Below are 230,686 nucleotides of genomic sequence, written 5' to 3' on the forward strand. Positions count from 1 at the left end.
AATCCTGTTGACTAATGTACTGAGTACCAAGCAGTTTTTTGTAACGATTCAGCGTCAGCTGCGAAATTTTCGCTGCGGCTTCGGCTTTCGCCAGATCGCCTTTCGCGCTTTCATATGCGGCCTGATAGGTTGCTGGATCAATCTGATACAGAGAAACGCCGGCTTCAACGTCACCACCTTCGGTGAAGTTACGTTTCAGGATGATACCGCTCACCTGAGGACGAACTTCGGCAACGCGGTAAGCGTTGGTACGACCGGGTAATTCTGTTGTTATCTGGAGAGGTTCGGACTTGAGCGTCACCACACCCACTTCTGGTGTCTGATGAGCGCCTTGTTGAGCCTGTTTCTCGTCACATCCTGTTAGCGCTAAGCTGCCTGAGAGCATCAGAACGACCGCCAGAGGCGTTAACCCTCTGTTTTTGTTCATATGTAAACCTCGAGTGTCCGATTTCAAATTGATCAAGGGTCCTGAGTCTAAAAACCCATTGCTGCGTTTATATTATCGTCATGCTATGGTACATACATTCATAAATGTATGTAAATCTGACTCCTGTAAATTCACTGACGCATGGCACGAAAAACCAAACAACAAGCGCTTGAAACTCGTCAACACATACTTGATGTGGCTATGCGTTTGTTCTCTCAGCAAGGTGTGTCTTCAACCTCACTGGCTCAGATTGCTCAGGCCGCTGGGGTGACGCGGGGAGCGATTTACTGGCATTTTAAAGACAAGTCAGATCTGTTTAGTGAAATCTGGGAGCTTTCAGAATCCAGTATTAGTGATCTAGAGACTGAGTATCGGGCAAAATTCCCCGACGATCCACTCTCAGTATTGAGAGAAATTTTAGTATATATCCTTGAAGCAACAGTCGTTGAAGAACGCCGCCGGTTAATGATGGAAATTATCTTCCACAAATGCGAGTTCGTTGGCGAAATGGCGGTTGTCCAGCAGGCGCAACGAAGTCTGAGTCTGGAAAGCTATGACCGTATAGAATATACGCTAAATCAATGTATTCAGGCAAAAATGTTACCTGCCAATTTACTGACCCGCCGGGCAGCCATCCTGATGCGCGCCTATATTTCGGGCCTGATGGAAAACTGGCTTTTCTCTCCCCAGTCATTTGATTTGAAAAAAGAAGCGCGCGACTACGTCGCGATTTTCCTGGAGATGTGCCAGCTTAGCCCAACGCTTCGCGGCGAAACAACGTCCCTGCCAGCTTAAGTCGTTCCAGGATTTCTCCCAGAGGTTACGGTTCGCGCTATTCTGCAAAACGCGGGCGTGATATCCTGCATGCCGGACTATTTTCGGTCATTCTCACATATCACATTCATGACTATGCTGCATTACAATCGCTCGCAACACTCTGTTTTTGCATTTATTTTTGTCATGCTGTTTTTCTTTGCGGCAACACCGGCTTCCTATGCTCGCGCAGATAACACCAATGACGTTCCCACGCGTGCCGATGTTCAGTCGCAACTCGATACCCTGAACAAGCAAAAAGATCTATCGCCACAAGACAAACTCGTCCAGCAGGATTTAACCGAAACGCTGGAAACGCTTGATAAAATTGAGCGCGTGAAAGCAGAAACAACCCAGCTTCGCCAGAAGGTTGCCCAGGCGCCGGACAATATGCGCAAGGCAACTGAGGCGTTGAATGCGTTAAGCGACGTTGATAACGATGATGAAACCCGCAAAACGCTCTCGACGCTGTCGCTGCGTCAGCTGGAGTCTCGCGTAGCGGAGCTGCTGGACGACCTGCAAACCGGTCAGTCCGACCTGGCCACTTACAATAGCCAACTGGTGTCGCTGCAAACCCAGCCAGAGCGCGTGCAAAACGCGATGTATTCGGCATCCCAACAGCTACAGCAAATCCGCAACCGTCTGAATGGCACCACCGTTGGGGAAGGGGCATTACGTCCTACCCAGCAGACGCTGCTGCTGTGCCAGCAATCGCTTCTTAACGCGCAAATCGAACAGCAACGTAAGAGTCTGGAAGGCAATACTGTCTTGCAGGATACGCTGCAAAAACAACGCGATTACGTCACTGCAAACATTAATCGTCTTGAGCACCAGCTTCAGCTGTTGCAGGAGGCGGTCAACAGCAAGCGCCTGACGCTCACGGAAAAAACCGCGCAGGAGGCCGTTTCGCCAGACGAGACGGCCCGTATTCAGGCCAACCCGCTGGTTAAACAGGAGCTGGAGGTTAACCATCAGCTCAGCCAGCGCCTGATTCAGGCGACCGAAAGCGGCAACTCGCTGGTTCAGCAAAACATTAAAGTGAAAAACTGGCTGGACCGTGCGCTCCAGGCAGAACGCAATATTAAAGAGCAGATTGCCGTACTGAAAGGTAGCCTGTTGTTGTCACGCATTTTGTACCAGCAACAGCAGACGCTGCCGTCCGCGGATGAGCTGGAAGACATGACCAACCGCATTGCCGATTTGCGTCTGGAACAATTTGACGTAAACCAGCAGCGCGACACGCTTTTCCAGAGCGATGCCTTTGTTGCCAAAGTGGAGGAGGGCCACTCCAGTGAAGTGAACCCTGAGGTTCACGATGCGCTGTTGCAGGTGGTGGATATGCGCCGCGAGCTGCTTGACCAGCTCAACAAGCAGCTTGGTAACCAGCTGATGATGGCGATTAACCTGCAAATCAATCAGCAGCAGTTAGTCAGCGTCTCTAAAAATCTTCAGGAGATCCTGACTCAGCAAATTTTCTGGGTAAACAGCAACAAGCCGATGGACTGGGACTGGATTAAATCCTTCCCGGAAACGCTGAAAACGCAGATCAAGAGCATGAAAATCACCGTGAACTGGGAGAAAGCCTGGCCTGCGGTGATGATTGCCTTCCTGGCCGGTTTGCCGTTACTGCTGATTGCAGGGTTGATTCGCTGGCGTCTTGGCTGGCTGAAAAAATACCAGGCGAAGCTGGCTCAGGAAGTGGGGCAACTGCGCAACGACAGTCAGCTTCATACGCCAAAAGCGATCCTGATTGACCTGATCCGCGCCCTGCCGGTCTGCCTGTTAATTCTGGCGGCCGGGCTGATCCTGCTCACCATGCAGCTCAATATCAGCGATTTGCTGTGGGCATTCAGTAAAAAACTGGCGCTGTTCTGGCTGGTGTTTGGCGTGTGCTGGAAAGTGCTGGAAAAAGACGGCGTTGCCGTGCGCCACTTCAACATGCCTGAGAAACTGACCAGCCACTGGCGTCGTCAGATTGTGCGTATCAGCCTGGCGCTCTTACCATTGCACTTCTGGTCGGTGGTGTCTGAGCTTTCTCCGCTGCATCTGATGGATGACGTACTGGGCCAGCTGGTTATTCTGCTGAACCTGCTGCTGATTGCCGTTCTGATGTGGCCGATGTGCCGTGACAGCTGGCGTGATAAAGAGTCCCACAATATTCGTCTGGTCACCGTGACGGTACTGGCGATTATCCCACTGGCGCTGATGGTGCTGACCGCAACAGGCTATTTCTATACCACGCTGCGTCTTTCCGGGCGCTGGATTGAAACCGTTTATCTGGTGATCGTCTGGAACCTGCTGTATCAGACGGTACTGCGTGGTCTGAGCGTGGCGGCTCGCCGTATCGCTTATCGCCGTGCGATTGCACGTCGTCAGCATCAGGTGAAAGAGGGGGCCGAAGGCGCAGAACCGCAGGAAGAGCCAACCATTGCCCTGGAGCAGGTGAACCAGCAGACGCTGCGTATCACCATGCTGGTTATGGTGTCGCTGTTCGGGGTGATGTTCTGGGCTATCTGGTCTGATTTAATCACCGTATTTGCGTATCTCGACAGTATCACCCTCTGGCAGTACAGCGGTACTGAAGCCGGAGCGACGGTGATGAAAAGCGTCACAATGGGCAGCCTGCTCTTTGCGCTGGTGTCGTCGATGGTCGCCTGGGCGCTGATCCGAAACTTACCGGGGCTGCTTGAAGTGCTGGTGCTGTCGCGACTCAAGCTGCGTCAGGGGGCATCGTATGCCATTACCACAATCCTGAACTACGTGATCATTATTGTCGGCGCGATGACGGTCTTTGGCTCGCTTGGCGTGTCGTGGGACAAACTGCAATGGCTGGCCGCGGCACTCTCGGTTGGTCTGGGTTTTGGTTTGCAGGAGATCTTCGGTAACTTCGTCTCTGGTCTGATTATCCTGTTCGAACGCCCGGTGCGTATTGGCGACACCGTGACCATCGGGACCTTCTCCGGGACGGTCAGTAAGATCCGTATTCGTGCCACCACAATCACTGACTTCGATCGTAAAGAGGTGATCATCCCGAACAAAGCGTTCGTGACCGAGCGCCTGATTAACTGGTCGCTCTCCGACACGGTAACCCGCGTGGTGATCCGCCTGGGCGTGGCGTATGGATCGGATCTGGATAAAGTGAAAGAGGTTCTGCTTAAGGCGGCATCCGAACACCCGAAAGTGATGCACGATCCGGCACCGTCAGTATTCTTCACCACCTTTGGCCCGAGCACGCTGGATCACGAACTGCGCTTATACGTGCGTGAACTGCGCGATCGCAGCTACACCGTGGATGAGCTGAACCGCTCTATCGATCGTCTGTGTCGTGAAAACGACATCAATATCGCCTTCAATCAGCTTGAGGTTCACCTGCGTAATGAAAAAGGTGACGAGCATACGGAAGTGAAGCGCGAGATTAAGGGTGACGATCCTACTCCGGCTTAACGCCTGCGGATGTTTTCCCCCTCGCCATCAGGGCTGAGGGAACCCCACAAAAAATACGAGCACGGACGGCTCCCTCTCCTCTTTGGGGAGAGGGTTGGGGTGAGGGGAAACATACGGCTGTGGTGGTCATTCCGTTCACTGTATGTTCCTTGCTACTCTGTCACCACAATACCCGTGAACGTGCCAGGGTAGCTCACCGCCGCTACCCTGGCGACCCGGGCTCCCGGCAAGAAAATCGCCGCTTCGCGGTACCCTCAGCTTATTCCTTTCGGCTTTCGGGTCGGGCGCGATGCAGCGTCCATGCAAGTCGCGCCCTCTCGGCGCATCCATGCGCCTCGCCCCGGCCTACAGGAAACGCTTCGGCGATTTTCGGCCGGACCATGGCGCCGCTGTAAGCCTTTTATTTCAATGGCGTTATTTCATCGCGGAATAAAGACAAAAATTACTGGGGAACCTTTTCCCCTCAGGGTGAGGGTAATTTTCCCTCAAAATCCTTCTTCACAATCTCCAGCGCTTTCAGCACCGTTTCTACCGGGATCGCGTGATTCTCCAGCAGCATAATCAAGTCAACGGCCAGTTTGACCTCGTCGGGGGCATTTTCCAGTGACATTCGCGGCTCCTTTTAGCGGGTCAGACGTTCTATAACACGTTCAATCTCATCCAGCGCCTGACGGCAGCGGACAAGGCGTCCTTCCAGGGCGGTTATTTCTCGCATCAATAATTGCTGCTCTTCCAGCGTTTCACTGTTGTTCAGGCGCGTTTCGCGCTCGCGCTTCATCTCAAACAGGCGGCGTTCAAATTCCTGGTTCTCCAGTCGCTTGCGCTGCCATTTGCCCGCACCCGATGAAGCACTGTCCCACATACGCAGCGGCCAGGCCGCAATTTCACGGTGCAGGGCGGTTATCTGTTCGGTAAGGTGCTCCGCAAGCCAGGCCACCTGTTCGGCGTGCTCGCTCTGAACCGCGTGGCGCAACTCATCGAGATTCGCCTGCGCCTCATCAAGATAATCCTTTATCAAGGTGCTTCGGGTGCGAAAAAGCTGCCGATCAAAGCGCGGTTTCAGCGTTGCATGTCCCATCAGCGGCGTGGCCTGCTCACGCAGGAGCGCCATCTGATTTTGCAGCGTATTCAGAAGCAAGGCTGTTTTCAATGCGCTCTCCAGTGGTAAAGTAGCCGTTAAGTTTGATAACGATTCGCATTATGAAGCGTACTATTCTAATCATCATTGGCTGGCTCGCGGTAGTACTTGGCACACTGGGCGTCGTTTTGCCGCTCCTGCCAACCACGCCCTTTATTCTGCTGGCGGCCTGGTGCTTCGCCCGCTCTTCGCCGCGCTTTCACCACTGGCTGCTGTATCGCTCATGGTTTGGCGGTTATCTGCGCCACTGGCAGAAATACCGTGCAATGCCGCCTGGCGCTAAGCCACGGGCGATTGCCGTTATTCTGTTAACCTTCGCTATTTCATTATGGCTGGTGAAAATGATGTGGGTACGTCTTCTGCTGCTGGTGATCCTGAGTTGCCTGCTTATCTTTATGTGGCGGATCCCGGTGGTTGATGAAAAGCAACAAAAGCACTGACGCCTTATAATGTCTGTTGCAATTATCTTGCGTAGCCAGTAAATTCGACCGTTTTCGAGCACAGGTACGCCTGGTTAAAGGTTAAACAATTGTTACCTTTGCCAACCTCTTACGCGCACTGTGAGTAACACTGTTTTATTTAGGCACAAACCGATGACCGCAACTGCACAGCAGCTTGAATATCTGAAAAACAGCATCAAAAGCATCCAGGATTACCCAAAGCCTGGCATTCTTTTCCGTGATGTCACCAGCTTGCTGGAAGACCCGAAAGCGTACGCGCTCAGCATTGAACTGCTGGTTGAGCGTTATAAGAACGCCGGGATCACCAAAGTAGTAGGTACTGAAGCCCGTGGCTTCCTGTTCGGCGCACCGGTTGCGCTGGCAATGGGCGTGGGTTTTGTGCCGGTGCGTAAGCCGCGCAAGCTGCCGCGTGAAACCATTGCTGAGAGCTACGAGCTGGAGTACGGCACCGATCAGCTGGAAATCCACGTGGATGCCATCAAGCCAGGCGACAAAGTGCTGGTGGTGGACGATCTGCTGGCGACTGGCGGCACGATTGAAGCGACCGTGAAGTTGATCCGCCGTCTGGGTGGTGAAGTGACTGACGCCGCATTCATCATCAACCTGTTCGATCTGGGCGGCGAGCAGCGCCTGGAAAAACAAGGTATTACCAGCTACAGCCTGGTACCATTCCCGGGTCATTGATCCCGATAGTCACAACCTCGCTCAATGGGTGAGGTTGTGATAGCATTCCCCTCCATAAATTCACCTTCCAGCGTTGCAGAGCCTGCCCATGAGTTATCAGGTGTTAGCCCGTAAATGGCGACCACAAACCTTTGCTGACGTTGTCGGTCAGGAACATGTGCTGACGGCCCTGGCGAACGGCTTGTCGCTAGGTCGCATCCATCACGCCTATCTTTTCTCCGGCACCCGTGGCGTCGGTAAAACCTCTATTGCCCGTTTGCTGGCAAAAGGTCTGAACTGCGAAACCGGGATCACCGCCACGCCTTGCGGTGTGTGTGATAACTGCCGCGAAATCGAGCAAGGCCGTTTTGTCGATCTGATTGAGATTGATGCCGCCTCGCGCACCAAAGTCGAAGATACCCGCGATCTGCTGGATAACGTCCAGTACGCACCGGCGCGCGGGCGCTTTAAGGTCTACCTGATCGATGAAGTGCACATGCTGTCGCGCCACAGTTTCAACGCCCTGCTGAAAACGCTGGAAGAGCCGCCTGCGCATGTGAAATTCCTGCTGGCGACCACCGATCCGCAAAAGCTGCCGGTGACGATTTTGTCACGCTGCCTGCAATTCCATCTTAAAGCGCTGGACGTTGAACAGATCCGCGCTCAGCTTGAGCGCATTCTCGATGAAGAGAAGATTGTCCATGAACCGCGTGCCCTGCAACTGCTGGCGCGCGCGGCTGACGGTAGCCTTCGCGATGCATTAAGCCTTACCGATCAGGCCATCGCCAGCGGCGACGGTAAACTCTCGACCGATGCGGTCAGCACCATGCTCGGCACGCTGGACGATGACCAGGCGCTGTCGCTGATTGAAGCGATGATCGCCGCCAACGGCGAACGTGTGATGTCGCTGGTCAACGCGGCGGCGGCGCGCGGTGTTGATTGGGAAGGGCTGCTGGTTGAAATGCTCAGTCTTTTGCACCGTGTGGCGATGCTGCAACTTTCTCCATCGGCCATTGGTGCCGATATGGCGGTGATAGAGCAGCGGATGCGTGAACTTGCCCGCACCGTGCCGCCAACCGATGTGCAGTTGTACTATCAGACGCTGCTGATTGGCCGCAAAGAGTTACCGTTTGCACCCGACCGCCGCATGGGCGTTGAGATGACCCTGCTGCGCGCGCTGGCGTTCCACCCGCGAATGCCGCTACCGGAGCCGGAAGCCCCGCAACACTCTTTTGCCCCGGTCGCGCCCACGGCAGTAATGTCGCCACAGCAGGTGCCGCCGCAACCGACACCGCCGCCACAGCAAAATGTGCCGCTGTCGGATGCCACCAGTTCGGTGCTTGCCGCACGAAGCCAGTTGCAACGTGCGCAGGGAGCAACCAAACCAAAAAAGAGTGAACCGGCAGCGCCAGGCAGAGCGCGGCCGGTAAATAACGCCGCGCTTGAACGACTGGCTTCGGTAACGGAGCGCGTGCAGTCGCGCCCCGCGCCGTCCGCGCTTGAGCAAAAAGCCCCGGTGAAGGAAGAGGCTTACCGCTGGAAAGCGACCACGATTATCGAAACGGTAAAAGAAGAGGTCGCCACCCCGAAAGCGCTGAAAAAGGCGCTGGAACATGAAAAAACGCCGGAGCTGGCCGCGAAGCTGGCCGAAGAGTCTGTTGAGCGCGATGCCTGGGCCGCAGAAGTCAGCAAATTACAGCTGCCGAAGCTGGTGGAGCAGGTGGCGCTTAATGCCTGGAAAGAGCAGGACGGCAATCAGGTTCGCCTGCATCTGCGTCCTGGGCAGCGGCACCTGAATTCCCCGGGTGCGCAAAAAGCGCTGGCTGAGGCGCTCGCCACATTACAGGGTTCGCCGGTTGAATTGACTATCATTGAAGATGATAATCCGGCGGTGAGAACGCCACTGGAGTGGCGACAGGCTATTTATGAAGAGAAGCTCGCGCAGGCGCGTGAGTCGATTATTGCGGATAACAACATCCAGACCCTGCGCCGGTTCTTCGACGCGGACCTGGATGAAGAGAGTATTCGCCCCATTTGATCGTGAGTCTGACTTACGGTTGTAATCATTAAACGTGAAAGAAGAGAGAAGCCTATGTTTGGTGGTAAAGGCGGTCTGGGTGGCCTGATGAAGCAGGCTCAGCAGATGCAGGAAAAAATGCAGAAGATGCAGGAAGAGATCGCTCAGCTGGAAGTCACGGGCGAATCTGGCGCGGGTCTGGTCAAAGTGACCATCAACGGTGCGCACAACTGCCGCCGCGTTGAAATCGATCCAAGCCTGCTCGAAGACGACAAAGAGATGCTGGAAGATCTGGTTGCTGCCGCGTTCAACGATGCTGCTCGCCGTATCGACGAAACTCAGAAAGAGAAAATGGCCTCTGTCTCCAGCGGTATGCAACTGCCGCCGGGCTTCAAGATGCCATTCTGATGCAAACCAGTCCGCTGCTCACGCAGTTAATGGAAGCACTGCGTTGCCTGCCGGGCGTTGGCCCGAAGTCGGCGCAGCGCATGGCGTTCACGCTCTTGCAGCGCGACCGCAGCGGCGGGATGCGCCTGGCGCAGGCTTTGACCCGCGCCATGTCAGAAATTGGTCATTGTGCGGATTGCCGTACGTTTACCGAGCAGGACGTCTGTAACATCTGTTCGAACCCGCGTCGTCAGGAAAACGGTCAGATTTGCGTGGTGGAGAGTCCGGCGGACATCTACGCTATCGAACAAACCGGGCAGTTTTCGGGGCGCTATTTCGTGCTGATGGGGCATCTTTCTCCGCTGGACGGTATTGGCCCGGATGATATCGGTCTTGACCGCCTTGAACAGCGTCTTAAGTCCGAAACGATCAAAGAGGTGATCCTCGCCACCAACCCAACGGTGGAAGGGGAGGCAACGGCCAACTACATCGCCGAACTGTGCGCAGAGGCAGGCGTTGACGCCAGCCGTATCGCCCACGGCGTACCGGTTGGTGGCGAGCTGGAAATGGTCGATGGCACCACGCTGTCGCACTCTCTGGCCGGGCGTCACAAGATTATTTTCTGAACAAACGGAGGCTGCGTGCGTGGCCTCCGCTTGAAAACTCTCAGCTCTATCCCCATCTCTCACTCAACGTTTTAAAACCCCATTAAATGGCATTGTTGAGGTCGACTTAGATGAAAGGACAAGAAACCCGTGGTTTCCAGTCAGAAGTAAAACAGCTTCTGCATCTGATGATCCATTCCCTTTATTCCAATAAAGAAATCTTCCTGCGTGAGCTGATTTCCAACGCCTCCGATGCGGCGGACAAGCTGCGTTTCCGCGCGCTGTCTAACCCGGATCTGTATGAAGGCGATGGCGATCTGCGCGTGCGTGTCTCTTTTAATCAAGAGAACCGCACGCTGACCATCGCCGATAACGGCATTGGTATGACCCGTGATGAAGTCATTGACCATCTCGGCACCATCGCTAAATCAGGCACCAAAGCGTTCCTGCAATCCATGGGCTCAGACCAGGCTAAAGATAGCCAGCTGATTGGCCAGTTTGGTGTGGGCTTCTACTCTGCATTTATCGTGGCGGACAAAGTGACCGTACGCACCCGTGCTGCGGGTGAGAGCGCTGAAAACGGCGTGTTCTGGGAATCCCAGGGTGAAGGCGAGTACACCGTTGCGGATATCACCAAAGCGGATCGCGGGACTGAGATCACTCTGCATCTGCGTGAAGGCGAAGACGATTTCCTGAATGACTGGCGCGTACGCTCGATCATCAGCAAGTATTCCGACCATATTGCGCTGCCAGTAGAGATTGAAAAACAGGAAGAGAACGACGGCGAAACCGTAGTCTCCTGGGAGAAGATCAACAAGGCGCAGGCGCTGTGGACGCGCAACAAGTCTGAAATCAAAGACGAAGAATACAACGAATTCTACAAGCACATCGCCCACGACTTTACTGACCCGCTGACCTGGAGCCACAACCGCGTGGAAGGTAAGCAGGAGTACACCAGCCTGCTGTACATTCCGGCGCAGGCACCGTGGGACATGTGGAACCGCGATCACAAGCACGGCCTGAAGCTGTATGTCCAGCGCGTGTTCATCATGGATGAAGCCGAGCAGTTCATGCCGAACTACCTGCGCTTTACGCGCGGCCTGATCGACTCTAACGATCTGCCGCTGAACGTCTCCCGTGAAATCTTGCAGGACAGCACCGTCACCCGTAACCTGCGTAACGCGCTGACCAAACGTACGTTGCAGATGCTGGAAAAACTGGCGAAAGACGATGCTGAAAAATACCAGACTTTCTGGAAACAGTTCGGCCTGGTGCTGAAAGAAGGCCCGGCGGAAGATTCCGGCAATATCGAAGCCATTGCTAAGCTGCTGCGCTTTGCCTCCACGCATACTGACTCTTCAGCACAGACCGTGTCGCTGGAAGAGTACGTAGCGCGCATGAAGGAAGGGCAGGAGAAGATTTACTATATCACCGCCGACAGCTATGCCGCCGCGAAGAGCAGCCCGCACCTGGAGCTGCTGCGTAAGAAGGGCATCGAAGTACTGCTGCTTTCTGACCGCATCGATGAATGGATGATGAACTACCTGACCGAGTTCGACGGTAAATCCTTCCAGTCCGTTGCCAAAGCCGATGAATCCATCGACAAGCTGGCAGATGAAGTGGATGAAAGCGCGAAAGAAGCCGAAAAAGCGCTGGAGCCGTTCGTTGAGCGTGTGAAAACCCTGCTGGGTGACCGTGTGAAAGAGGTGCGTTTCACGCATCGTCTGACCGATACTCCGGCGATTGTCACCACCGATGCCGACGAAATGGGCACCCAGATGGCAAAACTGTTCGCTGCGGCGGGCCAGGCAATGCCAGAAGTGAAATATATCTTCGAGCTGAACCCGGATCACCCGCTGGTCAAACGTGCGGCAGACACCCAGGACGAAGCACGCTTTGCCGAGTGGGTTGAACTGCTGCTGGACCAGTCTCTGCTGGCCGAACGCGGCACGCTGGAAGATCCTAACCTCTTCATTAAACGTGTGAATGCGCTGCTGCTGGCGTAACTGACCACGCCTCCCCTGGTCTTCTCCCTCTTCCACAGGGAGAGGACCCGGGGGAGGGCATCAAATCGCACTAACCCAAATATTCTCCCTCATTAACCGTTTCAGCCGTCCCGCCTTCCTTGAGCCACGTCCGTTCTGGTGGTATTGTTTAGCGCTTTTGAAAAATTGAACCAACTTTTGAGGGGATTTTCGCAATGCGTATTATTCTGCTTGGCGCTCCGGGCGCGGGTAAAGGAACTCAGGCTCAGTTCATCATGGAGAAATACGGTATTCCGCAAATCTCCACCGGTGACATGCTGCGCGCCGCTGTTAAATCTGGCTCCGAGCTGGGTAAACAAGCGAAAGACATCATGGACGCAGGCAAACTGGTTACTGACGAACTGGTTATTGCTCTGGTGAAAGAGCGCATTGCTCAGGAAGACTGCCGTAACGGTTTCCTGCTGGACGGCTTCCCACGTACCATCCCACAAGCTGACGCCATGAAAGAAGCGGGCATCAACGTAGACTATGTTCTGGAGTTCGACGTGCCAGACGAGCTGATCGTTGACCGTATCGTGGGTCGTCGCGTACACGCTGCTTCTGGCCGCGTTTACCACATCAAATTCAACCCGCCTAAGGTTGAAGGTAAAGACGACGTGACCGGCGAAGAGCTGACCACCCGTAAAGACGATCAGGAAGAGACCGTGCGTAAGCGCCTGGTGGAATACCATCAGATGACCGCGCCGCTGATCGGCTACTACTCTAAAGAAGCGCAGGCGGGTAACACCAAATACGCGAAAGTCGACGGTACCCAGGCCGTTGCTGACGTTCGTGCAGAGCTGGAAAAAATCCTCGGCTAATTGCACTTTTCTCACCCGGGTTCTCCGGGTGAGAAATCTTCTCATTTTCCCTTTCGCTGTAATTGGTTCCGTTTAAACGCATTTCCGCTACAATTGACAACCATTCAAATGGTTAAGAGGCGTGAATGAGTCAGGCGAAAACCGGCATCCTGCTTGCCAATCTGGGCACTCCAGATGCACCCACTCCAGAAGCGGTAAAACGTTACCTGCGACAATTTCTGAGCGACACCCGCGTCGTGGATACCCCGAGACTGCTGTGGTGGCCGCTGTTGCGCGGAGCCATTCTGCCGATTCGTTCTCCGCGTGTCGCAAAACTCTACCAGTCCGTCTGGATGGAAGAAGGGTCGCCGCTGATGGTCTACAGTCGTCGCCAGGAGAAAGCCCTTGCGGCCCGTTTGCCGGATATGCCGGTGGCGCTGGGGATGAGCTACGGCAAACCTTCACTTACCAGTGCGGTTGATGAGCTGCTTTCACAGGGCGTTGATCACATCGTGGTGCTGGCGCTTTATCCGCAATACTCTTGCTCGACGGTTGCTGCTGTATGGGATGAACTGGCGCGTATTCTCGCCACTCGTCGCCGTATTCCGGGTATCACGTTCATTCGCGATTACGCTGATAACGCACTCTATATTAAAGCGCTGGCAAGCAGTGCCCGGGCATCGTTTGCAAAACACGGTGAGCCGGATGTGCTGTTGCTCTCTTACCACGGTATTCCTCAGCGCTATGCTGACGAAGGTGATGATTATCCTCAGCGCTGCCGCGATACCACGCGAGAGCTGGTTTCAGCGCTCGGGTTGCCACCGGAGAAGGTGATGATGACCTTCCAGTCGCGTTTTGGTCGCGAGCCGTGGCTCACGCCATATACTGATGAAACCCTGAAAATGCTGGGCGAGAAGGGCGTGAAACACGTTCAGGTGATGTCGCCGGGCTTTTCGGCAGATTGCCTGGAAACGCTGGAAGAGATCGCGGTGCAAAACCGGGAATTTTTCCTGGAGGCTGGTGGTACGAAATACGAGTACATTCCTGCACTTAACGACGATTCAGAGCATATCGATATGATGGTGTCGCTGGTGGCAAACAGCCGCTGATCGCGCTAAAGGCCGGGTTTGTGCTACCATTCCCGGCCCATATTCTTTGCATAGCTCACACCATGAAATTTCCCGGTAAACGTAAATCCAAACATTACTTCCCCGTCAATGCCCGCGATCCGCTGCTGCAACAAATTCAGCCGGTAAACGAAACCAGTGCTGCATGGGTGGTCGGTATCGATCAGACCCTGGTGGATATTGAAGCAAAAGTGGATGACGCGTTTGTCGAACGTTACGGTTTGAGTGCCGGGCATTCACTGGTGATTGAAGATGATGTGGCCGAAACGCTGTATCAGGAGCTGGTGCGTGAAAACCTGATCACCCACCAGTTTGCCGGTGGCACCATCGGCAACACCATGCACAACTATTCCGTGCTGGCCGATGACCGCTCCGTATTGCTGGGCGTGATGTGCAGCAATATCGAGATTGGCGGCTATGCCTACCGCTACCTGTGCAATACCTCCAGCCGTACCGATTTGAACTACCTCCAGGGTGTCGATGGCCCAATCGGTCGCTGCTTTACGCTTATCAGCGATTCCGGTGAGCGTACCTTTGCCATCAGCCCGGGCCACATGAACAAACTGCGCGCCGACAGCATCCCGGAAGAGGTGATTGCCGGCGCATCTGCGCTGGTACTGACTTCCTACCTGGTCCGCTGCAAGCCGGGTGAGCCAATGCCGGAAGCCACCATGAAGGCGATCGAGTACGCGAAGAAATATAACGTGCCGGTGGTACTGACGCTGGGTACCAAATTCGTGATTGCCGACAACCCGGAGTGGTGGCAGGCGTTCCTGAAAGAGCACGTCTCGATTCTGGCGATGAACGAAGAAGAGGCTGAAGCGTTAACGGGTGAGAGCGATCCTCTGCTGGCGTCGGACAAAGCGCTGGATTGGGTGGATCTGGTGCTCTGTACCGCCGGGCCGGTTGGGTTATATATGGCAGGCTTTACCGAAGAAGAGAGCAAGCGTAAAACCCAGCATCCTCTGCTGCCGGGTTCGATTGCCGAATTCAACCAGTACGAATTCAGCCGCGCTATGCGTCATAAAGATTGCCAGAACCCGTTGCGTATTTACTCGCACATCGCGCCGTATATGGGCGGGCCTGAGAAGATAATGAATACCAACGGCGCGGGCGACGGGGCGCTGGCCGCACTGCTGCATGACATCACCGCCAACGCGTACCACAAAACCAATGTACCGAACTCCAGCAAGCACAAGTTCAGCTGGCTGACCTATTCGTCGCTGGCGCAGGTGTGTAAGTACGCGAACCGCGTGAGTTATCAGGTACTGAACCAGCACTCCCCGCGCTTAACGCGTGGTCTGCCGGAACGGGAAGATAGCCTCGAAGAGGCGTACTGGGATCGTTAATCGTTAATAAAAAACCCCGGTGGCGCTACGCTTACCGGGGCTACTCGTAGGCCTGCTAAGCGCAGCGCCAGCAGGCATTTTTTAGCCCGTCACTGCCTCTTCAACCGGCGGCTTCTCCAGCAGCGTCAGCATCGTATTTGCAATCTCACGCTCACCCATCACCACCTGATTGGCACCACGCTCGGTAATGTACTCCACCTCGTCGTCATAATGGGCGCGGGCGATAATCTCAATATGGGGGCACTTCTCGCGGGCGGACGCCACAATCTCACCGGCTTCGTAGCCGTTCGGAATGGTCAGCAGCAGCCAGCGGGCGCAGTCCAGATGCGCCAGGTTCATAATCTCTTCATTGGCCGCATTGCCCAGCACCGCGCGAATGCCGCGCTCGCGCAGCTCATCAACGCGGGTTCGTGAGGTTTCAATCACCACCAGCGGCACACCCTGCGCCATCAGCTTTTCACCCAGCAGGCTGCCCACGCGGCCAAAGCCGACCAGCAGCGCGTGGTTGCAGATATCCACCGGGATTTGCTTCTCTTCTTCGATAGCCTCTTCCAGCGTCTGCTCTTCGAGCGTTTCGGTTTTATCGAGGTATTTCTCCAGCAGCGCGAACAGCACCGGGTTCAGCATGATGGACAAAATAGCCCCTGCCAGCACCAGGTTCTGCCCGGCCTGCGGCAGCAGGTTCAGCGCCATCCCCAGTCCGGCGAGGATGAAGGCGAACTCACCAATCTGTGCCAGGCTGGCGGCAATGGTCAGCGCCGTACGCGGCGAGTGGCCAAACATGCGCACCAGGAAGAAGGCGGCAACTGACTTACCAAAGATGATGATCGCCAGCGTACCCAGCACCGCCAGCGGCTGCTGGATCAGGACCAGCGGATCGAACAACATCCCGACGGAGACGAAGAACAGCACGGCGAATGCATCGCGCAGCGGCAGGGTATCGTGCGCGGCACGGTGGCTCAGCTCGGATTCGTTCAGCACCATCCCGGCGAAAAACGCGCCCAGTGCGAAGGAGACATCAAACAGCTCCACGGCGCCAAAGGCGATACCCAGCGCCAGGGCGAGCACTGAAAGAGTAAACAGCTCGCGGGAACCGGTCGCGGCGCTGCGGGACATGATCCAGGGGACAAGACGGCGACCCACCAGCATCATAATGGCGATAAACGCCACAACCTTACCGATGGTGATACTCATATCCAGCGCCAGAGACGCAAAGCCGACGTTATCTTTTTCCATCATCCCGGCAACGGCTGGCAGCAGAACCAGCGTCAGTACCATCACCAGGTCTTCAACAATCAGCCAGCCTATCGCGATTTGCCCGCGCTGGCTGTCTATCAACTGTCTCTCTTCAAGCGCGCGCAGCAACACCACGGTACTGGCGGTGGAAAGACACAGCCCAAACACGATGCCGGTCATCAGTGACCAGCCAAGTGCGGCCGAAAGCGCCATCCCCAGCAGCGTCGCTACCCCTATCTGGGCGATCGCTCCTGGTATGGCGATAGACTTTACTGCCATCAAATCCTTCAGTGAGAAATGCAGGCCAACACCAAACATCAGCAGGATCACGCCCAGTTCCGCCAGTTCTGGAGCCAGTTTGGTATCCGCCACAAAGCCCGGCGTAAAAGGACCCGCCAGGACACCCGCTAACAAATAGCCCACAAGAGGAGAAATACGCAGTTTATTGGCAATCATGCCAAGGATAAAAGCGAGCACAAGTCCACCAACAATGGTGGTGATTAGCGGTGTGGCGTGATGCATTCCGTCTCCTTTCGTGGTGGGGTGTTCCATTTTTGGCGAAAAACCAAAAAACCGAGTTACAGTTTATGACAATTTTTACCGAGATGTTTATGAATAATTGTTGAAGTTTGAATAAAACAGCAATAAGCGTGAAAAAAAGCAGATTTTGACAAATTCGGCGGGGAGAAGAAGAGGAAAGCCTTATGGCATCAGGGAGTTTGGCCGCCAAAGTAAAACTTTGACGGCCGATAAATTACGCTTTGTGACGGTTGTCAGGCAGGAATATGGTCAACATCCCCAAAAGTGGCAGGAAAGCACAGATTTTATAAACCAGGAAGATACTGGTGTGATCGGCAACCATCCCTAACACCGCGGCACCCAGGCCGCCCATACCGAAGGCGAAACCGAAAAATAGCCCGGAAACCATACCGATACGCCCCGGAAGAAGCTCCTGAGCGTAGACCAGAATGGCGGAAAACGCCGATGCCAGAATAAAACCAATGATGACGGTCAAAATTCCCGTCCATTCAAGGCTTGCGTACGGCAAAATGAGCGTAAAGGGGGCAACGCCGAGGATAGAGCCCCAAATGACATATTTACGCCCAATTTTATCGCCAACAGGCCCGCCAATTACCGTGCCTGCTGCTACCGCAAACAGGAATGCAAACAGGTGGAACTGCGCGTTTTGTACCGATAATCCGAACTTTTGCATCAGATAAAAGGTGTAATAGCTGCTGATGCTTGCCATATAGAAGTATTTCGAGAAAATCAGCACCAGCAGCACGCTAACTGCCAGAATAACCTTGTTGCGAGGCAGGGGATTGGTAACCTTTACTTTAGGTTTGCCCTTGTTCACCCGATGCTGAGCGGCGTACCAGCGGCTAATCTGCGCCAGCACAATAATCGCCAGCAGGGCGGCCAGGACAAACCATGCCACGTTGCCTTTGCCGTAAGGGGCAATGATCACCGCCGCCAGCAGTGGGCCGAGCGAACTGCCGAAGTTGCCGCCGACCTGGAAAAGAGACTGCGCCAGCCCGTGACGCCCGCCAGAGGCCATGCGCGCCACGCGGGAAGATTCCGGATGGAATACCGAAGAGCCGGTACCGACGAGCGCTGCGGCTATTAGCACCGCTTCAAAGCTGCCCGCCATCGCCAGCAATACCAGCCCGCTTAAGGTGAAGCACATGCCAATCGGCAATGACCACGGCATCGGGTATTTATCCGTCCAGTAACCCACCACCGGTTGCAGCAGAGATGAGGCCAGCTGGAAGGTCAGGGTGATCATCCCGATCTGTACGAAGGTTAATGAAAACTCAGACTGCAATAACGGGTAGATCGCCAGAATCAGAGACTGGATCATATCGTTGAGCAGATGAGAAAGACTGATTGCGCCTAAAACTTTAAAGGACGTGCGCGAGTGTGGCGGCGACGCCGGAGAGCCCGTAACGGGCTGGGTTGATTCACTGATTGCCATAGAGATGAATACCACGTCGTTTGTTATTAGAAATGCAGGGTGTAATTATTATCCAACTAACATACCCGTCTGCGACATTTGAAGAAAGTCGCAATTCTGAAAACTTATTTGTCTATTCTTGTTACTCATTGTAATTTTTGCGTTTGTCTATGGGTCAGGGAGAGAAGAGATGAAGTTAATGAAGCGTGGCGTGGCGCTGGCTCTGATCGCCGCATGGGGGCTGACAAGCCTGCCTGCACAGGCGTATGAGAAAGACAAAACCTACAAAATCACGATTCTGCATACCAACGATCACCACGGCCATTTCTGGCGCAGCGAATACGGCGAATATGGCCTTTCTGCCCAAAAAACGCTGGTGGATGGCATTCGCAAAGAGGTTGCAGCCGCAGGGGGCAGCGTGCTGTTGCTGTCTGGTGGCGATATCAATACCGGCGTGCCGGAATCCGATTTACAGGATGCAGAGCCCGATTTCCGCGGCATGAATTTAATTGGTTACGATGCGATGGCCGTGGGTAACCATGAGTTTGATAATCCGCTGACCGTTCTGCGCCAGCAGGAAAAATGGGCTAAATTCCCGTTCCTCTCGGCCAATATTTATCAGAAAAGTACCGGTGAGCGCCTGTTCAAACCGTGGGCGCTGTTTAAGCGTCAGGATCTGAAAATTGCGGTTATTGGTTTAACCACCGACGACACGGCGAAAATCGGCAACCCGGAATACTTCACCGATATCGAGTTCCGTAAACCGGCAGACGAAGCAAAGCTGGTGATTCAGGAACTCCAGCAGAATGAAAAGCCGGACGTGATTATCGCCACCACGCATATGGGGCACTACGATAATGGCGAGCATGGCTCCAATGCACCGGGTGATGTCGAGATGGCGCGCAGCCTGCCTGCGGGCTCTCTGGCAATGATTGTGGGTGGTCACTCACAAGATCCGGTGTGCATGGCGTCTGAGAATAAAAAACAGGTGGATTACGTGCCTGGCACACCGTGTGCGCCAGACCGCCAGAACGGTATCTGGATTGTTCAGGCTCACGAGTGGGGTAAATACGTCGGTCGTGCGGACTTTGAGTTCCGTAATGGCGAGATGAAACTGGTGCACTACCAGCTGATCCCGGTCAACCTGAAGAAGAAAGTCTCTTACCCGGACGGGAAAAGTGAGCGCGTACTTTACACCCCAGAAATTGCTGAAAACCAGCAGATGCTCTCTCTGCTGACGCCGTTCCAGAATAAAGGCAAAGCGCAGCTGGATGTGAAGATTGGCACGCTCAATGGCCGCCTGGAAGGTGACCGCAGCAAAGTCCGCTTCGTGCAGACCAACATGGGGCATCTGGTGCTGGCAGCGCAAATGGCACGTACCAGCGCAGACTTCGGCGTGATGAGCGGCGGCGGCATTCGTGACTCCATTGAGGGTGGGAATATCACCTATAAAGATGTGCTGAAGGTTCAGCCGTTTGGCAACGTGGTGGTGTATGCCGACATGAGCGGTAAAGAGGTTATCGACTACCTGACTGCCGTGGCGCAGATGAAACCCGATTCGGGAGCCTATCCGCAGTTTGCCAACGTCAGTTTTGTGGCAAAAGACGGTAAGCTCAACGATCTCAAAATCAAAGGTGAGCCGGTTGACCCTGCTAAAACCTACCGCATGGCAACACTGAGCTTTAACGCCACGGGCGGGGATGGCTATCCGCATATCGATAATAAACCGGGCTATGTGAATACCGGCTTTATTGATGCGGAAGTGCTTAAGCAGTTTATTCAGCAGAATTCGCCGATAGACGTGAACGCTTATGAGCCGAAAGGTGAGGTGAGCTGGCAGTAGCGTTGTGCGGCCTGATGCCCTCACCCCAACCCTCTCCCACCGGGAGAGGGCGCGAACACAAAAAACGGTAACGCCTGTTACCGTTTTGCTTTTACCTCGTAGCCGCCACCCGGCTTTTTCTTTTAATCCCTACGCGCAATATCCGCAAATTTAGCATCCAGCATTTTCGCCAGATCGCCTGCTGCCAGTTCAATATCCAGCCCGCGCTTGCCGCCTGAAATATAGATAGTGTCGAATTCCTGTGAAGGAGCATCAATCAGCGTTGGCAGCCGTTTTTTCTGCCCCAGCGGGCTGATCCCACCCACCAGATAACCGGTGGTGCGTTGCGCAACCATCGGATCCGCCATGTCGACCTTTTTCGCACCCAGCGCTTTGGCGACTTTTTTCAGATCAAGCTGACCCGCTACTGGCGTTACCGCCACGGCAAGGTGTTTCATATCACCATTCACTGCAACCAGCAGCGTTTTGTAAACCTGGTCGGCATTCAGCCCCAGTTTACGCACCACTTCATCACCAAAGTTAGTTTCATTCGGATCGTGATCGTAAGTGTGGATCCTGAAAGAGATTTTGTTTTTTTCGAGTAATTTAACGGCGGGAGTCATAGCTATCCTTCTTACGACAGACAATTCATGCCAGGAGCATACGCCTGACGTTTGTCTAAAAAATAGCACCATCTTGCGCAATAGTATTGGCAGTGATGGTCACTTTGAGCGACAATCGGCTCAACCGAAGGTCTCCTTCGGCATAATAAAAACGATGAAATTCCTCTTTGACGGGCCAATAGAAATATTGGCCATTTTTTTATTTCAGCAGTGACGGCAAATTCCCTTCTCCGTACAAATGTAACGCCCCCACGGCAACCACATAATGCCCGGCTGGCAGCGCATTCAGCGTCTGTTTCCATGCCCGGTTACGCTCGTTCATCAGGACATCATACAACGACTGGCTGAACGTGGCGGGTAATTCTGGTTTGTCGTTTACGGGCGGCGTTTCGAGCCACCAGCTCACCATCACCTGAAGCAACCGCGCGTTGGTATGCCAGTGGGTCAGGGTATCATCCAGCAATAATAAGCCATCATCAGGAAGCTGGCGTAACAGCTCAACCTGGCTTTGTGCCCCTTCCAGCTCAATGATCGGCAGGCTTCGTGCCCGGGCGGCGTGAAGGAGCTGGTAATCAATACCGTACTCACCCCGCAATCCCAGACGCTGCGCCTGTGTTGCCTGAAGCACCATGGCAATCTGCCACAGGGGCTGGGTTTCCAGCATCGACAGTGATACGCCCAGCTCATCGGCCACGCGCGTCAGTTCGGCAAGCTGGATGTCATTCAGGCGCTCGCTGAGTGGAGGTGGAATATCCAGATCGGCAAAAGGGGATTCACTGCCGGAAATATCGGCTTCAACAACCAGGGCATCCGCGTTACGCAGCAGTTTGAGCAGAGAAGGCGGAAGAGGCGACATCCCAGAAGTTCCCATATGGATGCTGCCAACCAGGTGCAGATGTTGTCCGCCAGGAAGTGAAATATCCATGCCCGGCCAGGCATAACGGCGGGGGAACAGGGCGCGAAACGATGTTTTTATACGATTAAACAGACTCATACGCGCTCCATGAACGGAAAGGTTCATGCTAGCGCGTAGGAGCCGAAGGTTCAATCTTTCGGTTTGAACCGCAACAGCCGGTTTGCGTTACTGACCACGGTGATGGACGACAGCGCCATTGCTGCGCCTGCCACCACCGGGTTGAGCAGCGTGCCGGTCAGCGGCCACAAAATCCCGGCGGCAATTGGAATGCCGAAACTGTTGTAGATAAATGCCCCTAACAGGTTCTGTTTCATATTGCGCAACGTGGCTTTTGAAATGGCCAGCGCATCCGCCACGCCCATCAGACTGTGGCGCATCAGGGAGATCGCCGCTGTCTCGATGGCGACATCGCTGCCGCCGCCCATCGCGATCCCCACATCGGCCTGAGCCAGTGCCGGAGCATCGTTGATCCCGTCCCCGACCATAGCCACCTGGCGCCCCTGGTTTTGCAGCGTTTTGATGGCGTCGGCTTTACCCTCTGGCAGTACTCCGGCAATCACCTTATCAATACCGGCCTCGCGGGCAATGGCGTTTGCCGTTGTCGGGTTATCCCCGGTCAGCATCACCAGGCGATAGCCCGCACGGTGCAGACGTTTCAGGGCATCCACGCTGTCCTGGCGCAGCGGATCGCGAACGGCAATCAGAGCCGCCGCTTTGCCGTCTACAGCCAGCAGTACCGGTGTCGCGCCCTGAGATGCCTGCGCTTCCAGTTCACTGTCCAGTGCCGACGTATCGATACCCTTTTCATTCAGCAGCGCCTGGTTACCCAGCAGCAGCGCGTGTCCTTCTGCTTCACCGCTGACGCCCAGCCCACGCAGGGTGCGGAAGTTATTCACCTGCGGCAGGGCTGCATCCGTTGCTTTATCGAGAATGGCGCGGGCCAGAGGATGACTGGAACCTTGTTCCAGCGAGGCCGCCAGACGTAGCGCATCGGCTTCGGCGATGCCAGCGGTGTTCACCGCGACCACCTGCGGTTTACCTTCGGTAAGGGTGCCAGTTTTATCAAATACCAGCGTATCGAGCGTGCTGGCGCGTTGCAGGGCGTCGGCATCACGCACCAGAACACCAAACTCGGCGGCACGACCCACGCCCGAGATAATCGACATTGGCGTGGCCAGGCCAAGTGCGCAAGGACAGGCGATGATCAAAACCGTGGTGGCAATCACCAGGGTGTAGACAATCTGCGGCGCCGGGCCGAAGAAATACCAGATAGCGGCGCTCAGCAGGGCGATACAGACCACCACGGGCACAAAAATGGCGGAGATTTTATCAGCAAGCTGGCCAATCTCCGGCTTACTGCTCTGGGCCTGACGCACCATGCGGATAATGCGCGACAGTGTGGTGTGGCTGCCTGTGCGGCTTGCACGGAACAGTACGCTGCCGTCCTGCACCACCGTACCGGCGTGTACGGCATCCCCCAGGGATTTTTGCTGTGGGATAGGTTCCCCGGTCAGCATGGCTTCATCAAGCCAGGCATCACCCTGAGTGATTTCGCCGTCAACAGGAACACGGTCGCCGGTAGTCAGGCGCAGCGTCATACCCGGCTGAACTTCAGCCAGCGGGACATTTTTCTCGCCATCGTCTGTGACGACGCGTGCGGTTGGCGGCGTTAAATCAAGGAGTCTTTCCAGCGCTTTAGAGGAGCGCTGGCGCGCGCGGGCTTCAAGCATATGGCCTAAGTTAATCAGGCCGATAATCATCGCGCTCGCTTCGTAATAAAGATGGCGCGCTTCCATCGGGAACCACTGCGGCCAGACGTTGACGCTCATCGAATAGAGCCAGGCCGCGCCCGTGCCAAGTGCGACAAGCGTATCCATTGTCGCGGTGCGATTTTTCAGGCTTTTCCAGGCGCTTGAATAGAAGTGACCCCCGGCGAAAATCATGACGCCGAGCGTAATCACACCAATCACCAGCCACAGCGTGCGGTTATCGTCAGTGACCATCATGTTGTCACCGATCATGCCCCATACCATTACCGGAATACCGACCAGCAGCGCGACAATCGCCTGCCAGCGGAAGCGTTTCATGGTGGCCACCGCCGTTTCCTGCTGGCGTTCGCGGCGTTTGGCATCATCTTCGATGGCCTCTGCGCCGTAGCCTGCTTTTTCGACGGCCTGCACTAAATCTGCGGCGGAGGCACTGCCCATAATCAGCGCAGTACGCTCCGCAAGGTTGACCCGTGCCTGTGCGACGCCCGGTACGGCCTGCAATGCATTTTGTACCCGGGAAACGCAGCTGGCGCAGCTCATGCCGTTGATCAGCAGCTGTTGGCTGTCATCAATATCATCAGCTACCGGAAGCTCAGGAGTGGCCGCTGTCAGTGCTTCCGACGGGAGTGATGACTCTGCCAGCGGTTTAGCCTTTGGGTGGCTTAACTCCGCTCCGTAACCGGCTTGTTTGATGGTGTCGATCAGCGCATCTGCGCTGGCGCTACCGGTGACGGCAGCATGATCGATAGTCACGTCCGCGCTTTCCACATCAGGACGCTGTTCCAGGCTTTCTTTAACGCGTTTGACACAGTGGCCGCAGGAGAGGCCGTCCAGTGTCAGATCAATTGTGTGAGACATAACAAAACTCCCGTATAATTAACTGGTCAGTTATTGACCTTCATAATGCTTTTCGCTAACTGTTATGAAGGTTAAACCTTCCATCAAGGGGAAGGTCAAGGGGGAAATGTGAATATCAGTGATGTTGCGAAAAAAACCGGATTGACCAGCAAAGCGATTCGTTTTTATGAAGAGAAAGGGCTGGTTACACCGCCACTGCGCAGCGAAAACGGCTACCGCAGTTATACGCAACGGCATCTTGATGAGCTGACGTTACTGCGTCAGGCAAGGCAGGTTGGTTTTAACCTGGAAGAGTGCGGCGAACTGGTTAACCTGTTCAACGATCCGAAACGCCACAGTGCAGATGTCAAAAAACGTACCCTGGAGAAGGTTGCTGAAATTGAGCGCCATATCATTGAGCTACAGGCGATGCGGGAACAACTGCTGGGGCTGGCGGCGTCCTGTCCGGGGGATGACAGCGCCGATTGTCCGATTATTGATAATCTTTGCTGCCATCGCAAGGCCAATGCTTAACAGGCTTTTACGCGCAGGGTAATACCTTCCACCGCAATGACCTCAACCCGTGTTCCGGCGCTGAGGTCATCATCTGCCACCACCGGCCACGAGCTATCACCTACGCGCATGTGCCCGCGGCCATTCACCAGCGTGGTGTCCAGCGTAAAACGCTTGCCGACAATCTGCTGCCCGCGCTGATTCAGATGGGCATCCACCGGCTTCTGCGCTTTCACCCGCGTGCTCAGCCAGCGCCACCACAGCCAGGCCGCAACCAGCGTCAGTACGGCAAACAGCGCGCCCTGCCATGCCCAGTCCAGTGGGATAAGCCACACCAGCAGCCCGGTGATCACGGCAGCAACGCCGCTCCAGAGCAGGTAACCGTTGCCGCCAAGCATCTCGGCTGCCAGCAATAAGCCACCGAGACTTAGCCAGAAGGCATGAGGATGTGCAACGATGAGCTCAATCATTTCTTACGCTCGTTTCCGCTATCCTTAATGAGCTCGGCAATCCCGGCAATTGAGCCCATCAGGCTGCTGGCATCCAGCGGCATCATCACTACTTTGCTGTTATTTGCAGAACCAATCTCTTTCAGTGCATCGGTATATTTTTGTGCCACGAAGTAGTTAACGGCCTGGATATCACCGGCAGCAATAGCTTCGGACACCATCTGGGTTGCGCGGGCTTCCGCTTCGGCGGAACGTTCACGCGCCTCAGCCTGAAGGAACGCAGACTGGCGATCGCCTTCCGCTTTCAGGATCTGCGACTGTTTTTCCCCTTCCGCTTTCAGGATCTCTGCCTGACGCACACCTTCGGCCTCAAGGATATAGGCACGTTTGGTACGCTCGGCCTTCATCTGGGCGTTCATGGATGCGATCAGTTCCGCCGGTGGGCGTACGTCACGGATCTCAATACGGGTGACTTTAATCCCCCACGGATTTGTCGCCTCATCCACAATGTGCAGCAGACGCGTATTAATACTGTCGCGCTGGGAGAGCATTTCGTCCAGCTCCATCGAACCGAGCACGGTACGGATGTTGGTCATCGTCAGGTTAACAATCGCCAGTTCGAGGTTGCTGACTTCATACGCCGCTTTAGGCGCATCAATCACCTGAATAAAGCAGACCGCATCAATGGTGACGTTGGCGTTGTCTTTGGAGATTATTTCCTGAGAGGGAATATCCAGTACCTGTTCCATCATGTTGATCTTACGACCGATTCTGTCCATGAAAGGCACGATAAGGCTTAAGCCAGGCTGCAACGTATTGGTATAACGGCCAAAGCGTTCAACGGTCCACTGATACCCCTGCGGGACAATTTTGACACCCGCACCCACGATAACCAGTGCGACGAAAATGAGGACAGGAACAACGATGAGCATAAAACCTCCTGTTTTGAATGCTGTGATGAGAAGAATTGTGTGTTTGTTGTTCGTAAGTATATCGGCTATTGGCCAGAAATTCGCCCCTGTAAAGAGGTGGGAAGTGGATGATAGGTAATAAAAAGCCCTGCCAGTTGGGCAGGGCAAAGGGATCAGGCGGCCGGGTGGGTATATGAAAAGTCGGCGATAAACTGCTCGCCCGCATCGGCGATGGCTTTGGATAAGCCCTGATAGTAGTTTTCCAGTCCAATGGCTTCAATTTGCTGGATATGCTCGCGGACCGGCGCGCAGAAAAGTACCGCGTTACCCGCCTCAACACGTTTGTTGTTTGGGGGAAGATCGCCTGCGATCGCTTTAAACCACGTTCTGATCCCCTGTTTCAAGCTGTGTGGGGCTTTCGACAGGTTTTCGACACCGGTCAGCACTTGCAGGGTTGGGAACTCATCGGCAAAGACGGCCGTTTTCATGCGTTCGAAGAACTGACAGAAAAGCTCAAATGAGCCCAGATCGGTTACGCGAGGCTTGGTGGTTTTACCGTTTTTGTTGCCGAGCTTGCTGGCTTCTGGCGTGGCCGCCGGAACCGCGTTGACCTTGTGCAGATCCAGGCCGAACAGCAGGTTACAGTGCGCGCGGCGCTCCTTAAGCGGGTAGGACATCAGCACATCGATAAACTGAGTGGCCTTTACATCCGCAAGATCGTGGTTGATGAGCCACTGTGAACGCGCGAATTCAGCCGGGGTGACAAACCAGTCCGGCACTTCATTGTAACGTTTTGATTTGCCCTTGCCGTCAAACTCAATAAAGTGCGCGCCATCATCAAAGGCGAATTTGCAGTTTTTGAAACTCCCGATCGTGGTGTTAACGATGAGCGCCTTTTTGACGAAATCAACAACCTCTGCACCGATGACAAAACTTGTGAGTTCCGAAGAATTGATGACTTCCATTAATGTTTCTACAGTAGGAACACCAGGCTTCAGGGAAGAGAACTCATAAAAGATATGTGTCATGTTGCATACTTCCTATAGTTATAAGGGTGCCAATTTGTACGTGAAAAAGTTTAACACTACTCAATGTCTGAGGCTATTAGCTCTGCGTGCGGGAACTCTGGCGAGATCACAAATGGAAGATAAACGTTACTTTTTAATGTCAACATGTCAAACAGGATTGACATGTTGAAGACTTTTTTTTTAAGCATTGCGTCCTTTTCTCATCAAAGTAGATGAATACATTAAATACACTTAACTAAGTCTGTTCTCAGATGCAAAAAAGCCGCCAGAGCGGCGGCTTTATTACGATACGTTTATGTGTGTCTGAAGGTTATTTCAGGTAGCCGACGAACCCTTCGCCTTGCTTCAGTAGCGCAACCTTGCCGCTCTTATAAACAACAATGTTGTACAGACCCTGGCTATAGCTTTTCGCTGTAGCGTTGTTTTCATCCAGTGCGGCGGGTTTACCGTCAACGGTTACCCAATCACCTGAAATTACTACGGTTATCCCGTAACCTTTCACCGTTCTTTTTTTCGCTGACTGTGCTTTTTGCACCGCGGGCAGAATGGAGTACTGCCCCAGTGTATGTTGCGCCGCAGGTTGGACTGGCATCATCCCCTGGGGCTGATTATGCCGGGCAAGCCCGCTCAGGCTCACGACGGCAAATGCCAGCGCGGTAAGTATCTTCAGTTTCATCCTGACACCTTAATTAATAAGAGAAAGTTAACAGGTCATCGTGATGACGACCTGAACACCAAATTGAGCAAAAAATCAGAAATCGCCAGAAATACCGGCACCTGCCATCCAGCCGCTGTCGAATGATGTCGATGCCTGAACGTTCACAGCGACATGGCTGGTCAGCCCTTTCTGAACACCGCCGGCCAGTGCTGCGCCGTCGCCGTTAGCGGTACCGGTGGAAAGCGCCCATGCATTATCGGAGTGATAGTGCAGGCTGGACATGGCCGCCGCGTTGTTCAGGCCACGTTTCAGTTCGTCACGGGTGTCCTCAATATCTTTCGCGTTACGATCGATTTGCTGACTGTTTTGAGAGATCGCGTCCGAGTTGCTGCTCACTTTGCTACGCGTGGCTTGATCAACGTAGTAGGTGTTTACATGCTGAACCGTTGTTACGGTATTTGTACCGCTCGCCGGGGTAACCGGGACTTTGGTGGATGGCTTCAGGCTGGTTGCCGGAATGACGGTCCCATTTGTTATTGGGGTAATGACCGGTGGCGCAATCAGGGCAGCCTGCTTTTTGGCAATATCCTGGCGGTAAAGCGTTGGGTTAACTGTCGGCACGGTCTGTGTCGTTGTGGTCGGGTTTACCACCGGTGGCGCAATCAGGGCAGCCTGTTTTTTGGCGATATCCTGGCGGTAAAGCGTTGGGTTAACTGTCGGCACGGTCTGTGTCGTTGTGGTCGGGTTTACCACCGGTGGCGCAATCAGGGCTGCCTGTTTTTTGGCGATATCCTGGCGGTAAAGCGTTGGGTTAACCGTTGGTACTGGTGTAGGCGTTGCAGTGATCAATGCGCGGTTCGCTGCAGCCACCTGAAGCCTGCCTAATCGGGCATCCTGACGTGTCTGAGTGACCCGCGTGAGTGCCGCATCGTATGCTTGCGTCGCCTTTATGGCTTCTGTCGAGTTCGGGCCGTACGTATAGATCGCATTCCCCTTCGCAAGATTGGCAAGATGCTCGTTATACATCGCCGTGCTATACGATTTATCCGCAAGGTGGGAGAATTGTTGCGCGCCCTGAAGGTTTGCAGCGGCTTGTTCAGGGGTTATTGCATATGTCGCTGGCACAATGCACAGAGCAACAGCAGCGGCCAATAATTTAACAGTGGTTTTCATCTTTTGTTTCCTGACGGTAGTACCGGGAGTTAATTCAAGTCAGTTAAGTTTTGTGACTTTTGAATTGAGTTCTTTCGCTTATTGCAGGCTTGATGTTTATGTTTAATAGACTTTCTTGTGTCTTTTGTGTGGCTGATTCTAGAGTGTGTAAAAGTGTGAAATTTTGACTTTAATCATTAAAAAGTGTTTGTGAAGTTAATATTTAATCAATTTAAATCTGTATTTAGTCTTATGGTTTCAGATGAAATATGCAGTTTTTTTGATCGAAAAAGCGTTTAAACCTGCTTTGTTTGAGGTTTTTTAGCGGGGAATGGAAAAAAGAGGCGTTTCTGAAGCGGCTTTTTTTGTGTGAGTAGATAATACGAATGTATACATTAAGTCTTTATTAAGTCTTAATGTATACAATCACTGGAAACAATATGAACGACAATAACGTGATTTTGCATATCAAGGATGTCGGGTATCGTGCCGGAGAGAACACCATTCTTCAGCATGTCGATTTTTCCCTTTCTCCTGGCGAATTCAAACTGATAACCGGCCCGTCAGGCTGCGGAAAAAGTACACTACTGAAGATTGTTGCGTCCTTACTCAGCCCAACCGAGGGGACGATTCTGTTTGAGGGGAAGGATATCGCTTCCCTGTCGCCCGAAAGCTATCGGCAGCAGGTGTCATACAGCGTGCAAACACCTTCGCTGTTTGGTGATACGGTTTACGATAACCTGATCTTTCCGTGGCAGATCCGCGGGAAATCACCTGAACCTGAAAAACTGATTGCCGACCTCGCACGCTTCGGATTGCCGCAAGAGACACTGACAAAATCGATAACCGAGCTTTCTGGCGGGGAAAGGCAGCGCGTATCCTTGATCCGTAATGTGCAGTTTTTACCGAAGGTACTGCTGCTGGATGAGATAACCAGCGCTCTCGACGAGAGCAACAAGCGTAATGTTAACGACATCATCCATCGTTATACCCGCGAGCAGAACATCGCTGTGCTGTGGGTTACGCATGATGCAAACGAAATTACCCATGCGGATGATGTCATCAGGCTTCAGCCGCAGGGTGGAAAAATGCAGGAGGCAAACCGTGGGTGAGCATAATATAACCAACGGATCGCTGGCGCTCTCTCTGGTACTGGTGCTGGTGGCGATTGTCGTCAGTTACCGTGAAAAACTGGGGCTGGAGAAAGACATTCTGATTGGTATCTGTCGCGCCGTTTCGCAACTTATCGCTGTTGGATTTGTACTGAAGTACATTTTCAACGTCAACAACGCGGTACTGACGCTGCTGATGGTGCTCTTTATCTGCTTCAACGCGGCGTGGAATGCGCAGAAGCGGAGCAAATACATCGATAAGGCGTTTGTTTCGTCGTTTATCGCGATCACGACCGGAACCGCGTTAACGCTGGCGGTGCTGGTGTTGTCAGGCTCGATTGAGTTTACGCCTATGCAGGTTATTCCCATTTCAGGGATGATTGCGGGGAATGCCATGGTGGCCGTGGGCCTGTGCTACAACAACCTGGGGCAACGCTTTAGCAGCGAACAGCAGCAGATTCAGGAAAAGCTAAGCCTGGGTGCGACACCGAAAGTGGCCTCGGCACGCCTGATCCGCGAGAGTATTCGTTCGTCGCTGATCCCAACGGTCGATTCCGCGAAAACGGTCGGGCTGGTGAGTTTGCCCGGCATGATGTCAGGGCTGATTTTTGCCGGGATCGACCCGGTAAAAGCGATTAAATATCAGATTATGGTGACGTTCATGCTGCTGTCTACCGCGAGCTTGTCGACCATTATTGCCTGCTACCTGACCTATCGGAAGTTTTATAACGCGCGCCATCAGCTGGTAATAACGCAGTTGAAAAAGACGGCGTAAACCGTCTTTTGTAGGCCCGGTAAGGCGAAGCCGCCACCGGGCACTCTGCATCAATACAACAGTGCGTACAGCTGGCGGCGATACTTCGAAGCCAGCGCATCACCCGTACCTAGCGCGGCAAGGATCTCCTGGAACATCTTACGCGCCTGGCCATCCGCGGCGGCCAGATCTTTTTGCAGATGGCTGAACAGCAGTTCCAGCGCCTCTTCGTTGCGACCCACCTGATGCAGCTGCAACGCCAGCTGGCTTGCCAGCGCAGCATCGGCCGGGTTACTGGCAACCTGCTGCTGGAGCTGCTGAATTTCAGGGGTGTCTGCCGCCTGTTTCAGCAGTTCAATCTGCGCGACCAGACCCTGATAGCGCGTATCCTGATCCTGAAGCGGGACCGTTTTCAGCACCGCTTCCGCATCTTCTGAGCGATGCAGGGCAATCTGTGTTTCTGCCAGCAGCAGGCCAATCTGGCTATTCTGATTCGACAGCTGCCAGGCATCTTTCAACAGTGGCAGGGCTTCGTCGTACTTGCCTTCCTGCATCAGTGCGACGGCTTCCTGGGCCTTCAGCTCTTCTTCACGCGGCAACACTTTATCCAGCAGCGCACGAATAACCTCTTCAGGCTGCGGCCCCTGGAAACCATCGACAGGCTGGCCGTTCTGGAACAGATAGACCGTAGGGATCGAGCGCAGGCCAAACTGAGAAGCCACCATCGGCTCGGCGTCGCAGTCCAGCTTCGCCAGAATAAACTGACCATTGTATTGCGCGGCCAGGCTTTCCAGTACCGGCGTCAGTTGAAGACAGTGTTGGCTGCGTTCAGACCAGAAGTAGAACAGCACCGGTTTGGTCATCGACTGTTCGAGTGTCTGATGCAGGTTAGCTTCAGTAATGTTTACGATATTCTGTGCGGACATACGTCATTCTCTGTTTATCAGTTTGTTCTTACATGGGGGGCAAGCCGCGTTGCTTCAACTCAACCGTGTAAAATTTTGTCCATCATCCGGCCAGGAAGCAGGCGTTTTAACCAGCCGACGGCATGGGTGACCAGCGTCACCGGATAGCGCATTTTGGGACGATCGCTTTCGAAAGCATGGCGCACTTTTGCGACAACCGCTTCCGGGCCCAGCGTAAAACGTGCGGCAATACCGGGATTTTCGACCGGCTTGTCTGACTGCGTCTGGTTGACGTTGTCGGTAAAGCGGGTACGAATCGGGCCGGGTTCAATCAGGCTCACCTTAATCCCGCTGTGGCGCAGCTCCATACGCAGGGCGTCAGACCAGGCTTCCAGCGCATACTTACTGGCGGCATACGCGCCGCGCCCGGGGGTAGAAATCAACCCCATCACGGAGGATGTCATCACGATACGCCCTTCACCGTGCGGCAACATGGCAGGCAGCAGGCGCATAGTGAGCTGATGCACACCAAAGAAGTTAGCGGAAAACTGCTGCTCTAACTGTTCGCGGGAGATGGTGGGGAGTGGGCCATAAACACCGTATCCTGCATTGTTGAACAGACCGAACAGACGATTGTTGGTCAGGGCAATGACCTCATCGGCTGCGCGTTCAATGCTTTCCGGCGAATCCAGATCCAGCAATACGCCGGTAAAACCCATCCCGTTCATGCGTTCGACGTCTTCGGGTTTACGGCAGGCTGCCAGAACCCAAAATCCCTGACGTTTTAATTCGAGGGCACTTTCAAGACCAATTCCGCTGGAACATCCTGTTATTAAGACCGATTTTTGCATAACTTTACCTGTCAGGATCTCAGCTGTGTGACGAGTCATGTTTAACTAAAGGGGCCAGTCGTGTTGCCATCCAGTCGGCAATAAACGGCTGAGCATCGCGATTGGGGTGGATACCGTCGTCCTGCATCCATTGGGGTTTCAGATAGACCTCTTCCATGAAAAATGGCAGCAGCGGAATATCAAACTCTTTGGCAAGCTTCGGGTAGATCGCGCTAAAGGCCTCATTATACCGACGACCGTAGTTGGCGGGCAGACGAATTTGCATGAGCAACGGTTTTGCATTCGCGGCCTTAATGTCCTGCAAAATGGTGCGCAGCGTTTGCTCCGTCTGCTGTGGCTGGAAGCCGCGCAATCCGTCATTACCGCCAAGCTCCACCAGCACCCAGCGTGGCTGATGTTGTTTGAGAAGGGCAGGCAGACGCGCCAGCCCCTGTTGTGAAGTATCGCCACTGATGCTGCCATTAATGACCGGCGTTTTTGTCTGCCATTTGTCATTAAGCAGCGCAGGCCACGCTGCGTTAGCGGCCATGCGATAGCCGGCGCTCAGGCTGTCACCCAGTACCAGTAACGTATCTGCCGCTGCCGCGCGGAAGGTCATCAGAATCAAAAACAGGAAGGGCAAATGCCAGCGGAAAACATTGTTGAAGTTCATCGTCTTAAGAAGTCCGTCGGTCAGGGTGAACACGAGCTGTCCATCCTCACCGGAGTTGAACTTGTTGTCAAACGCGCCGAAACCCTGGCGCTGATCGGTGAGTCAGGTTCCGGGAAATCGACGCTACTGGCCATTTTAGCCGGGCTGGATGACGGCAGCAGTGGCGAGGTTAATCTGGTTGGCCAGCCGCTGCACGCGCTTGATGAAGAAGCCCGCGCCGCACTGCGTGCCAGACATGTCGGCTTTGTCTTTCAGTCCTTCATGTTAATTCCCACCCTGAATGCGCTGGAAAACGTGGAGCTTCCTGGCCTGTTACGCGGTGAAAATACCTGCGAAAGCCGTGACCATGCCAAAGCGCTACTGGAACAGCTGGGGCTGGGCAAACGTCTTGACCATCTTCCGGCGCAGCTTTCCGGCGGCGAGCAGCAGCGCGTGGCGCTGGCGCGGGCATTTAATGGCCGCCCGGAAGTGCTCTTTGCCGACGAGCCTACCGGTAACCTCGACCGCCAGACCGGGGATAAAATTGCCGATCTGCTGTTTTCGCTCAACCGCGAACACGGCACAACGCTGATTCTGGTCACCCACGATCCGCAGCTTGCCGCCCGTTGCGATCGCCGGTTGCGGCTGGTCAACGGTGAACTTCAGGAGGAAGCATGATATCCCGCTGGTTCTGGCGCGAATGGCGCTCGCCATCGCTGCTGATTGTCTGGCTGGCCTTAAGCCTGGCGGTGGCCTGCGTACTGGCGCTTGGCAGCGTCAGCGATCGCATGGAAAAAGGCTTAAGCCAGCAAAGCCGCGAATTTATGGCAGGCGACAGGGCATTGCAAAGCTCGCGAGACGTGCCGCCCGCCTGGATTGAAGAAGCCCGCAAGCTGGGGCTGAAAGTGAGCGAGCAGCTTAGCTTCCAGACCATGACGTTTGCGGGGGACACCCCGCAGCTGGCGAGCGTTAAAGCCGTCGATGATATTTATCCTATGTACGGTGAGCTGCAAACCGACCCAGCAGGACTAAAACCTGCGCCCGGCACGGTGTTGTTAGCCCCGCGGCTGATGGCGTTGCTGAACCTGAAAACAGGCGACAGCATTGATGTCGGCGATGCCACCCTGAAAATTGCCGGGGAAGTGGTGCAGGAGCCTGATTCGGGGTTTAACCCGTTCCAGCTTGCGCCACGGTTATTAATGAACACCGCCGATGTGGCAAAAACCAACGCCGTACAGCCGGGGAGCCGCGTCACCTGGCGTTACAAGTTTGGCGGCACGCCCGCCCAGCTGGACGCATACGAAAAATGGCTCTTGCCGCAGTTAAAACCGGAACACCGCTGGTACGGGCTGGAGCAGGACGAAGGGGCGCTTGGCAAATCGCTTGAGCGGTCACAGCAGTTCCTGTTGCTCTCTGCGCTGCTCACGCTGTTGCTGGCCGTGGCGGCAGTGGCGGTGGCGATGGGGCACTACTGCCGCAGTCGCTATGACCTGGTCGCGATCCTCAAAACCCTTGGGGCGGGCAGGGCGCAACTGCGTAAGCTGATTGTCGGCCAGTGGTTAATGGTGCTGGCGCTGTCGGCGGTTACCGGCGGTGTAATGGGAGTGCTGTTTGAAAACGTGCTGATGATGCTGCTTAAACCGGTGCTGCCTGCCGCACTGCCTCCTGCAAGCTTATGGCCGTGGCTCTGGGCCGTGGGCGCGATGGTGGTGATTTCCTTGCTGGTGGGGCTACGCCCGTACCGGCTGCTGCTGGCCACACAGCCACTGCGCGTGCTGCGTCGTGATGTCGTGGCTAACGTCTGGCCGCTGAAATATTACCTTCCTGCGATTGTAGTGGTCGTGGTGGGGCTGCTTGCCTGGCTGATGGGGGGCAGTACCTTGCTCTGGGCCGTGCTGGCGGGAGCCGTGGTGCTGGCGGTACTGTGTGGCGTACTCGGCTGGATGCTGCTTAACGTACTGAAAGGGTTAACGATAAAATCGCTGCCTGTTCGCCTGGCGGTGAACCGTCTGCTGCGCCAGCCGTGGTCAACGCTGAGCCAGCTCTCCGCGTTTTCGCTGTCGTTTATGCTGCTGGCGCTGTTGCTGGTGCTGCGCGGCGATCTGCTGGACAGATGGCAACGCCAGCTCCCGCCCGAAAGCCCAAACTATTTCCTGATCAACATCGCGCCTGAACAGGTCACACCGCTGAAGGGGTTCCTGTCTGAGCACAAGATCGTGCCTGAATCCTTCTACCCGATTGTTCGCGCGCGCCTGACGCAAATCAATGGCAAGGTGACGGAAGGCAATCAGGATGAGGCGCTTAACCGCGAACTGAACCTGACCTGGCAGGACAAACGCCCGGATCATAACCCGATCACCGCCGGAACCTGGCCGCCAAAAGCCGGGGAAGTGTCGATGGAAGAGGGGCTGGCGAAACGCCTGAACATCGGGCTGGGAGATAAGGTCACCTTTACCGGTGACACGCAGGATTTCAGCGCTACGGTCACCAGCCTGCGTAAGGTGGACTGGGAAAGCCTGCGGCCGAATTTCTTCTTTATCTTCCCCGCGGGTGCACTGGACGGGCAACCGCAGAGCTGGCTGACCAGTTTCCGCTGGGAGAACGGCAACGGTATGCTGACCCAGCTTAACCGTGAGTTCCCGACCGTGAGCCTGCTGGATATCGGCGCGATCCTGAAACAGGTGGGACAAGTGCTGGAGCAGGTGAGCCGCGCCCTTGAAGTTATGGTAGTGCTGGTGACGCTCTGTGGCGTGCTGTTGTTGCTGGCTCAGGTGCAGGTCGGGATGCGTCAGCGCCATCAGGAGCTGGTGGTGTACCGTACGCTGGGGGCCGGGAAACGTCTGCTGCGCACTACCCTGTGGTGCGAGTTTGCCCTGCTGGGCCTGGTGGCTGGCCTGGTGGCGGCCATTGGTGCTGAAACGGCGCTGGCGGTACTCCAGACCCGGGTCTTTGACTTCCCGTGGGAGCCTGACTGGCGGTTGTGGTTCACACTGCCTGTTTGCGGTGCGGTGCTGTTGTCGCTGTGCGGCGGCTGGCTCGGTACGCGGCTGCTAAAAGGCAAAGCGCTGTTCCGTCAGTTTGTCAGTTAGTTGAGTTCCGTGATGATTGCGTACCGGTTTATATGCTGGTACGTAATCACTTAGTAGCACAAATCGATAATACCCATCATTTTAGTAGCACAAATCATTAAAAACCCACCCACACAGCCCTATATTTTCCAGTTAATATTCACCTGCTAAATATTTAGCAGCGTGTCTATCAAGGAAAAATAATGACTATAAAAAAAACAGCGCTGGCGGCAACGATCGGCGCGGCAGTGGCATTGACGTCTTTCGCAACTCAGGCGGAAATCACTGTTCTGAAACAAGATCCACAGGCGGGCGATCCGCTGAGCCGTCTTAACTTCACCGTTGGCGGCAGTATCCGTCCTCAGTTCAACATGATGACTGGCGACGGCGATAAAGGTTCCTACAAACGTAATGGCTTCGACGGCGGCACCCGTTTCCGTTTCGCAGCAGATTACTATCTGTTTGATGACATCAGCTGGGTAAGCTACTACGAGCTGGGTGTGAACATTCCTGCGCTGTTCGACTGGGATAACCACTACGCAGAAGGTGCAAACAACACCTCTCGCCGTATGCTGTACACCGGTCTGAAGAGCGACACCTGGGGTACGCTGACCTTCGGTCAACAGAACAGCGTTTACTATGATGTGGTTGGCGCGAAAACCGATATCTGGGACTACGACATGATCGGCCAGGCACCAGGTAACGGTATCAACGGCGACTACGACGGTTCTTATCGTTCACGCAAGATGCTGAAATATAAGAAAACCGTGGGCGATGCTGATATCTATGCATCCTACCTGTTCGAAGACGGTGAATACCTGCCAGGCAATGGCCTGCGTTACAAACGTAAAGGCGGCGGTTCACTGGGTCTGGATTATCACCTGACCAAAGATCTGACCTGGGGTACGGCGTGGAACTACACCCGCGCGGAAATGCGTAACCCGGAAAACAGCGACAGCAAAACCTACGATCAGAACATCCTGGGTACGGCGCTGAGCTGGACGCCTGATAACTGGACCTTCTCCGCGGGCGGCGGCTGGTACCAGAACTTCATGACCACCAAAAAAGTATCTACCAACAACTACTTTGCCGGTGACGCATGGGGTATTGAGTACTTCGCGGGCTACAAATTCCCAATCGGTCAGTATGCGGTTAAATCTATCCAGCCTTACTTCATGGGCGATCGCATCGAATACGTGAATGGTCGTAACTACCAGCGTATCGACAACGGCGTGGGTATCAGCTTCCAGCTGGATTACGGTTTCCGTGTTGACTACGAGCACGTGTTCACCTCCAGCACCGACGATCTGGGCGATATGAACCTGGTGCGTCTGCGTTACGACTTCTAAGTCGTCTGTTTCCCCGGTGGCGCTGCGCTTACCGGGGCTACAAAGCACGCGTAGGCGCCACCCGGCTTTTATCAGCGATCAAGCCACTCGGCTATTTCTTCGAACGTCCCGCGATACACAATCTTCTCTGCTTTCTTCTCCAGCTGATAGCCGTACATTGGGTCGTAATAATCATTCAACAGCGGCGCAAGCCAGCTAAAGTGCGCCCCGGTGCTGCCGGAACGTTGCTGTTCCAGAAGTGCGCTATCTAATAACGCGGTAAATTCAGCAAAGCGCTGTAGCCCCAGGCGGCGGCGAATGGCGAACAGACCGTGGTGCAGATACTCGCTGTACTCCTTCCAGCCTGTCTCTTCCCCATATGCGGCAGAAAAATCGGCCCACATATGGTCGAAATACTCTTCGCGCAGGCGCTCAAGGCGAATGTCGAACGGGTCGTCCACCACCACAATTGACGACTGCATCATGCGATCGCGCAGGCACTCCGGCAGGTGGTTAGAGCCAATCATGCGGCCTTCGTCTTCCAGCACCCAGCGTGCGGCATCTTTTTTTAATAGCTCAACCGCCAGCTGGTTCTCAAAACTTGCCTGCGAAAGCTGCGGCGTGAGCGTGCGGCCAAACGACGAGCCCCGATGGTGCGCCAGCCCTTCCAGATCGATCCCCTGCGCGTGCTGCTTCACCAGCAGGGTTTTACCGCTGCCGGTACAGCCGCCAATCAGCACCATCGGTTTTTGCACCTGCTCAACGGTGGCCTGAATGGCTGCCTGACGCAGCATCTTATAGCCACCTTTCACTAGCGGATAATCCACGCCGGCCTCTTTAAGCCAGGCCTGGGCGATATGCGAGCGCTGTCCGCCACGCGCGCAGCAGAAATAGCCGTCGGGATTTGCCAGGCTGGCTTCGCGCCAGGCCTGAATGCGCGCCTCGCGGGTGTCGCCTTTCACCAGGCTATGACCGAGCGCCAGCGCGGCTTCTGGCCCCTGACGTTTATAGCAGGTGCCAACGGCGGCGCGTTCGTCGTCGTTCATTAATGGCAGGTTGATTGCGGCGGGCATCGCGCCCTGTGCGAATTCGATCGGCGCGCGAACGTCGATTAAAGGGGTATCAGACGCGAGGATCGCGCGATAGTCCGTTCCATCGTGCATGGTGATTCCAGAAATCAAAACAGCAATGGAAGGGGATTTTACGCCGGGGAAGGGGAAGATCAACTCCCCGGCGGAGGAGACTTACGCGAGCTTCGACTGTGCCCAGACAATCCCGCTGGCGTACTCTGGTGGCAGCAGCGGAATAATGGCTTCAAGCGTCGCGCTCAGACGACCTTCATCGGTGTCGTTCAGGTTAAGGTGTCCCACCTTACGCCCCGGACGCACGTCTTTGTCGTACCAGTGCAGATGCACCAGTGGCAGCTTCAGCCAGTCGTAGTTCAGATCGGTACCGATCAGGTTGATCATCACCGACGGGCTGTTCACCACCGGCTGCGGCAGCGGCAGGTCTGTAATGGCGCGCAGGTGCAGCTCAAACTGGCTGATGGATGCGCCGTTTTGCGTCCAGTGCCCGCTGTTGTGCACGCGCGGAGCCAGTTCGTTAATCAGCAGCCCGGCAGGAGTGACAAAGCACTCCATCGCCATCACGCCCACATAACCCAGCTCATGCATGATGGCCGAGAGCATATCTTCTGCCTGTGCCTGCTGCGCGGCATTCGCCTGCGGGAAGGCGACGCTGGTGCGCAGAATGCCATCCTGATGCAGGTTGTGCGTCAGCGGATAAAACACGGTGCTGCCATCGTGTGCACGCGCGCCAACCAGCGAGACTTCGCCGCTAAAGTTGATGCCCTGCTCAACAATGCACTCACCGTAGCAATCATCCGGCAGTTCGGCGGTTTCGCTGGCACGTAAGCGCCACTGCCCGCGGCCGTCGTAACCACCCACGCGACGCTTCACAATCGCCAGTTCACCGAGCATGGCAAACACATCGTTCCACTCGCTTTTATCGGACAGCAACTGCCACGGCGCGGTCGCCAGACCAAGCTTGTCGAACAGCTGTTTTTGGGTCAGGCGGTCGGCAATGATCGGAAACACATCGCGGTTAACAAAAGCGTTATGACGCGCCAGCTCACGGGTCAGGGCTGTTTCCGGCCAGCGTTCGATCTCGGCGGTGATCACGCTCTGATGAAAAGGCACGGCTTCCGGTTCGGCATCCAGCCCGACGGGCCAGACGGAAATTCCCAGCGGTTCACCGGCCTGGCGCAGCATCCGGCCGAGCTGACCGTTGCCGAGAACGCAAACCTGTTTCATGCCGCACCCCGCGGATCCGGGTTATCCAGCACTTCGTCGGTCTGGGCTTTACGCCACTCAGCCAGACGCTGATGCAGGGCTTTATCGTGAGTCGCCAGAATCTGTGCGGCCAGCAGCGCAGCGTTTGCCGCACCGGCTTTGCCAATCGCCAGCGTACCCACCGGAATACCGCGTGGCATCTGAACAATAGAGTAAAGGCTGTCAACGCCGCTTAATGCTGCGCTTTGTACCGGAACACCTAATACTGGCACCAGCGTTTTTGCGGCAATCATGCCTGGCAGATGTGCTGCGCCGCCCGCACCGGCAATGATCACCTCGTAACCGTTCTCTTCAGCGCTTTCGGCAAAGCTGAACAGTTTATCGGGTGTACGGTGTGCGGAAACCACTTCAACGTGGTGCGGAACATTCAGGATTTCGAAGATTTCGGCGGTGAACTGCATGGTAGCCCAGTCGCTTTTGGACCCCATCACGATGGCGACACGCGCCGGATTATTGCGGGAAGACATGCGTCTTAAAACTCCTGTGGTGCGAAACACACTGCTTTCGAGGGCACAGAGAATAGCATGTAATACGGGCAAGGAAAACGGTTGCGCGGCTAAAACTTGAGCCGTTGTGGCCACCCGCGCATAACAAAACAGACCGCATCTGGCGGTCTGTTTAGCGAAAATCTCTGGCGATTTTTACAGGAGATTTCCTGCTGTCAGGTTTTCTTTATCGAATGCATGGCCGACATCAATATGATTTTCCATGCTGGTGTCGATATTCGAACCTGCTTCCGGGGTGGAGAAGTGATGCTCCGCCGCCATCGCGCCAGTGGACAGGACAGCGGCCAGCAGCAGGGTGCTCACGATGCTGATTGTTTTCATTCTCTGTTCCTTACTCATCGTATTGTCGCTGTCGCTGGTCTGTTTACTGGCGGCACGGCAATCAGGGGTCTTATTTAGTCAGTTCCGCAGTCATGTGAACGCGGTTGTTGAACTGTGCGCTGGTGATTTTGTATGACGCACCCTGTTCAGCAGCCTGAGCGGCAATTTTGGCTTCTGCACGGTCAATGGTAGAGGCGGTAGCACTGACGCTCTGAGCGAAAGAACCGAAAGAGATCAGAGAAAGAGCGGCAACTGCAACGAAAGTTTTGATGGATTTCATGGTCGTATTCCTTAAGTGTTTTGTCTGTAGTAGGGCGTGTTGCCCTGATGTGATAAATAATAGACCGACCATGGATTGATTAAAATCGAAACAATTTGCCAACATCATTCAAAAAAATTGAATTCATTTGATCATTTAGTGCGGTGGGGTATCAGAAAGGAAATGCGATCAGCTCCACGCTCTCGGGCGTGACTTTTACCATTGAGCCTTCGCTGTGCCAGGCTCCCAACACGACGCGATGAGCGGGTTCGCTGTTGATGGTAAGCGAATGGACGTCCGGGCGATGGGTATGACCGTGGATCAGCCATTGCACGCGATGTTTTTCCATCACATCGATAACCGCCTGTGGGTTAACGTCCATGATGGTCATGGATTTGCTGCTGTTGGCGGCTTTACTGCCTGCGCGCATTTTCGCAGCGATGCGATTGCGGATAAACAGCGGCAGAGCGAGGAACAGCGTTTGGATCCACGGGGTGTGGACTTTGGCGCGAAATGCCTGGTAGCCGGTATCGTCGGTGCAGAGCGTATCGCCGTGCATGATCAACACCTTACGGCCATACAGGTCGAGCACCTGTTCTTCCGGCAGTAAGGTCATGCCGCTTTCACGGGCATAACGTTTGCCGAGCAGGAAATCACGATTGCCGTGGATGAAGTAGCAGGGGACCCCGGAATCGACCAGCGCTTTAATGGCGGCGGCAATGTCGTGGTGCAGCGGGTTGGGATCGTCGTCGCCAATCCAGGCTTCAAACAGGTCGCCCAGAATGTAAAGCGCATCGGCGTTTTTGGCTTCACCGCGTAAAAAACGCAGAAAACCGGCGGTGATCGCCGGTTCTTCTGTTTGCAGGTGTAAATCTGCAATAAAGAGTGTCGCCACGAATTACTCGCTGACGGTCACGCTTGTAATCACAACGTCTTCTTTAGGAACGTCCTGGTGCATACCGCTGCGGCCAGTAGAAACGCCTTTGATCTTGTCAACAACGTCCATACCTTCAACCACTTCTGCGAATACGCAGTAGCCCCAGCCTTGCAGGCTTTCGCCAGAGAAGTTCAGGAAGTCGTTGTCAGCCACGTTGATGAAGAACTGCGCGGTTGCTGAGTGTGGAGCCTGAGTACGGGCCATTGCCAGCGTACCACGGGTGTTTTTCAGACCGTTGTTTGCTTCGTTTTTGATCGCTTCTTTAGTTTCTTTCTGGTTCATGCCAGGTTCGAAACCGCCGCCCTGGATCATAAAGCCGTTGATCACACGGTGGAAGATGGTGTTGTTGTAGAAACCTTCGCGGCAGTAGTCCAGGAAGTTTTTAACTGTTTCAGGCGCTTTGTCATCAAAAGTCTTGATTACGATATCGCCATGATTAGTGTGGAAAGTAACCATTTTTGCATCCTGTTCCGTTATTGTGGTGCGTCAACCCGTGTTCGGGTCACATATAGGGGCTTGTTATAGCATAACCACAGGATGCGATCACCTTGCATTGTGTGCTGCTTCGGGTTTGAATTACGGGTAGAATACCCGGTTTTCGTCCACACACGTGTTTACATGGAATCTTCGATGTTAAAAATCTTTAATACAATGACGCGCCAAAAAGAGGAATTTAAACCTATCCATGCCGGGGAAGTCGGCATGTACGTGTGTGGTATTACGGTTTACGATCTCTGTCATATCGGTCATGGCCGCACCTTTGTTGCTTTTGACGTGGTTTCTCGTTACCTGCGTTTTCTGGGCTACAACCTGAAGTATGTGCGTAACATCACCGACATCGACGACAAAATCATTAAACGCGCTAATGAAAACGGTGAGAGCTTTGTCGCGCTGGTGGATCGCATGATCGTTGAAATGCACAAAGACTTTGATGCATTAAATATTCAGCGCCCGGACAGCGAGCCGCGTGCGACCCACCATATTCATGAAATTATCGATATCACTGAGAAGCTGATCGAACGTGGTCACGCCTATGTGGCGGATAACGGCGACGTGATGTTCTCTGTGCCGACCGATCCGGCATACGGCAAATTGTCCCGTCAGGATCTGGATCAGTTGCAGGCCGGCGCGCGCGTTGACGTTGTTGACGTGAAGCGTAACCCGATGGACTTTGTCCTGTGGAAGATGTCCAAAGAGGGCGAACCAAGCTGGCCATCCCCGTGGGGTGAAGGCCGTCCGGGCTGGCACATCGAGTGTTCAGCGATGAACTGCAAACAGCTGGGCAAACATTTCGACATTCACGGTGGCGGCTCTGACCTGATGTTCCCGCACCACGAAAACGAAATCGCGCAGTCTACCTGTGCGCACGGCGGTGAGTACGTTAACTACTGGATGCACTCCGGAATGGTGATGGTTGACCGCGAGAAGATGTCGAAATCGCTCGGCAACTTCTTCACCGTGCGTGACGTACTGAAGTATTACGATGCGGAAACCGTGCGTTACTTCCTGATGTCCGGCCACTATCGCAGCCAGCTGAACTACAGCGAAGAGAACCTGAAACAGGCGCGTTCTGCGCTGGAGCGCCTGTACACCGCGCTGCGCGGTACCGACAAATCGGTAGCAGCAGCCGGTGGCGAAGCCTTTGAAGCGCGCTTTGTTGAGGTGATGAACGACGACTTCAACACCCCGGAAGCCTACTCCGTGCTGTTTGATATGGCGCGTGAAGTGAACCGCCTGAAATCAGAAGATATGGCAGCGGCCAATGCGTTGGCATCCCATCTGCGTAAGCTTTCTTCAGTGCTTGGCCTGCTGGAGCAGGAGCCGGATGTGTTCCTGCAAAGCGGCGCGCAGGCGGACAATGGCGAAGTGGCAGAGATTGAAGCCTTGATCAAAGCACGTCTGGAAGCGCGTCAGGCGAAAGACTGGGCGGCGGCAGATGCGGCGCGTAACCGTCTGACCGAGATGGGTATCATTCTGGAAGATGGCGCGCAGGGTACCACCTGGCGTCGTAAGTAAGTCTGTAACGCCCGGTCGCGCTGACGCTTACCGGGCCTACAACATCGTGACCGTAGGCCGGGTAAGGCGTAGCCGCCACCCGGCTTTTTTACGCCGATTCCCTTGCAATAAGTTGCCCGGAAAGGGTGATCCTCTGGGTTTGCAGTTCCGGCTCTTTCAGCTTGCGGATAATCAGCCCGGCGGCCTGACGCCCGGTTTCCTCGCTGGCTGACGACACGTAAGTGAACGACGGCGAGGTGAGATTGACGTGCAGCATATCCTCAAAACCCACCAGCGCGACCTGCTGGGTTAAAAACACATCTTTCCCGACGGTGCGGCCAACATGATGAATGCCTGAAATCGAGCCGATCATGGCATCGGGCGAGTGGCAGAGCAGGGCGGTAATGGTGTTGTTCTTCTCAAGAAGCTGGCGGGTGACAAAACTGGCCGCCTGGGTGTCGTCGCTACAGGCGGGAGCGGACTCCTCACGATTCACCAGGCCGTACTGGGCCATGGCGCTGCGAAATCCCAGCAAACGCTGCTCCCGGATAAGGCAACCTTCACGCCCGCCAATATAGGCAATATTGCGATGTCCGCGCTCGATCAGATAGCGTGTGGCGAGGTTAGCCGCCTGGCGGTTATCACGCATCACCAGATTGCAGGGCTCATTCAACAGCGACTGGGACACCACAACCAGCGGTAGCGGGCAATCACGGATCTGAGGGGGTAATGTCGAGGTGCGAGTATCCGACGCCAGATAAATTACACCGGCAACGCCCTGTTGTTTAAACGAAAGCAGGCAGCGCTCCAGATGTTCATGATCGTTGAGCGGCTGGCCAAGAAAAACCATGTATCCCTGTTTTTCCAGCTCCTGAACAATGCTCGCCATCACTTTGATGGAAAAACTGTCGCTGAAATCGCGCAGGATCAGGCCAATAAGGTTGGAAGTGTTAGCGCGAAGATTGGCTGCGGCCGTGTTGTGCACATAGCCAAGCGTATTGATGGCAGCGTGGACTTTCTCAATGGTGGCTTCTGAGATTTTGCCTTTCTGGCGCAATACCAGAGAAACGGTCGAAACCGAGACACCGGCCTGTTTTGCGACATCAATGATGCTGACTTTCTTCAAAACCGCTCCCTGAAATTTACCGATTATCAGCCAGATACAACAATGCGTCTCCCAGACTACAGGAGACGCGTCGTGCAGGCATCTTATTATTTGCCGATCATCGTGGACATGGTCTGGGCAATAAACTGTGCTCTGGCACCGAAAATCACCTGAATACCGTTATCGCCGACGAAGACGACGCCGCGAGCCCCCAGTCCGTTAAGGCCGTCTTTATCCACGTCATCACTTTTTGACACTTCCAGACGCAGACGGGTAATGCAGGAGCCGACGGAGTTGATGTTCTGCGCACCACCCAGCAGGCTGATGATTTCCGTTGCCAGTTCGGTGTCGGTTTTATCGTCCGCGTTGGCGGTCACTTCGGTACGGCCTGGCGTTTTCACGTCGAAACGACGGATAACAAAGCGGAACGTGAAGTAGTAAATCAGCGCCATTGGAATGCCAATGATGATGGCGTTCAGGAAGTTGGTCTGATAGCCGTTAAACGATGGCAGGATCCCGAACGACAGGTAATCGATAAAGCCCGCAGAGAAGGACTTGGCGATATGCGCATGTAACAGGTACATCGTCATATAGGCCAGACCCGCCATGATGGCGTTAAAGACATACAGAATCGGTGCCACGAAGATAAAGGTGAATTCAACCGGCTCGGTGATCCCTGTCAGGAAGCAGGTGAGCGCCGCAGAGAACAGAATACCGGCAGCGATTTTTTTATTTTTGGTATGAGCTTCATGATACATCGCCAGACATGCCGCAGGCAGTGCGAACAGCATCAGCGGGAATTCACCCTGCATGAATTTACCGGCGTTCTGGTAAGTGTTGCTGCTGAAGGATTTCACCCCTTCTTCCAGCATCTTGAACCAGATGGTCTGGTCGCCGTGGATAACCTGACCCGCCTGGGTGGTGTAATCCCCGAACGAGTACCAGAAGGACGGATACCAGATGTGGTGCAGGCCGAGCGGGATCAGCGCGCGTTCCACCAGACCAAAGATAAAGGTCGAGGCCGCCTGATTATCGCCGTTCACGACAACCGAGAGCGCATCAATACCGGACTGAATATGTTGCCAGACATACGGCAGCAGCAGGCCCATCAGGAATGAGAGGAACGCCGTTGCAATCGCCACGAAGCGCTTACCGGAGAAGAAGCCCAGGAATTCCGGCAGCTGCATGGTGTGGAAGCGGTTATAGCACCATGCCGCGAGAATACCGCAGATCAGGCCGCCGAAGACGCCCATCTGCAGCGTCGGGATGCCGACGACCATGGCGTACTTACCGCCCTGGGAGGCCATTTCCGGCGTGATGCTCAGTACGGTGCTGATGGTAATATTGGTGACAAACACAGATACCGCCGCAGACAGCGCCGCAATACCGGATTCCGATGCCAGACCGACGGCAGAGCCAATGGCAAACAGCATCGGCAGGTTATCAAAGATAACTCCGCCCGCGTTCATCATCAGCGGTAGATGAAACTTATCCCCGAAGGCCAGCAGCAGGCCCGCAGCGGGAAGCAGTGAAATTGGCAGCATTAAGGCGCGACCAATCATCGATAACTTAGACAGCGATTTAACAAACCCTGATATCAGACCCATGCTGATCTTCCCCCGAGTAGCGCTTTTTTTAGCGCTGTTATTGTAAGTAGAACGTTTTAGTAGAACGTTCTACTTATCGTGGGCAAAGAGTGAAAAACGCGCAACCGAATTTTTACTTTTCAACAGATGAAATAGTGATTATTTGAAGTTGATCGATAAATAACCGCGATGGGTGTGAGGGGATTGTAAGAGAAATTGCCGGGTGGCGGCTGCGCCTTACCCGGCCTACAAACGGAGACTGCACGTAGGCCCGGTAAGCGTAGCGCCACCGGGCATTAAACGGCTCAGGCCGTAACGGTAACGCTCTGACCTTCAAAACTCACGGTCTGGCCCGCGACAATTTTGCAGCGCTTGCGGGTTTCCACCGCGCCGTCCACTAACACCAGCCCGTCGGCAATGGCGATTTTGGCCTGTGCGCCGCTTTCGCTCCAGCCTTCCAGCTTGAGTAGATCGCACAGCTCAACGTGCGGGTGTTTACCTAATGAAAATGTGGCCATCTTACGCTTCCTTTACGTCGTGATACTCAACGCACGCCTGCAATGTATTCTGAATCAGTGTGGCAACGGTCATCGGGCCTACGCCGCCCGGTACCGGAGTAATGTAAGACGCGCGCGCTGCGGCATCTTCATAAACCACATCGCCCACCACTTTGCCGCTTTCCAGACGGTTAATGCCCACGTCCACGACAATTGCGCCTTCTTTGATCCACTCGCCAGGAATAAAGCCCGGCTTACCAACTGCCACGATCAGCAGGTCAGCGTTCTCAACGTGGTGACGCAGGTTTTTGGTGAAGCGGTGGGTGACGGTGGTGGTGCAACCCGCCAGCAGCAGCTCCATGCTCATCGGACGGCCAACGATGTTGGATGCGCCAATCACCACGGCATTCAGGCCGTAGGTGTCGATGTTGTAACGCTCCAGCAGCGTCACGATTCCGCGCGGCGTGCACGGACGCAGACGCGGCGCACGCTGGCACAGGCGGCCGACGTTATACGGATGGAAACCGTCGACGTCTTTGTCTGGTGCGATACGCTCCAGCACTTTTACGTTGTCGATGCCCGCAGGTAACGGCAGCTGTACCAGAATGCCGTCAATTTCTTTATCGGCGTTCAGGGTGTCAATCAGCTCAAGCAGTTCTGCTTCGCTGGTGGTTTCTGGCAGATCGTAAGAGCGGGAAACAAAGCCCACTTCATCACATGCCTTACGTTTGCTGCCGACATAAATCTGCGATGCCGGGTTGCTGCCAACCAGCACAACAGCCAGCCCAGGGGCGCGAAGTCCGGCCGCTTTACGCGCCTTCACTTTTTCCGCAACCTCAGAGCGCACCTGCTGCGCAATCGTTTTACCGTCAATAATCTTTGCTGCCATCAGAGAGAAGATTCCGTCTGTAACGTTTGAAAGGGGGATTGCCTATATTTTGTCAGAAGCGAGCGCCGCTGTCAGTCACCCTTTGCGAGATTTCCTTCACGGCCTCAAAACCCCTGATTAACGCATGGTCAATTTCTTAGGGTGGTTTAGGATGTGGCCTGGTTAAATCGCAGCGTTTTGACATATTTTAAAATACATTCATAAGCTACTTTGTTCCCTCTGAAATAATCATTCAATTTAACCAATTGATTGTGATTTTTATTCCCGATATTCGCGGGAAGGGTATTTTACATATTTAAAGGAATAGCTATGAAACTCAGCAATATTGCATCTACCGTTATTGCTACACTGGCGCTGGTTGCCGGTGCCGCTCATGCGGAAGATACCACGACACCTGTTTCCGTTAATGGCGGTACCGTTCATTTTAAAGGTGAATTAGTGAATGCGGCCTGTTCAGTTAATACTGAATCTTCCGAACAGACGGTTAATCTTGGTCAATATCGCACGGCGAAATTCACTAAAATTGGTGACACCACCTCAAATATTCCCTTCAACATCGTTCTGAATGATTGCGATCCGCTGGTGGCGAAAACCGCGGCCGTTGCGTTCACAGGGCCACTGGATGCCACAGACAAAACCCTGCTGGCAGTCACTTCCGGGAACAACGACAACTCTGCTAAAGGCGTGGGTATCGAGATCCTCGACAGCAAATCTACCACCCTGACGCCAGACGGCGCGACCTTCTCTGCGGCGCAGAGCCTGATTGAAGGGACTAACACCCTGAGCTTCACTGCACGCTATAAAGCCACCGCAGCCGTCACCGAGCCAGGTCAGGCAAATGCGGATGCAACGTTCGTGATGAAATACGAATAAGTCTGTTTAACAGGGAGGTTTACGGCCTTACGGATGAGGCCCGTCATACGCTAAAGCCGGGAACGAAGGATGACTTGGACTGGGATACTGTTGCTGCTGGCCTGCTCTGTCGCGCCGTCAGTGATGGCACATACCGTGGTAGTGGATGGCGGACGCGTTCACCTCAACGGTGAGCTGGTTAATGGTGGCTGCGCCGTTGCGCCCGACAGCCAGAATATGCGTATCGACATGGGACAGTACCGCACTAACGCGTTTTCCGGCGTGGGAAGTTTTTCAACGGTGAACATCCCTTTCACCGTGCGATTGCTGGACTGTCGCGTGGATGTCTCGCGCGTGGTGGCTATTCAGTTTCAGGGGGTAACGCCCACTGAAGATCCGCAGGTTTTTCTGGCAACCTCCCGCCCCGGAGAGACGCCCGTCAGCAGCGGTGTAGGGCTGGCACTTTTTGACGAACAACAGCGCCAGATTATCCCTAATGAAACGACCGTCAGCCGGTTAACGATAGATACCCGCGAGCTGGCTTTTCATTTCAGCGCCCGTTATCGGGCTATTTCCGAACACCTTGTACCAGGCCGTATTCAGTCGGATGTCTGGTTCACGTTGATTTATCCCTGACGCGCCTGCACCTGCGAACAAATAACGAAAGGTATTGTTGTGATGAACACCCTATTTAAACCAGGACTGATTATTTCACTTATTTTGCTGCTGGTGTCGACATCCGCAAATGCCTCCGGTGGTATCGCTCTGGGGGCCACGCGCGTTATTTATCCGGCAGAGGCGAAACAAACGTCGCTTGCAATAACCAACAGTAATAAACAAGAGCGATATTTAATTAACGCGTGGATTGAAAATGCCAGCGGACAAAAAGAGAAAACGTTCGCCGTTACGCCGCCGCTGTTTGTCAGCGAGCCGGACAGCGAAAACACGCTGCGAATTATTTACGCCGGGCCAGCACTGCCTGCTGACCGCGAATCGCTGTTTTACATGAACGTGAAGGCTATCCCGTCGGTGAATAAATCCCATCTGGAAGGCAACAACGTCCTGCAACTGGCTATTTTATCGCGCATCAAGCTGTTTGTGCGGCCTAAAAACCTGGCGATGCCGCCGGAAGAGGCGCTTTCGCAGCTCCGTTTTGAGCGTATCGGCAATCAGCTCAGGGTGAGTAATGCCTCACCTTATTACGTCACGCTGGTCAATTTATCTCTCGGCGGGAAGAGCCTGGAAAATCTGATGATTGCCCCGAAAAACACGGCGCAGCAGGCGCTTCCGGCGGCGGCTGGCGGTGTCCTTTCCTGGCAGAGCGTAAATGATTATGGCGCCATTACGCCGGCGCGTAGCGTTAAGCTGTGAGCAGAGTCAGGGCGATGAAGACTTATCAATGGCGTGCCTGTCCGGTGGCTCTGGCGCTGATGGCCGCACTCTGGCCGCAAAGCGGCTTCAGCGAAAGCTACTTTAATCCGGCGTTTTTGTCTGATGACAGCGCAGGCGTGGCGGATTTGTCGCGTTTTGAGAAAGGCCATCAGCAAGCCCCTGGCGTCTATCGCGTGGATATCTGGCGCAACGACGAATTTATCGGCACTCAGGATGTACGCTTTGAGAAAGCAACCGGGAATCCGCCGCCGGTGGCGGGCGGGCTTTCGGCTTGTGTCACTCGCGCCATGCTTGACCGTTTTGGCGTCAACATTGCCGCCTTCCCTGAACTGGCGGACGTGCAGGGCGATGCCTGTGCGCCGCTGACCACAGCGCTACCTGGCAGCGAAGTCGTTTTTAACTTTGCCTCTTTGCGGCTTAACGTCAGCCTGCCGCAGGTGGCGATGCAGAACAGCGTACGGGGCTACATTCCCCCTGAACAGTGGGATGACGGGATCCCCGCTGCGCTGCTCAACTACAGTTTTACCGGCAACCGGGGCAGCGACGACGACAGTTATTATCTGAATCTGCAAAGCGGGCTGAACTACGGTGCCTGGCGTCTGCGCAACAACGGCGCGTGGCGCTATTCGCAAAACAACGGCGAGCGGCACAGCAACTGGGAAAATATTGGCACCTGGGCACAGCGCAGCATTATTCCCCTTAAAAGCGAGCTGGTGCTGGGTGACAGCAATACCGGTAACGACGTGTTTGATAGCATCGGTTTTCGCGGCGGGCGGCTCTACTCTTCTGACAGCATGTACCCGGACAGCCTTCAGGGCTACGCGCCCACAGTGCGCGGTATCGCCCGTACGCCTGCGAAAGTGGTTATTCGCCAGAACGGGTATGTGATTTACCAGAGCTATGTCCAGCCCGGTGCTTTTGCGATAAACGATCTGAACCCCACTTCCTCCAGCGGTGACCTGGAAGTCACTGTAGAAGAAAAAGACGGTAGCCAGCAGCGCTACACGGTGCCGTATTCCACCGTGCCACAGCTTCAGCGTGAAGGGCGCTGGAAGTATGACCTGGTGGCGGGGGACTACCGCAGCGGGAACAGCGAGCAGGATACGCCATTCTTCACTCAGGGGACGTTAATTGCCGGTCTTGCCGATGGTTACACGCTTTACGGCGGTACGCAGCTGGCATCACGTTACACGGCGCTGGCCATCGGTGCCGGGAAAAACCTCGGTGACTGGGGGGCGATATCGCTCGACCTGACCCACGCCCGCAGCCAGCTTGCTGATGACAGCCGCCACGAAGGTCAGTCGCTACGCTTCCTCTACGCGAAATCCCTGAACGGATTTGGCACCAACTTTCAGTTGCTCGGTTACCGCTACTCCACAAAAGGGTTTTACACCCTGGATGATGTGGCCTGGCGCTCGATGGAAGGCTATCAATACGGCGACAGCCAGGACGATGACGGCGTGGCGGACGTGCAGAGCTATCACAATCTGACGTGGAATAAAAAAGGGCGCTTCCAGCTCAATATCTCCCAGTCGCTGGGGGATTACGGATCGCTGTATGTCTCTGGCAGCCAGCAAAGCTACTGGGGAACCAGTGAATCAAACGTCTGGTATCAGCTTGGCTACGCGGGCGGCATTCAGGGCATCAGCTATTCCGTCTCCTGGTCGTGGAATAAAGCCGTGGGGATCGACGGCACAGACCGGATCGCCTCGTTTAACGTCTCGGTTCCTTTCAGCCTGTTCACGCGCCACGATTATCGACGTGATAACGCCATTGACCGGGCTTATGCCACGGCGTCAGCCAGCCGGAATAACGACGGTGACAGCAGCTGGCAAACCGGGATCAGCGGCACCTTGCTTGAAGACCGTAATCTGAACTACAGCGTGACCCAGGGGCATACCAGCAATAACGGCGCCAGCGGAAGTGCCAGCGCCAACTGGCAGGCGACCTACGGCACCCTGGGTGTGGGCTACAACTACGCGCGCGATCAACATGATCTCAACTGGCAGTTTTCTGGCGGCATCGTCGGCCACGAAAATGGCGTGACCTTCAGCCAACCGCTGGGGGATACCAACGTTCTGATCAAAGCGCCGGGAGCATCAGGAGTGAGCGTGGAAAACCAGACTGGAGTGAAAACCGACTGGCGCGGCTACGCGGTGATGCCGTATGCCACGGTCTACCGCTATAACCGTGTGGCGCTGGATACCAACACCATGAGCAACAATACCGATATCGAAAACAACGTGAGCAGCGTAGTGCCGACAAGAGGCGCGCTGGTCCGTGCCAGCTTTGATGCCCGGATCGGCGTACGCGCGTTACTGACCGTCAGACGCGGCGATCAACCCGTGCCGTTCGGTGCTGTAGTGCGTGAAACCCAAAGCGGCGTTACCAGCATGGTGGGGGATGACGGGCAGATTTACCTCAGCGGATTACCGCTGGAAGGGGATCTGTTGATCCAGTGGGGCGACGGGATGCAGTCCCGGTGTCGCGCGCACTACCGCTTACCACCTGATAGCCAGAACCAGGCCATTACCATGGCGGGGGCAAGCTGTGATCGATAACAGGAACTCAATAATGAAATTTCCCCACACGCTATTGGGCGCGGTACTGCTGTGTGGCGCGCTGCCTGCGTGGGCAACGGTGTGTCAGAATGCCGACGGTGTTGCGAAGGACATCTCTTACGATCTCTCAAACGTCTTTGACAGCTCTAACAACAAGCCCGGGCAGATTGTCACCCTGGCGCAAAAATCCGGGCTGGTCGGGGTGAACGCTATCTGCCCGAAGGGCACTTCCGGCAAATCGACCATGCGCAGTTACGTCACGGACCTGCCCATCACCACCGAGATAGACAGCTACAAATATGTGAAGCTGAATGACTATCTGGATGGCGCGATGCAGATCCACGACGATTACGCCGGGACGTTTTATCCGCCAGCGAACTACATCCAGATGGGTCAGCACCCTAATGTGCCAAACAACAAAGCCTTTCCGGTCACGGATTCGAAGCTGGTGTTTCGCCTCAGGGTGACGCGCCGGTTTATCAATATGGTGGTGATCCCGCAGCAGACCATGTTCAGGGTCTATGTCACCACCACATCGTCAGACCCGCTCAGCACGCCGGTTTACACCATCAGCTACAGCGGGACGATCCAGGTGCCGCAAAGCTGCGAAATTAATGCCGGCAAAGTAGTGGAATTTGATTTTGGTGAAATTGGTGCATCGCTGTTTAGCCAGGCCGGAGCCGGAAATCGCCCGGACAAGGTTTCGCCACAGACAAAAACGATCGCCATCAAATGCACCAATGTGGAAGCCAATGCTTACCTGTCCATGCGTATTGAAGCTGAGCAAACCTCTGGCAATGCGCTGGTTTCCGATAATCCTGATTTGGGGTTTGTCATTGCGACAAAAAACGGCACCCCGCTAACGCCCAACAACCTGACCAGTAAAATTCCATTCCGTCTGGATGACAGCGCGCAGGCGCAGGTGGGGATCAGAGCCTGGCCGGTCAGTATCACGGGCAACAAACCCGCCGAAGGGCGTTTTACCTCTCGCGGGTATTTGCGCGTGGATTATGAATAAAGGAGGCGTAATGCGACGCTGGAGTAAAGCACTGCTGCTGGTAGCGCTGGTTCACGCGAACGCCCATGCCACCACGGCACTGGGGGAAATCAACATTGAGCTGTATGGCAATATTGTGGATTTCACCTGTGTCGCGGAAGGCAGCGACAGCGACAAAATCGTGACGCTGGGCACCTGGCCGACAAAACAACTCAGCACCACCGGGAGCCGGACGCAGCCGGTGCCCTTTACGCTGAAGCTGACCGGATGCCCGCCCGGCGCGGCATCGATAACCTTTTCAGGAAAAGAGGACGGGAGCGGCAGCGGTTTACTGGCTCTGAATGATTCAAGCCAGGCCAGCAATGTTGCGGTGGAAATCCGCGATCGGGATAAAACACGTCTGGCATTGCAGCAGGCCAGTCAGACGGTGGCGGTAGACGCCCAGGGAAACGCAGAGCTGTCGTTTTATGCCAATTATATTGCCACGGCCGATAACCCGCAGCCCGGCAGGGCAGATGCCGATGCCACCTTTATGATTAATTATAATTGAAACTGACCGCACTCCCTGAAACTCGCATAAGTTGCAGGGAGTGAATTCAGGTTAAAGTAATTCGTGGGCTTTCGCGTAATCAATTAACTCAACAATGCTTTGCACACCCAGCTTAGAATAAATATTGGATTTGTGAGCGCTTATTGTTTTGTTACTGAGCAAGAGCTGCTCGGCGATTTCTTTATTCGATAACCCATTTGCCAGATACCGCAGCACCGTCACTTCCCGGTTTGATAACGGCATGTCTATATCCATTCCTTTGTGTGTTCCCAGGTGATTTATAAAATTGAGTGTTTCTGATGGAAAAAATGAATATCCCGTCAATAACATTTCAACCGCATTATAGATCTCCCCCAGGTCTTTTCGCTTACTGACAAAGCCGTTTGCTCCGGCGCGAATGGCGCGCCCGGCGTAAAACGCCTCTGATTTTGAGGACAGGAAAAGAACTTTAATGTCCTTATTTAAGTTTTTGATTCTCTTGAGTAATGCGAATCCGTCAGTCCCGGTCAGTTCGATGTCCAGGATCACCAGATCAATCGCATGGTTGCGTATACAATCAAGAACTTCATGGCTGTCACCTGACTTGAGCTTAACCACGATATTTTTATTTTTCTGTAGCAGGACTTCTATCGACATTCTGACAATAGGGTGTTCGTCCATAATGATAACGGATGCCGGTTTCATTTTATATGCCTCAGATTGTTAAAAGCGTTGTGCAGGGTTTTGCTAAAACTCTCGGAAAGTCGGAAGGATAATTATGCAGATCCTTATACGGTGGTAATTCCCTGGAAGAGCGAAAGCATCCTTGTTTACGTAGTGATAAATTCAATGCCTCAGCGCGGATTGTTAAATTGGCTGGTGGTGGCAAAAGTGTTTTCTTATTCATATTTGAAACACGTCTTATTATACCGCTTAAGCTTTCTCCGAAAAGCCTGTAAATTATGTTTTGCGTGTTGCGCTATATTATCTTCTGGAAGCCAATATCTATTAATTTAATTTTAGCTGAAATGACCTGATATTTCTTATACAGCAATGCATCATCTTTATGTAATAACAAAAAATGACATATCTCTCTATATGTTGATCGGTTGTTAAAAATTTAAACCCGAAACCCTGAGTCATTTTTCCTGGTGTTAGCGAAGCGATCGCTGACACAGGCCGTGGTGCCGCCAACGGCAGGCGCTGATGCTCTCAAGGAAAATCTTGTGACTGAACAGCAGGATATGCTGCATTTTTGTCTTCCTGGCTGCTGTCTTTCTCACTAATCTGCTTGTTTTTGCATCATTATCATCTTATTAACGGAATCACTATTATTTTAACGCTTGGTTGAAAGGACTGCCTGTTCGGGTTTTTGTGGTATTTCGCGTTGTTGAAGTGGAGAAATTAGGAATAGTTGTAATTTCGACTGTTATGTTAAAAAAATACAGTTAATTGACAATTATCTTAAGTCATTTCCTAAAGGTCTTTAGGAATTAATGGGTTAGTGGATAAGTTAAAACGTGAAGTCAGACAGGTTATTGAGCAGATGCAGCAGTTCCTGGCGATGATTTAAGCCGAGTTTTTTCAGAATGCAGTTCAGGCGATAAATGATCCGGCTGTAAGGCCGATGTTGTATGTCAGCTATTTCCCGCAGTGACAAACCCTGCGACAAATACTGAAGTACGGGCCATTCATTGCGGCAGAACCACTCTTTTTTCATGCTCACCGGCGCAGAGGTGTCCAGCAGGGATTGTTGCATGGCCTTTGCGGTGAGCTGGCGTTCCAGAACGTGAAACGGCCCGGCGGCCCGGCAAAAAAGACGGGTGTCGTAATCATCCGCCCTGATCAGTAAATGAGGTATCAGAAAAGGGGCATAGAGGCTCTGTCTTCTTAGCCTGTCCAGCATATTGATGAGGGTAATGGCCCGGCTTTCGATATCCACAAGCAGCCGGGCAGATGGCCAGTGGACGAGCGCGCTGAACGCCTCTTCCAGCGTCTCACAATCACAGCAGTTACTGAGCGGTGAGTGCCCGTTCAGAATACCGGTGCGAAGGTAGTTATCCTGGGTGACCAGAATAATAAAAGGCGCGTGCGTCTTGCGAGTCTGGTTAATTGACTGGCTCAAAAACTCAAGACGATCGAAAAAGGGGGGAGGATAGGGCGAGTGTGTAAATCCCGGTGAATCACTTCCTGTCCGACGCCGTCTGTAGCGGCGTACTGTCATTCGCATAGCTTCCCTCCTGGCGATGACTGGCTAGTCCTCCGGCCAATACCAGCATGGCCAGTGATAACCCTGGCCTAATCCTGCTCCTGCCTGTAACGCATACACACGATCCCGGTCGTTTTCGATACCTTCGATTAGCACCTGTCCGGCAATTTGCGAACAGAGACTCACCAGCCTGGCTAGCGCAGGTGAGGCGCGTAATCGCCAGAACGCGACTTTATCTATTTTGATGCCGCATAAGGGTAACCGACTGGATAAAAACGGCTGGATAACGGTTTCATCAACGTCGTCCAGCCAGATGCGGTGACCCTGTCTGCTTAGCTGCTGCAAGCGATGGGTAACACACTCACGTTCTTCGGCAGAGAGGCTGAAAAAAGATGCAGGTTCAACAATCTCGATATTGAGTGGCGAACTTTTCAGCTGCATCAGTTGGTTAAACGTTTTGCCTGCCGTTAATACGGTTATCGGCAGATTGATAAAAAGGTTATTACCATTGAGAGCGTTTTTTAACGCGCGGAGCTGCGCTTCAAGCAACATAAGCGACTGAACCGCCGACTGATTGTGAAAAAAATGCTCGCTTTGCTGGTGGGGTGATAACACGCTGAGCACTTCAGCACCTATAGTACGCGAAGTAGAGAGGGCAACTATCGGTTCAAGTTTGATCCCGGTGATATCGCAAGAGATGTGCTGTAAGCGGGGGGATTGCACTGCCACGCCGTCGTCCTGTTGTTTGCCAGTCTTCGCCATAGAGTGACGGAGCCTGGCGCTGGAAAACAGCAGGCGTTACTTAAATGCAGCTAAGCCTTTTCGCAGCAAGCAGAACGAGGACAAATGTTGAAAAAACAGGCGTATTTACAATCGGGTAACGCATATCGACAGAGAAGACCGACAATCATGCCAAAAGGCATTGACTCACCTGCCATTGACCGTATAATTCCACGCGTTTCACCACTGCGAAGTTTACGCTTCCCCGTGCGCCCTTAGCTCAGTTGGATAGAGCAACGGCCTTCTAAGCCGTAGGTCGTAGGTTCGAATCCTACAGGGCGTGCCATTCAGATCCTGTTTTTATCAAAACGTCCGTTTCGCCACCCTTGAACCCTCTTTTTCCTCTGCGTGTCATTTTTGAATAATGCTGTGTATTTCACCTCCGTAAGGTGTAAATTCAATTGCCTGAAATAAATAGAGCGCTAATTAAATAATATATTTTTTCGTCTTAAGGTTTTCCTAATCTTTAATATAGTCGTCTTTTTTTATTGGATTTTTATCATCTTAAATTAGGTCAAACTAATATTTTAGACTTTTACGAAAAAAACATGACTGATAGTAATTATCATTAGCGTTTTTATATGTTTTAATCCGTATCCCGCAAAGCCATTCGTTGTTATTTACTTTGGTCTATTAAGGATATGTTCATGAATTCTCGCGTATTGTCATGCTTCTCGCTTGCATTATTGTCTTCATCGATTTTCCTTTCAACTCAGTCGGTTGCGGCAGAAAACAACGAAGGTATCGTTGTATATAACGCCCAGCATGAAAATCTGGTGAAGTCGTGGGTTGATGGTTTTACTAAAGAAACAGGGATTAAAGTCACTCTGCGTAATGGCGATGACAGCGAGCTGGGTAACCAGCTGGTTCAGGAAGGAAGTGCGTCACCTGCGGATGTCTTCCTGACCGAAAACTCCCCATCAATGGTACTGGTTGATAATGCAAAACTGTTTGCACCATTAGATGCGGCCACATTAAAACAGGTCCCTGCGGAATTTCGTCCTGCGCATGGTCGCTGGATTGGTATTGCGGCGCGTAGCACCGTCTTCGTTTATAACCCGACTAAACTGAGCGAACAGCAGCTGCCTAAGTCGCTGATGGATCTGGCAAAACCTGAGTGGAAAGGCCGCTGGGCTGCTTCCCCGTCTGGTGCTGATTTCCAGGCGATTGTCAGTGCGATGCTGGCGCTGAAAGGCGAACAGGCTACCCTGGACTGGCTGAAAGCGATGAAAGCCAACTTTGTTGCCTACAAAGGCAACAGCACCGTGATGAAAGCGGTCAATGCCGGTCAGATTGATGGCGGCGTGATTTATCATTACTACCGTTTTGTTGATCAGTCCAAAACCGGTGAAAACAGCAAAAATACCCAACTCTACTACTTCAAACACCAGGATCCGGGTGCGTTCGTGAGCCTCTCTGGTGGCGGTGTTCTGGCCTCCAGCAAGCATAAAGAGCAGGCTCAGGCCTTCATTAAGTGGATCACCGGCAAAGAAGGTCAGGAGCAGCTGCGCACTAACAATGCGTTCGAATATGCCGTAGGTGTCAACGCCGCGTCTAACCCGAAACTGGTTCCGCTGAAAGATCTTGATGCACCTAAAGTTGAGCCTTCTACACTCAACAGTAAGAAAGTCATTGAGCTGATGACACAAGCGGGCCTGCTGTGATCCTGAGAGTTAAGTGAAAGCCTTATGTCTGGTTTGAGTCTCGACCTCGGTAAAAGTCCATCCCGCCAGCCGCCCCGCAAGCGGCCGGCGTTGCCGATGGTTGCGTTAGCGGTACTGTTTTCATTAATGGCGCTTCTGCCTTTAGGTTTTATCATTGCCATTGGCTTTGAGACCGGCTGGGAAACCATTAAGGCTCTCGTGTTTCGCCAGCGTGTTGCTGAGCTGCTCAGCAACACGCTGTGGCTGACTGCGTTAGCGGTGCCGCTGTGCATTGTGCTGGGGGTTTCCATCGCCTGGCTGACTGAGCGTACTACGCTTGCGGGCCGTCGGGTCTGGTCAGCGCTTGCCGTTGCGCCGCTGGCAATCCCTGCATTTGTCCAAAGCTATGCCTGGGTGAGTGTCGTGCCCTCTATGCACGGGCTCTCTGCGGGCGTGTTTCTCTCCGTCCTGGCCTACTATCCGTTTATCTACATGCCTGTTGCTGCCGTCCTGCGCCGCCTTGACCCGACGCTTGAGGATGTTGCCTCTTCGCTCGGTACTCCGCCGTGGCGGGTGTTTTTCCGCGTGGTGTTGCCGCAGCTAAAACTGGCGATTTGTGGCGGGGCACTGCTGGTTGCGCTGCATTTACTGGCGGAATATGGCCTGTACGTCATGATCCGCTTCGACACCTTTACGACCGCGATTTACGACCAGTTCCAGTCAACGTTTAGCGGCCCGGCGGCCAATATGCTGGCGGGCGTACTGGCCTTATGCTGCCTGGCGATTTTGCTGCTTGAAGGCGCAACGCGCGGTAAAGCCCGTTATGCCCGTATCGGCTCCGGCGCGGCGCGCGAACAAAAACGCTGGCCGCTGAAACCGGCTGCGGCTCTGATGGGGCAGGCGCTGTTTGTGGTGCTGGTTATTCTGGCCCTGGGTGTCCCGCTGGTGGTGTTATGTCGCTGGATCTGGCTCGGTGGCGTGCAAAACTGGATGAGCGCCGATCTCTGGCTCTCGCTTCGCCAGACGCTGGTACTCGGCGTGGGTGGCGCGCTGCTGACCACCGTCTGCGTTATTCCCATTGCCTGGCTCGGTATTCGCTATCCGCATCGCGTGTTCAGGATGCTGGAAGGGTGCATTTACATCACCAGTTCACTGCCGGGGATCGTAACGGCGCTGGCGCTGGTGACGGTAACAATCCATTACGCGCGGCCGATTTATCAGACAGAAGTCACGCTGTTCCTCGCCTATCTGCTGATGTTTATGCCCCGCGCGCTGATTAACCTGCGGGCCGGGATCGCGCAGGCGCCGGTGGAGCTGGAAAACGTTGCCCGCAGCCTGGGCAGCTCTCCGGCGAAGGCGCTCTGGAGCGTCACCATGCGGCTTGCCGCACCGGGTGCGGCGGCAGGTGCGGCGCTGGTTTTCCTCGGTGTCAGTAACGAACTTACCGCGACGCTGCTGCTCTCCCCGCTGGGAACGCGCACGCTTTCAACCGGCTTCTGGGCGCTGACCAGTGAGATTGATTACGTTGCCGCGGCGCCTTACGCCATGCTGATGATCCTTATCTCACTGCCGCTGACCGGTATCCTTTACATGCAGTCTAAAAAAATCGCAGGGCTTTGATATGCTTGAACTAACGTCGATTTCTAAATCATTTGCCGATGCGCTGGTGCTCGATAACCTGAACCTGACCGTCGCGCCAGGAAGCAGAACGGCGATTGTCGGGCCGTCGGGTTCAGGAAAGACAACGCTGCTGCGTATTCTTGCCGGTTTTGAAACGCCGGATGCCGGGCGTATCGTGATGCAGGGGAAAACGCTGTTTGATGAGGCGAATTTTGTCCCGGCTCATCAGCGTGGGATCGGCTTTGTTCCGCAGGAAGGGGCGCTGTTCCCGCACCTCAATGTGGCAGATAACATTGCCTGGGGGCTGGAAGGCACCCGGCAGGAAAAACGCCAGCATGTTGAGGCGCTGATGGATATGGTGTCGCTGGACAGGCAACTGGCAACGCACTGGCCGCATGAGATTTCCGGTGGCCAGCAGCAGCGCGTTGCGCTTGCGCGTGCTCTGGCACAACGTCCGTCGCTGATGCTGCTGGATGAGCCTTTCTCTGCGCTTGATACCGGGCTTCGTGCCATGACCCGTAAAGCAACGGCGGATCTGCTCGCTGACGCGGGCGTGGCGTCTATTCTTGTGACCCACGATCAGAACGAAGCCCTGTCATTTGCGACCCAGGTGGCGGTGATGCGTTCAGGGCGTTTCACCCAGGTGGGGACACCTTTTGAGGTTTACACCCAACCGGTGGACGAAGAAACCGCGCTGTTCCTGGGCGATGCGCTGGTCCTGCCCGCGCAGCTCAACGCCGGGCGTGCGAAATGCGCCCTGGGTGAAGTCCTGACTGATGATGAAAAGGCAACGGGGCAGGGACGTATGATGTTGCGCCCGGAACAGCTCCGTGTCACCGCGTGCGCGCCGCATGAAAGCCAAATCTCCATTCTTGACGTTGATTTCACCGGGCACTTGTCCACGCTCACGCTGGCACTTGCCGGACAGCAAGCGCCGCTTGTCCTGAAAACGGTGAGCCAGCCGGGGTGGAACCCGGGAACGTCTGTACGTATCGATATTGCCGGTAAAGCCCGTGTTTTTTGCGTTTCGCAGGCCTGAAAGAAATTCTTAATACTCGTTAGTATTTTCCGACAACGGGTTGTTATAAAAGATTTTTTCCAGGCTTGTGGCATTTCCTGATTTTCTCTACCATGCTGATAAAACCTCACCAAGAAAAGTGAGGTTTTACGTGGTTGTTTATTAATCTCAAGGAAAATAGGTTATGAAAAAAACAATTGCTATTTTGATGGGAACGGCGTTTCTGTTTACGACTAATGTCTTTGCTGCTGAACTGATGACTCGCGCTGAGTTTAAAAAAGTCGAGTCTCATTATAAAAAAATCGGTACTGTCTCCACTTCGAATGAAGTCTCGGTTGATGATGCGAAAAAAGAGCTGATTGAGAAAGCGGATAAGAAAGGTGCTGATGTTCTGGTGCTGACGTCAGGCAATACGAATAACAAAATTCATGGCACGGCCAATATTTACAAGAAAAAGTAACACAGTGAACGCCACCCCGGAATGACGGGGTGGCGTTCCGTCCTTTCTCATTGCGCGACATATCCCTGTTGCAGCATCGTCATCCTGACCAGCTCCTCGATTTGCACGGCGCGGGAGAAGTGATACCCCTGCATAAAGTCGATTTTTTTCTCCCGCAGATAGTCAGCCTGGCACTGTGTTTCTACTCCTTCTGCGATGATCCTTAACTGCATTTTATTCGCAAGCTCGATAAGACTATCGACGAGCCGCGTGTCACCATTTTCACTAATCTGGCTGACAAACAGTTTGTCTATCTTGATGAATTCAGGGGCTAGCGCGTGAATATAAGAGAGATTTGAATATCCCGTCCCGAAATCATCCAGCGCCACGGCGATATTGGATTTTCGCAGCGTGGCAAACCACTCGCTTAACTGGGGCGTGAAATGCAGGGGATGCCGTTCAGTGATTTCGATAACCACCTGGACCTGACCTGCATCGAGCTTGTGCAGCAGCTCAACGGTATCAGATTCAAAGCGGGGATCGAGGCAGTTATACGCGCTGAGATTAAGGCAAATATACAGCCCATCAGGGAAAAACTGGACCCGGTGCCGGAGGTCGGTGATGACCTGCTGAATCAGCTGATGCGTTAATAACGCAATCAGGTTGTACTGCTCCGCCAGTGGAATAAAGGTATCAGGAGAGATATGGCCATAAAGCGGATGCTTCCAGCGGGCAAGTACCTCTATCCCGGCAATTTTCCCCGTCTGGCTGTCGAAAAATGGCTGGTAAAACGGCACGATCTGGCGCTGGTTGATGGCCTCCAGCAAGGTTCTTGCCGGGGTATGGGTAAACACGCGGGACAAGAGCGTGCCGATGCCAGAGAACAGTGACGGGGAGTGCTTAGGTAAAAGAGTCATAGCTCGCCTGTTGGTGTAAAGTCGCCAGGACATAGCCTGGCGACGGAGGGAAATGGTCAGAATTTGACCCAGTCATCCTGGTCATTTGCCGTTGGTCTGGTGCTGGACAGCAGGCCAGTCTGGTTTCTTGCACTCACCCGACGCGGTTCAGTGCGGGTACTGGCATCTCTGGATACCCGGAAAATCGACACCACTTTCTCAAGCTGCACGGCCTGATCTTCCAGCGAACTGGCGGCAGCAGAAGACTCTTCCACCAGGGCGGCGTTTTGCTGCGTGGTGGTGTCCATTTCAGCCATGGCCTGCGCAATTTGCGAAATCCCCCGGCTTTGTTCGTCGGTTGCGGCGGCAATCTCGCCCATGATGTCGCGCACCTGGGCGACGGAGGTCTCGATTTTGGTCATCGCGTCGCCCGCGCTTTCAACCAGGTTAAAACCGGTATCAACGTGAACCACGGATTCGTTAATCAGGTTCTCAATCTCTTTTGCAGACTGCGCACTGCGCTGGGCGAGGGTTCGCACCTCGGCGGCAACCACCGCAAAGCCTTTACCCTGATCCCCGGCTCGCGCGGCTTCTACCGCGGCGTTGAGCGCCAGAATGTTGGTCTGGAACGCGATGCTGTTAATGACGGTGGTGATCTCAGAAATACGGTGCGAGCTGCTGCGCACGTTTTTCATGGTATCGATCACTTTACGGGAAATCTGGCTCCCCTGGCTGGCGTTTTGCGAGGCTTCTTCCGCCAGCAGGCGCGCCTGGTTTGCGTTTTCCGCGTTGAGCGCCACGGTAGAGGTCAGCTCCTCCATGCTGGCGGCGGTTTCCACCACCGCGGCAGACTGCTGCTCGGTACGCGCCGAGAGATCCATATTCCCGGCGGCGATTTCCGAGGACGAGCGGGCCACGCTGTCCACGCCGTCGTGGACTTCGTTGATGATTTTCTTCAGATTTTCGTTCATTGCAGAAACTGCCTGCATCAGCAAGCCCGGCTCATCGCTGCGCGTACTGGTCAGCGTGCTGGTCAAATCGCCCTGGGCAATGCTTTCGGCAACGCGCAGCGTTTCGTTCAGCGGACGCGTAATCGAGCGGGTGATACCCAGAGCCAGCAGCATGCCTAATGCAATGCCGATGGCGGCCACAATAACCATTTGTGTCTGAATGTCATCAACGGTCTCAAACACCTTTTGCTGCTGGCTGGAGAAGAGATCCTGAATGGCTTTTGTCAGGAGAAGCGCCTTCCCGGTTAAGGTATCCGACAGCGCGGACTGCTCAGCCCAGACGTTTTTGTAGTTATCCAGCTCGCTGGCGATACGGTTCATATCGGCAATGCCCGCCAGCAGCCAGGCTTTGTGCTCTTCAGATACGGCAGAGAGCAGCTCGCCAGAATCTTTTTTTCCGCTTTCGAGGCGGGTCACGATCCCCTGCTCCAGCGCATCGGTCGGGTGCTGCTTGTACAGTGTGACCTGCGAGTCGATGTCGCTCATGATAAAGGCCACCTGCGATGCAAGCAGGGCCTGCTGAGGCGGCAGCGTGTTGCCGTTGCTCAGTTGAGAAGCAATCACCGAGTTGTCGCACAGATTCTGTGTGCTCAGCTTCTCCTCAATCGCTTTCTTTGCCGTCAGCGCCTTCGTGAACTGCGAAAGCGTGTCAACGTAGCTGTTCACGGCGTTTGCCGTTGCTTCCAGCCTGGTTTTTCCATCCGGGGACCAGCTGTATTTTTCCAGCTCTGCGACCGTTTCCTGCATCCGCTGGGTCGCGGCATTGGTCTGATCCAGGTATTTTTGATCCAGCGTGAACTGATAGTTGGTGCGGTTAAGACGCACGGTGGAGAGCGCGTTGAACAGGTCGGAGGTATGTCCGTTTTTATCGACCTTATCCTGAATATTGTAGAGTCCCAAAAGGCCGGTCGTCAGGATCGCGACAGTGACTAAAAGAACGGTGGCGAAACCGAGGAATAATTTTTTGCTGATTTTTAAATTGATAAAGCGATTTAATATAGTCATGATTTTTTCCAGTGCCGGTAATAACCTACCAACAGTGCTATGAGTGCTACCATAAGCAGAGTGAAAATAGAACGTTATTATTGAGAAATACAAAAAAATGCCCCTCACACTCACGTGGTAAGGGGCGAACACCTGAGTTGACATCACTCACTCAGGGTATCTGTCTTCTCCTCTTTTTTAGCAGAATGAGCCGGGAGTTCACTCATTCTGTAATAAACGGGGATCACATCTGGATAATTAACGATATAACCACGCCCTCTAATATTTTGGATAAAATTCCCTGGCAGGCCCAGCAGGCTTAATTTACTGTTCAAATTATGAAGAACTTGCCACAGGCGCTGTGTCGAAGGGTTGAGGTTGTGTGACTCCCAGATCTCTTCAAACAGTTCTTCTTTGGTTATCGGCGTTGTTCTGCCATTTATCAGCATATAAAGAAAAAGCCTTAGCATCGTTTCGTTAAAATAGATCGACGCAAATGCAATACTTTTATCAGCGTGGCTTCCCGACAGTCGGTAAAGCCTGCGGTTCGCAATATCGAAATGAATTTCATCACCGATCATAAATCCATACAGACGATAGCCCATCTCTTAATACCTGCATTAATTTTTGACTGAAATGTACCCCGATATATAAGACTGGTGATAATCCATACTCTTTGTATGGGGGATTATATGGCTGCTATACATGCTTTCCAATCCACAACGCGATGCGCTATATGAAGCCGTCCGTTTAACATTCGTTGATGGTAGGTTTGGCGCATTAAATGAAATCTGCAATTTTTTACTCTGCGTTTTTCGTTGGGATTCGGCGTTTGTTCTGATTTTACGTAATGACCGTATTGCTCAACATGAAATCCCGAATTTATATTCATTTATAGGATTATATCCAGCAGCTTGCCCCTGTCCGGCGGTGTGCTGTCGGCTTCGCTTTTGATAAACAACACGATAAGGGCAAAATGCGCTGGGGAGGAGTGATGTTATTTGATTTATACTGATTCATAACGCGCCGCAGGACGGGAAGATGACAAAATCTGTGCGTTTTAACTGTTTGGTTTATAATGATAAAAATGTGAATCAGAAATTTTAGCCGCCGATGAGCGACATACCGTGAACACGATGTTCCCCTGCCAGTTGCAAATGGTTATGCCATGAAAAACGTTTTTCTGATCAATGACGCGATTCTGTTTGAACCGGCACATCGCCGCCTGGGGCCGATCGCTGGCTACCCGGAGCGGGCCGTTACCCTTCACGGCCCGGTAAATGCGTGCCTGCTGCAACTGCTTGAACACAATGAGCAAGTGCTTACTCAGCGCTATCTTTTTTCTACCGTCTGGGAAAAACAGGGCGCGGTAGTGACCACTAACGCCCTTTATCAGACCATCGCTTCTATCCGTAAAGCGTTGAAAACCGCCGGGCTGGCGGACGACATCATCAAAACGCTGCCCAAGGAGGGCTTTAAGTGCATCGCCCGGGTGCGTACCGGGGAAATCGAGACATTTCTTGCACCGGAGAAAATCCCGGATGAATCGGTTTTAGACGACACAAGCTCCGCAATGGCCGAATCGCCAGCACCCGCTAAAAAACGTACCTTTGCCTATTGGATTGCCGGGCTATTGTTTATTTTATCCTGCGGGGTGTTTTACCGGACGTGGAAAATCGATGAGCCGGTATTGACGTCCTATCATTATGTCGGCCAGATTAACCAGTGCGAAGTTTATTCCTCCTGGTTCGACCAGGATAAAAGCCGCCGCGCTTTCGAATCGCTGTCTGAACGATATCCGCTTAGCTGTAATCCGGGAGAGAGGGCATATTTAACGCTCAACCATGCCCAGCACGGCGTTGCCGTCATTATTTGTGATAAAAATCCGCACGACATCGACGCGCGCTGTCACTCTATTTATTACAGGCAGGAATACCATGAAGAGGAATAAGGGTATCGTGCGCTGGTCGTTAATCGCCGCGGCGATTATTGCGCCGTTGCTGGGGGCCGCCTATATCCACCATCAGCGTGATAATTTCAGCTGTGAGATCCATTCCGCCATTGTGGATGAAAACAGAATGCTGGATGTTATCCTCGATTTTAGCTTCAACAATGGCAACGGCTTTTACGAGTCGGCGGGGGAGTTAATTGAAAACGGCGGTTCCCCGCAGTCCGTCAGTAATAAGATCGCATTCCGGTACTGGCGCGAAGACGGCTCCGTCATTCTGGTCTCAGATGAAACTAATCCGCTGCCCACCCGGCATGAAACGTTCAGGAAATATATCCCTGACTTTTTCCAGCACCGCGAGCGCGGTCTTCGCCTGCAAATAACCCCCGTTAACGCCTCGAGCTATATTTTCACCTACGGCGGCGCACCGGTTTTCTACTGTTCGAAAAGCTAGCGCGAGGGGAAATCCCGCTCTAACGCTCCGGCTATTTTTTTAATCCTCATCAGTATTTACGCTTGATTACAAAAATGTAATGAGTATAGTTCTCATTCTCTTTAGTGTTTGCGGAAACGACGGACGCCTCCCGCAGCAACAGTGAGTGCCTGCTCACAAGGAACACTGAGTATTTACGGTGGACTTTGCCCGGGCCTTACCGCCCTGGATTACGCAGATCGCACAGCGACATATTACGCAAATTCCCGCCTGACTTTCTTTTGTACGGTAAAGGATGTTCCTGATGACCCAAAAAATGTCTGCGCTGGCATGGCTTGTTGCTGTCTCTCTGTCCGGCTGTGCCGCCTCTCACACCGCCACCACGCCCGCGCCCGCGGCGAACGCTACGGTAACGGCGCCGGAGAAAACCGGCGTGATTCAACGCGACCTGGCCGACGGGCTGTACGAAATGGTGCTCAGTCCGAAGGGCGATGCGCTGTACGTTGCCAGTTCTGAAGGGTTCAAGGACGTTCAGGGCGGCGTCATTTATAAGCTTGATCCCGCCACGCTGAAAACCATTGGCCGCAGCCATACCGACCTGAAAAACTTCGCAATGGCGATGTCCCCCGACGGGCAAACGGTCTATGTAACTAACTCGCTGGACGGCGGCATCAGCGCCGTGAGCACCGCTGACGGCAAAGTGAAAAAGCGCCTGATGTTCACCGAGCGCAACAAAGAGGGCTTCCCGTTCGGCGCTCGTGAAATTCTGCTGCACGACGGCACGCTGTATGTGGGTGGGGTGGGCGATCCGGGTGTGATTTGGGTGATAGACGCCAAAACCCTGAAGCTGAAAAAAACCATCAAAAACGCGGGCCAGTGGGTTACCGGGTTGCTGTGGTCTGAACAGACCGACCGCCTGTATGCAGCCAACGGTGGCGGCGAGATCCTTGTCATCAATCCGCACACCAACAAAATCGAAACACGCTGGAAGCCGCTGGGCAGCAAGCCAGCGCTGCTGCTGAATCTGGCCGAAGACAAGGCCACCGGCCGCCTGTTCGTTACAGATAATTCCAAAGCCAAAACCACGCTGGTGCTCAATATCCGCACCGGTGAGGTTATCAAACAGCTGGATGTCGGCGACTCGCTGGCGGTGAAGTTCAACGCCATACGCAATGAGCTGTACATCACCCAGCGCGAAAGCGGAAAACTGCTGAGCCTGGACGCCACCACCTATGCCGTGAAGCGATCATGGGATCTGCCGCCGAATCCGAACAGCCTGCTGTTGTCCGCAGATGGCCAGACTCTGTACGTCACCGTTAAACAGGCTTTCAACAAAGACCACTCAACTAACGGGCCGGACAGCGTCGTTCGTATTTCGCTTAACTAAATTCTAAGGCCCGTTCACGGGCCAATTTTGCGCGTACTTTTAATGAGTTAATTATGACCAACACCACAATGCACAAAACGCTGCTGGCGCTCGCCATTGGCGCGGTTACGCACTCCGCCTTTGCGGCGGACAACAAAAATGAAGACACCATTGTCGTTCAGTCTGCTGCGGCAGACGCCTTCAAACCAGGCGGCGATCGGCTGGTGCCTGCCTTCCTTGACGGGCAGGTGGCAAACGGTGGACGTATGGGAATGCTCGGCCAGCAGAACGCCATGGACGTGCCGTTTAACCTGGTCAGCTACACCGCAAAGCTGGTTGAAGATCAGCAGGCGAAAACCATTGCCGATGTGGTCGCCAACGACGCGGGCGTGCAGTACGTGCAGGGCTACGGTAACAGTGCCGAAAGCTTCCGTATTCGTGGCCTGAAATTTGATGGCGATGACATGACCTTTGGCGGCCTGTCCGGCGTGCTGCCGCGCCAGGTGGTTGATGCACAGATGGTGGATCGCATCGAGATCTTCAAAGGGGCAAACTCCCTGATGAACGGGGCGGCCAGCTCTGCCGTGGGCGGGATGATCAACCTTGAGCCAAAACACGCAGGCGAAACTCCTCAGGCGAAAGTTGGGGTGGATTACACCTCTGATTCGCAGTTTGGTACTACTCTGGATGCCGGTCGTCGTTTCGGTGACAGCGATCAGTTTGGTGCGCGGGTGAACCTGGTCCATCGCGAAGGGGAAACCGGTGTGGAGAACGATCGTCGCCGCACCACCTTGCTCTCGACTGGCCTGGATTACAAAGGCGATAACTTCCGCACCTCGCTGGATGTGGGCTATCAGAAGAAGACCTTCCACGGCAGCCCAACCAGCGTCAACATTTCGGCAGTAGACTTCATTCCTGAGCCACCGAAAAATGACCGCAACATCTCGCAGAAATGGGCTTACAGCAATATCGAAAACGAATTCGGGATGTGGCGCAGCGAATACGACATCACCGATAACTGGACGGCATACGCCGGCCTCGGCGCACAACATGCGCACGAAGAAGGGTTATACAGCGCACCGAAGATCCTCGATAAAAGTGGCCGGGCGATTGTGAGCCGGCTTGACACCAACCGCATCAGCGATTCCGTCAGCGGCATGGCAGGCATTCGCGGCAACTTCAGCACCGGCTTCGTCTCGCATAAGGTAAACGTCGGCTATTCCGCGCTGACCAAAAACGAAAAAATCGCGTGGAAGATGTCGAAGGCGGCGGATAACCCATACACCAATATCTATCACAATACCGGCGTGAATGCGCCAGACAGCACCAACTTTAACGGCTCCGGGGGCGATTACAGTGACCCGCTCACCAGCGGTCGCACCCGCTCTCAGGGCTGGCTGTTAAGCGACACGCTCGGCGTGCTGGACGACAAACTGCTGTTCACCGTGGGCGCTCGCCATCAGAAGGTGGTGATCCGCGGCTATAACAAAATCACCGGGGCAGAAAACGACGCCGATGGCTTCGATGGCAGCCGCTGGATGCCAACCTACGGCGTGGTGTATAAGCCGTGGAATGAGATCTCGCTCTACGCTAACCACACCGAGGCCTTGCAGCCGGGTAAAACCGCGCCAGATTCGGCAACCAACTACGGTCAGAGCACCGGGATCGTCCATTCAAAACAGAACGAAATTGGGGTCAAAGCCGACTTCGGTCGCGTGGGCGGGTCGCTGGCGCTGTTTGAAATCAAAATGCCATCGGCCATTCTCGACAGCGTGACCAAACACTATGGTCTGGATGCCGAGCAGCGTAACCGTGGGGTTGAGCTGAATGTCTTTGGCGAGCCAATGTTGGGGATGCGTCTCAATGCCAGCGCCACCTGGTTACAGGCGGAGCTGACCAAAACCAACAACGGCCTTAATCAGGGCAATGATGCCATCGGCGTACCGAATTTCTATGCGGTACTGGGTGCTGAATACGACATCAAACCGATTGACGGGCTAACGGCAACCGCGCGCGTAAACCACTCTGGCACGCAGTATGCTGACCTGGCCAACACCAAAAAGCTGGACAGCTACACCACCCTGGATTTGGGGATGCGCTACCGCTTTGCGGTTAAGCAGAATCAAAACCAGATGACCCTTCGTGCGGGCATCGACAACGTCACCAACGAAAACTACTGGGCGTCTGTTGATGATTCCGGTACGTATATCACTCAAGGCGAACCACGGACCTTTAAGGTCTCGGTTGGCTACGAGTTCTGAGTTCCACCCTCGTTATCAGGGGCAAGGATGCCCCAATCCCTTGCTACCACCAGCATGAAGTGTTAAAACGTGCCCCTTCTAAAAAAGAGACAGGGGTAGGACGTGAAAGACGCGTCATCCGCTTCGGGTAGTGAAAGCGCCGAAGCCTCGTCGGAACAGAGTCCGACGCTGCAACGTGGTTTGCAAAATCGACATATCCAGTTAATTGCCCTCGGCGGCGCTATTGGTACCGGGTTGTTTCTCGGCATCGGCCCCGCGATCCAGATGGCGGGCCCGGCAGTGCTGCTGGGTTACGGTATCGCCGGGGTTATCGCCTTTTTGATCATGCGCCAGCTTGGCGAGATGGTCGTCGAAGAGCCGGTATCAGGTTCATTCGCGCACTTTGCCTATAAATACTGGGGCCCGTTTGCAGGCTTCCTGTCCGGCTGGAACTACTGGGTGATGTTCGTGCTGGTGGGCATGGCGGAGCTGACCGCCGCAGGCATCTATATGCAGTACTGGCTGCCGGACGTGCCGACCTGGATCTGGGCTGCGGCCTTCTTCATTATTATCAACGCCGTTAACCTCGTGAACGTGCGTTTGTATGGCGAAACCGAGTTCTGGTTTGCGCTGATCAAGGTGCTGGCGATTATCGGTATGATTGGCTTTGGCCTGTGGCTGCTGTTCTCGGGTCACGGTGGCGAACGCGCAACCATCGATAACCTGTGGCAGCACGGTGGTTTCCTGGCAACGGGCTGGAAGGGACTTATCCTGTCGCTGGCGGTGATTATGTTCTCCTTCGGCGGGCTGGAGCTGATTGGGATCACCGCCGCTGAAGCGCGCGATCCGCATAAAAGCATCCCTAAAGCCGTGAACCAGGTGGTGTACCGCATCCTGCTGTTTTACATTGGTTCTCTGGTGGTGCTGCTGGCGCTCTATCCGTGGGTAGAAGTCAAATCCGACAGCAGTCCGTTCGTGATGATTTTCCACGATCTGAACAGCAACGTGGTGGCTTCAGCGCTGAACTTCGTCATTCTGGTGGCATCCCTTTCGGTCTATAACAGCGGCGTGTACTCCAACAGCCGAATGCTGTTTGGCCTCTCTGTGCAGGGTAATGCGCCGAAATTCTTAACCCGCGTCAGCCATCGTGGCGTGCCGGTGAATTCCCTGCTGCTTTCTGGTGCTATCACGTCGCTGGTGGTGTTGATTAACTATCTGCTGCCAAAAGAGGCCTTTGGCCTGCTGATGGCCCTGGTGGTCGCCACGCTGCTGCTGAACTGGATAATGATCTGCCTGGCGCATCTGCGTTTTCGCGCGGCAATGCGCCGCAAGGGGCGCGACACCCAGTTCAAGGCGCTGCTCTACCCGGCGGGGAACTACATCTGTATCGCCTTCCTGGGGCTGATCCTCGTGCTGATGTGCACTATCGACGACATGCGTCTTTCCGCGATGCTGCTGCCAGTGTGGGTGTTGTTCCTGTTTGTGGCGTTTAAGCTGTCACGTAAGAAGTAGCCCGGTTTTTTCCCCTCTCCCAAAAGGAGAGGGCCGGGGTGAGGGCATCTGACCGCACCTTCCTTAAAGCCCGGTGGCGCTTCGCTTACCGGGCCTACAAAACCAGCGTAGGCCGGGTCAGGCGGAGCCGCCACCCGGCTAAACTGTGCATCAAATCTGAAACGCTATCCGTTTTCCATTCGGTAGCGTCACATCAATACTGAGTTCTCCCCCAAGCGCACTGACATAGCGTTTGAGTGTTGAGAGTCGGGGATCGTTGCCCGGTTGTTCGATTTTTGCCACTGTGGGTTGCTTTACCCCCATTGCCGCAGCGAGCTCCGTTTGTGAAACGCTCAGTTCTTCCCGCAGTTGATTAAGGGCAACAATTCGGCGCATCTTTTCAACTTTCGTCGCGATACGCTCCTGACTTTCTGCACTCTGTTGCGCCATAAGTTCTTTTAGCGATGCCATATGGCCTCCTTATTTGCCAGATGTTTGCTGAATTCAGCATCAGCTAGCTTAATCATCTCATTATAGAATCGCTTCTCAACACATCCGCTCTTGTCTCCGGCACACAACACAATGGCGGTGCGACGTGGATCAAAAGCAAAAAAGGCTCTAATAGGATCGCCTGAATGCTGGATCCGCAGCTCTTTCATGTTCGGATAGGCTGAAGCTTTTACGGTATCGACATATGGACGCCCAAGCTGAGGGCCAAACTCAGCGAGAATATGCATTGCAGCAAGTACGTCCTCCTTTAATGCGAGTGTCTGGTTAAAAAACCATTTATCAAATCTGTCCGTTGTCTCGATGTCCCACATCGTTTCTCCTTATTTCTTCCTCGCTATATCATTTTATAGCCAATAGGCTATAAAACCAATCAAATCAGCTGGGCTGGCGATGAAATGATCTTTATCGTGACCCCTCTCCCATTTCTGTTTCGATCCACAGGATCTTTATTTTGTAATCGATTACTTTTCATTTGAACTGTTTTGTAATCGATTACTTTTTCTGGGTGAGGCTCATCATGGTGTCAACAACTGAAAGTAGTGAAAAGGCGATAGCGCAGCACCGGCTTCTTGTGCCACGTCTGTCATTGATGATGTTTATGCAGTTTTTTATCTGGGGTAGCTGGTCGGTTACGCTCGGCCTGGTCATGACCCAGCACAACATGTCTTTGCTGATTGGCGATGCGTTCTCCGCAGGGCCAATTGCTTCTATTCTCTCGCCGTTTGTGCTCGGGATGCTGGTGGATCGCTTCTTTGCCTCGCAGAAGGTGATGGCGGTCATGCATCTGGCAGGGGCGGCGATCCTGTGGTTCGTGCCTGGGGCGCTAATTGCGGAAAATGGCGCATTGCTGATTGGCCTGCTGTTTGGCTACACGCTCTGCTACATGCCCACGCTTGCGCTCACCAACAACATCGCGTTTCACAGCCTGGCGAATGTTGATAAAACCTTCCCGGTGGTGCGCGTGTTCGGCACGATTGGCTGGATTGTCGCCGGGATCTTTATCGGCGTTACCGGCGTGGCGTCCAGCGTTACCATTTTCCATATTGCGGCCACCTGTTCGGTGCTGCTGGCGCTTTATAGTCTGACGTTACCGCACACCCCGGCACCGGCGAAAGGGATGCCGGTACAGCTGCGCGATCTCTTCTGTGCAGACGCCTTTGCACTGCTCAAAACGCGCCATTTCTTTATCTTCTCGCTCTGCGCAATGCTGATTTCCGTGCCGCTCGGGACGTACTACGCCTATACCGCGTCTTATCTGGCCGATGCAGGTATTGCCGATGTCAGTACCGCCATGTCGTTCGGGCAGATGTCCGAAATCGTCTTCATGCTGGTAATCCCTCTGCTGTTCCGCCGTCTGGGCGTGAAATACATGCTGTTGGTCGGCATGTTGGCATGGTTTGTGCGTTATGCCTTCTTCGCCCTGGGCGTGAGTGAGGAAGGGCGCTTCCTGCTTTATCTGGGCATTTTGCTGCACGGCGTGTGTTACGACTTCTTCTTCGTGGTCGGCTTTATCTATACCGACCGTGTCGCGGGGGAGAGAGTGAAAGGTCAGGCGCAGAGCATGATTGTGATGTTCACTTACGGTATCGGGATGCTGCTGGGCTCGCAAATTTCGGGTGCACTCTACAGCCGACTGGTGGCCGGGCAAACCCTGCCACAGGCGTGGGTGGCTTTCTGGTGGATCCCGGCGGTCGCGGCCGCGGCGATTGCACTGATTTTCCTTCTCACGTTCAGGTATGACGATGACAAGGCTTAACATTCAGGAGGTGGTATGAGAACCATTAAGGGACCGGGCATTTTTCTGTCGCAGTTTATCAGCGGGCAGCCGCCGTTTAACTCGCTGGACGGGCTGGCGGGCTGGGCGGCAGGCAAGGGTTATAAAGCGCTGCAAATCCCCTGCAACCATCCGCATATCTTTGATGTGGAAAAGGCGGCTGAAAGCCAGACCTATTGCGACGAGATAACCGCAAAGCTGGCCGGGTATGGGCTGGTTATCAGCGAACTTTCGACTCATCTGGAAGGGCAACTGGTGGCGGTAAACGCGGCCTATCGCGAGGCGTTTGACCATTTTGCGCCAGAAGCGGTGCGCGGCAACGATACGGCGCGCCAGGCCTGGGCAACAGAGAAGCTGAAACAGGCGGCAGCGGCATCGTCCCGGTTAGGGTTGAATGCGCACGCAACCTTTTCCGGCTCGCTGGCCTGGCCGTATTTCTACCCGTGGCCACCGCATAATGAGCAGCGTTTCCAGGAAGCGTTCCGCGAGCTGGCACGTCGCTGGCGGCCGATTCTTGATACCTTCGATGAATACGGGGTGAATGTCTGCTTTGAGCTGCATCCGGGGGAGGATCTGCACGACGGCGTGACCTTTGAGCGTTTTCTGGCGCTGGTGGACAACCACCCGCGCTGCAACATTCTCTACGATCCAAGCCATATGCTGCTGCAACAGATGGATTATCTGACCTTTATTGATCTCTACCATTCGCGGATCAAGGCATTCCACGTTAAGGATGCCGAGTTCAGGGCGAACGGGCGCAGCGGCGTGTACGGCGGCTATCAACCGTGGATCAATCGGGCCGGGCGCTTCCGTTCGCTGGGCGACGGGCAGATTGATTTTAAGGGGATTTTCAGCAAGCTGACGCAATACGATTATGACGGCTGGGCGGTGCTGGAGTGGGAATGTTGTCTGAAGGATGGCGACACCGGTGCCAGCGAGGGCCGTGAGTTTATCCGCCGCCACATTATTCCGGTGTCGGGGCGTGCATTTGATGATTTTGCCGCAGGAGGCAGCAATGATTAACGTCGGCATTATCGGCAGCGGGTTTATCGGCCCGGCCCATATTGAAGCGCTTCGCCGCCTGGGGTTTGTGCAGGTGGTGGCGCTGTGCGATGGTTCGCTTGCCCAGGCGCAGGAAAAAGCGCGCGCGCTAAATGTACCCCACGCCTACGGCAGCATTGATGCGCTGCTGGCACACCCGGATTTGCACGTGGTACATAACTGCACGCCCAATCATCTGCACGCGGAAGTGAATCGCCAGATTATACGCGCGGGCAAGCATGTTTTTTCCGAGAAACCCCTGTGCATGACGCCGCAAGAGGCGCGCGAGCTGGTGGCGCTGGCAGAGCAGGCGGGTGTGGTTCATGGCGTCAGCTTTGTCTATCGCCAGTTTGCGATGGTGCGCCAGGCGGCAAGCATGGTGCGCGAAGGCCGTATCGGGCAGTTGTTCGCTTCCCACGGCAGCTATTTGCAGGACTGGATGCTGCTGGAAACAGACTACAACTGGCGGGTGGATGCCGCACTCGGTGGGGCATCGCGCGCGGTTGCCGATATTGGCTCCCACTGGTGCGATACCGTGCAGTTTGTTACCGGGCGGCGGATAACCGAAGTGATGGCCGATCTCTCGATAGTCTGGCCAACGCGCAAGGCCAGCGTGGCGGGAAATCAAACCTTCACCCACGACGAACGGGCAGCGTATGAGGATAAGCCGGTCACAACCGAAGACTTCGGCTCGGTGCTGTTCCGCTTTGATGACGGCAGCAAAGGCAGTTTTAACGTTTCGCAGGTCAGTGCCGGGCGTAAAAACCGCCTGACCTTTGAGATCAACGGCAGTGAGCACTCCGTGGCGTGGGATCAGGAGGTGCCGCAACGGTTGTGGATTGGCCATCGTGCGCAGGCGAATCAGTTGCTGAGCGACGATCCGGGGCTAATGAACCCGGATGTGGCGGAAAGCGCCCATTTCCCGGGAGGCCATATCGAAGGCTGGCCGGACGCGTTCAAAAATATGATGGTGCAGTTTTACCGTGCGGTTCAGGCGGGCAGGATGCCGGAACAACCTCTGTTCGCCACCTTTCATGAGGGGGCGAACGTGATGTATATCATTGATGCGATAGTAAAAAGTCATCAGCAACAGCGGTGGGTACGTATTGAGCGATGACGTGTTGCCCGGTTCGCCGGGCAACAAATTTATGATAGCCTGCATAAAACGCTAACCGCAGGATGTGTCGTCGTTATGTCAATTCAGAAAATCGCTCAGCTTGCCGGCGTGTCCGTGGCCACCGTGTCGCGCGTGCTCAATAACAGCGACACCGTAAAGGCAAAAAACCGCGAGCGCGTCCTGTCAGCCATCAAAGAGAGCAATTACCAGCCTAATCTGCTGGCGCGCCAGCTGCGCACCGCCCGCAGCTATATGATCCTGGTGATGGTGTCCAACATCGCCAACCCGTTTTGCGCGGAAGTGGTGAAAGGTATCGAAGAAGAGGCCGAAAAAAACGGCTATCGCATTCTGCTGTGCAACTCCGGCTCTGATATCGAACGCTCCCGCTCAGGCTTAAGCCTGCTGTCAGGTAAAATTGTCGACGGCATTATCACCATGGATGCGTTCACCAAACTTCCCGAACTTTCAGCGCTGATTGGGGCGGCGCCCTGGGTTCAGTGTGCCGAATACGCCGATGCCGGAGCCGTGTCCTGCGTGGGGATCAATGATGTCGATGCCTCGCAACATGTGGTGAGTCAGCTTGCCGACAGCGGGCGTAAACGCATTGCCCTGATTAACCACGATTTAAGCTACAAATATGCCCGTCTGCGCGAGCGCGGCTACAAAAGCGTGCTGCATCTGCGCGAACTGGATTATCAGGTTGTGGAATACGCCCGCGATCTCAGCTCTGCCGCCGGGATGGCCGCGATGCAAAAGCTGCTGGCAGATAACCCACCGGATGCGGTGTTTGCCGTATCGGACACGCTGGCGGCAGGCGCGCTGCGGGCGATAGAGCAGGCGGGGCTGCGCGTGCCGCAGGATATCGCCGTGGTGGGATTTGATGGCACTGAGCTTGCCGACATGATCTCCCTGACCACTATCGAACAACCTTCGCGGGATATCGGGCGTAAGGCGGTCGACCTGTTGCTGAATAAAATCGACAATCCGGATGCGCCGACAGAAAGGATAATGATGGACTGGCGCTTTATATCCCGCGCCAGCTCGTGAATTATTTCGCCAGTGCGCCGGCGAGCGAACGGATATCGTTCCCGGTTGGTGACTGGTGAATACGCAGCCCAAACTCATCCACTACCGCGAAAATATGATCGAAAATATCGGCCTGAATAGTTTCATATTCTGCCCAGATAACGGTATTGGTAAAGGCATATATTTCAACCGGCAGCCCGTTGGCATCAGGGGCTAACTGGCGCACCATTAAGGTCATATCTTTGCGAATGCGCGGGTGGTTACGCAGATATTCATTCAGATAAGCGCGGAATGTCCCGATATTGGTCATCTTGCGCAGGTTCAATACTGACTCGCCTTCGCCGTTTTCCTCATTCCATAAACTGATTTCTTCATGGCGTGCGGCCATATAAGGTTTGAGCAGTTTTGCCTGAATCAGATGCTGTTGTTCCTGCTCACTGAGGAAATGGATGCTGGTGGTATCAATATTCAGGCTACGTTTAATACGTCGCCCGCCGGAAGCCGACATCCCGCTCCAGTTGATAAAGGCATCAGACACCAGCGCCCAGGTTGGGATGGTGGTTATCGTATTATCGAAGTTGCGTACTTTCACCGTGGTCAGGCCGATATCCGTTACTGTGCCGTTTGCCCCGTATTTCGGCATCTCCAGCCAGTCCCCAAGCCGGAGCATGTCGTTGGCGGAAAGCTGAATACCGGCCACCAGGCCCAGGATCGGGTCTTTAAAGACCAGCATTAATACCGCAGCCATCGCCCCCAGGCCGCTGATCAGAATGGCGGGCGACTGACCAATCAGCAGGGAGATAATTAAAATCCCCACCAGGATTGCGCTGACCAGTTTTATCCCCTGGAATATCCCTTTCAGCGGGAGCTGCGAAGCGGTCGCCATTTTTTGCGACAGCCTGAGCATAACGTCCAGCAGCGAGAAGAAAGAAAGCAGGGCGTATACCATCACCCACAGCTTTGCGCAGGTGGTCAGAATTTCAGCCGCTTCGCTGCCTTTTTGTAACCATAATACCGCCTGAACGTTGACGATAATCCCCTGGAGGGTAAATGCCAGACGGTGAAATAATTTATTTTGCGTGATTATCTGCAACCACAAATGGCTACTGGCCTGGGCGCGTTTTTCAAATGCCCGCAGCACCCCTTTGTGCAGAATAAAATGTACTACGATGGCGGTAAGAAAAATAATACCAAAGATGATCACCAGGGAAGTGGTGTGATTAATTTCAATACCTAACTCTTCAACCTGAGTAATTAATTCCTGCATAACGTCTCCTGTATTGATGCAGCCCCATAATGGCGGCTGCGGATCTATTATGCAAATTCGGAGGGTTTATTTCACCGCGTGGCAGGCCTTTACTACGGGCATACACAGGCGATGACGCATCCGCAGTGTGACCAGCGCCAGCACCACCATCATTCCCGTTTCGACCACCAGGAACAGGTTAATCGCCTGGGTGTAATCACCGTGATGGCTTTGCAGCGCGTGCAGCAAAATCGCCCCGAAAATGGCCGGGCCAAGGCCTAATGCCGCCTGTTGCAGGGTGCTCAGAATGGCGCTGGCGGCACCGGCATCGTCGGGCTGGATATCGCGCATCCCGATACGGTAGAAACTGTTGACGATCAGCGCCTGGCCGTAGCCCACCAGCCCGGTCGCCGGGGCCAGGGTAAGGGCGGTATTGCTCATCCCCCAGATGCGGAAGGTGGCAATCAGCGCCAGCAGGCCGGTTATCTGAATAGCCAGACCCATCAGCAGAATACGGCTGGTACTGTGGCGGGCAATCAGGCGCGGGGCAAACCAGGCCGAGATGAAATAGGTCACGCCCAGCGCAATAAAGCTGTTCCCGGACTGCCACGGCGCCATGCCCAGACCCGTTTGCATGGTCAGCGCCATGCAAAACATAAACCCGGACCAGACGCTGAAAAAGAGCATCGCAATCAGCACGCCAAAACGAATGCTGCCGAGCTGCAAAAGACGCGGCGGGATCAGCGGGTGCGCATCTTCACGCTCTTTTTTGCGCGCATTCATCGCCATGAGCCAGGCCAGCGGAATAATGGCAATCAGCGCAGCCTTAAGTGGCCAGGACCAGTGCCACTGCGGGCCAAGCGCCATCGGGAACAGCAGGCAGCAGAGGATCGCCGCCAGCAGTATGGTCCCTTGCCAGTCGATGCGCGACGGCGTTTCTCGCCGGGTTTCCGGTACATAGCGGCGGCTTAACGCCAGCACAATCAGGCAGAATGGCACGTTGATGAAAAAGGCATTTCGCCAGCCCAGCCCGGCGATATCCGCAGATACCAGCCAGCCGCCGCCCATCTGCCCGACAATAAAGGCGATGCCGCCGATACCGCCAAACAGGCTGATGGCTTTGGCGTGCGCTGTTCCTTTTAGGGTGACATGCAGCGTGGCGAGGATCTGCGGCATGATAAGCGCGGCCCCGGCACCCTGAACGATGCGCGCGGCCAGCAGTTGCTCAACGCTGCCCGCGATACCGCACAGCAACGACGCCAGACCAAAAATCGCCACCCCAGCCATAAACAGACGACGGCGACCCAGGTTATCGCCAAGCTTACTGCCCAGCGCCAGACAGACGGCAAACGCCACGCCGTAAAGCGCGACAATCAGCTCCAGTTCGGTTGCGGTGGCGTGTAACGAGTGGGTAATGGAGTCCAGCGCGACGTTGGTGATTGAGGTATCAATCAGCGGCAGCATCTGGCCGGTTAACAGCAAAATCAGGCCTGCACGACCCGGTGAAACAACTGACGTATTCATGGTAACTCCATTGCGTCATTCAACAGATGGTCGTAGCATCAACGATCTGATAAACGGGTACCAGTTCTTGCTTATACTGGTACTGGCACTACCATGCAGGGGGAAATATGGCGCTGATGTCTGAACCGGTCACCTCGCTTCAGGATGACACCCGAAAACAGCTGGGGGCATTTTTGCGTGCGCGTCGCGAAAGCCTCGATCCGCAGCGCCTGGGGTTACCGCGCAGCGGGCGCCGCCGCACGCCGGGCCTGCGCCGTGAGGAAGTTGCATTGCTCGCAGATGTCGGCGTCACCTGGTATACCTGGCTGGAACAGGGCAGGGACGTACACCCGTCCAGCGCCGTTATGGCGGCGGTGGCGAAAGCGCTGCAATGCACGCCAACGGAAACCCGACATGTATTTGTACTGGCGGGGCTGCCGCCGGGCGAAGCACCGCAGCTGGTACAGTGTGAGGGGATCAGCGAAGGTACGCGCCGCCTGCTCGACACCCTGATGCCGAAACCTGCCAGCATTCAGAAACCCAATTTTGACATCGTGGCGTGGAATGACAGCTTCGGACATCTGATGGGCGTTGATTTCAATGAAATTCCGCCGGAAGACCGCAACTGTATTTATCTGTTTCTTACCCATCCGGCGTGGCGCGCCCGGCTGGGCAAGCGTGACGACGTGCTGCCGATTTTTGTCTCTTACTTCCGCGCGGCAATGGCGGAGCACCGGGGCGATCCTCAGTGGGAAGCGAAACTGGCGCGGTTCTTTGCGGTGTCTGAGGAGTTTAAAACCCTCTGGCACCAGCGCAACGACGTGCGCGGTGTCGAAAACCAGCTCAAGCTGTTCACCCACCCGGAACTTGGCGATTTTACTCTCCAGCAAATGTACTGGTATTCCGCTCCGCGTAACGGATCGCGGCTGCTGGTTTATCTGCCGGTGGATGAAACCGGGGAGCGGGCGCTGACATGGCTGGCGGAGCAGGCTGTTATACTCAGTTAAATCCACTTCTTTCAGGGATCGAATATGAACGTTACGCGTAAGCAGGAAAAAGTTCTTCGCCGCGCTCTCACCGAGTGGGAACAGGAGGGCGCATTAACGGCTGAGGAGCATCAGCGTCTGGCGGGCAGCCTGAAACGCATTGCGATGGACTGGCAGCGTCTGAGTCGCTACGCCTTCTGGACCGCGCTGGCGTGCGTCATTATCGCTATTGGCAGCCTGTTTGCCGATAGCGAACTGATGGCGCGCATCATCGAATTTTTCTCTTTCTCTTCCATCGCCCGGATCGGGTTGCCTGCACTGGCGGCGGTGCTGTTTTACCTGTGGGGATTTGCCAGACAGCGGTGGGAAACCCAGTGGCACTACAGCACGGAGGCGATCCTGTTCCTTGGTGTGTTTTTTACCGCCATCGCGCTTTGGCAGCTTGGCGAAAGGCTTGATAACGGCAGCGGTCACATCGCGCCGTTGTTCCTTGCGGGCTGCGCGGTTTACGGGCTGGTAGGGTTTTTTGGTCGCTCAGGCCTGGTGTGGCTGTTCTTCCTGCTATCGCTTGGCAACTGGTTTGGCGCAGAGACGGGCTATATGTCCGGCTGGGGCGCGTACTGGCTGGGGATGAATTATCCGGTGCGATTTATCTTCTTTGGTGGCGCGCTACTGGCGCTGTGCTGGGTACTGCGCGCGATGTTGCAGGCGCGTCATCTGTACACCACCAGTAAAGCGATGGGGCTGACGTATCTGTTCGTCGCGCTGTGGATCATGTCGATTTTTGGTAACTACGATGTGGATAACTGGTACAGCGTCACTCAGGCTTCACTGCTGCCGTGGGCGCTGCTGTTTGCCGTCGCGGCGGTGCTCTGCATTTACATCAGCCTGAAAACCGACGACGGGATGCTGCGCGGCTTTGGCCTGACGTTTCTTGCCATCAACCTCTACACCCGCTATTTCGAATACTTCTGGGACGGGATGAACAAAGTGATCTTTTTCCTGATCCTCGCGGCATCGCTGGCGGTGATAGGGCGCTATGCCGAGAAAATCTGGCACGCCGGGAGTACGGTTAAGTAGGTTTTGCGAGGCGCTTTCAGGGAATTAAATAGGATTCTGCTAAGTGATTTCGAATCGCGTAAGGTGAGGTTCACATTAAACCAACCGACTGAATCTACGTCATTTTGATGAGTAGTTAAGTGGGCTATACTTACGCGATGAGAAATAACCAATGTCGCCACTGATGATTGATTCCGCAGATTTCAGCCAAAAGTTAGGGCTTATCTCCCGAAACGTTGAACATACCGAGGCCTTTCTGGCACGCGGTACAGTGGATTTTCAGCTGCCGGGGTTTATCCTGCCTGTGGGATATCAGCTGTTGAAATCACGTTATAGCGACGAGTACCGCCTGGTCACCACCGAAGAAGGCAAGCCCTACACGGCGTATGCTGTAAAGCTGACGTTTCATAAAGAGATTACCTTTCCGCATAGCGCCGCGACGCAGGTAATGGTCTGGCGCACGCCGCGTGCCGTTCATCAGCGAGTGATTAGCGGGTTTCCGCAATTTTTCTTTCAGTGGCTGCTAAGCGAATACAACATCGTTGTTTCTGACAGCGAACAAACCGGCGACGGACAGCGATTCTGGCTACGAATGATCGACTGGGCGTTCACCATGAATTATCAGATAAGTGTGGCAGACGGTACGGTAGGGGAAGAGTGGCAGCTAACACCGGTGAATTCCTATGCTGAACTGGAAGAACGGTGGATCACTTTCGCATGGGGTCACGATCGTGAGGTGCATCCACATCGCAGGCTGGTCATTAGCAAAAAGTAACGGGCTGCATGTAGCGGCCCGTTTACATTAGCACTCGGTGACAATGGTGCTCAGCGGCAGGCGAGATTTTGGCAGAGAGGCGTTGAAATCTTCCACGCTGTGATGCCCGACTGGCACTACCACTAGGCTGGTGAAGCCTTTCTCTTTCAGGCCAAACTCTTCGTCGAGGATAGCGGCGTCGAAGCCTTCGATTGGCACCGCGTCCAGGCCCATCGCGCCCACGCCCAGCAGGAAGTTGCCCACGTTCAGGTAAACCTGTTTCGCCATCCAGTGATGATCATCTTTCAGGTCCACGCGGTGCATGTCGGCAAAGTAGTGGCGGCCTTTGTTATTGGCAGCTTTTGCTTCTGGCGTGGCAAAACGGCCATCGGCGTCTTCCTGGTCTACCACACGCTCCAGCCATGCGTCGTCCATTGCGGTTTTCGCGCAAAACACCACAACGTGAGAGGCATCCAGCATTTTGCGTTCGTTGAACACATAGCTTCCTGCGGCGGATTTTGCCACGCGCGCTTTACCTTCTTCAGTGCTGGCAACAATGAAGTGCCATGGCTGTGAGTTGGTGCTGGACGGGCTGTATTGCAGCAGGGTTTTAATTTTCTCGCCTTCTTCAGCGGTCAGTTTTTTGCTTGCGTCGAACGCCTTAGTAGAGTGGCGTTTCAGGGCGACAGAAATGATATCCATAACAACTCCTGGTGATGAAATTCGCCCGTCTGCGGGCGCGAAAGGAAAGCAGATTACAAGGCAATGCGGGAAAAGATAAGTGCAATACGAGCGCTTATACTGTTCGTCTTAGCCGAACAATCAGACCGGGCGTATCCACTTTTGATCTTTTTTGGGCAGCTTATCGACAATCAGGTTCCACGAGTCGGCGATCAGGTCGGCGACCAGCTCCGGCGTTATATCCTCGGTGCCATAAAGTGAGATCCAGTGTTTTTTATTCAGATGATAACCCGGCTCAATACCGCGGTAGATCTGCTGATTTAACAAGGATTTTTCAGGATCGGATTTCAGGCTGACGTGTGGCCGCCCGTGGGCGACCGCGACAATCATAAAGATCTTACCGCCCACCTTAAACACGTCGAATTCCGGGCCAAACGGCCAGCAGTGTTCCGTGAACGGCTGCTCCAGCGCCACGCGTTTCGCGTGTTCCTGCAACGATTTACCGTCCATCGGCTTCCTCCTGAGCCAGCCCGCGCCACATGGCTTCAAAGCCGAGTGCTTTAAAATCGACGGCACGTGACGGATCGCGGGTGGCAAATTCCATTGTGGTTTCAGCCAGCGATAAGAAAATGGCATCACCGAACGTTTTGAATTCATCAGACATAAACACCTGGCGCACCGAGCGGCGGCACAGTTCATGCAGTTCCGGGAACATGTCTTTTACGGCCTGTTCGGTCTCAGCGTTGATTTTTTCACTGACACCAAGCTGGCGAATGGCTGCGTGCGCGACAGGGTTACGAATACCCCAGTCCACGTAGCTGTTCCAGATGTTGCGGGTATGCTCTTTGGGCAGGGTAATGCTGCGATCAAGATTTGCCAGCATCGTCTGGCAGAGATCCTGCTTCAGGTGCAGATAGAGGGCATTCAGCAGATCGTCTTTGGTAGCAAAGTAGCGGAACAGCGTGCCTTCGGCGACGCCCGCGTTACGGGCGATTAAGGCCGTTGAGGCGGCGATACCTGACTGTGCAAATGCAGCTGTTGCTGCTTCCAGTAAGGCCTGTTTTTTATCTTCACTCTTAGGACGTGCCACTAAATTTCCCCTCCTGTCAATTGTAAAAACCATGATTGAAACACGTGCTTTGCCATGCTGCAACGCGGAATGTCAAAGATCGAAAACGTCTTGACGACTTTCTCGTCATATCTATAATGAGTGCTTACTCACTCATAATCAAGTTTACCCGCGCAATCCATCGGATGGGGCGCGTAGCCGGGTCAGGATATGAAAAAGCCTCTATTCCTCTGCGTGGTGTTTGTCATGATTATTGCTTCAGCTGCAAGTTTACCTTTTGTCCTGAATGCCGGATTTGGCCAGCCACCGCAGGGTGAGCAACTAACGGAAGTTGAAGCGTCTGCGCAGTATCGCGACGGGCGTTTCCACAATACGCTGCCTACGCCGGGCTATAACGGCGACAAAAATATGCTGGTGGCGATGTGGGAGTTTCTGACCAAAAAAACTGAAAACGCGCGTCCTGCGCAGCCGCTGCCGCTGGTGAATACCGATCTGGCGAGCCTGCCGCTGGAACAGGACACGCTGGTGTGGCTCGGCCACTCGTCCTGGTTTATGCAGCTGGCGGGCAAACGCATCCTGATCGATCCGGTGCTTGGCAACTACGCCGCGCCGTTCTCGTTCCTGAACAAGGCCTTTGCGGGTGAATACCCGTGGCGCGCGGAGTCCATGCCGGACATCGACCTGCTGATTATCTCTCACGATCACTACGATCATCTGGATTACGCCACCATCAAGGCGCTGCTGCCGAAGGTGAAGCGTGTGGTCACGCCGCTGGGCGTGGGGTCGCATCTGCGCTACTGGGGTATGAACCCGGCGATCATCGACGAGCGCGACTGGAATCAGTCGGTGCGCATCAGCGATGAACTGACAGTGCATGTACTCCCGGCACGTCATTTCTCCGGGCGCGGCATCAAGCGTGACCAGACCCTGTGGGGCAGCTTCATGTTCGTCACGCCTGAGCAGAAAGTTTACTACAGCGGTGATTCCGGTTACGGACCGCACTTCAAAGCTATTGGTGAGCAGTTTGGCGAGGTGGATTTAGCCATTATGGAAAACGGCCAGTACGACCAGGACTGGAAGTACATCCACATGCTGCCGGATGAAACCGCGCAGGCGTCGGCAGATCTTAACGCCAGAGCCGTTGTACCGGGGCATAACGGACGTTTTGTGCTGGCGAAGCACACCTGGAACGATCCGCTGATCCAGCTGGCAAGAGCCAGCAAGGATAAAAATTATCGGCTGCTGACGCCGGAACTGGGCGAACCCGTCCGCGTGGGTGATACCACCCAACAATTTAGCCAGTGGTGGGAATAATGTTTAATCGCGAAACAGAGGGGGAGAGCAGCATGACTATTTCCGCTCAGGTCATCGACACCATCGTCGAGTGGATCGACGACAACTTACATCAACCGTTGCGCATTGAAGAGATTGCCCGCCACTCGGGGTATTCAAAGTGGCACTTACAGCGGTTGTTTATGCAATACAAAGGCGAGAGTCTGGGACGCTACATCCGTGAACGTAAGCTGCTGCTGGCGGCGCGCGATCTGCGCGAGTCGAATGAGAGGGTGTACGAGATCTGCCTGCGCTACGGGTTTGACTCGCAACAGACGTTTACCCGCATCTTCACCCGCACGTTCCACCAGCCGCCTGGTGCGTACCGCAAAGAGAACCACAGCAGGGCGCATTGAAATACCTTCCCCCTCACCCCGGCCCTCTCCCCAAAGGGGCGAGGGTGTAATTGTCCCCTCTCCCTTTGGGTTGAGGGATCCCCACAAAAATACGAGCACGGACGGCTCCCTCTCCTTTTTGGGGAGAGGGTTGGGGTGAGGGGGAACATACAGCTCAGGTGGTCATTCCGTTCACTTTATATTCCTTGCTACTCTGTCACTACATTACCGGTGAACGTGCCAGGGTAGCTCACCGCCGCTACCCTGGCGACCCGGGCTCCCGGCAAGAAAATCGCCGCTTCGCGGTACCCTCAGCTTATTCCTTTCGGCTTTCGGGTCGGGCGCGATGCAGCGTCCATGCAAGTCGCGCCCTCTCGGCGCATCCATGCGCCTCGCCCCGGCCTACAGGAAACGCTTCGGCGATTTTCGGCCGGACCATGGCACCGCTGTAAGTCTTTTATTTCAATGGCGTAATGTCATCGCTGAATTAAAGACACAAATTACTGGGGAACCCTCAGCCCACCGGGAGAGGGTGAGGGTGAGGGGCCAGACCGCACAATCCCTACCAGCTGTAATTCACCGTCGCTGTGACCGTGCGGCCAATCCCGTAGAAGCACGCCGTGTCGCTTGCGCACGATGCCACATACTTGGTATCCGCCACGTTGTTCACGTTGAATTGCATGCTCGCCCCTTTCAGGCTGCTGCTCATCTCACCCAGATCGTAGTTCACCATCGCGTCATACAAGTCCACCGACGGCACCTTAAAGGTGTTCTTCGCATCGCCGTAGCTGGTGCCGATGTAGCGCATCCCGACGCCTGCGGTCAGGCTCTTGAGCGCGCCGCCCGGAATGGTGTAGCTGGCGAAAGCCGAAGCCATATGCGCCGGAATTCGTGCAGGCGTTTTACCTTCAGTTCCCGCCACCGTTGTGCTCCGGGTTTTCGCATCCGTGTAAGTGTACGAACCAATCAGGTTGATGTTGTCCATCAGCGTGGAGTGGATCTCCGCCTCAACGCCTTTCGAACGCACCTTGCCTGCGTTCTCGAACCAGCCTTCGGTGCTGTTGTAGGTTGCCACGTTGTCCTGGGTTAAATCGTACAGCGCCAGGGTCATCAGCGTGGTATCGACAGGCTGATACTTCAGGCCGATTTCGGTCTGCTCACCGGTGGTCGGTTTAAACGGCCCCACGCCCGGCGCGCGGTTGGTTTGCAGGTTCGGTTCAAACGAGGTGCTATAACTGACATACGGCGACAGGCCAAAATCGAACGCGTACAGCAGCCCGGTACGCCAGGTAAATTTGCTGTCGTTTTGCTGGGTGAAGCTGCCGTCGGTGAAGTCGTTGGTGCGCACTTCGCTCCAGTCGTAACGTCCGGAAACCAGCCATTCCCAGTTGTTCCAGCTCATCTGATCCTGCAGATACAGGCCCATCTGGTCGAGATTTTGCTGTTCGTCGGTGGCGGTCATGAAGGTGCTTTCATCCACGTTCACCCCGTAAACCGGATTTCGCCAGTCGAGGTCATACTGAGAGCCGCTCCCACGCTCCAGCAGCTGTTTATCTTTGCTGGTTTTGTAATCAAATCCGCCGAGCAGGGTATGGCCAACTTCACCGGTATTCACCAGGTATTCTAGCTGGTTGTCGAGGCCAAACTCGTTGGTGGTGCGTTCCTCATGCTGGGCGCGACGGGTTAACACCGAGCTGTTAGCGGCGCTGGTGGCGTAAACCAGATAGCGGTATTTCTGCTTAATGGTGGCGTAACGCGCGTTCTGGCGGAAGGTGAGGTTATCGGCGAACTGGTGTTCCAGCTCGTAGCCAATCATCGTTTGTTCGCGCCAGGATTGATCGTAATCCGGATCGCTGACGTTAAAGTCGCGCGGGATGTATTTCCCATCGACGCTTTTCACCGTGCCGTAGGCGGGCAAGAAGTTGCGGTAGCCCGCGTCCGGATCTTTTTGGTAGCTGGTGAGCAGCGTAAAGCGGGTCTGATCGTTCGGATACCAGGTGATCGCCGGAGCAATCGCCATACGCGTCTCTTTGTAATCATCAACCTGATTATGCTGGGTGCGAGCGATACCGTTCACGCGATACAGCACGCGGCCATCGTCGCTGAGCTTACCGCCGAAATCAAACGCGCCTTCTGCCAGGTCGTTATTGCCGGTGCGGAACTGCACGTTATGGATGGATTCCACGGTCGGCCGTTTGCTGGTCATGCTGATTAACCCGCCAGGGTTGACCTGACCAAACAGAACCGACGCCGGGCCGCGCACCAGCTCCACACGCTCCAGCAGCCACGGGTCTACTGTGCCCGTCTGCGACGAGGCCGTTGCGCCAAAGCTCAGGCCGTCGAGGAATTTCGGCACATAGCTAAAGCCGCGCACAAACACTTCATCGTTACGGTTCGACGATCCGCGGTATTCGGTAAACACCCCCGCCGAGTAGCGCAGCGCCTGTGACACGGAGGTGACGTCCTGCATCTTCATCTGATCGCGGGTGATCACCGACACCGACTGAGGCGTCTTCACGATCTCGGCGCTGGTTTTGGTCGCAGAGAGGGTTTTGGTGGCTACAATCCCCTTCACGGGGGCGGTGGGTTCTTCGCTGACCCCCTGCGTTACCGTAATGGTTTCTTCTTTCGTTTCTGCCTGGGCCGTGACGCTGACCATCGCCATACTCAGCAGCCAGAGCTGCATTATCTTATTATTTTTAAACATTTTTATTTAACGTCCTTGGTTGCTATCGCCATAAAAACACCGGTAAATCGGTGTAGATGATATTGCAAATTATTACCATTTGCATTAGCGTTGGTAACAAATTTCGTCAGGGAACAAGTGGTAATGAAGAGGGTATGGAGCGGGTTGTTAATCGGGATCGGTTCGTTGCCAGCGATGGCGGCGGCCTGTGAGCACTCTTCCCTGCAGGGAGACGTTCAGGGGAAGTTTGATGCCAGCGGCGAAGTCTGTTTTTTACTTCCGCCGCTGGACGAGAATTACGTTTCCGCCACGCTGAACGGCGTAACGGATGCTCGCCTGCTGGATGGGCAAAACCGCAGCATCCGCACGCTGATTGAAAATGGCCCCGCCGATGGCGAACACACGCTCCTGTTTGCGCTGCCGGTGAAGCAACCCACCTCGCTGGTGCTGCACGGTGAAGCGGGTAAACCCTGGCGTTTTCAGTGGCGGATGAAAGAGACCTCCGCCTTACCGCGTGTACAAATGCTGGCACCTGAAAGCCCGACGCTTCAGGCGCTGGCAAAAGAGATTGCTGCCGGTGGGAGTACTGACGCGTTCTGGCAGGCGCAGAGTCGGCAGGGAACGCCGATGGTGGAGCCGGTTGATGCGAGCCACAAGCGCGTTACCTTCCTGTGGCGCGGCGCGCGGGATAACGTCTTTATTCTCGGCTCGCCGGCGGGCGATCACGATCCGCTGTTTCGTCTCGGCAAAAGCGACGTCTGGTTCCGCAGCTACGTGGTGCCCGCCGACACGGTGATGCAGTACAAGATTGCGCCGGACGTGCCGGTGATTGACGGCTCCCCGCGCGACCAGCGGCGCGCCATTCTGGTGAGCGCTCAGGCCGATCCGCTCAACCCAAATACCTTTGGAGAACAGAAAACCGATCGCTGGAACCGCTATTCGCTGCTCGATCTTAGTCCCGCGCGCTACTGTACCGTTCAGGCCACGGCGCAGCCGCTGGTGCACGGGACGCTAAGCCGTCAGAACATAGCGAGCAAGATCCTCGGCAATTCCCGCGAAGTGATGATCTACAGGCCGCGTGGCGCACAGCCTGCACGCTGGACGCTGATCCTCTTTGACGGGCAGATTTATCAGGATGAGTACCACTTCGCCAACGTACTGGATGGCCTGATTGCCCGGCACCATCTGCCGCCCGTCAACGTAGTGTTTATCGACAGCCTTGATCATGCCCGTCGTGCTAAAGAGCTGCCGCCGAACCCGGATTTTGCCGACTTTATGGCGCATGAACTGCTGCCGTGGCTGCGCGGGCAGGGGATTGCGATACAGCGGCAGAAAACGGTACTGGCGGGGTCGAGCTACGGGGGAATTGCCTCGTCGTGGGTGGCGCTGCGCTACCCGCGCCTGTTTGGTAACGTGCTAAGTCTTTCAGGCTCTTACTGGTGGGCGCCAAAAGGGGAAGCGCCCGGCTGGCTTACGCGGCAGTACCAGCAGGCGCCGCGGTATCCGGTACGCTTCTGGCTACAGGCCGGCAAGTTTGAAACCACGGGGCCGGGCGGGGGAATTTATCGCACCACGCAGGATTTTGAACAGGTGTTGCGGGAGAAAGGCAATCGCGTCAGCTTCCATCCGTCATCCAGCGGCCATGACTATGCGGCCTGGTGTGAGGCGCTGATCCACGGAATGCGCGATTTCACCGGCTTACGACGCCAGTGAAAACCAGCGGCGCCAGACGAAACGCAGGATAAAGAATTCGATGGCGCCAAGCATCAGGAACCACAGGCAGAAAAGGATGGTGTAGAGCTGGTTAAGATCGACCAGGTGGAAGGTCGCCATCATTTTCTGCGCCAGCACCAGCCCGAGCGAGGGCGCCGGTAACAGCAGGCAAGAGAGCAGGGCCATCAGCAGAATGCCCCCGGCTGTTAGCAGCGATTCTAACGGGTGTTTCATATTAATGTTAATCGTCAGTTAAAAAAGTTATTGTCGGGCATATTGTAGCGTAAAGCAATATAAACCCGACATTCACTTTTGGATAAAACCAGAGGCGTATTTCGCTAATAAATAACCGAAACAGAATAATATTCTTAAGGCGATTAAGCTAATATCGGGTTATGTAAATTAATGTCTTCCTCAGGCAAATAATTTTACAAATGTATATGTGCTATATCCAATTAACGTTGCAATAACAATGGCGGCGATAATATATAACGCCAGGCGGCGTCCGCGATAAATGCCAAACATGGTGGCTCCTTGTTTAGTTTTGGTTTAGAAATATTTTGTAAAAATCAGTTCATCGAAATAGTTTTAATCAGTTTTGAATAACCCGGCAGTAATTATATTGCGGTAGATCAATTTAAGCCGCAAGCCTTAAAAATGAATTTATTAAAGCCAGAAAGGAATTCAGGCTTCCGTCCACCGGATATTGAAGGATATGACGTAATGACCAAGATGATGAACTCGCAGAATATACCGCCCGCAGGGGGAAATGTGCAGGGGAAGCCCTACCAGCAAACGGTAGAGCAAGTCCTTGCTCACAAGCAGACTCATGCGGACGGCCTTGACCGCACAGAAGCGAAAGCCCGTCTGCACCAGTATGGCCCGAATGCGCTGCCGGAAAAAAAGGGCAAGCCTGCGTGGCTGCGTTTTCTGGCGCATTTTAATGATGTGCTGATATATGTTCTGCTGGCTGCTGCGGCACTCACCGCTGTCATGGGGCATTGGGTCGACACGCTGGTTATTTTAGGCGTGGCGGTCATTAATGCACTGATTGGTCATATCCAGGAAAGTAACGCTGAAAAATCCCTGCAAAGTATTCGCAATATGCTTTCCAGCGATGCACGGGTAATTCGTAATGGCAGCCATGAAACTATTCCGACAACTGAAATAGTCCCGGGTGATATTATTGTATTACGCGCAGGTGACCGTATTCCGGCCGATATGCGTCTGATTGAGGCCCATAATTTACGCGTTGAAGAAGCTATTTTAACGGGTGAATCAACGGTTGTGGATAAACACATTCTGCCACTCGAAGGTGAATTATCGCTGGGAGACCGCACCAACCTGGTGTTTTCCGGTACCACTGTCAGCGCGGGTGGTGGCGTGGGGGTGGTTATTGCCACCGGGCAGGATACTGAGCTTGGCCATATCAATCAGATGATGGCCGGTATTGAAAAGCACCGTACCCCGCTGCTGGTGCAGATGGATAAACTGGGTAAAGCCATTTTTGCCATAATTCTGGCGATGATGGCCGCGCTGTTTGTCTTCAGCCTGGTATTGCGCGATATCCCGATGGGGGAATTGCTGCTCTCGCTGATAAGCCTTGCAGTGGCTTCGGTACCGGAAGGTTTACCGGCGATTATCTCCATTATCCTTTCCCTGGGCGTACAGGCGATGGCACGCAAACGCGCCATTATCCGTAAGCTGCCAACGGTAGAAACCCTGGGGGCGATGACCGTGGTCTGCTCGGATAAAACTGGCACGCTGACCATGAACGAAATGACCGTTAAAGCCATTATCACGGCGGACACTTGCTATCGCGTGGACGGCAACAGCTATGAGCCCGTGGGTAACATCTATCTTGAAGGCAGCGATGAGCCGGTACAAATCCAGCCGGGCACCGTGCTGGAGCAGTACCTGCGTACCATCGACCTGTGTAACGACAGCCAGCTGATTCAGGATGAGCGTAGTTTGTGGGGCATTACCGGCGGACCAACCGAAGGCGCTCTAAAAGTGCTGGCGGCGAAGGCAAACCTGGAGCCGGTGATGACCACGCTGGTTAACAAGATCCCGTTTGACTCTCAGTACAAATACATGAGCACGCACCACCAGATTGGTGGCGAGGAGCAGATCCTGGTCACCGGCGCGCCGGATGTGCTTTTCGCCCTGTGCGAACAGCAGCAGACCCGCAATGGTACGGAAGCCTTTAACCGCGCGTACTGGGAATCTGAGATGGAGCGTTACGCACGCCAGGGACTGCGCATGGTTGCTGCTGCGTTCAAACCGGCGAACGGTGAGACCCGGCTTACCCATGACGACCTGAAGCACGGGCTGATTTTCCTCGGTATCGCCGGCATGATGGATCCGCCACGCCCGGAAGCTATCGATGCAATCCACGCCTGTCAGCAGGCCGGGATCCGCGTGAAGATGATCACCGGCGATCACCCGCAAACGGCGATGAGCATCGGCCAGATGCTGGGGATCACCAACAGCGTGCAGGCGGTGACAGGCTATCAGCTGGAGAAAATGGACGATCAGGAGCTGGCAAATGCGGCGGTGGAATATGACATCTTCGCCCGTACCAGCCCGGAGCATAAGCTACGTCTGGTGAAAGCCTTGCAGGACAAAGGTGAAATCGTCGGCATGACCGGTGACGGAGTCAACGATGCGCCAGCCCTGCGTCAGGCTGATGTCGGTATCGCGATGGGAATTAAAGGCACCGAAGTCACCAAAGAAGCGGCAGACATGGTGCTGACGGATGACAACTTCGCCACCATTGCCAGCTCGGTAAAAGAAGGGCGACGCGTTTACGACAACCTGAAGAAAACCATTCTGTTCATCATGCCAACCAACCTGGCACAGGGGTTGTTGATTGTGATTGCGCTGCTGGCGGGGAACATCATTCCGCTGACGCCGGTCCTGATTTTGTGGATGAACATGGCCACCTCCGCCACGCTCTCCTTCGGCCTTGCTTTTGAAGCCGCTGAGAGAAATATCATGAAGCGCCCACCACGTCAGACCGGGCAGCACGTGATGGATGCCTTTGCCGTGTGGCGTGTGGCTTTTGTTGGCACCATGATCGCCATCGCCGCATTTGCGCTGGAAGCCTGGCTGGCGCCACGTGGCCACAGCGCAGAGTTCACGCGTACCGTGCTGTTGCAGATGCTGGTGTGTGCGCAGTGGGTGTACATGATCAACTGCCGTAACGCCGACGGGTTCTCCCTCAACCGTGGTCTGCTGGCGAACAAAGGTATCTGGCTGGTAACTGGCGTGCTGTTACTGCTGCAACTGGCGATTATCTACCTGCCGTTTATGCAGATGCTGTTTGGCACCGAAGCCCTGCCGCTGCGCTACTGGGCTATCACGCTGGTGATTGCAGGCGCGATGTTCTTCATCGTTGAAATCGAGAAGCGTCTGACCCGCAGGTTCCGTAAGGCTGCATAACTTTTTGCCCTCACCCTAACCCTCTCCCGGTGGGAGAGGGCCGGGGTGAGGGGAAAATACTGAGGTACTCCCATGAAAATCCCACTCCTTCTTACTTTCCTCGCCTGCACCCTGCAAACCGCATTTGCCGCCGCTATTCCGGTGCGCATAGCCACCGTAGAGCAAACCGCTCACGCCGCGGAACGCCAGATCCCAGGGCGTATCGAAGCCATCCACACCGTTGAGTTGCGCGCCCGCACGGAAGGCGTTATCACCCAAACCCATTTCCGCGACGGTCAGTATGTGAAAAAAGGTGATGTGTTGTTTGAGCTGGACGATGCCGAACCGCGTGCCGCGGTGCGTCTGGCACAGGCCGAGGTGAAAAGCGCCAGCGCCACGTTACGCCAGGCACAGCAGCAGCTGACGCGCTTTGAAAGCCTGAAAAACAGCAATGCCATCAGCCGGAATGATGTGGATAACGCCCGGATGCAACGCGATGTGGCAAGTGCTGCGCTGGAGCAGGCTCAGGCGCGCTTAGAGGCACGTAACGTCACGCTGACCTACACCCGCATCACATCACCCATCGATGGCCGCGTGGGGCATAGCCAGTTTCATCAGGGGAGTCTGGTAAACCCGGCAAGCGGTGTGCTGGTGGAGGTGGTTCAGCTCGATCCCATTCGCATCGCATTCGCGCTGGAAGAGGGGGCATTTGCAACCAAAGCCGGACAACATGCGGATATCAGCGCCCTGAAACAGGCCTGGCAGGCGCAAATCAATAGCAACGGCCAGCGTGAAAATGGCGAACTGACCTCGGTGGATAACCGTATCGACCCACGCACCGCCAGCGTGATGCTGCGTGCTGAGTTTGCGAACCCGCGTCATCAGCTGTTGCCGGGCGGCAACGTCAATGTCTGGCTGCGTCCTTCCAGCGAGCAGGATGTCATGACTCTGCCGGCCGCCGCAGTGCAGCAAAACGGTGACGGGTACTTTACCTGGGTGGTGAATGATGACGGGAAAGCTGAAAAACGCCCGCTGAAAATAGCCGGGCAGATGGGGCAGCAGTTCCGGATCGTCTCGGGTGTGAAGCCCGGTGAGCGGGCCATCGCCGAGGGTGCACAGCGCGTGCAGCCTGGCGCCGTTGTCCAGATACTGAATTAAGGAGCCATCATGCTGACGTTTTTCATCAAACGCCCGCGTTTCGCGATGGTCATTGCGCTGGTGATAACGCTTCTTGGCGCGATTGCGCTCAAAATCATCCCCGTGGAGCAGTACCCGCAAATCACGCCTCCGGTGGTGAATGTGAGCGCCTCCTGGCCAGGCGCCAGCTCGGCTGACGTGGCCGAGGCCATCGCCACACCGCTGGAAACACAGCTAAACGGCGTGGATCACATGCTCTATATGGAGTCCACCAGTTCGGACGAAGGCACGTATAGCCTGAACATCACCTTTGCGGCGGGCACCGATCCAGACCTCGCCGCCATCGACGTGCAAAACCGCGTGGCGCAGGCCGTGGCGCAGCTGCCCGCAGAGGCGCAGCAAAACGGCGTGCAGGTGCGAAAACGCGCCACCAACCTGATGATGGGGGTAAGCCTTTACTCACCGGATAAGACCCATTCGCCACTGTTTGTCAGCAACTATGCCAGCACGCAGGTGCGTGAGGCACTGGCGCGCTTGCCGGGCGTGGGGCAGGTACAGATGTTCGGCGCGCGCGACTACAGTATGCGCATCTGGTTACGCCCGGATCGCATGAACGCCCTGAACGTGACGACTGACGATATTTCCCAGGCGCTGCGCGAGCAAAACGTCCAGGGCGCGGCAGGCCAGGTGGGAACGCCGCCGGTCTTTAACGGCCAGCAACAGACGTTAACCATCAATGGATTAGGGCGCCTCAGCCAGGCCGGAGAGTTCGGTAACATCATTATTCGTGCCGGGGAGCAGGGGCAGCTGGTGCGCCTTCAGGATGTCGCAACCATTGAGCTTGGCTCACGCAGCTACAGCTCCGGCGCGCAGCTAAACGGCCATGATTCCGCCTATCTTGGCATTTATCCAACGCCATCCGCCAACGCCCTGCGCGTGGCTGACGCGGTGCGTGCGGAGCTGGAGCGACTCTCGACGCGCTTCCCGGACGATCTGGTTTATGAAGTGAAGTTCGATACCACCTCCTTTGTTGCCGCCACCATTAAAGAGATCGGCGTCTCGCTGGCACTTACCATGCTTGCCGTTGTGCTGGTCGTTTCCCTGTTTCTGCAAAGCTGGCGCGCGACGCTGATTGTGGCGCTTGCCATTCCGGTGTCGCTGGTCGGGACGTTCGCCGTGCTTTATACGCTCGGGTATTCCGCCAACACGCTAAGCCTGTTCGCCATTATCCTGGCGCTCACCATGGTGGTGGATGATGCCATTGTGGTGGTGGAAAGTGTTGAATCGCTGATGGCGGAAGGCCAGAGCCGGACGGCAGCCACCGCGCAGGCGCTGCGCCAGATCGCCGGGCCGGTGATTGCGACGACGCTGGTTCTACTGGCCGTGTTTGTGCCGGTCGCGCTTCTGCCGGGAATTGTTGGCGAGCTGTACCGTCAGTTCGCGGTGACGCTCTCAACCGCCGTCACGCTCTCAAGCCTGGTGGCGCTGACGCTGACGCCAGCCCTGTGCGCGATGCTGCTACGCCCGCGCCCCGAGAAACCTGCCGCAGTTTATCGCGCCTTTAACCGCGGTCTGGATGCCACGCGCGGTTTCTACACCCGTATCGTGAATGTATTAAACCTGCGGCCGTGGCTGGCGCTGCTGGCCACCGCAGGTGCGGCGGCGGTGGTCGTGTTTAGCTTTATGTCGATGCCAAAAGGCTTCCTGCCGCAGGAAGACCAGGGCTACTTCTTCGCCAGCGTCCAGCTGCCGGAAGCGGCATCGCTGGAGCGTACCGAAGCGGTGATGACCACGGCACGCGAATTAATAGCCAAAAATCCGGCGGTGGAAGACGTGATTCAGGTGTCCGGGTTTAACATCCTCAACGGCACCAGCGCCTCCAACGGCGGCTTTATCTCCATCATGCTCAAAGACTGGAGCGAGCGTCCGCCGCTGGATGAGGTGATGGGCACGCTGCAGCGCCAGCTGCTGGCGCTGCCGGAAGCGACGATCATGACCTTTGCGCCGCCAACGCTGCCGGGGTTGGGAAACGCCTCCGGCTTCGACCTGCGTATTCAGGCGCAGGCAGGACAAAGCCCGGCGGAGCTGGAGCAGGTTACGCGCGGCATTCTGCTGAAAGCGAACCAGCATCCGCAGCTCAACCGTGTCTTTACCACCTGGAGCAGCAACGTGCCGCAGCTGACGCTGAGCGTCGATCGCGAACGCGCGGCGCGTCTTGATGTGCCGGTTTCACGCATCTTCAGCAGCCTGCAAACCGCGTTTGGCGGCACGCGCGCCGGGGATTTCAGCGTCAACAACCGGGTCTATCACGTGGTGATGCAAAACGAGATGCAGTGGCGCGAGCGTGCGGAGCAAATCAGCGATCTGTACGTGCGCAGCAACACTGGTGAGCGTGTACGCCTGAGTAATCTGGTCACCATTACCCCGACTGTGGGCGCGCCGTTTTTACAGCAGTACAACCAGTTCCCGTCGGTGTCGGTGAGCGGTTCTGCGGCGGATGGGGTGAGCAGCAGCACCGCGATGGCGGTGATGGGGCAACTGCTGGCAGAAAACCTGCCTGCCGGATATGACTATGCCTGGAGCGGTATGTCGTATCAGGAGCAGCAGACCGGTAACCAGGCTATCTGGATCGTGCTAGCCGCCGTGGTGATGGCTTGGTTGTTCCTGGTGGCCCAGTACGAAAGCTGGACACTGCCCGCGAGCGTAATGCTGTCGGTACTCTTTGCCATCGGCGGGGCGCTGGTGTGGCTGTGGATTGCGGGGTATGCCAATGATGTGTACGTGCAGATTGGCCTGGTGTTGTTGATAGCCCTTGCCGCGAAGAACGCGATTCTCATCGTCGAGTTTGCCCGCGCGAAACGTAACGAGGGAATGGCGATTGTCGATGCGGCGCGAGAGGGAGCGTCACGCCGTTTCCGTGCGGTCATGATGACGGCGGTGTCCTTTATTATCGGCGTATTGCCGATGATGTTGGCGACCGGGGCAGGGGCGCAGAGCCGCCGGATCATTGGTACAACGGTATTCAGCGGGATGCTGGTTGCGACCCTGATCGGGATTGTCTTTATCCCGGCCCTGTTTGTACTGTTCCAGCGTCTGCGTGAGTGGGGGCACCGGCTTACGGACTAGTTGCCCAGAGTTCGCAATGTTTTTGCACCAGCGAGGTCAGCGAACCACCATCGTTGATGAAATCCCGCATCTGCTGCGCCTCGCTTTTGCCCTGTTTTAACAGCAGGGCAATCTCCGTGATGGCGCTGGTTGCGCCAAGTTTCCCGGCCGACGACGCAACCTGCTCCAGTAGCCACGCGATATCCTCCGCAATGGTTTTTTGTTCTCCGGTATGCACGTCGGTCAATATCCCTTCCAGCCCATAGCGGCAGGCCTGGAACCGGTTAAAGCGATACAGCAGAAAATCGCGCTCCTGATGCTGGTAGGGCCGGGTGGCCAGCAGCCAGTGTGCGGTAGCCTGGATAAGCCCGGCGATATTAATGGCGTGTGAAAGCGTGAGGGGGGTATCCATCACCCGGACTTCCACCGTGCCAAAGTGCGGGCTTGGGCGTATATCCCAGTGTAAATCTTTAATGCTGTCGACGATGCTGGTGGTACTCAGGCGGCGAAACAGCCCCTCGAACGCCTGCCAGTTGTTCACCCACGGCATCGGGCCGTTATCCGGGAACCCGGAAAAGATATTGAGCCGCGACGAAGCAAACCGGGTATCGGTGCCCTGCATATACGGCGAAGCTGCCGCCAGGGCGATAAAGTGCGGCACAAAGTGTGACAGGCCGTGCAGCAGGTAAATGGCGTCATCTCCGGTCCGGCATCCGATATGCACGTGCTGGCCAAACACCGTGGCCTGCAAAATCAGATAACCAAACCGCTCCAGCGTGATGTTGTAGCGCTCATCATCGCACACCTCCTGACGCTGCCATTTTTGAAACGGATGCGTTCCGCCACCACAGATCTGAATATGCTGGTCCGCCGCCACGCGCAGGATGCTCTGCTGCATGGCAGAAAACTGCGCAGCGGCCTGGTTAATGTCCTTACACACGCCGGTGGCGATTTCGAGCATACTCTCGGTGATGTCGTGCTTCACTTCACCGGCGTTGATCTCATTTTTTACAGCGGCAATCAGGGCGGAAGAGTCCTGGCTGAGATCGTAACCCGGCGGGTTAACCACCTGGAGTTCCAGCTCAATGCCAAGGGTGAAAGGTTCTGAGGAGTTGAAGTCAGGTAAAGGCATGAGGTGCTCCGTTGACGGGGATATATTGAGTATAGACAATGGCGTTATTGGCCCTTCGCGATCCTCTTTCGGCTGAAAAGCCGGGAATGTAATTTCGTTCAAGGATGAGCCCGCTGTTGCCGATATCAGGTAATACCTCTACTTACAAAAAGGCAATTAAGGATAAAAAATGAGCGACACCCCTTTCAAATGGACGTGCATTTCATGTGATAAGGACATTTCGCAGGATCAGGAATACTGCTCAGAATGCGAAGAAAAGCGGTACAGGAAAATTGGGGGGCTGTTATACCTGCCATTACTCAATTTGTTGCTGATCGCCTACGGTTATTTCACTTCTCTGGCAGTGACATTAAACGCCGGGCTATCGACGATGGGCCGCATTCAGGCATCCCAGTCGACCTATCTGTTTATTGCCGTGGCGGTGAATTTCATTCTCCTTCTCTTTATTATTTACACTGCCTCGCTCTTTTTCCGTAAGAAGAAAGAACTTCCTCTGGCGTATAGTATTTTAATCGTGGCCGGCATCGTGATAATGCTGATTGATCGTGTCGTAACGTCCTGGATGTTCCCGGAGATCCCCCTGAACTTTAGCCAGGTAATGCCCATTCTCACGCACGTGATTTATGCCTGTATCTGGATACCGTACTTCCGTACTTCCGCCAGGGCAAAAAAGACCTTTATTCGATAGTGGCGCAGGGCATTTACCCCAAATCCCTCGCCCCAAATCGCATTGTGTTTTACACTCCACGCTGCAAAAATTGAGTTAATGAACGATCAGACAGACGGTAACAGCGATGAACGGTACAATCACAACGTGGTTTAAAGATAAAGGCTTTGGATTTATCAAAGATGAAAACGGTGACAACCGCTATTTTCATGTGATTAAGGTCGCGAACCCTGATCTGATCAAGAAAGATGCGGCGGTGACCTTTGAACCCACCACCAACAACAAAGGCTTATCCGCCTACGCGGTGAAGGTGATCCCGGAAAGCCAGTACATCTACATTGCGGGCGAGCGGCTGAAACTCACCTCTATTAAGTCTTTTGTGGTGTTCAGCGAGGAAGTGCCCGCCGATACCAAAATTGATAAGGAAAATGCGGTGCTGTCGGTGGGGATCCTGATGAACAACATCAAACCCAAAACTGCGGCTAAGCCGGGTGAAATGCGCACGGTAAAGAAACTGGCCATCACCACCTTCCAGAAAACGACCCACATCTTCTCAGAAGATGAGATCGATATCGAAGCTACGGTAAAAATGCTGAAATAACGCAAGGCCGACATTCTGCGGAATGTCGGCTTTTTTAGCCCGCCTCAGCGCGCTGTCATGTCCGATCCCTGCACATATTCCGCCAGTAGCCAGACCATATCATGCAGTAGCCTGGTGAGTTCTTTTGCCACGCTGGCTGGCAACGTTCCCCCCGCAATCGCGTGTGTGAGTGCCTTCGCGTAGTCCACCTGTAACGAAGTGTCCTGCCAGCATTCCGGCACGCAGGCGTTGAGCTTTTCACCTGCAACCACCTGTTCAACCAGGTACGAAGGCAGGCCATTGTCGCAGTGCGCCCGCAACTGATTGAGCCCATGCAGCAGGCGTTCGCAAAGCGCCGCACGGATGTCGCGATCGTGGGTTTCAACCAGCACGCTAACAAATGCGGTACAGGCTTTGGTCAGTTCAACGGGATCCGCCGAGTCGGGAAGCAGCTGGCCGAGAAGATGGTGAATAATGTTTTCCTGAGATTGCGTGTGCGTCAGGGTAGGGTTTGTTGTCATGTGATTTTCCTTGTAAAAAAAGCTCCTGGCCACCCAGGACGTTCCTGTACCGGTGAGGGTAGCGCTGACGGAGGTAGGAATACCGCACATGACAAACGGTCAGCCTTTCGGCTACTCCACCAGCGCCACCATGTCTTCCTGGGGGGAACGCTGTCGCGACTATTTTATTGCCGTGCCATGAAACACGGGTTCCTACGCCCGGCTGCGGATACACCGCAACGCAGGCACTTTACGACCATGAAAAAACAAATAACAGTCTTATCCCTTGGTAAAACAGGGTTACTTTTTCAGTTTGCGAGGCTCCTTCCAGAAAGGTTATCGCCCCACGGTACTACCCCATTCGGTGCTCGCCCTTAAGCATCGCCTCACGGTCAAACATCCGCTGGATCACCCCGTGCGCCATAAACGCCGCGCGGTCAGACATATGTGCAATCACATCTGCATCATGGCTTACCAGCAGATAGGTCATCCCGTGCTGTTGTTTCAGCCGGTTCAGCAGGTTGAGGATTTCCGCCTGCACGGACATGTCCAGCGCGGAGGTCGGTTCATCCAGCAGCAACAGCTGTGGACGTAACAGCAAAGCACGGGCGATCGCCACGCGCTGTCGCTGCCCGCCTGAGAGCTGGTGCGGGTAGCGTTTACCCGCATCGGCAGACAGCCCAACCTGTTGCAATGCGTCCGCCACTTTTTCGGTAATCTGCGTTTCACCGTGGATTTTTAACGGCTCTGAAAGGGTGCGTGCAATAGTGTGGTTTGGGTGCAACGATGCCCACGGATCCTGAAACACCATCTGCACGTTGCGCCGCAGTGCGCCTTCAAAGCGGCGGCCTGCCTGTAACTGCTCACCCAGCACGGCAATGCTGCCGTTCCAGTCGCGTTGCAGCCCCGCGAGCACCCGCAAAATGGTGGATTTCCCACAGCCGGATTCACCAATCAGGCTGAAGGTTTCGCCTTTCCCGATTGCAAAGCTGGCTGCGGATACCGCGGTTTTTTCCCCGAAGGTGACCTGGAGCTGATTAACTTCAACGAGTGCCATTGTTCGCCTCCTTCCATGGCTGAGTGCGGTCAAGCGTTGGCAGCATCCGGCCGAACGTGCTGGCGTCAGGACGACAGGTCCAGAGTGTGCGCGTATACGGGTGGGTGGCTTGCGGCAACTGATTTGCCGCCATCTCATCAACTTTTTCGCCCTGATACATCACCAGCACGCGGTCGCAATGCTCTGCCACCAGCGGCAGGTCGTGGCTAATCAGCAGCATCGCCATCTGACGCTCTTCGCACTGCTGCACCAGAAGCTCGAGGATCTGGTTACGCAGGCGGGCGTCCAGCGCTGAGGTGGGCTCATCGGCAATAAGTACCTGCGGATTGTTAATCAGCGCGATGGCAATCATCACGCGCTGCCCCATACCGCCCGAAAGCTCGCCGGGATAGCGCGTCAGCACATTGTCGGTTAGCCCGACGGCGCGAATAATGTCGTGGATGCGCGCCAGACGCTCCGCTCTCGGCAGGGACTGATGCAGGGTTAAGGCCTCTTCAAGCTGGGCGGCCACGTTTTTCACCGGGTTAAGGGCGTAGCGTGGATCCTGAAGCACCATCGCAATGCGGTTACCGCGCAGTGCCTGCCAGCGTTTGTTATTCAGGGTCAGCAGGTCGTTGCCGAGCACGTTAAGCTGGCTCGCGCTCACGATGCCCGGCTTGCGCACCAGCCCCATCAGGGCACGGGCTGACATGGATTTTCCTGAACCCGATTCCCCGACCAGCGCCAGGCGTTCATTGCCAAGCGTAAAGCTCAGGTTGTTGACCACGCGCGCGGTGGGGTAGTCGATATTCAGTGCATCGACGATGACGCGTTGTTCAGTCATGTTGCGGCTCCAGTACATCGCGCAGGCCATCGCCCAGCAGGTTAAATGCCAGGCTGGCAAACAGAATCGCACCGCCCGGAATGGCGGCAATCCACCACTGGTCAAAAATGACCTGCATCCCGTCAGCAATCATAGCTCCCCATTCCGCCATGGGTGGGCGTGCGCCCAGGCCGAGGAATCCAAGCCCGGCGGCGGCCAGAATAATCCCGGCCAGATCGAGTGCCAGACGCACAATCGCGGACGGCAGACACAGCGGCAGAATGTGGCCGAACAGCAGCCGGAACCCGCGGATCCCCATCATTCCGGCAGCGGCCAGATAGTCGCTGTGACGCAGGCGCTGAATTTCACTGCGTGCCTGACGTGCATAGGCAGGCCAGGTGGTCAAAGCCAGCGCCAGCGCCCCGTTCACCAGTCCCGGGCCAAGCATGGCGACAAACGCGAAGGCGAGGATCAGACGCGGCATCGACATCACCACATCGGTAAAGCGCATCAGCACCCGCTCCAGCCAGCCGCCGTAAAACCCGGACAAAATCCCCACCAACAGGCCAGCGGGCAGGGTGATGACGGTGACCAGCGCAACCAGCCCCAGCGCGGGGCGTGTGCCGTAAATCAGGCGTGAAAGGAGGTCGCGTCCGTAGCTGTCAGTTCCCAGCCAGTGTTGGGCGTTGGGAGCCTGTAAGCGCGCGGCGGCGTCCTGCCAGTTAGGATCGCGTGGCGCAAGCCACGGAGCAAACAGTGCAACAGACACCAGCAGCGCGATGGCGATAAGCCCGCAAAACGCAGCAGGAGAGCGGCGCAGGCGGCGTAAAAAGAGATAAAACGGCATTAGCGCACCCTGGGATCGGTTGCCCGCACAAGCAGGTCGGTAAGGTTATTGATCAGCACAAAACAGACGCCAATGAGCAACGTGCCGCCCATCACCGCTGTGGTATCGCCCGCAAACAGCGCGGTGGTGAGATAGCGCCCGATACCCGGCCAGGAGAAGACGGTTTCAGTTAATACCGCGCCTTCCAGCATACTGGTGTAGGCAAGGGCAATCACCGTCAGCAGGGTGCTGCGAATATTCGGCAGGACGTGGCGCAGCAGAATGGTCATCTCCCCGGCACCTTTGGCGCGGGCGAGCAGAATGTACTCTTTATTCATCTCGCTCAGACAGGCTGAACGCGTCAGGCGGGTGATGCTCGCCAGCGAGTAATAGGCCAGCAAGAGTACCGGCAGCACCAGATGGCTGATGGCATTTCTGAAGGCGTCCCGGTCACCGGAAAGCCAGGTATCGATAAGCGCAAATCCGGTACGTGGCTCCACGGTAAACTGCCAGACATCATCCAGCCTGCCGGGGCCGGCGCTCCACTGGAGTTTCGCGTAGAACAGCGCCAGCATCAGCAGGCCGAGCCAGAAAATCGGCACCGAGTTGCCGAGCAGGGTAAGTGTGCGGATCGTCAAATCAAGCGCTGAACCGGCGTAGCGAGCGCACAGCACGCCCGCGATCACACCGAGTAAGGCGCCGATAATCAGCGCCAGAGTTGCCAGCTCCAGCGTGGCGGGAAACGCGTGCAACAAATCCTGCAACACCGGCTGCCCGGTGGCGCTGGCGGTGCCTAAATCGCCATGAGCGAGGTTTTGCACGTAATGCCAGAACTGCACGGGCAGCGGCTGATCCAGACCGAGCTGGTGGCGAACCTGATCGTAAGTGGACTGGCTGGCGTGATCGCCGACGATCTGCAAGACGCGATCGACGGGGGAAAATGCGGAGAGCGCAAACGTGATGAGCAACAGCCCGAAGAGCGTGAGTATCAGGGTCAGCAAGCCCTGAAGCACGCGCGTCACGTGGGTGGAAAGATGTGGCATGGGAAAACCGTTATCCTGAAAATATGCACGGACGGCTCCCTCTCCCTGTGGGAGAGGGCGGGGGTGAGGGGAAACAGGCGGCTCTGTTGCGCGATGTTGCCCTCACCCCAACCCTCTCCCACGGGGAGAGGGGGAAAAGCTACTTCGTAACGCGATCGTACCAGACCATATCCGCGTTCAGCCCCTGCTGATAACCCTTCACGTTATCGCGCACCACAATCTGGGTTTTGCCCTGATCGACGAACACGTACGGCGAGTTATGCTGCAACTCTTCCTGCATCTTCTTGTACAGATCCAGGCGCTTCGCCGGATCAGGCTCGGCAACCGCGGCCAGTGTGGCTTTATTCAGCTCAGGAATTTTCCAGCCGTTCAGGCCCGCCACGGTACTGGATTTACCGTCGTTCCAGGCAAATGCACTGGCGTTAGAGTGCGCATCGAAATAGTCCGGGATCCACAGACGGATCGCCGCCTGATGCTGTTTAGCACGTACGCGGGCATACACCTGGCTACCCGCCGCTGGCAGCAGATCCACCTTCACGCCGCCCTGGGCAAAACTTGCCTGCATGGACTGAGCGATGGTGATAAACGGCGGCTTGTTCTCCACGTCCAGCGTGAAGTGCGCATCCTTGATGCCCGCTTTGGCGAGGATCTCTTTCGCTTTTGCCGGGTCAAACTTAAATGGATTGTCTTCCAGCGCCCCCGGCAGACCCACCGGCAGGAAGCTCTGGTGAACAAAATACTGGCCTTTCAGCAGGTCTTTGGTGATGCCGTCATAATCCACCAGCCAGCGAGATGCTTCCCAGAAGGCCGGGTTGTTCAGCAGCGGGTTAGCGCTGTTACCGGTGTTAAACACCAGGTAGTTCTGCTCGGCAGACGGAATGCTCAGTACCTTCACGCCCGCTTTGCCTTCCAGCGCGCTGATCTGGTCAGCGCCCAGATCGCGGGCGACATCCGCATCGCCCTGCTGGATCAGCAGGCGGCGGGAAGCCGGGTCGGGAACGTTTTTAATGATGATGCTTTTAAGCTTCGGCGCGCCGCCTGGGGCGGTTTCGTTGGCTTCCAGCACGATGGCCTGATGAGGCTGATAGACACGCATTTTAAACGCGCCGCTGCCCGCAGAGTGCATTTTCAGCCAGGCGTTGCCGAAGTCGTTATCCTTCGCATTCGCAGACACCAGTTTCTGATCAACGATCGAGGCAATTGGCGTGGAGAGGATATTCAGCGCTACGGACGGGCTGACGTCCGCCGTCCAGTGCAGGGTGAGCGTATGGTCATCCACTTTCTTCAGCTGGCTTTCGATGTTGCTCGCGTCCCAGCCCAGCACGTTAAGGATAAACGCCGGGGACTTGTTCAGGGTCACGGCGCGGGTATACGAGAAGATCACATCTTCCGGGCGCAGCGGGTTGCCGGAGGCGAATTTTGCATCCGGCTTAAGTTTGATGGTCAGGGTTTTTGCTGCCGCATCGGCCTGCCAGCTTTCGGCCAGAATCGGGGTGATTTTTTCCGGATTAGAGCGATCTGGCTGTACCAGGCGCTGATACAGGCTCGGTACGGTCTGGATGCTGGAAAGTTCGTTGGCTTCTGCCGGGTCGAGACTCACAATGTCATCAAGACCTTGTGCGACAACCAGCGTATTGGATGGTGTGGCGGCGTTGGCAGTGGCAGAGAGCACGGCCAGTACCAGTAACGGCAGCAGTTTTTTTGTCATAGCGATCCCTGGAAAGTCATTATTGTGATTGTTTTATGCACCGCTACGTTAGGCTGACTGACGTTTTCCGCAAAGTTTAAATTCTGCTTTGCTTATGCCTTCAGGGTATAACGCATTCATATTGGCTATTAGTCCGAACGCTTTTCCGCCGCTTTTTTACCTGCTATAACAAAATCCTTACCTTTCAAGGAGTCATCCCTGTGCCGGAAATCAATCAACATGGTCAGACCGTTAACGATACCGTTCCCGACTGGAAAGGCGCGAGCGTTTTGACCCGTACGCCGCTGGTGGGGCGCTATTGCCGTCTTGAACCGCTGGATACAGATCGCCATGCCGCCGATCTCTTTGATGCTTATGCTCTGGGGGATGATAGCGACTGGACGTGGCTTGCCAGTACGCAGCCCGCAACGGTTGACGCGACCGCGCACTGGGTGCTCGGAAAAGTGATGGATGATGCGCTGGTGCCCTACGCGGTTATCGACTCACGCACTGACCGCGCGGTGGGGCTGGTGAGCTATATGGCGATTGAACGGCTGATGGGGTCGGTGGAGATCGGCCATGTGACCTGGTCGCGAAAGATGAAAGGCTCCCGGATTGGCACCGAGACGGTGTGGCTGCTGCTGAAAAATGCTTTTGAGCACGGCTATCGCCGTCTGGAGTGGAAGTGCGATTCGATGAACGTGGCATCGCGCAACGCCGCAGAACGCCTGGGCTTTGTCTGGGAAGGGCGGCTAAGACATAAGCTGGTGCGCAAGGGGCGCAACCGCGATAGCGACATGCTTTCTATTATTGATAGCGAATGGCCAGAGCGTGATGCACAGCTGCGCGCGTGGCTGGCACCGGAGAATTTTGACGAGGAAGGGCGGCAGGTGAAACGGCTGGGCGCGTTTCGCGGGTAGCATGTTATACATGGGCCCTCCTTTCAGAGGACCCGTCTTCTAACCTTAATCCCAGTTTCCGTAGGGGTAGATTTTGCCTTTGATAAATTCCTGCGTTTCGGGGAGGAAGGTAAAACTGCCTCCGGGTACGACATAGTCTTTGCAGAGGGTCAGGTCCTTGCCGGAGCGGGTCATCAGCTTCAGGGGCTTGACGCGGAGGCTGGGGCGTCCACCAACATCGGATAACCAGACGTTGACTTTACCGCCGGGGGAGAGGCCAAACACCATTCTGTTGTACCAGACCGTTCTTCCCGTCGGGCTGATATGATCAGCTGGGACTTTCATGCGTAGCCAGGTTTCTGGCCCGAATACGGCGCTGGTTTCGTAGGTTTGCTGGTCAATATAGGAATCCCAGCAGAAGACAATGTACTGGGGTGGTTTTTTGACTTTGTTGAACTGGTCACCAAATCCATGTGCGCTTTTAGCCCATTTCGGGACAGAATCAGGGTCAGGGGAAGCCTGGTCCAGAGTGTTAAAAATATACAGATAACCATCCGTATCGATCACCCTGACATGTAGCACCTCAGACGGTAACTCATAAGGGGTGATAAATGAAAAGTTCCATTCACCATACGGCAGCGTCCAGTCTCCGCTGGCGGCCTGATTTGACTGTAACGGGTGTCGCTTTTGCGGGCTGCATCCCGCAGCGATCAGCAACAGCGTGAGTATCAACAGCTTATTTATTTTCATTGGTATCATCCCTGTTAATCCCAGTTTCCGTAGGGGTAGGTTTTGCCTTTGATAAATTCCTGCGTTTCGGGGAGGAAGGTAAAACTGCCGCCGGGTACGACATAGTCTTTGCAGAGGGTCAGGTCTTTGCCGGAGCGGGTCATCAGCTTCAGGGGCTTGACGCGGAGGCTGGGGCGTCCACCAACATCTGATAACCAGACGTTGACTTTACCGCCGGGGGAGAGGCCAAACACCATGCTGTCGTACCAGACTGGAGCGCCAGAAGGACGGGTATGATCTGCAGGCGTTTTCATGCGCAGCCAGGTTTCTGGCCCGAATACGGCGCTGGTTTCGTAGGTTTGCTGGTCAATATAGGAATCCCAGCAGAAGACAATATACTGGGGTGGTTTTTTGACTTTGTTGAAATTAACGCTCCCGCCAAAAGTGACATCTGTCCATTTATCGACGGATTCAGAGTCGCGAGAAGTCGAGTCAAGCGTGTTAAATGTATACAGATAACCATCTGTGTCGATGACGCGGACATGAAGCGCTTTTCCCGGTAGCTCATAGGGGGTAATAAAAGAAAAATTCCACTCTCCATATGGCAGCGTCCAGTCTCCGCTGGCGGCTTGATTTGACTGTAACGGGTGGGTTTTAGATGGGCTGCATCCTGTTGCTGTCAGTAGCAGCGCAAGCGCCAGTGCATTTAGTCTTTTCATCGTTATTTTCCGTCCATGTTATAGATTTTTCTGACCCAGTTACTGTCCGGCCTGTTCACAAAGCCGATGGTTTCAGAGGCGGAGGCTCCACCCCGTAAGTCACCGGACGCCTGGAGCTCCACCGCGTTCCAGTGGGCTGCGCAGTGGATATACTTCCGGGCAATCATATCCACCTCTTCTGTTGTAAAACCGGCTATTTTTTTACCCTGACGAGCCGCTTTTCCCATCAGTCGGGCATGGTCGCTGAACGCCTTCAGTTCATCCGGCAGCCTGTGCGTACTGACCTTGTCGACGTCTGCAAGTATCGCCCCGGCCTCAACTGCCGCATCGAACATGACCCGCAGTGCCACCTTCGACCAGTCAAAAAAGACCGTCCGGTGGCGCAGGGTCAGGGCGGCGAAGGTGCGTTTTTGCCGTTGGCTGTAGTGGTCGTCGGGTACCCGGTCGTCTTCCCATATTTCGGGGGTGATCTGACTGGTCCGTATAATGGGCAGGATGGCGGGTGAGCGTCCCAGAACGTGCAGTTGCGCGATTGCCTGCTGGTAAACTTGTGACTGTGCGCCGGGCTGATTTTGCTGCAGGGTTTCCACCCGCGGGCGCGTAAGAAAGAGGTCTTCCCGCAGTTGCGGCAAATAACCGCCGCCGATATCGGAATGCACGCCGGGTAGAGCCAGTTCCGGCCAGGCGCGGGCAACGCTGTTAAGGGCGAAGTTATAGCGGCACTCGTGCTGGGCGGTGAGATGAAACACCTTCTGCGCCACGCCGGGGCGAAGCTGGATATTAACGCTGCCGGTATCGGCGCTGTGCGGATTGAGTCCGTTTGCTACTGTGCCGACTGCCGTCACGGTGTCCATTATGCCGAGAAAGCGGGTGATTCCGGCAGGTGCGCCGCAATAATTATATTCTTTCATTCCGGTTGAGATTGCGTCGATAATAGCGTGTTCTTCTGACTGCACGCGATTGGCAAAATGACGCGCCGCTGCCGCGCCGCGGCTGAAGCCAAAGATATCAAATAACAGTGTATCGACGACAAATTTCCCGTTAAGTCGGGAAAGTACGGTATTTATTTTAGTGGCCAGTTGCGCCACTGCATCGTCAGTTTTGGCAATAATCCCCGTTTCTGCCGTCCCCAGCCCAATACCGACCAGGCTATCAGGCTCACCTGCCCGGGTGCCGATCCCCTCAACATAGATAGCGCCTTGTATATAGCTACTGTCTGGCGGGAATTTTTGCTCATACAACTCATTCAACCAGTGAATGTTCGTGTAATACCCGAGATAACTGGTCGCCCCAATCCCGCTGATCCCCATCTTCTCTGACGCATTTTTGGCAAGAATGCTTGCAGCATCAGGCCCATCAATATCAAAGTGCTGCGCCGTCAGCGCTTCGAGCATATTTCGGGTGTTCACCGCGTTGTTGCCGGTACCGTCAAAGAATATCCCCAGCACCAGCGTCACCCTGCGCTCGGGCAGCTCTTCGGGCAGGAGAGTCTTCTGCACCACCGGGAAGAGCTGGTTATAACGCTCCGGCGTCAGCAGATAAGCAAACTCGGTGCCGGCAATCAGGTGGCGACTCAGAATATAATCATAACCCACCGAGATATATTCATAATCTAAATCGTTTATACTTGAATTCAGATAAAAGGAGTTTATCGTCACGCCGCGAATTTCAATCAGATAATATCTCTCCAGTCGTCCGTATTGATTTGTCCGGTAAATATCAAACGTCATATTAAGACGTTCATTATTATTAATGGCATTGCTGAGTAACGGAGAGCTTTTATCCAGGAGTTTGCAAAATTGCAGGCCGCAGTGGTTAACACGGCCATCGGCGCCGTCTGCCGACTGCATCAGGCTGAATACGAAGATCTCATTTTCATGTCCCTGTTGATAGCGGTTACCAACGGAGCCCTGTGAGCCACAGCCAGCAGAAATCTGTCCCTGAATATCACCCTCAAGCGTTAAATAAATAAGGTTGCTCATTTATTTTTCCTGAATGATGTTTTTTCAGGAGGGAAGTGTAATGACAATGTGGAGCGCTGAATCTGTTATTTATCAAATTAAATGACGATTGCGGAGGATATTTAATCGTTAAAGGAACTATTAATAAAATAGAATATATATAAGGAAATATCCCCTCGCCAGAAATCGCTCAGTACATTTACTTCTGGAAGAACAGGGGCCGATAACGAAAAACGGCAACCGGTGTTGCCGTTTCGTTTTTACTTTCTCGCCAGCGCCACGGCGTGCTGCCACGCCTGCCAGCGCTGCTGCAACCGTGCATGTCGCACCATATCTGGTGCAAATGTCACGTGTTCCGGCAGATACTGGCGAAGCTGCGCCGTCGTCAGATTCAGCAACGCCTTGCGCGCCAGCAGCGCCGCGCCGGTGGCGGAAAGCTCTGCCACGTCGCTACGCATCACCGGGCAACCAAGCAGGTCGGCCTGGTACTGCATCAGCCAGTCATTTTTGGTTGGCCCGCCGTCCACCATCAGCGCACTGAGCGTGAAACCCTGATGGGCACGCATCGCGGTTATCACGTCGGCAATCTGGTAGGTAATGGACTCCAGCGCGGCGCGGATCAGGTGCGCACGTTTCACACCGCGACTTAATCCGTGGATCAACCCGCGCGCGTTTTCATCCCACCAGGGGGCACCGAGCCCGGTCAGCGCCGGAACGAAAAACACCCCCAGGGTTGAATCGACTGTGCGGGGCAAGTCGTTCAGCGCCTGCGCCAGCTCATGCGCAGGAAGTTCGCTCAGCCCCGTGCTGTCGGCCATCCACGCCACCGCATCTCCGGTGTGCGGAATATTGCCCTCCAGGCCGTACACCAGCGTGTTCCCGTCGTGCCAGGCGACGGTGGTGGCAAGCGATGTCACGTCGCAATCGGCAGACATCACCGGTGCCATCACGGACGAGCCCGTTCCGTAAGTGGCTTTCACGCAGCCTTCTGCACCTAACCCATGAGCGAACAGCGCGGCGTGGGAATCGCCAATCATGGCCAGCACCGGAATGCCGTCAGGAATGGATGTCCAGCCTGATGTCGTGCCAGACAGGCCGCTCGACGGTTTAATGGCGGGCAGGGCTTCGCGCGGGATGCCAAACAACGTGAGCATATCCGCATCCCAGTCACCCGTTTGCAGGTTCATCAGCTGCGTGCGCGCCGCGTTGGCGTGATCGCAGTAAAAACTCTCGCCCTGCGTGAGTTGCCACAGCAGCCAGCTGTCGACGGTGCCGAGACAAATTTCCCCTCGTTCAGCACGGGTCAAACCGTCAGCAGTGTTATCCAGCAGCCAGCGCATTTTGGAGGCAGAAAACAGCGGAGCCACCGGCAGGCCGGTCACGGCTTTGATCTGCGGCTCGTGACCCTTCTCGCGCAGAGCGTGGCAAAACGCAGAGGTGCGGGAACACTGCCAGCTGAGGGCCGGGGCGATGGGCCGCCCTGTTTCCCGATACCAGCCCACCACGGTTTCACGCTGGTTACTGATGGCTAACGCCGCCACGCGCTCTGCGCCAACGGCCCCGATAGCACGAGAGATGACGTCAATTGATGCTGCAAGCAGCAGCTCTGCGGATTGCTCCACCCATCCTTCACGCGGGGTCTGGATCTCCAGTGCGCGTGAGAAACGGGCCACGATAGTGCCGCTGCCATCAAAGGCCACGGCTTTCGCGTTGGTCGTGCCCTCATCGAGGGCAATAATAATATCCTTGTTCACCGACATTGCGGCCTCCGGCCTTACTGGTGGAGATAGGTCGACACGCCAAGATAGCGGGTGAACGCTTCGTTGAGGATCTCTGCGCTTGAGGAGTGATTCATCGCAACGTGATGCTCAAACCCGTTGCGGCAGATCCACGACAGCAGATTTTCCAGATGCGGAACCTGGATAACCGCGCGGCACCCGACAGTATCCAGCGGATCGTCCACCGAACGGCCTTCGCCCACGTAGGCTTTGATTTCACCGGTCAGATCGTCAGTGCTCAGGCGGAAGTAAGTCAGCGGGCCACTTTTCAGGCGGCCGTGAACCGCGCCGCAGGTGTTCTCTTTGCCCACGGTGGTGCCGATGATGTCAGCCGTGCCCATGTGTGGTGTTTCCAGGCTGGCGGCGGCGAAGTTACCGCAGTGGAACAGCACGCACTTGTCGCGATCGTCGCCAAAGTTGTTGTTCCAGTCGGCAATGGAAGCCGGGTTCAGATTGCTGCTGGCAAGGGCATACATAGAGAGCGCGCCCATCACGTCCACTTCGCAGGCGCTTGGCATCAGCTGGCCGGACATCACGCTCATGATCGAGCAGACGTTAATCCCGAGGTTTTCCTGCAAAGAGGTCCAGCACTGGATGGCGGTGGTGTCGATGTCGTTGGCGACAATCCATTCGCTCAGCACCACAAACAGTTTTGCCATCGTGACCAGTTTGTCCGCCGGAATGCCGCTGGCATCAGCGTTATCGAGCAACAGTCGGCGTTTTTCATCGACGCGGATATCGTCATCACGCAGCAGTTTGATGCGGGTAAAGACTTCAGACAGATCGAGCGTTTCCACGGCAATACCCAGCCGTTCCAGCAACTTCTCGCTGTAGCGCACGGTGTTAAAGCCCGCCGGACGCGCACCAATGGCCCCAACACGCACACCCCGCATACTGCTCACCACGCGGCAGATTTGCTCAAAACGCTTCAGATCCTGCTCGAAGACTTCACCGCTAAGCGCGCAGACGTGCTGGGTTGTCAGGGTGAACGGGATGCCGTACTGGCGCAGGTTATTGCACAGTGAGATCTTGCCGCAGAAGCTGTCGCGACGGGTGGCGAGTCCCATTTTGTCGAGATTATCTTCTTCGGCCTGCACCAGCACCGGCACGTTCAGGCCGGAAAGACGCAGGGTTTCGGCAATCGCTTTTTCGTCGCCAAAATTAGGCAGCAGGACCACCACGCCGTGAATGGCATCGCGATGGGCGCGGAACAGGTCGGCGCAGGCTTTTGCATCCTGACGGGTTTCAACCCCGCCAAGCTCCGTCTGGCTCGGGTCGAGCATAATGGTGTTGATGCCAAGACGGCCAAACAGCGCGATGGCCTGTTCACGCGCTTCTGCGACCAGGTAGCTTGGGAAAAATCCCCGGTTACCGATAATCACGCCCATGGTGAGTTGTTGAGGAATTCGGGACATTGCGTTCTCTCCAGTAAGATGTTGTTTTTATTTTTCAGGATGCCTGTTTTACGTGCAGTTCCCGGGCGTGTCTGATGACGCCTGCTGCATCTATTTCATGGCGCGCGCGCGTGGAGGCGCGGTCGGCCGCAATCGCGTATTGCCCGTCAGGGATACCTAAACGGCGCAGCGGGATAGCGCACCCGGCTTCGGCCAGCACTTCCGCTACCAGGCTGCCAACGCCACCGTTCACGTTGTGCTCTTCCACCGTCACCACGGCTTTGCACGGTTTGATGGCCGCCAGCAACGCTTTGGTATCACAAGGACGAATAGATGGGACACTGATAACACTGGCGTCAATACCTTCTGCGGCGAGTTGTGCGGCCGCTTCCACTATTTCATGTACGGTCGAGCCCATTGCAACCAGCGCGACGTCATGGCCCGCACGCAGCACGTCGATGTTGCCCGGTGCAAAACGGTAGCTTTCGTCGTGCAGCTCCGGCAGCGCTTTGCCGTCAAGACGGATGTAGACCGGGCCGACGTGATCCAGGGCGTAGTCGATAATCTGACGGCACTCTGCCGGGCTGGAAGGAGCATAAATCTCGATGTTGCCAAAACCGCGCATGATGGCGATATCGTCAATGCTGTGGTGGGTACTGGCGAGAGGGCCGTAGCTGGCACCGGCATTCAGGCCAAACAGTTTGACGTTGGTGTTGTTGTAGCAAATATCGACTTTGATCTGCTCGTTGGCGCGGGAGATCAAAAACGGCGCGGCGTTACAGGTGACCGCAATTTTGCCGCCAATCGCCAGTCCGGCGGCGGTGCCGACCAGGGTTTGTTCGGCGATCCCGACGTTCACCAGCCGGCCAGGGAAGCGTTTGATAAACGGCGAGATTTTGGCAGTAGATGTGGAGTCTGCCACCACGGGAACCAGATCCAGCCCTCTGTCGACCGCATCGATAAAGGCATCTACCATCACGGTGGCGAGATGTTCGCTATTACTCATCTTTCAGTTCCTCCAGCGCCAGTTCAACTTCTTCGCCTTTTGGCACACGGTGGTGCCACTCCGGGCGGCCCTGAATAAAGGAGATCCCGGCGCCTTTCGTTGTGTGGGCAATCACCACGTGCGGTTTCCCGTTTGGCCGTAATCCTTCCAGCGTCGCCACCACATCGGCCATGTTATTGCCGCTGCATTCGGTGACTTCCATGCCAAACGCATGCCATTTCTCATCCAGCGGATCGGTGTTGAGGATCTCTTTGGTTGAGCCCGCGAGTTGCAGGTTGTTTTTGTCGTTAATGATGACAAGGTTATCCAGCTGATAGTGGGCGGCAACCAGCGCGGCTTCCCAGTTACTGCCTTCCGCCAGCTCGCCGTCACCGGTTACCACAAAGACCCGGCGCTTACTGTTATTGCGTTTCGCGGCAAGGGCGATGCCCACCGCAACCGGCAGGCCGTGGCCGAGCGCGCCAGTATTCAGCTCAATGCCCGGGGTTTTGTGTTTCACCGGGTGGCCTGGCAGGTGAGAATCCGCGTGTTGATAAGTGGCAAGCCACTCCAGTGGGATAAAGCCTGCTTCGGCGAGCACGCAGTAGTAACCGCCCACCGCATGACCTTTGGACTGGATATAGATATCGCGTTCGTCGCTGTCCTTCAGCTGCGGCGAGCAGTGGAGAATGCGGAAATAGAGCGCGGTGAGCAGCTCAACCTGAGAGAGATCTGCACCGGTGTGACCACCAGCGGGGCTTTCGGCATTCAGCACGATGATCCGCCGACGAATCGAGCGTGCCTTTTTTTCGAGCTCCGCAACGGAGAGCGAAAACGGATTCATAAAACACCTCCTGAATTTATAATCTGTAATGAATAATTATTCCAGCAGGGTAAGAAAGAGCCCGTCAGATACGGGATTTTTTACGTCATTGAATATATATTCAATGCTGATTTATTATTCATGATGATAAGATATGCCCGGATTCAGGGTTTGTCTACGCCCCGATCGGGCTGTTTGCAAAAAAAGCGAAAACGATCACATTCGGATCTCTTCAGGAAATGCGGGCTCCCTTGTTATCTATTCATCAATGAATAAAAATACAGGTATGAAATCAGGGGGAACGCCATGTCAAAGCAGGATGAACAACGGTTGCTGGTGAAGATTGCCACGCTTTACTACAGCGAAAATAAAAAACAGTCCGAGATTGCCTCGCTGCTGCACCTCTCACAGTCTTTTGTATCACGTGCCTTAACTCGCTGCCAGAAAGAGGGGCTGGTCAAAATCACCGTCGTCCAGCCAACCAATATTTTTGTGTCACTGGAGAAGGCGCTGGAAGATCAGTACGGCATTCGCCAGGCCATTGTGGTGGATGTGGGGGATAATCCGACGAATGCGCAGGTGAAACACGCCATTGGCAGCGCGGCGGCGCACTACGTTGAAACGCGCCTGCGCCCTGACGATCTGGTGGGGATTTCCTCCTGGAGTAGCACCATTCGTTGCATGGTGGACGAAATGCACCCGCAGAATATCCGCGCCGCAGGGGTTATCCAGCTTCTGGGCGGTGTCGGGCCAAACGGTAACGTACAGGCGACGATCCTGACGCAGCAGCTGGCGGCGCATCTGGACTGTCCGGCGTGGCTGTTACCGTCGCAGAGTATCGAGCACTCCGTTGAAGAGCGTGCCCGGCTGGTGGGCAGCCCGGACGTGGCGGCGGTGGTCAGTAAATTTGCCGAAGTGGATGTGGCGATTGTCGGTATCGGCGAGCTGGAGCCGTCGCAGCTGCTGAAAAACTCCGGGAACTACTACAACGAGGATATGCTCAGGTTGCTGTCTGAGCGCGGTGCGGTAGGGGATATCTGCCTGCATTACTACGATGCGCAGGGCAAACAGGTGCTGAGCCACGAAGAAGATCCGGTGATTGGTATGGAGCTTTCCCAGATCCGCGCCTGCCCGCAGGTGATTGCCCTGGCGGGTGGACCTGAAAAGCGCAACGCTATTCGCGGGGCGCTGGAAGGGGACTATATCGATGTGTTGATCACCGATTATCCGACGGCAAGGAGCTTGCTGAAAGCGGAGGTGTAAGTTTTGCCGGGTGGCGGCTGCGCCTTACCCGGCCTACACATTTAATCGCTATTTCCCCTCCATTACCGCCTTCTGCGCAACCACCGCCGCTTTCTGCTGCATCCGGTTTTGCATCTGGTCGATAATGACCGCCACGATAATCACAATCCCTTTAATCACCATTTGCCAGAACTCACTCACGCCCATCATCACCAGCCCGTCAGCGAGGAAGCCAATCACGAAAGCGCCAATCAGCGTGCCGAGGATCGTCCCGCGTCCGCCTGCCAGCGATGTCCCGCCAAGCACCACGGCGGCGATGGCGTTCATCTCAAAGGCGGTACCGTTCGCCGGGTGGCTGGCCAGAAGCTGAGCCGAAACCACAATCCCGGCAATGGCCGCGCACAGCCCGGAGAGGGTATACACCAGCACTTTCACCTGTTTCACCTTCACGCCGGAAAGCTCTGCCGCACGCTCGTTATCGCCGATGGCGTACACGTGGCGGCCAAACGGCAGGCGGCGGGCGATCCAGGCAATCACCACGGCCAGCACAATCATCATCCAGATGGCCCACGGAATGCCGAGCAGTGTACCCGCACCAATCTCGTCAAAGCCGGTGTTGCCCAGCTGCGGATTACCGGCAAGGCCGGGGAAGGTTTGCCCGTCGGAGGTTAGCATCGCCGTACCGCGCAGCACGTACATGGTGCCCAGGGTGCAGATGAACGGCGCCACGTTGTAGCGGGTAATGATCCAGCCGTTCACCGCCCCAATCAGCGCTCCAATCAGCAGCACGATGGGGACAATCACCCAGACGCTCGGGAAGATGGCAATGCCAAACATCGGCAGAACAATGCCTTTGGTGATTAGCCAGCCGGCGACCATGCCGCACAGGCCAAGCGTGGCACCAATCGACAGGTCAATCCCGGCGGTAATGATCACAAAGGTGATCCCCAGCGCCAGGAACGCATTGATCGCGATGTGTTTAATCATGATCACCAGGCTGCCCGCAGATAGGAAGCCTGGCACGGTAATGGTAAAGAAGCCGACAATCAGGAACAGCGCAATAAAGGTGCGCATTTTGAGCAGCAGAAGCAGGATATTTTCCCGGGAAAGCGCCGCCCCTTTTTGCGGTGCCAGCGCGACAGACTGTGTAGTTTTCATATCAGAACCCCTGAGCACTTGCCGTTACCAGTGCCGATTCTTCGGCCCGATCGCGAACGATATCGGCGGTGAGTTTGCCGCCGGACATCACCAGAATGCGGTCAGATACCGCCATAATTTCTTTTAAATCCGAGGTGGAAAAGACCACCGCAATCCCACGGTTTGAAAGCTCCACCATCATGCGGAACACGTCGGCTTTCGCCCCGACGTCGATACCTCGTGTGGGTTCGTCCAGGAACAGCACTTTCGGATCTGTCAGCAGCGAGCGGCCTATCACCACTTTTTGCTGGTTACCGCCGCTCAGCGCCTGAATTTCGACTTCAGGTGATGAGACTTTGATCGACAGATTGCCAATGGTGGAGGCCACCACCGCCTGCTCATCCTTTTGCGAGATGGTTAGCCCGCGTTGCAGGCGTCGCCACAGGCTGGCAATGGTCAGGTTACTGGCGACCGATGAGCCGGGGAAAATCCCGGTACGTTTGCGGTCTTCCGGCACCAGGCTCATGCCCATGCGGATGCGGTCGGCAGTCGAGAGTCGCTGCGGCACGGGTTTACTGTCCAGCCACAGTTTACCGAGGTAGTTCCGCTGGGTGCCCAACATGCACTCGAACAGCTCGGTGCGTCCTGCGCCCATCAGGCCATAAATCCCGACGATTTCCCCCGCGTGAACCTGGAAGCTGACATCGTTCACCACCGAATTACCCGCCGCGTTAACGCAGGTAATATGCTCGGCTTCCAGCACCGGTGCGCCAAACGTCCGCCCCGGAGAGAGGAAGTTGCTCACCGGATCGCTGCCCAGCATTTCACGCACAATCCACGGCACGTCGATATCTTCCACCCGCGCTTCGGCCTGGAATTTGCCGTCACGCAGAATGGTAATCACATCCCCAATTGCCATGAGCTCTTCCAGGCGGTGCGAGATATAGATGATGGAGACGCCCTGGCGGGTCAGCTCGCGGATCACGCGGAACAGAATGTCGACTTCGGTTTTGCTGAGCGCCGATGTCGGCTCATCCAGGATCAGGATGTCGGCATCTTCCGCCAGCGCTTTGGCGATCTCGATCAGCTGCTGCTGCCCGACTTTCAGATTGCCGACCAGCTCGCGTGGGGAAATCGGCTGATCGAGCCGTTTTAGCAACGTGGCGGCGTGCGCTTCCTGTTCGCTTTCCTGAATTGGCATCAGCCCCTTTTGCCGCTCGCGGCCAAGGAAAATGTTCTCTGCCACATTCAGGTTTTCAAACAGGTTCAGCTCCTGGTGCACCATGCCAATACCCTGCGCGGCAGCATCGCGGGTATTGGCAAAATGAACCTGCTTGCCGTTAAGCCACATCTCGCCGAGGCTTGGTTGCTGTACGCCCGCAAGGATTTTCATCAGGGTGGATTTTCCGGCGCCGTTTTCGCCAATGATGACGTTCACTTTGCCGCGCCAGACGCGGTAGTCGACGTTATCCAGCGCAACGGTGCCGGGAAAAAGCATCGAAATGCCGCGCGTGCGCAGGATAATGTCGTCAGTCGGGATGTCGCTCATCACGGCGTCTCCTGTTTCAGTTCCAGCGCGGCGGCTTCGTCAGCTTTGCCTGCGGTTATCGTGGTGGCGAAGGTCACGCTGGCGTTTTTACCGTTCCAGCTTTCATCCACTTTCGGCAGATGCGTCACCGCTTCGCGGTTAAAGGCGCGAGAGAGCTGAGCAAACTGAACCTGATTGGTGAACTCTTCAAAGCGGAAACCGGCCGCATCGCGAATGGCATTGCCCCGCATCACCGGGCCGCTCTGGATCTCGACCGGCTGGCCGTTAACCATCATCACCAGTTTTTGCTCACGCTCGTTGCTGTTATCCACGCGCTCAATCTTGCCGGTCAGCCTGACAAAGACACTTTGCGGCGTGGAAGAGGGCGTTTTCAGCTGCGTGCTCAGCGCACTGGCATCCAGCGCGTGTTGTGACGCGGTATCCAGTACCCGTGACTGCCAGGTTTGTTGCGCGATCTGCTGGGGTGTCTGGTTGTCGAAACTCGCTTTCGCGTTCGGATCGGCAGGCATAATCGGCTTGCCGTCCGCATCCAGATCTACCACCGTGCAGGCCGTCAGCAACAGGGCGGCGCACCCGGTCAGCACAGCGCCCCATTGTTTTAACGACATATTGCCTCCGCTTATTTGCTGAGATTGAACATGCTCAGCTTGCTGGCGTTGGTGTCATCAATCAGCACGCAATCCATCAGCTGTTTCTCTTCTTTCTGCGCTTTACCGTTTTTCAGGTAGTAATCCGCCTGTTCAACGGCCATCTGCGCCTGTTGCCAGCCTGGCTGCAACACGGTGGCTTTGATGTTGCTGTTTTTGATGATGGAATCACGGGTGTAGTCGCTGCCGTCGAAGCCGACGACGATAACGTTGTTTTTGCCAGCGGCTTTCAGCGCGGCTTCTGCGCCCAGCGCCATGGTGTCGTTACCGGAGATCACGCCCACGATGTCGGGGTTGGTCTGCAAAATGGCTTCCATACGGGTGAAGGCTTCGGTCTGGCTCCAGTTGGCGGTCTGCTGGGCCACCATCTTCATGTCGCTGTAATCATCCAGCACATCGTGGTAACCCTGCGAGCGGACGTGGGCGTTGGTGTCGGACTGGCGTCCCAGTAGCTCAACGTATTTACCTTTTCCGTTCAGCAGCTTCGCAAACTTCTCGGCACCCAGCTGTGCGCCCTGATAGTTATTCGACACGATCTGGGCGACGGCGACACCGGTTTTATTGATTTCACGATCGATAAGGAACGCTGGCACGCCTGCAGATTTGGCTTTTTCCAGCGGGCCGACGGTGGCATCTGCCCCGGCGTTATCCAGGATGATGGCCTTGGCCTTACGGGCAATGGCGGTTTCAATCAGCTGGTTTTGTTTGTTCACGTCATCATCATGGGATGCCACCAGCACGGTGTAGCCAAGCTCTTTTGCTTTCGCTGCCGCGCCATCGGCTTCTGCCTTGAAGAACGGGTTGTCGTGAGAAGGGGTAATTATCGCGATAAGGCCGTTATCAGCAGCAAACAACGAACCGGAAGCGGCAATCATAGAAGCAAACAGGGCGGTTTTTACAAAGGTCATCTTCATACTTTTCTCCACATTGAATATTTATTCAATAATGATTTATTATTCAATTTAACGATAAAGCCGCCTTTCCGAACTGTCTACGGTTTAGGCAGCTAATTTCTTAAAAGGAGAAAAGGATCACGATCCTGACGGGAAAGAGGGGGAGCGGGTAAAAAAAAGCACCTGCTCAGAGGCAGGTGCTTAAAGAGGGGGCAAATGGTTGGCGGTGCGATCAGGCCTGGAGCTCTTTGCGTACCAGCTCTGCGCCCGCGCTTAAGGCATTGAGTTTGCCCTGTGCAACCTGGCGGGATAACGGCGCCATGCCGCAGTTGGTGGATGGATAGAGCTTATCGGCATCAACAAACTGCAGCGCTTTTCGCAGTGTGCTGGCCACTTCTTCTGGCGTTTCAACGCTATTCGTTGCCACGTCAATGGCACCGACCATCACTTTTTTGCCGCGGATCAGCTCAAGCAGATCCATTGGCACGCGGGAGTTATGGCACTCCAGCGAGATTATATCGATGTTAGATGTTTGCAGTTTCGGGAAGGCTTCTTCGTACTGTCGCCACTCTGAACCCAGCGTCTTTTTCCAGTCGGTATTGGCTTTGATGCCATATCCGTAGCAGATATGTACTGCCGTTTCACACTTCAGCCCTTCAACGGCGCGCTCTAACGCGGCAATCCCCCAGTCATTTACCTCATCAAAGAACACGTTAAAGGCAGGCTCATCAAACTGGATAATATCGACGCCTGCGGCTTCAAGCTCTTTGGCTTCCTGGTTGAGTATTTTGGCGAATTCCCAGGCTAACTTTTCGCGGCTCTTGTAGTGGTTGTCATAGAGCGTATCGATCATCGTCATTGGGCCTGGCAGCGCCCATTTAATCGGCTTGTTGGTGAGCTTGCGTAAGTATTTGGCATCGTCGACAAAAACGGGTTTTTGACGGGCGACCGCATCCACAACCGTCGGAACACTCGCGTCATAGCGATTACGGATCCGGACCGTCTCGCGTTTTTCAAAATCAACGCCGCTGAGGTGTTCAATAAACGTGGTAACAAAATGCTGACGCGTCTGCTCGCCGTCGCTGACAATATCGATGCCTGCACGCAGTTGATCATCCAGAGACAAACGCAGGGCATCCTTTTTACCCAGCACTAATTCTTCATTTTGCAATTTCCACGGTGACCAGAGTGTCTCTGGTTGAGCAAGCCAGGATGGTTTAGGTAAGCTGCCTGCCGTCGACGTGGGAAGTAAAATTTTCATAATGGATGACCTTTTATATTTCGTTAATCAAAGAGAGTAATTAGCAGACCATTGCTCAAGAATTGTCTTGTAAGGTTTGATAAAGTTCTCTTCGGTATATTTTCCCTGTTCAATAGCCAACTGACTCCGCTCTTCCCGGTCATAAACAATTTTTGTTAATGAATGATCCTGGTGATTCAGGTCAGGCTGATAGCATTGGCCTGCCGCAGAGTTGGCATTGTAAATTTCAGGTCGGTAAATCTTCTGGAATGTCTCCATGGTGCTGATGGTGCTGATCAGCTCAAGGTTAGAATAATCACTCAGCAAATCACCCGCAAAGAAGAACGCCAGAGGCGCTGCGCTATTTTTTGGCATGAAATAGCGAACCTGTAATCCCATTTTATTGAAGTACTGTTCAGTCAAAGAGGTGCCGTCGGGCTGGTACTCCAGGCCGAGAACAGGGTGCTGTACACCGGTCTGATGATAGGTGTCTTTACTTGACACGCTCAGGCAGATAACCGGTGACTTTTTGAAGTTGGCCTTGTATTCACTGGAATTGACGAAATGCCTGAAGATATTCCCGTGCAGTTCGCCAAAGTTTTCAGGAATGCTGAACTGAGCCTGGTTTTTATTATGTTCGGGCAGTAATACGCTAAAGTCATAATCACGGACGTAAGAGGAGAAGTTATTCCCGACAATACCCTCGATACGTTCGTTGGTTTTTTTATCAATAATGCTGGTTTTCAAAATTTCAATTGCCGGGAAAACCGTGCTGTTACCCTCGCTGCCGATATTCATTTCAACAGAGATAATATCCAGTTCAACCGAGTATCGATCGCCTTTAGGATTATCCCAGTGCGCCAGCGTATTAAAGCGATTGTTAATCATCACTAACGTGTTGCGCAAATTCTCCTGACGATTTTTTCCTCTGGCCAGATTAGCGAAGTTGGTGGTAATACGCGTGTTTTCAGAGGGGTTATAATTTTCATCGAACGAACTGCGTTTAATCGCAAATGTAAAATTATTATTCATCGTACTTTGTATCCTGGGCTCTGAGATGAAAACGGTTCGCTTTTCTGGCTATTCCTGCGTGGGCTGAGTTACTCAGTTGCCGTTTTCATGTTATGAATTAGTTAACATGGCATAATTTATGCCAGAGCCTCTGGATGAGGAAAAGCGACTTAATTTCATTACAACATGAGTCATCTTCATGATCGGGGGAGGGCAGAGCGAGGATGTTGAGCTTTACTCAACCAGCAGGGTGCAAACCTGGGTATTAATCATCTTCCAGACGAGGGTGAACGGCTTACCTTTGCTAAACGGCCCTGCGTCTTTTGTCAGTGCCAGAACGAGCGTCTTGTTATCCAGTTGGGTCACCCGCGCGCAGTCAAACCCCATGTATTCCTGCACCTGAGGAAAGAGGGCTTTAAACAGGCTCTCTTTGGCGCTGAAGGCGAGCGTCAGGGCAAGGGCGAAAGGATAACCTGAGCGGGAAAGCACGGCCTCTTCCTCTGTATCAATCACCCCGTCTTTGATTTCGTGAGCTTCACTTTCGGCGAGGATGGCTTCGCAATCGATGCCGATAAGGGCATGTTGATCCCGGGTGGCAAATGCCATTGCCAGTGTGCCGCTGTGGGTGATGCTGCCTGAAATATTCGCAGGCCAGACAGGCTCTCCGCTGGCACCAATGGACGGGATGGTGCGGTCATTCAGGGCGCTGAGCGCGTGTGCGGCGGCAATCCGCCCTGCCAGATGGTCGGTTTTGCGCTTGCGTCCGGCATCGGTCAGCTGGGCGTGGTGGGGGAGCCAGAGCAGATCGGCATCGGCGAAAGTCGTGGGATCGAAAGTGACGTGATGGACGGTGTGGTGGGCGAGAAGGAATGTGGTGTGAGTGGATTTCATGTTATTCCTTTTGAGTTTGTGCGGCCTGATGCCCTCACCCTGTGGGTTGAGGGATCCCCACAAAAAATACGAGCACGGATGGCTCCCTCTCCTTTTTGGGGAGAGGGTTGGGGTGAGGGGAACATACGGCTGTGGTGGTTATTCCGTTCACTTTACGTTCCTTGCTACTCTGTCACCACAATACCCGTGAACGTGCCAGGGTAGCTCATCGCCGCTACCCTGGCGACCCGGGCTCCCGGCAAGAAAATCGTCGCTACGCGATACCCTCAGCTTATTCCTTTCGGCTTTCGGGTCGGGCGCGATGCAGCGTCCATGCAAGTCGCGCCCTCTCGGCGCATCCCTGCGCCTCGCCCCGGCCTACAGGAAACGCTTCGGCAATTTTCAGCCGGACCATGGAGCCGCTGTAAGTCTTTTATTTCTATGGCGTAATGTCATCGCTTAGCAAACATAAAAAACGGCAACCGAGGTTGCCGTTTTGCTTTTACCTTGCTTAGAAGTGTGTATTCACACTCATATACCAGGTACGGCCAGGTTCATTATACGTGTACGCACCCGCACCGTACATATATGCACCCGTTGTGGTGTTACCCGTGGTCTGGGCATTACCGGCACGCCACTGACGTTTGTCAAAGACGTTATCCACGCCGCCGGTCAGGCTGACGTTTTTGGTCACGTCCCAGGTCGCACTCAGGCCAACAATGCTGTACGGGCTAACTTCATCTTTCTCAGAGCCGGTAACAGGCTGACCTTTGTAGTTGTATTTCTTCGGCTGCTGCTTGCCGTACCAGGTGAAGGTCGATTGCAGCGACACATCCTGTTGTACCTGCCAGCTCAGGGTTGAGTTCAGCGTGTACTCAGGGATGATCGACAGACGATCGCCGGTCTCCTTGTTCTTGCTTTGCAGCATATAGGTAATGTTGTTGGTCCAGTTGATCGTATCGCTTACCGGTACGTTCAGTGAGCCTTCCAGCCCTTCCACCACGGCTTTCGGAACGTTTTCCCACTGGTAGATATCGGTCTGAACTTTACCGGAAGAGGTATGGCCAATTGGCGCATAACCCGCTTCAATCTTGTCGCGATAGTCGTTGCGGAACCAGGTCACGCCCGCCTGCCAGCCGTTGTGTTTCCACTCCAGACCAATCTCTTTGTTGATGCTGGTTTCAGCTTTCAGGTCGTCGTTACCCATCATATAACAGCCCACGCCGTCAGAGCTTGCATAGCAACCCTGGCCTTTGCTGTACAACAGGTAGTTCGGGTTAGTCTGGTACAGGCTTGGTGCTTTATAGGCGCGCGCGATACCCATCTTCAGGGTGAATTCATCGCCCAGACCTTGCGACAGGTTCAGGGACGGGCTCCAGTTGTTGCCCACAATAGTGTGATGATCGAAGCGCAGCGCCGGGGTCAGCATGGTGCTGTCGGTCAGCTCCATGTTGTTTTCCGCGAACAGGGAGAAGATCTCAGCCGATGAATACGGGCTACGATCGTCGCTCATGCCCGGGATCGTCCCGCCTTGCTGAGTCTGGGTGTTAGAGGTGGAATCTTTCATGCGCTGCTGGTTCCACTCGGTACCCAGGGTCAGGTTCTGGTTGACCAGGAAATCAATCGGCAGGTTGATTTCACTGTGCAGCATCACGTCAGACAGGTCGGTGTCGGTGAACTTATTGCTGTTGAACAAGCCTTCCAGACCGCCCGCCAGCCCTTCGCCCAGACGGGAGTTACGGGTGTGTTCGTACTGCGCCCAGTTGCTGGTGGTGATGCCGTTATCCCAGCCGCCGTTCCAGGTCACGGCAAAGTTCTGGCGATAAATACGGTTAGTCTCTTTACCGTAGTTTTTCTTCACCAGGCCGTTGGAGCTGTTGTCGTTGTTGGTGTTCTGCGTGTCGCCCGCGTAGAGGTTGTTCTGGCGGCTGTAGCCCGCTTCAAACTCCAGGGACTGCATCGGGGCAAAGTCCCAACGCACTACGCCGTTAATGTCTTTGTTTTCTACCCCTTCACGGCCTGCTGGCAGCGTGTCGGCATAGGCACCGGTACGTTCAGATTCATGACCCTGGTTGATATCTCGTGCATCGGCCTGGGTTTTATCCAGGTTACCGTACATGCGGAAGCTGAAATCGCCGCCCAGCGGGCCGCTCAGGCTGAAGTTAGTACGCTTGGTTGAACCTTCGTCCTTGTGCTCTGGCGCATTCAGGTAGGTGTTCCAGGAACCATGCCACTGGTCGTCGAAATTCTTGGTGATGATGTTCACCACACCACCAGCCGCACCGTTACCGTAACGCGCTGCTGCCGGGCCACGAATAACGTCGATACGCTCGATCATTTCCGGTGGAACCCAGCCAGTATCGCCGCGGGTATCACGCTCGCCACGCCAGCCCAGACGGATGGAGTTACGGCTGGTAACCGGCTTACCGTCGATCAGGATCAGGGTGTTCTCAGGGCCCATACCGCGGATATCAATCTGACGGTTGTTACCGCGCTGGCCGCTGGTGGAGTTACCGGTCAGGTTAACGCCAGGCATAGTACGGATGATTTCGGCAACGTCGCGGGCGGGAGGATTTTTACGGATTTGATCGGCCGTAATGGTCGACACACCGGGTGCCTGCAAGTTCTGCTGCGCGGCGGTGATAACCATCGTGTCTTCGTGCTGCGCAGTGGTGTTGGCGGTGGTGTCGTCTGCCATTGCGGGCAACGCGACGCCGTAAATCCCTAAGTTGACCAGCAAGGCCAGGGAGTGAATCTTCTTATTCATTGTACGTCCTGCTTTTCGCGCCGCATCCCCTGACTCCGTTCCCGAAAGGGAGAGGAGGCGGCATGTTGTCACCCGCATTTGCGTAAGCAGCCCTGTCCTCGAGCGCACACAACGCGTGGCATGTTTATTTTATGAGCGCGCTTCCCACAGCGCGGGCACTACGCTATTGCAAATGCAAATAGTTATCAATAATATTATCAATAAATTTTGTCTTGTAACAAAAAAAGACACGATAAACATGAGGTTAAAAGCGTGACGGCGGTAACAACGGGAAGTGATGCTTGGTGGCAGTCGAAAAACGGCCCTGAATGGGTGCGTGAAAAGGGGATGTATCGCGTCACGTTCTGGTGGCGTGATCCGGCCGGAACGCAGGCATCTTCGGCGGTGAAGCGCGTCTGGCTCTACATCACCGGCGTCACCGATCACCATCAGAATGCCCGCCCGCAATCCCTCGAACGCCTTCCCGGAACTGACGTCTGGCAATGGCAGGGCGAGTTCAGCCCACAGTGGCGCGGCAGCTACTGTTTTATCCCTTCTGAGAACGAACAAGATTTTGCCGATGCGGTGTTTCACGGTGAGCAGCCTGACCGCATGGCGCTGCGTGAAGGCTGGCGCAAGCTGCTCCCCAACGCGGTGTGCGACCCGCTGAATCCGCAGAGCTGGCGAGGCGGGCGCGGACACCCGGTATCGGCGCTGGAAATGCCAGAAGCACCGGCTCAGCCAGGCTGGGATCGCCCTGATACCCCTTACCGGCAGCCGGTCTGCATCGAATGGCACAGCGAGCGGCTGGCTAACCGTCGCCGCGTGTGGATTTTTACCACCGGTGATGCCAGCCCGGACAGCCCGCTGGCGGTGCTGCTCGACGGGCAGTTCTGGGCCGAAAGCCTGCCCGTATGGCCGGCACTGGCGTCACTGACGGCTGAGCGCAAGTTGCCGCCGGCGGTCTATCTCCTGATCGATGTTATCGACACCGCTCATCGCAGCGCTGAGCTGCCCTGCAACCCCGATTTCTGGCTGGCGGTGCAGGAAGAACTTCTCCCGCTGGTAAAAACCACCACGCCATTCAGCGACCGCGCCGACCGCACGGTCGTGGCAGGGCAAAGCTTTGGCGGGCTCTCTTCTCTTTATGCTGGTCTTTACTGGCCGCAGCGTTTCGGCTGCGTGCTCAGCCAGTCAGGCTCCTACTGGTGGCCGCACCGTGGTGCGCAGCAGGACGGGCTGCTTATCGAACAACTTAAAGCGGGTGAAAAAACCGCACGCGGGCTGCGCATTGTCCTTGAGGCCGGGCGCAACGAGCCGCTTATTTTCCGCGCAAATCAGGCGATTTACGCCGAGCTACAACACACACAGCAACCGGTTATCTGGCGTCAGGTTGACGGCGGACACGATGCGCTTTGCTGGCGCGGTGGGCTGACGCAGGGGCTGATGACCCTCTGGCAGCCGCTTATTCAATAACGGAGTCTGTATGGAATTCAGTAATCCTTTCGATAATCCGCAGGGACAGTTCGCCATTTTGTCTAACGACCAGGCGGAATTCAGCCTGTGGCCGCAACAGTGCGCACTGCCTGCCGGCTGGCGTGTGGTGTGTGAACCGCAATCCCAGGAAGCGTGCCAGCAGTGGCTGGCTGAACACTGGCATACGCTTACACCTTCCCATTTTGCGGGAGAGCGCGCATGAGCAAACATCTTCCCCTCGTCGCCGCGCAGCCGGGGATCTGGATGGCGGAGCAACTTTCCACGTTGCCGAACGCCTGGAGTGTGGCGCATTACACCGAGCTGAAAGGCGATATTGACGCGCCATTACTGGCGAAAGCGATAGTTGCAGGCATGATGCAGGCCGACACATTACGCACGCGCTTTACTGAAGATAACGGCGAGGTGTGGCAGTGGGTGGATGATGCCATGTCGTTGCCTGAACCCTCGATCGTAAAAGCCGATTCTCACACCGCCGCCGTGGCGCTGATGGAGGCCGATCTTCACCAGAACCTGCGCGTGGACAGCGGTCAGCCGCTGGCGTTTCATCAGCTGATTCAGGTGGGTGAACGCCACTGGTACTGGTATCAGCGTTATCATCATTTAGTGGTGGATGGCTTCAGTTTCCCGGCCATTACCCGCCAGATCGCCGCCATTTATACAGCATGGAAAAAGGGAGAAACTTCGCCTGCATCACCCTTTACGCCGTTTGCAGAGGTGGTGGATGAATACCAGCGCTATCGCGACAGTGAGGCGTATCAGCGCGATGGCGCATTCTGGGCAGAACAGCGTAAGCAGCTTCCTTCTCCTGTATCGCTTTCTTCCGCGCCGTTGCCGGGGCGTGCAGCCACTACCGACATCCTGCGGCTAAAAATGGTTGCCGATAGCCATGCCTTTAGCCAGCTTGCTCAGGCAGCAGGGCAGGTGCAGCGCACCGATCTGGCGCTCGCGCTGGTGGCACTGTGGCTTGGGCGCTTAACCGGCCGGCTGGACTACGCCGCCGGGTTTATCTTTATGCGTCGCATGGGTTCAGCGGCGCTCACCGCAACCGGCCCGGTGCTTAACGTTCTGCCGATGGCGGTGAATATCTCCCCGCAGGAGAGCCTGCCGGAGCTGGCGCTGCGTCTTGCTAATCAGCTGAAAAAAATGCGCCGCCATCAGCGTTATGACGCCGAGCAGATTGTTCGCGACAGCGGGCGTGCGGCAGGGGATGAAGCCCTGTTTGGTCCGGTGCTTAACGTCAAAGTGTTTGATTACCAGCTGGACATAGACGGCGTGGCGGCCACGACCCACACGCTGGCAACGGGGCCGGTGAACGATCTGGAGCTGGCGCTGTTCCCGGACGATCAGGGCGGGCTGAGCATTGAGATCCTTGCCAATAAACAGCGTTACGATGAGGCAACGCTCACACGCCACGTGGCGCGCCTGAACGCGATGCTGACCCAGTTTGCCACTAACCCGGACCTGCGCTGCGGTGAGGTGGAAACCCTCTCTGAAACAGAATATCAGCAGCTCGCGCGCATCAATGACACCGGGCTGGCGTTACCCTCTGTCACGCTTGCCCAACTGGTGGCGGAACAGGCGAGCAAAACGCCGGATGCGCCCGCGCTGGCGGATGCCCATATCGAGCTGAACTACCGCCAGATGCGCGAGCAGGTGGTAGCGCTGGCAAACCTGCTGCGTGAACGCGGCGTGAAGCCGGGCGACAGCGTGGCGGTGGCCTTGCTGCGCTCGGTGTTCCTGACACTGGCGCTGCACGGCATTGTGGAAGCGGGTGCCGCCTGGCTGCCGCTGGATACCGGCTACCCGGATGACCGCCTGCGGATGATGCTGGAAGACGCGAAGCCGTCTCTGCTTATCACTACCGACGAACAGCTTCCGCGCTTTAGCGATCTGCCGATAACGTCCTTTAGTTACAACACACTATTACCTGCCGCGGGCCACGAACCGCTCAACCTGGCGAAGCCGGAACAGACCGCGTATATCATCTTTACCTCCGGCTCCACGGGCCGTCCGAAAGGGGTAATGGTCGGACATACCGCCATCGTCAACCGCCTGATGTGGATGCAGGATCACTATCCGCTGGATGCGCGTGATGTGGTGGCGCAAAAAACGCCGTGCAGCTTTGACGTGTCGGTGTGGGAGTTCTGGTGGCCGTTTATCGCTGGCGCGAAGCTGGTGATGGCCGAGCCAGAGGCGCACCGCGATCCGCAGGCGATGCAGAGTTTCTTCTCCCATTATGGCGTCACCACGACGCACTTTGTGCCGTCGATGCTGGCGGCATTTGTGGCCTCGCTGACGCCAGAAAATGCCGACTGCTGCAGAACGCTGAAACAGGTGTTCTGTAGCGGGGAAGCGCTGCCAGCCGAACTGTGCCGCGAGTGGGAACAGCTTACCCGTGCGCCGCTGCATAACCTGTATGGCCCAACGGAAGCGGCTGTGGACGTGAGCTGGTATCCGGCGTTTGGCCCGGAACTGGCGGCTGTGGAAGGCAACAGCGTGCCGATTGGTTTCCCGGTGTGGAACACGGGGCTGCGCATTCTGGATGCGATGATGCGCCCGGTGCCGTTTGGCGTGGCGGGCGATCTGTATCTTACCGGGATCCAGCTGGCGCAGGGCTACCTGGGGCGTCCGGACCTGACGGCGAGCCGCTTTATTGCCGACCCGTTTGCGCCGGGCGAACGTATGTATCGCACCGGGGATGTTGCCCGCTGGCTGGATAACGGCGCGGTGGAATATTTAGGCCGCAGTGACGATCAGCTGAAAATTCGCGGACAGCGCATCGAGCTGGGTGAAATCGACCGGGCGATGCTCTCGCTGCCGGACGTGGCGCAGGCCGTGGCGCACGCATGTGTGTTCAACCAGGCGGCGGCAACCGGCGGTGATGCCCGTCAGCTGGTGGGTTACATCGTTTCAGAATCCGGTTTACCGCTGGACAGGGAGGCACTTCTGGTCGCGCTGAAAGCACAGCTGCCGCCACATATGGTGCCGGTGGTGTTGCTGCAAATCAGCGCGCTGCCACTCTCGGCCAACGGTAAGCTCGACCGTAAGGCGCTGCCGTTACCGGAGCTGACCAGCAAAACCTCTGGCCGTGCGCCGGAAAGCAAAACCGAAGTGGTCGTGGCGCAGGCGTTTTCCGCCTTGCTGGGCTGCGAGGTAAATGATACTGAAGCCGACTTCTTTGCGCTTGGCGGACACTCGTTGCTGGCGATGCGCCTGGCCGCACAGCTTAGCCGTGCGTTCGGACGCAAGGTGACGCCGGGGCAGATTATGGTGGCGTCGACGGTCAGCAAGCTTAGCGGGTTGCTTGAGTCGCAGATGAGCGATGAACAGGCGCAGCGTCTGGGGTATGAAACGCTGCTGCCGCTGCGTGAAAGCCACGGCCCGACGCTGTTCTGTTTCCACCCGGCATCCGGTTTTGCCTGGCAGTTTAGCGTGCTGGCTCGCTACCTCAGCCCGCGCTGGTCGATAACAGGCATTCAGTCCCCGCGTCCGGACGGACCGATGCAGCAGTGCGCGGATCTGGATGGCGTAATCGGGCATCATCTGGCGACGCTGCGCGCGCAGCAGCCGCACGGGCCGTACTATTTGCTGGGCTATTCGCTGGGCGGCACGCTGGCGCAGGGGATTGCCGCGCGGCTGCGTGAGCAGGGTGAAACGGTCGCATTCCTCGGCCTGCTGGATACCTGGCCGCCGGAAACGCAAAACTGGGCGGAGAAAGAGGCCAACGGGCTTGATCCTGAAGTGCTGGCGGAAATTGAGCGCGAGCGTCAGGCGTTTATTGCCGCGCAGCAGGGGCAGGGTTCCGGTGAACTGTTTACCGCCATTGAAGGCAACTACGCCGATGCAGTGCGCTTGCTGACCACGGCACACAGTTCACGCTTTGACGGCAAAGCGACGCTGTTTGTCGCCGAACGCACGCGAACCCAGGATCCGCATCAGGCATGGGCACCGTGGGTGGGTGAGCTTGAGGTTTACAGCCAGGATTGCGCCCACGTGGATATCATTTCACCGCAGGCGTTTGAGAAAATTGGGCCGGTATTGAAGGGGTTATTGGGATAGTGCGAATGCCCGTTGGGAGCACAATGTAGGCCGGGTAAGGCGAAGCCGCCACCCGGCGATTACCGCCGACCCAACGGCACCACCAGCGGCGTACCCGCCACCGGATCCGCAATAATCATGCAGCGCATTCCGTATATCCGTTCGATAAGCTCCGGCGTCACAATCTCTTTCGGCGCGCCCTGCGCCACAATCTCGCCATCCCGCAGCGCAATCAGGTGCGTGGCATATCGGCAGGCCTGATTTAAATCGTGCAGCACTGCCGCCAGGGTATAACCCTGCGTGCGGTTCAGCTCGCTTAACAACTCCAGCAGATCAATCTGGTGGCTGATATCAAGCCAGGTCGTGGGCTCGTCCAGCAGCATGATCGACGTTTCCTGCGCCAGCACCATGGCTATCCACGCACGCTGGCGCTGCCCGCCGGAAAGGGTATCCACACTTTGCTGAGCGAGCTCAGTGATGCCCGTCGCCTGCATGGCGCGGTTCACCGCATCGTCGTCCTCTTTACGCCAGCGGGTAAACAGCGGCTGATGGGGATAACGCCCGCGCGCCACCAGCTCCTGCACCGTGATGTCGCCCGGCGTGGTCGCGTTTTGCGCCAGCAGCCCGATGCGGCGTGCCACCTCTTTGCTGGCAAAGCGCTGGATCTGCTCGCCATCAAGGTACACGCTGCCGTGAACCGGCGTCATCAGGCGGCTCAGCGTTCGCAGCAGGGTCGATTTCCCGCAGCCGTTCGGCCCGATAATTGCCGTAAAATGGCCGTCCGGGATCGACACGGTCAAATCTTTGGCAACGATCTTTTTACCGTAGCCGAGGGTTAAGTTGTCGCCGCGCAAGCGGGTTGCTGTCTCTGTCATTTCTTGCGTGACTCCTGAACTAACAAGATGATGAGGTAAATACCGCCCAGGCTGACGGTCACCACGCCCACCGGAAGTTGATAGGGCATAAACAGCTGCTGAGCGCACAGATCTGCGGCCAGCAACAGCAGTGAACCGCACAGCGCGGCCTGCGCTAACCCCCAGCGCGCGGTGCCGGAAAGACGCCGGGCAATGTGCGGTGCAACCAGCGCAATAAAGGAAATCGGCCCTGCAATGGCGGTGGCAGCAGCGGTCAGTAGCACGGCCACCAGCATCAGCATCAGACGTGAACGCTCGACGCTGACACCCAGCGCACAGGCGCTGTCGTCACCCATCTCCAGTAGCCGCATCCGGCGGACCAGCAGCAGTGCGCCGATAAACATCAGCAGGATCAGCGGTGCGGCAGGCCAGGTTTTGGCCCATATCAGGCCGTTCAGCGAGCCGGCATACCACAGCCCTGCAGAAAGCGCCGTTTCCAGAGAGGCCTGTAATAACAGCCAGGTGTTGAAGGCCATCAGCATGGCGCGCACGCCAATACCGATGATGATCAGGCGGAAGGTGTCGATGCCGTTACGCCAGGCCAACGCCCAGATAACCAGCGACGTTAAAATCCCCCCGGCCATCGCCGTAAAGGTAATGGCCGTCAGGTGCTGACCAAACAGCACCATCGCCACCAGCACGCCGCTCCAGGCGCCGGTATTCAGGCCCATCACATCCGGGCTGCCGAGCGGGTTGCGCATCAGTGACTGGAAAATGGCTCCGCTGACACCCAGCGCCGCACCCACCAGAATGGCCATCGCGACGCGCGGCAGGCGCCATTCGGTGACGACCATGGTGATATTGCGCGGTGCGCTGCCGGTCAGGGCGTTAAAGACCTGGGCAAAATCGAGCGTCACTGCGCCGCTGCGCAGGCTCCAGACTGCCAGCAACACGCTGGCGAGAGTCAGCAGGAACACGCTGGTGAGTAAACGCCGGGACGGGGCCATCATGCGCCACCTCTGCGTTTACGTCGCACCAGGAAAATCAGCACTGGCGCTCCAATAAACGCGCTCACCACCGACACACGCAGCTCGCCGGGGACCAGAAGGCGGCCCACAACATCGGCGAACAACAACAGAGCGGGGGTGGCAAGCAGCGTGACGGGCAGCGACCAGCGGTGATCGGCACCCACCAGCCAGCGCGCCATATGCGGCATCATCAGGCCGATAAAGGCAATCGGACCAACCACTGCCGTTGCGCTGCCACACAGTACGGTGATGGCGAGAAGCCCGGTTAACTGCGTGCGTGCTACCCGGTTGCCGAGCGCAGTGGCAGTGTCGCTGCCAAGACTCAGACTGTTGAGCGAGCGGCTCATAAACAGCGCCACGGCGGCGGCAAGCGTCACCGGGATGATGACGGCCTTCAGGGTCTGAAGCGTGCGGATATCCAGCGAGCCGGCCTGCCAGAAACGCAGCTGATCGTAAACGTCCGGATTGAGCAGGGCGATGCCGTTGGTTAACCCTTCCAGCACCGCCGCAAGAGCAACGCCCGCCAGCGTCAATCGTACCGGGCTGAGCTGCCCTCCGCCCTGGCTGCCGGTAAAAGCCACCACCAGCGAGGCCGCCAGTGCACCGCAAAAAGCCATCACCAGTTGTTCAGAGGGGGAGGTTAAACCAAACAGCGCCGCGCCAAGCACGATGGCAAAACTGGCACCGGAGTTAACCCCCAGAATGCCAGGGTCGGCCAGTGGGTTACGGGTTAGCGTTTGCATCAGCGCCCCGGCAAGACCCAGCGCGCCACCGGCAAGCAATCCGGCCAGCGTACGGGGCAGACGGGCGTCCAGCACGATGGTGCAGTCGGCGCTCTGACAGGTGCCGGAGAGCGCATCGACAATAACGGAAGCCGGCAATGATTTCGCACCAACCAGCAAACTGAGTGCAATCGCAAGGATCAACAGCAGCAATAAAACGGGCACGGCAATGGCGCGCACCGCGGAAGAGGAAAACGACATAGCAACGTCCATGATTTGATAATGATAGTAATTATCGTTATCTATCTTATTTGGCTATGTTAGCATGTGCCGCCATGGAATTGGTATAAAAGAAACCAGACAAGGCCTTGTAATGACCCAAAAATCCTGGCTGCTCAACCTCAGCCTGCTCAAAACACATCCGGCGTTTCGCGCCGTCTTTATCGCCCGTTTTATCTCCATTTTATCCCTCGGCCTGCTCGGCGTGGCCGTGCCGGTACAAATCCAGGCGATGACGCACTCCAGCTGGCTGGTGGGGCTTTCCGTTACCTTAACCGGCGGGGCGATGTTTATTGGCCTGATGGTTGGTGGGGTACTGGCAGACAGGTACGAGCGCAAAAAGCTGATCCTGCTTGCGCGCGGCACCTGTGGGGTGGGGTTTATCGGGCTGTGTCTGAACGCCATGCTGCCGGAGCCATCGCTGATTGCGATTTACGCGCTGGGGCTGTGGGACGGCTTTTTTGCCTCGATTGGGGTGACGGCACTGCTGGCGGCAACGCCTGCGCTGGTCGGGCGTGAGAACCTGATGCAGGCAGGGGCGATCACTATGCTGACCGTGCGTCTGGGCTCGGTGATTTCGCCGATGGTGGGGGGCCTGCTGCTGGCTACGGGCAACGTGGCGTGGAACTATGGCCTGGCGGCGGCGGGGACGTTTATCACCACCTTAACGCTGCTGCGCTTACCGGTTCTGCCACCTCCGCCGCAGCAGCGTGAGCACCCGCTGAAATCGCTGATGGCCGCGATCCGTTTTCTGTTCAGCAATCCGCTGATTGGCGGCATCGCCCTGCTGGGCGGTTTGCTGACGATGGCGAGCGCCGTGCGCGTGCTCTACCCGGCGCTGGCAGGCGAATGGCAGATGAGTGCCTCCGAGATTGGCGTGCTGTATGCGGCTATCCCGCTGGGTGCGGCGTGCGGCGCTCTGACCAGTGGTAACCTGGCGCAGAGTGCGCGTCCGGGGCTCATTATACTGGTGGCAACGCTGGCTTCGTTTATCGCAATTGGCTTCTTCAGCCTGATGCCGGTGTGGGCGCTGGGCGTGATTTGTCTGGTGATCTTTGGCTGGCTGAGCGCCATCAGTTCGCTGTTACAGTACACCCTGATCCAGACGCAGACACCGGAAGGGATGCTGGGGCGGATTAACGGCCTGTGGACGGCGCAGAACGTTACGGGTGATGCCATTGGCGCGGCGATCCTCGGCGGGCTTGGCGCAATGATGACCCCGATGGCATCGGCGAGCAGCAGTGGTTTTGTGTTGGCTGTTGTTGGTGGGATCCTGTTGATGGGATTAGCAGAATTGCGCCGATTCAGGCAGGAGGGGGAAGGATTCTGTAGGTCGGGTAAGGCGTAGCCGCCCCCCGACAAAACGCCCGGTGGCGCTGCGCTTACCGGGCCTACGGGGAACGTGCCTTTTATTTGAAAATTGAATTCAAACGCTGCAAGACTAACATCGCGCTGTAATAATCCAGGCGGAACGTCTCCGTGCCTAATGCCCAGACGCGTTTATTCTGCACCGCTGGCAGGTGCGCCAGAAGCGGATTGGCATAAATCGCGTCCACATCTTTCTGGTCACCGGCAAACAGGAACAGGCCTTCGCCGTTCAGCCCGCTCGCCAGATTTTCCCCGCCTAACTGAATGATGTCGTGGCGCTTGCCCTGGCTTTTTGAGGTCTGCAATCCGGCAGGCAATGGTGCAAGAGTAAAGCCCAGCTGATGCAGCAACTTGCCCTGCGCCGATTCCGCCGTCCACAGGTTTGCGCTGTGCGCGGCGGCGGTATAGACAATGGCATTCACCGGCTGTGGTGGCAGCTTCATCTGCTGTTTCACCTGCGCGAGCTGTTTATCAAATTCCGCAATGCGGGCCGCAGCCTGCTTTTCCTGCCCGGTAATGGTGCCGAGCTGTGTCAGCAGCTCTTGCCAGCTTTTGTCGTCGTAGTTGATGACAAGCGTGGGCGCGATGGCAGAAAGCTGTTCATAGAGGGCGAGGGCAGAATCACCGCCGGTGGCGCTGATCAGGATCAGGTCTGGCATCTGCGCGGCAACCGCTTCGGCACTTGGCTCGCCTATATATAAACGCGTGAGCTTACGCTGTTTCGCGATATCTCCCCACTGACGCAAAAAGCCCTGGGCATCCGCCACGCGGTTATTTGGCGTGGTCGCGCCGCTGGCGATAACCGGCGCATCAATCGCCAGCAGGGATCCAGTCAGCGTCACGCTGGTTGAAACAATACGGGTGGGTTTGCTTTCCAGCGTGTGAACGCCGTGGCTGTCGGTCACCTGACGGGGCCAGTCGGCGGCAGTAGCTGAGGTTAGTCCTAAAACAAAAAGTCCTGTTAAAAGAAGGGCATTACGGCAAACGGCAGGGAGTTTCACAACGTCGCATCCTGTTTTTATTGAGGTTAATGCTTCTCATTTTCATGATTGCAGCGAAGGGATGCAAGCGATAGTCGCACAAGTTGTTTGCTCTGCGGTTGACACCAGGGCGTTGTGCGATTAGGTTAGCCATCGAAAATATAAATGATAATCATTATTACTGCTTTTATCATTTTAAGGAGGATGATATGGATACGTCATTGGCTGAGGACATCCAGCACACCGCGACCACGCTGCAATCAGACAGCTTTTTCTTTATGTCGCCTTATCGCAGTTTTACCACGTCAGGCTGTTTTACCCGCTTATCTGAATCCGCCGTTGGCGGTGATGATCCGACAGGTACCTTCCAGCAAAAAGTTACCCAGGCTTTCCAGAAAGCGAAAGCCAGCGGGATTGCTCACCCGATCATGGTAGGCGCTATTCCGTTTGATACGCGCGAACCGTCGTCCCTGTTTATTCCGCAAAGCTGGCAGACCTTCTCTCGCCCGGCGCGTCAGCAGTCTTCCCGTTATTTCTCTGACGCACAGGCGCTGACAGTCAACACCCGCACTGAAATTCCAGAGCAGCCGGTCTTTGAACAGATGGTTGCACGTGCGGCTGCGCTGACCGCCACGCCGCAGGTCAACAAAGTGGTGCTGTCGCGACTGATTGATATCTCAACCGAAGAGAAAATTGACAGCGGTGCGTTGCTGGAACGGCTCATCGCGCAGAACCCGGCCAGCTTTAACTTCCACGTCCCGCTGGAAGATGGCGGCGTGTTGCTGGGCGCGAGCCCTGAACTGCTGCTGCGTAAAGAAGGCGCGCACTTTAGCTCGCTGCCGCTGGCAGGCTCGGCGCGTCGTCAGCCGGATGATGTGCTGGACAGAGAAGCGGGCAACAAACTGCTGGCTTCGGAAAAAGATCGCCACGAGCACGACCTGGTGACCCAGGCGATGAAAACCATTCTGACCCCACGCAGCCACCATCTCAGTATGCCGGCATCCCCGCAGCTCATCACCACCCCGACGCTGTGGCACCTGGCCACGCCGGTGGAAGGGGAAGCGCGTGAAAACGAAAACGCACTGACGCTGGCGTGCCTGTTGCACCCGACGCCTGCATTAAGCGGCTTCCCGCATCAGGCGGCAAAACAGCTGATCGCGGAGCTGGAGCCGTTCGACCGCGAACTGTTTGGCGGCATCGTGGGCTGGTGTGACAGCGAAGGCAACGGCGAGTGGGTAGTGACCATCCGCTGTGCGCGCATTCACGACAAGACCGTTCGCCTGTTTGCCGGGGCGGGCATTGTTCCTGCCTCATCACCGGTGGGCGAATGGCGTGAAACCGGAGTGAAGCTCTCCACCATGCTGAACGTTTTTGGTTTGCACTAAGGAACAATTATGACTGTCCCCTTTACCCGTTGGCCGGACGAGTTTGCCCGCCGCTATCGTGAAAAAGGCTACTGGCAGGATCTGCCTCTGACCCGCATTCTGACCCGCCACGCGAATAATGACGCGGTGGCCATCATCGACGGTGAGCGCCGTTATACCTACCGCCAGTTTAATGAGGCAGTGGATAACCTTGCCAGCGCGTTACAGTCCCGGGGGCTGAAACGCGGCGATACCGCGCTGGTGCAGCTGGGGAATGTGGCTGAGTTTTACATCACCTTCTTTGCGCTGTTGCAGGCGGGTGTTGCGCCCGTTAACGCGCTCTTCAGCCATCAGCGCAGCGAGCTGAATGCCTACGCGATGCAGATCAAACCGGCATTGCTGATTGCCGATCGCGACCACGCGCTGTTTGCCGGCGATGAGTTCCTCACCACATTTGTGAATGAGCACCGCTCGGTGCGCGTGGTGTTGCTGCGTGGCGATAACGGCGAGCACGCACTGGGCGCGGCGATTGCCCGTCCGGCGGATAATTTTATCCCCAACCCGACCCCTGCCGACGAAGTGGCGTTCTTCCAGCTTTCTGGCGGGAGCACCGGCACGCCGAAGCTGATCCCACGTACTCATAACGATTACGACTACAGCATTCGTCGCAGTAACGAGATTTGCGGCATTACCGCAGACACCTGTTATCTGAACGCGCTGCCTGCGGCGCACAACTACGCCATGAGCTCGCCGGGATCGCTTGGCATCTTTACGGCAGGCGGCTGCGTGGTGCTGGCGAACGATCCGAGCGCCACCCTCTGTTTCCCGCTGATTGAAAAACACCAGATTAATGTGACCTCGCTGGTACCGCCTGCGGTCAGCCTGTGGTTACAGGCAATTGCCGAAGGCGCGGGCAACGCGCAGCTGCGGTCGCTGAAGTTGTTACAGGTGGGGGGGGCGCGCCTCTCAGCAACGCTTGCGGCACGTATTCCGGCGGAGATTGGCTGCCAGCTCCAGCAGGTATTTGGTATGGCGGAAGGGCTGGTGAACTACACCGCGCTCGACGATTCCCCGGAACGCATCATGAACACCCAGGGCCGCCCGATGTGTCCGGATGACGAAGTGTGGGTAGCCGATGAGCACGGCAATCCGCTGCCGCGTGGTGAAGTGGGGCGGCTGATGACGCGTGGGCCATATACCTTCCGTGGCTATTTCAACAGCCCGGCGCACAACGCCAGCGCCTTTGATGCCAACGGCTTTTATTGCTCCGGCGATCTGATTGCCATTGACGAGCAGGGCTACATCACCGTGCAGGGGCGTGAGAAAGATCAGATCAACCGTGGTGGCGAGAAGATCGCCGCAGAAGAGATCGAAAACCTGCTGCTGCGCCACGAGTCGGTGATCCACGCGGCACTGGTGAGCATGGAAGACAGCCTGCTGGGTGAGAAAAGCTGCGCTTATCTGGTGGTGAAGCAGCCGCTGCGCGCGGTCGAAGTGCGTCGCTTCCTGCGTGAGCAGGGTGTTGCCGAATTCAAACTGCCGGACCGCGTGGAGAGCGTTGATGCGCTTCCGTTAACGCCCGTCGGCAAAGTCGATAAGAAACAGTTGCGCCTGTGGCTCGCTGAACGCGCCCAGGGCTGAGGAACAAGAATATGGCCATTCCAAAATTAACCGCTTACGCACTGCCCACTGCCGCAGATCTGCCGAATAACAAAGTGAACTGGGCGTTTGAACCAGAGCGTGCCGCACTGTTAATCCACGATATGCAGGAGTATTTCCTGAACTTCTGGGGTGAAAACAGCCCGATGATGGCGCAAGTAGTGGCGAACATCGCCAAAATTCGCGCTTACTGCAAAGAACATAACATTCCGGTTTACTACACCGCTCAGCCGAAAGAGCAGAGCGATGAAGACCGTGCCCTGCTGAACGACATGTGGGGGCCGGGTCTGACCCGTTCGCCGGAGCAGCAGCGTATCGTGGCGGAGCTGGCGCCAGACGAAGCCGACACGGTCCTGGTGAAATGGCGTTACAGCGCATTCCACCGTTCGCCGCTGGAATTGATGCTGAAAGAAACCGGCCGCAATCAGCTGCTGATCACCGGGGTTTACGCCCATATCGGCTGCATGACCACCGCCACCGATGCATTTATGCGTGACATCAAACCGTTCTTTATCGCCGATGCGCTGGCGGATTTCACCCGAGAAGAACACCTGATGTCCCTGAACTACGTGGCAGGACGTTCCGGCCGCGTGCTGATGACCGAGGAACTGCTGCCATCCATTCCGGCCTCAAAAGAGGCGCTGCGCGCGATTATTCTGCCGCTGCTGGATGAGTCCGACGAGCCAATGGATGACGAAAACCTGATCGATTACGGTCTGGATTCCGTGCGCATGATGGCGCTGGCCGCACGCTGGCGCAAAGTGCATGGCGATATCGACTTTGTGATGCTGGCGAAAAACCCAACCCTCGATGCCTGGTGGGCGCTGCTCTCCCGCGAGGTGAAGTAATGGAAGGACTCGATTTTACCGGCAAAACCGTCTGGGTGACGGGGGCAGGTAAGGGCATTGGTTACGCAACGGCTCTGGCATTTGCCGGGGCGGGCGCACAGGTGACCGGGTTTGATCTGGCGTTTCCGCTGGGGGATTATCCCTTTGCGACTGAGACTCTGAACGTGGCGGACTCCGCGCAGGTGACTGAGGTGTGCGGGCGAGTGCTCGCCTCTGTTGATCGCCTTGACGTGCTGGTCAATGCCGCCGGGATCCTGCGTATGGGCGCAACGGACCAGCTCTCGCAGGAGGACTGGCAACAGACCTTCGCTGTGAACGTTGGCGGGGCGTTTAACCTGTTCCAGCAGACAATGGGCCAGTTCCGTCGTCAGCAGGGCGGGGTGATTGTTACCGTTGCGTCTGACGCGGCGCATACCCCGCGTATCGGCATGAGCGCGTATGGCGCGTCAAAAGCGGCGCTGAAAAGCCTGGCGCTTACCGTCGGGCTGGAGCTGGCGGGCAGCGGCGTGCGTTGTAATCTGGTGTCGCCGGGTTCAACCGATACCGATATGCAGCGCACACTGTGGAAAAGTGATGATGCAGAACAGCAGCGTATTCGCGGTTTTGGCGAGCAGTTTAAGCTTGGGATCCCGCTGGGTAAAATCGCCCGTCCGCAGGAGATTGCCAACACCATTCTGTTCCTGGCATCCGACTACGCCAGCCATATCACCTTGCAGGATATTGTGGTGGACGGCGGCTCCACGCTGGGGGCGTAATGATCTGGAAACGTCATTTATCGCTCGACGCGCTGAACGAAACCAGCCAGAACACCATGGTGGCGCATCTGGGCATTGTCTATACCAAAATCGGTGATGACACGCTGGAGGCTGAAATGCCGGTGGATGTACGCACTCATCAGCCGTTTGGTCTGCTGCACGGCGGGGCGTCTGCCGCACTGGCCGAAACGCTTGGCTCAATGGCCGGTTTTCTGATGACCCGCGACGGGCAGAACGTGGTAGGAACGGAACTGAATGCCACACACCATCGCGCGGTGTCCCAGGGCAAGGTGCGCGGGGTGTGTCAGCCGCTGCATCTGGGGCGTTCCAGCCAGAGCTGGGAGATTGTGGTGTTCGACGAACAGGGACGGCGCTGCTGTACCTGTCGGTTGAGTACTATGGTGCTGGGGTGACTATTTTTGCATCGAATTGGTTCTTTTTTTATCTGAACGTGGATTTACTCCAACATACAATAAGGAGATTTATTACAAAAGGTAAAGCCGTAGTTAAAAATGGAGATGTCAATAAATGAACACATCATTTTTCCACCATACCCCCACTATTGCTGTATTTGATAACCGTGAGCAGTCTGTACGTAACATCATCTATTACCGTCATCCTGACACACCTGATATTACAGCTGAGCGGATAACCCGGCATCAGTATGATGCCCGGGGTACATTTTCCCAAAGCAGCGATCCGCGCCTGTTTGAGGCTGGGCTGATGAACATCACCACTCTGGCGGATCTGAGCGGAAAAGCCCTGCGTACGATCGGTTCTGATGCAGGAACGGCTGTGGTCCTGCACGATATTGCAGGAAGACCCTGCTTAACGGTCAATAACATTGCTGCCGCTGAAGAGGGTTACGGAAATAAAGATCAGGCCATCACCTGCGTCCGACAGTATGAAGATGCATCATTACCCGGCCGCCTGCTGAGCGTGATGGAGCAGGTCGGTAGCGAAGCCTTTCGTATCGCAGAGCGCTTCATCTATGCGGGTCACGCGGATGCAGAGAAGAGCATGAATCTTGCCGGGCAGTGTACCAGCCACTACGACCCAGCAGGACTTGTGCAGACGAGGAGTATTGCCCTGTCTGGCCCGTCTCTCCTGGTCTCCCGCAGAATGCTGAAGGAGGCGGATAATCCGGACTGCGAGGCAAACTGGCAGGGGCAGGATGCGTCAGTATGGGATAACCAGCTGGATACCGAAGCTTTTTCCACCCAAACCACGGTGAACGCAAATGGAGCCAGGGTCACCTCTACGGATGCGAAGGGCAATGCACAACGCGTGGCGTACGATGTGGCTGGCCTGTTTTCCGGCAGTTACCTGACGGTAAAAGGCGGCAGAGAGCAGGTCATCGTCAAATCTATGGTGTATGCTGCTACCGGTCAGAAATTGCTTGAGGTTCACGGTAATGGGGTAATCACCACGTATACCTACGAACCCGAGACGCGGCGTCTTACGGGAATTAAAACTGAACGTCCTGCGGGCCATGCAGCCGGCGCAAGAGTTCTGCAGGATCTGCGCTATGAATACGATCCGGTAGGCAACGTGCTCAGTGTTCATAATGATGCCGAAGAGACCCGCTTCTGGCGCAATCAAAAAGTGGTGCCTGAGAATCTCTATACTTATGACAGTCTGTATCAGCTGGTCAGTGCTACCGGACGCGAGATGGCGGGAATAGGCCAACAGCGCTCCAGTCTACCCGTCCCGATTATTCCCTTCCCTGTAGATGGCTCAGCCTTTACAAATTATACCCGCACCTACCGCTACGACAACGCCGGAAATCTGACGCAGATGAGCCACAGTGCGCCTGCATCCAACAATTGCTACACCACTGATATGACCATCAGTAATACCAGTAACCGGGGGGTTTTAAGCTCGTTGACCGAGAGTCCGTCGGAAGTGGACGCCTTTTTCACAGCCGGTGGCCAACAGCTGGAACTCCTGCAAGGGCAGAAGCTGAGCTGGACATCAAGAAACCAGCTGCTCAAGGTGACCCCGGTGGTTCGGGAGAATGACGCGTCTGACCAGGAGAATTATCGTTATGACGGGGGTAGCCAGCGTATCCTGAAAGTGAGTTCGCAGAAAACACATAACGGCACGCGGATACAACGGGTTGTTTATCTGCCAGGGATTGAGCTTCGTACGACCTTAAATGAAAATACAGAGCAAGAGCGTTTGCTGGTCATGGCTGCAGGCGAGCACGGTCGGGCACAGGTGCGAGTGCTGTGCTGGGAGAAAGGTAAGCCGGAAGAGATCGACAATAATCAGTTGCGCTGGAGTTATGACAATCTGGTCGGCAGTAGTGCGCTTGAGCTGGATGATAGTGGAAATATCATCAGTATGGAGGAATATTATCCCTATGGCGGCACGGCGATATGGACGGCGCGGAGTCAGACGGAAGCGGACTATAAAGTTATCAGATACTCAGGTAAAGAGCAGGACGCGACAGGGCTATACTATTACGGATATCGGTATTATCAGTCCTGGGCGGGGAGGTGGCTAAGCGCCGATCCGGCGGGCACTGCCGATGGACTGAACCTGTTTCGGATGTGCCGTAATAATCCTCTTACCTGGTGCGATCCTGATGGACAGGATCCGATCACTTTGCTGTATGGCTTTGAAGCTTTCAGGATGAAATACGAGGAACAAAACAGAGGAAACGGTAAACCTGTAGTGAGGATCGATCAATTAAATAATGCGCTTAAGTTACGTGACATGTTTAAAAAGAATTACGACCTGACAATTACAGTGCTGAAAAATGCCTCTCCGACACTGAACGATGCGCAAAAAAAACGTTATATGATTGCAGCTAGTGAGTTACAAGTTAACACAGGAATTTCGACGGAGGAGGAAGCATTCTCAATGATTATTAGCTGGAGGAGTTTCCTTTCGGAACATGCGGAGGAACTTAAGTTCTCGTCACTTATAAAGATTGATAAAATCAAACAATCTTTGGAAAGCGATCCCAGCGGAGAAACTGCGAAGGCGATGATCTGTAGCTTTATAAATAAAAACATGCCGGGAGATGTTATCCCTACAAAACCTGAAGATAGCCCGGTTAATAAGCTTTTAACGTTAATTAATGGCGATAATCCAGATGAAAAAATTGGTCAGCTTATGCAAGAGGAACATACTGTTTTTTGGACATTAGTGAGCGCTTTTTTCCGTAAGACATCAAAATTAGGTCTCGACTGGGCAAGTCAGCAAAAGAATTGCGAGCTCGTTTTTATTGAAGGTGCATTTGATGACGCTGCGCTAAAAAATGAAGCACTGACTTTTGATGAGACGCACTGGAAAGAGTTTGGCGATAAAGAAGCTCAGTTAATACAGGAAAAACCGTATAAGGGGAGTAAAAGAACGCATTCATATTTCCCAATAACTTTTTCTGAAATGAAACATGTTAAATCAGCAAATATAAATGCAAAATTAGTGAGTGTAAAAACGCTACTATAAAATAGTGTGGTTTACCAGGGCCAGCTTAAGCTCATTTTAATTGGTCCAAATTTATCGCATAAACGTGATCCACTTAACAATGCGAGGTAAATGTCCGGCTCTACTTCGCATTGTTTTGTTTCAAAGTTGTTGAATTTCATCTGTTGTTCTAGAAACAAAATGTAACATCTCACTGTTTCACAACAACGGACAACCACTATGAACAACTCAGGGAAATACCTTACATGGGCAGTGCTCTCCGTTGTGGGAGCATTTGCCCTGGGCTATATCGCCCTCAACCGGGGGGAACAGATCAATGCGCTCTGGATAGTTGTCGCCTCCGTCTGCATTTATCTGATCGCATATCGTTTTTATGGCCGCTTTATCGCGAAAAATGTGCTGGCGGTTGATGCCACGCGCATGACGCCTGCCGTTCGTCATAACGACGGGCTGGACTATGTTCCTACCGATAAGAAAGTGTTGTTCGGCCACCACTTTGCCGCTATTGCCGGAGCAGGGCCGCTGGTGGGGCCAGTACTGGCCGCCCAGATGGGGTATCTGCCGGGGATGATTTGGATCCTGGCGGGCGTTGTGCTGGCAGGGGCGGTGCAGGACTTTATGGTGTTGTTCGTTTCCACCCGTCGCGACGGGCGTTCGCTGGGTGAACTGGTGAAAGAGGAGATGGGCGCAACTGCCGGGGTGATTGCGCTGGTGGCGACCTTTATGATCATGGTGATCATTCTGGCGGTGCTGGCAATGATCGTGGTGAAGGCGCTGACTCACAGCCCGTGGGGAACGTACACCGTTGCCTTTACCATTCCGCTGGCGCTGTTTATGGGCATTTATATCCGCTATCTGCGTCCGGGGCGTATTGGCGAAGTCTCGGTGATTGGCCTGGTGTTCCTGGTGTTCGACATTATCTCTGGCGGCTGGGTGGCGGAAAGCCCGACCTGGGCGCCGTTCTTCGATTTTACCGGCGTGCAACTGACCTGGATGCTGGTGGGCTACGGCTTTGTGGCGGCGGTTCTGCCCGTGTGGCTGCTGCTGGCCCCGCGTGATTACCTCTCCACCTTCCTGAAGATCGGCACCATTGTTGGGCTGGCTATCGGCATTCTGATTATGCGCCCTACGCTGACCATGCCAGCGCTGACCAAATTTATTGACGGTACTGGCCCGGTCTGGACCGGCAACCTGTTCCCGTTCCTGTTTATTACCATCGCCTGTGGCGCGGTGTCTGGCTTCCACGCGCTGATTGCCTCGGGTACGACACCGAAAATGCTCGCCAATGAAAATCAGGCCTGCCTGATTGGTTACGGCGGGATGCTGATGGAATCCTTCGTGGCGATCATGGCGCTGGTGTCTGCCTGTATTATCGACCCGGGTGTGTACTTTGCGATGAACAGCCCGATGGCGGTACTGGCACCGGCCGGAACCGTTGACGTGGTGGCTTCTGCCGCGCAGGTGGTGAGCGGCTGGGGCTTTGCTATTACGCCGGATACCCTGACCAGTATTGCTAATGAAGTGGGCGAGCAGTCGATTATTTCACGTGCGGGTGGGGCGCCTACGCTGGCGGTCGGGATGGCCTACATTTTGCACGGCGCACTTGGCGGGTTGATGGATGTGTCGTTCTGGTATCACTTCGCCATTCTGTTTGAAGCCCTGTTTATCCTGACGGCAGTGGACGCAGGTACACGTGCGGCACGCTTTATGTTGCAGGATCTGCTGGGCGTTATCTCCCCGAACCTGAAACGCACTGATTCGTTACCGGCCAACCTGCTGGCAACGGCGCTGTGTGTCCTGGCGTGGGGTTACTTCCTGCATCAGGGCGTGGTGGATCCGCTGGGCGGGATTAACACCCTGTGGCCGTTGTTCGGTATTGCCAACCAGATGCTCGCCGGGATGGCGCTGATGCTCTGTGCGGTAGTGCTGTTCAAAATGAAGCGCCAGCGTTACGCCTGGGTGGCGTTACTGCCAACCGCGTGGCTGCTGATCTGTACGCTGACCGCAGGCTGGCAGAAAGCCTTCAGCCCGGATAACAAAGTGGGCTTCCTGGCGATCGCCAACAAGTTCCAGGCGATGATCGACAGCGGTAAGATCCCGGCACAGTATACGGAATCACAGCTGTCGCAGCTGGTGTTTAACAACCGTCTGGATGCCGGGCTGACCATCTTCTTTATGGTGGTGGTCGTGGTGCTGGCGTTGTATTCTCTTAAAACCGCACTGGCGGCGCTGAAAGAAGACAAGCCTACGGCGAAAGAGACACCGTATGAGCCAATGCCTGAAAACCTGGACGAGATTGTGACCCAGGCTAAAGGGGCGCATTAACTTTTGTGCCGGGTGGCGCTCGCGTTTACCCGGCCTACATTCCCTGTGAGACCCAACTATGTTCGACACCCTCTCCAAAGCAGGCAAATACTTAGGCCAGGCCGCCAAAATGATGATTGGCGTGCCGGATTACGATAACTACGTCGAACATATGCGCGTCAACCATCCCGACCAGACGCCGATGACCTACGAAGAATTTTTCCGCGATCGCCAGGATGCCCGCTACGGCGGCAAGGGCGGCGCGAAGTGTTGTTAACCCTCTTTCGGTAAATAGAGGCTGATCTGTTCTTGTTTACAGCCGTAGATCGCCGCCAGTTTTTCGCGGGTGCGCTTTTGCGGGCGAGAGTCTAAGGCTTCAAGCTGCGACACGGCAGACTGGCTGATCTCGAGTTTATCTGCCACTTCCTGCTGGGACATGCCGCGCAGAATGCGCCAGGCGGCCTGGAGGCTGACGTTTTCGTTATGCATCACGTCGCATACTTCTCCGGGAAGCTCGACATTATCATACTCATCGTGTTCGACTTCGATATCCTCAAGATCCTCATCAGTTTCGTCGTCGATCTCTGCCATCTGTAAGCACATACGAAAGTATTCATCATAGGGTATGACCACGTACTGCGTTTTTCCGTTATCGTCCTTAATTAGCTGAACAGCCATAGGGAGCTTTCTCCTCGTGAAGGTATGTCGTTGATGTTCTGCGTTTGACGGCTAAAACATAACAATGGTTATCGGGATCGTCCCGAAGTGTAATCAGGATGCGGTAATCGCCAACGCGTAGCCGGAAATGATCTTCTGTCGCCGATATTTTTTTGATATCGGGCCGGGGAGCTGAGCGATCGCCCAGCTCAGCAAGTTTTACTTTGATTCTTTGCTGATATCGGCCATCGATTTTGGAAAACTCTTTCTTTGCATTCCTTGACCAAACAATCTTCATCCGTACCTCCACTGTACGCCCACACAAAATATAAGGAAATAATAAGACTATTAGATAAATTCCGAATTTCTTATGGGGCACTGTAGAGCGCAGAAACGGCAGGGAATAGCGGCAAAATGCGAATCGTCGAGGCGGCTCGAAAACACCTCTGCCGGGCGACAGAGGTGTGCAGGAAAAGTGCGATCAGGCGTTCAGACCGCCATCCACATCCAGCCCGGTGCCGGAGATTTGCCCGGCGGCAGGGCTGGCCAGGAAGGTGACGGCGGCGGCGATATCGTCTGGCTGACCATAATGACCCACGGCAATCATCTGGCGCTGGGCTTCAGCCTGTTCACCATCTTCCGGGTTCATATCGCTGTTGGTCGGGCCGGGATGCACAAGATTAACGGTAATGCCGCGTGGCCCCAGATCGCGGGCCAGCCCCCGGGTAAAAGAATTGAGCGCGGATTTGGTCATGGCGTAAACGGCGATGCCGGGCATTGCCACGCGGTTAGCGAGACAGCTGCCGATATTGATAATGCGCCCGCCGTTGGACATATGCACCAGCGCTTCCTGAGTGGTGAGCACCACGCCACGGATGTTGACGTTAATCATCGCGTCAATATCCGCAATCGTCAGGGCTTCCAGCGGGCCACCGCGAGCAATCCCGGCGTTGTTCACCAGGATATCCAGGCCTCCGAGGGTACGCGCCGCGTGAGTCACTGCTTCCTGAATGGCCTCGGCGCTTGCGCTGTCGGCCTGAACCGCCTCGCAGTGCCGCCCAAGTGCTTTAATCTCACTGGCGACGGCCTGGGCTTTCTCAGCGGATTTTTCATACGTAATAACCACATCGGCACCGGCGCGCGCCAGCGACAGTGCAATAGCACGACCCAATCCACGGCTGGCGCCGGTGACCAGCGCCTTCTTACCTGTTAAATCGATCTGCATGATGACCTCGTTACGAGAGTGGTGAGAATCATCATTAGGTATAGACGTTACGGCTGATTAACGGTTAAAGGATTCCACCTTCTCAAACGCAGCGCGCAGAACATCAGGCGTGAGCGTAACCGGTAAAAAGTGAATCGACTCCACCGGGCGCAGAGTGTGGGCAATGACCTTGTCCAGCTCGCTGCGGTTATTGATATCGACGTCCAGCTCGCGAAGCGTGGTCGGAAGGTTAAAGCGCTGATACGCGGCCACCAGCTGCGCCAGCACATCGTCCTGGCCGAGCAGGGCGCTTTGCACCAGAATGCCGTACGCCACTTTGGTACCGTGGAGGTATTTTTCGGTTTGTGGCAACACGGTTAAGCCGTTATGTACCGCATGAGCGGCTGCCACGCGGGTATAGCGCTCGCCCAGACCGCCCACCATGCCGCCACCGGCGATAATGGCATCCACCACATCGCGGAATGCCTGCGTCTCTTCGCCACGCTGCTGGTCAGTCAGTGCCTCTTCGCTGCGATCCAGCAGCACATCACGGATTGCCAGCGCGCCGTTGATCCCCAGACGCACGGTCAGCGGCAGATTTTCCGGCTGTGGCGCCAGCACCACCGCTTCGTACCATTTCGCGAGCGTATCGCCGATGCCCGCCAGCAGGTATTCCGCAGGGGCATTCAGGATGATTTTTGGCTCCACCAGCACCAGGAAGTTGGCATCGTCAAAGATTTCGAACTGCAACGCCTGGCCCGCATCGTTATACCAGACGGAAAGCGGCGTCCATGCCGCGCAGGTGGCGGCAATGGTCGGGATCGCTACTACCGGCACACCCAGTCGGCGCGCCACGGCTTTGGCGGTATCAAGCAATGCCCCGCCGCCAACGCCAATTACCACGCTTCGGTCATCCCCGGAGTCGTTCACCAGATGGGTGACATCCCGCTCGCTACAGTGGCCTTTAAATAACAGATGCTTTGCGCCCGCAGTGTTAAAGCTCTCTGGCAGGAAAGGACGGGCACCCTCGATGGCGCGTTCGCCGTAAATCCACACCGCACGGGAAAGCTGCTCCGGGGTAAAAAAATCATTCAGATGCGCAAGGCTTCCGGGATGTGAGAAGTAGTTTGCAGGGCCGGGAACGACGCGGATATCGGTATTACTCATGGTGTTGTCCTTTATTTTAGGAAGCGCTAACCTGATGTTATGTCTGGACATCCAGATGGCTAATAATATTTTGCTTTATCTTATGCCTTTTCCGTCGTTGTCAGTCAACCGGAGCTGTGAAAAATTCAATAAATCAGAATATTAATGAAGGATTTAACGCGGATGGTTTCCAGTCGCCTTGAGATGCGCGGTATCAGCCTGGCCTTTTCTGGCTTTCAGGCGCTGTCGCGCGTGGATTTCACGCTGATCGGCGGAACCGTACACGCGCTGACCGGTGCTAATGGCGCGGGGAAATCGACGCTGATGGCGGTGCTGTGCGGGACTCACGATCATTATGAAGGCGAGATCTGCATAAACAACCAGCCGGTGACAATCCGCGAGCCGCTTGACGCCAAACAGCTGGGTATCCATCTGGTGCAGCAGGAAGTGGACGTGGCGCTGATCCCGGGCTTAAGCATTGCTGAAAACATTATGCTCGATCAGCTGGCGCAGCCGGGACATGGCTACAACTGGCGTGTTATTCGCCAGCAGGCACGCCAGGCACTGGCGCAGCTGGATGTGGCGCTGGATGTGCGCCGCTCTATCGACAGCTGCACCCTTGCCGAAAAACAGCAAATTTTGCTGGCGCGGGCGCTGTCGCACCACTGCCGTTTTTTGATCCTCGACGAACCCACCGCCCCGCTGGATACCCATGAAAGCGAGCGCCTGTTCACGGTGGTAAAACGCCTGCAACAGCAGGGTATCGGCGTGGTGTTTATCTCCCACCGTATTCACGAACTGAAAGCCATCTGCGACACCTTAACGGTGCTGCGCGACGGCAAGCTGATTGAGTCTGGTCCAATGGCAATGCTCAGCGGCGAAGAAATTGTCGAGAAAATGCTTGGCCACGAGCTGAGCGATATCTACCCGCCGGCGCGCCCTCCGCACAGCGAGGAAACGCTGCTGCGGGTCGAAGGATTGCACGATGAAGCATTGCTGAAAGATATCTCCCTGCATTTGCGGAAGGGCGAAATTCTTGGCATTGCGGGTCTGGCAGGCGCGGGGAAAACCGAACTCTGCAAAGCGCTGTTTGGGGCCAGCAAAAGCCGCGTGACGCGTGGCGAACTGAATCATCAGCCCTGGCTGCCACGCAGCCCGGCGGATTCGGTGCAGCGTGGTCTGGCGCTGGTGCCGGAAGAGCGGCGTAAAGAGGGCATTTTTATTGATGAACCGGTGAGCATGAACCTGGCAGTGACGGCGGATAACTCTTTTTCACGCTGGAGCCTGTTTGGCCACCGTCAGGCGTGGCGCTGGGCGGAAGAGGTGATTGCCCGCGTAGGCGTGCGGGCGCGTGGGCCGGGTCAGGTGTTGCGCCGTCTTTCCGGCGGTAACCAGCAAAAAGTCGCCATCGGCAAATGGCTGCGCAACGATGCCAGCATACTGATTTTTGATGAACCCACCAAAGGCGTGGACGTGAAAGCCAAAACCGATCTGTTCCAGCTTATTGACGGGCTGGCGCGTGAGGGCAAAGGGGTGATTTATGCCTCCGGTGAGTTTGCCGAGCTGGTGGGATTGTGCGATCGCATCTGCGTGCTGTGGGATGGTCGCGTTGTGGCGGAGATCGCCGGGGCCGAGGCCCGTGAAGAGACATTACTTTATTATTCAACCGGAGGAACGGCGTCGTGAGCAAGGCCCTTTCAGTGACTGCGGCGGCGTCTGGCCGTCAGCAAATTTTTGATTTTCTCTATAAGTGGGGCATGTTGCTGACTGTCGTCGCGCTGGTGGCCGTTTTTGGTCTGGCGTCGGACAACTTCCTCGATCCGAATAACATCATCAATATTCTGCGCTCCATCGCCATTGTGACGGTAATCGCCATCGGCGTGTCGATTTCGCTGACCATCGGCGGGTTTGACCTCTCGGTAGGATCGACCGCATCGCTGGCCAACGCGCTGGTCATTTCGCTGTTCGTCTGGCACGGCTTTGGCACCACCGAGTCGATTCTGATCACGCTTGCGCTCTGTACGCTGGTCGGGCTGTTCAATGCTTTTCTGATTGTCATCCTGCGTATTCCGGACATGCTGGCAACGCTCGCCAGCCTGTTTGTGATCCAGGGAGTGGCGATGACCTACAGCTATGGCGGGTCGATTACTGAAAACATGGTGCTGCCGAGCGGCGACATGGCGGAAGGGACCATTCCGGCGGCGTTCAGCCTGCTGGGGCAAGTGCCGACCATCGTCATCATCATGCTGGTGGTCACCATTCTGGCTCAGCTGGGGCTGTCACTGACCACCCACGGACGCCGCATGTACGCCATTGGCGGCAACCCGGAAGCGGCGCGTCTGTCGGGGATTCGCACCACGCGTTACAAGGTGGCGGCCTATGTGATTGCTTCTTTGCTGGCCGGACTCGGCGGCATTTTGCTGGCGTCGCGTATTGGCTCGTCGCAGGTGAATGCGGGCGGAGGATATCTGATGGATGCGGTGGCCGCCGCGTGGATCGGTTTCTCGCTGGCAGGCTCCGGCAAACCGAATGCGCTCGGGACGCTGGTCGGGGCGGTTATCCTCGGCGTGCTGTCGAACGGCCTGGTGATGCTGTCGGTGCCGTACTACGCAATGGACATTATAAAAGGGCTGGTGCTCGCAGTGGCGCTGGCGATTACTTACATACAAAAACGCTAACGACTTATAACAACACAACGGGATAACAGAATGAAAAAAATCGCACTCTCTTTGGTGGCATTAGGGTTACTGACTGCACAGCCAGGCTATGCGGCAACGCCGGCGCCAGTTCCGGCCGCTATTGCAAACCACGAAGGCCCGATCCGCATTGCCGTGATCCGCAATCTGGGCTCTGACGACAACACCACCCAGTTTATCGCCGGCGCCATTCAGGAAGGGAAAAAGCTCGGCTTTAAGGTCAGCACCTTTTTAAGCAATGGTGATGACGCCAAATTCCAGGACTTTGTGAACCAGGCAATTAGCCAGAAGTATGACGGGATCATCCTCTCTCAGGGCCGCGATCCGTATTCGACCGCGCTGGTGAAGAAAGCGGTGGATGCCGGGATTAAAGTGTCAGTGTTTGATACCGCCGTTAACGGTGAGATCCCGGGCGTGACCGTCACCCAGCAGGATGACGCTTCTCTGACCAATCTCTCCTTCGGCCAGCTGGCGAAAGATTTCAACGGCAAGGCGAATATCGTCAAGCTGTGGGTGGCAGGCTTCCCGCCAATGGAGCGCCGCCAGGCCGCGTATAAAGAGCTGCAAAAGCAGTATCCGGATATCAAAGAGCTGGAATCCATCGGCGCAGTGTCTTCTGACGTGCAGGGCGACACCGCCAACAAAGTGGGCGCGATCCTGGCAAAATACCCAAAAGGCAAAATCGATGCTATCTGGGGAACCTGGGATGCATTCAGCCAGGGCGCGTATAAAGCCCTGAAAGAGAATGGCCGCACCGAAATCAAACTCTACAGCATCGATATTTCTAACCAGGATTTGCAGCTGATGCGTGAATCCGGCAGCCCGTGGAAAGTGAGCGTGGCCGTCGATCCGAAGCTGATTGGCGCGACCAACGTGCGTCTGGTTGCCAACAAGATTGCCGGTGAGACTACCCCTGCTACGTACGATTTCAAAGCCGCGGCGATCCCGCAGGCGCTGCTGACCGCGCAGCCAGGTGCGGTGAACGTGGCGTCTCTGGGTAAAATCATCCCGGGCTGGGGCCAGACCGAAGATTTTATCGCGCCGTGGTTTGCGACGCTGGAAGCGAAAAGTAAATAACCCCCCATGCCCGGTGGCGCTTCGCTTACCGGGCCTACGGTGTGGTAGGCCGGGTAAGGCGCAGCCGCCACCCGGCGAAAGGAGCTAAAGGTGACAACATTACCCACCCCTGAATACAGCCGCAATATGCGGCTGATTGGCCATAGCGACCAGGGTGGTCGCCCTGACGGCGTCCAGCTGATGGTGCATCGCGGTTTTGCGTACATTGGCCATATGGTGTCGCAGGGGTTTTCGATTGTGGACGTACGCGACCCGAAAAACCCGAAAGCCGCTGGCTACGTCCCTGCGCCGCCAGGCACCTGGAATGTGCATTTGCAGGCGCATGACGACCTGTTGCTGGTGATCAACGCCCGGGATCTGTTTGCCGATGCCCGTTTCGCTGATGAAAAGGTCTACTACACCCGCCAGGTGGGGGAAACCGTCAGCGACGTGCAGGATAAAGGCTGGAGCGCCGGGCTGCGGGTGTTTGATATCTCCACCCCGGATAAACCCCGCGAAATTGGATTCTTGTCGCTGAACGGCATCGGGATTCACCGTATCTGGTATGTGGGTGGACGCTGGGCGTACGTATCGGCGCTGATCGACGGTTTCACCGATTACATCTTCCTGACTATTGACCTGGCCGACCCGCGTAAGCCCGAAGTGGCGGGGCGCTGGTGGCTACCAGGGATGAACCAGGCAGAGGGTGAGCAACCCAACTGGCCGGAAGGTAAACGTTACGCGCTGCACCACGCGATTATCGCCGGGGACACTGCTTACGGCAGCTGGCGTGACGGTGGTTTAACGCTGCTGGATGTGAAAGACAGAACCCAGCCGAAGCTGATCAGCCATCGTAACTGGAGCCCGCCATTTGGTGGCGGCACGCATACCGCGCTGCCGTTGCCGGATCGCGACCTGCTGGTGGTGCTGGACGAAGCGGTGCTTGATAACCAGCAAGATGGCGAAAAGCTGATCTGGCTGTTTGATATTCGCGAGCCGTCAAATCCGGTGAGTATTTCGACTTTCCCGCAGCCGGATGAGATTGACTACGTGGCAAAAGGGGCGCACTTCGGCCCGCATAACCTGCATGAAAACCGGCCGGGGAGCTTTGTCAGTTCAACGCTGATTTTCGCCACATATCAGAATGCGGGTGTGCGCGCGTATGACATTTCTAATCCGTATCGCCCGGTTGAAACGGGGGCGCTGGTCCCTGCGGCACCGGCGAAGATGATGGATACGCGACCGAATCGCCCGCAGGTGATCCAGTCGTGCGATGTGTTTGTGGATGCGCAGGGGATTATTTACAGCACGGACTATAACGGCGGGCTGTCGGTGATTGAGTATCTTGGGTGAGTTTTTGCCGGGTGGCGGCTTCGCCTTACCCGGCCTACATTCGAATCGTAGGCCCGGTAAGCGCAGCGCCACCGGGCACAAAGCCGACACTCAACTGTACTGCCGTACCCTTGCCACCAGCTCTTCCGCGCTGTCGATTCGGTCAGCAATGACAATCAACGCTCTGCCAAGCGTAATGGCATGGCGCAGACATTCGTGGCGCATGGCCTCGTCCTGAATGGTGTCGATATCGGCCACGTGCGAAAGCCCCACGCTGCGGCGAATCAGTTCGGTGCCGCAAAAGCCGATGGCATCTTTCCACACTTTTTTCAGGAACTCAGAGGCATAGCCCGGCGCGCTCAGTGCGGCATCGCGCGTTTTCTCGTGTGCCAGTGCCTGGAAGTGTTCTGCGAAGGTATTCCACAATTCCTGAATATCGGTCAGGCGTTGCTCGCGGGCGGCGGCGGCATCACGAATACCCAGATGGCCCGGCAGGCCGCAGAAGTTCAGCAGCAGGTTGCCGATGGCCGTACCCACGTCGAAACCGATCGGGCCGTAATAGCCAAATTCCGCGTCGATCGCTTTCAGGCTACCTTCAGCCACGAAGATAGAGCCGCTATGGATGTCACCGTGCAGCAAGGCTTCTGCCTGGGAGAAGAAACGGTGCTTGAGTGAGGCCACCGCGATTTTTAACTGGGCGTCGTCACGCAGGGCAGCCACGTCGCTTTCCAGCGCGGCAGGGTAGTTGTTGCGCTCGTGGATCTGGTACGGATCGTTGAAGAACAGATCTTCGGTGATCTCGCACATCTCCGGGTTAATGAACTTCGCCACCTGCGCTTTTTTATCGTGCGGGTGCAGATAAAAATCGCTGGTGTGGAACAGCGTATGGGCGAGATATTCCCCCAGCTGGCGTGCGGCCTGCGGGTAGAAGGCGTTTTTAATCAGCTCGCCGCGCCAGATGTTATGGCTGGAGAGATCTTCCATCACCATCACCGCCAGCTCCGGGTCGAAGTGGTGGATTTTCACGGTGTGCTGCGGGCTGTGCTGGTAATGCTCAACCAGGGTTTGCGCCTCCAGGCGGGCGCGGTCCAGCGTTAACGGCCAGGACTCACCCACACAGCGGACGTAAGGCAGGGCTTGTTTCACGATGATGCGGCTCACGCCCTGCGTATCGAAAATTTTGAATACCAGATTGAGGTTGCCGTCGCCCACTTCCTGCGCCTGTACCAGTGAGGAGGGATCGTCAAGGCCGCCAAACTGCTTTGCATACTCCACGGCGTCCTGGGCGGTAAAGGTACGGTATTGCGACATTGCCTGATCCTCACTGATTTTGGTAATAAAGACATTTAGACGTCTATACATCTGGATTTCATCCTGACACAATGTGATACATCAACGCAACAGAGAATTTACGACATGCAGACATTACAGACGACCAGCCTGCGGGTGGCGGAAAATCAGCTATTTATTCTCGATCAGCAGGCGCTTCCGCAGGAGAAACGCTGGCTGGATGCTTCCACCACCGAGGCGCTGGTGGGGCATATCCACGCCCTGCGCGTGCGTGGTGCACCGCTGATTGGGCTTTCTGCAAGCCTGTTGCTGGCCCTGCTGGCTGAAAACGGCAAAAGTCGTGACGAGCTTTCGCTGGCGCTGGAAACGCTGCGCGCCTCCCGCCCGACGGCGGTCAACCTGATGAACAACCTCGATCGCATGAAGCAGGCGCTGTGGCAGGAAGATTTCGTTCCGGCGCTGGTGGCGGAAGCGCTGCGTCTGATTGACGAAGATAAACAGCTGTGCGACGCCATTGCGAAAGCCGGTAGCGCGCTGGTTAAGCCTGGCAGCCGTCTGCTGACGCACTGCAATACCGGCGGGCTGGCGACGGCGGGTGTGGGTACAGCGCTTGGGGTGATCGCCCGTGCTCATCAGGAAGGCAATGTCAGCAACGTGTGGGTGGATGAAACGCGTCCTCTGTTGCAGGGAGGAAGACTGACCGCCTGGGAGTTGGGTGAGCTGGGCGTGCCATATCAGCTGATTACCGATTCAATGGCCGCCAGCCTGATGGCAAAAGGGCAGGTGGACGCCGTGTGGGTAGGTGCAGACCGCATTGCCGCTAACGGCGACGTGGCAAACAAAATTGGGACGTACTCGCTGGCGGTACTGGCGAACTTCCACGGCATTCCGTTCTACGTGGCTGCCCCGCAAACCACGCTCGACCCGGACTGCCCGAACGGTGAAGCGATCCCAATTGAACAACGCGCTGCCAGTGAAGTGACAGGCGTGGCGGGCAGCTTTGGCGCGGTGCAGTGGGCACCTGAAAATGCGCAGGTGTATAACCCGGCGTTTGACGTTACACCAGCGTCGCTTATCAGTGGGTGGGTGCTGGATACCGGCGTCGTCACGCCAGAGGACGTGGCAAAGGGGAAATTTGCCTGAGCCGGACTATCCTTTAAGGGTTTCCCTTAAAGAGGACCGCAACGTGACTCTTGATCCTGATACTGACCTAAAACTGGAACGCGTGGTGGATGCGCCACGCGACCTGCTGTGGCTCTGCTGGACCACACCGGAACACATCAAAAACTTCTTCATCCCCGTCCCTCATAAAGTCACTGAATGCGAGCTCGACCTGCGCGTCGGTGGGCGGTTCAACACCGTCTTTGAGGTGGATGGACAACGGATGGACAACAAGGGCGTCTTTCTGGAGATTGACCCGGGCAGGAAGCTGGTCTTTACCGATGGTTACACCGAAGACTGGAAACCGGCTGAAAAACCCTTTATGACGGCGATCCTGCTGCTGGAGGACGCGGGAGAAGGCAAAACCCGCTACACCGCGATTGCGCGTCATCCAACGGCGGAAATCCGTGAACAGCATGAGCAGATGGGCTTCCACGAAGGGTGGGGGATAGTGCTGGATCAGTTGGTGGCGTATGTGAAGTTTCTTAGACCCCCTCTCCCTTGAGGGAGAGGGTTGGGGTGAGGGGGGGGAATGCATTGATTATGTTGAGGAAAGATTTCTCTTTTTGGTATTCCTCATCTGACGAAATATTGGCTCTCCCTTTTCATCAAAGTATCTTTCCGGCCATATCACATCGGGCGGAATGTCTAGCGCCTGAGCGATAAGTAATTCTCCTTTCGGCCAGGGGCGGGAGAGTGCGTTTGCAAGTGTGGATGAGGAAAGCCCAGCCTTACGGGGCAATGCTGCGAGGCTTGTCCCATGTTTTTTTAGTGCAGCAATGATATCGGCAGGATGCCAGTTTTGATGGTGCATGTTGTACTCCTTTACTGGTGTTCGTTACGCATTTGATTATCCTGTTTTGGGATAAAAACGCAATCAGAGGATATTCGATTTCAGGATATTTTTATGGAATTCGGAACAATGGCTTCTGTCTACTCAGATGAATACCAGCGTGTTATCAATGCGTTGAAGAAAGCTCGTAAAGAGAAGGGAATTACTCAGGCACAGCTAGCTGAGGCGCTAGGCAAACCGCAGTCGTTTATCGCTAAAGTGGAAAATGGTGAACGCAGGTTAGATGTGGTGGAGTTTGTGCATCTGGCGAGGTTGGTTGAGGCGGATGTACAGAGGATTATTAATAGTATTTGAACTGCATCTGGAGGTGGGGAATTAGGTTGTGGTCTGATGCCCTCATCCCAACTCTCTTCCACAGGGCTGAGGGTTCCCCAGTAATATTTGTCTTTATTCAGCGATGACATTACGCCATTGAAATAAAAGGCTTACAGCGGTGTCATGGTCCGGCTGAAAATCGCCGAAGCGTTTACGGAAGGCCGGGGCGACGCGCATGGATGCGCGGCGAGGGCGGCTTTACAGGGACGTTTCATCCGCCCGTCCCCGATTAGCCTGGAGCAAACGCTGAGGGTACCGCGAAGCGGCGATTTTCTTGCCGGGAGCCCGGGTCGCCAGGGTAGCGGCGGTGAGCTACCCTGGCACGTTCACCGGTATTGTGGTGACAGAGTAGCAAGGAACACAAAGTGAACGGAATAACCACCTGAGCTGTATGTTCCCCCTCACCCCAACCCTCTCCCCAAAAAGGAGAGGGGGCTTAAGCATTACGCGAGTTTCGGATACCCATCCGCAATATCATCACCGGTAAACTGCGCCACCCAGCCTTCCGGGTTATCGAAAATACGGATCGCCGTAAAGTTCGGCTCGGAACCCATATCAAACCAGTGCGGTGTACCTGCCGGCACAGAAATCAGATCGTTTTTCTCGCACAACACTTGATACACCTCGTTGCCAATGTGCAGGCAAAACAGCCCGGCACCTTCAACAAAGAAGCGCACTTCGTCTTCACCGTGGGTGTGCTCGTTCAGGAACTTCGCCCGCAGCGCCTCTTTTTGCGGGTTGTCGGCGCGCAGGCTGATCACATCCCAGCTCTGGTAGCCTTTCTCGGCCACCAGTTTGTCGATCGCGTGCTGATAGGCGTTGATCACCGTTTCCGGCGCAGGATCGCGGCCTAAATCACGATCGGCGACCCAGCGTTCAAAACGGACGCCTTTTGCGTTGAGCTGTTGGGCGATCCCGTCGGCATCGGTGCTGTGCCAAAGGTGTTCGCTCGCGTCTTTATCAGAATAAATGGTTAATGCGCTCATGAAGGGATCTGCTCCGGGTTAATCTCGTCAAACTGGTGAACCTGATGGTGGTGGCTTGCGCCATCATCATCGCCACGAATCAGTTGCAGGGTACGAAAACCTGCCTGTTCGGCGGCGTCCAGCTCCTGATGAATATCCGACAGGAACAGGATCTGCGACGGGGCAATGCCCGTTTGCGCCGCAATATTCTGATATGACTGCACTTCTCGCTTGGCACCAATGTGGGTATCAAAATAGCCGCTGAACAGATGAGTAATATCACCTTCGTCGCTGTAGCCAAATAACAGTTTCTGCGCGGCAACCGAGCCTGAGGAATAAACATAGAGATCAATGCCTTGCGCTTTCCATTTTTCCAGCGCAGGCAGTACGTCCGGGTAGAGATGGCCGGTAAAGTCGCCATTCACGTAGCCGTCATGCCAGATGATGCCCTGAAGGGCTTTCAGGGCCGTCGATTTACGGTCTTCATCCATAAACGCAAACAGCGCTTCGGTCAGTTCGCTGGCGGTGGCGTGCGGATTGCTGATTTCATCACGCAGGTTGTCCAGAATGGATTTGACCGGCTCGGCGTACTGCTGAGCGGTCACGAAGGCCGCCAGACGCTCACGCGCATAGGGGAACAAAACATTATGGACAAAACGGATATCGCTGGTGGTCCCTTCAATATCCGTCACAATCGCGCGAATCATACTCTCTCCAGTTGTCGTAAACGCATTTCGCATTCAAATAAGAATTCAAGGCCTTCCAGATGGCGGCGGGCTTCTGCCACGTCACGCCCCCAGCAGGTTAAGCCATGACCGCGCAGAAGAAAACCATAATTAAGCGTACGTTCTTGTGCGTAATGGGCGATTCGCGAGGCGAGGGCGTCAATATCCTGGTCGTTGTCGAAGACCGGGATGACAACGGTATCCAGATGCGTGGTCTGCCCGGAGAGGGATTTTTGCATTTCAAAACCGCTGATGTGCAGCTCTGGCGATTTCACCAGACGCGACAAAACCGTGGCGTTGACGGTATGGACATGTAGCACGGCGTTGGCCTGCGGGAACAGGCGGTAGATTAATGTGTGCAGCCCGGTTTCTGCCGAGGGTTTACGGCCAGACGGTGCGCGGTTAGTGGCGATCTCCACTTGCAGGAAGTCATCGGTGGTGAGGCTGCCTTTATCTTTGCCGGATTCACTGAGCCAGCACAGGGCGTCGTCCTGGCGAACGGACATGTTGCCGCCGGTTGCCGGAGCCCAGCCTTTTGCGCCAATCCAGCGGCAGGCGTCAACAAGGTGTGTGAGTTGCAGGTTGTCTGTCATGTTCCTTTTACCCTCTGTCGGCCAGGAATAATTATATGATATAGACGTCTAAGCGTCTTGATTGCCAAAGACTAACATCGTGTTATAGTGGCAGCAACATAAGTATTACAAGCAGGCACGACACAATGAGCAATAACGCATTGATTCCTCAGAGTAAACTCCCCAACCTTGGCACCACAATCTTTACCCAGATGAGCGCGCTGGCACAGCAGCACAATGCCATTAACCTGTCGCAGGGGTTCCCGGATTTTGATGGCCCAACGTATCTGCAGGAGCGCCTGGCGTATCACGTTGCACAGGGCGCGAACCAGTATGCCCCGATGACGGGTGCACCGGCATTGCGTGAAGCCATTGCCGATAAAACCGCGGAGTTATACGGCTATAAGCCTGATGCTGGCAGCGAAATTACGGTAACGGCGGGGGCGACTGAGGCGCTGTATGCCGCTATCACAGCGCTGGTGCGTACGGGCGATGAAGTTATCTGTTTTGACCCGAGCTATGACAGCTACGCCCCGGCGGTTGAGCTGTCCGGCGGCGTGGTGAAACGCGTGGCGCTCCAGCCTCCGCATTTCCGCCCGGACTGGCAGGCGTTTGCCGGGTTACTGAGTGAGAAAACCCGTCTGGTGATCCTCAATACCCCGCACAACCCGTCGGCAACGGTCTGGCACAAAGCCGATTTTGCGGCGCTGTGGCAGGCGATTGCGGAACGAGAAATCTACGTGCTGAGCGATGAAGTTTACGAGCACATCTGTTTTGCCAAAGAAGGCCACGCCAGCGTTCTGGCGCATCCTGAACTTCGCCAGCGCGCCATTGCGGTGTCGTCGTTTGGTAAAACCTACCACATGACCGGCTGGAAAGTAGGTTACTGCGTGGCCCCTGCGGCGATAAGCGCGGAGCTACGTAAGGTGCATCAGTATCTGACGTTTGCCGTAAACACTCCGGCTCAACTGGCGCTGGCGGATATGTTAAGAGCGGAGCCAGAGCATTACCGCGAGCTGCCGGAATTCTACCAGGCGCGCCGCGACCTGTTTGTGGATGCCCTGAGCGCCAGCCGTCTGGAGATTTTGCCGAGCGAAGGGACTTACTTCCTGCTGGTGGATTACAGCGCGATATCCGATCTGGATGACGTGAGTTTTTGCCAGTGGCTGACCAAAGAAGCCGGTGTAGCGGCTATTCCGCTGTCGGTGTTTTGCGCCGATCCTTTCCCGCATAAACTGATTCGCCTCTGTTTTGCGAAACAGGAATCGACGCTGCTGGCGGCGGCAGAACGTCTGAACCGGCTCTGATTATTTCACCGTCCAGGCTTCTGAATAGCGACGGTCTGCAAACAGTTCCAGCAGACCGTTGATTTGCTTCAGACGTAATACCTCGTCGTTATCCATTCCCAGCTCTTTGCTGATTTTTGCATCGTTCCAGCCCAGTAACGCCAACTCGCGCACCAGCTCTGACATGGCGTTAATCTGGTGGCGCCCGCGAGCGCGGTTGTGGCGAACGGTGGCCGCAATCTGGTCAATTTTCTGGTGACGCTCTTTACGCAGGCAGGCGATCGGCTGATATCCTTTGAGCTGGCGCTTCATTGAGGCCCTGTTTTTAGCGATCTCATGGCGATGAAAACCGTCCACTATCTCGTAATGCTGCGGTTCATTTTCCGTTACCACGATGGGCTGAGTGAAACCGTCGAGCTCCAGCGACGTGCTGAGCAGGCGCATTTCAGGCGGCGCAACGTTATTGGGGTTGTAATCATTCGCGGTAATGCGCTCTTGTTTTACCCACAGCACGCAGTCGATGGGTTGGTCGCGAAAGGGGCTAATGTTGTGGATGGCCAGGCGAAATGCATTGATGGCCTTGATCCGCTCTTCTTCCGGGAGCGATTGCAGGTAGCTTTCCATTTCATTGATTAATCGTTGTTGCATAGGATCCCCCATTCCTGGCGTTTCGATTTCATCCGCTCGCTGTAGCGCTGATAATATTTGGGTTTGTTCGGGCTAAACGAGAGCGCCCGGCACCAGTAGTCGTTATTCAGAAGCACTTTGCAGACTCGTCGCCAGGAGGGGATATCTTTTGTGCCGATATCACCTTCCTGAGTGTCGGGAATATCCGCCATTCCTCTCTTTTGATACCAGTGCAGATAGATGGCGATTTTATTGCGGTAATGCTCAGCCGTGTTTTGCGGCATACTGTCGAGCAGCAACATGGCGTATTCTCGCCAGCTGAGATGATCCGGCTTGAGGATTTTGCGATGGCCATAAAAGTGGTTATCTTTCCCGGCATAGATACCCCCGCTGCTAACACCGCTGACCCGTTCGCACATGGCTGCCCAACGTTCCGGCTCGACAACATGGTAGAGCCACAATCCCTGGCGCTGTTCAGGGCCAAAAGGTTCACAAATGCGCATATAACGCAATGGAACACCCGCCTGAAACATCAGATTGTAGAGCGGGTTGTAGCTGCGGCCTGTCTTTGCAAACCAGGTCCAGATATCAGCCGTTTTCCAGTCGTAGAGCGGGTAGATATACCAGGTATGGCCGCCAGGCGCAGTGGTGGTCCAGGGTTTATCGTCGGCAAAACGCTGTTTACGCGCGTTAGCGATAGTCAAAAAACGATTGTAGGATTCATCGGCGCGTATACCGACCATCATTGCCGCCGGACGGCTTTCGGCAAACCAGTCTGAAAACGCGCGAACAAAGGCTTCAAACGTCATGCCAGGCTGGTAGAACCCGAAGTAATCAGGATCGGTAATTGCCTCTGCGGGGGGCTGACGCACCCATTGTTTCCCGGGCTCCCAGCATTGCCATTCGGGGTGGAATTGCGAAAGCGAGTTTTGTGTCGTTAACGGCAAGGCAATCCACCAGCATTTCTCAATAACATCGCCATATTGTGCGATCATGTTATTTATATGCTGAATGGTATATGTGAACTGCGCTTCCCAGTCGATAAAGAGTAAGTGGATCTTTTTATTCATTTTTCGCGCTATTTGCGCGGTAAGGTGAAGCATGACGGTAGAGTCTTTGCCGCCGGAAAACGAAACACAGACACGGGGGAGATATTCGAGTGTCCAGCTAATTCGTTCTGTAGCGGCTTCAATAACATTTTTATTGAGCGGTATTTTATAAACAGACAAGTACGGTTTCCTCCTTGAAATAATTAACAGTTGTTTATGTCAAAACAGGAGGTGGAATAATAGCCTCATAAATTACAATAAGTAAATGAATAGAAGTTATTTTTCTGGATTTATTCATGTGGTTTATGAATGCGCAGGGAATGGTGGCTGTGACTCTCACAGCCAGACAGCATTATTTATCGGTTATTTTCGAAATGAAGTTGGCGAAAACTGCACTGTTTAATGCAGAGCGGTTATATAGCATGTACATATTGGCGATGGGGAGTTTAAACGGCGTCTTGACTGTTCTCAGACGAAATACATCGCAATATTGGTTATACATTGCTTCAGGAATAAAGCCGACCAGATGAGACGCACCAATCATAGCCACAATTGAGAAGAAAGAGTCACTGCGGAAAGCAACATTCCTGTCGATGATTATCTGCTCTGACTCTGCCTGATAACTTTTCACACCCGGGTTATCGCTGAGATAGAGCGTAAATTTCTCGTCTTTCAACTGTTCAGCGGTGGCGAAATTGCCAATACGGGGGTGATCCTGACTGCACACCAGCACTATCGGGTATTCTGAGAAGGGAAGACATACTACTGAACGATTATTCACCGGGGATGGTGAAAAAACCAGGTCGGCTTTACGGTAGGCCAACAGGTCTTCGGCTGTATCACCGGTGAGCAACATATCGTGAAGTTCAATTTCATAATTATGCTCTTGTATCAACAAATTCATAGGATCCAGCATGGTTCCGGGAGAGAGTACCTGAGGGCAGTAGATCACGAAATTTTTCTTCAGCGAAGAGTTGTGCATGATGTTAATGGTCTGCTCCAGCTGGTTCAGGTTTTGCTCAAGATGATGATGCAGATTGACACCCACTGTGGTGGGGGTGATGCCTTTTCCTGAACGTATAAAAAGGGGATCGCTGAGCTGGTTGCGCAGGCGCTGGAGTGACTGGCTGACTGCCGAAGGTGTGATATAGAGCGTTTCTGCCGCCTTACTGATACTCAGGTGCTGGTAGATACATTCGAAGATGACCAGCAGGTTGAGATCGAATTTTTTGAGGTCGTAAAGATTTGCCATGTTTCATCCTGAGTGAGTTGCATTGCGTTATCACATCACTGATAACTATAGAACGAAGTTAACCATTTACCATCCATGTGATTAATTCGCTTAATTTAATTTGAATGTTAACTTAATATATCATGATGGCGGATTAATGAAATAGAACTTCAGCGGATATTAAGGTAATTTTATCTTTAAAACGTAAATTAAATTTGAGTAAAAATACTTTCATCTATATGTCGGCACTTAATTATCATTCATTTTTATTCTTCGTAGGTGTGGGGAACTATTCACGATAGCAACTATGTTCGATAAAACCTATCACAGCCATAGTTACGATTACCGCTTCATTGCATTGCCCTGAGCCTGCGCGGGTGGTGTAATCAAGGCGCTGTTACGTCCTTGATATAAAGGTATGTAGAGCGCAACGCAACGCCAGTGTTTCTGGCACTGAAAGTTCCTGTGGGAAGTTCAGGTAATAGGGCCGCCCACCAGGGCGGCCTTTTTACTTTGGGGCTTTTCCTCATTCAGTTCACAAGGTTGGCTTGTTCGGTTGTTAGGTATGGCTGATTGATTTGATAAAGCAAACGCATTAGCCCACTCAACGAAAGTTGGTTACCTTACATCTCAACGAAAACACGGAGGAAGTACAGATGTCCTTAATTAACACCAAGATCAAACCTTTCAAAAACCAGGCGTTCAAAAACGGTGAGTTCGTAGAAGTGACCGAGAAAGATACCGAAGGCCGCTGGAGCGTCTTCTTCTTCTATCCGGCTGACTTCACCTTCGTATGCCCGACTGAACTGGGCGACGTTGCAGATCACTACGACGAATTGCAGAAACTGGGCGTGGATGTTTACTCCGTATCAACCGATACCCACTTCACCCACAAAGCATGGCACAGCAGCTCTGAAACCATCGCGAAAATCAAATACGCGATGATCGGCGACCCGACTGGCGCCCTGACCCGTAACTTCGACAACATGCGTGAAGATGAAGGCCTGGCCGACCGCGCCACTTTCGTTGTTGACCCGCAGGGTATTATCCAGGCGATCGAAGTTACCGCTGAAGGTATCGGCCGCGATGCATCTGACCTGCTGCGTAAAGTGAAAGCGGCGCAGTACGTTGCTTCTCACCCAGGCGAAGTGTGCCCGGCTAAATGGAAAGAAGGCGAAGCAACGCTGGCTCCATCCCTGGACCTGGTCGGTAAAATTTAAGCCCGTAACGCCCGGCGGCGCTGCGCTTGCACGGGCCTACAGTATCGTAGGCCGGGTAAACGAAGTGCCACCCGGCAATCAATGGGCGCGCCCGCGCCCATTTCATTCAGCACCATGATGCAAGTTGCATTCAGGCCGCCTGTATAAGGCAGCTTGCATGATGACGTTTTAAGAGAGGGAAGAACAATGCTCGACACTACTATGAAAACCCAGCTCAAGGCTTACCTTGAGAAACTGACTAAACCTGTTGAGCTGATTGCCACGCTGGATGACAGCGCTAAATCGGCAGAGATCAAGGAACTGCTGGCGGAGATCGCCGAACTCTCAGCAAAAGTGACCTTCAAAGAAGATAACAGCCTGGCAGTCCGTAAACCGTCTTTCCTGATCACTAATCCAGGCTCAGATCAGGGGCCGCGCTTTGCCGGTTCCCCACTGGGGCACGAATTTACCTCACTGGTGCTGGCACTGCTGTGGACCGGTGGTCATCCGTCGAAAGAAGCGCAGGCGCTGCTGGAGCAGATCCGCGATATCGACGGTGATTTCGAGTTTGAAACCTATTACTCGCTCTCCTGCCACAATTGCCCGGACGTGGTGCAGGCACTGAACCTGATGTCAGTATTAAACCCGCGTATTAAGCATACGGCGATTGACGGCGGTACCTTCCAGAACGAAATCACCGATCGCAACGTGATGGGTGTTCCGGCGGTATATATGAATGGTCAGGAGTTCGGCCAGGGCCGTATGACTCTGACGGAAATCGTTGCCAAAGTGGATACCGGCGCAGAAAAACGTGCGGCAGAAGAGCTGAACAAACGTGATGCTTACGATGTGCTGATTGTTGGTTCCGGCCCGGCGGGTGCGGCGGCGGCGGTTTATTCTGCACGCAAAGGTATTCGTACCGGTCTGATGGGCGAACGCTTTGGTGGCCAGGTGCTTGATACCGTGGACATCGAAAACTACATCTCCGTGCCGAAAACCGAAGGCCAGAAACTGGCGGGTGCCCTGAAGGCGCACGTCAGCGATTACGAAGTGGATGTGATCGACAGCCAGAGCGCCAACAAGCTGATTCCGGCGGCGGTTGATGGCGGTTTACACCAGATTGAAACTGCCTCCGGCGCGGTGTTGAAAGCACGCAGTATTATCATTGCCACCGGCGCAAAATGGCGCAACATGAATGTGCCGGGCGAAGATCAGTATCGCACCAAAGGGGTGACCTACTGCCCGCACTGCGATGGCCCGCTGTTTAAGGGGAAACGTGTTGCGGTAATTGGCGGCGGTAACTCCGGCGTGGAAGCGGCAATCGACCTGGCGGGTATTGTTGAGCATGTGACGCTGCTGGAATTTGCGCCAGAGATGAAAGCGGACCAGGTGCTCCAGGATAAAGTGCGCAGCCTGAAAAATGTTGACATCGTGCTGAATGCGCAGACCACAGAAGTGAAGGGCGATGGCAGCAAAGTGACGGGGCTGGAATACCGCGACCGCGTAAGTGGCGATGTGCACAGCGTGGCGCTGTCAGGCATCTTTGTGCAGATTGGCCTGCTGCCAAACACCACCTGGCTGGAAGGGGCAATTGAGCGTAACCGCATGGGTGAAATCATCATCGACGCGAAATGCGAAACCAGCGTGAAGGGCGTATTTGCGGCGGGCGACTGCACCACCGTACCGTACAAACAGATTATCATCGCCACCGGTGAAGGCGCGAAAGCCTCCCTGAGCTCGTTTGATTATCTGATCCGTACGAAGACAGCATAATAAAAGAAAGTAAGACGACACCTGCAATACAAAAAGGCCACCGAGAGGTGGCCTTTTTTTTATCTGACAACCAGCACCGGGATGTGGGTGTGGCGGATCACGCTGGAGGCATTCGAGCCCAGCAGGTGAGTGGTAATCGATGGATTTCGTGAGCCGATGACGACCATATCCGCTTTCAGTTCATTCGCCAGCTCATTCACGGCATCACGCACGTTGCCAAATCTGACATGCGTTTTGATGCGAGCCGGGTCGATGCTGAAATGCCCCACCATGGTTTGCAAGCGCGTTTCTGCTTCGTGTTGCAGATGCTCTTCGAAACGCCGCACGTCGGCTGCAAAGCGATGCAGGCTAAGACTGGCGGAACCCGGTAAAACATGTAAAAGATGAATAACTCCGTTCTGTTGCGCCAGGAACTCCGCGTGGCGTACGGCCTTATCGCTTAGCTCCATCTCAAAAACATCAACTGGCATAATGATTCTCTGATACATACCCGTTTCTCCTTGTTTATAAACGCTAAAACCATTCAAGCACAAAATAATTGTGGTTTCTGATAGCTGTCTGGCACTTTTTCATGCCATACATTTTTTTACTGTTTGAGAGGTTAAGCAGAAGGAGGGGTTACCAGTGACGTTCAAGATAAAGCACGGCCATGACGATAATCGCCAATAAAAACAGGAAAAACAGTACGATAGCCAGTTCTTCGAGCATGACCGTCCCCGCGGCACCAAAACAGATTAAGCGTGGATTAAGGGGGTTTTGCGGGATATAAGACAAATGGGTGAATTTCGGAAAGAGGATGCGCGGGCATCCTCCGGGCAAAGCGGTGAGTCGCTTGTTCAGAAGGGATTAACGAAGGTAATCGCCGGCCGCTTCTGGCTGGTAGAGCAGTTCGAGCACTTCAAGATGCGCAGAAGCACCGCCGGGTAACTCCCAGTGGATGGTGTCGCCAGTACGCAAGCCAATTAACGCGGCGCCCACAGGTGCCAGAACAGAAAGCTGCGTGCTGCTGTCGGTCATTTGCGCCGGGTAAACCAGGGTGCGGGTACGCTCTTCACCGGTGGTCAGGTCGCGGAATTTCACCTTGCTGTTCATCGTTACCACGTTATGCGGCATCGACTCTGGCGTGCACATTTGCGCCCGATCCAGCTCAGCATTCAGTGCATCCGCAATTGGCAGTGCGGCAAACTCAGGCTTCTCAAGAAGCCTGTCGATACGTTCTGCGTCGAGTTCATTAATGATAATAGTGGGTCTGGACATTTATTACTCCATGTCGTTAATGCTGCGTGTAACGCAGAAACCAATCCAAAAGAAAACCCTCGCCGTCTGGCAGCGAGGGTTTAACTCTCCCGATGATACTCACTGCGCACGCAAGTTTGAAGTGATGAAGGTCACATTCATTGGTCATGTGAATTTTTGGCGAAAAACGTGATCACTCGCAAATTTGCATTATCCTTTTTAAGCGCCCTTATCAGGCGACAATCCGCATTCAGTGTTCCGTTGAGGAGATCTCATGAGCGATTACGACAAAATTACCTTGAAAGACGGCAGTTATTTGCATTTTAAAGACTGGGGCAGTGGGCAACCCATTGTGTTCAGTCACGGCTGGCCGCTGACGGCAGATGCCTTTGAAGATCAAATGTTGTTTCTGGGGTCAAAAGGATTTCGTGTGATTGCGCATGACCGACGTGGCCATGGCCGTTCGGCGCAGCCGTGGGACGGGCATAATATGGATCAGTACGCTGACGACCTGGCTGAACTGACGGCGCATCTTAATCTGAAAGATGCGGTGCATGTGGGTCATTCAACAGGCGGTGGGGAAGTGGCGCGCTATATTGGCCGTCACGGCACACAGCGCGTGGCGAAAGCCGTGCTGATTGGCGCTGTGACGCCGATTATGATCAAAACCGATTTCAACCCCAACGGGGTGCCGAAAGAGGTCTTTGATGGTATTCGGGAAGGCGTGGTTAACGATCGCGCGGCATTCTTCTATGAGCTGACCGCCGCGTTTTACGGTTATAACCGTCCGGGCGCGAAAGAGTCAAAAGCGGTACGTGAAAGCTTTGTGGAGCAGGGGCTTCAGGGCTCAATTAAGGCCCTGTACGACTGTATCAAAGCATTTTCGGAAACCGACCTGCGTGGCGATCTGAAAAAGATGACCATCCCGACGCTTGTGATCCACGGTGATGACGATCAAATCGTACCGATCGATACCTGTGGCCGCGTGGCGGCGGAGATCCTGCCAGACGCGCAGCTTAAGGTCTATGCGGGCGGCTCGCACGGTATCTGCACTACTCATAAGCACCAGATTAACGACGATTTGCTGAAATTTATTCAGTCTTAATTTCTGGCGGATTGCGTTACGCTGAGTGTCCTGAACCAGGGCAATGAGCGAAGCGTAATTCGTGTCTGCCCCACCAATGAGAGAGCAACATGTATTTCTACCAACCTTCTCAGGGGCACGGCCTGCCGCATGACCCGCTGAACGCCATTATTGGACCGCGTCCGATTGGCTGGATCTCCTCGTGCAGTAAAGAGGGTCAACTGAACCTCGCGCCTTATAGCTTCTTTAACTGCTTTAACTATCGCCCGCCGATCATTGGTTTTTCCAGCAATGGCTGGAAGGACAGCGTCAGAAATATTACTGAAACCGGCGAGTTTGTGTGGAACCTGGCAACGCGTGACCTGGCCGAAGCGATGAATGAAACCTCTGTCACGCTTCCCCACGGTGAAGATGAATTTACCTTTGCAGGATTAACCCCCGTTGCCAGCGAGCTGGTGAACGCGCCACGCGTGGCGGAAAGCCCGGTGAATTTTGAGTGTCGTCTGTCGCAGTGCATTCAGCTGACGGGCGCCGATGGTACTCCGGTGGATACCTGGCTGGTGTTGGGAGAGGTGGTCGGCATTCATATTGCTGAAACGCTGCTGGAAGAGGGCATTTACCAGACTGCAAAGGCGCAGCCGATTCTGCGTGCAGGCGGGCCGACGGCTTACTATTCCATTAGTGACACCCACCGCTTTGATCTGGTGCGTCCTGATGCGCGCAGAGGATAAGATGCCTGATAGTCGGCTTCCCGCCGATCAGCAGTTTTTTGCCGACCTGTTTAGCGGGCTGGTGCTGAACCCACAGCAGCTGGGGCGTGTCTGGTTTGCGCACTCACCCGCCTCGACCCCGGCCGGGAGTTTACGGCTTGAATGGCCGCGGCTCGACGTGGTGCTGCGTGGTGTTTATGGCAACCTGCTGATCCCCGAGCAAAAGGCCATCCGTCAGGGCGAAATGCTGTTTATTCCAGCGCAGGCGGTAAATATGCCGGTGTTTGAAAAGCCGGTTATGCTGTTGAGCATTGTTTTCGCACCTTCCTGGCTGGGGCTGGCGTATCAGACTCCCCACAACGAACAACCGCAGCGGAAAGTGGAGCTCCCTTATCCTGAAAAAGGCGAGTGTGCGGCTATGCTGGTGGCGCTTACGTACCTGAGTGCGTCACCGCAGGATCAGGACATCATTCAGCCTCTGGTGCTTAGCCTGCTTCACTGGTGTCGTAAAGCGGTCTCTTCACGTCCTGAGCCTGGGCTCTCGCGGGGAGATTTTCTTTACCAAAGCATTTGCAACTGGCTGCAGGACAACTATGCGGAACAGGTTTCGCGCGAAAGCGTTGCGGCATTGTTTAATATTTCCCCTAACCATTTGTCGCGCTTGTTTTCGCAGCAGGGGACGATGAGTTTTGTCGATTACGTTCGCTGGGTACGAATGGGGAAAGCGCGCACCATCCTGCAAAAATACCATCTGCCGGTAAGCGAGGTGGCGAAGCGTTGCGGTTATCCTGACAGCGACTATTTTTCCCGGCTGTTCCGACGTCAGTTTGGACTGACGCCGGGGGAGTATCGCGCGCGTTTTCAGTAGCGATCAGAAGCTGATTTCGGCGTTCAGCAATTCCAGGAGACTATGCGGTGAATCCGCTGCAAACAGGGCCTCACGAAACGCTTTATTGACCAGCTTACGTGCCAGCTGGGAGAAGACTTTGACGTGGTTAATCCCTTCCTGGGTACCAAGCGTCAGCATGATGACCAGACCGACATCACCCATATCCGACTCCCAGTCAATCGGCTTTTCCAGGCGAGCGATGCTAATGCTGGAGTGGCGGATCCACTGAGACTTAGTGTGCGGAATAGCCACCCCAAACCCGACGGCCGTCGTAACAATCTCTTCGCGCTGCCAGAGATCTTCCTCCAGCTCCAGCGGGTTTTCGGTGCGTCCCTGAATAGCCAGATTGCCGCACAGGAACTGGAGCACCTGCTCTTTTGAGGTGAGCGGCTCATTGAATACGATAGTCTCCAGCGCCAGTAACGGGCGCGAGGGTTCTTCCGGGGTAAAATCACCCAGTAACGTTTCGATTTCCTCTGCACTGCGACATTCACAGGCTTTCTCTGCGAGTTCCCGGCAGGCATCGCTCTCAAGCACGCGAAGCTGTGCTTTCACCGCCGGAATACGGGGCCCGCTCATGCTGAACTCATCAATACCCAGCCCCAGAAGAACAGGAAGATAACGGCGCTCGCCGGCAAGCTCGCCACATATCCCGACCCATTTTCCGTGGCGGTGCGCCGCGGTGACAATCTGGCGCACCATACGTAAAAACGATGGGGTGATTGGGTTATAGAGCGGGGAAACCCGGGGGTTGTTGCGATCAACCGCGTAAAGATACTGGGTCATATCGTTTGAACCAATGCTGAAAAAATCGACCTCCTCGCAGAAGTGATCGATGATAAAACAGACGGATGGCACTTCGACCATAATTCCCAACGGCAGGTGTGAGGTATGCCGTAGACCTTGCGATACCAGCTCTTCACGGACTTTTTGCAACTCTTGTTTAACCCATAAAATTTGATCGAGGCTATGTACCATCGGGATCATTAACAGCGCATTGCCGCAGGCCCCCGCGCGTAAAATAGCGCGAAGCTGAGTGCGAAAAAGATGAGCAAATTCCGGGTAGATGCGCACAGCGCGATAGCCGAGGAATGGATTCTCCTCCTGCGGAATATTGAGATACGGGATCTGCTTATCACCGCCAATATCCATGGTGCGGAAGATAACCGGTTTACCAATCGCTGAGAGCAACACCTGCTGATAAGCTTCAAACTGTTCCTGCTCGTCCGGAGCTTTATCGCGATCCATATAGAGCATTTCCGTACGAAACAGGCCAACACCCTGTGCGCCACAGGCGAATGCGCCGGGCGCCTCCAGGGCGCTGCCGATATTCGCCGCGATATCTACCGGAACGTTATCCCGGGTAAGGGCTGGCAGCCCGGCGTCTTTGATCTGCTGCTGGTGGCGAATATCCGCGAGGCGTTGCGCCACGCTGTAGTAGTGATGAACGGCCTCGTTGGGCTCCATGACCAGTACGCTACAGACCCCGTCCAGAATCACCGGTTTTCCTGTAAAGGGTTCCAGTGAGGCCACCGTCATGCTGCTCAGCACTGGAATCGAGGCGGCGCGGGCGAGAATTAAGGTGTGCGAGGTACGGCCCGTTTTTTCCAGTACCATCCCTTTCAGGTATCGGGTATCAAGGCTTAAAAACTGGCTGGGGGTTAAATCTTCCGCCACCAGAATGGTGGGTTCGGTCATGATAAAGGCAGATGCAGACTGAAGTTCAGGCCAGGTGATGTTCAGCAGCTGTTCAGTAATGTCGCGGATATCACTGACGCGCTCGCGAAGGTAGTCGCTTGCCGAGAGCGAAAGCTTATTGCAGATCTGCTCCATATTACGAATGATCGCCTCTGCAAGGCTCAGGCGTTCTTCATTCATCAGACGGCGGATGTTGCCACCGAACTCGTCATCCTGAATCAGAGACAGATGGGCGCTGATAATTGTTTTACTTTCGCCGCCCAGCCCGCGCAGGCGCTGGTTGAGTTGTTCCGCAAGCGTGGCCAGGCTGTGTTCCAGGCGAGTAATATCTTCCGGGGATGCCGGGTTCTGGCGATAACGTTGCAGGTTATCGCTCTGCCAGCCCCGCAATGTACCGGCGCCAATACCACTGGCCAGCGTGATGGCGTGATGAAGCTGCGGGTTAAGCCGCACGAGTGAGCGGGGAAGGGGATGCGCAACGTGCGGCGCATCGCCAGAGGGAATACTGTCGCTGTCGATAAATGCTGAATTGACGTACAGCTCAAGCGCGCGTCTGGCCTGCTCTTCGTCGCTACCGCTGATTTCCAGCACGCAGCTGTCGTTAAACAAGGTGCCTGTACTGATCAGCGCCAGCGAACTTTTGCCATCGGCGTGGGTGTTGAGCCGTTTATTGATAAAGCGAATATCGCTGCGCCACGCGCTGCACTGCTCTTTTAACGCCCAGGCCGGACGGGCGTGCAGGCCGTTGGGCAGTGGGCAGAAAAACTCAATCGAAAGCATACTTCCTCCTGACTGCGTGAGATCAGCATCTGAAATCCGTCAGATGAGTCACGGTCTCACGGTTCATACATGCCGCCAGAGCGACAAGCAGTTGATGGGTGCGGTCAATGTCTGTTTCATCGGCAATGGATGCCGCACAATGCCCGTGTCGGGTCGGGGGGCCCAGCACCACGGTTGGCACTCCTGTGCCGGAGAGGTGCACCGCACCGCCGTCGGTTCCACCGTTGCTGAACATATCTTTTTGCAGCGGGATCCCTAAAGGACGCGCCACCTTTTCAATGAACGCTGTCAGTTTTGGCGGCGCAATAAGCGTCTTGTCATACAGCACCAGCATCGGCCCTGCGCCAATCTGGCGGTGATTTGCGTTACCATAATCAAAGTTTTTTGACCAGCAGGCGGTATCGAGCACCAGCGCGATATCGGGACGAACGACCCGGGTAGCGGTCTGCCCCCCGCGCAAGCCCACTTCTTCACTGGAACTTGCTACCAGCCAGAGCTCACAGTCGAGCGGAGCCCGGTGCAGTTCGCGCAGAAGGGTTATTAACAGGTAACAGCCCAGACGGTCATCGAAGGCTTTGCCCATCACCCGATTGTGGGGAAGGAGGTGAAAAGGTGTATCAAAGGTGACGGCATCGCCCGCATCAATGCCAGAGGCAAACACCTCTTCCGCTGAGGTTGCACCAATATCGACGCGCAGGTTTTCGACCGTACTGCCTTTCACATCCCCATCCAGCAGGCCATGAATTTTGACACCAGCACGCGTGGTGATCCTTACCGGCTGAAGTGCGCGCGCCATCATGCGGACGTTGCCAATTGGCAGGACATCGATAGCCCCTTCCCGGGAAATGCTGCGCACCATAAAACCGACTTCATCCATATGGGCGCAAATCATCACCTTCGGTCCGTTGCTCTGGTTAACGCGAATAAGGACGGAGCCGAGGCCGTCAAACTGCACCTCTTTGTGGTACTTATGCGCTTGGGTAATCAGGATGTTGCGCACCTCCTGCTCTGAGGCGGCAATGGCATCGGCTTCGCTCAGTGCACGTAGCAATTCTCTGTCCATCAGTGTTCCCCCGTCAGCATCAGCGCTTTGTTCATGGTGTAGAGCACCTCAGCGCCCGTTTCGGTCACCAGAACCACATCTTCAATTCGCACACCGCCCAGCCCTTCAATGTAGATGCCGGGTTCGACGGTCAGCAGCATACCGGGCCGCAGGCGTGTAGTATCGGTTAGAGAGAAACGCGGGTTCTCATGAACATCGATGCCGATGGCGTGCCCGGTATTGTGACCAAACTGCGGGCCGTAACCGGCGCGCTCAATGACCGAGCGTGCCGCGCTATCAACCTGATGGCAGGGAACGCCCGGGCGAATCGCATGGATTGCGGCGAGTTGCGCCTCCAGAACGGTCTGGTAGATGGCATAAAGCGGATGATCCTCTGGACTCTGGTTTAGACCGGCGACAAGGAACGTCCTCGTCATATCCGAGCAATATCCCTGGTGTTGGGCGCCAAAATCGAGGGTGACAAGCTCTCCGGCCATTATCACTTTGTCAGACGCTTTCCCGTGCGGCAGCGCACCGCGTGCCCCGCTGGCAACGATAGTGTCAAACGAGGGTTTATCCGCCCCCTGCTGTTTCATAAACCACTCCAGTTCGGCGGCAACGTCGCGCTCGCGCATTCCCGGCTGGATAAAGCGCCGGATATGTTGCGCGGCGCTGTCGGCAATCCGGCAGGCCGCGCGAATATGCGTGATTTCCTCTGCGCTTTTTATTTGCCGCAGATCGTCGAGGGAGATACTGCAAAGCGTCGCATTAAGCGCATCTCGCCACTGGCAGCCCGTGTGCCAGCTGACGTGATCGCCTTCGAAGCCGATGAGGGTGAGGTGTTCATCAGCAATAAGACGATTTATCACGGCGCTAAACGGGTTAGCGGCATCGATCAGATGCATCTGATAGCCCGCCGTGCGCGATGCGATATCGTTGTAATAGCGGAAATCCACAAGAATATGCGCGCCCGTACGCGTTACCAGCACGTAGCCTGACCCGGTTGAGATACCGAGATGAGGCTGTTTGTTCTGACGCGAGGAGATCAGCACGCCATCCAGTTTTTCTGCTGCCAGCCAGTCGCGAAGCCTTGTCAGTAAATCCATTTCGTTAACTCCCTTACAGCGTATCGATGGTGAGTTTTCCGCGCTTATGCATGTTATTGCGGATAGCCACCACCAGCAGGGCAGTAATAACGGCCCCCACCAGGATGCTGAGCATATAGGCACCTAAATTCGTCACCAGCGGCCACGCCCAGATGGCAGATTCCGGGAACCACTGAACGGCACCGAGTGCCGTCGCGGTCATTGCTCCGGCGATAGCACCAGTCATGTAAGCGGGCAGCGTAGCGAGCGGGTTTTCCAGCAGGAACGGAATTGCCCCTTCGCTGATCCCCATAAAGGCGAGGAACATAGCGGTTTTCCCCTGCGGATAGAGCTGCGGGCTGAACAGGCGTTTGCCGGTCAGACGGTGGTCGATAAGCGTTGCCAGACCCAGGCCAATCGGCGGAATGACGATGGCCACGGCGCGTGAGGTAATCGGCAGGACGTGATCGGTGGTTAATCCCAGACCAACAAAACCAGCCGCCTTGTTGATTGGCCCGCCGAGGTCAATTGCGGTTGCGGCGGCCATGCCAATGGCATACATCATCGAACCGGCCTGGCCTGCGGCGAGCAGCAGGGCACGCATTCCGGCGTTTAACCAGCCGCCAATTGGGGTGATGACGTAGTACATCGCCAGCATCACAAACAGTGCGGACAGAATAGGGATCAGGAAGGTGCTTTTGAAGGCCAGCAGATACTGTGGCACGTTAATGCGGGTATTCAGCCATTTCACCAGATAGCCTGCCGCAATCGCAATAATCAGCGCACCAATAAAGGTGGACGGAACGGGTTTGGTGGCAAGCCAGGTGAGTTTTTCAGGATCAAAGTTCAATACCAGCGTTGGCTGAGTGGCGACCAGACCGCCAATAAACCCGGCCGGGAAGGCCAGCTTACCACCGATGGAGTTAGCAACAAACGCCGAGAACATCGGGATCGCAAAACTAAACAGCAGCCCGCCGAACGATTCAGTCAGATACCCGAATTTTAATACGGAGAGGTTAAAACCAGTGAATTTGCCTGAGTTCAGCGCATCCATAATGCCGGTATCCGGCGGAATTTCCAGCCAGACATAGGCGATAAGTTGTGAAATGGCGAGGATCACCCCGCCCATAATCAGCGTTGGCACCATGCGGGAAATCCCCGACATAATGTGCTGTGGAAGCTCTTTCCAGAATGTATTGCCTGTTACCGTGGGCGTTGATTTGATGGCGAGCGTACCACCTTCATGACTTTCCGGGCGAACCGCACTGCGTTTTTTAATTGCCATGACGAAAACCCCTGAGTGTGAAGATTATTATTGTTCTGCAGCAATCAGCTCTTCGATCTCTTTCAGGGTGCCTGGCGCATTTTTGATGGCATCCTGAAGCGTGATTTCGTAAACATCGCGCGTTTCAAAACGTTCGTTATCTTCCGGGGTGATAGCGATGGCATGGATGATGATGTCGGCTTCGGCAATATCTTGCGCCGTTAAGCGATTCTGAATACCGTCCGCGCCCTGGGTTTCAATTTTGACCTCATAACCCGCTTCTACCGCGGCTTCTTCCAGTGCCTGAGCGGCCATAAAGGTATGCGCTAGTCCCATTGGGCACGCGCACAATGCAATCAGTTTTTTAGCCATGTGAATTTCCTCCAGTTGATGTCGATCCGATTATGGCGGGGAGGTTTGAGCGGTGTTTATCGGATAAATGATGCAATAGCTGGAGAAATGAAGCAGGTGCGCAGAAGTGTGATGTTTATCGTCATATAACGGAAATCAATGAAATACCGGGCGAATGTTCGCCCGGCAGGGGGTCAGTAGCCCACTTTATCGATAACGAACTGTTTGCCACAGTTGCCCGGGTGAGGCTGCGGCGCAAAAGATGACGCAGAGAGCGGCGCATTGATGGTGTTGGCGTTCAGCGAGAGCTGTATTTCGGTGAGATAGGCCGGGTTACCGTTGCAGGTAAGCTTGATGGCTTTGATACTCTCTTTCCCCCAGCCCTTGCCGACGGCATCATCAAAATCACCGCGGTTAACGGTTTTCCCGTAGTTATTGGCCAGGAATTGCCCCAGCGGGCTGCTTTTCACTTCCTGGTTCATCCGCACCATGGTGCCGAAATAGGCATCGGGGTCGAAGCCAAAGCAGACGCCGTGTTTGGCATATTCGTAGCGCTCAAGACAAGAGTTCCCGCCAGCGCCTGGCATCACGCTATTGAGCTTTGCTGCACCCGACAGGGATAACCCGGTTTCGGCGGCTGAACATTTACGGCTGGCTTTCGCTTCCGGCATGTTGGGGATGGGTCGAGTGGCGCAGCCATAACGCATCCAGCGGCGCTCATCTACCCCGCGCGAGGCAATGGATTTTGGCAGGCCAGGCCACAGACCGTGCACGGTCAGGAAATCAGTTTTGGTCTTGCTCTCTTTTTGCAGGCGACACTCGTCCGGTTCGTTACGGTTGCGTTCGACCATGCTCTGACAAAACCCGGTTTGCCAGGAGAGCGCTAGTACGTAGCGATCGAAATCTCCGTACTGCGTTGCCTTAAGAGGTTCAGCCTGAGCGGAGAAAAAGCAGAGTGCAAGCGCCATCGCGCCAGACGGAAAAACAATATCCTTCCTGAACATTTGAATTCCTGAATGATTGAAAACGGATGATTTCTGGAAGTTATTAAAGCACAAAAAGCGCCCGCAGGCGCTTTTTTGCGGGGGAAGAACTTACCCCACCGCGGTGCCAGGCACCAGCACTTCGGTGGCAATGATGACCACTATCAGGCCAACAAGGACGGGAACGGAGGTCCGTTTCACCACTTCAAAAGGCGATATTTTTGCCATCCCGGCAACCGCTACCACCACACCGGAAACCGGGGAAATGGTGCGGCCCAGGTTGGATGCCTGCAACATTGGAATCGACAGATACGCCGGGTTGATACCGGAGGAGTGCGCCAGTTTTGGGATCATCTCAACAAAGGCGTAGAACGGCGCATTACCGGAACCGGTGGTCATTGCGGCCAGCATGGTCAGGACCACCAGCACCAGCATCAGGATAATGCTTGCTGAGCCGAAGGAGGTGGCAATGGAGATCAGGCTCTGGATAAAGCCGATGGTGCTCAGCCCCTGGGCAAACACGCCAGCTGCAACCAGCAGCATCACTACGCCTGCAAAGGCATCCGCCATACCGCGGTAGGCCACTTCCAGCCCGGAAAACACCTTCTGAGTATTGAAGCCACGTACAAATTCCAGCACCGCCGCCAGCAGAATACAGATCACCAGGATCGTAATGATATGCAGCTGTGGGCCCCATTTGCCGTCAAAAATCAGCACGCCGATAATCGGTGTAAAAGGCAGGATGGCGTAGAAGGTTGGCGCAGTCGTGGTGATTTCAGCTACATCCAGCATTTCGTGGCTGATGTTCTCTTTTTTGTCGAGATAGCGCTGCCAGAAAAAGTGGGCAATCGCCATGGCGATGATGGCGGCAATCGAGATAGGCAGCGTGGTTTTAAACGCAAAATCGATCAGCGACATTTCGGCGGCTTTTGCTGCCAGCACCACATCACCGGAAGTTGGCGAAAGAATAATGGCTGCCGGAGAGGCGCAAATAGCGGCCGCCGCGCCACGGCTGATCCCCACGTTGACCATGACAGGGAACAGTGTTGCCATTAACAGCACGCCAAGACCGGTGGCAGAAGAGACGGCCAGTGACATCAGGCAGGCCAGGAAATACGCGGCGATCATCAGCAGGTAAGGGGAGTTGATGAATTTCAACGGCCGGGATGCCAGTTTAACGACCATATCGTTCGCGCCGATGTGAGTCATAAATGCCGCAAAACCGCACAGCATCATGATCATCATACCCAGGTCGCCGCCACGGCTCATGAGCAGGATTTTGATGTATTCGACAATGTCGGTCGCGGTATAGCCCGTACTGGTTTCACTGGCCGGTAAGACTTTATGGCCCATTAAGGCGCTAACAATGAGCAGCGTCAGGCCGCCGACAAATAAAACCCCGGTGGCTGAGTAGCCTTTAATGATGTAGCGGGCTACACCGACAATGACAACGACTCCGATAAGGAGCTCGATAAACGTAAGCATGGTATCCCCTGTATCCCTGCTGCCCGAGAGCACAAATAATCAATAAAAAAAGAAGGATGAAATGTGCCGAATTAATGGTCTGCCATTGCTGATTAAAATCAATAAATATACTACTAAAGGAGAGAGTAACGATATTTTGCCATTGCCCTAACATTTGCATCGTGGCGATATTGACTCATTGCATCATTATTATATGTCATGAAAATGATATTGAAGTGTTAATGTATTTAATACTATTTATCAGGAATTGATAAAGAACGTAAATCTCTTTAAAAGCGCTTTCTATTCCTTCTTTACCCTGCATATACTCTCAACACTTTTTTCAACCTGATGACGCCGATATGCACGCCAGCTGGACTTATCGCCTGCGCTTTTTCAAGAAACATCTGCTGATGTTTTTGATAGCCTTTGGCTGGCTGTTGATCCAGAGTCAGGTTGCTGTTGCCTCTCACGATTGTTCTATCGACCTTCGGGGTAACGTCGCGGCAGTTCAGCATATGGATATGATGGCTAAACCTGTCCCTGTTCATGCTGCTGATGTCTCGCCGCTGTGTGAAAAGCATTGTGTGCCCGATCAGGCGCCAAAAGATCCCTCCCAACCTCAACTGGTGGCACTACCTGCCGCCATGACCCTGACCCTGAACACGCCGGAATGTACGGCTGTACGCCAGTCTGCGTGGTCAGTCACTCCTCCTGCAGTGGGGCCACCGGCAACCATTCGGTTTTGCCGGTTCAGAGAGTAAAAACCTGTTAATTCGTTGATTTTATTTTAATTTACGTTTAACAGGAGCTTTATCATGCGTGCTTTATTCCTTTCCGCGCTGCTTGGCGCGTCCGTCTCTTTTTCTTCTTTTGCCGTCCAGGCGAATGAAGTAACCACCCCGGCTGCACAACGCTGGCAAGGCCATGGCGTTGTCCAGGCGTTTTCCGCGCAGTCTGTCACTCTCGAACATGACGCCATTCCTGAACTGAAATGGCCTGCCATGACGATGCCCTTTACCTTGTCATCCGGTGCTGCGCTCAATGGTGCGAAACCCGGCGATCGGGTGACGTTCATCCTTGAACGTTCAGGTGACGGGTTCCAGATCGTCTCGCTGACGCCACAGCGCTAAGCGAGGACTTCATGAAACAACACACACTGGGCCTGTGGCTCGGTGGGGTGATGTTCGGGCTACTCAGCTCCGCCGTACAGGCGGAGCCGTGGACGCTCGACCAAACCCTGACCGAAGCGCAACGCTATTCCGCGGAGTTATCTGCCAGCCGCAATGAAGCACAGGCACTGGATGCGATGGCGGATTCCGCGACTCAACTACCCGACCCCAAACTGAAGTTTGGAATTGAAAACGTACCGGTGCAGGGGAGCAACGACAGGCGTCTGACGCGTGAAGGCATGACCATGCAAAAAATTGGCATCATGCAGAGCTATGTCAGTTCCGAAAAACGAGAACGTAAAGCGCAAACCTTCCAGGCGCAGGCGCGAGGCGTGCTGGCAAAAGGGGAGGCTATTCGCGCTGCGCTGCAGCGCGATACCGCCCAGGCCTGGCTCGAACTGGCGTTAACCCAGCAGGCGCTGAAAAAAGCGAAAGCGCTGGTCAGTGAAACCGCGCGTCAGCGCGGTGTACAAAAGGCAAGCGTAGGGGCGGGCAGTTCCACGCCAGACAGCGTACTGGCGCTGCAAATGACCCTGAGTGCAATGCGCGATAAAGAGACGCTTGCTCAGCGTGATGTGCAACTGGCGCAAAGCCGCCTGTTTCAGCTGACAGGGCAAACAATCACCGATGTGAGCGGGCCATTGCCGCGCTACCAGCGGCTTCCCGCCGATGAAAAAACGCTGGAAGAGGGAATAGTCCGGCACCCGGAAGTGGAAGCCGCCCGCCGGGAGGCCGACACCGCGAAAGCCCGTTCCGCGCAATCGGCAATCGCCGCCATACCTGATGTAGATGTCGAGGTGTTTTACGCCCATCGCGCAGAAGGCTATGACGACATGGCTGGGGTGATGTTCAGCGTTGATTTGCCGATTTTCCAGTCCAAAAGGCAGGACAAAGATTATGCCGCGGATGTCTCCCGGTCGATGCAGGCGGTAGACCAGCTCACGCTGATTAAACGTGAGCATATCGCACAGGTGCAGTCGCTGGTGGCGCAGTATCAGGCGGCGCAAACCTTATGGCAGCGTCAGAGCGAGGAGATCCTTCCGTTACAGCGGCAACGGCTGGATGTGCTGACGGCGCAGTATCGTTCGGGGCAGTCCGAACTGCCTGCATTACTGGAAGCGCGCCGTAGCGTGCTGGATACGGAACTCGCGGCGAATCAGGCTGAGCGTGAGATGGCGCGTAACTGGGCGGCGATCCAATGGCTGATCCCACAGGAGCTGGCAAAATGAAAACAACGACCTTAACCGTAGTCGCCATTGCCGTGTTAGTGGCGGCCGGGGGCGGCTACTTTGTGGGGCAAAAGCAGTCTCATCAACCCACGGCACAGCCGCAACCCACTGAGCGTAAAGTGCTTTACTGGTACGATCCCATGATGCCAGGCCAGCGTTTTGATAAGCCTGGAAAATCACCCTTTATGGATATGCAACTGGTGCCGCGCTACGCCGACGAGGAGAAGGCAGCGGCTGGCGTTGGCATCAGCGCGCAGCAGCAGCAAAACCTGGGCATGAAGACAACGAAAGCCCAGCTGCATCAGCTGACTGTCCCGTTTTCCGCTTTCGCCACGGTATCAACGGATGAGCGGGGAGTGACCGTGGTTTCAGCGCCTGCCAACGGCGTGGTGAAACGATTGTATGTCAACGCCCCGCAGCAGCAGGTGAAAGCCGGCGAAGCGCTGGCGCAGCTGTGGATCCCACAATGGACCACCGCACAACAGGAGTATCTGGCGGTACGTCAGCTTGGAGATGCCGGGCTGACCCGCGCCGCACGTGAGCGGCTGGCGCTGCAATTTATGCCGGAGGAAGTGATCCGCGCGCTGGAACGAAGCGGCAAACCGCAAACCACGCTGACGCTTCGGGCGGCGAAAGCAGGATATGTCGTTAAGCTGGATGTACGTGAGGGTGCGCAAATTACGGCAACGGCGCCGCTGTTCGAAATCGCCAGCCTTGATCCTGTGTGGCTGGTTGTTGATTACCCGCAAACGCAGGCACAGTCCCTGAGCGTGGGCACTGAAGTGGTTGCCACGACACAGAGCTGGCCGGGTGAGCAATTCCACGGCACGGTCAGTGAGCTACTCCCGCAGATGGAAACCACCACGCGAACACTGAAAGCACGCATCGTGCTGAACAACGCCGGGGAGAAATTAAAACCCGGAATGTATCTCAGCGTATCGCGCGCCCAGGCAGCAGAACGCCCGCCAGTGCTTGCGGTACCCGAAGAAGCGGTCATCAACAGCGGGGAGTCTACACGTCTGCTGCTGGCCACCGGGGACGGCTATTTCCGCCCGGTCAATGTCAAAACAGGGTTGACTGCCCAGGGCTGGACGGAGATCACGTCGGGCCTGAAAGAGGGCGATGACGTTGTCACCTCAGGGCAGTTCCTGATTGATTCAGAAGCGAATCTGCGCAGCGTGATGCTGGAGGTGACCCAATGATTGCCGCGGTGATTCGTGCCTCATTACGTAACCGGCTGCTGGTGATCCTGGCGGCAATGATTATGGCCGGGTGGGGCTGGTGGGCGGTGCAACGCGCACCGCTGGATGCGCTTCCCGATCTCTCTGATGTGCAGGTTATCGTCAAAGCCAGCTATCCAGGCAAAGCACCGCAGGTGATAGAGGATCAGGTCACCTGGCCGCTGACCACGTCGATGCTCTCCGTGCCGGGGGCTAAAACGGTGCGCGGCTTTTCCATGTTTGGTGATGCCTATGTCTACGTGCTGTTTGAAGATGGCACGGATTTGTACTGGGCTCGTTCACGCGTGCTGGAGTATTTAAGCCAGGTGCAGTCGCAATTTCCGGCGGGAGTGAAAGTCTCGCTGGGACCAGACGCCACCGGGGTGGGCTGGATTTATGAGTACGCGCTTGTCGATCGCAGCGGAAAACACAGCCTGGCAGACCTGCGAGCCATCCAGGACTGGACGCTGAAATTTGAGCTTAAAACCGTGCCGAACGTGTCGGAAGTCGCCAGCATTGGCGGGATGGTGCGCCAGTACCAGATTGTGGCCGATCCCGCCAGGATGCGTGCGCTGAACATTACCCACAGCCAGCTTTCCAGCGCGGTACAGGCTGCCAACAAAGAGAGTGGTGGCGCATTGCTGGAGATGGGTGAGGCTGAATACATGGTGCGCACCACCGGCTATTTGCGGTCGCTGGATGATTTTCTCAACGTGGTGATCGCCAGTCGGGACGGGGTACCTGTCCTGCTAAAAGACGTCGCGACCATTGGATTTGGCCCGGAGATCCGCCGGGGCGTGGCAGAGCTGAATGGTGAAGGCGAGGTTGCCGGGGGCGTGGTCGTGATGCGCTATGGGCAGAATGCGCTGGACACCATTCACGCGGTGAAAACAAAGCTCAGTGAATTGCAGAAAACGTTGCCAGAAGGTGTGGAAATTGTCCCGGTTTATGACCGCTCAACCCTGATTGAAGAGTCGGTTAAAACGCTGACGCATAAGTTGCTGGAAGAGTTTGCGGTCGTGGTGGTGGTGTGTGCGCTGTTTTTATTCCATTTCCGTTCAGCGCTGGTGGCTATTGTCTCTCTGCCGCTGGGGATCCTGGGCGCATTCGTGGTGATGCACTATCAGGGCATCAACGCGAACATCATGTCGCTTGGCGGGATCGCTATTGCTATCGGGGCGATGGTCGACGCCGCGATTGTGATGATTGAAAACATGCACAAAGTGCTGGAGCAATGGCGGCATGATAACCCGGATAAAACGCCGTCGTCCGGGGATTACTGGCACCTTGCGGAGCGCGCCGCCGTGGAAGTCGGTCCGGCGCTGTTTTGCAGCCTGCTTATCATCACCTTGTCGTTCATTCCGGTGTTTTCACTTGAGGCGCAGGAAGGGCGAATGTTTTCCCCGCTGGCGTTTACCAAAACCTGGTCAATGGCGGTGGCGGCAGGGCTAGGCATTACCCTGGTGCCGGTGCTGATGGGCTATTTTATTCGCGGCAAGATCCCTGACGAAAAAGCCAACCCCATCAACCGGGTGCTGATCCGCCTGTATGAACCTTTGCTGGATAAGGTGCTCTCGTTTCCGAAAACGACGCTGGTGCTGGCATTTGCGCTTTTGGTGGCGACCCTCTGGCCGCTAAGCCGGCTCGGAAGTGAATTTATGCCACCTCTGGATGAGGGGGATTTGCTGTACATGCCATCCACACTGCCAGGCATTTCCGCCCGCGAGGCTTCGCGGTTATTGCAGCAAACGGACCGGCTGATTAAAAGCGTACCGGAAGTGGAAAGCGTGTTTGGTAAGGCCGGAAGGGCTGAATCGGCTACCGATCCGGCACCGCTCACAATGCTGGAGACAACCATCCACTTTAAACCCCGCGCTCAGTGGCGCCCGGGAATGACAACGCAAAAACTGGTCGAGGAGCTGGATAAAACGGTGTCCGTACCTGGTATTGCTAACGTGTGGGTGCCACCTATCCGTAACCGCCTGGATATGCTGGCCACCGGGATCAAAAGCCCGGTGGGCATTAAGGTGAACGGCAATAATATTGCGGATATCGAGCGGGTCGCCCAGCAGATTGAACAGGTGGTGAAGCAGGTGCCTGGCGTCACTTCGGCCCTGGCGGAACGTCTGGCGGGCGGGCGCTATGTGGATATTCGTATCGACAGGCAAAAGGCTGCGCGATACGGCGTGTCCGTCGATGAACTGCAAAGTATGGTTTCTACCTTAGTGGGGGGCGATAACATTGGCGAAGTCATTCAGGGGCGTGAGCGTTATCCCATCAACCTGCGCTACCCGCGCGACCTTCGCGATAATGTGGATAAACTGCGCGTCTTACCCGTGATCGCCGCGAACGGCAGCCAGATTGCGCTTGGCGAGCTGGCGGACATTGTGGTGACGGAAGGACCGCCAATGTTGAAAAGTGAAAATGCGCGACTGTCTAACTGGATTTATGTCGACCTGCGCGGGCGTGATCTGAAGTCAGCGGTAGATGAAATGCAAAAGCGGGTGGCGGAGCAGGTTGTTTTACCGCAGGGCGTGTCGCTCTCCTGGTCCGGACAATTCGAATATCTTGAGCGGGCCACGGCGAAGTTAAAAATAGTCCTGCCAGTTACCCTCATGATTATATTTATACTGCTTTGGTTAACCTTTAAACGCGTTTCAGATGTCCTGATAATTATGGGGACATTACCTTTTGCACTTATTGGGGGCGTGTGGTTGCTGTGGCTGCTTGAATATAATCTGTCGGTGGCGGGGGCGGTAGGATTTATAGCGCTTTCCGGTGTCGCGGCGGAATTCGGGGTAATAATGGTCCTCTATTTAAATCATGCGCTGGATAAGTACCGTCTGCGGGACCCCGAAGGCGGGAGTGCGATGGTTATGCGGGCTATCCATGAAGGAGCCGTGCTTCGCGTTCGCCCGAAAGTGATGACCGTTGCCACCATCATGGCGGGCTTGCTACCCATTATGTGGGGGGGCGGCAGCGGTTCAGAGGTGATGCAGCGCATCGCAGCCCCGATGATAGGCGGGATGGTGACTGCGCCGTTGCTGTCAATGCTGGTTATTCCTGCTCTTTATAAATTGTTACATCGACGTTAAATATTCATCCTGTATGCGCTTATTCAGGCATACAGGATAATGCAACTTCGGAATATTCCCAGAATAAACGGTATTAATTAGGAATAACGCTGATGCCGTTAAGTTACCATTCAACTATTCTATGGTAAACTTTGCCCCGAATACTAAGAATGGTAATTGCATTGTGATCGTACGAAATAAGTTTTACTTGATTTTATTGTTTATTTTTGGGCAGTTAACATTTTCTTCTGTTGCTAAGGCAGAAGAAAGCGCGACGGATAAGGGCTGGTTCTCAACTTTTACGGATAACGTCGCGCAAACCTGGAAGGAGCCAGAGCACTATGACCTTTATATTCCGGCAATAACGTGGCACGCGCGTTTTGCGTATGACAAAGAAAAGACTGACAAATACAACGAGCGCCCGTGGGGTGCAGGTTTTGGCCAGTCACGCTGGGATGAAAAAGGGAACTGGCACGGCATCTACCTGATGGCCTTTAAAGATTCCTTTAACAAATGGGAACCGATTGGCGGCTACGGTTGGGAGAAAACCTGGCGACCATTAGCGGACGATAACTTCCACGTGGGTCTGGGCTATACCGCAGGGGTTACCGCGCGCGATAACTGGAATTACATCCCTATTCCGGTGATCTTGCCACTGGCGTCCATTGGTTACGGTCCTGCAACCTTCCAGATGACGTATATTCCAGGAACTTACAACAACGGTAACGTTTACTTCGCGTGGATGCGTTTTCAGTTTTAACTGAAAAAACTTTACATGATGGCGAAAAAACGTACTGTCCTTGAATCATAAAGAATAAAAATCCGTCAGTGAAAATTAACGCGACTTTTGTCACTTTTTATCAAAGATCCGCTGGACAAAACGTCCCACAATTGTTGTACTGATACCCGACACAGCATTTGTGTCGTTTTTTAATGTAAAGGTAATTTTGATGTCTAAGATTAAAGGTAACGTTAAGTGGTTTAATGAGTCCAAAGGATTCGGTTTCATTACTCCAGAAGATGGCAGCAAAGACGTGTTCGTACACTTCTCTGCAATCCAGACTAATGGTTTCAAAACCCTGGCTGAAGGTCAGCGCGTTGAGTTTGAAATCACTAACGGTGCCAAAGGCCCTTCTGCTGCTAACGTAATCGCTCTGTAATTCAGACGCGTCAGCAAGAATTTCAAAACCCGCTCATTGAGCGGGTTTTTTTCGTTTTAAATCAGCCAAGAAAATAAATTTTCAGGAAGCTGGCGATGATCAGTACGCTCAGCAACACCATTCCTGCGCTCATCAAACTGTCTTTCATTCCGTCACCCTCGTTCAGTATTGCAACCAGAGTGACAGAGAAAAGTTAAGCCAACATTAACGCTCGTGACGTTATTGCGGGCTGGCGGAGGAAAATAACCAAAATGCGATAGCCGTCATCGCAAACGAACCCAGCATGTTGATCGCAATGTTGGTCAATGCCCAGGTGAATCGCCCTTCCTGGAACAGGAACACCACCTCGGCGGAGAAGGTCGAGAATGTTGTCAGGCCGCCACAGAAACCGGTGGTGATCAAAACCTTCCACATCGGGTCGATATTGGTCATTCGGTTGAACCAGGCCAGCCCCATACCAATAATAAATGCGCCAATCAGGTTAGCGGCAAGCGTGCCCATAGGGATCGCCTGATGCATGGGATTAAACCGCATACTTAAGAACCACCGCGCAACGCTCCCTGTACCACCACCAATAAAAACGGCTAAAAGTAGTTGTAACACGCTAAATACCTGCTATTTGATGTGTAAGAGCATCGAGTTTAACGCCGATTATGAGTGGGGGACAAATATGTATGTTGCGGTAGGGCAGTTTGCGGTAACGCCGCGCTGGGAAGAGAATGCGCAAAACTGCGTGGCCCTGATGGCTCAGGCGCGGCAGAAGGGGGCATCGTTGCTGGTGCTCCCTGAAGCGCTGCTGGCGCGTGATGATAATGACCCGGATATGTCGGTGAAATCAGCTCAGCCGCTGGATGGCGGTTTTTTGCAGCTGTTGCTTCATGAAAGCGCCGGTAATCAACTGACCACGGTGCTGACTATCCATGTTCCGTCTTCACCGGGAAGGGCGGTGAACACCCTTGTGGCGATCCGTGACGGTGCGATTATCGCAAGCTACGCTAAATTACATCTCTACGATGCATTCAGTATTCAGGAGTCACGCCTGGTTGACCCAGGCGACGTCATGCCGCCATTGATTAACATCAGCGGCCTGAATATCGGGTTGATGACCTGCTACGATGTGCGTTTCCCTGAGATGGCGATGAGCCTGGCCCTTAATGGGGCTGATGTGCTGGTATTGCCTGCGGCGTGGGTAAAAGGGCCGCTTAAAGAGCACCACTGGGCAACGCTGCTTGCTGCCCGTGCACTCGACACTACCTGCTATATTGTGGCTGCCGGGGAGTGCGGAAATAAGAATATTGGCCAGAGCCGGGTTGTTGATCCGCTGGGGGTGACGGTCGCCGCAGCTGCGGAAGCGCCGACGTTGCTGATGACCGAGATATTTTCAGCCCGAATAGCGCTTGCGCGCCAGCAATTACCTGTTCTGCAAAATCGCCGGTTTGCGCCACCGCAATTATTCTGATGTTTTTTTCAACAATGCTTGATTCACCTTGTTACAGATTGCTATTGTGTGCGCGCGTCAAATGACCGTTAATAAGATCAGGTTTTTGGCGCTGAATGCAGCCTGTTTTATGTAAAGAAGGTATCTATGGGTGAGATTAGTATTACCAAACTGCTGGTGGTTGCCGCACTGGTCGTCCTGCTGTTTGGTACCAAGAAGTTACGCACACTGGGTGGTGACCTGGGTGCAGCAATTAAAGGCTTCAAGAAAGCGATGAATGACGATGATGCGGCTGCGAAGAAAAGCGCCGAGGATGACGTCCCTGCTGAGAAGCTTTCTCACAAAGAGTAAGAGCATGGCCTGAGGGCTTGCGAAAAAAACCGGCTCAATGGCCGGTTTTTTTATGACGTAACTGTAAATAAATATTTCTAATTTATTTAACTTCTTCGCCTTTCGCCTGCATATCAGCGTGGTATGACGAGCGAACAAACGGGCCGCAGGCTGCATGGGTAAAGCCCATTGCCATTGCTTCGGCTTTCATTTCATCGAACTCATCAGGGCTAACATAACGCTGCACTGGCAGGTGATGGCGGCTAGGTTGCAGATACTGGCCCAGCGTCAGCATGGTTACGCCGTGGCGACGCAGATCGCGCATGACTTCAATGATCTCGGCATTGGTTTCACCGAGGCCAACCATCAGGCCTGATTTGGTCGGGATATGCGGGTGCGCTTCTTTAAAACGCTCCAGCAGCTTCAGGGACCAGTTGTAATCTGCACCAGGGCGAACCTGACGGTAAATGCGCGGTACGTTTTCCAGGTTGTGGTTGAACACATCCGGCGGCGTTGCGGTCAGGATATCCAGCGCACGATCCATACGTCCACGGAAATCCGGTACCAGCGTCTCAATTTTGATGTTTGGACTTTTCTCACGAATAGCAGTGATACAGTCAGCAAAGTGCTGAGCACCGCCATCACGCAGATCGTCACGGTCAACAGAGGTAATTACTACATAGCGTAGCGCCATGTCGGCAATCGTCTGAGCCAGTTTTTGCGGTTCGTTAGCATCAGGCGCAACAGGGCGACCATGTGCTACGTCGCAGAACGGACAGCGGCGGGTACAAATAGCACCCAGGATCATAAAGGTCGCTGTGCCGTGGTTGAAACATTCAGCAAGGTTGGGGCAAGAGGCTTCTTCACATACAGAGTGAAGGCCATTTTTACGCATCGCCGCTTTGATCCCCTGGATACGCGAAGAGTCTGCCGGAAGTTTGATTTTCATCCATTCCGGTTTTCTTAACAGCGCTTCGCGCTCTGTAGCCACGTTTTTAACCGGGATAAGGGCCATTTTATCGGCATCGCGGTATTTAACACCGCGTTCCATCACAATGGGTTTACTCATAGCGTGCGTGTTCCAGTTGCGAATATCGAAGGAAAGCGTTTCAATTCAAGGGAATGTTGTATTTATCAACTATTTTTGAACGAACGACAGGCAGTATATCATTGAAACGGTCGATAAAGCAGCCTGCCAGGTCGCCAAATTGTAAAATAGTTGTTGTTTTGTGCCTTTTGCCCCGCACCTGGCAGGGGCTTGTACTGAATGGGTCTGTCAGAAGGCCTGGCGGATGACGTTAATGACGGTTTCGAGTACCGGATCGCGCAGGCTGAGTTTGTTGTAATGCAGAGAAATTTCAATAGATTCAGTGTTCAGCTGCGGTAAGGGGATGCTCTCCAGTGGCCAGCATTTGCGCAGCAAAGAGAACAGCCGGGCAGGCATAACGCAAAGCATATCGCTACTGCTAATCAGGGACGCCATCGTAAACATATTGTAACTGCTGAAGCTCACCTGACGTTCCGGGAAAATCTCGTCTAAGCGCTGGCGCAGAACGTTCATGCTTTGCCCTTCGGCCATGAACGATGAATGCTCGTAGCCGCGTAAGTTCTCCAGCGTCAGAGGTTGGCTGAGCGCCGGATGATGCTGGCGACACACCAGCGTCAGGCTGTCAGCATAGAGGACGTTCTGCCCCAGTGCTCTGGCGTTAAAATTATTACTGTCGATAATCAGGTCGGTCTGGAATTGTGAGAGCTGAATTTCAGGCTCACTGACGGGAACATTACGCAGCAGCAGCTGTGGCGCGTGTTGTTTCACCGCCTGATAGATGATGGGCATGACCAGAACGCCAACAGAAGGTGATGTACCGATGGTAATCGTTCTCTGCTTGTCGTAGCTCCCGGTCAGGTCCAGCGCGCCCAGAATCGATTCCAGCCCCTGGCTGATGTACTCATGCAGGTGGGTCGCATAGGCTGTAGGCGTCACGCCCTGGCCTTTACGGATAAATAAGGGATCGGGAAATATAGCGCGCAATTTCTGAATTGACTGGCTAATTGCAGAGGGCGTGAGATTAAGAATTTTCGCAGCGTTAACGATACCCTTGTGGACATATACTGCCTCAAAAATAGTCAGTAAATTGAGATCAATATTACGTAATGTCCGAAAAATTTGCGGTTTATCTTCACTACCGGGTTCATTCAGGCGTTTTGCTGGTAAATTATTATACTCCACGCTTTCACTCCGTATTCATTCACAATATGAATGATAGTTGAAATTATTTATTATGCCTGTAGAGATTCGTAAAGCGTTTTGTAGACGCCACTTGTTTATCAAAAACAAACAGTTGTGTGATTATCACGCAAGCTACATGAGCCTCTCAATCAGCTCTGGCTGTGGGCTAAATAATTTATAGCGCTAATATGCGGACGCGTTCAGGCGCTTCGAAAATATAGAATCTGCGGATTATTGTAAAGCGTAAAAGCGGGAAATAAGTGATGGCTCGTCAAATAATCAAGCCATCATGTATGATATATTAAGCAGGGATATATTCGTGAGGTGGATTGTTAAGTAGTGCTAACAAGTTGCTCAACAGCACCGGTCGAATAATATCAGGTGTGGCTGTTTCGACCCACTGACGCATTTGCGTCATTTCCATTCCGGCATATCCACATGGGTTGATGCGTAAGAACGGTGCGAGATCCATATTAATATTTAACGCCAGCCCATGGAACGAACAGCCCTTACGAATACGCAGACCCAGCGAGCAGATCTTCATCTCTCCAACGTACACACCTGGCGCATCGGCCCGGGGATGGGCATCTATGCCATATTCCGCCAGCGTGTTCACCACGGTTTGTTCCAGCAGCGTGACCAGTTCACGTACGCCAAGTTTTCTGCGTTTCAGGTTCAGCAGGACATACATTACCTGCTGGCCCGGACCGTGATAGGTGACTTGTCCACCGCGATCGCTCTGAATGACCGGAATGTCGCCGGTCGTCAGCAGATGTTCTGCTTTGCCAGCCTGCCCCTGAGTAAACACCGGCAGATGTTCTACCAGCCAGATTTCATCAGGTGTCGTTTCATCGCGAGAATCGGTGAAGTCATGCATGGCCTGGGAGACAGGCTCGTAAGGTTGCAGCCCGAGTTGGCGGACAAGAATTTTATCCTGGTACAAAACTGTGTCTCCGAAGACAAGGGAGAAAAGGTGAAGGGATTATATCACAGCGGGGAGAGGGGTTACCCGGCAAACCGGGTAACCGCAGAGGGACTACAGCACCATACGAACAATTTCGATATTGCCGAGCTCTTCGTACAGCGTCTCAACCTGCTCAATGTGCGTGGCAGTGATGGTAATAGAAACCGAGTGGTAGTTGCCCTTGCTGCTTGGTTTTACTGACGGAGAGTAGTCGCCCGGCGCATGGCGCTGTACCACTTCAACCACCTGATCAACCAGCTCAGGTTTCGCCAGACCCATTACTTTGTAAGTAAATGAGGTAGGGAATTCAAGCAGTTCGTTAAGTTTGGTTTTCATGTCAGCTCCGGCGTAACGTCAAAAAATAATAACTCCCACGTCAGGTGGGAGTTATCAGGATAGGTAGTATATGGGGATCAAAATCACACTTTCAAGTGTTCAATTTTTATCCAAACCAGTGATGGAACATCAATTTAATGTAATCAATGATTTTGCCGAAGAAATTGCCTTCAGGAATTTCTTGCAGCACCACCAGTGGGCGCTGATCGATGGTTTTGCCATCCAGCTGGAAGTTAATGGTGCCCACAACCTGGTTTTTCTGCAGCGGAGCATGGAGCTCAGTGCTGTTCAGCACGTAGCTGGCTTTCAGATCCTTCATGCGGCCGCGCGGAATGGTCAGATACAGATCTTTGTCCACGCCCAGGGAGGCGCGATCGTTGTCACCAAACCAGACTGGCTCAGAAGCAAATTCTTTACCTGCTTTCAGTGGGTTCACGGTTTCGAAGAAACGGAAGCCCCAGGTCAGCAGTTTTTTGCTTTCGGTTTCACGACCTTTAAAGGTGCGACCACCCATAACGGCAGAAATCAGGCGCATCTGGCCTTCAGTGGCAGAGGCAACCAGGTTATAACCCGCTTTATCGGTGTGACCGGTCTTGATGCCGTCTACGTTCAGGCTGTTGTCCCACAGCAGACCGTTACGGTTAGTCTGGCGGATACCGTTGAAGGTAAACTCTTTTTCTTTATAGATGGAGTATTCGTTAGGCACGTCGCGGATAAGCGCCTGACCAATCAGCGCCATATCACGTGCGGAACTGTACTGGCCTTCAGCATCCAGGCCGTGAACGGTCTGGAAGTGGCTGTTTTGCAGGCCCAGAGCGGTCACGTAGCTGTTCATCAGGCCAACAAACGCGTCCTGGCTACCGGCAGCAAAGTCGGCCATTGCCACGCAGGCATCGTTACCAGATTGCAGGTTGATACCACGGATCAGCTGAGATACAGGAACCTGCATTCCAGGTTTCAGGAACATCAGCGATGAACCTTTAAAGACCGGGTTACCTGTCGCCCACGCATCGTTTCCGATGGTGACCAGGTCGGTTTCTTTAAATTTACCTGCCTTCATGGCCTGACCGATAACGTAGCTGGTCATCATTTTGGTCAGACTGGCCGGATCGCGGCGGGCGTCGGCATTCTGTTCTGCCAGAACTTTGCCAGAGTTGTAATCGATCAGGATGTAGGATTCCGCGTCGATTTGCGGAACGCCAGGGATCATGGTCTTGATATTCAGGTCATCGGCGTGAGCGGCAGAGAGTGCAGCTGCGCAAAGGGCCGTGGTCAGCGCCATGCGCTGCACAAAACGAGCAGAAAAAGTGGTCTTCATGGTCAGAACTACGACATCCGTGATGGAATTAAAAAAAGTGCCTTACTATAGCAAATGCTATACAGGCAGGCATCCGACTTTCAGTGCGAGTTTGTGAATGTTAGTTACACAAATCGACAATTCGGATACCGCCGATGAGTTATTTCGCAACAGCGATAAATGATTGCAATTGCGCTTCGCTTTGCAGGCGTTGTTGCAGGGCAGACGCCTGTGATTTGCTGGCAAACGGCCCCATCTGGATACGCCAGACTGCGCCATTTTGCTCAACGCGTCCTGGCACGCTGAATTGCTGACTCAAACGCTGTTGGTACTGTTTTGCACGCGCCTGGTCACTTACCGCACCCACCTGAACGACAAAACCACCGCTTGCAGCAGCTGGCGCAGCAACTTCCGCGCTCTGGGTTGCCACTGGTGCAGTCACCGCTGCAGGCTGCGTTACCGGCGCAGCAACAACGGGCGCAGGCGTTGGCTCGCTACCTTCCAGTACACCTGCCGCTAAGGTTGTCGGCGCACCGAGAAAACCGCTGCTCTTCACTGGCGCGCCAGTGCTGTCATCGCTCTGCAAGGTATCATTGCTGATTGCACGAACTTCACCCTGAGGTGCAGCAGGCTCAGCCGGAGAAGATGCGCCACCCATACCACCGCTTAAGTCCGGGCGTGAGGGAAGGGCATAGGTCTGCTTGGCAACGGTGGTACAGGCTGTACCCGGGCCAGAAAGCGTACCATCCTGCGCAACGATGATTGGATCGATACGCACTTTGGTGTTGTTCGACGTGTTCAGACGGTCAGCGGCTGCACGTGACAGTGAAATCACACGGTCGTTACCGTACGGTCCACGGTCATTGATGCGCACGACGATCATGCGACCATTCGCCAGGTTCGTGATACGGGCATAGCTTGGTATCGGCAGCGTCGGGTGTGCTGCGGTGATCTGCGCGGGATCGAACGTTTCGCCCGATGCCGTCAGGTTGCTACCTGGCTCTGCATCGTAGATGGCGGCAAAACCTGCCTGGCTAAAGCGTGACGGGTCTTGCACAATTTTGTAGCTCTTGCCATCGCGCTGATAATCCTGATTTGCCGTTGCGTTCAGCGGTTCATAACTTGGATCGGCACCGCTGATTTCAACAATCGGGCCATTACAGACCGCAGGCTGCGGCGGCGCGACGGTCGCCTGCTGCTGACCATCATCACTTGAACAGGCTGCAAGCAAACTTGCTGCGATGCAGATACCCAGCCACTGCTTACGCATTGCGATCCCCTTATTTTTATACGCTTTTGGACAACATTTTTCTGTGGGTATGGATCGACATCACGATACCAAACCCGGCCATCAACACGATCAGTGCCGAGCCCCCGTAACTGACCAGCGGCAGCGGTACGCCTACAACCGGCAGAATACCACTCACCATACCAATATTTACGAAGACATAAACGAATAAAATCAACATCAACCCGCCGGCCATCACGCGGCCGAACGTGGTTTGTGCGCGTGCCGCAATCCAGAGCCCACGCATGATAAGCAGCACGTAGAGCGCCAGCAGGATTAAGATGCCAACCAGCCCCAGCTCTTCCGCCAGAACCGCAAAGATAAAGTCAGTGTGGCGCTCTGGTAAGAATTCAAGCTGTGATTGCGTACCGTGGAGCCAGCCTTTACCGCGCAGACCCCCGGAGCCAATCGCAATCTTCGACTGAATAATATGATAGCCCGCACCCAGCGGATCGGTTTCCGGGTCGAGAAGCATCATCACGCGCTGGCGCTGGTAATCATGCATCAGGAAGAACCAGAGGATCGGGATGAAGGCGGCAATCAGCACAACCGCGATACCAATCAAACGCCAGCTCAGACCCGACAGGAACAGCACAAACAGACCGGACAGCGCGATAAGAATCGAGGTACCGAGGTCAGGCTGTGCGGCAACCAGTAAGGTTGGCAGGAAAATCAGCACCAGCGCGATGGCGGTGTTTTTCAATGACGGCGGGCAGACGTCGCGGTTGATAAAGCGCGCCACCATCAGCGGGACGGCGATTTTCGCTATCTCTGACGGCTGGAAGCGGACTATACCCAGATCCAGCCAGCGCTGCGCACCTTTGGAAATCGCGCCGAAGGCATCTACCGCCACCAGCAGGACAATACAGAAAATGTACAGATAAGGCGCCCAGCCTTCATAGACGCGCGGCGGGATTTGCGCCATCACGACCATAATCACCAGGCCCATTGCGATCTGGCCGATTTTGCGTTCCATCATGCCGATGTCCTGGCCGCTGGCGCTCCAGATAACCAGGGCGCTATAGATCAGCAGAGCCAGCAGGATCAGCAGCATGGCAGGGTCGATGTGGATTTTATCCCACAGCGATTTTTTATTTGGATTATCCGTCATGATTATTGGTCCTCCGCCGCAGCGGATGCCGGGTTTTCAGTCGGCAGTTCGGTGTTGTTGTCACCCAGCATAATATGGTCGAGGATCTGGCGCATGATCGTACCAACAGCCGGGCCAGCGCCGCCGTTCTCCAGGATCATCGCCACCGCAACCTGCGGGTTATCATAGGGGGCAAACGCCGTCATGAGCTTGTGGTCACGCAGACGCTCAGCAATTCGGTGCGCGTTATAGGTTTCGTTCGCTTTCAGGCCAAATACCTGCGCAGTACCGGATTTAGCTGCCACTTTATACGGCGCACCGGCGAAGTATTTATGGGCCGTACCGTTCGGACGGTTGGCTACGCCGTACATACCGTCTTTTGCGATTTCCCAGAAACCAGAGTGAATATCCCCAACCGGCGTTTCATGTGGCTGGTTCCACGGTACTTTCTTACCGTCTTCCACCGTGCTCATGAGCAGATGAGGCACTTTTACCACGCCATCGTTGATGAGGATCATCATTGCTTTGTTCATCTGCAACGGCGTTGCCGTCCAGTAGCCCTGGCCGATACCCACAGGAATGGTATCACCCTGATACCACGGCTTTTTAAAGCGCTTCAGCTTCCACTCACGGGTTGGCATGTTGCCAGAACGCTCTTCCGACAGGTCAACACCGGTGTAATGTCCGTAGCCGAACTTACTCATCCACAGTGACAGACGGTCAATACCCATGTCATAGGCCACCTGGTAGAAGAAGGTATCCGCCGACTCTTCCAGTGATTTCGTGACGTTCAGATGACCGTGGCCCCATTTTTTCCAGTCACGGTAGCGTTTATCGGAACCCGGCAACTGCCACCAGCCAGGGTCAAACAGGCTGGTATTACGGTTAATTACCCCCGCGCTGAGGGCCGAAACGGCCACATACGGTTTAACCGTAGATGCCGGAGGGTAAACCCCCTGGGTCGCACGGTTGACCAGCGGCGTGTTTGGGTCGTTCAGCAGGCCAGAGTAGTCTTTGCTGGAGATCCCGTCGACAAACAGGTTCGGGTCGTAGCTTGGCATGGATACCATCGCCAGGATGCCGCCACTGCGAGGGTCGGTCACGACAACCGCGGCACGGCTGCCAGCCAGCAGGGTTTCGATATATTGTTGCAGTTTCAGATCGAGCGTCAGGTAAACGTCGTGTCCCGCCTGCGGAGGCACTTCTTTCAGCTGGCGGATCACGCGGCCACGGTTATTGACTTCAACTTCTTCATAACCGGTCTGGCCGTGCAGAACGTCCTCGTAATAACGCTCAATCCCCAGCTTACCGATATCATGCGTTGCGGCGTAGTTCGCCAGCTTGCCGTCTTTATCGAGTCTGTCGACGTCTTTATCGTTAATTTTGGATACGTAGCCAATAACGTGCGTCAGGGCCGAACCGAAAGGGTAGAAGCGGCGTTTATAGCCTTTAACTTCGACTCCGGGGAAGCGATACTGGTTTACCGCAAAACGGGCAACCTGGACTTCCGTCAGGTTCGTTTTGACCGGAATGGAGGTGAAGCGGTGTGAACGCGCGCGCTCTTTCTTGAACGCTGCGATATCGTCATCGTTAAGGTCGACAACGCTTTTTAGCGCATCGAGCGTATCCTGCACATTGTCCACTTTCTCCGGCATCATCTCGATTTGGTAGATGGTGCGGTTAAGTGCAAGCGGCGTGCCGTTACGATCGTAAATAATGCCGCGGCTCGGGGCGATGGGAACCAGTTTGATACGGTTTTCGTTGGAACGCGTCTGGTAATCGGTAAAGCGGACAATTTGCAGATTATAAAGGTTGGCGATCAGCACGCCGGTAAGCAGCAAAATCCCCGTAAAGGCGACCAGCGCCCGGCGCACAAACAGCGCGGACTCAGCCGTATAGTCGCGAAAAGAATTCTGTAGTTTCATCCGCTGCTTAATCTACCCTGGTCAGTCACTACTCGCGGTGATATGGGTGGTTGGTAGTAATGCTCCACGCGCGGTACAAGCTTTCTGCCACCAGTACCCGAACAAGCGGGTGGGGGAGAGTCAGCGCGGAGAGAGACCAACTTTGTTCTGCTGCCGCTTTACAGGCAGGGGATAACCCTTCTGGCCCGCCAATCAACAGACTGACGTCACGACCATCCTGCTTCCAGCGCTCCAGCTCGTGCGCCAGTTGCGGCGTATCCCAGGGCTTGCCTGGAATATCGAGGGTGACGATGCGGTTTTTGCCTGCGGCAGCCAGCATCAGCTCTCCCTCTTTCTCGAGAATACGTTTGATATCCGCGTTCTTGCCGCGCTTTCCTGCTGGGATCTCCACCAGTTCGAACGGCATATCTTTCGGGAAACGACGCAGATATTCAGTAAAACCCGTTTGTACCCAGTCCGGCATTTTTGTGCCGACGGCTACTAGCTGCAACTTCACGCATTAACCCCAGAGTTTTTCCAGCTCATACAGGCGACGGCTCTCTTCCTGTAAAACATGGACAATAACATCGCCGAGATCGACAACAACCCAGTCAGCGGTGGCTTCGCCTTCAACACCAAGCGGCAACAGGCCAGCCATACGCGATTCCTGAACCACATGGTTGGCAATTGACACCACATGGCGAGTCGATGTACCGGTGCAAATGATCATGCAATCGGTGATGCTGGATTTGCCCTTAACGTCGATAGCGATGATGTCCTGACCTTTCAGGTCATCAATTTTGTCGATAACAAAATCCTGGAGTGCTTTACCCTGCAAGTTTTCCCCCTGGGTGAATGAGATTGTGCAACTATAAATTCGTGGCCAGACAGTATACCTGAACTGACGCCAGTGTCGGGACAAATGTCACCGGCCGGGCTTTTGAAGGCGGGTATCATCCCACCCTCCGCCTGAGATTGCATCGCCATTTTTGTAAAACAATTTCTGTAAAGCAATGATCGGCGGGAAAGTCTGGCAGCGGAGAATATCAGCATGGTCAGGCCTGTCAAGGCAGGATAGCGAATAACAGGCTTTTTCCTGCATCATGCTTATTCTTCGGTACTTTTCTGATACAGCCCGTGCTGGTGAATATATGCCAGCACAGCCGTTGGCAGCAGGTCATCACAGGCGAGCCCTTGTTGCAGGCGTTCGCGAATAATGGTGGCCGAAATATCAAACCAGGGTGTTTCTGCCAGATAAATCTTCCCGGCAGGCTGATTATGGAGATCTTCCACATTGTCTGTCAGGTGCGCTTCCAGCCACTGCTGATGTTGTTCTTCTCGCATGGTCAGCGGATAACCCGGACGGCGGCAAACCAGCAAATGACTGTTTTCCAGAATGGTTTCGTACTTATGCCAGCTGGGAAAATTGAGCAGAGAATCCTGGCCAATAATAAACGCCAGCGGCTGTTGCGGCCCTTTTTCGGCGCGCCATTCCTGCAACGTTTGGGATGTCCAGGAAGGTGTGTCGCGCCGCAATTCCCGCTCATCAAGCGTAAACAGCGGTTTATCCGCTATCGCCAGCGCCAGCATTTCTTTGCGCTGTTCGCTGGTGGCTTCCGGCTGAGGGCGATGCGGTGGAACGTTATTTGGCATGACTATCACACGCTGCAAGCCTATCTGGTTCGCCAGTATCTCCACCGGTTTCAGATGCCCGTAATGAACCGGGTCGAAGGTGCCGCCATACAATGCCTGAAGAGAATGCATATTATCCATCGATAAAAACGTCTGCCAGCGCCTTGTGGCAAAGCAGCAGAGAAAGACTTTCCAGCTCAGCCCAGACCGACTGACCATAATCCTGTTTTAGCGTCAGCTCAGCGCGCATCAGCAATTGTATGGCCTGGCGAAGCTGTTCATGACTCAGGCGATTTAATGCCTCGGTGGTCATGGCGCGGCGGTTTTGCCACACGCGGTGTTTGTCGAACAGGGAACGCAGCGGCGTATGCGCAGACTGACGTTTCAGGTTGGTCAACAGTAACAGCTCGCGCTGTACCGTTCGCAGCAGGATAACTGGCTCACTGCCTTCAAGACGCAGCTGCTGCAAAATATGCAGAGCGCGTTTACTCTTCGCCGACAGCAGGGCATCAACCCAGTGGAACGGGGTAAAGTGCGCGGCATCATTCACCGCCTGCTCAACGCGCGGCAGCGTGAGTTTGCCATCGGGCCACAGCAAGGAAAGTCTGTCCAGCGCCTGCGCCAGTGCCAGCAGGTTACCCTCGTAGCAGTAGCAAAGCAGCTGATTGGCTGCGTCATCCAGCTGGAGATTGTGCTGTTTTGCCCGCGCGGAAACCCATTTTGGCAGATGTGCCTGTTCGGGTGTCTGACAGGTGATCAGTACGGAGTGCGCCGCGAGTTGGGTAAACCATGCCGCGTTTTCCTGAGCTTTGGTCAGCTTATTGCCGCGCACAATCAGCAGCAGATCGCTGTGTAACAAACTCACCAACGTCGCCAGCTGTTCATTGATGGCCGCGTTAGGACCATTGTCCGGCAGCAGGATCTGAATCGTCTGGCGCGATGCGAACAGGCTCATCGCCTGGCAAAGCGAGAAGAGGGCATTCCAGTCTGTGTTGTTATCAAGCTGGAAGGTGTGGTGTTCATCAAAGCCCTGCGCCGCCGCAGCCTGTTTGACGGCATCAAGACTTTCCTGAAGCAATAACGGATCGTTTCCGAGCAGCAGATACGCCGCGCGCAGCCCTTCATTGAGCTGCGCGCGGAGTTGTTCAGGATACAACCTGATCATCAGTTACCCATCGAGGTAGAAACCGGCAGCGCATTGGCATCCGGTTTATCGATGATATCAGCACCTTCTTTAGAAGTTGCCTCAATGCTAGGCAGTTTACGGATCAGCTGTTCAGCTGCTTTGTCGTACATTTCGTTAATGATAATTTGCTGCTCGGCGTCTTTTGCCAGCGCAGTTTGTGGGTTATCAAAGAACGAACGGTAGACCTTCGTGCTGATTGGATAAATGTCTTTACCCGGGATCAGTACAGCAGCGCTAACCGACATCACCATCTGGTACTCAGCGGTACGGCCGTCCTGGAAGATAGACGCCGTGTCTTTGCTCAGGGTCATACCCAGAACACGCAGAGACGGCACATCCTGGCGCAGCGTTCCTTTCTCGATAAGCTCAACACCGTTCAGGCGCAGCTGGCTGCGAATTGCCCGGCTAAGCGGACCGTTCGGATCCGATGAATCGAAGATCATGGTTTTCATCTGGGCAGGCACTGCCGTGGTATTGCGCAGGTGCCAGCCACAACCAGCGGTGACAAGCACCGCCAGAGATAAGAGTATTGTTGCCAGTTGTCGCACGTTTCCTCCCGCGCTTAGCCAACGACCAGATTCAGCAGTTTACCTGGTACGTAGATAACCTTACGTACGGTAACGCCCTCAAGATACTTCGCAACCAGATGTTCCTGACCCGCGCGCTCGCGAACCTGTTCTTCGGTCGCATCAACAGCCACGGTAATTTTACCGCGTACTTTGCCGTTTACCTGCACTACCACAAGCGTGGTGTTTTCCACCATGGCTGATTCGTCGGCAACCGGCCATGGTGCGTTGTCGATATCGCCTTCGCCTTTCAGCTCATGCCACAGCGTGAAGCTTGCGTGTGGTGTGAACGGGTTCAGCATCCGCACAACGGCCAGCAGCGCTTCACGCATCAATGCGCGATCCTGCTCGCCTTCCTGTGGTGCTTTCGCCAGCTTGTTCATCAGTTCCATAATAGCCGCAATTGCGGTGTTGAAGGTCTGACGACGACCAATATCATCGGTCACTTTGGCAATAGTTTTATGAACATCACGGCGCAGCGCCTGCTGATCTTCGCTCAGTGCTGCTGCGTTCAGCGCAGGTGCATCACCCTGAGAGGTGTGCTCGTAAACCAGTTTCCAGACACGTTTCAGGAAGCGGTTAGCGCCTTCAACGCCTGATTCCTGCCACTCCAGCGTCATGTCAGCCGGGGAAGCGAACATCATGAACAGACGCACGGTATCTGCGCCGTAACGCTCTACCATTTCCTGCGGGTCGATGCCGTTGTTTTTGGACTTGGACATCTTGCTCATGCCGGTATACACCAGTTCATGACCTTCGCCGTCTTTGGCCTTCACAATGCGGCCTTTCTCGTCACGCTCAACAATCGCGTCTTTCGGAGAAACCCAGTTACGCTCGCCGTTCACGCCAACATAGTAGAAGGCATCTGCCAATACCATGCCCTGACACAGCAGCTGTTTTGCTGGCTCATCAGAGTTCACCAGGCCTGCATCACGCATCAGCTTATGGAAGAAGCGGAAGTAGAGCAGGTGCATGATCGCGTGTTCAATACCACCGATGTAGATGTCAACCGGCAGCCAGTAGTTAGCGGCTTTCGAGTCCAGCATCCCGTCCTGATACTGCGGGCAGGTGTAGCGCGCATAATACCAGGAAGATTCCATGAAGGTGTCAAAGGTGTCGGTTTCACGCAGCGCAGGCTGGCCGTTCACGGTGGTTTTCGCCCACTCAGGATCGGCTTTGATCGGGCTGGTGATACCGTCCATGACCACATCTTCTGGCAGGATAACCGGCAGTTGATCTTCTGGGGTTGGCAGCACAGTGCCATCTTCCAGGGTCACCATTGGGATTGGCGCACCCCAGTAACGCTGACGGGAAACACCCCAGTCGCGCAGACGGAAGTTCACTTTGCGCTCACCAACACCTTTTGCTGCCAGTTTGTCGGCAATGGCGTTAAAGCCGTCTTCAAAGCTCAGACCGCTGAATTCACCAGAGTTAAACAGGGTGCCTTTTTCGGTCAGTGCCTGTTCGGACAAATCAGGTTCAGAGCCGTCAGCCGCCAGAATGACTGGCTTGATGGCCAGACCGTATTTGGATGCAAACTCGTAGTCGCGCTGATCGTGGCCCGGAACGGCCATCACGGCACCTGTGCCGTATTCCATCAGAACGAAGTTTGCCGCCCAGACCGGGATCGCTTCGCCAGTCAGTGGGTGAATGGCTTTAAAGCCGGTATCAACGCCTTTTTTCTCCATCGTCGCCATGTCGGCTTCGGCCACTTTGGTTGTGCGGCATTCGTCGATGAAGGTAGCCAGTACCGGGTTATTTTCGGCAGCTTTCTGCGCCAGAGGGTGACCTGCGGCAACTGCCAGGTAGGTCGCGCCCATGAAGGTATCCGGGCGAGTGGTGTAGACGGTCAGCGTTTGATCGTAGTTTTCAACGTTGAAGGTGATTTCTACGCCTTCAGAACGGCCGATCCAGTTACGCTGCATGGTCTTAACGGTATCTGGCCAGTGATCCAGATTATCCAGATCATTCAGCAGTTCGTCAGCGTAAGCGGTGATTTTGATAAACCACTGTGGGATCTCTTTACGCTCAACTTTGGTGTCACAACGCCAGCAGCAGCCATCGATAACCTGTTCGTTCGCCAGAACGGTCTGGTCGTTCGGGCACCAGTTAACGGCAGAGGTCTTCTTGTACACCAGGCCTTTTTTGTACAGCTCGGTGAAGAATTTTTGCTCCCAGCGGTAGTATTCCGGGGTGCAGGTGGCCAGCTCGCGGCTCCAGTCGTAACCAAAGCCCAGCATTTTGAGCTGGTTTTTCATGTAAGCGATGTTGTCGTAGGTCCACGGTGCTGGTGCAGTGTTGTTTTTAACCGCAGCACCTTCAGCAGGCAGGCCGAATGCATCCCAGCCGATAGGTTGCAGAACGTTTTTGCCCAACATGCGCTGGTAGCGTGCAATCACATCACCGATGGTGTAGTTACGCACGTGGCCCATGTGTAGTCGACCAGAAGGATAGGGAAGCATCGACAGGCAGTAATACTTCTCTTTGCTCTCGTCTTCGGTGACTTCAAAAGTGCGCTTCTCGTCCCAGTGTTGCTGGACTTTAGATTCTATCTCTTCCGGGCGGTATTGCTCTTGCATGGCAGCCAGTGGTCCTGTTTTCAATACAGCTACAAATGTAGCCAATGGATGTGGTATTTCAGATCCGCATAGCATAGCCCAAACGTCCGCGTCAAAACAGCCTTTCACGCAAATGCGCTTTGCAGGAATTTACCGGGTCTGTGCTGCACCTGGCAAAGCGGCGATGAAATAAGGTCTACTATTAGAGATAGTTACTTACCCGGGAGGCAAAATGATGAACAAGGTTGCTCAATTTTACCGCGAACTGGTCGCCACACTCACGGAACGCCTGCGTAATGGTGAAAGAGATATTGATGCGCTGGTTGAACAGGCGCGAGTAAGAGTGATGCAAACGGGTGAGTTAACGCGAACGGAAGTGGATGAGGTAACACGTGCTGTGCGGCGCGATCTGGAAGAGTTTGCGCGCAGTTACGAAGAGAGTCAGGACGAAATCACCGACAGCGTTTTTATGCGCGTGATTAAAGAGAGTCTGTGGCAGGAGCTGGTCGATATCACCGACAAAACCCAGCTGGAGTGGCGCGAGGTGTTCCAGGATCTCAATCATCATGGTGTGTACCACAGTGGTGAAGTGGTGGGGCTGGGAAATCTGGTGTGTGAGAAGTGCCATCACTACATTGCGGTGTATACGCCTGATGTGCTGCCGCGTTGCCCAAAATGCGGGCACGATCAGTTCCAGCGTCGGCCGTTTGAGCCCTAGGTAACAGTGCTGGTTTGTTCCCTCTCCCACAGGGTTGAGGAATCCCCACAAAAATACGAGCACGGACGGCTCCCTCTCCTTTTTGGGGAGAGGGTTGGGGTGAGGGGGAACATACAGCTCAGGTGGTCATTCCGTTCACTTTATATTCCTTGCTACTCTGTCACTACATTACCGGTGAACGTGCCAGGGTAGCTCACCGCCGCTACCCTGGCGACCCGGGCTCCCGGCAAGAAAATCGCCGCTTCGCGGTACCCTCAGCTTATTCCTTTCGGCTTTCGGGTCGGGCGCGATGCAGCGTCCATGCAAGTCGCGCCCTCTCGGCGCATCCATGCGCCTCGCCCCGGCCTACAGGAAACGCTTCGGCGATTTTCGGCCGGACCATGGCACTGCTGTAAGCCTTTTATTTCAATGGCGTAATGTCATCGCTGAATTAAAGACACAAATTACTGGGGAACCCTCAGCCCACAGGGAGAGGGCCAGGGTGAGGGCATCAGGCCGCAGAATAATAAGCCAGCCTCTCCGCCAGCAAATCCACAAACGCTTCCCGATCGATATCCACCATCAGTGTCGTATTAGGTTTATTTCCGGTCAGCGAATAGTAATCCACCACCGTCATCCCCTGGGTATATTTCCCCGCGGTTTCCACGCCCACCCAGCGTTCCACGGTTGTGAACATCTCAGGCTTCAGCAGCCAGGCAATGGTGCACGGGTCGTGCAGCGGTGCGCCGTGAAAGCCCCACTTCTCGGCTTTGTGATACTCCATAAAGAAGTCGAGCAGTTCGGCCACGGTTGTCGCAACCGGGTTGCCCACCGAGCGGAAGCGCTGAATATCGTCCGCCATAATCTGCGCGCGGTGGGTAACATCCAGCCCCGCCATCACAATCGGTAAACCCGACTGGAAGACAATTTCCGCTGCTTCCGGGTCGACAAAGATGTTGAACTCCGCCGCAGGCGTCCAGTTCCCAAGCCCCATCGCACCACCCATAATCACGATGCGGGCGATTTTCTTATGCAGTTCCGGGTGGCTGTTTAAGAGCAGTGCGACGTTAGTTTGCGGGCCGGTTGCCACCAGCGTCACGGGTTCAGCACTTTCACGCAGCACCTTCGCCATCAGCTCAACGGCCGTGCAGTTTTGCGGCGCAAATCCCGGTTCCGGCAGTGCCGGGCCGTCAAGCCCTGATTCGCCGTGCACATTGTCGGCAATGATCAGCTCGCGCATTAGCGGCTTAACCGCACCGCCTGCCACCGGAATATCCGTGCGTTTTAACAGCGTGAGCATCCGCAACACGTTGCGCAGGGTTTTATCCGGGGTCTGGTTTCCGGCTGACGAGGTGACAGCTTTTAAGTCCAGTTCAGGGGAGGCAAGAGCAAGGACGAGGGCGATCGCGTCATCATGACCTGGATCGCAATCGAGAATGATAGGCAGTGCCATAGAGTTCTCCATTTTTAGCGTTATTTTGTGACAAGGGTAACGCTGCAATGTGACGCCGACGAGAAGAAGAGATGTAAAGCGTGAAGCAGTGCGCAATCCGCAGATTGCGCACTGAGAGGATTAATGCAGGATTTTGGCGAGAAAGTCTTTTGCGCGTTCAGATTTCGGGTTGGCGAAGAACTCTTCTTTCGGCGAGTCTTCTACGATCTTGCCTTCATCCATAAAGATCACGCGGTTGGCCACTTTACGGGCGAAGCCCATTTCGTGCGTCACCACCATCATGGTCATCCCTTCATGCGCCAGTTCAACCATCACATCCAGCACTTCGTTGATCATTTCAGGATCGAGCGCAGAGGTGGGTTCATCAAAGAGCATGGCTACCGGATCCATACACAACGCGCGGGCGATCGCCACACGCTGCTGCTGACCGCCGGAAAGCTGCGCCGGGAATTTATCGGCGTGAGCGGAAAGCCCCACGCGCTCCAGTAACTTCAGCCCTTTTTCGCGCGCGAGTTTTTTATCACGTTTAAGCACTTTTACCTGAGCCAGGGTCAGGTTTTCGATAATGGAGAGGTGCGGGAACAGCTCAAAATGCTGGAACACCATCCCGACGTGGGAGCGTAGCTGAGCCAGATTGGTTTTCTTGTCATTAACTTTGGTGCCGTTAACGAGGATCTCACCCTGCTGCACCGGCTCCAGGCCGTTGACGGTTTTGATAAGCGTAGATTTACCGGAACCGGACGGCCCGCACACCACCACCACATCGCCTTTTTTCACTTCGGTTGAGCAGTCGGTCAGCACCTGAAAGTGCCCATACCATTTAGAAACATTTTTCAGGGAAATCATTATACAGTCCTTTTCTTCAGCCAGCTGACCAACAGCGACGCGCTTAAACTAATCACAAAATAGACCCCACCTGCGAAGAGGACCATCTCGACCTGCGTACCATCACGCTCACCGATGGTGGAAGCGGTACGGAAGAAGTCTGCCAGGCTGAGTACGTATACCAGAGAGGTATCCTGGAACAGCACGATGCCCTGAGTCAGCAGGAGTGGAACCATGGCGCGAAACGCCTGCGGCAGAATGATGAGCTGCATCGACTGCCAGTGCGTCATCCCCAGCGCCAGTGCAGCACTGGATTGCCCACGCGAGATACTCTGGATACCCGCACGGATAATCTCTGAGTAGTAAGCGGCCTCGAACATGGAGAACGCCACCATCGCTGAGATCAGGCGGATGTCGGTTTTCGGTGATAGCCCCAGGACGTTCTGCAAGAAGCCTGGAACAATCAGATAAAACCACAGCAGCACCATGACCAGCGGAATGGAGCGGAAGACGTTAACGTAGGCGGTAGCAAACCAGGCGAACGGTTTAAAGCTCGACAGGCGCATGACCGCCAGCAATGTTCCCCAGACAATACCAATGACGATGGCGATAACGGTGATTTTTAAGGTAATCACCAGGCCATCCAGCAGGTATGGCATGGAAGGAACGATGGAACTCCAGTCAAAATCGTACATTATTTGCCTCCCAGATTGCCCGGCAGGCGAATTTTGCGTTCAACCAGGTTCATCACCAGCATGATGAAAGCGTTAATCAGAACATAGGCGAGCGTTATCGCGGTGAAGGATTCCCACGCATGGGCGGAGTAATCCAGCAGTTTGCCTGCCTGTGCCGCCATATCAACCAGACCGATGGTGGAGGCGATGGCTGAGTTTTTCACCAGGTTCATCATCTCTGAAGTCATTGGTGGAACAATCACGCGGTAAGCGTTAGGCAGCAGCACATAACGGTAGGTTTGTGGCAGCGTTAGGCCCATCGCCAGACCGGCATTCTTTTGCCCGCGAGGCAGGGACTGAATGGCCGCACGTACCTGCTCGCACACGCGGGCCGCGGTAAACAGCCCCAGACAAAGCATCGAGGAGACAAAGAACTGAATGTTCGGATCGAGTTCTGACTTAAACCACATGCCAATATTTTCAGGCAGCAGTTCAGGCACAACCAGATACCAGGTAAAGAATTGCACAATCAGCGGAACGTTACGGAACAGTTCCACATACAGGGTGCCAAGGGTTGAAAGAAAGCGGTTAGGGACGGTACGTAAAATACCGAACAGCGAGCCGACAAGAAACGCGATTATCCATGCCGTAATGGATAGCGCGACAGTGACCTGAAAGCCGCTCCATAACCAGCCAAGATAGGTGGTGTTGCCGAACGGGGCTTGTTGCAGAAAAATGCCCCAGTTCCAGTCGATTGACATAATAAACTCCAGAAAAAAAAGGGTAGCAGCGCTACCCTCGAAGATTGGTGAGAAGCTAATTTTCGCGCTGAGTGGGGAACGACCACTCAACGTATAGTCTGTCCGTGCTTCCCGACAATCGAGAGGGCAGGAGGTCCCGCCCCTGTTGTTCTAATTAGTTAAGAGCCTTGTCGTTTGGTGATTTGAACAGTGCTTTCATGTCGTCAGACAGTTCAAAGTTCATATTGAGATTTTTTGGCGGAATTGGGTTCTTGAACCACTTGTCGAACCATTTTTCCGCTTCGCCGGAGGTCTGCGCCTGAGCGATGGTGTCATCGATCAGTTTTTTGAAATCAGCGTCATCTTTACGCAGCATACAGCCGTAAGCTTCTTTGGATTGCGCGGTGCCGACGATTTCCCAGTTATCTGGTTTTTTCGCTTTAGCACGCTCGCCTGCCAGCAGTGCGTCATCCATCATGAACGCCACTGCACGGCCGCTTTCCAGCGTACGGAAGGAGTCGCCATGGTCTTTCGCACTGATGATGCGCATATCCATTTTCTTCTCGTCGTTCAGCTTGTGCAGCAGAACTTCAGAAGTGGTACCGGATGTCACCACAACCGCTTTGCCTTTCAGGTCAGCAAAATCTTTAATCTCGCCGCCTTTCTTGGTCAGCAGGCGGGTACCTACCACGAAGATGGTGTCAGAGAACGCAGCCTGTTTCTGGCGCTCAAGGTTATTAGTGGTTGAGCCGCACTCAAAATCGAAGGTGCCGTTTTGCAGCAGAGGAATACGGTTCTGCGAGGTGATAGGAATCAACTTCACCTGTAAATCAGGCTTGTTCAGCTTTTTCTTCACGGCTTCAACGATGGCGTTGGAGTAATCCTGTGAATAGCCCACGACTTTTTGCGTGTTGTCGTAGTAAGAGAACGGGACAGAAGATTCACGGTGGCCGACCACGATCACGCCGTTTTTGGCAATCTTGTCGAGAGTGCTCCCGGCAGCCGGAGCGTCTTCAGCGTGGACAACGCCTGCGGACATCCCCATAACCAGCATTGCTGTGGCCAGTTTACGTAATTGCATACCCAACTCCTTTTTTATCAGCGCCAGTGACGCATTGATACCCATTGTGATGTTGTTATATCTCGCGCTATGCGAGTGCAGTGTTATGCAAGCTTGTTAACATTTAGTCTGGCTTAATGTAAAGATTTTGCTGCGTTATTGTTTATTTTTGCGAAGCACGCCGCACCATTCAGAGGCAAAAATCTCCCGTTGCACCGTTTCGGTGCTACCGGTGATCTACGCTGGTGCGACAAGGTTGCACGTTAAGCCAAATTGCGTTTACCTGAATAAACAAAGCAATAGGCGTGCCAGAATTGAACTTTGGAGGGAACTGTCGGGTGGCGCTGACGCTTACCCGACCTACGGGAACGAAATGTAGGCCGGGTAAGCGTCAGCGCCACCCGGCAAAGGAGGTAAGGTTATTTACTACGCTGACGCAGGCTCATCAGTACGGCGCCAAAGCCAAACAGTGCGGTCAGGATCCACAGCGGCCAGTTGCCGGTACGGGCGTATGGCGTTAACCCGGTGGTTGGCGTGACCTTTGTGGTCAGCACGTCGCGGGTGAACTGCGGAAGCATGGCCTGAATTTCGCCCTGCGGGCCAATGACGGCGGTAATGCCGTTGTTGGTGCTACGCAGCAGCGGTCGCGCCAGCTCCAGGGAGCGCATACGCGCCATCTGGAAGTGTTGCCACGGGCCAATCGATTTGCCAAACCACGCATCGTTAGAGATGGTCAGCAGATAGTCGGTGTCCGGGCGGAAGTTATCGCGCACCTGCTCACCGAGGATAATTTCGTAGCAAATGGCGGCCGTCAGCGCGAAACCGTGCGCGTGCAGCTGAGGCTGAACGTACGGACCACGGCTGAAAGAAGACATCGGCAAATCAAAGAACGGCGCCAGCGGACGCAGAATCGACTCCAGCGGCACAAATTCACCGAACGGCACCAGGTGGTTTTTGTTATAGCGGTTAGTGGAGTTGTAGCTGTATTCACTGTCCTTGCCGAGCGTGATTATCGTGTTGTACGTGTCATAACGGTTCTGCGGATTCAGACGCGCATCGACAATCCCGGTGATCAGCGTACTGCCACGCGCACGCAGTAAATTATCCATCATGCTCAGGAACGGTTGCTGATTGATTTCGAGGTCAGGAATGGCGGATTCCGGCCAGATAATCAGCTGGGATTTTCCCATCACCTGCTCGGTCGCGCCGGCATAGATTTTCAGCGTGTTGATTAGCTGCTTTTCGTCCCACTTCATTGCCTGCGGGATATCGCCTTGCACCATCGATACCTGCGTTGCCCGTGCGGGCTCCAGGGTAAACCACTGGATGTAACGCAGCGGGAAGGGCAGGGCGAACAGTACCAGCGCCGTGACCAGCGGTTTCCAGTTGCGCGTGATAAGCGCAAGCACCAGCAGGCCACTGACCACCATCAACAGGAAGTTAATCGCCTCCACGCCCATCACCGGGGCCAGACCTTTTAACGGGCCATCAATCTGGCTGTATCCGAACTGCAACCACGGGAAGCCGGTCAGCACCCAGCCGCGCAGGAATTCCGTAATTTGCCAGACCACCGGAGCCGCAATGGCAACCCGCACCCAGCTGGTTTTCGGCCACAGGCGGGAAAGAATACCGGCGAACAGGCCAGTATAGAGCGAGAGATAGGCAGCAAGCAGCACAACCAGGAAGACGTTAACCGGGCCCGGCATCCCGCCAAACTGCGCGATGCTGACATAGACCCAGTTAATGCCAGAGCCAAACAGCCCCAGCCCCCAGAAGTAACCGATGGCTGCGGCCTGCACAGGGCGGCGGTTCAGGGTTAACCCCTGTAGCCCCATCAGGGAAATAATGGCGGCAGGCCAGATATCATAAGGAGAAAAAGCCAGCGTACCGCTGGCTCCGAGTAACAGCGCCAGCAGCAGTCGGACGCGCTGGCGTTCAAGTAATGGGGCAAATGCCATTTACATTAATCTTCCAGTTTTGGCACCGGTGAGTCATCCGGCGTTCTGACATGAACCTGAATAATACGTCGGCTGTCGGCCATAGCGACCTTGAATTGGTAACCGTCGATGTCAACGGATTCACCGCGAGCCGGAAGATGCCCAAAAGCCTGCATCACCAGACCGCCAATGGTATCGACCTCTTCATCGCTGAAGTGCGTACCGAAGGCGTCGTTGAAGTCTTCGATTGAGGCCAGTGCACGCACGGTCCAGGTGTGGCGGCTGAGCTGACGGAAGTCGATATCTTCTTCTTCGTCGTACTCGTCTTCGATTTCGCCCACGATCAGCTCAAGAATATCTTCGATCGTGACCAGACCCGAAACGCCGCCGAATTCATCAATAACAATCGCCATGTGGTAACGCTGTGAGCGGAACTCTTTCAGCATCCGATCCACACGTTTGCTTTCCGGCACAACCACGGCCTGACGTAACACTTTTTCCATGCTGAAGGCTTCGGCATCGCTGCGCATAAACGGCAGCAGATCTTTCGCCATCAAAATCCCTTCGATGTGATCTTTATCTTCGCTGATAACCGGGAAACGCGAGTGGGCAGACTCGATAATGACATCGAGGCACTCGTCGAGCGTTTGGTTGCGTTTCAGGGTGATCATCTGCGAGCGGGGGATCATGATGTCGCGGACGCGCTGGTCGGCGATGTCCATGACCCCTTCGAGCATTTCGCGCGTATCTTCGTCGATAAGGTCGTTTTGCCCGGAATCACGAATCAGCTCCAGCAGTTCATCACGGTTTTTCGGCTCGCCGTGGAAAAGCTGGTTCAGAATGAGGGAGAAGAATCCCTTTTTACTGTTTGTCGTGTCGCTACTGTGTGAATTGTCGTCGCTCATGGCGTTTGTTAAGGGTTCTCTTGTAAGTTCAATATTTACCGCCGCGCTATTTCCTTACGCGGCGGCATGTTAGCCGGTCTGTTGACTGACTATTCTTTCTCGGCAATGTACGGATCCTCATAGCCCAGAGCAAGCATTATCTCTGTCTCGAGGGACTCCATCTCTTCCGCTTCGTCATCTTCAATATGATCGTAACCCAGCAAATGCAGGCTGCCGTGTACGACCATATGCGCCCAGTGGGCCTCAAGCGGTTTTTGCTGCTCTTTGGCTTCCTGCTCTACCACCTGACGGCAGATGATCAAATCACCCAGCAGCGGCATCTCGATACCCGGTGGAGCTTCAAACGGGAAAGAGAGCACGTTGGTCGGCTTATCTTTCCCGCGGTAGGTCAGGTTAAGCTCATGGCTTTCGGCTTCGTCCACCAGGCGAATCGTAACTTCTGATTCTTCCTGAAACTGGGGGATGACCGCATCCAGCCATTTCTGAAATTGTGCCTCTTCCGGCATTCCAGAATTATCTTCACAGGCCAGCTGTAAATCGAGGATCACCTGACTCATTTTTGTTCTTGCTCCTGCGCTTCGCGCTTACGTTCTGCGGCCAGTTCGGCCTTTCGCTTCTGCTCTGCTTCTTCCCATGCTTCATAGGCGTTGACGATGCGCGCCACCACCGGGTGACGTACGACGTCTTCGCTGTGGAAGAAGTTGAAACTGATTTCATCCACTTCGGCCAGCACTTCGATGGCGTGACGCAGGCCGGATTTGGTACTGCGCGGCAGGTCAATCTGGGTCACGTCGCCGGTGATAACGGCTTTTGAGTTAAAGCCGATACGCGTCAGGAACATCTTCATCTGTTCGATGGTGGTGTTCTGGCTCTCGTCCAGAATGATGAAGGCATCGTTGAGGGTACGGCCACGCATGTACGCGAGGGGAGCCACTTCGATAACGTTACGCTCAATCAGTTTTTCAACTTTCTCGAAGCCCAGCATTTCGAACAGCGCGTCGTACAGCGGGCGCAGGTACGGATCGACTTTCTGACTCAGGTCGCCTGGCAGGAAGCCAAGTTTCTCGCCCGCTTCAACCGCCGGACGGGTCAGCAGAATACGACGGATATCCTGACGCTCCAGCGCATCTACGGCCGCGGCGACCGCCAGATAGGTTTTCCCTGTCCCGGCAGGGCCTACGCCAAAGGTGATGTCATGGTCGAGGATATTGGCGATGTACTGCGCCTGGTTTGGCGTACGCGGCTTAATCACGCCACGCTTGGTCTTGATGTTAATCGCCTTGCCATAGTCAGGCACGCTTTCAGCGCTCTGCTCAAGTACTCGCGCCTCTTTAATGGCGAGGTGGATCTGTTCTGGCTCGATGTCCTGAGTCTGGCCGCGCATCGGGGCGGTATCGACATACAGACTGCGCAGAATGTCCGCAGCCGCATTGACGCAAATAGAGCGTCCGGTGAGTTTGAAGTGATTATCGCGACGATTGATTTCGATACCCAGACGTCGCTCCAGTTGTTTGATGTTGTCATCAAACGGCCCGCACAGGCTCAGCAGGCGAGCGTTGTCTGCAGGCGTTAGGCTAATTTCACGCGTGTCTATATTCAAACCGTTCCTCTTTGAGTGTTTTGTAGGTCTGGCACCATAAAACTGTCATTACCGAAAGTATTCACGCCACAGAATAAAGGCGCAAGCATTGCTATCGATATTGGGGGCGTCGAGGGGAAATACAAGGCCTGCCAGAAAGGCAGGCCTGGACGAATTAAGGCTGATAGATACCTACGCCAGAATCGTTTTCTTTACGGGTACGGGAGATAACGGATTCCGGGGATTCAGCAATACGCAGACCCATTTCATCCTCGGTACGCACAAGCTTCGCGCGCAGCGAGTTGGTCAGCACTTCGACAATCTCAACGTCGACGAATTTCCCAATCATATCCGGGGTGCCTTCGAAGTTCACCACGCGGTTATTTTCGGTACGACCGGAGAGCTCCATAATGCTCTTACGGGACGTGCCTTCAACCAGAATACGCTGGACAGTACCGAGCATCCGACGGCTCCAGGCGTTGGCCTGCTGGTTGATGCGCTCCTGGAGAATATACAGACGCTGTTTTTTCTCTTCTTCCGGAACATCGTCAACCATATCGGCCGCCGGGGTGCCAGGACGTGCAGAGAAGATGAAGCTGTAGCTGACGTCGAAATTCACGTCGCCGATGAGCTTCATGGTGCGCTCAAAGTCATCTGTAGTTTCGCCAGGGAAGCCGACGATAAAGTCGGAGCTAATCTGGATATCCGGGCGTGCGGCAAGCAGCTTACGGATGGTGGCTTTGTATTCCAGCACCGTATGCGGGCGCCCCATCAGGTTCAGCACGCGGTCAGAACCACACTGGATAGGCAGGTGCAGGAAGCTCACCAGTTCCGGTGTGTCGCGATAAACATCGATGATGTCATCGGTAAATTCCATCGGGTGGCTGGTGGTGAAGCGAATGCGGTCGATACCGTCAATGGCCGCCACCAGACGCAGCAGTTCAGCAAAACTGCCGGTGCTGCCGTCATAGTTCTCGCCACGCCAGGCGTTAACGTTCTGGCCCAGCAGGTTTACTTCGCGTACGCCCTGTGCGGCAAGCTGTGCGACTTCAAACAGAACGTCATCTGCCGGGCGGCTGACTTCTTCACCGCGGGTGTAAGGCACCACGCAGTAAGTACAGTATTTGTTGCAGCCTTCCATGATGGAGACGAACGCGGTCGGGCCATCAGCACGCGGCTCTGGCAGACGGTCAAATTTTTCGATCTCCGGGAAGCTTACGTCAACAACCGGGCTACGATTGCCGCGAACCTTATTGATCATCTCAGGCAGGCGGTGCAGGGTCTGAGGGCCAAAGACGATATCCACATAAGGGGCTCTCTGGCGGATCAGTTTGCCTTCCTGCGACGCAACGCAGCCGCCAACGCCGATGATCAGGTCCGGATTTTTACGTTTGAGAAGTTTCCAGCGACCTAACACATGAAAGACTTTTTCCTGCGCTTTTTCACGAATTGAACAGGTGTTTAGCAGCAGCACATCGGCTTCTTTCGCATTTTCAGTCAGCTGGTATCCGTGGGTTGTATCCAGCAGATCGGCCATCTTGGATGAATCGTATTCGTTCATCTGACAGCCCCAGGTTTTTATATGGAGTTTTTTAGTCATCGACTTGCTCAGCTCAGGATTGCAAGCCGCGTATTGTAATGCTTTGGTGCGGTTGTGACCAGTATGAAGGTTGTCAACCTCTTGCCCCTAAAAATCCGGTAAACTTAAGGGATTCTGCAATAAGGAAAATTGACCATGACACTCCAACAAACCGAAATTGCCGTTGTCGGCGGCGGTATGGTCGGCGGCGCACTGGCGCTTGGGCTGGCGCAGCAGGGATTTGAGGTAACGGTCATTGAACAGGCCGCGCCTGTGGCATTTGATGCCACAGCAAAACCCGATGTCCGAATTTCTGCGATCAGTGCCGCTTCTGTCGATCTTCTTCGTGGGCTGGGCGTATGGGATGCCGTGCTTGCGATGCGGGCGCATCCCTACAGTCGACTCGAAACATGGGAGTGGGAAAATGCCCATGTGGTGTTTGATGCCGCCGAGCTGAAATTGCCGCGGCTGGGTTATATGGTGGAAAACAACGTCCTGCAACAGGCGCTATGGCAGGCGCTGGCGGTGCACCAGAAGGTGACGTTGCGTGTCCCTTCGTCGCTCAAGGCCCTGCATCGTCATGAAGGTGGGTATCGCCTGACGCTGGATAATGATGATGAAGTTGCCGTGAAGCTGGTGGTAGGGGCTGATGGCGCGAACTCGCAGGTCAGACAAATGGCGGGGATCGGCGTTCATGCCTGGCAGTACCAGCAATCCTGTATGTTAATCACCGTGCAGTGTGAAAATGACCCGGGTGAGAGTACCTGGCAACATTTCACGCCAAACGGCCCACATGCCTTTTTGCCGCTTTTTGACAACTGGGCATCGCTGGTGTGGTACGACAAACCGGCGCGTATTCGTCAGTTGCAGGGGCTATCGATGGCGCAGCTACAACATGAAGTTATGCGCCACTTCCCGGGCCGTCTGGGACATGTGACGCCGGTTGCCGCCGGAGCATTCCCGCTGACCCGTCGGCACGCATTGCAATACGCCCGCGAAGGGCTGGCGCTGGTCGGGGATGCGGCACATACCATTCACCCGCTGGCAGGGCAGGGCGTCAATCTGGGGTATCGTGACGTTGAAGCGTTGCTGGATGTATTAACTAGCGCGCGTGCGCACGCTGAACCCTGGGCGAACCAGCAGGTACTAAAACGTTATCAGACGCGTCGTATGGCGGATAACTTCGTGATGCAATCGGGGATGGATCTGTTTTACGCCGGGTTCAGTAACGACTTAGGGCCGGTGCGAATTTTGCGTAATATTGGGCTGATGGCGGCAGAGCGTGCCGGTGGTCTGAAGCGTCAGGCGCTGAAGTATGCTCTCGGACTCTAATCATTTTTCCCTCTCCCCGTGGGAGAGGGCCAGGGTGAGGGCATCAGGCCGCACAATTCTGTACAAAAACAAAAAAGCCCGCAGAGCGGGCTTTTTTGTTACTAAGTGGCTGGGGTGCAGGGATTCGAACCCCGGAATGCTGGTATCAGAAACCAGAGCCTTACCGCTTGGCGACACCCCAATTGCGTTAAACAAACTGCTTAACGACTTTTTAAATTGGCTGGGGTACGAGGATTCGAACCTCGGAATGCTGGTATCAGAAACCAGAGCCTTACCGCTTGGCGATACCCCAACAATTTTTTCTAGCTTACCGACATAATCGATAATGTACTAATTTGGTGGCTACGACGGGATTCGAACCTGTGACCCCATCATTATGAGTGATGTGCTCTAACCAACTGAGCTACGTAGCCAGTACTGCGTTCTTCGATGGCTGGGGTACCTGGATTCGAACCAGGGAATGCCGGTATCAAAAACCGGTGCCTTACCGCTTGGCGATACCCCAATACCGCGGAGAACCGCAAAATCGAAGAAATATGGCTGGGGTACCTGGATTCGAACCAGGGAATGCCGGTATCAAAAACCGGTGCCTTACCGCTTGGCGATACCCCATCCGTGCAACGCTTACCTGGGAATGGTGCGGGAGGCGAGACTTGAACTCGCACACCTTGCGGCGCCAGAACCTAAATCTGGTGCGTCTACCAATTTCGCCACTCCCGCAAAAAAGATGGTGGCTACGACGGGATTCGAACCTGTGACCCCATCATTATGAGTGATGTGCTCTAACCAACTGAGCTACGTAGCCATCTTTTTTTCGCGTTACCTTATCGGCGTTGCGGGGCGCATTATGCGTATAGACCCTTGCAGCGTCAACACCTTTTTCATCGAAAATAGCCGGAATGTGACTGTTTGGTTAGGTTGCGAACAGCGTGGCCGAATATTCGGCAATTATTGGTTATTAATCGGTTTTGTCCAGCAAAAGACAATGCAAAAAAAACAGGCCCCGGAGGGCCTGTTAGTCATTCAGACAATCATTTATATGCCGACTGGTGAACGCCTACAGCACGTCCTGACGGGTCGTTCATGGATTTGAACGATTCGTCCCATTCAATCGCTTTTGCGGAAGAGCAGGCGACTGACGGGCCACCAGGCACACATTCCGCAGCACTTGGTACCGGGAACAGCTCTTCAAAGATTTCACGGTACAGATAGGCTTCTTTGGAACCCGGCGTGTTGTACGGGAAGCGGAAGCTGGCGGTTTCCAGTTGTTGGTCGGAAACCTGTTTCGCCGCTACCTCTTTCAGGGTGTCGATCCAGCTGTAACCTACACCGTCAGAGAACTGCTCTTTCTGACGCCACGCAACGCTTGCCGGCAGGTAGGATTCAAAACATTCACGAAGGATATGTTTTTCCATTTTGCCGTTGCCGCACATTTTATCCTGCGGGTTAATACGCATCGCCACGTCGAGGAATTTCTTATCGAGGAACGGCACGCGAGCTTCCACGCCCCAGGCCGACATCGCTTTGTTGGCACGCGCACAGTCAAACATATGCAGCGCCTGAAGTTTGCGGACCGTCTCTTCATGCAACTCTTTGGCATTCGGCGCTTTATGGAAGTACAGGTAGCCACCGAAGACTTCATCAGAACCTTCGCCTGACAGCACCATCTTAATGCCCATCGCTTTGATCTTACGGGACATCAGATACATCGGCGTAGAGGCGCGAATGGTGGTCACATCATAGGTTTCGATGTGGTAGATAACATCGCGGATCGCATCCAGGCCTTCCTGCACGGTGAAATGAATTTCATGGTGCACGGTACCGAGGTGGTTTGCCACTTCCTGCGCGGCTTTCAGGTCAGGAGCACCTTCCAGGCCAACGGCAAAGGAGTGCAGCTGTGGCCACCAGGCTTCTGAACGTTCCTGATCTTCCACACGACGCGCGGCAAATTTCTTGGTGATGGCGGAAATCACAGAGGAATCCAGACCACCGGAAAGCAACACACCGTAAGGCACGTCGGACATCAGGTGGCTTTTAACGGAATCTTCCAGCGCCTGACGCAGTTCGGCTTTGTCGGTTACGTTGTCTTTCACTGCATCGTAGTCGAACCAGTCGCGCTGGTAATACTGGCGGATCTCGCCGTCTTTACTCCACAGGTAGCTGCCTGCCGGGAACTCTTTAATGGTACGGCAAACCGGCACCAGGGCTTTCATTTCAGACGCTACATAGAAGTTACCGTGTTCATCATGACCCATATACAGCGGGATAATCCCGATGTGATCGCGGCCGATCAGCCAGGCGTCTTTTTCGCTGTCATACAGCGCGAAGGCGAACATACCCTGCAGGTCGTCCAGAAACTCTGGCCCTTTCTCCTGATACAGCGCCAGGATAACTTCGCAGTCAGAACCAGTCTGGAAAGCGTAGCGGTCGCCGTATTCAGCGCGCAGTGCCTGATGGTTATAAATTTCACCGTTCACAGCCAGCGCGTGCGTTTTTTTCTCGTTATACAGCGGCTGTGCACCAGCGTTGACGTCAACAATAGACAGACGTTCATGCGCCAGAATCGCTTTATCGCTGGCGTAAACGCCTGACCAGTCCGGGCCGCGATGGCGCATCAGGCGGGACAGTTCAAGAGCCTTTTTACGCAGTTCGCCCGCGTCAGTTTTAATATCCAGTACGCCGAAAATTGAACACATAACCTTCTCCGTTAACCCTGTTGCTTTGTAATGTTGCTTGCTTATGAAAATGCCGCAAAGGGGGAGGGCGCGCAAGGGTTTTACGGCCTGAAACGGAAATAGTGCAATAGCAATTGCTGAATGTTGAAAAAAGAGTATGTCCTGAGCGCTTTTATTGTTGATTATTCAATAAATGATAGTTTTTGTTAGATGGAGTTGTGTTTGTCAGGGGCGAAAATGAAAAACCACGCTCTGAGGCGTGGTTCTGAATCAGATAACGTCAATTTCATCGACTGAGGGGTAAATCCAGCTCGGCCGGAACGGCATGGAGTCGATATCGTCGAGGGTGGATACACCGGAAAGCACGAGGATCGTCTCAAGACCGGCCTGGAAACCGGCGAGAATGTCGGTACGCAGGTTGTCACCCACAATTACGGTCTGCTCAGAGTGGGCCTGCATTTTGTTCAGCGCAGCGCGGATGATCCACGGGCTCGGTTTACCGACAACAAACGGCTTACGGCCGGAGATTTTTTCGATACCGGCACACAGCGCCCCGCAGGCCGGATAAAAACCGCGGCCGTGGGTATCCGGGTTGGTGGCGATAAAGCGCGCGCCATTGGCGACAAAGTACGCTGCCTTATGCATCATCTCCCAGTTAAAGGAGCGCGTTTCACCCACAATCACAAAGTCCGGGTTCACATCAGTGATGGTAAAGCCCGCTTTATACAGCTCGTGGATCAGCGCGCCTTCACCCACTACGTAGGCTTTTTTCCCTTCCTGACGTTTCAGAAAATCAGCCGTTGCCATTGCGGAGGTATAAAACACCGTGTCCGGCACGTCGACACCCGCCGTCGCAAAGCGGTTAGCCAGATCCTGACCGGTTTGGGAAGGGTAGTTCGTGAGAAGAACCAGTGGCATTCCTTTGTCGATGATGCGGTGTAAAAACTCCGCAGCACCCGGCACGGCAACGTTGTCGTGCATCAGCACGCCGTCGATATCACAAATTACATTCTTAATGGTCATGGACAATCCGACATCAAAAAAAGAAGGCGTTACTATAAGATCCGATCAGGATTCCAGCAAATGCTGGAGCAGGATCCCGTTAAGCATGGCGCGTTTTACCAGCGCGAAAGCACCAATCGCTGAGCGGTGATCCAGTGTTGAGCGCACCACAGGCAGATTCTGGCGAAACGCTTTCAGCGCCTGGGTGTTAATACAGCCTTCGATAGCCGGTAATAACACTTTTTCTGCTTCGACAATTTCGCCCGCGATCACCACTTTTTGCGGGTTAAACAGGTTGATGGCAATGGCAATGGTTTTACCCAGGTGGCGACCAACCTGTTCGATAACTTCACAGGCCAGCGCGTCGCCTTTGTTGGCGGCTTTGCAAATTGCGCCAATTTTGCAGTCGTCGAGGGTCACGCGGCTTTGGTAACCCTGTTCAAGTAAGTGACGAACCCGGTTTTCTATTGCGGCGTTGGCGGCGATGGTTTCAAGGCAGCCGAAATTACCGCAGTGGCAGCGTTCGCCCAGCGGCTCTACCTGGATGTGACCAATCTCGCCCACGTTACCGTTGCGGCCAATAAAAATGCGGCCATTTGAGATAATGCCTGCGCCCGTACCACGGTGAACACGCACCAGAATAGAGTCTTCGCAGTCCTGGCTCGCACCAAAATAGTGCTCAGCCAGCGCCAGAGAACGAATGTCATGGCCGACGAAGCAGGTCACTTTAAAGCGTTTTTCCAGTGCCTTGACCAGCCCCCAGTTCTCTACCTGAATATGCGGCATATAACGAATCACACCACTTTCAGGGTCGACCAGACCCGGCAGGATCACCGAGATAGCAATCAGCTCGCGGATCTTGCGCTGACAGGTTTCAATGAAGTGCGCGATGGTATTAAGCAGCGCGTGCTCCAGCGTTTCCTGGGTGCGTTCCGGCAGCGGGTAATGTTCTTCGGCAATAGCTTTGCTGCTCAGATCGTAGAGGGTAAGCGTGGTGTCATGACGGCCAAGACGGACGCCAATAGCATGGAAGTTACGGGTTTCGGTAACAATGGAGATGGCGCGGCGCCCCCCGGTGGAGGCCTGCTGATCGACTTCTTTAATCAGGCCGCGCTCAATAAGCTGACGTGTAATTTTTGTCACACTGGCGGGAGCAAGCTGGCTTTGTTCGGCTATCTGAATGCGTGAGATTGGCCCGTGCTGGTCAATCAGGCGATAAACTGCCGCGCTGTTAAGTTGTTTAACGAGATCGACATTACCGATTTGAGCTTGTCCGCCTGGTGTCATACTTTTACTTACTCAGTGACGACCTCGTTACCATTAACGATGGTCTTAATAATTTTATAATCGTGTGTGAAGGCTGTCAGGTTTGCAATCATACCTGGCGCAATCTCACCGAGCTGTTTATCCACGCCCATCGCGCGAGCCGGATAAAGCGTTGCCATGCGCAGCACTTCATCAAGCGCGATTCCGCAATGTTCGACCAGGTTACGCACCCCTTCGATCATTGTCAGCGCGGAGCCACTCAGCGTGCCGTTTTCATCCACACAGAGTCCATTACGGTAGTATATTGTTTTACCAGCAAAAATGAACTGGTCAATATCTGCCCCTGCCGGTGCGGTTGCATCGGTTACCAGGCACAGCTTATCGCCTTTCAGGCGCTTGGCATTGCGGATGTTGGTGTAATCGACGTGTAACCCATCGGCAATAATGCCGCAGTAGACGTCTGGCTCATCCAGAATCGCGCCGACCAGACCCGGTTCACGACCGGTGATGTATGGCATGGCGTTATAAAGGTGGGTCGCAAAGGTAATACCTGCGCGAAAGCCGATTTTCGCTTCTTTAACCGTGGCATTAGAGTGGCCGGCAGACACTACAATCCCGGCCGCAGCCAGTTTGCTGATAATCTCTGGTCCGGTCATTTCTGGTGCCAGCGTCACTTTGGTGATTACATCGGCGTTGGCACACATGTAATCGACCAGCTCCGCGTCCGGTTTACGCACATAATCCGGGTTATGGGTGCCTTTCTTGACCATGTTCAACCACGGTCCTTCCAGGTGCAGGCCCAGGGCCTGATTAGGGTGTTTTGCCAGGTACTCGCGCATCACGCGGATACCTTTTTTCATCAGCTCATCGCTGCTGGTGATAAGCGTTGGCAGATAGCTGGTGCAACCCGATTTTTCATTGGCTTTTTGCATGATTTCCAGCGTTTCAACGGTCACTGCTTCTGCGGTGTCGTTAAACTGCACTCCGCCGCAGCCGTTAAGCTGTACGTCGATGAAACCGGGGGAGATTACTGCTCCATTGAGTGAGCGCTGTTCAATCTCCGGCGGCAGTTCTGCCAGCGGACAAACACGTTCAATCAGGCCATTCGCGATAACAATCGCGTGGTCATCCAGAATTTCATGGCCGGTATAAATCCGACCGTGGGTTAAAGCGTACATAACGACCCCCGGTTTAAAAAAAAGCGACCGCCCCTGCATACAGAGGCGGTTATTCAATTACAGACCTTTGATGTTCTCTGCTTCTAACTCGTTGAAGTATTTCAGCGTTTTCACTTTCAGCTCCATCGTGGACGGTTCGTCACACACGACGACGGCTTTAGGATGCAGCTGCAGGCAGCTGATGGTCCACATGTGGTTAACGTTGCCTTCAACGGCAGCCTGGAGTGCCTGCGCTTTCACGCCGCCCAGTACCAGGATCATCACTTCTTCGGCATCCAGCAGGGTGCCTACGCCAACGGTCAGGGCGTATTTTGGAACCTGGTTCACGTCTCCGTCAAAGAAACGGGAGTTTGCCACGCGGGTGTCATGGGTCAGCGTCTTAATACGGGTACGGGAAGCCAGAGAAGACGCTGGTTCGTTGAACGCGATATGACCATCGTTGCCCACGCCACCCATGAACAGGTGGATTTTACCGTAAGAACGGATTTTTTCTTCGTACTGACGGCATTCTGCGTCAATATCAGGCGCGTTTCCATTCAGCAGGTTAATATTTTCAGCTGGGATATCAACGTGATCAAAGAAGTTGCGGTGCATGAAGCTGTGATAGCTCTCAGGATGTTCCTTTGGCAGGCCAACATATTCATCCATGTTGAAGGTCACAACATGTTTGAAGCTAACCTGGTCCGCTTTGTGCATTTCAACCAATGCTTTGTATGCGGTCAGCGGTGTGCCGCCAGTCGGAAGACCAAGAACGAAAGGACGATCGGCGGTCGGTTTGAACGCATTAATGCGGTTAACGATATGACGAGCGGCCCATTTACCGACTTGTTCAGCTGTTGCCAGGGGAATCAGTCTCATTGTTCACCTCTAGAGTTAAAGTAAAAAAGTGGGCGGATGGTTCTCGAACCTGAACTAAGAGTAACCTGGAACCTGTCAGGCTGGATGAATCCGTCTTGATTTTTTGAATGATAAAATAAGTTTTCACTGTTAGCCAGTGAAAGGGAGGGTTAATAACGATATTTGGTGACAAAAATCACAAAAAATACGTGTTTAATTTGCGATACGAATTAATTTTTCACACACTCAGAATGCCAGTGAATCATCAACCGTTGTTATAGGTTAGTGACACAATAAAAACACAGCTGAGAACGTGCCTTAAACGGGGTCTCATAGGGGGAAGAAAGTGAGTATTCTAGGTTATTTACAAAAGGTTGGCCGCGCGCTTATGGTGCCGGTTGCCACGCTGCCTGCCGCAGCGATATTAATGGGTATCGGTTACTGGATTGACCCGGTAAGTTGGGGCGGTGATAACGCTCTGGCAGCGCTGTTTATTAAATCGGGCTCCGCCATTATCGATCACATGTCAGTCCTGTTCGCGATTGGTGTGGCTTATGGTATGTCCAAAGATAAAGACGGTGCAGCTGCGCTGACCGGCTTTGTCGGTTTCCTGGTGTTAACCACCCTCTGCTCCCCAGCAGCGGTGTCCATGATTCAGAAAATCCCTCTGGATCAGGTTCCTGCCGCATTCGGGAAAATTGAAAACCAGTTCGTGGGTATCCTCGTCGGTATCATCTCTGCGGAACTGTACAACCGCTTTAGCGGCGTTGAGCTGCCAAAAGCGCTGTCCTTCTTCAGCGGCCGCCGTCTGGTGCCGATTCTGACCTCCTTCCTGATGATTGCTGTCGCATTCATCATGATGTACATCTGGCCGGTTATCTTTGATGGTCTGGTGAACTTCGGTGAGCACATTCAGAAACTGGGTTCTGTCGGTGCGGGCGTGTATGCGTTCTTCAACCGTCTGTTGATCCCGGTTGGTCTGCACCACGCGCTGAACTCCGTATTCTGGTTCGACGTTGCCGGTATTAACGATATTCCTAACTTCCTGGGTGGCGCACAGTCCATCGAAGCAGGTAAAGCGGTTGTGGGTATCACCGGTCGTTACCAGGCGGGCTTCTTCCCAATCATGATGTTCGGCCTGCCGGGTGCAGCGCTGGCTATCTACCACTGCGCGCGTCCAGAGAACAAAGCGAAAGTGCTGGGTATCATGATGGCGGGTGCGTTCGCAGCCTTCTTCACTGGTATCACCGAGCCGCTGGAATTCTCCTTCATGTTCGTGGCACCAGTACTGTATGTGATCCACGCCGTGCTGACCGGTATCTCCGTGTTCATCGCCGCAAGTATGCAGTGGATTGCCGGTTTCGGCTTCAGTGCGGGTCTGGTGGATATGGTGCTTTCTTCCCGTAATCCGCTGGCGACCCACTGGTGGATGTTGATCCCACAAGGTCTGGTGTTCTTCGCTATCTACTACGTGGTGTTCCGTTTCACTATCACCAAATTCAACCTGATGACCCCGGGTCGTGAACTGGCTGTTGCCGGTAGCGAAGCGGATGGTCAGGACGTGAATGTGAGCGCGGATAAAGACCAGGACGTTGCAGGTCTGGCGCGTCAGTACATCGCTGCTGTCGGTGGCTCTGACAACCTGACCGGTATCGATGCGTGCATCACCCGTCTGCGTCTGAACGTAAAAGACTCTTCCCTGGTGAACGAAGCGCTGGCAAAACGCCTGGGTGCATCCGGTGTTATCCGTCTGAACAAAACCAGCGTGCAGATTATCGTTGGCTTCGTGGCAGAAAAAATTGCTAACGCCATGAAAACCACCGGGCCGGTAGCGGCAGCGGCAGCAACCTCTGCTCCAGCAGCAGCGGCGCCAGCGGCGGCAAAACCTCAGGCTGTACCAAACGCAACCACCATTGCTGCACTGGTTTCCCCAGTGACCGGTGAAGTGGTTGCCATTGAGCAGGTTCCTGATGAAGCCTTCGCCAGCAAAGCTGTCGGTGACGGTGTGGCGGTGACACCAACGGAAAAAACCGTGGTATCTCCGGCAGCCGGTACGATTGTGAAAATCTTCAACACCAACCATGCGTTCTGCCTTGAAACCGAAAAAGGCGCGGAAATCGTCGTCCACATGGGCATCGATACCGTCGCGCTGAACGGTAAAGGCTTTACCCGCCTGGTGGAAGAGGGTGCAGAAGTGGTCGCAGGCCAGCCGATTCTGGAAATGGATCTGGACTTCCTGAACGCCAATGCACGCTCCATGATAAGCCCGGTGGTGTGCAGCAACATCGACGACTTCAGCGGCCTGGTGCTTCAGGCGAAAGGTCAGGTGGTTGCAGGCCAGACACCACTGTATGAGATTAAAGGCAAGTAATCGCTCCTGAGTAGAGTCATGCCTTAAGCGGCGGGGGTTATCCTCCGCCGCTTTTTTTTGCAGCATTTGCCCCCATTATTTACGTCCTGGACGTTTTAAAGGGTTGTCACTGCGCCCTGCTTATAAGATCATATGCCGTTATACGTTGTTTACGCTTTGAGGAACCTACGATGAGTGAGGCTGAAGCCCGCCCGAGTAACTTTATTCGTCAGATCATCGATGAAGATCTGGCCAGTGGTAAGCACACCACAATTCATACCCGTTTTCCGCCGGAGCCGAACGGCTACCTGCATATTGGTCATGCAAAATCCATCTGCCTGAACTTTGGCATTGCGCAAGACTATAAAGGGCAGTGCAACCTGCGTTTCGATGACACCAACCCAGTAAAAGAAGACATCGAATACGTTGAGTCCATCAAGAACGACGTGCAATGGCTGGGCTTCAACTGGTCTGGCGATATCTGCTACTCCTCTGACTATTTCGATCAGCTGTTTGCTTACGCAGTAGAGCTTATCAATAAAGGTCTGGCGTACGTCGACGAGCTTTCTGCCGACGAAATCCGTGAATATCGCGGCTCGCTGACCGCGCCGGGTAAAAACAGCCCATACCGCGACCGCAGCGTAGAAGAGAACCTGGCGCTGTTTGAAAAAATGCGTGCCGGTGGTTTCGAAGAAGGCAAAGCCTGCCTGCGTGCTAAAATCGATATGGCGTCACCGTTCATCGTGATGCGCGACCCGGTGCTGTACCGCATTAAGTTCGCGGAACACCATCAGACGGGCAACAAGTGGTGCATCTACCCGATGTACGACTTCACCCACTGCATCAGCGATGCGCTGGAAGGGATCACTCACTCACTGTGTACGCTGGAATTCCAGGACAACCGTCGTCTGTACGACTGGGTGCTGGATAACATCACCATTCCTGTGCATCCGCGTCAGTATGAGTTCTCTCGTCTGAATCTGGAATACACCGTGATGTCCAAGCGTAAGCTGAACCTGCTGGTCA

At 54.8% G+C, this 230,686-nt stretch carries 209 protein-coding genes, 8 tRNA genes and 1 other annotated feature (2 of these 218 cut by a window edge); of the genes, 90 read left to right on the forward strand and 127 right to left on the reverse strand.

Annotation, left to right across the window (positions count from 1 at the left end):
• On the reverse strand, window positions 1-427 hold the 5' end (the start) of the coding sequence (acrA, locus tag N1249_RS05105) for a multidrug efflux RND transporter periplasmic adaptor subunit AcrA (RefSeq protein ID WP_259835034.1). It extends 767 nt beyond the left edge of the window; the window shows 427 of its 1,194 coding nt (coding positions 1-427); it begins with the start codon at window positions 425-427; its stop codon lies beyond the left edge, outside the window.
• A gap of 141 nt (window positions 428-568) precedes the next feature.
• Between acrA and acrR the strand changes: the two genes are divergently transcribed.
• The gene (gene acrR, locus N1249_RS05110; RefSeq protein ID WP_259835035.1) at window positions 569-1,222 is read left to right on the forward strand and encodes a multidrug efflux transporter transcriptional repressor AcrR; all 654 of its coding nucleotides are present in this window, start codon (window positions 569-571) and stop codon (window positions 1,220-1,222) included.
• Window positions 1,223-1,336: 114 nt separating this feature from the next.
• On the forward strand, window positions 1,337-4,684 hold the full coding sequence (gene mscK, locus N1249_RS05115) for a mechanosensitive channel MscK (protein WP_259837996.1): 3,348 nt from the start codon (window positions 1,337-1,339) through the stop codon (window positions 4,682-4,684).
• Between the two features lie 463 nt (window positions 4,685-5,147).
• Here the strand turns inward: mscK and rsmS are convergent, their stop codons facing one another.
• Together rsmS and priC are read right to left on the reverse strand one after the other, a co-directional pair.
• The gene (gene rsmS / locus N1249_RS05120; RefSeq protein ID WP_259835037.1) at window positions 5,148-5,294 is read right to left on the reverse strand and encodes a pleiotropic regulatory protein RsmS; all 147 of its coding nucleotides are present in this window, start codon (window positions 5,292-5,294) and stop codon (window positions 5,148-5,150) included.
• A 12-nt stretch (window positions 5,295-5,306) separates the two neighbouring features.
• Window positions 5,307-5,834 carry a primosomal replication protein N'' gene (priC, locus tag N1249_RS05125; RefSeq protein WP_259835039.1) on the reverse strand — a complete coding sequence of 176 codons (528 nt, stop codon included), beginning with the start codon at window positions 5,832-5,834 and terminating at the stop codon, window positions 5,307-5,309.
• Between the two features lie 50 nt (window positions 5,835-5,884).
• On the opposite strand from priC, the gene N1249_RS05130 reads away from it, so the two are divergent.
• The 9 genes from N1249_RS05130 (at window position 5,885) to N1249_RS05170 (ending at window position 15,255) form a co-directional block, all read left to right on the forward strand.
• On the forward strand, window positions 5,885-6,262 hold the full coding sequence (locus N1249_RS05130; RefSeq protein WP_259835041.1) for a DUF454 family protein: 378 nt from the start codon (window positions 5,885-5,887) through the stop codon (window positions 6,260-6,262).
• A 153-nt stretch (window positions 6,263-6,415) separates the two neighbouring features.
• The gene (apt, locus tag N1249_RS05135; protein WP_000127359.1) at window positions 6,416-6,967 is read left to right on the forward strand and encodes an adenine phosphoribosyltransferase; all 552 of its coding nucleotides are present in this window, start codon (window positions 6,416-6,418) and stop codon (window positions 6,965-6,967) included.
• 88 nt (window positions 6,968-7,055) lie between these two features.
• Window positions 7,056-8,984, forward strand: coding sequence for a DNA polymerase III subunit gamma/tau (dnaX, locus tag N1249_RS05140; RefSeq protein WP_259835043.1), 1,929 nt, complete (start codon window positions 7,056-7,058; stop codon window positions 8,982-8,984).
• Window positions 8,314-8,378, forward strand: a sequence feature (DnaX frameshifting element). It overlaps the preceding gene by 65 nt.
• Before the next feature lie 54 nt (window positions 8,985-9,038).
• On the forward strand, window positions 9,039-9,371 hold the full coding sequence (locus tag N1249_RS05145) for a YbaB/EbfC family nucleoid-associated protein (RefSeq protein ID WP_003858972.1): 333 nt from the start codon (window positions 9,039-9,041) through the stop codon (window positions 9,369-9,371).
• Window positions 9,371-9,976: a recombination mediator RecR gene (gene recR / locus N1249_RS05150; RefSeq protein ID WP_166717271.1), complete on the forward strand. Its 606-nt coding sequence runs from the start codon at window positions 9,371-9,373 to the stop codon at window positions 9,974-9,976. The genes N1249_RS05145 and recR overlap by 1 nt, the downstream gene beginning before the upstream one ends.
• A gap of 110 nt (window positions 9,977-10,086) precedes the next feature.
• Window positions 10,087-11,961: a molecular chaperone HtpG gene (gene htpG, locus N1249_RS05155; protein ID WP_259835046.1), complete on the forward strand. Its 1,875-nt coding sequence runs from the start codon at window positions 10,087-10,089 to the stop codon at window positions 11,959-11,961.
• Window positions 11,962-12,155: 194 nt separating this feature from the next.
• A complete protein-coding gene (adk, locus tag N1249_RS05160) occupies window positions 12,156-12,800 on the forward strand; it encodes an adenylate kinase (protein WP_014069168.1) in 645 nt (214 codons plus the stop codon).
• Between the two features lie 125 nt (window positions 12,801-12,925).
• Window positions 12,926-13,888: a ferrochelatase gene (hemH, locus tag N1249_RS05165; protein WP_259835049.1), complete on the forward strand. Its 963-nt coding sequence runs from the start codon at window positions 12,926-12,928 to the stop codon at window positions 13,886-13,888.
• A 62-nt stretch (window positions 13,889-13,950) separates the two neighbouring features.
• Entirely contained in the window at window positions 13,951-15,255 is a 1,305-nt protein-coding gene (locus N1249_RS05170; protein ID WP_259835051.1) for an inosine/guanosine kinase, read from the forward strand.
• Between the two features lie 81 nt (window positions 15,256-15,336).
• Here the strand turns inward: N1249_RS05170 and ybaL are convergent, their stop codons facing one another.
• Both ybaL and N1249_RS05180 read right to left on the reverse strand, forming a co-directional pair.
• Window positions 15,337-17,013 carry a YbaL family putative K(+) efflux transporter gene (gene ybaL, locus N1249_RS05175; protein ID WP_259835053.1) on the reverse strand — a complete coding sequence of 559 codons (1,677 nt, stop codon included), beginning with the start codon at window positions 17,011-17,013 and terminating at the stop codon, window positions 15,337-15,339.
• Between the two features lie 232 nt (window positions 17,014-17,245).
• The gene (locus tag N1249_RS05180; RefSeq protein WP_166717274.1) at window positions 17,246-18,466 is read right to left on the reverse strand and encodes an MFS transporter; all 1,221 of its coding nucleotides are present in this window, start codon (window positions 18,464-18,466) and stop codon (window positions 17,246-17,248) included.
• Window positions 18,467-18,635: 169 nt separating this feature from the next.
• Here N1249_RS05180 and ushA point away from each other — a divergent pair, with 169 nt between their 5' ends.
• Window positions 18,636-20,288, forward strand: coding sequence for a bifunctional UDP-sugar hydrolase/5'-nucleotidase UshA (gene ushA, locus N1249_RS05185; protein ID WP_217186277.1), 1,653 nt, complete (start codon window positions 18,636-18,638; stop codon window positions 20,286-20,288).
• A gap of 122 nt (window positions 20,289-20,410) precedes the next feature.
• On the opposite strand, the gene ybaK is transcribed toward ushA, so the two are convergent.
• The 3 genes from ybaK to copA all read right to left on the reverse strand — a co-directional run bounded on the left by ybaK (window position 20,411) and on the right by copA (window position 24,433).
• Window positions 20,411-20,890 carry a Cys-tRNA(Pro)/Cys-tRNA(Cys) deacylase YbaK gene (ybaK, locus tag N1249_RS05190; protein ID WP_014069174.1) on the reverse strand — a complete coding sequence of 160 codons (480 nt, stop codon included), beginning with the start codon at window positions 20,888-20,890 and terminating at the stop codon, window positions 20,411-20,413.
• Between the two features lie 199 nt (window positions 20,891-21,089).
• Window positions 21,090-21,884, reverse strand: a complete 795-nt coding sequence (locus tag N1249_RS05195; protein WP_259835055.1) for a TraB/GumN family protein — start codon at window positions 21,882-21,884, stop codon at window positions 21,090-21,092.
• Between the two features lie 50 nt (window positions 21,885-21,934).
• The gene (gene copA, locus N1249_RS05200; protein WP_259835057.1) at window positions 21,935-24,433 is read right to left on the reverse strand and encodes a copper-exporting P-type ATPase CopA; all 2,499 of its coding nucleotides are present in this window, start codon (window positions 24,431-24,433) and stop codon (window positions 21,935-21,937) included.
• Between the two features lie 108 nt (window positions 24,434-24,541).
• On the opposite strand from copA, the gene cueR reads away from it, so the two are divergent.
• Window positions 24,542-24,946 (forward strand): Cu(I)-responsive transcriptional regulator, encoded by a 405-nt coding sequence (cueR, locus tag N1249_RS05205; protein ID WP_259835059.1) that lies wholly within the window; start codon window positions 24,542-24,544, stop codon window positions 24,944-24,946.
• Here cueR and N1249_RS05210 read toward each other — a convergent pair.
• The 5 genes from N1249_RS05210 to N1249_RS05230 form a co-directional block, all read right to left on the reverse strand.
• On the reverse strand, window positions 24,943-25,395 hold the full coding sequence (locus tag N1249_RS05210; RefSeq protein WP_217186273.1) for an NfeD family protein: 453 nt from the start codon (window positions 25,393-25,395) through the stop codon (window positions 24,943-24,945). The two genes, cueR and N1249_RS05210, sit on opposite strands and share 4 nt — an antisense overlap.
• A complete protein-coding gene (locus N1249_RS05215) occupies window positions 25,392-26,306 on the reverse strand; it encodes an SPFH domain-containing protein (protein WP_042715719.1) in 915 nt (304 codons plus the stop codon). Before N1249_RS05215 ends, N1249_RS05210 begins: the two co-directional genes overlap by 4 nt.
• Window positions 26,307-26,458: 152 nt before the next feature.
• On the reverse strand, window positions 26,459-27,313 hold the full coding sequence (locus tag N1249_RS05220) for a hypothetical protein (protein WP_259835063.1): 855 nt from the start codon (window positions 27,311-27,313) through the stop codon (window positions 26,459-26,461).
• Between the two features lie 310 nt (window positions 27,314-27,623).
• Complete coding sequence (locus tag N1249_RS05225) at window positions 27,624-27,989, reverse strand: hypothetical protein (protein WP_259835064.1); 366 nt, start codon at window positions 27,987-27,989, stop codon at window positions 27,624-27,626.
• Between the two features lie 75 nt (window positions 27,990-28,064).
• Window positions 28,065-29,144, reverse strand: a complete 1,080-nt coding sequence (locus N1249_RS05230; RefSeq protein WP_259835066.1) for a hypothetical protein — start codon at window positions 29,142-29,144, stop codon at window positions 28,065-28,067.
• A gap of 419 nt (window positions 29,145-29,563) precedes the next feature.
• On the opposite strand from N1249_RS05230, the gene fetA reads away from it, so the two are divergent.
• Window positions 29,564-30,235 (forward strand): iron efflux ABC transporter ATP-binding subunit FetA, encoded by a 672-nt coding sequence (fetA, locus tag N1249_RS05235; RefSeq protein WP_259835068.1) that lies wholly within the window; start codon window positions 29,564-29,566, stop codon window positions 30,233-30,235.
• Window positions 30,228-31,010 (forward strand): iron efflux ABC transporter permease subunit FetB, encoded by a 783-nt coding sequence (gene fetB / locus N1249_RS05240; RefSeq protein ID WP_259835070.1) that lies wholly within the window; start codon window positions 30,228-30,230, stop codon window positions 31,008-31,010. Before fetA ends, fetB begins: the two co-directional genes overlap by 8 nt.
• A gap of 50 nt (window positions 31,011-31,060) precedes the next feature.
• Here the strand turns inward: fetB and N1249_RS05245 are convergent, their stop codons facing one another.
• Genes N1249_RS05245 through tesA form a run of 3 tightly spaced genes read right to left on the reverse strand, consistent with a single transcriptional unit; the run spans window position 31,061 to window position 33,397 of the window.
• Window positions 31,061-31,915 (reverse strand): co-chaperone YbbN, encoded by an 855-nt coding sequence (locus N1249_RS05245; RefSeq protein ID WP_259835072.1) that lies wholly within the window; start codon window positions 31,913-31,915, stop codon window positions 31,061-31,063.
• Window positions 31,916-31,974: 59 nt separating this feature from the next.
• A complete protein-coding gene (locus N1249_RS05250; RefSeq protein ID WP_259835074.1) occupies window positions 31,975-32,784 on the reverse strand; it encodes an SDR family oxidoreductase in 810 nt (269 codons plus the stop codon).
• Window positions 32,765-33,397: a multifunctional acyl-CoA thioesterase I/protease I/lysophospholipase L1 gene (gene tesA / locus N1249_RS05255; protein ID WP_217186267.1), complete on the reverse strand. Its 633-nt coding sequence runs from the start codon at window positions 33,395-33,397 to the stop codon at window positions 32,765-32,767. Before tesA ends, N1249_RS05250 begins: the two co-directional genes overlap by 20 nt.
• Here tesA and ybbA point away from each other — a divergent pair.
• From ybbA to N1249_RS05270, 3 genes are all read left to right on the forward strand, one after another.
• Complete coding sequence (gene ybbA, locus N1249_RS05260) at window positions 33,368-34,054, forward strand: putative ABC transporter ATP-binding protein YbbA (RefSeq protein ID WP_259835077.1); 687 nt, start codon at window positions 33,368-33,370, stop codon at window positions 34,052-34,054. The genes tesA and ybbA overlap by 30 nt on opposite strands.
• Window positions 34,051-36,465 (forward strand): putative ABC transporter permease subunit YbbP, encoded by a 2,415-nt coding sequence (gene ybbP, locus N1249_RS05265; protein ID WP_259835079.1) that lies wholly within the window; start codon window positions 34,051-34,053, stop codon window positions 36,463-36,465. Before ybbA ends, ybbP begins: the two co-directional genes overlap by 4 nt.
• A gap of 182 nt (window positions 36,466-36,647) precedes the next feature.
• Window positions 36,648-37,793: a porin gene (locus N1249_RS05270; RefSeq protein ID WP_259835081.1), complete on the forward strand. Its 1,146-nt coding sequence runs from the start codon at window positions 36,648-36,650 to the stop codon at window positions 37,791-37,793.
• 71 nt (window positions 37,794-37,864) lie between these two features.
• Here N1249_RS05270 and mnmH read toward each other — a convergent pair whose 3' ends face one another.
• From mnmH to ppiB, 7 genes are all read right to left on the reverse strand, one after another.
• Window positions 37,865-38,935: a tRNA 2-selenouridine(34) synthase MnmH gene (mnmH, locus tag N1249_RS05275; protein ID WP_259835082.1), complete on the reverse strand. Its 1,071-nt coding sequence runs from the start codon at window positions 38,933-38,935 to the stop codon at window positions 37,865-37,867.
• Between the two features lie 81 nt (window positions 38,936-39,016).
• Window positions 39,017-40,084, reverse strand: a complete 1,068-nt coding sequence (purK, locus tag N1249_RS05280; RefSeq protein ID WP_259835084.1) for a 5-(carboxyamino)imidazole ribonucleotide synthase — start codon at window positions 40,082-40,084, stop codon at window positions 39,017-39,019.
• Window positions 40,081-40,590: a 5-(carboxyamino)imidazole ribonucleotide mutase gene (purE, locus tag N1249_RS05285; protein ID WP_014069192.1), complete on the reverse strand. Its 510-nt coding sequence runs from the start codon at window positions 40,588-40,590 to the stop codon at window positions 40,081-40,083. Before purE ends, purK begins: the two co-directional genes overlap by 4 nt.
• Before the next feature lie 174 nt (window positions 40,591-40,764).
• Window positions 40,765-40,950: a hypothetical protein gene (locus tag N1249_RS05290; RefSeq protein ID WP_259835087.1), complete on the reverse strand. Its 186-nt coding sequence runs from the start codon at window positions 40,948-40,950 to the stop codon at window positions 40,765-40,767.
• Between the two features lie 70 nt (window positions 40,951-41,020).
• The gene (locus tag N1249_RS05295) at window positions 41,021-41,230 is read right to left on the reverse strand and encodes a YdgH/BhsA/McbA-like domain containing protein (RefSeq protein WP_014069194.1); all 210 of its coding nucleotides are present in this window, start codon (window positions 41,228-41,230) and stop codon (window positions 41,021-41,023) included.
• 151 nt (window positions 41,231-41,381) lie between these two features.
• Window positions 41,382-42,104: a UDP-2,3-diacylglucosamine diphosphatase gene (gene lpxH / locus N1249_RS05300; RefSeq protein ID WP_259835088.1), complete on the reverse strand. Its 723-nt coding sequence runs from the start codon at window positions 42,102-42,104 to the stop codon at window positions 41,382-41,384.
• Window positions 42,105-42,107: 3 nt separating this feature from the next.
• Window positions 42,108-42,602 carry a peptidylprolyl isomerase B gene (ppiB, locus tag N1249_RS05305; RefSeq protein WP_014069196.1) on the reverse strand — a complete coding sequence of 165 codons (495 nt, stop codon included), beginning with the start codon at window positions 42,600-42,602 and terminating at the stop codon, window positions 42,108-42,110.
• A gap of 174 nt (window positions 42,603-42,776) precedes the next feature.
• Between ppiB and cysS the strand changes: the two genes are divergently transcribed.
• The gene (gene cysS / locus N1249_RS05310; RefSeq protein ID WP_259835090.1) at window positions 42,777-44,162 is read left to right on the forward strand and encodes a cysteine--tRNA ligase; all 1,386 of its coding nucleotides are present in this window, start codon (window positions 42,777-42,779) and stop codon (window positions 44,160-44,162) included.
• Window positions 44,163-44,250: 88 nt separating this feature from the next.
• Here the strand turns inward: cysS and malI are convergent, their stop codons facing one another.
• The 4 genes from malI to folD form a co-directional block, all read right to left on the reverse strand.
• A complete protein-coding gene (malI, locus tag N1249_RS05315; RefSeq protein WP_259835093.1) occupies window positions 44,251-45,267 on the reverse strand; it encodes a Mal regulon transcriptional regulator MalI in 1,017 nt (338 codons plus the stop codon).
• An 86-nt stretch (window positions 45,268-45,353) separates the two neighbouring features.
• Window positions 45,354-46,853: a PTS transporter subunit EIIC gene (locus N1249_RS05320; RefSeq protein ID WP_259835095.1), complete on the reverse strand. Its 1,500-nt coding sequence runs from the start codon at window positions 46,851-46,853 to the stop codon at window positions 45,354-45,356.
• Between the two features lie 284 nt (window positions 46,854-47,137).
• Window positions 47,138-47,350, reverse strand: coding sequence for a ribosome-associated protein YbcJ (gene ybcJ / locus N1249_RS05325; protein ID WP_045286674.1), 213 nt, complete (start codon window positions 47,348-47,350; stop codon window positions 47,138-47,140).
• 1 nt (window position 47,351) lies between these two features.
• Window positions 47,352-48,218, reverse strand: a complete 867-nt coding sequence (gene folD / locus N1249_RS05330) for a bifunctional methylenetetrahydrofolate dehydrogenase/methenyltetrahydrofolate cyclohydrolase FolD (protein ID WP_259835098.1) — start codon at window positions 48,216-48,218, stop codon at window positions 47,352-47,354.
• 309 nt (window positions 48,219-48,527) lie between these two features.
• Here folD and fimA point away from each other — a divergent pair, with 309 nt between their 5' ends.
• The 6 genes from fimA (at window position 48,528) to sfmF (ending at window position 54,570) form a co-directional block, all read left to right on the forward strand.
• On the forward strand, window positions 48,528-49,091 hold the full coding sequence (gene fimA, locus N1249_RS05335; protein ID WP_259835100.1) for a type 1 fimbrial major subunit FimA: 564 nt from the start codon (window positions 48,528-48,530) through the stop codon (window positions 49,089-49,091).
• Between the two features lie 69 nt (window positions 49,092-49,160).
• Complete coding sequence (gene fimI, locus N1249_RS05340) at window positions 49,161-49,706, forward strand: type 1 fimbrial protein subunit FimI (RefSeq protein ID WP_259835102.1); 546 nt, start codon at window positions 49,161-49,163, stop codon at window positions 49,704-49,706.
• 42 nt (window positions 49,707-49,748) lie between these two features.
• On the forward strand, window positions 49,749-50,441 hold the full coding sequence (gene fimC, locus N1249_RS05345) for a type 1 fimbria chaperone FimC (RefSeq protein WP_257272744.1): 693 nt from the start codon (window positions 49,749-49,751) through the stop codon (window positions 50,439-50,441).
• Window positions 50,442-50,455: 14 nt separating this feature from the next.
• On the forward strand, window positions 50,456-53,023 hold the full coding sequence (locus N1249_RS05350; protein WP_259835105.1) for a fimbrial biogenesis usher protein: 2,568 nt from the start codon (window positions 50,456-50,458) through the stop codon (window positions 53,021-53,023).
• Window positions 53,024-53,036: 13 nt separating this feature from the next.
• A complete protein-coding gene (gene fimH, locus N1249_RS05355; protein ID WP_259835107.1) occupies window positions 53,037-54,041 on the forward strand; it encodes a type 1 fimbria D-mannose specific adhesin FimH in 1,005 nt (334 codons plus the stop codon).
• 10 nt (window positions 54,042-54,051) lie between these two features.
• Window positions 54,052-54,570, forward strand: a complete 519-nt coding sequence (gene sfmF, locus N1249_RS05360) for a fimbria assembly protein (RefSeq protein ID WP_259835108.1) — start codon at window positions 54,052-54,054, stop codon at window positions 54,568-54,570.
• A gap of 51 nt (window positions 54,571-54,621) precedes the next feature.
• Here sfmF and fimZ read toward each other — a convergent pair whose 3' ends face one another.
• The 3 genes from fimZ to N1249_RS05375 form a co-directional block, all read right to left on the reverse strand.
• Window positions 54,622-55,254, reverse strand: a complete 633-nt coding sequence (gene fimZ, locus N1249_RS05365; RefSeq protein WP_259835110.1) for a fimbria biosynthesis transcriptional regulator FimZ — start codon at window positions 55,252-55,254, stop codon at window positions 54,622-54,624.
• 808 nt (window positions 55,255-56,062) lie between these two features.
• The gene (locus tag N1249_RS05370) at window positions 56,063-56,779 is read right to left on the reverse strand and encodes a DNA-binding response regulator (RefSeq protein ID WP_259835112.1); all 717 of its coding nucleotides are present in this window, start codon (window positions 56,777-56,779) and stop codon (window positions 56,063-56,065) included.
• A gap of 24 nt (window positions 56,780-56,803) precedes the next feature.
• Window positions 56,804-57,520 carry an EAL domain-containing protein gene (locus tag N1249_RS05375; RefSeq protein ID WP_259835114.1) on the reverse strand — a complete coding sequence of 239 codons (717 nt, stop codon included), beginning with the start codon at window positions 57,518-57,520 and terminating at the stop codon, window positions 56,804-56,806.
• Window positions 57,521-57,747: 227 nt separating this feature from the next.
• Between N1249_RS05375 and N1249_RS05380 the strand changes: the two genes are divergently transcribed.
• From N1249_RS05380 to yahO, 5 genes are all read left to right on the forward strand, one after another.
• Window positions 57,748-57,824: transfer RNA gene (locus tag N1249_RS05380), tRNA-Arg, on the forward strand.
• Window positions 57,825-58,185: 361 nt separating this feature from the next.
• Window positions 58,186-59,202 carry an iron ABC transporter substrate-binding protein gene (locus N1249_RS05385; protein ID WP_259835115.1) on the forward strand — a complete coding sequence of 339 codons (1,017 nt, stop codon included), beginning with the start codon at window positions 58,186-58,188 and terminating at the stop codon, window positions 59,200-59,202.
• A 24-nt stretch (window positions 59,203-59,226) separates the two neighbouring features.
• Complete coding sequence (locus N1249_RS05390) at window positions 59,227-60,801, forward strand: iron ABC transporter permease (protein ID WP_259835118.1); 1,575 nt, start codon at window positions 59,227-59,229, stop codon at window positions 60,799-60,801.
• Window position 60,802: 1 nt separating this feature from the next.
• Window positions 60,803-61,840, forward strand: a complete 1,038-nt coding sequence (locus N1249_RS05395; RefSeq protein WP_259835119.1) for an ABC transporter ATP-binding protein — start codon at window positions 60,803-60,805, stop codon at window positions 61,838-61,840.
• A gap of 163 nt (window positions 61,841-62,003) precedes the next feature.
• Window positions 62,004-62,279 (forward strand): DUF1471 family periplasmic protein YahO, encoded by a 276-nt coding sequence (yahO, locus tag N1249_RS05400; RefSeq protein WP_014069212.1) that lies wholly within the window; start codon window positions 62,004-62,006, stop codon window positions 62,277-62,279.
• 47 nt (window positions 62,280-62,326) lie between these two features.
• Here the strand turns inward: yahO and N1249_RS05405 are convergent, their stop codons facing one another.
• From N1249_RS05405 to N1249_RS05415, 3 genes are all read right to left on the reverse strand, one after another.
• Window positions 62,327-63,175, reverse strand: a complete 849-nt coding sequence (locus N1249_RS05405; RefSeq protein WP_259835128.1) for an EAL domain-containing protein — start codon at window positions 63,173-63,175, stop codon at window positions 62,327-62,329.
• A 56-nt stretch (window positions 63,176-63,231) separates the two neighbouring features.
• Entirely contained in the window at window positions 63,232-65,169 is a 1,938-nt protein-coding gene (locus N1249_RS05410) for a methyl-accepting chemotaxis protein (RefSeq protein ID WP_259835130.1), read from the reverse strand.
• Window positions 65,170-65,312: 143 nt separating this feature from the next.
• On the reverse strand, window positions 65,313-65,753 hold the full coding sequence (locus tag N1249_RS05415) for a transcriptional regulator (protein ID WP_259835132.1): 441 nt from the start codon (window positions 65,751-65,753) through the stop codon (window positions 65,313-65,315).
• A gap of 563 nt (window positions 65,754-66,316) precedes the next feature.
• Between N1249_RS05415 and N1249_RS05420 the strand changes: the two genes are divergently transcribed.
• The 5 genes from N1249_RS05420 to pheP all read left to right on the forward strand — a co-directional run bounded on the left by N1249_RS05420 (window position 66,317) and on the right by pheP (window position 72,647).
• Entirely contained in the window at window positions 66,317-67,099 is a 783-nt protein-coding gene (locus tag N1249_RS05420; protein WP_259835141.1) for a winged helix-turn-helix domain-containing protein, read from the forward strand.
• Window positions 67,086-67,550, forward strand: a complete 465-nt coding sequence (locus tag N1249_RS05425; RefSeq protein WP_259835143.1) for a hypothetical protein — start codon at window positions 67,086-67,088, stop codon at window positions 67,548-67,550. Before N1249_RS05420 ends, N1249_RS05425 begins: the two co-directional genes overlap by 14 nt.
• A gap of 283 nt (window positions 67,551-67,833) precedes the next feature.
• Window positions 67,834-68,916: a YncE family protein gene (locus tag N1249_RS05430; RefSeq protein WP_259835144.1), complete on the forward strand. Its 1,083-nt coding sequence runs from the start codon at window positions 67,834-67,836 to the stop codon at window positions 68,914-68,916.
• Window positions 68,917-68,969: 53 nt separating this feature from the next.
• Window positions 68,970-71,156 carry a TonB-dependent siderophore receptor gene (locus N1249_RS05435; protein ID WP_259835146.1) on the forward strand — a complete coding sequence of 729 codons (2,187 nt, stop codon included), beginning with the start codon at window positions 68,970-68,972 and terminating at the stop codon, window positions 71,154-71,156.
• A 102-nt stretch (window positions 71,157-71,258) separates the two neighbouring features.
• Window positions 71,259-72,647 carry a phenylalanine transporter gene (gene pheP, locus N1249_RS05440; RefSeq protein ID WP_259835148.1) on the forward strand — a complete coding sequence of 463 codons (1,389 nt, stop codon included), beginning with the start codon at window positions 71,259-71,261 and terminating at the stop codon, window positions 72,645-72,647.
• A gap of 150 nt (window positions 72,648-72,797) precedes the next feature.
• Here pheP and N1249_RS05445 read toward each other — a convergent pair whose 3' ends face one another.
• Window positions 72,798-73,097 (reverse strand): helix-turn-helix domain-containing protein, encoded by a 300-nt coding sequence (locus N1249_RS05445; protein ID WP_259835150.1) that lies wholly within the window; start codon window positions 73,095-73,097, stop codon window positions 72,798-72,800.
• Window positions 73,085-73,447 (reverse strand): type II toxin-antitoxin system RelE/ParE family toxin, encoded by a 363-nt coding sequence (locus N1249_RS05450; protein WP_259835152.1) that lies wholly within the window; start codon window positions 73,445-73,447, stop codon window positions 73,085-73,087. Before N1249_RS05450 ends, N1249_RS05445 begins: the two co-directional genes overlap by 13 nt.
• 206 nt (window positions 73,448-73,653) lie before the next feature.
• On the opposite strand from N1249_RS05450, the gene N1249_RS05455 reads away from it, so the two are divergent.
• The 4 genes from N1249_RS05455 (at window position 73,654) to N1249_RS05470 (ending at window position 78,115) form a co-directional block, all read left to right on the forward strand.
• The gene (locus N1249_RS05455; protein ID WP_259835154.1) at window positions 73,654-74,892 is read left to right on the forward strand and encodes an MFS transporter; all 1,239 of its coding nucleotides are present in this window, start codon (window positions 73,654-73,656) and stop codon (window positions 74,890-74,892) included.
• A 15-nt stretch (window positions 74,893-74,907) separates the two neighbouring features.
• Complete coding sequence (locus N1249_RS05460) at window positions 74,908-75,933, forward strand: sugar phosphate isomerase/epimerase (protein WP_259835163.1); 1,026 nt, start codon at window positions 74,908-74,910, stop codon at window positions 75,931-75,933.
• The gene (locus N1249_RS05465) at window positions 75,926-77,068 is read left to right on the forward strand and encodes a Gfo/Idh/MocA family protein (protein WP_259835165.1); all 1,143 of its coding nucleotides are present in this window, start codon (window positions 75,926-75,928) and stop codon (window positions 77,066-77,068) included. Before N1249_RS05460 ends, N1249_RS05465 begins: the two co-directional genes overlap by 8 nt.
• 75 nt (window positions 77,069-77,143) lie before the next feature.
• Entirely contained in the window at window positions 77,144-78,115 is a 972-nt protein-coding gene (locus N1249_RS05470; RefSeq protein WP_259835167.1) for a LacI family DNA-binding transcriptional regulator, read from the forward strand.
• A gap of 1 nt (window position 78,116) precedes the next feature.
• On the opposite strand, the gene N1249_RS05475 is transcribed toward N1249_RS05470, so the two are convergent.
• Window positions 78,117-79,361 (reverse strand): mechanosensitive ion channel family protein, encoded by a 1,245-nt coding sequence (locus tag N1249_RS05475; protein WP_259835169.1) that lies wholly within the window; start codon window positions 79,359-79,361, stop codon window positions 78,117-78,119.
• Window positions 79,362-79,427: 66 nt separating this feature from the next.
• Complete coding sequence (locus tag N1249_RS05480) at window positions 79,428-80,864, reverse strand: MFS transporter (RefSeq protein ID WP_259835170.1); 1,437 nt, start codon at window positions 80,862-80,864, stop codon at window positions 79,428-79,430.
• Between the two features lie 107 nt (window positions 80,865-80,971).
• Between N1249_RS05480 and N1249_RS05485 the strand changes: the two genes are divergently transcribed.
• From N1249_RS05485 to N1249_RS05495, 3 genes are all read left to right on the forward strand, one after another.
• The gene (locus tag N1249_RS05485; RefSeq protein ID WP_259835172.1) at window positions 80,972-81,850 is read left to right on the forward strand and encodes a helix-turn-helix transcriptional regulator; all 879 of its coding nucleotides are present in this window, start codon (window positions 80,972-80,974) and stop codon (window positions 81,848-81,850) included.
• A gap of 24 nt (window positions 81,851-81,874) precedes the next feature.
• Window positions 81,875-82,909, forward strand: a complete 1,035-nt coding sequence (locus N1249_RS05490; protein ID WP_259835174.1) for a DUF2157 domain-containing protein — start codon at window positions 81,875-81,877, stop codon at window positions 82,907-82,909.
• A gap of 151 nt (window positions 82,910-83,060) precedes the next feature.
• The gene (locus N1249_RS05495) at window positions 83,061-83,663 is read left to right on the forward strand and encodes a hypothetical protein (protein ID WP_259835181.1); all 603 of its coding nucleotides are present in this window, start codon (window positions 83,061-83,063) and stop codon (window positions 83,661-83,663) included.
• 27 nt (window positions 83,664-83,690) lie between these two features.
• Here the strand turns inward: N1249_RS05495 and nfsB are convergent, their stop codons facing one another.
• From nfsB to N1249_RS05510, 3 genes are all read right to left on the reverse strand, one after another.
• Window positions 83,691-84,344 (reverse strand): oxygen-insensitive NAD(P)H nitroreductase, encoded by a 654-nt coding sequence (nfsB, locus tag N1249_RS05500; RefSeq protein WP_259835183.1) that lies wholly within the window; start codon window positions 84,342-84,344, stop codon window positions 83,691-83,693.
• Window positions 84,345-84,464: 120 nt separating this feature from the next.
• Window positions 84,465-84,833, reverse strand: coding sequence for an MmcQ/YjbR family DNA-binding protein (locus N1249_RS05505; RefSeq protein ID WP_259835184.1), 369 nt, complete (start codon window positions 84,831-84,833; stop codon window positions 84,465-84,467).
• Window positions 84,823-85,413 (reverse strand): TetR/AcrR family transcriptional regulator, encoded by a 591-nt coding sequence (locus N1249_RS05510; RefSeq protein WP_259835186.1) that lies wholly within the window; start codon window positions 85,411-85,413, stop codon window positions 84,823-84,825. The genes N1249_RS05505 and N1249_RS05510 overlap by 11 nt, the downstream gene beginning before the upstream one ends.
• 189 nt (window positions 85,414-85,602) lie before the next feature.
• On the opposite strand from N1249_RS05510, the gene N1249_RS05515 reads away from it, so the two are divergent.
• Window positions 85,603-86,706 (forward strand): MBL fold metallo-hydrolase, encoded by a 1,104-nt coding sequence (locus N1249_RS05515; RefSeq protein ID WP_259835188.1) that lies wholly within the window; start codon window positions 85,603-85,605, stop codon window positions 86,704-86,706.
• Window positions 86,707-86,738: 32 nt separating this feature from the next.
• Entirely contained in the window at window positions 86,739-87,080 is a 342-nt protein-coding gene (locus N1249_RS05520) for a RamA family antibiotic efflux transcriptional regulator (RefSeq protein ID WP_259835190.1), read from the forward strand.
• Between the two features lie 541 nt (window positions 87,081-87,621).
• Here N1249_RS05520 and N1249_RS05525 read toward each other — a convergent pair.
• On the reverse strand, window positions 87,622-89,766 hold the full coding sequence (locus N1249_RS05525; RefSeq protein WP_259835197.1) for a TonB-dependent siderophore receptor: 2,145 nt from the start codon (window positions 89,764-89,766) through the stop codon (window positions 87,622-87,624).
• Window positions 89,767-89,889: 123 nt separating this feature from the next.
• Between N1249_RS05525 and N1249_RS05530 the strand changes: the two genes are divergently transcribed.
• Window positions 89,890-91,458: an alpha/beta hydrolase-fold protein gene (locus N1249_RS05530; protein WP_259835203.1), complete on the forward strand. Its 1,569-nt coding sequence runs from the start codon at window positions 89,890-89,892 to the stop codon at window positions 91,456-91,458.
• On the opposite strand, the gene N1249_RS05535 is transcribed toward N1249_RS05530, so the two are convergent.
• Window positions 91,444-91,692 carry a DUF1158 domain-containing protein gene (locus N1249_RS05535; protein ID WP_259835205.1) on the reverse strand — a complete coding sequence of 83 codons (249 nt, stop codon included), beginning with the start codon at window positions 91,690-91,692 and terminating at the stop codon, window positions 91,444-91,446. The two genes, N1249_RS05530 and N1249_RS05535, sit on opposite strands and share 15 nt — an antisense overlap.
• A 489-nt stretch (window positions 91,693-92,181) precedes the next feature.
• On the opposite strand from N1249_RS05535, the gene N1249_RS05540 reads away from it, so the two are divergent.
• The 3 genes from N1249_RS05540 (at window position 92,182) to N1249_RS05550 (ending at window position 99,144) form a co-directional block, all read left to right on the forward strand.
• Window positions 92,182-94,902 (forward strand): cation-transporting P-type ATPase, encoded by a 2,721-nt coding sequence (locus N1249_RS05540; RefSeq protein WP_259835206.1) that lies wholly within the window; start codon window positions 92,182-92,184, stop codon window positions 94,900-94,902.
• 72 nt (window positions 94,903-94,974) lie between these two features.
• Window positions 94,975-96,039 (forward strand): efflux RND transporter periplasmic adaptor subunit, encoded by a 1,065-nt coding sequence (locus tag N1249_RS05545; protein WP_259835208.1) that lies wholly within the window; start codon window positions 94,975-94,977, stop codon window positions 96,037-96,039.
• A gap of 9 nt (window positions 96,040-96,048) precedes the next feature.
• On the forward strand, window positions 96,049-99,144 hold the full coding sequence (locus N1249_RS05550; RefSeq protein WP_259835210.1) for an efflux RND transporter permease subunit: 3,096 nt from the start codon (window positions 96,049-96,051) through the stop codon (window positions 99,142-99,144).
• Here the strand turns inward: N1249_RS05550 and N1249_RS05555 are convergent.
• On the reverse strand, window positions 99,134-100,255 hold the full coding sequence (locus N1249_RS05555; protein ID WP_259835211.1) for a YbdK family carboxylate-amine ligase: 1,122 nt from the start codon (window positions 100,253-100,255) through the stop codon (window positions 99,134-99,136). The genes N1249_RS05550 and N1249_RS05555 overlap by 11 nt on opposite strands.
• A 169-nt stretch (window positions 100,256-100,424) precedes the next feature.
• Between N1249_RS05555 and N1249_RS05560 the strand changes: the two genes are divergently transcribed.
• Both N1249_RS05560 and N1249_RS05565 read left to right on the forward strand, forming a co-directional pair.
• Window positions 100,425-100,943, forward strand: a complete 519-nt coding sequence (locus N1249_RS05560) for a DUF2569 domain-containing protein (RefSeq protein WP_259835213.1) — start codon at window positions 100,425-100,427, stop codon at window positions 100,941-100,943.
• 106 nt (window positions 100,944-101,049) lie between these two features.
• On the forward strand, window positions 101,050-101,523 hold the full coding sequence (locus N1249_RS05565; RefSeq protein ID WP_259835215.1) for a cold-shock protein: 474 nt from the start codon (window positions 101,050-101,052) through the stop codon (window positions 101,521-101,523).
• A gap of 44 nt (window positions 101,524-101,567) precedes the next feature.
• On the opposite strand, the gene N1249_RS05570 is transcribed toward N1249_RS05565, so the two are convergent.
• From N1249_RS05570 to N1249_RS05595, 6 genes are all read right to left on the reverse strand, one after another.
• Window positions 101,568-102,023: a hypothetical protein gene (locus N1249_RS05570; protein ID WP_259835217.1), complete on the reverse strand. Its 456-nt coding sequence runs from the start codon at window positions 102,021-102,023 to the stop codon at window positions 101,568-101,570.
• A 331-nt stretch (window positions 102,024-102,354) separates the two neighbouring features.
• The gene (locus N1249_RS05575; RefSeq protein WP_259835219.1) at window positions 102,355-103,059 is read right to left on the reverse strand and encodes an ABC transporter ATP-binding protein; all 705 of its coding nucleotides are present in this window, start codon (window positions 103,057-103,059) and stop codon (window positions 102,355-102,357) included.
• On the reverse strand, window positions 103,046-103,882 hold the full coding sequence (locus N1249_RS05580; protein ID WP_259835221.1) for an ABC transporter ATP-binding protein: 837 nt from the start codon (window positions 103,880-103,882) through the stop codon (window positions 103,046-103,048). The genes N1249_RS05575 and N1249_RS05580 overlap by 14 nt, the downstream gene beginning before the upstream one ends.
• Window positions 103,875-104,708: an ABC transporter permease gene (locus N1249_RS05585; protein WP_217186221.1), complete on the reverse strand. Its 834-nt coding sequence runs from the start codon at window positions 104,706-104,708 to the stop codon at window positions 103,875-103,877. The genes N1249_RS05580 and N1249_RS05585 overlap by 8 nt, the downstream gene beginning before the upstream one ends.
• Window positions 104,708-105,730 carry an ABC transporter permease gene (locus tag N1249_RS05590; RefSeq protein WP_259835224.1) on the reverse strand — a complete coding sequence of 341 codons (1,023 nt, stop codon included), beginning with the start codon at window positions 105,728-105,730 and terminating at the stop codon, window positions 104,708-104,710. The genes N1249_RS05585 and N1249_RS05590 overlap by 1 nt, the downstream gene beginning before the upstream one ends.
• A gap of 139 nt (window positions 105,731-105,869) precedes the next feature.
• Window positions 105,870-107,438: an ABC transporter substrate-binding protein gene (locus N1249_RS05595; protein ID WP_259835231.1), complete on the reverse strand. Its 1,569-nt coding sequence runs from the start codon at window positions 107,436-107,438 to the stop codon at window positions 105,870-105,872.
• Between the two features lie 200 nt (window positions 107,439-107,638).
• Here N1249_RS05595 and N1249_RS05600 point away from each other — a divergent pair, with 200 nt between their 5' ends.
• Window positions 107,639-108,337, forward strand: coding sequence for a GNAT family N-acetyltransferase (locus N1249_RS05600; protein WP_259835232.1), 699 nt, complete (start codon window positions 107,639-107,641; stop codon window positions 108,335-108,337).
• 45 nt (window positions 108,338-108,382) lie between these two features.
• Here the strand turns inward: N1249_RS05600 and N1249_RS05605 are convergent, their stop codons facing one another.
• The 7 genes from N1249_RS05605 to N1249_RS05635 form a co-directional block, all read right to left on the reverse strand.
• On the reverse strand, window positions 108,383-109,066 hold the full coding sequence (locus N1249_RS05605; RefSeq protein WP_259835234.1) for a DUF2931 family protein: 684 nt from the start codon (window positions 109,064-109,066) through the stop codon (window positions 108,383-108,385).
• A gap of 14 nt (window positions 109,067-109,080) precedes the next feature.
• Window positions 109,081-109,764, reverse strand: coding sequence for a DUF2931 family protein (locus N1249_RS05610; RefSeq protein ID WP_259835236.1), 684 nt, complete (start codon window positions 109,762-109,764; stop codon window positions 109,081-109,083).
• Window positions 109,765-109,766: 2 nt separating this feature from the next.
• A complete protein-coding gene (gene tssD, locus N1249_RS05615; protein ID WP_259835238.1) occupies window positions 109,767-111,746 on the reverse strand; it encodes a type VI secretion system tube protein TssD in 1,980 nt (659 codons plus the stop codon).
• 239 nt (window positions 111,747-111,985) lie between these two features.
• Entirely contained in the window at window positions 111,986-113,485 is a 1,500-nt protein-coding gene (locus tag N1249_RS05620; protein WP_259835239.1) for an FGGY family carbohydrate kinase, read from the reverse strand.
• Between the two features lie 14 nt (window positions 113,486-113,499).
• Window positions 113,500-114,918: an L-fucose/L-arabinose isomerase family protein gene (locus N1249_RS05625; RefSeq protein WP_259835241.1), complete on the reverse strand. Its 1,419-nt coding sequence runs from the start codon at window positions 114,916-114,918 to the stop codon at window positions 113,500-113,502.
• A 34-nt stretch (window positions 114,919-114,952) separates the two neighbouring features.
• The gene (locus N1249_RS05630; protein WP_259835243.1) at window positions 114,953-115,903 is read right to left on the reverse strand and encodes a transketolase family protein; all 951 of its coding nucleotides are present in this window, start codon (window positions 115,901-115,903) and stop codon (window positions 114,953-114,955) included.
• Window positions 115,896-116,726, reverse strand: coding sequence for a transketolase (locus N1249_RS05635; RefSeq protein WP_259835245.1), 831 nt, complete (start codon window positions 116,724-116,726; stop codon window positions 115,896-115,898). Before N1249_RS05635 ends, N1249_RS05630 begins: the two co-directional genes overlap by 8 nt.
• Before the next feature lie 285 nt (window positions 116,727-117,011).
• Here N1249_RS05635 and N1249_RS05640 point away from each other — a divergent pair, with 285 nt between their 5' ends.
• Window positions 117,012-117,968, forward strand: coding sequence for a sugar-binding transcriptional regulator (locus N1249_RS05640; RefSeq protein WP_217186211.1), 957 nt, complete (start codon window positions 117,012-117,014; stop codon window positions 117,966-117,968).
• Window positions 117,969-118,016: 48 nt separating this feature from the next.
• Here N1249_RS05640 and N1249_RS05645 read toward each other — a convergent pair whose 3' ends face one another.
• The 8 genes from N1249_RS05645 to N1249_RS05680 form a co-directional block, all read right to left on the reverse strand.
• A complete protein-coding gene (locus N1249_RS05645; protein ID WP_182059956.1) occupies window positions 118,017-119,105 on the reverse strand; it encodes an ABC transporter permease in 1,089 nt (362 codons plus the stop codon).
• A gap of 1 nt (window position 119,106) precedes the next feature.
• Window positions 119,107-120,633 carry a sugar ABC transporter ATP-binding protein gene (locus tag N1249_RS05650; protein WP_259835248.1) on the reverse strand — a complete coding sequence of 509 codons (1,527 nt, stop codon included), beginning with the start codon at window positions 120,631-120,633 and terminating at the stop codon, window positions 119,107-119,109.
• The gene (locus N1249_RS05655; protein ID WP_259835256.1) at window positions 120,633-121,241 is read right to left on the reverse strand and encodes a DUF2291 family protein; all 609 of its coding nucleotides are present in this window, start codon (window positions 121,239-121,241) and stop codon (window positions 120,633-120,635) included. Before N1249_RS05655 ends, N1249_RS05650 begins: the two co-directional genes overlap by 1 nt.
• 11 nt (window positions 121,242-121,252) lie before the next feature.
• Window positions 121,253-122,194, reverse strand: a complete 942-nt coding sequence (locus N1249_RS05660) for a D-ribose ABC transporter substrate-binding protein (RefSeq protein WP_259835258.1) — start codon at window positions 122,192-122,194, stop codon at window positions 121,253-121,255.
• Window positions 122,195-122,405: 211 nt separating this feature from the next.
• On the reverse strand, window positions 122,406-123,434 hold the full coding sequence (locus N1249_RS05665) for a methionine synthase (RefSeq protein ID WP_259835265.1): 1,029 nt from the start codon (window positions 123,432-123,434) through the stop codon (window positions 122,406-122,408).
• A gap of 27 nt (window positions 123,435-123,461) precedes the next feature.
• The gene (locus N1249_RS05670) at window positions 123,462-124,445 is read right to left on the reverse strand and encodes a DUF1852 domain-containing protein (protein WP_259835271.1); all 984 of its coding nucleotides are present in this window, start codon (window positions 124,443-124,445) and stop codon (window positions 123,462-123,464) included.
• 213 nt (window positions 124,446-124,658) lie between these two features.
• Window positions 124,659-125,315 carry an enterobactin synthase subunit EntD gene (gene entD, locus N1249_RS05675; protein WP_259835273.1) on the reverse strand — a complete coding sequence of 219 codons (657 nt, stop codon included), beginning with the start codon at window positions 125,313-125,315 and terminating at the stop codon, window positions 124,659-124,661.
• Between the two features lie 490 nt (window positions 125,316-125,805).
• The gene (locus tag N1249_RS05680) at window positions 125,806-128,061 is read right to left on the reverse strand and encodes a TonB-dependent siderophore receptor (RefSeq protein WP_014069261.1); all 2,256 of its coding nucleotides are present in this window, start codon (window positions 128,059-128,061) and stop codon (window positions 125,806-125,808) included.
• A gap of 252 nt (window positions 128,062-128,313) precedes the next feature.
• On the opposite strand from N1249_RS05680, the gene fes reads away from it, so the two are divergent.
• Genes fes through entF form a run of 3 tightly spaced genes read left to right on the forward strand, consistent with a single transcriptional unit; the run spans window position 128,314 to window position 133,596 of the window.
• Window positions 128,314-129,516, forward strand: coding sequence for an enterochelin esterase (gene fes / locus N1249_RS05685; RefSeq protein ID WP_259835276.1), 1,203 nt, complete (start codon window positions 128,314-128,316; stop codon window positions 129,514-129,516).
• 10 nt (window positions 129,517-129,526) lie between these two features.
• Window positions 129,527-129,739, forward strand: a complete 213-nt coding sequence (locus N1249_RS05690; protein ID WP_259835285.1) for an MbtH family NRPS accessory protein — start codon at window positions 129,527-129,529, stop codon at window positions 129,737-129,739.
• Complete coding sequence (gene entF, locus N1249_RS05695) at window positions 129,736-133,596, forward strand: enterobactin non-ribosomal peptide synthetase EntF (RefSeq protein ID WP_259835287.1); 3,861 nt, start codon at window positions 129,736-129,738, stop codon at window positions 133,594-133,596. Before N1249_RS05690 ends, entF begins: the two co-directional genes overlap by 4 nt.
• Before the next feature lie 59 nt (window positions 133,597-133,655).
• Here entF and fepC read toward each other — a convergent pair whose 3' ends face one another.
• Genes fepC through fepD form a run of 3 tightly spaced genes read right to left on the reverse strand, consistent with a single transcriptional unit; the run spans window position 133,656 to window position 136,440 of the window.
• Window positions 133,656-134,450 (reverse strand): iron-enterobactin ABC transporter ATP-binding protein, encoded by a 795-nt coding sequence (gene fepC / locus N1249_RS05700; protein ID WP_259835289.1) that lies wholly within the window; start codon window positions 134,448-134,450, stop codon window positions 133,656-133,658.
• The gene (gene fepG, locus N1249_RS05705; RefSeq protein ID WP_259837998.1) at window positions 134,447-135,436 is read right to left on the reverse strand and encodes an iron-enterobactin ABC transporter permease; all 990 of its coding nucleotides are present in this window, start codon (window positions 135,434-135,436) and stop codon (window positions 134,447-134,449) included. Before fepG ends, fepC begins: the two co-directional genes overlap by 4 nt.
• Window positions 135,436-136,440: a Fe(3+)-siderophore ABC transporter permease gene (fepD, locus tag N1249_RS05710; protein WP_259835291.1), complete on the reverse strand. Its 1,005-nt coding sequence runs from the start codon at window positions 136,438-136,440 to the stop codon at window positions 135,436-135,438. Before fepD ends, fepG begins: the two co-directional genes overlap by 1 nt.
• A gap of 112 nt (window positions 136,441-136,552) precedes the next feature.
• On the opposite strand from fepD, the gene entS reads away from it, so the two are divergent.
• Window positions 136,553-137,806, forward strand: a complete 1,254-nt coding sequence (gene entS, locus N1249_RS05715) for an enterobactin transporter EntS (RefSeq protein ID WP_259835293.1) — start codon at window positions 136,553-136,555, stop codon at window positions 137,804-137,806.
• 61 nt (window positions 137,807-137,867) lie between these two features.
• Here the strand turns inward: entS and fepB are convergent, their stop codons facing one another.
• Window positions 137,868-138,827, reverse strand: a complete 960-nt coding sequence (gene fepB, locus N1249_RS05720) for a Fe2+-enterobactin ABC transporter substrate-binding protein (protein WP_259835295.1) — start codon at window positions 138,825-138,827, stop codon at window positions 137,868-137,870.
• 188 nt (window positions 138,828-139,015) lie between these two features.
• On the opposite strand from fepB, the gene entC reads away from it, so the two are divergent.
• From entC to N1249_RS05760, 8 genes are all read left to right on the forward strand, one after another.
• The gene (gene entC, locus N1249_RS05725; RefSeq protein WP_259835297.1) at window positions 139,016-140,191 is read left to right on the forward strand and encodes an isochorismate synthase EntC; all 1,176 of its coding nucleotides are present in this window, start codon (window positions 139,016-139,018) and stop codon (window positions 140,189-140,191) included.
• A gap of 9 nt (window positions 140,192-140,200) precedes the next feature.
• On the forward strand, window positions 140,201-141,811 hold the full coding sequence (entE, locus tag N1249_RS05730; protein WP_259835299.1) for a (2,3-dihydroxybenzoyl)adenylate synthase EntE: 1,611 nt from the start codon (window positions 140,201-140,203) through the stop codon (window positions 141,809-141,811).
• A gap of 11 nt (window positions 141,812-141,822) precedes the next feature.
• Window positions 141,823-142,677, forward strand: a complete 855-nt coding sequence (locus tag N1249_RS05735; RefSeq protein ID WP_259835301.1) for an isochorismatase — start codon at window positions 141,823-141,825, stop codon at window positions 142,675-142,677.
• The gene (entA, locus tag N1249_RS05740; RefSeq protein WP_259835303.1) at window positions 142,677-143,432 is read left to right on the forward strand and encodes a 2,3-dihydro-2,3-dihydroxybenzoate dehydrogenase EntA; all 756 of its coding nucleotides are present in this window, start codon (window positions 142,677-142,679) and stop codon (window positions 143,430-143,432) included. Before N1249_RS05735 ends, entA begins: the two co-directional genes overlap by 1 nt.
• Complete coding sequence (gene entH, locus N1249_RS05745; protein WP_259835305.1) at window positions 143,432-143,845, forward strand: proofreading thioesterase EntH; 414 nt, start codon at window positions 143,432-143,434, stop codon at window positions 143,843-143,845. The genes entA and entH overlap by 1 nt, the downstream gene beginning before the upstream one ends.
• A 115-nt stretch (window positions 143,846-143,960) precedes the next feature.
• Window positions 143,961-146,891, forward strand: coding sequence for an RHS repeat protein (locus N1249_RS05750; RefSeq protein WP_259835307.1), 2,931 nt, complete (start codon window positions 143,961-143,963; stop codon window positions 146,889-146,891).
• 198 nt (window positions 146,892-147,089) lie between these two features.
• Window positions 147,090-149,195 carry a pyruvate/proton symporter CstA gene (gene cstA, locus N1249_RS05755; protein ID WP_259835309.1) on the forward strand — a complete coding sequence of 702 codons (2,106 nt, stop codon included), beginning with the start codon at window positions 147,090-147,092 and terminating at the stop codon, window positions 149,193-149,195.
• A 58-nt stretch (window positions 149,196-149,253) separates the two neighbouring features.
• A complete protein-coding gene (locus tag N1249_RS05760) occupies window positions 149,254-149,451 on the forward strand; it encodes a YbdD/YjiX family protein (RefSeq protein ID WP_006809671.1) in 198 nt (65 codons plus the stop codon).
• Here the strand turns inward: N1249_RS05760 and N1249_RS05765 are convergent.
• The 4 genes from N1249_RS05765 to N1249_RS05780 all read right to left on the reverse strand — a co-directional run bounded on the left by N1249_RS05765 (window position 149,448) and on the right by N1249_RS05780 (window position 152,202).
• A complete protein-coding gene (locus N1249_RS05765; RefSeq protein ID WP_259835311.1) occupies window positions 149,448-149,852 on the reverse strand; it encodes a helix-turn-helix domain-containing protein in 405 nt (134 codons plus the stop codon). The genes N1249_RS05760 and N1249_RS05765 overlap by 4 nt on opposite strands.
• Window positions 149,833-150,129, reverse strand: a complete 297-nt coding sequence (locus N1249_RS05770) for a type II toxin-antitoxin system RelE/ParE family toxin (protein WP_217186191.1) — start codon at window positions 150,127-150,129, stop codon at window positions 149,833-149,835. Before N1249_RS05770 ends, N1249_RS05765 begins: the two co-directional genes overlap by 20 nt.
• A gap of 183 nt (window positions 150,130-150,312) precedes the next feature.
• Window positions 150,313-151,056: an SDR family NAD(P)-dependent oxidoreductase gene (locus N1249_RS05775; protein WP_259835313.1), complete on the reverse strand. Its 744-nt coding sequence runs from the start codon at window positions 151,054-151,056 to the stop codon at window positions 150,313-150,315.
• A 57-nt stretch (window positions 151,057-151,113) separates the two neighbouring features.
• Window positions 151,114-152,202, reverse strand: coding sequence for an oxidoreductase (locus tag N1249_RS05780; RefSeq protein WP_259835315.1), 1,089 nt, complete (start codon window positions 152,200-152,202; stop codon window positions 151,114-151,116).
• A gap of 162 nt (window positions 152,203-152,364) precedes the next feature.
• Here N1249_RS05780 and N1249_RS05785 point away from each other — a divergent pair, with 162 nt between their 5' ends.
• The 4 genes from N1249_RS05785 to N1249_RS05800 all read left to right on the forward strand — a co-directional run bounded on the left by N1249_RS05785 (window position 152,365) and on the right by N1249_RS05800 (window position 157,286).
• The gene (locus N1249_RS05785; protein ID WP_259835317.1) at window positions 152,365-153,867 is read left to right on the forward strand and encodes a sugar ABC transporter ATP-binding protein; all 1,503 of its coding nucleotides are present in this window, start codon (window positions 152,365-152,367) and stop codon (window positions 153,865-153,867) included.
• The gene (locus N1249_RS05790; protein ID WP_014069284.1) at window positions 153,864-154,859 is read left to right on the forward strand and encodes an ABC transporter permease; all 996 of its coding nucleotides are present in this window, start codon (window positions 153,864-153,866) and stop codon (window positions 154,857-154,859) included. The genes N1249_RS05785 and N1249_RS05790 overlap by 4 nt, the downstream gene beginning before the upstream one ends.
• A 30-nt stretch (window positions 154,860-154,889) precedes the next feature.
• On the forward strand, window positions 154,890-155,954 hold the full coding sequence (locus N1249_RS05795) for a sugar ABC transporter substrate-binding protein (RefSeq protein WP_259835319.1): 1,065 nt from the start codon (window positions 154,890-154,892) through the stop codon (window positions 155,952-155,954).
• A 90-nt stretch (window positions 155,955-156,044) separates the two neighbouring features.
• Window positions 156,045-157,286, forward strand: a complete 1,242-nt coding sequence (locus N1249_RS05800) for an LVIVD repeat-containing protein (protein WP_259835321.1) — start codon at window positions 156,045-156,047, stop codon at window positions 157,284-157,286.
• Between the two features lie 90 nt (window positions 157,287-157,376).
• On the opposite strand, the gene mtnK is transcribed toward N1249_RS05800, so the two are convergent.
• Window positions 157,377-158,576 carry an S-methyl-5-thioribose kinase gene (gene mtnK, locus N1249_RS05805; protein WP_259837999.1) on the reverse strand — a complete coding sequence of 400 codons (1,200 nt, stop codon included), beginning with the start codon at window positions 158,574-158,576 and terminating at the stop codon, window positions 157,377-157,379.
• A gap of 105 nt (window positions 158,577-158,681) precedes the next feature.
• On the opposite strand from mtnK, the gene mtnA reads away from it, so the two are divergent.
• Window positions 158,682-159,698 carry an S-methyl-5-thioribose-1-phosphate isomerase gene (gene mtnA / locus N1249_RS05810; protein ID WP_259835323.1) on the forward strand — a complete coding sequence of 339 codons (1,017 nt, stop codon included), beginning with the start codon at window positions 158,682-158,684 and terminating at the stop codon, window positions 159,696-159,698.
• Between the two features lie 43 nt (window positions 159,699-159,741).
• The gene (locus N1249_RS05815) at window positions 159,742-160,221 is read left to right on the forward strand and encodes an SRPBCC family protein (protein ID WP_259835325.1); all 480 of its coding nucleotides are present in this window, start codon (window positions 159,742-159,744) and stop codon (window positions 160,219-160,221) included.
• 36 nt (window positions 160,222-160,257) lie between these two features.
• Here N1249_RS05815 and N1249_RS05820 read toward each other — a convergent pair whose 3' ends face one another.
• A complete protein-coding gene (locus N1249_RS05820; protein WP_259835327.1) occupies window positions 160,258-160,530 on the reverse strand; it encodes a helix-turn-helix transcriptional regulator in 273 nt (90 codons plus the stop codon).
• A 108-nt stretch (window positions 160,531-160,638) separates the two neighbouring features.
• Here N1249_RS05820 and N1249_RS05825 point away from each other — a divergent pair, with 108 nt between their 5' ends.
• On the forward strand, window positions 160,639-160,863 hold the full coding sequence (locus N1249_RS05825; protein WP_259838000.1) for a helix-turn-helix transcriptional regulator: 225 nt from the start codon (window positions 160,639-160,641) through the stop codon (window positions 160,861-160,863).
• Between the two features lie 464 nt (window positions 160,864-161,327).
• On the opposite strand, the gene N1249_RS05830 is transcribed toward N1249_RS05825, so the two are convergent.
• The 3 genes from N1249_RS05830 to N1249_RS05840 are packed head-to-tail and all read right to left on the reverse strand — an operon-like array spanning window position 161,328 to window position 163,167.
• Window positions 161,328-161,870: an acireductone dioxygenase gene (locus N1249_RS05830; RefSeq protein WP_259835329.1), complete on the reverse strand. Its 543-nt coding sequence runs from the start codon at window positions 161,868-161,870 to the stop codon at window positions 161,328-161,330.
• Window positions 161,867-162,556, reverse strand: a complete 690-nt coding sequence (gene mtnC, locus N1249_RS05835) for an acireductone synthase (RefSeq protein ID WP_259835331.1) — start codon at window positions 162,554-162,556, stop codon at window positions 161,867-161,869. The genes N1249_RS05830 and mtnC overlap by 4 nt, the downstream gene beginning before the upstream one ends.
• Window positions 162,553-163,167, reverse strand: a complete 615-nt coding sequence (locus tag N1249_RS05840) for a methylthioribulose 1-phosphate dehydratase (protein WP_259835333.1) — start codon at window positions 163,165-163,167, stop codon at window positions 162,553-162,555. The genes mtnC and N1249_RS05840 overlap by 4 nt, the downstream gene beginning before the upstream one ends.
• Window positions 163,168-163,292: 125 nt before the next feature.
• Between N1249_RS05840 and N1249_RS05845 the strand changes: the two genes are divergently transcribed.
• The gene (locus N1249_RS05845; RefSeq protein WP_259835335.1) at window positions 163,293-164,453 is read left to right on the forward strand and encodes a pyridoxal phosphate-dependent aminotransferase; all 1,161 of its coding nucleotides are present in this window, start codon (window positions 163,293-163,295) and stop codon (window positions 164,451-164,453) included.
• Here the strand turns inward: N1249_RS05845 and N1249_RS05850 are convergent, their stop codons facing one another.
• From N1249_RS05850 to citR, 3 genes are all read right to left on the reverse strand, one after another.
• Complete coding sequence (locus tag N1249_RS05850) at window positions 164,454-165,080, reverse strand: ParB/RepB/Spo0J family partition protein (protein WP_259835337.1); 627 nt, start codon at window positions 165,078-165,080, stop codon at window positions 164,454-164,456. It lies immediately after the preceding gene.
• Entirely contained in the window at window positions 165,065-166,288 is a 1,224-nt protein-coding gene (locus N1249_RS05855; RefSeq protein WP_259835339.1) for a phosphoadenosine phosphosulfate reductase, read from the reverse strand. The genes N1249_RS05850 and N1249_RS05855 overlap by 16 nt, the downstream gene beginning before the upstream one ends.
• A gap of 172 nt (window positions 166,289-166,460) precedes the next feature.
• On the reverse strand, window positions 166,461-167,360 hold the full coding sequence (gene citR / locus N1249_RS05860) for a DNA-binding transcriptional repressor CitR (protein WP_259835341.1): 900 nt from the start codon (window positions 167,358-167,360) through the stop codon (window positions 166,461-166,463).
• A 635-nt stretch (window positions 167,361-167,995) separates the two neighbouring features.
• Between citR and ahpC the strand changes: the two genes are divergently transcribed.
• Window positions 167,996-168,559: an alkyl hydroperoxide reductase subunit C gene (ahpC, locus tag N1249_RS05865; protein ID WP_062934976.1), complete on the forward strand. Its 564-nt coding sequence runs from the start codon at window positions 167,996-167,998 to the stop codon at window positions 168,557-168,559.
• A gap of 186 nt (window positions 168,560-168,745) precedes the next feature.
• The gene (gene ahpF / locus N1249_RS05870) at window positions 168,746-170,311 is read left to right on the forward strand and encodes an alkyl hydroperoxide reductase subunit F (RefSeq protein WP_259835344.1); all 1,566 of its coding nucleotides are present in this window, start codon (window positions 168,746-168,748) and stop codon (window positions 170,309-170,311) included.
• A gap of 59 nt (window positions 170,312-170,370) precedes the next feature.
• On the opposite strand, the gene uspG is transcribed toward ahpF, so the two are convergent.
• The 3 genes from uspG to rnk form a co-directional block, all read right to left on the reverse strand.
• Window positions 170,371-170,799, reverse strand: a complete 429-nt coding sequence (uspG, locus tag N1249_RS05875; protein ID WP_166717371.1) for a universal stress protein UspG — start codon at window positions 170,797-170,799, stop codon at window positions 170,371-170,373.
• 130 nt (window positions 170,800-170,929) lie between these two features.
• Window positions 170,930-171,019 (reverse strand): small membrane protein YldA, encoded by a 90-nt coding sequence (gene yldA, locus N1249_RS23210; protein WP_280960247.1) that lies wholly within the window; start codon window positions 171,017-171,019, stop codon window positions 170,930-170,932.
• Between the two features lie 138 nt (window positions 171,020-171,157).
• Entirely contained in the window at window positions 171,158-171,568 is a 411-nt protein-coding gene (rnk, locus tag N1249_RS05880; protein ID WP_259835346.1) for a nucleoside diphosphate kinase regulator, read from the reverse strand.
• 253 nt (window positions 171,569-171,821) lie between these two features.
• Between rnk and N1249_RS05885 the strand changes: the two genes are divergently transcribed.
• The 3 genes from N1249_RS05885 to N1249_RS05895 all read left to right on the forward strand — a co-directional run bounded on the left by N1249_RS05885 (window position 171,822) and on the right by N1249_RS05895 (window position 174,209).
• Window positions 171,822-172,652 (forward strand): alpha/beta fold hydrolase, encoded by an 831-nt coding sequence (locus N1249_RS05885; protein ID WP_259835348.1) that lies wholly within the window; start codon window positions 171,822-171,824, stop codon window positions 172,650-172,652.
• A gap of 89 nt (window positions 172,653-172,741) precedes the next feature.
• Entirely contained in the window at window positions 172,742-173,362 is a 621-nt protein-coding gene (locus N1249_RS05890; protein ID WP_259835350.1) for a flavin reductase family protein, read from the forward strand.
• A 1-nt stretch (window position 173,363) separates the two neighbouring features.
• A complete protein-coding gene (locus N1249_RS05895) occupies window positions 173,364-174,209 on the forward strand; it encodes a helix-turn-helix transcriptional regulator (RefSeq protein WP_259835352.1) in 846 nt (281 codons plus the stop codon).
• A 3-nt stretch (window positions 174,210-174,212) separates the two neighbouring features.
• Here N1249_RS05895 and ptsP read toward each other — a convergent pair whose 3' ends face one another.
• The 7 genes from ptsP to dcuC form a co-directional block, all read right to left on the reverse strand.
• The gene (gene ptsP, locus N1249_RS05900) at window positions 174,213-176,708 is read right to left on the reverse strand and encodes a phosphoenolpyruvate--protein phosphotransferase (RefSeq protein WP_259835354.1); all 2,496 of its coding nucleotides are present in this window, start codon (window positions 176,706-176,708) and stop codon (window positions 174,213-174,215) included.
• A 22-nt stretch (window positions 176,709-176,730) separates the two neighbouring features.
• The gene (gene ypdE / locus N1249_RS05905) at window positions 176,731-177,771 is read right to left on the reverse strand and encodes an aminopeptidase (protein ID WP_259835356.1); all 1,041 of its coding nucleotides are present in this window, start codon (window positions 177,769-177,771) and stop codon (window positions 176,731-176,733) included.
• Entirely contained in the window at window positions 177,771-178,856 is a 1,086-nt protein-coding gene (ypdF, locus tag N1249_RS05910) for an aminopeptidase (RefSeq protein ID WP_259835358.1), read from the reverse strand. Before ypdF ends, ypdE begins: the two co-directional genes overlap by 1 nt.
• A gap of 13 nt (window positions 178,857-178,869) precedes the next feature.
• Window positions 178,870-180,120, reverse strand: a complete 1,251-nt coding sequence (locus N1249_RS05915) for a PTS fructose transporter subunit IIC (protein WP_259835360.1) — start codon at window positions 180,118-180,120, stop codon at window positions 178,870-178,872.
• A gap of 27 nt (window positions 180,121-180,147) precedes the next feature.
• Entirely contained in the window at window positions 180,148-180,471 is a 324-nt protein-coding gene (locus tag N1249_RS05920) for a PTS fructose transporter subunit IIB (protein WP_014069308.1), read from the reverse strand.
• Window positions 180,472-180,644: 173 nt separating this feature from the next.
• Window positions 180,645-181,454 (reverse strand): ribonuclease I, encoded by an 810-nt coding sequence (gene rna / locus N1249_RS05925; RefSeq protein WP_259835362.1) that lies wholly within the window; start codon window positions 181,452-181,454, stop codon window positions 180,645-180,647.
• A 90-nt stretch (window positions 181,455-181,544) separates the two neighbouring features.
• The gene (dcuC, locus tag N1249_RS05930; RefSeq protein ID WP_259835364.1) at window positions 181,545-182,918 is read right to left on the reverse strand and encodes an anaerobic C4-dicarboxylate transporter DcuC; all 1,374 of its coding nucleotides are present in this window, start codon (window positions 182,916-182,918) and stop codon (window positions 181,545-181,547) included.
• Between the two features lie 341 nt (window positions 182,919-183,259).
• Here dcuC and N1249_RS05935 point away from each other — a divergent pair, with 341 nt between their 5' ends.
• The 7 genes from N1249_RS05935 (at window position 183,260) to cspE (ending at window position 190,752) form a co-directional block, all read left to right on the forward strand.
• Complete coding sequence (locus N1249_RS05935; protein WP_259835366.1) at window positions 183,260-183,661, forward strand: hypothetical protein; 402 nt, start codon at window positions 183,260-183,262, stop codon at window positions 183,659-183,661.
• A 54-nt stretch (window positions 183,662-183,715) separates the two neighbouring features.
• Window positions 183,716-184,030 carry a copper-binding protein gene (locus N1249_RS05940; RefSeq protein ID WP_259835368.1) on the forward strand — a complete coding sequence of 105 codons (315 nt, stop codon included), beginning with the start codon at window positions 183,716-183,718 and terminating at the stop codon, window positions 184,028-184,030.
• Between the two features lie 11 nt (window positions 184,031-184,041).
• A complete protein-coding gene (locus N1249_RS05945) occupies window positions 184,042-185,298 on the forward strand; it encodes a TolC family protein (protein WP_259835370.1) in 1,257 nt (418 codons plus the stop codon).
• Window positions 185,295-186,500, forward strand: coding sequence for an efflux RND transporter periplasmic adaptor subunit (locus tag N1249_RS05950; RefSeq protein ID WP_259835372.1), 1,206 nt, complete (start codon window positions 185,295-185,297; stop codon window positions 186,498-186,500). The genes N1249_RS05945 and N1249_RS05950 overlap by 4 nt, the downstream gene beginning before the upstream one ends.
• Complete coding sequence (locus N1249_RS05955) at window positions 186,497-189,613, forward strand: efflux RND transporter permease subunit (protein WP_259835374.1); 3,117 nt, start codon at window positions 186,497-186,499, stop codon at window positions 189,611-189,613. Before N1249_RS05950 ends, N1249_RS05955 begins: the two co-directional genes overlap by 4 nt.
• Before the next feature lie 121 nt (window positions 189,614-189,734).
• Window positions 189,735-190,352: a lipid IV(A) palmitoyltransferase PagP gene (gene pagP / locus N1249_RS05960; protein ID WP_259835381.1), complete on the forward strand. Its 618-nt coding sequence runs from the start codon at window positions 189,735-189,737 to the stop codon at window positions 190,350-190,352.
• A gap of 190 nt (window positions 190,353-190,542) precedes the next feature.
• Window positions 190,543-190,752 (forward strand): transcription antiterminator/RNA stability regulator CspE, encoded by a 210-nt coding sequence (gene cspE, locus N1249_RS05965; protein ID WP_000034825.1) that lies wholly within the window; start codon window positions 190,543-190,545, stop codon window positions 190,750-190,752.
• Window positions 190,753-190,971: 219 nt separating this feature from the next.
• On the opposite strand, the gene crcB is transcribed toward cspE, so the two are convergent.
• The gene (gene crcB, locus N1249_RS05970; RefSeq protein WP_259835385.1) at window positions 190,972-191,355 is read right to left on the reverse strand and encodes a fluoride efflux transporter CrcB; all 384 of its coding nucleotides are present in this window, start codon (window positions 191,353-191,355) and stop codon (window positions 190,972-190,974) included.
• Between the two features lie 67 nt (window positions 191,356-191,422).
• On the opposite strand from crcB, the gene N1249_RS05975 reads away from it, so the two are divergent.
• Window positions 191,423-192,211, forward strand: coding sequence for a deaminated glutathione amidase (locus N1249_RS05975; protein WP_259835393.1), 789 nt, complete (start codon window positions 191,423-191,425; stop codon window positions 192,209-192,211).
• A gap of 126 nt (window positions 192,212-192,337) precedes the next feature.
• Complete coding sequence (tatE, locus tag N1249_RS05980) at window positions 192,338-192,541, forward strand: twin-arginine translocase subunit TatE (protein ID WP_014069320.1); 204 nt, start codon at window positions 192,338-192,340, stop codon at window positions 192,539-192,541.
• Window positions 192,542-192,623: 82 nt separating this feature from the next.
• Here tatE and lipA read toward each other — a convergent pair whose 3' ends face one another.
• The 14 genes from lipA to leuS form a co-directional block, all read right to left on the reverse strand.
• The gene (gene lipA, locus N1249_RS05985) at window positions 192,624-193,589 is read right to left on the reverse strand and encodes a lipoyl synthase (RefSeq protein WP_006809637.1); all 966 of its coding nucleotides are present in this window, start codon (window positions 193,587-193,589) and stop codon (window positions 192,624-192,626) included.
• Window positions 193,590-193,796: 207 nt separating this feature from the next.
• Window positions 193,797-194,750 carry a YbeF family transcriptional regulator gene (locus N1249_RS05990; protein ID WP_259835400.1) on the reverse strand — a complete coding sequence of 318 codons (954 nt, stop codon included), beginning with the start codon at window positions 194,748-194,750 and terminating at the stop codon, window positions 193,797-193,799.
• A 301-nt stretch (window positions 194,751-195,051) separates the two neighbouring features.
• Window positions 195,052-195,693: a lipoyl(octanoyl) transferase LipB gene (gene lipB / locus N1249_RS05995; protein ID WP_166717382.1), complete on the reverse strand. Its 642-nt coding sequence runs from the start codon at window positions 195,691-195,693 to the stop codon at window positions 195,052-195,054.
• A 93-nt stretch (window positions 195,694-195,786) separates the two neighbouring features.
• Window positions 195,787-196,050 (reverse strand): DUF493 family protein YbeD, encoded by a 264-nt coding sequence (gene ybeD / locus N1249_RS06000; protein ID WP_006177135.1) that lies wholly within the window; start codon window positions 196,048-196,050, stop codon window positions 195,787-195,789.
• Window positions 196,051-196,156: 106 nt separating this feature from the next.
• On the reverse strand, window positions 196,157-197,368 hold the full coding sequence (gene dacA / locus N1249_RS06005) for a D-alanyl-D-alanine carboxypeptidase DacA (protein ID WP_259835413.1): 1,212 nt from the start codon (window positions 197,366-197,368) through the stop codon (window positions 196,157-196,159).
• A 139-nt stretch (window positions 197,369-197,507) separates the two neighbouring features.
• Window positions 197,508-198,617, reverse strand: coding sequence for an endolytic peptidoglycan transglycosylase RlpA (rlpA, locus tag N1249_RS06010; RefSeq protein WP_014069324.1), 1,110 nt, complete (start codon window positions 198,615-198,617; stop codon window positions 197,508-197,510).
• Window positions 198,618-198,633: 16 nt separating this feature from the next.
• Entirely contained in the window at window positions 198,634-199,746 is a 1,113-nt protein-coding gene (mrdB, locus tag N1249_RS06015; RefSeq protein WP_259835417.1) for a peptidoglycan glycosyltransferase MrdB, read from the reverse strand.
• 2 nt (window positions 199,747-199,748) lie between these two features.
• Complete coding sequence (gene mrdA / locus N1249_RS06020; RefSeq protein ID WP_014069326.1) at window positions 199,749-201,650, reverse strand: peptidoglycan DD-transpeptidase MrdA; 1,902 nt, start codon at window positions 201,648-201,650, stop codon at window positions 199,749-199,751.
• Between the two features lie 28 nt (window positions 201,651-201,678).
• A complete protein-coding gene (rlmH, locus tag N1249_RS06025; RefSeq protein WP_014069327.1) occupies window positions 201,679-202,146 on the reverse strand; it encodes a 23S rRNA (pseudouridine(1915)-N(3))-methyltransferase RlmH in 468 nt (155 codons plus the stop codon).
• A 3-nt stretch (window positions 202,147-202,149) separates the two neighbouring features.
• Window positions 202,150-202,467: a ribosome silencing factor gene (gene rsfS / locus N1249_RS06030; RefSeq protein ID WP_014069328.1), complete on the reverse strand. Its 318-nt coding sequence runs from the start codon at window positions 202,465-202,467 to the stop codon at window positions 202,150-202,152.
• A 269-nt stretch (window positions 202,468-202,736) separates the two neighbouring features.
• Window positions 202,737-203,402, reverse strand: a complete 666-nt coding sequence (gene nadD, locus N1249_RS06035; RefSeq protein ID WP_014069329.1) for a nicotinate-nucleotide adenylyltransferase — start codon at window positions 203,400-203,402, stop codon at window positions 202,737-202,739.
• Window positions 203,395-204,426 carry a DNA polymerase III subunit delta gene (gene holA / locus N1249_RS06040; protein ID WP_217186164.1) on the reverse strand — a complete coding sequence of 344 codons (1,032 nt, stop codon included), beginning with the start codon at window positions 204,424-204,426 and terminating at the stop codon, window positions 203,395-203,397. The genes nadD and holA overlap by 8 nt, the downstream gene beginning before the upstream one ends.
• On the reverse strand, window positions 204,426-204,995 hold the full coding sequence (gene lptE, locus N1249_RS06045) for an LPS assembly lipoprotein LptE (protein ID WP_259835429.1): 570 nt from the start codon (window positions 204,993-204,995) through the stop codon (window positions 204,426-204,428). The genes holA and lptE overlap by 1 nt, the downstream gene beginning before the upstream one ends.
• A 14-nt stretch (window positions 204,996-205,009) precedes the next feature.
• On the reverse strand, window positions 205,010-207,592 hold the full coding sequence (leuS, locus tag N1249_RS06050; protein WP_257272665.1) for a leucine--tRNA ligase: 2,583 nt from the start codon (window positions 207,590-207,592) through the stop codon (window positions 205,010-205,012).
• A gap of 214 nt (window positions 207,593-207,806) precedes the next feature.
• On the opposite strand from leuS, the gene N1249_RS06055 reads away from it, so the two are divergent.
• Entirely contained in the window at window positions 207,807-208,289 is a 483-nt protein-coding gene (locus N1249_RS06055; protein WP_259838001.1) for a zinc ribbon-containing protein, read from the forward strand.
• Between the two features lie 490 nt (window positions 208,290-208,779).
• Here N1249_RS06055 and rihA read toward each other — a convergent pair whose 3' ends face one another.
• The 10 genes from rihA to miaB all read right to left on the reverse strand — a co-directional run bounded on the left by rihA (window position 208,780) and on the right by miaB (window position 219,041).
• A complete protein-coding gene (gene rihA, locus N1249_RS06060) occupies window positions 208,780-209,721 on the reverse strand; it encodes a pyrimidine-specific ribonucleoside hydrolase RihA (protein ID WP_259835434.1) in 942 nt (313 codons plus the stop codon).
• A 120-nt stretch (window positions 209,722-209,841) separates the two neighbouring features.
• Window positions 209,842-210,567, reverse strand: a complete 726-nt coding sequence (locus N1249_RS06065) for an amino acid ABC transporter ATP-binding protein (RefSeq protein WP_014069335.1) — start codon at window positions 210,565-210,567, stop codon at window positions 209,842-209,844.
• Window positions 210,567-211,241: a glutamate/aspartate ABC transporter permease GltK gene (gene gltK, locus N1249_RS06070; protein WP_014069336.1), complete on the reverse strand. Its 675-nt coding sequence runs from the start codon at window positions 211,239-211,241 to the stop codon at window positions 210,567-210,569. The genes N1249_RS06065 and gltK overlap by 1 nt, the downstream gene beginning before the upstream one ends.
• Window positions 211,241-211,981: a glutamate/aspartate ABC transporter permease GltJ gene (gltJ, locus tag N1249_RS06075; RefSeq protein ID WP_217186161.1), complete on the reverse strand. Its 741-nt coding sequence runs from the start codon at window positions 211,979-211,981 to the stop codon at window positions 211,241-211,243. The genes gltK and gltJ overlap by 1 nt, the downstream gene beginning before the upstream one ends.
• Window positions 211,982-212,135: 154 nt before the next feature.
• Window positions 212,136-213,041 carry an amino acid ABC transporter substrate-binding protein gene (locus N1249_RS06080; RefSeq protein ID WP_182274114.1) on the reverse strand — a complete coding sequence of 302 codons (906 nt, stop codon included), beginning with the start codon at window positions 213,039-213,041 and terminating at the stop codon, window positions 212,136-212,138.
• 398 nt (window positions 213,042-213,439) lie between these two features.
• Window positions 213,440-214,978, reverse strand: coding sequence for an apolipoprotein N-acyltransferase (lnt, locus tag N1249_RS06085; RefSeq protein WP_259835442.1), 1,539 nt, complete (start codon window positions 214,976-214,978; stop codon window positions 213,440-213,442).
• 5 nt (window positions 214,979-214,983) lie between these two features.
• Window positions 214,984-215,862, reverse strand: a complete 879-nt coding sequence (gene corC / locus N1249_RS06090; RefSeq protein ID WP_120159147.1) for a CNNM family magnesium/cobalt transport protein CorC — start codon at window positions 215,860-215,862, stop codon at window positions 214,984-214,986.
• Between the two features lie 89 nt (window positions 215,863-215,951).
• A complete protein-coding gene (gene ybeY / locus N1249_RS06095; protein WP_003858677.1) occupies window positions 215,952-216,419 on the reverse strand; it encodes an rRNA maturation RNase YbeY in 468 nt (155 codons plus the stop codon).
• On the reverse strand, window positions 216,416-217,462 hold the full coding sequence (locus N1249_RS06100) for a PhoH family protein (RefSeq protein ID WP_259835445.1): 1,047 nt from the start codon (window positions 217,460-217,462) through the stop codon (window positions 216,416-216,418). The genes ybeY and N1249_RS06100 overlap by 4 nt, the downstream gene beginning before the upstream one ends.
• Before the next feature lie 154 nt (window positions 217,463-217,616).
• Window positions 217,617-219,041 (reverse strand): tRNA (N6-isopentenyl adenosine(37)-C2)-methylthiotransferase MiaB, encoded by a 1,425-nt coding sequence (gene miaB / locus N1249_RS06105; protein ID WP_217186158.1) that lies wholly within the window; start codon window positions 219,039-219,041, stop codon window positions 217,617-217,619.
• A gap of 135 nt (window positions 219,042-219,176) precedes the next feature.
• On the opposite strand from miaB, the gene ubiF reads away from it, so the two are divergent.
• Entirely contained in the window at window positions 219,177-220,352 is a 1,176-nt protein-coding gene (gene ubiF / locus N1249_RS06110) for a 3-demethoxyubiquinol 3-hydroxylase (protein WP_259835450.1), read from the forward strand.
• A 106-nt stretch (window positions 220,353-220,458) separates the two neighbouring features.
• On the opposite strand, the gene N1249_RS06115 is transcribed toward ubiF, so the two are convergent.
• The 12 genes from N1249_RS06115 to nagB all read right to left on the reverse strand — a co-directional run bounded on the left by N1249_RS06115 (window position 220,459) and on the right by nagB (window position 227,331).
• Window positions 220,459-220,533 (reverse strand) — tRNA-Gln (locus N1249_RS06115).
• A gap of 36 nt (window positions 220,534-220,569) precedes the next feature.
• Window positions 220,570-220,644 (reverse strand) — tRNA-Gln (locus N1249_RS06120).
• 44 nt (window positions 220,645-220,688) lie between these two features.
• A tRNA-Met gene (locus tag N1249_RS06125) sits at window positions 220,689-220,765 on the reverse strand.
• 17 nt (window positions 220,766-220,782) lie between these two features.
• Window positions 220,783-220,857: transfer RNA gene (locus N1249_RS06130), tRNA-Gln, on the reverse strand.
• Between the two features lie 32 nt (window positions 220,858-220,889).
• Window positions 220,890-220,964 (reverse strand) — tRNA-Gln (locus tag N1249_RS06135).
• Window positions 220,965-220,987: 23 nt separating this feature from the next.
• Window positions 220,988-221,072, reverse strand: a tRNA-Leu gene (locus N1249_RS06140).
• A gap of 8 nt (window positions 221,073-221,080) precedes the next feature.
• Window positions 221,081-221,157 (reverse strand) — tRNA-Met (locus N1249_RS06145).
• A 226-nt stretch (window positions 221,158-221,383) separates the two neighbouring features.
• The gene (gene asnB, locus N1249_RS06150; RefSeq protein WP_237846326.1) at window positions 221,384-223,048 is read right to left on the reverse strand and encodes an asparagine synthase B; all 1,665 of its coding nucleotides are present in this window, start codon (window positions 223,046-223,048) and stop codon (window positions 221,384-221,386) included.
• Between the two features lie 249 nt (window positions 223,049-223,297).
• On the reverse strand, window positions 223,298-224,050 hold the full coding sequence (nagD, locus tag N1249_RS06155) for a ribonucleotide monophosphatase NagD (protein WP_166717394.1): 753 nt from the start codon (window positions 224,048-224,050) through the stop codon (window positions 223,298-223,300).
• A 45-nt stretch (window positions 224,051-224,095) separates the two neighbouring features.
• A complete protein-coding gene (locus N1249_RS06160) occupies window positions 224,096-225,316 on the reverse strand; it encodes an N-acetylglucosamine repressor (RefSeq protein ID WP_259835461.1) in 1,221 nt (406 codons plus the stop codon).
• 8 nt (window positions 225,317-225,324) lie between these two features.
• Entirely contained in the window at window positions 225,325-226,473 is a 1,149-nt protein-coding gene (gene nagA / locus N1249_RS06165) for an N-acetylglucosamine-6-phosphate deacetylase (RefSeq protein ID WP_259835464.1), read from the reverse strand.
• 57 nt (window positions 226,474-226,530) lie between these two features.
• Window positions 226,531-227,331, reverse strand: coding sequence for a glucosamine-6-phosphate deaminase (nagB, locus tag N1249_RS06170; RefSeq protein ID WP_259835468.1), 801 nt, complete (start codon window positions 227,329-227,331; stop codon window positions 226,531-226,533).
• A 325-nt stretch (window positions 227,332-227,656) separates the two neighbouring features.
• Here nagB and nagE point away from each other — a divergent pair, with 325 nt between their 5' ends.
• Together nagE and glnS are read left to right on the forward strand one after the other, a co-directional pair.
• Window positions 227,657-229,681, forward strand: coding sequence for an N-acetylglucosamine-specific PTS transporter subunit IIBC (nagE, locus tag N1249_RS06175; protein WP_259835470.1), 2,025 nt, complete (start codon window positions 227,657-227,659; stop codon window positions 229,679-229,681).
• Between the two features lie 170 nt (window positions 229,682-229,851).
• Window positions 229,852-230,686, forward strand: partial view of a glutamine--tRNA ligase gene (gene glnS / locus N1249_RS06180; protein ID WP_014069349.1) — the 5' portion only. 833 nt of this gene lie beyond the right edge of the window; the window shows 835 of its 1,668 coding nt (coding positions 1-835); its start codon is at window positions 229,852-229,854; its stop codon lies off the right edge, out of view.

Source organism: Enterobacter sp. CP102 (assembly GCF_025152625.1).
GTDB lineage: Bacteria > Pseudomonadota > Gammaproteobacteria > Enterobacterales > Enterobacteriaceae > Enterobacter > Enterobacter soli.

Coding starts and splice junctions, on each gene's coding strand:
- N1249_RS05785 (WP_259835317.1), top strand. CDS start 152,365: ATGGTTTCCAGTCGCCTTGAGATGCGCGGTATCAGCCTGGCCTTTTCT.
- N1249_RS05505 (WP_259835184.1), bottom strand. CDS start 84,833: ATGGACGGTAAATCGTTGCAGGAACACGCGAAACGCGTGGCGCTGGAG.
- N1249_RS05520 (WP_259835190.1), top strand. CDS start 86,739: ATGACTATTTCCGCTCAGGTCATCGACACCATCGTCGAGTGGATCGAC.
- fimC (WP_257272744.1), top strand. CDS start 49,749: ATGAACACCCTATTTAAACCAGGACTGATTATTTCACTTATTTTGCTG.
- N1249_RS05210 (WP_217186273.1), bottom strand. CDS start 25,395: ATGATTGAGCTCATCGTTGCACATCCTCATGCCTTCTGGCTAAGTCTC.
- N1249_RS05635 (WP_259835245.1), bottom strand. CDS start 116,726: ATGAATCCGTTTTCGCTCTCCGTTGCGGAGCTCGAAAAAAAGGCACGC.
- N1249_RS05490 (WP_259835174.1), top strand. CDS start 81,875: ATGAACGTTACGCGTAAGCAGGAAAAAGTTCTTCGCCGCGCTCTCACC.
- N1249_RS05670 (WP_259835271.1), bottom strand. CDS start 124,445: ATGAATAATAATTTTACATTTGCGATTAAACGCAGTTCGTTCGATGAA.
- apt (WP_000127359.1), top strand. CDS start 6,416: ATGACCGCAACTGCACAGCAGCTTGAATATCTGAAAAACAGCATCAAA.
- htpG (WP_259835046.1), top strand. CDS start 10,087: ATGAAAGGACAAGAAACCCGTGGTTTCCAGTCAGAAGTAAAACAGCTT.
- ubiF (WP_259835450.1), top strand. CDS start 219,177: ATGACACTCCAACAAACCGAAATTGCCGTTGTCGGCGGCGGTATGGTC.
- N1249_RS05250 (WP_259835074.1), bottom strand. CDS start 32,784: ATGACTCGTCACACAGCTGAGATCCTGACAGGTAAAGTTATGCAAAAA.
- nagD (WP_166717394.1), bottom strand. CDS start 224,050: ATGACCATTAAGAATGTAATTTGTGATATCGACGGCGTGCTGATGCAC.
- N1249_RS05975 (WP_259835393.1), top strand. CDS start 191,423: ATGTATGTTGCGGTAGGGCAGTTTGCGGTAACGCCGCGCTGGGAAGAG.
- N1249_RS05220 (WP_259835063.1), bottom strand. CDS start 27,313: ATGACACATATCTTTTATGAGTTCTCTTCCCTGAAGCCTGGTGTTCCT.
- N1249_RS05690 (WP_259835285.1), top strand. CDS start 129,527: ATGGAATTCAGTAATCCTTTCGATAATCCGCAGGGACAGTTCGCCATT.
- N1249_RS05750 (WP_259835307.1), top strand. CDS start 143,961: ATGAACACATCATTTTTCCACCATACCCCCACTATTGCTGTATTTGAT.
- N1249_RS05290 (WP_259835087.1), bottom strand. CDS start 40,950: ATGAAAACAATCAGCATCGTGAGCACCCTGCTGCTGGCCGCTGTCCTG.
- N1249_RS05435 (WP_259835146.1), top strand. CDS start 68,970: ATGACCAACACCACAATGCACAAAACGCTGCTGGCGCTCGCCATTGGC.
- N1249_RS05170 (WP_259835051.1), top strand. CDS start 13,951: ATGAAATTTCCCGGTAAACGTAAATCCAAACATTACTTCCCCGTCAAT.
- N1249_RS05820 (WP_259835327.1), bottom strand. CDS start 160,530: ATGCACCATCAAAACTGGCATCCTGCCGATATCATTGCTGCACTAAAA.
- N1249_RS05890 (WP_259835350.1), top strand. CDS start 172,742: ATGTATTTCTACCAACCTTCTCAGGGGCACGGCCTGCCGCATGACCCG.
- gltK (WP_014069336.1), bottom strand. CDS start 211,241: ATGTACGATTTTGACTGGAGTTCCATCGTTCCTTCCATGCCATACCTG.
- N1249_RS05320 (WP_259835095.1), bottom strand. CDS start 46,853: ATGGGTCTGATATCAGGGTTTGTTAAATCGCTGTCTAAGTTATCGATG.
- lnt (WP_259835442.1), bottom strand. CDS start 214,978: ATGGCATTTGCCCCATTACTTGAACGCCAGCGCGTCCGACTGCTGCTG.
- hemH (WP_259835049.1), top strand. CDS start 12,926: ATGAGTCAGGCGAAAACCGGCATCCTGCTTGCCAATCTGGGCACTCCA.
- N1249_RS05935 (WP_259835366.1), top strand. CDS start 183,260: ATGCACGCCAGCTGGACTTATCGCCTGCGCTTTTTCAAGAAACATCTG.
- fetA (WP_259835068.1), top strand. CDS start 29,564: ATGAACGACAATAACGTGATTTTGCATATCAAGGATGTCGGGTATCGT.
- N1249_RS06055 (WP_259838001.1), top strand. CDS start 207,807: ATGAACAAGGTTGCTCAATTTTACCGCGAACTGGTCGCCACACTCACG.
- dcuC (WP_259835364.1), bottom strand. CDS start 182,918: ATGCTTACGTTTATCGAGCTCCTTATCGGAGTCGTTGTCATTGTCGGT.
- ybbA (WP_259835077.1), top strand. CDS start 33,368: ATGCCAGCGGAAAACATTGTTGAAGTTCATCGTCTTAAGAAGTCCGTC.
- ushA (WP_217186277.1), top strand. CDS start 18,636: ATGAAGTTAATGAAGCGTGGCGTGGCGCTGGCTCTGATCGCCGCATGG.
- N1249_RS05570 (WP_259835217.1), bottom strand. CDS start 102,023: ATGACAACAAACCCTACCCTGACGCACACGCAATCTCAGGAAAACATT.
- N1249_RS05390 (WP_259835118.1), top strand. CDS start 59,227: ATGTCTGGTTTGAGTCTCGACCTCGGTAAAAGTCCATCCCGCCAGCCG.
- N1249_RS05495 (WP_259835181.1), top strand. CDS start 83,061: ATGTCGCCACTGATGATTGATTCCGCAGATTTCAGCCAAAAGTTAGGG.
- N1249_RS05530 (WP_259835203.1), top strand. CDS start 89,890: ATGAAGAGGGTATGGAGCGGGTTGTTAATCGGGATCGGTTCGTTGCCA.
- N1249_RS05765 (WP_259835311.1), bottom strand. CDS start 149,852: ATGGCTGTTCAGCTAATTAAGGACGATAACGGAAAAACGCAGTACGTG.
- rlpA (WP_014069324.1), bottom strand. CDS start 198,617: ATGCGTAAGCAGTGGCTGGGTATCTGCATCGCAGCAAGTTTGCTTGCA.
- fepD (WP_259835291.1), bottom strand. CDS start 136,440: ATGTCGTTTTCCTCTTCCGCGGTGCGCGCCATTGCCGTGCCCGTTTTA.
- purK (WP_259835084.1), bottom strand. CDS start 40,084: ATGAAACAGGTTTGCGTTCTCGGCAACGGTCAGCTCGGCCGGATGCTG.
- entD (WP_259835273.1), bottom strand. CDS start 125,315: ATGAAATCCACTCACACCACATTCCTTCTCGCCCACCACACCGTCCAT.
- N1249_RS05575 (WP_259835219.1), bottom strand. CDS start 103,059: ATGGCACTCGTTGAAGTTAATCAGCTCCAGGTCACCTTCGGGGAAAAA.
- N1249_RS05885 (WP_259835348.1), top strand. CDS start 171,822: ATGAGCGATTACGACAAAATTACCTTGAAAGACGGCAGTTATTTGCAT.
- fimH (WP_259835107.1), top strand. CDS start 53,037: ATGAAATTTCCCCACACGCTATTGGGCGCGGTACTGCTGTGTGGCGCG.
- N1249_RS05895 (WP_259835352.1), top strand. CDS start 173,364: ATGCCTGATAGTCGGCTTCCCGCCGATCAGCAGTTTTTTGCCGACCTG.
- N1249_RS05920 (WP_014069308.1), bottom strand. CDS start 180,471: ATGGCTAAAAAACTGATTGCATTGTGCGCGTGCCCAATGGGACTAGCG.
- ybaK (WP_014069174.1), bottom strand. CDS start 20,890: ATGACTCCCGCCGTTAAATTACTCGAAAAAAACAAAATCTCTTTCAGG.
- N1249_RS05660 (WP_259835258.1), bottom strand. CDS start 122,194: ATGAAGATGACCTTTGTAAAAACCGCCCTGTTTGCTTCTATGATTGCC.
- N1249_RS05295 (WP_014069194.1), bottom strand. CDS start 41,230: ATGAAATCCATCAAAACTTTCGTTGCAGTTGCCGCTCTTTCTCTGATC.
- N1249_RS05595 (WP_259835231.1), bottom strand. CDS start 107,438: ATGACAAAAAAACTGCTGCCGTTACTGGTACTGGCCGTGCTCTCTGCC.
- N1249_RS05655 (WP_259835256.1), bottom strand. CDS start 121,241: ATGTCGTTAAAACAATGGGGCGCTGTGCTGACCGGGTGCGCCGCCCTG.
- leuS (WP_257272665.1), bottom strand. CDS start 207,592: ATGCAAGAGCAATACCGCCCGGAAGAGATAGAATCTAAAGTCCAGCAA.
- N1249_RS05130 (WP_259835041.1), top strand. CDS start 5,885: ATGAAGCGTACTATTCTAATCATCATTGGCTGGCTCGCGGTAGTACTT.
- entE (WP_259835299.1), top strand. CDS start 140,201: ATGACTGTCCCCTTTACCCGTTGGCCGGACGAGTTTGCCCGCCGCTAT.
- N1249_RS05415 (WP_259835132.1), bottom strand. CDS start 65,753: ATGGGCTATCGTCTGTATGGATTTATGATCGGTGATGAAATTCATTTC.
- mrdA (WP_014069326.1), bottom strand. CDS start 201,650: ATGAAACTACAGAATTCTTTTCGCGACTATACGGCTGAGTCCGCGCTG.
- ybbP (WP_259835079.1), top strand. CDS start 34,051: ATGATATCCCGCTGGTTCTGGCGCGAATGGCGCTCGCCATCGCTGCTG.
- nagB (WP_259835468.1), bottom strand. CDS start 227,331: ATGAGACTGATTCCCCTGGCAACAGCTGAACAAGTCGGTAAATGGGCC.
- cspE (WP_000034825.1), top strand. CDS start 190,543: ATGTCTAAGATTAAAGGTAACGTTAAGTGGTTTAATGAGTCCAAAGGA.
- N1249_RS05385 (WP_259835115.1), top strand. CDS start 58,186: ATGAATTCTCGCGTATTGTCATGCTTCTCGCTTGCATTATTGTCTTCA.
- N1249_RS05270 (WP_259835081.1), top strand. CDS start 36,648: ATGACTATAAAAAAAACAGCGCTGGCGGCAACGATCGGCGCGGCAGTG.
- N1249_RS05650 (WP_259835248.1), bottom strand. CDS start 120,633: ATGAGCGACATCCCGACTGACGACATTATCCTGCGCACGCGCGGCATT.
- rna (WP_259835362.1), bottom strand. CDS start 181,454: ATGTTCAGGAAGGATATTGTTTTTCCGTCTGGCGCGATGGCGCTTGCA.
- N1249_RS05950 (WP_259835372.1), top strand. CDS start 185,295: ATGAAAACAACGACCTTAACCGTAGTCGCCATTGCCGTGTTAGTGGCG.
- asnB (WP_237846326.1), bottom strand. CDS start 223,048: ATGTGTTCAATTTTCGGCGTACTGGATATTAAAACTGACGCGGGCGAA.
- dnaX (WP_259835043.1), top strand. CDS start 7,056: ATGAGTTATCAGGTGTTAGCCCGTAAATGGCGACCACAAACCTTTGCT.
- mtnC (WP_259835331.1), bottom strand. CDS start 162,556: ATGATTCGCGCGATTGTGACGGATATTGAAGGGACCACCAGCGATATC.
- N1249_RS05215 (WP_042715719.1), bottom strand. CDS start 26,306: ATGCTCATCGTTGTTCCTGTCCTCATTTTCGTCGCACTGGTTATCGTG.
- fepC (WP_259835289.1), bottom strand. CDS start 134,450: ATGACAGAGACAGCAACCCGCTTGCGCGGCGACAACTTAACCCTCGGC.
- N1249_RS05795 (WP_259835319.1), top strand. CDS start 154,890: ATGAAAAAAATCGCACTCTCTTTGGTGGCATTAGGGTTACTGACTGCA.
- recR (WP_166717271.1), top strand. CDS start 9,371: ATGCAAACCAGTCCGCTGCTCACGCAGTTAATGGAAGCACTGCGTTGC.
- entS (WP_259835293.1), top strand. CDS start 136,553: ATGACCCAAAAATCCTGGCTGCTCAACCTCAGCCTGCTCAAAACACAT.
- N1249_RS05850 (WP_259835337.1), bottom strand. CDS start 165,080: ATGCAACAACGATTAATCAATGAAATGGAAAGCTACCTGCAATCGCTC.
- N1249_RS05760 (WP_006809671.1), top strand. CDS start 149,254: ATGTTCGACACCCTCTCCAAAGCAGGCAAATACTTAGGCCAGGCCGCC.
- N1249_RS05770 (WP_217186191.1), bottom strand. CDS start 150,129: ATGAAGATTGTTTGGTCAAGGAATGCAAAGAAAGAGTTTTCCAAAATC.
- N1249_RS05840 (WP_259835333.1), bottom strand. CDS start 163,167: ATGACAGACAACCTGCAACTCACACACCTTGTTGACGCCTGCCGCTGG.
- cysS (WP_259835090.1), top strand. CDS start 42,777: ATGTTAAAAATCTTTAATACAATGACGCGCCAAAAAGAGGAATTTAAA.
- N1249_RS05375 (WP_259835114.1), bottom strand. CDS start 57,520: ATGGCGAAGACTGGCAAACAACAGGACGACGGCGTGGCAGTGCAATCC.
- ahpC (WP_062934976.1), top strand. CDS start 167,996: ATGTCCTTAATTAACACCAAGATCAAACCTTTCAAAAACCAGGCGTTC.
- N1249_RS05455 (WP_259835154.1), top strand. CDS start 73,654: ATGGTGTCAACAACTGAAAGTAGTGAAAAGGCGATAGCGCAGCACCGG.
- uspG (WP_166717371.1), bottom strand. CDS start 170,799: ATGTATCAGAGAATCATTATGCCAGTTGATGTTTTTGAGATGGAGCTA.
- N1249_RS05405 (WP_259835128.1), bottom strand. CDS start 63,175: ATGACTCTTTTACCTAAGCACTCCCCGTCACTGTTCTCTGGCATCGGC.
- gltJ (WP_217186161.1), bottom strand. CDS start 211,981: ATGTCAATCGACTGGAACTGGGGCATTTTTCTGCAACAAGCCCCGTTC.
- ybeD (WP_006177135.1), bottom strand. CDS start 196,050: ATGAAAACCAAACTTAACGAACTGCTTGAATTCCCTACCTCATTTACT.
- N1249_RS05625 (WP_259835241.1), bottom strand. CDS start 114,918: ATGTCCCGAATTCCTCAACAACTCACCATGGGCGTGATTATCGGTAAC.
- nfsB (WP_259835183.1), bottom strand. CDS start 84,344: ATGGATATCATTTCTGTCGCCCTGAAACGCCACTCTACTAAGGCGTTC.
- N1249_RS05555 (WP_259835211.1), bottom strand. CDS start 100,255: ATGCCTTTACCTGACTTCAACTCCTCAGAACCTTTCACCCTTGGCATT.
- entF (WP_259835287.1), top strand. CDS start 129,736: ATGAGCAAACATCTTCCCCTCGTCGCCGCGCAGCCGGGGATCTGGATG.
- N1249_RS05145 (WP_003858972.1), top strand. CDS start 9,039: ATGTTTGGTGGTAAAGGCGGTCTGGGTGGCCTGATGAAGCAGGCTCAG.
- N1249_RS05540 (WP_259835206.1), top strand. CDS start 92,182: ATGACCAAGATGATGAACTCGCAGAATATACCGCCCGCAGGGGGAAAT.
- N1249_RS05550 (WP_259835210.1), top strand. CDS start 96,049: ATGCTGACGTTTTTCATCAAACGCCCGCGTTTCGCGATGGTCATTGCG.
- N1249_RS05585 (WP_217186221.1), bottom strand. CDS start 104,708: ATGCCGTTTTATCTCTTTTTACGCCGCCTGCGCCGCTCTCCTGCTGCG.
- N1249_RS05370 (WP_259835112.1), bottom strand. CDS start 56,779: ATGCGAATGACAGTACGCCGCTACAGACGGCGTCGGACAGGAAGTGAT.
- entC (WP_259835297.1), top strand. CDS start 139,016: ATGGATACGTCATTGGCTGAGGACATCCAGCACACCGCGACCACGCTG.
- N1249_RS05525 (WP_259835197.1), bottom strand. CDS start 89,766: ATGTTTAAAAATAATAAGATAATGCAGCTCTGGCTGCTGAGTATGGCG.
- rihA (WP_259835434.1), bottom strand. CDS start 209,721: ATGGCACTGCCTATCATTCTCGATTGCGATCCAGGTCATGATGACGCG.
- sfmF (WP_259835108.1), top strand. CDS start 54,052: ATGCGACGCTGGAGTAAAGCACTGCTGCTGGTAGCGCTGGTTCACGCG.
- N1249_RS05645 (WP_182059956.1), bottom strand. CDS start 119,105: ATGAAAACTACACAGTCTGTCGCGCTGGCACCGCAAAAAGGGGCGGCG.
- N1249_RS05180 (WP_166717274.1), bottom strand. CDS start 18,466: ATGGCAATCAGTGAATCAACCCAGCCCGTTACGGGCTCTCCGGCGTCG.
- ybaL (WP_259835053.1), bottom strand. CDS start 17,013: ATGCATCACGCCACACCGCTAATCACCACCATTGTTGGTGGACTTGTG.
- N1249_RS05945 (WP_259835370.1), top strand. CDS start 184,042: ATGAAACAACACACACTGGGCCTGTGGCTCGGTGGGGTGATGTTCGGG.
- N1249_RS05410 (WP_259835130.1), bottom strand. CDS start 65,169: ATGACTATATTAAATCGCTTTATCAATTTAAAAATCAGCAAAAAATTA.
- entA (WP_259835303.1), top strand. CDS start 142,677: ATGGAAGGACTCGATTTTACCGGCAAAACCGTCTGGGTGACGGGGGCA.
- corC (WP_120159147.1), bottom strand. CDS start 215,862: ATGAGCGACGACAATTCACACAGTAGCGACACGACAAACAGTAAAAAG.
- N1249_RS05665 (WP_259835265.1), bottom strand. CDS start 123,434: ATGAAAATTTTACTTCCCACGTCGACGGCAGGCAGCTTACCTAAACCA.
- N1249_RS05420 (WP_259835141.1), top strand. CDS start 66,317: ATGAAAAACGTTTTTCTGATCAATGACGCGATTCTGTTTGAACCGGCA.
- mtnK (WP_259837999.1), bottom strand. CDS start 158,576: ATGTCGCAATACCGTACCTTTACCGCCCAGGACGCCGTGGAGTATGCA.
- tssD (WP_259835238.1), bottom strand. CDS start 111,746: ATGAGCAACCTTATTTATTTAACGCTTGAGGGTGATATTCAGGGACAG.
- adk (WP_014069168.1), top strand. CDS start 12,156: ATGCGTATTATTCTGCTTGGCGCTCCGGGCGCGGGTAAAGGAACTCAG.
- N1249_RS05350 (WP_259835105.1), top strand. CDS start 50,456: ATGAAGACTTATCAATGGCGTGCCTGTCCGGTGGCTCTGGCGCTGATG.
- ypdF (WP_259835358.1), bottom strand. CDS start 178,856: ATGGATTTACTGACAAGGCTTCGCGACTGGCTGGCAGCAGAAAAACTG.
- N1249_RS05830 (WP_259835329.1), bottom strand. CDS start 161,870: ATGAGCGCATTAACCATTTATTCTGATAAAGACGCGAGCGAACACCTT.
- N1249_RS05640 (WP_217186211.1), top strand. CDS start 117,012: ATGTCAAAGCAGGATGAACAACGGTTGCTGGTGAAGATTGCCACGCTT.
- N1249_RS05430 (WP_259835144.1), top strand. CDS start 67,834: ATGACCCAAAAAATGTCTGCGCTGGCATGGCTTGTTGCTGTCTCTCTG.
- mtnA (WP_259835323.1), top strand. CDS start 158,682: ATGCAGACATTACAGACGACCAGCCTGCGGGTGGCGGAAAATCAGCTA.
- rsmS (WP_259835037.1), bottom strand. CDS start 5,294: ATGTCACTGGAAAATGCCCCCGACGAGGTCAAACTGGCCGTTGACTTG.
- N1249_RS06080 (WP_182274114.1), bottom strand. CDS start 213,041: ATGCAATTACGTAAACTGGCCACAGCAATGCTGGTTATGGGGATGTCC.
- N1249_RS05940 (WP_259835368.1), top strand. CDS start 183,716: ATGCGTGCTTTATTCCTTTCCGCGCTGCTTGGCGCGTCCGTCTCTTTT.
- ybcJ (WP_045286674.1), bottom strand. CDS start 47,350: ATGGCCACATTTTCATTAGGTAAACACCCGCACGTTGAGCTGTGCGAT.
- N1249_RS05620 (WP_259835239.1), bottom strand. CDS start 113,485: ATGTCGGTGAACAAGGATATTATTATTGCCCTCGATGAGGGCACGACC.
- N1249_RS05775 (WP_259835313.1), bottom strand. CDS start 151,056: ATGCAGATCGATTTAACAGGTAAGAAGGCGCTGGTCACCGGCGCCAGC.
- ahpF (WP_259835344.1), top strand. CDS start 168,746: ATGCTCGACACTACTATGAAAACCCAGCTCAAGGCTTACCTTGAGAAA.
- ppiB (WP_014069196.1), bottom strand. CDS start 42,602: ATGGTTACTTTCCACACTAATCATGGCGATATCGTAATCAAGACTTTT.
- N1249_RS06160 (WP_259835461.1), bottom strand. CDS start 225,316: ATGACACCAGGCGGACAAGCTCAAATCGGTAATGTCGATCTCGTTAAA.
- N1249_RS05395 (WP_259835119.1), top strand. CDS start 60,803: ATGCTTGAACTAACGTCGATTTCTAAATCATTTGCCGATGCGCTGGTG.
- fimZ (WP_259835110.1), bottom strand. CDS start 55,254: ATGAAACCGGCATCCGTTATCATTATGGACGAACACCCTATTGTCAGA.
- fimA (WP_259835100.1), top strand. CDS start 48,528: ATGAAACTCAGCAATATTGCATCTACCGTTATTGCTACACTGGCGCTG.
- ypdE (WP_259835356.1), bottom strand. CDS start 177,771: ATGGACAGAGAATTGCTACGTGCACTGAGCGAAGCCGATGCCATTGCC.
- miaB (WP_217186158.1), bottom strand. CDS start 219,041: ATGACTAAAAAACTCCATATAAAAACCTGGGGCTGTCAGATGAACGAA.
- N1249_RS05485 (WP_259835172.1), top strand. CDS start 80,972: ATGGCGCTGATGTCTGAACCGGTCACCTCGCTTCAGGATGACACCCGA.
- holA (WP_217186164.1), bottom strand. CDS start 204,426: ATGATCAGGTTGTATCCTGAACAACTCCGCGCGCAGCTCAATGAAGGG.
- N1249_RS05590 (WP_259835224.1), bottom strand. CDS start 105,730: ATGCCACATCTTTCCACCCACGTGACGCGCGTGCTTCAGGGCTTGCTG.
- fimI (WP_259835102.1), top strand. CDS start 49,161: ATGACTTGGACTGGGATACTGTTGCTGCTGGCCTGCTCTGTCGCGCCG.
- N1249_RS05915 (WP_259835360.1), bottom strand. CDS start 180,120: ATGGCAATTAAAAAACGCAGTGCGGTTCGCCCGGAAAGTCATGAAGGT.
- cstA (WP_259835309.1), top strand. CDS start 147,090: ATGAACAACTCAGGGAAATACCTTACATGGGCAGTGCTCTCCGTTGTG.
- dacA (WP_259835413.1), bottom strand. CDS start 197,368: ATGAAGACCACTTTTTCTGCTCGTTTTGTGCAGCGCATGGCGCTGACC.
- fepG (WP_259837998.1), bottom strand. CDS start 135,436: ATGGCCCCGTCCCGGCGTTTACTCACCAGCGTGTTCCTGCTGACTCTC.
- N1249_RS05535 (WP_259835205.1), bottom strand. CDS start 91,692: ATGAAACACCCGTTAGAATCGCTGCTAACAGCCGGGGGCATTCTGCTG.
- N1249_RS05605 (WP_259835234.1), bottom strand. CDS start 109,066: ATGAAAATAAATAAGCTGTTGATACTCACGCTGTTGCTGATCGCTGCG.
- N1249_RS05610 (WP_259835236.1), bottom strand. CDS start 109,764: ATGAAAAGACTAAATGCACTGGCGCTTGCGCTGCTACTGACAGCAACA.
- yahO (WP_014069212.1), top strand. CDS start 62,004: ATGAAAAAAACAATTGCTATTTTGATGGGAACGGCGTTTCTGTTTACG.
- N1249_RS05845 (WP_259835335.1), top strand. CDS start 163,293: ATGAGCAATAACGCATTGATTCCTCAGAGTAAACTCCCCAACCTTGGC.
- N1249_RS05955 (WP_259835374.1), top strand. CDS start 186,497: ATGATTGCCGCGGTGATTCGTGCCTCATTACGTAACCGGCTGCTGGTG.
- N1249_RS05475 (WP_259835169.1), bottom strand. CDS start 79,361: ATGCAGGAATTAATTACTCAGGTTGAAGAGTTAGGTATTGAAATTAAT.
- N1249_RS05465 (WP_259835165.1), top strand. CDS start 75,926: ATGATTAACGTCGGCATTATCGGCAGCGGGTTTATCGGCCCGGCCCAT.
- folD (WP_259835098.1), bottom strand. CDS start 48,218: ATGGCAGCAAAGATTATTGACGGTAAAACGATTGCGCAGCAGGTGCGC.
- mscK (WP_259837996.1), top strand. CDS start 1,337: ATGCTGCATTACAATCGCTCGCAACACTCTGTTTTTGCATTTATTTTT.
- N1249_RS05445 (WP_259835150.1), bottom strand. CDS start 73,097: ATGGCATCGCTAAAAGAACTTATGGCGCAACAGAGTGCAGAAAGTCAG.
- N1249_RS05425 (WP_259835143.1), top strand. CDS start 67,086: ATGAAGAGGAATAAGGGTATCGTGCGCTGGTCGTTAATCGCCGCGGCG.
- mrdB (WP_259835417.1), bottom strand. CDS start 199,746: ATGACGGATAATCCAAATAAAAAATCGCTGTGGGATAAAATCCACATC.
- acrR (WP_259835035.1), top strand. CDS start 569: ATGGCACGAAAAACCAAACAACAAGCGCTTGAAACTCGTCAACACATA.
- N1249_RS05565 (WP_259835215.1), top strand. CDS start 101,050: ATGAACGGTACAATCACAACGTGGTTTAAAGATAAAGGCTTTGGATTT.
- N1249_RS05470 (WP_259835167.1), top strand. CDS start 77,144: ATGTCAATTCAGAAAATCGCTCAGCTTGCCGGCGTGTCCGTGGCCACC.
- pagP (WP_259835381.1), top strand. CDS start 189,735: ATGGTAAACTTTGCCCCGAATACTAAGAATGGTAATTGCATTGTGATC.
- N1249_RS05195 (WP_259835055.1), bottom strand. CDS start 21,884: ATGAGTCTGTTTAATCGTATAAAAACATCGTTTCGCGCCCTGTTCCCC.
- N1249_RS05630 (WP_259835243.1), bottom strand. CDS start 115,903: ATGAGTAATAGCGAACATCTCGCCACCGTGATGGTAGATGCCTTTATC.
- lipA (WP_006809637.1), bottom strand. CDS start 193,589: ATGAGTAAACCCATTGTGATGGAACGCGGTGTTAAATACCGCGATGCC.
- N1249_RS05580 (WP_259835221.1), bottom strand. CDS start 103,882: ATGACTGAACAACGCGTCATCGTCGATGCACTGAATATCGACTACCCC.
- N1249_RS05560 (WP_259835213.1), top strand. CDS start 100,425: ATGAGCGACACCCCTTTCAAATGGACGTGCATTTCATGTGATAAGGAC.
- N1249_RS05780 (WP_259835315.1), bottom strand. CDS start 152,202: ATGAGTAATACCGATATCCGCGTCGTTCCCGGCCCTGCAAACTACTTC.
- N1249_RS05480 (WP_259835170.1), bottom strand. CDS start 80,864: ATGAATACGTCAGTTGTTTCACCGGGTCGTGCAGGCCTGATTTTGCTG.
- purE (WP_014069192.1), bottom strand. CDS start 40,590: ATGTCTTCCCGCAATAATCCGGCGCGTGTCGCCATCGTGATGGGGTCC.
- N1249_RS05680 (WP_014069261.1), bottom strand. CDS start 128,061: ATGAATAAGAAGATTCACTCCCTGGCCTTGCTGGTCAACTTAGGGATT.
- N1249_RS05225 (WP_259835064.1), bottom strand. CDS start 27,989: ATGAAACTGAAGATACTTACCGCGCTGGCATTTGCCGTCGTGAGCCTG.
- N1249_RS05735 (WP_259835301.1), top strand. CDS start 141,823: ATGGCCATTCCAAAATTAACCGCTTACGCACTGCCCACTGCCGCAGAT.
- copA (WP_259835057.1), bottom strand. CDS start 24,433: ATGTCTCACACAATTGATCTGACACTGGACGGCCTCTCCTGCGGCCAC.
- N1249_RS05245 (WP_259835072.1), bottom strand. CDS start 31,915: ATGTCCGCACAGAATATCGTAAACATTACTGAAGCTAACCTGCATCAG.
- mnmH (WP_259835082.1), bottom strand. CDS start 38,935: ATGCACGATGGAACGGACTATCGCGCGATCCTCGCGTCTGATACCCCT.
- nadD (WP_014069329.1), bottom strand. CDS start 203,402: ATGGATAATATGCATTCTCTTCAGGCATTGTATGGCGGCACCTTCGAC.
- N1249_RS05450 (WP_259835152.1), bottom strand. CDS start 73,447: ATGTGGGACATCGAGACAACGGACAGATTTGATAAATGGTTTTTTAAC.
- ptsP (WP_259835354.1), bottom strand. CDS start 176,708: ATGCTTTCGATTGAGTTTTTCTGCCCACTGCCCAACGGCCTGCACGCC.
- entH (WP_259835305.1), top strand. CDS start 143,432: ATGATCTGGAAACGTCATTTATCGCTCGACGCGCTGAACGAAACCAGC.
- N1249_RS05545 (WP_259835208.1), top strand. CDS start 94,975: ATGAAAATCCCACTCCTTCTTACTTTCCTCGCCTGCACCCTGCAAACC.
- N1249_RS06065 (WP_014069335.1), bottom strand. CDS start 210,567: ATGATTTCCCTGAAAAATGTTTCTAAATGGTATGGGCACTTTCAGGTG.
- tesA (WP_217186267.1), bottom strand. CDS start 33,397: ATGAACTTCAACAATGTTTTCCGCTGGCATTTGCCCTTCCTGTTTTTG.
- nagA (WP_259835464.1), bottom strand. CDS start 226,473: ATGTACGCTTTAACCCACGGTCGGATTTATACCGGCCATGAAATTCTG.
- N1249_RS05230 (WP_259835066.1), bottom strand. CDS start 29,144: ATGAAAACCACTGTTAAATTATTGGCCGCTGCTGTTGCTCTGTGCATT.
- N1249_RS05515 (WP_259835188.1), top strand. CDS start 85,603: ATGAAAAAGCCTCTATTCCTCTGCGTGGTGTTTGTCATGATTATTGCT.
- citR (WP_259835341.1), bottom strand. CDS start 167,360: ATGGCAAATCTTTACGACCTCAAAAAATTCGATCTCAACCTGCTGGTC.
- N1249_RS05460 (WP_259835163.1), top strand. CDS start 74,908: ATGAGAACCATTAAGGGACCGGGCATTTTTCTGTCGCAGTTTATCAGC.
- yldA (WP_280960247.1), bottom strand. CDS start 171,019: ATGCTCGAAGAACTGGCTATCGTACTGTTTTTCCTGTTTTTATTGGCG.
- tatE (WP_014069320.1), top strand. CDS start 192,338: ATGGGTGAGATTAGTATTACCAAACTGCTGGTGGTTGCCGCACTGGTC.
- ybeY (WP_003858677.1), bottom strand. CDS start 216,419: ATGAGTCAGGTGATCCTCGATTTACAGCTGGCCTGTGAAGATAATTCT.
- N1249_RS05825 (WP_259838000.1), top strand. CDS start 160,639: ATGGCTTCTGTCTACTCAGATGAATACCAGCGTGTTATCAATGCGTTG.
- rnk (WP_259835346.1), bottom strand. CDS start 171,568: ATGTCCAGACCCACTATTATCATTAATGAACTCGACGCAGAACGTATC.